This is a genomic window from Mucilaginibacter gracilis (genome assembly GCF_003633615.1).
GTDB classification, from domain to species: domain Bacteria; phylum Bacteroidota; class Bacteroidia; order Sphingobacteriales; family Sphingobacteriaceae; genus Mucilaginibacter; species Mucilaginibacter gracilis.
Genome location: NZ_RBKU01000001.1, coordinates 519,043 through 749,728, shown reverse-complemented (window position 1 = coordinate 749,728; position 230,686 = coordinate 519,043). Strand labels below are relative to the sequence as shown.

The following is a 230,686-nucleotide window of genomic DNA, read 5'->3' as shown; positions in this document are numbered from 1 at the left end:
CGGGAGTACAAACCTGCGTATTGGGCACCTCCTTCAAAATAGAAGCTTTCCCGAACCGACCGGTCAGTGTTAGTGTAGCTACGGGTAAGGTGAGCGTAGGGAGCCTTGATACCGGCTCATTAAAAGTTAAACCTTTAGCCGTTTTATTACCCGGGCAAATGGTAAGCTGGGATGCCGCAACACAAAAGGTAACCTCTAATTTTATCGCGGTTGACGGTCTTACCCAATGGAAACAGGGTAAGCTGGTTTTTCAGCATGCGTCGTTATCCCACATGGCCGAAGACCTGGAACGATGGTATAAAGTGAAGATCAATATTAACAACCCAAAAAGGGCAAAAGAAGCTATTTCGGGTGTGCTGCCGCCAACCATTTCGGTTAAGGATGCCATGGAGGTGTTAAGCATTACCGGACACTTCAAATACGCGCTTAAAGATTCAACTATCCGTATTTATTAACCATAAAACCATCAATATGAAATAGATAGTACTCACCCCATAAAAAAACCGTCCCCTGTAAAGGGACGGCCCTATCGCACAAAAAGCCTCGGTTTGGTCGCCAGGTGGCTTTATGTAAATATCCCGGGAGTAAAACTTCCGGCAATTAACAAATTAGGTTTCTTAAAAGAAACCAACCGTAATTATCACAAAGATGCAAAAACAAAAAGGATTACAACAATATCCTTATTTCCGATTGATTATGAGAACCTCGCTGATCATCACGGCCATACAGATGGCATTCTTCGGCGTATTATATGCCAGTACCGCCAGAAGTCAGGATCTTAACCGGCAGATATCCTTAAAATTAGAAAAAGCTACCGTTGCGCAATGCCTGGCAGCGATAGAAAAACAGGGCAACGTCCAGTTTTTTATCAGGGACAAAGCTACAGCAGGTATCAGTAAAAAAACAACCATTATGGCTTCCGGTATCACCGTGATAGAAGCATTAAATAGTATTGTTGAACACACCAACCTGCTTTACAAAGCCGTGGGCGGGTTTATCGTGATAGACAGTAAACCGGTACCCATACCGCCCGGGAAGATTTATGGCAAGGTAGTGGACGATAAAGGTGAGAGCCTGCCGGGAGCCAATATCAGGATCATTGAGCTGAATACGACTATCGCAAGCGCTGTCGATGGCTCCTATAGTATTACCGCGCCACCTGGTACTTACACGGTTGAAGTGAGTTACGTTTCCTTTCAAACCAAGCGGATAGCCGATGTTGTTGTAAAAGCAGACGGGCTAACCAAACTGGATATCGTATTGCTAACCGCATCCAACGCGCTGAATGCGGTAGTGATACAATCCTCCTATAAAAAAGAAGCCACCGCAGGCCTTTACGCAACGCAAAAAAACGCCGCCAGCGTAACCGATGGCATCAGTGCCGAACAGATAGCCCGCACTCCGGATAATAACATGGGGCAGGTGCTAAAAAGGGTAAGCGGTGTAAGCACGGTGGATAACCGTTATATCGTTGTGCGTGGTTTAACCGAACGCTATAACCAAGGTATGATTGACGGGATCGTATTACCCAGCACAGACATGAACCGCCGCAATTTCGCCTTTGATGTGATCCCGGTAGAAATGGTGAGTAATGTGGTGGTGAACAAAACAGCTACCCCGGATGTATCGGCCGAATTTGCCGGCGGACAGGTTTCTGTAAATACGCTGGACATTCCGCTGGAAAATTTCACCGTCCTTTCGCTGGGTACGGGTTTTAACAGCAATGTATTAGGCAAGAATTTTGTTGAATCGGGCAAGAGGGGCAAGTATGACTTTTGGGGCTTTGACGACGGACACCGCAAGCTGCCTGCCGGGATCCAATCCTGGGGTAGCGTGGCCGTACCAGATTATGCCGTGCCGCAAAGTAAATTGTTCAGCCCCGATGCCTTTAAACGCTATACCTCTACCGGTGGCGCTAACCAAAACTACCGAATCTCATTAGGGCGTACTTATGATTTGAAGAACGACCAGAAGATAGGTTTTGTAGCCGGTTTAAGTTTCCGTAACAGCCAGGAAACGAACGATTTTCAGGATGTAAGGGAGTTTCTGGCCAATTACGGTTATCCCGCAGCCGGGCCAAACTATATCGACAGCGCAGGCCGCCGCCGTAACGGTCATATATACAAATATAATAGCACCATCGGCGCACAGTTCAATACCGGCATCCAGGGAAAGAACTATAAGATAGGATTTAAGAACCTTTATTCCCAGATCTTTAACAACATACTCAACACCTCTACGGGTATGTTTGCCAGCGCTGGTTTTGATAACGATTATGCCCGTACACAGCAAAACCTGCAAACCCCGGAGATCACCCGCATTTTGCAACACAAACTGGAGGGTGAATACAAATTAACCAACGCCGGTCTTAAATTAAGCTGGCTGGGCGGCATCACTACGGTAAGGCAGGAAGTAAAAGATCGCACCAAATTTACTTACCGTTTAACCGGGCGGACCGATGATGGTAATGAATACTACCAGACCCCGGCAGTGGTTAACCCTGCACAGAATTCGCCTGATTATGATTATCGCCTATTTACCGATACAAAGGAAACCGATTATAATTGGGGGGCAAACCTGAGCCAGCCCTTTAATTTTCTGGGTGATAAAAGTTTAATAAAAGGCGGATATAGCGGTATATACAAAAAACGGGATTTGAGTGCCACCACTTTGAAAATAAGGACCGAGGACAGGGCATTTAACGCCTTTGACCGCCCTTATGAAGAAGTGCTTGCCCCGGAAAATATAGGTACCGGTGAACATTCAAACCAGGCTTATTACCTGGCTGATGGAAATAATGGGTCTCAATTTGATGGTTCCTCTAAATTTCATGCTTTTTACTTGATGCTCGATCAACGCTTCCTGAAAAAGATCAGGATCGTTTATGGGGTGCGGGGAGAAAACTATGACTTGCAAAATAAGCAGCCCCTGATCTCGGATAAATCCAGTTTACGAAATGTTACCGGTGAAAAAAACACCACTTATCTGCCATCTGCTAATTTAATCTACAGCATTACCTCTAAAATGAATTTCAGGGCATCGTTTGCAAAAACGGTTATCCGCCCGGATTTCAGGGAAACATCTTATTTCGGCTTTTATGATCCGTTTTTAAATGCTGATATCGTAGGCGACGATGTCGTAAGCACCAAGATCAAAAACAGCGATTTACGCTATGAGTGGTATCCTTCAGTAGGTGAGATCGTTTCCGTGTCGGGTTTTTACAAATCATTTGATAAGCCTATTGAGCTGGTGGTTGACAGGGACGCTACTAAAGTGACCCGTTATCGTTACCAGAATCAAAAGGATGCCGTTAATTATGGGATGGAACTGGAAATTCGCAAAACGCTGGGCTTTTTATCTGATCAGCAGTGGTTACGTAATATTACGCTGTTTGGCAACGGCACGCTGATTAAATCGAAGATCCATACGCTGAGTACCTTAGGGAATGGAACTATTGTTGAGAACCAGGAAACGCGTGCCTTATACGGTCAATCACCTTATACGGTCAACGCCGGGATCAGTTATTCTTCCCCTAACTATGGCTTAACCCTAAGCTACAACAAAGCGGGCCGCCGTACTTACACGATCAGCAGCAATCCCAATTTAACAGAATATGAGAACGGGCGAGATCTGATCGATTTGCAACTATATGCCCGTTTTCTAAAACAAAAGATGGACATTAAGCTGAATGTAGGCAACCTGCTTAATTCAACGTCGATCTATTATATCAACTCGAACGGATATAAACAAGTTTCCGGCACCAGCACTTATAACACTTCTTTTGGTAAAGACAGCTATGAAAAAGAGTACGATGCCGTACGTTACCGCATCAAATACGGGATTACCCCAAGTTTAACAGTCACCTATAAATTCTAAGAAAATGAAAAATATGCTATTGCGCCTGCTGGTTTTGCTCTTCTGCATGACCGCTTGTAAAAAAACAGAAGAAACTGCAAGGGTAAGGTTTGCACAGACGGAATTTGTGAACGCAACAAAGTATGCTATAACACCCTATATTTTATACAAGGGTAAAAAGTATTCTGGAGGATGGGTGCTCACGTCTGAGTATGGCGATAAGAGCTTTGAGCTTTATAAAAGTAATGGTGAAAAAATTACAGATTTTAAACTGACTATTGCAGGTTCTCAAAAGTATTATATTTATCAGCCGGATAGTACCACGGTCCCGGTATTACTGACTGAACTTCCCCCGCCGCCACCACCTCCCGCCAATCCATTGGAAAATGTTACACCGGCACCTGACGGTTACATGAAAATAAAGATTAAACATGATTTGGCATTACTTGGATTTGAAAAGATTGATGTTCAGGTATGGGCACCAAACGTTAAGGGTGTTTACGAGTTATTCACAACCATTCCTAATGTGACCACAACATTGAGCAGTGATTTTATAGTGATTCAACGGCCCGTGGTAAATGGTACACAACAGCAGAATTTTAAATTCAGTTTTTTAAATTCTGTTACCAAAGCACCAGCAATGACTGGAGATGGTTTGATATACCAAACTTATGTTAATACACTCACAAGAACGAGTTATAACGTTTATATCGTTAGCTTCAGTTTCTTCGAGTCAGGCCTACCAGAAGATTTTGAATATAAAGGGTTGTTTTATGAAATTGATGCCGATCTGACATCGAAATAAATTATTAAAGGGCAGTATTCTAAATGGGGCTGCCCTTTAAATATTTTAGCCAGTTTCGGTGCTGTAGTCAACAGGAACATCTTGGTGCCGGTGGCTACTTATTGAAAATTCCGGTTATGAATATTTGTCTGGAAAGACGCGTGAATTTTAGACGTCCTGAATACGATTCAAAAGCCAGTGCGCTGACATCCTGGAGATCTGACGAATCATATCCATCTAAATATGTTGTCTAAGCCATAAATTTCATCGGTACTTCGGGTATTGAAGCTGAAATCAGTGACAAGGCTGTTGGCAAGGGGCTGATTATAGTTTGGAAGCAAGTGAAAATAAGTTTTAATCACCTATTTTGGACATTTGTCCGGCAAGTAGGGCAGGTATTATTTATAGAGGAGCAGTTGTGTGCTTTTGTGTTGACTATATAATACTTAAATTTGCATATGTAAATCTGCCCGCCTATGCAGCACTTGAAAGAATTTCTTACCCGTATCCAAACATTTGATCTGCGCATCATCGAGGATGATATTCACATGGAATGGGGAACGAATGAAAAGAAGCATGTTAAGGTCTACGACATAAGCCATCAGACCCAATACTATGACAGTTTTTCTTACCGGAGCGAATTACGGGTATTGAAAGATATGGCCTTTATCGATCTGATAGCATTAGATAAAGAACGCATCAAGTTACAATTGGAAGAACTTGCCAAAGTCCGGGAACGTTTTAAGGAATTTTGGAGAAATTACCACGACCACCATTCGGAAATGACGCAGGTCTATGAACGTCACTTTGTTTTTTCCGTCAACCTGGAATATTTATTTATTGTTAACGGACTGCAATCCACCAATGCGGAAATCGAAGTAAGCAGCAAATTTGCAGAAGACCTTGGCGAATCAGTCAAGCTGCGGGAAAAGTTTTTAAGGGAACTAATCTATGCTACTGAAACAGCCATTAAGCCAAAGCGGTCTGAAGCCGAATTTAAAGAATGGCTGGATGCCGAAAGAGAGAAACGAGAAGCGGCAACGGCTGAAACTACTAACGAGACCATAATAACTCCAAAATCTGAAACACCCGACGTATCGGAAACAGCAGCGGTTCAGGAAGCAGTCACCGAGCCTGAACTAAGTCAAGAACAGTTGGCTGCTGGCAAATTAGTGGGATACTATCCGACCTTTAAGGAGGGGGCAGCAGGGCAACTATTTGACTTATTGAAAACCTATTTTGTTCCTGAAGAACATGCTGCACTGGAAAAATTATTATTAGATGACGAAGCCCCTGCCAGTCCTTTATTATTTCGTGGTTCCGCTACCCAACTGGCTGATGCTTTTAAACAGCTCAAAGAAGCCAACCTGATTGTAGGCTGCCGTATGAGCGACCTTGAAAGATGGATAGCCCCAAAATTCCTATATCTATCCCCGCAGTCTCAACCTCGCGAACTACCCGAGGACTATCTTAATGGATTGATGTCGGGGACAAAGCGCCCCTGCAAATCGCCCATCCTGAAAATTGAACGAAAAGAAGATAAATTTTTCATCGTTCCCGCATCACGCAACAAAAAATAGCAAAAAAATGAGGGGGTAGACGCAGGGTTACTGTTTACCCTCTTGTAACCCTGCAAAACAAGCCCCTACCATTGCAGCATTAAACAAAATTAATGCGCAATGAAAGAGATACTCACCTTTGACCAGTTACCCGGGGCGGTAACTAAGATGCAAGAAAAGCTGGACAACATAGAACAGCTTTTAATTAACCGGCAGGAGCAATCACCCGAACAGGAAGAATTGATGCCCATCACAAAGGCCGCCGAATTTTTAGACCTGGCAGTCCCTACCGTTTACAGTAAAGTATGCCGAAAAGAAATCCCGGTAAATAAGCGGGGTAAGCGCCTGTATTTCTATCGTTCAGAATTAACGGAATGGATTAAGTCAGGCCGTAAAAAAACAGCAGAAGAAATCAGGGAAGAAGCGGTGCAGCATCTGGCCAGCAGCAGTAAAAAAGCGAAAGCATTTTAAGGCCGATGGAGCGCATTAAAACCGTTTGGTTCGTCAATGCTATGAGATTGATTTAACGGCATCACAAGCAATGAAAAGTCCGTCAAAAATCCAACGTCTTTTGGAACGCAGACCGATACACCCGCCCTGATGGGGCGACGTACCGACGAGGCACTAACGGTGCCATTGGCAAAAGAACACCTTGCAAATCAGCGATACCGCGAAGCGTATGCTGAAAGCCCGACACCCGCAGACGGGTGTAAAACAGACCGGCGACAAGTCGACGGAGAAAACGGGCGGCAACTTTGGCGCCACCGTTTAACAGCCCAATAATCGCAACGGCGACTATCGAAGAACCGGGAAAGCGGCAGGCCGCATTTGGCGGGGCAGCACCAAAGGTGCTGCTTTAACAGCCTCTGTATATATGGCTATAGCCATATATACAGATAGCGAAACAGGCCTTTGGCCTGTAAGCGGAGCCAGCTATGTTTCGGCCATGCCGAAACTTGCTGGCCCCCGCTCATGCTATCGCATTCGGGGGGATTTTTTTAAGGATTTTTTAACGAACCAGCGCTTATGAAAAGTGAAGTTAAAAAGATAACAAACACTAAAAGCCCGGCTCGTGCGGGCCGGGTTAATAAAGGCGGCAGGCCCAAAGTGCCGCACAAGCGGCGCAACAGCGTGAGCGTAATGTGTACGCTCATCGAGAAAAAGATCATTGAAGCCAACGCTAAACGAGTAGGCACGAACCCGTCGGTTTTCCTGCGAAACCTGGGATTGAATACGCGGATAGAAGTCAGGGTCAAGACCCTGCCGAAGTCTGTTTTAGAAATGCGGGGTACACTCAATCACATCGCCGCCAACCTCAATCAAATTGCCAGAAAGCGTAACCGGGGGGACGACCTGAATGCGATGGAAAGGGCTTTGCTCGATCAGGATGTACGGAGCTTGCAGGCATTGGTGAAGAACATTAACGCTTATGTATCATGATCGGAAAAGTCGGTACAGGTAAAAGTTTCCGAGGCGTATTGCATTACCTCTTTGAGGGCAGGCGGCAAGAAAGCAAAGAGCTGCAAATGCAGGAGCTTGAAAAAAAACAGGTGGAGGTAATTGCTTATAACCAATGCTTCGGCACTCGTTTAGAACTGGTGCGGGAAATGATCGAAGTAGCCAAGTTAAACCCTGATCAATCAAAGCCGGTGTTTCACTTCTCCTTAAGCTTCGCCCACAGCGATGCCGGGAAGTTAGGCTTGCAGGATAAGATCGACATGGCGGAGAAACTTGCCGAAGACTTTGACTTTAAAGATCACCAATACGTTGTCGTGGCTCACAAAGATACCGATCATGAACATTTGCACATTGTCGCTAACCGTATCGGCTTTGACGGCAAAACCGCCAGCGACAGCAATAGCTATAAGCATGTGGCCGAGTTCGCCCGGAAGATGGAACTGGAATACAAATTAGAGCGGGTATTAAGCCCTAATAAGTTTTTGAAACCGGAGCAAAGGGTTGCACAAAGTCAGCGTGTTGACAACCGTAAGGAAACTTTAAAAAAGCACCTGCAAACCGCAGTCAAACAAAGTAAGGATGTGCAGCAGGTCAAAAAGTACATGGAGCAGCGAGGCTACGAAGTGGAGTTAGGCCGGGGTATCGCTTTTACCGATGCGCAGCACGTCCGCTTTAAAGGCAGCCAGGTCGGCTACGCCCTGATGGATATTGAGAAGAAACTCAAACAGGAACAGCTTTTACAGCAGCAGGAACAAAACAGGCAGGCGCAATTACTACGGCATCAACAAGAGGAATTGAAGAAACAGCAACAGCAGGAAAAGGAAAAACAGCAACAGGTACATCAGCATACCCATGGCATAAGCCGGTAAGCTATACCTGACTAATTAGAAACAGGTTATTAACTTTTAAATGATGAAATTATGAAACCAAATGAAGAAACGCCAATCGATGAAAAAACCTTAACATCCATACTTACAGAGAATGTAACGGAGATCAAAGAAATTAGAGATTTTATCAAACAGCTGCAGAAACAACTCGATCAAAAGAATGCGCTTATTGCAGAAAAGGATAATCATACGCAAAAGCTGATCAGCAGCTTTGAACAGAAGTACCAAAAGATCGAGGTAACGGTACCCGCACAGAGTACTTTACTCCTTTCCAAAATTGCCAGTGATGGTATGACGGCCACGAGAACAGCCGTCATACAGGTGTTGTATGAACTGTTTTCCAAGAACAGGGTTTTGGTATTGCCAGAGGATTCGGGAAAAGGCTTTTTCAAGACGATGGCTAAACGTAGTATGTACCTAATTGCTTTAGCTATTATTGTATGCCTCGTTAGTTGGTTCGGCTTTCGTTACTGGTATAAAGACAGTCAGAATAGCCGTTTTAGAAAAGCCTGGTATTGGAACTACCTTGTTGCAGATAGCATTAAAAAGCAGAAATTACAAAGCCAACTGGACAGCCTGAATATGTCTGCAATCGATCAATACCGGACGGATAGCATCGCACGTTACCTGGACATTCAGACAACGGAATTGAAGATCAAGCAATTAGAAAGGGAGGCAGACAGTTTGAGGCGAATGAAGGGCAAGCCCTGAAATAACTGTATATAAGGTCAGGCAGTCCATTCGGTTGCGGCCAGCGGCTGTATGCCACCACAATAGGGCGGTAGACTACTCGTTAAAGGCGACTTATATACCATATCATGCCTCTGTGCAATATTCGATAATGCTAAATAGATAACATTAAATTGGGTAGATCTTATGTTAATTCGTAATCTTATGGCAAAAGATTACGAATTAATCTTTAACAAGAAAGTGGTCGTAAGTAATTGTCCAACTCATAAGATATTGGTTATCAAGCCCATTTAGAGGGTATTCCGACCCACCCCTTCTTCGGCAGTAGGGAATTTTCAGACGATTTCCAAAGGTTGCTCGATATGAGTAATCCTCGGTTTTTGAGTGTCAGTAAGTTACAATTCATCTTGATGGCAGGTGTTCTAAACATACCTCTTGAAAACGTCAATCACTTTTGAATACATCGCACGTAATGGCGTACTGCTGTGATCCGCATCACTCAACACGCCAAAAAGTTCAGCAAACAAGAAACCACCAGCAAAAAAGCCGCTACACCCTCAGAGACGAAAATAGCTAAAAAGGCGGGTAGTAGTATAAGGTACTGAATACATACTTACTCGGTATCTGTATAAGCGTACCCCCCAATAAAGATCAGTGCGTTGTCTGGCCGGATAGGCCCACCTTTTGCACCCAATGCAAATGAGGTTTTAAGGACTGTACCATTGTTATAGGTGAATTCAATAGTGTGGCCGGATATGCGGTAAGTACCGCCAGTTGCCGATTTCTTCCAGGCCGCTGCATTTCCGGTTGACATCCCCGCATTTAATCCTTCGTTAAAATGGGTCGCATCCAAAAAGGTAATCTTTTTAATTGATAAAGCACTCAGGCCATTTCCATAATCACCGCCGCTTGCTTTTTCGTAGACAGGCTTCAGTTTCACAGCACCTGTATAAGCATAGGCTGGGAACCAGTTGCCCTCACCAAGCTTATAGTCATTTGTCTCTCCTTTGCTATTGGTAAGTAAAAACGTCTGACCCTGTTTCTTCCAGGTACCCCAGGCTTTAGGATGCTTACTTTTATCGGTAGCGACATCCAAGCTTTCCAGCGTTTCAGCTCCTGCCTCCCAATAATCACCATTTTTGAAGAGTACGACCGGCTCAAAGGTAATTGCAGCAGGATATCCACTTATGGCCCGGAAATACCAACCCTCGACCGCCGGGGCCACCGATGTTAATCGCATAGATTTGGCGGGTTTATTAAAAGAAGTGGCATCGGCATTGAAAAAGCAGGATACCATTAAAGCGATAGCCAGGCCGTTTAAATATACTCTCAATTTCATAATTATCAAATTTAGTGTAGTTTCTTTTCTTAAATAACAGATGGTTTGTATGTAAAGTTTGCTTTGAATTGCGGGAATACCTAAATCGTTCGCAACTACCGCAACGCTTGCGAACACCCACTTCCAGCTTCGCCACCTTTGACTATCAATTCAAATAGTCATGAGAAATCCAAAACCAATTACCGACCTTAAAGGCTGCGAATTAATCGGCACATTGCTGCCGAAATCAAACGCGTCCGCCAGGAGCCGCGGCAGAAGATCCGTCAGCTTTTAAGAAGTTTCAGTCTCAACTTTTACAAAGCTAGTGCTGGATAATAATTGTTTGGTATCTTCTGAAGATGAAGCCGTTCTAAATGCCACTTATCATAAACCATCAGTAATATTCAAAATCGTAACAAACTCGTTACAAATCATGCAATATTAGTATGGTAAGCCCGTTACAATGGCTTACAAGTATATACCCTCTATGAAAATCAATTCTTTCCTTTTATTGAGCATTAGCTTCCTGGCCTGCCTTATTGCTTGCAAAAAGGGCACATCTAATGATGATGTTTCCAATCCCATAGATTCTACACAACCAGTACAGGACAAAACTGACTGGTGGAAACCAGTCACGGGCACTAGTTTTGACTGGCAGCTTGATGATGTTAGTCCCGGTAACAATTTCGCTGCCGCGGTGGTGGACGTTGATGCTTTTACAACCAGTGCAGAAACGGTAGTAGCATTACATGCGAAAGGCAAAAAAGTGATCGCTTATATTTCTGTTGGTACAATAGAAAGTGACAGGCCGGATGCCAACCTGGTTCCGGCAAAAATTATTGGTAATGTTTACCCAGAATGGCCAAAAGAAAAATGGCTGGATATCCGCCAGATCGATCAATTAAAACCCTGGCTTAACTCCAGGATCAATATGATATTAAAAAAGGGCTTTGATGGTATAGAACCCGACAACCTGGATAGCTATGATAACGAACCGGGTTTTGACATCAGCGAGCGTGACGTTAAAAAGTATTCCGACTACCTGATCACCCTGGCGCATGCCAGTGGGCTGGCAATCGGGCAAAAGAATGTAAAAGAGTTAACTCCCGATTTTGCGGCCAAGTTTGATTTTGTGATCACCGAAGACGCTTTTAAAGAAGGCTGGCATAAAGATGTCGAAAAGTACATTACGCTAAACAAACCGGTGTTTGCGGTGGAGTACACTGATAAGATGTCTCAGAAAGATTTTGAGAGCAACGTCTGTCCCGCCGCTAAACAATTAAAATACACGACGATCCTCAAAAAGAGAGACTTGACAGCCTGGGTTGATAATTGTAAATAGATTAGCCGTTTACATGCAGGTTCACTATTTTTAAAGGTGGTCAGATCCACGAATAGCTTTTTAGTTAAATATGGGAGCTATCGGGTTACGGCAGTCGTCTGAATTCATCCGCGAAAGAGCGGGCGCTATTCACCGACCGCCTCACCGTCCGCAGCAAGACGGAAATGCGTTGCGCTTATAACCGACTTGTTTTTTTCCCTTGCTCATGAAGAGAAAACTAACCCAATTACACCACGGTCGCAAAGATAGCCCCCGCCGGGCTAAAGTGTCAACGCTATAGCAAGCGGACGGGAATTGGTTCGCTTTCAGCGGCCCCGCCCGGCCCTGACACTTTACCCGGCTCCGCGCTTTTAGTTGCTTAAGCGGTGAAAATGGGGAGGTGTGCGTCATTGACCTGCAAGGCGGTAATGTCCGCTTGCATAGACCGTCCAGCGGATCTGGTTTGGCGATTAAGCCGATCCGGCGTATATTTGCAGTTTAAGTAATATTTAATCTATAGCCGATACTTACATGAGGAAAGCAGATGTAATCGCAGGTATAGCCGCAAAAACGGGAAAAGAGAAAGAAGTCACCGAAACCATTGTAGATGCCTTTTTTAAGGTCGTTCAATCCAGCCTTATCAATGGCGAAGACGTATTTGTCCGTGGCTTTGGTACATTCCTGGTAAAGAAAAGAGCAGCTAAGGTTGGCAGGAACATCACGAAAAATACCGCTGTACAAATTCCCGAAACGCATATCCCCGCATTCAGGCCGAGCGATGATTTTAAAAATAAAGTAAAGATGGCGGTAAAAGAGCAAGCGGCATAAGTCTGCCCGGCAGAGTTTACTGAAAGAAAGGCTTGCACTTTTATAAATTAAAGATCAGGCGGGTACCTCAATTTCCACCTGATCTGCTTTTTGTTTTACCGATGCAAATTCCATCAATTTGTCAGCCATCGTCTTTTTAGCCTCACTTTCAAACCCTTTCCAGTAATTCTGTGTGGTGTTCATGGTGGTATGTCCTAAAGCTTCCTGCGCAAATTCCAGCCCCATTGTCCGGGTAGCCTGCGTTGTAAAGGAATGGCGGGCCACCATCGTGCCTAACCTGAATGATAAGCCTAACTGATCGACCAGTTTTTGCATGTGCTGGTTAACAAAGCGAATGAAGTTTTGGTTAATCTTATGACGTTCTTTGGCGGACATGCCAGTCTGGAATATCGGAAACAGATAGTCATTGGGCTTGCCTTTTTTATTGGCATATTTTTTAATAAAATCTTTGATATAGCCGGTTAAAGGGACAACAATAGGCGATGGGTCTTCCTTTGTTGTGTTTTTCGTTTTATGTCTTAAAAATGAAAAGTAGGTATCATGAATATCTTTAATTTTCAGCTCGGCAATATCTCTGAAATTCATCCCGTTGCACTGGTAACTGAAAAACCAGAAATCCCTGGCCTTTTCGATAAAGCTATCGGCGGTGACGTCCGCAGTATATAAAGCGTTGAGGTCAGGTGTCTCTAATGCCTTTTTTACATTTTTTCCGGTAGGTATTTTATAAGTTTTAAAGGGGTAGAGTTCTGGGGCAATATCTCCAGCAGCAATGGCCTTATTAAAGATCGTCCTTAAATTTCGCATGTAAATACCAACCGTTGTTTTGGAACAGTCTTTGGCAACCATCCATTGTTCGTACTTGTTTAAAGTTTCGGCAGTAAGTATGCTAAACGAAATGTGAGTGACCGGATTTTTCTTACCCTCACTAAAATAGGTGGTGATTGATTTAATGCTGCAATCATAACTGGAGGCGGTTCCGATCTGTTCGTTTTTCTCCAATATCTTTACAGCACTTGCGAAATGTTCAATTACATTGTTGGTGCTTGCTTTGGAGCGGAACATTTTACGCTCGAATTTTTCAAAGGTAAAATTGTCCCCCAGTTCCTTGGCAAGTTCAGCGCCTTTTTGCATAATGGCATCCAGCTCTATTTTGAGGTCTTTATTTTCACCCCTTGGCTTAGAAGCCAGGTAGGATTGCTCAAAGGAGGACTGGCTCAATTTATAATCGGTGCCGTACCAACGCTCCATTTTTGCGGTGAAGTAAACATGTAACTTTAAAGGGAAAGTACCATTCTTTAGTGCTCGCCTTGTGTCCAAGTATAAAGAAACTTCAGCTTTCATGATAAAAACGATTAAAATGAATAAATTTGCAGAACTACATAAAAGTCAAAATATCATTAATTGTATTAATATACTGACATTTAGCATTTTGTATAAGTCAAATATAAGCAAAATGTTCGAATTATTTGCAGAAAATTTGCAGAGAAACGAACGCCAAATCACAAAAAATCGTAAAACTTAGCTTTCTATATATATTATAAATAACTGATAATCAATTAATAGCAAAGAATATCAAAACATCAATAAGTGTCAATAATTGACTGTTAATCAGAGGGTCGCTGGTTCGAGCCCAGCCTCAGGAGCCAGAATGGGCAAGCACGAGAAATCGGTCGCTTGCCCTTCTTTTTTGCCTTTTATTTCACTGTTAATCAAGTAGATACAAGAGTACAATTCACTCGTCAAAGCGGTTCGATGTTGCAATTCCTCGAAAGTGAATTTTTGGGGGTACATCGAACCAATTAATTCTCGTTTATTGGAACTATCTGATTTTGAATAGATTGTATTTAATCTCGTTAATTTGCTAATAGCCGGTCTAAGTAGCGGTTCAATGTTCGCAGTCTTGGAATTAGCCGCTGCTGCTTCCGATAACTTCGCTTCTAATACATTTACCTTGTATTCATTTTCTGATTTAATGGTCTTATAATCGGCACCGTCAATGTCTCCGTTTAAAAGAAGTTCCCTTGCTTTACTGGTGCGGTTATTCAGCTCATTGATTTCCTTTAGCAATTCAGAACGGGATACCAAAGTTGTCGTATTTTGGTTTTTGTACGTATCCCTGATAACTTCAGTAAACAGATCTGCATATTCCTCCTGGATAGTGAATTCCTCTATTACCTGATCGAATACTTTATTTACCTCTTCGGCCTTATACCTGCACCCACAAGCTGAAGAACAATGATAGTAGTAGTAATATCCATTGCGACCTTTGGATGCGCTCCCGCACAAAATGCGGTTGCACCTTGAGCATTTAATAAAGCCCCTTAAAGGCAACATATCCGGCGAATGAACCTTTGTTTTCTCCTCCCTCTTTTTCCCGCTTAAAACGTCCTGAACGTCGTAAAATAAAGATTCAGAAATAATGCCATCATGCAATCCCTTAACGGTGTGTGCCGCTTCGTCCTTATATTTAACGATTAGTATCTTTCCGCAATAAACAGGATTGCGCACCGCCACGTAAAAGTTGTTCCGCTTACACTTTAAACCCATCTCCGCAGCTTTTTCATATACTTGCTGCGTGGAATAAATACCCTTTGCAATCTCGTTAAATGCCCATTCCATGATTTTAGCCTGTGGCGGATCGATAGCAATATATTTCTTCCCTGTAGCATCGTGCCTGTTGATATAACCCACAGGGGCGTGAGATACCCAACGGCCTTCCTTCCTGGCACGCCTTAGACCATAAAATGTATTTAATGCCCTTCTGTCGTTTTCTATCTCCGGTGCAGTAAGATAAATAGCCAGCATCATTTTGTTTTCAGGAACTTCCATATCCAAAGGCTGTTCTATAGCCTGCGGCTCCACACCTAATATTTTAAGTGTGTTGATCATTTGATAAGCATCTGGTGCGTTTCGGCTAAACCTGTCCCACTTCGTAAATAAGATAAGATCGATTTTTCCGCGCTGCTTCCTCAGGTTGAGCAACAAGCCCTGCCACTGGGGCCTGACAAACGTTTTGGCAGAATGATCTTCAAATATGGTTTTCCTTATACTGATGTTGTTAATCTCACAATAGCGGCGCAGTACCTCTTCCTGGCTTCTTTGAGAATAACCTTTATCGGCCTGTTCATCTGTACTCACCCTTATATAAATATCTGCTACTTTCATTTGTTAAAGTTCTGATTTACAATCAATTTAGCTAAAAAATACATTAAATCCAAAATTTCCTGGGCTTTTTTTTCAGTAACTTTTACACCATTTTTTTCCAACATTTTAATGGCCTGACTGGTAGTTACTGTTCTTTTGTTTGAAGAATCGCTCTTCATCGTAATGTGATTTATTAATCCCTGTCATCGGTAGTCACTTAACGCCTGTAACAATTCCAGGCATGTGCGCCGACAGATGATACAGTCGGGAACAATAAACGGCGCATTACAGAAACCTTACGGACCCGGCGGTATCATTATTCATGTAAGCACCTTGAAATTAGAAAATCCAGATTTCAATGGTGGCCGGAATAACCGGCTAATAGTGCGGATATTTCAACCCGCTAAAAAAAGGAAGCCGCCCATGTTCAATCAAGCGGCTTCCTTAGTTCGCTTAAAACACTCCGGTAACAGTCTTAGTAACCACTTTGGAGGCCACAGATGCCTGCCTGCCAAAAGTAGATGCCGCTGAACTTATACCGGAAGTAGATACAACCCATGTTGATATACTGGGCACGGTAAACATGGCAATCGCGCCAATTAAAAAAGTGACGATCACTGTTCCGAAAGATAGTATACCATTAGATGCAAAAATGGCAAACTCCGCCATTTTATTGGCGGTACCGCTTCCATGCAAAATACCCTGATACCGGCTGATCTCCACGGTCATTGCATATTGCTGTATGTACGCTGACAACCACATGATCAGGTAGGCTATCGCGCCATAGAGATTTACAGAAATAAAACGGGCAACCCAAGTCGTAAAACTATCTCTGAATGCCGGAAGGATACTGACCGCTATCGCAAAGGGGCCGAGTAGCACAAGTAAGCTGGAATAGAAAACCTGTATAAAGAATACGAAATAGGTGGCGATCCTTAATATCCATACCGCTATTAACTCTAAAAGCTGTGTAAGGAGTAATTGAAGGCTGATTTGAAGCCTTTGCTTCAATTCCAATATTGGTCCTACAACGGTAGATATCCCTTGTTTAACCGTACTTGTGACCTGATCCCAGGCCTGACCATACCAGGTATCTGATTCCTTTTCCGCGACACTGGTCTGCGCTTGAAAATTATAAAGACTATCAGCCATTTCTTTCATCAACTCGGCCCGTTTGACCCGGAGGTTGTCGGCCTCTACCTGCGCGGTCTGCCATTTGTCCTTCGCCTGATTTTCGACCAGCTCGCATGGAAACGCAACCATTCTTACAAAAACGTTCCACCATAAAATGATCATCGACAGACCGAAAGGGCGGAGTAAAGGCATAATTTCCATTTGCTTATCGCCGACCATCATTTCATAAGATCTGATCGCGAAAAAAATAATCATGAAAATGGCAGAAAGGGCTTTGGCATCATTTACAAAATCGACACCCTGGCCCCAGATCTGATCCCTAAGCCCGGTGAGCATTTGCATCATTCCGTCTTCGTACACTTCAGCACCCTGAAACATGTCAAAGGCTTTGTTACTGCCGGTGCTATCCTGTGCAAAAGCCGTTAATCCGCAAATAATTATAATTAATAACGTTAGCGTGAATTTTTTCATTAAATATTATTTGTAATTCAAAGCTTACCCGCCGAAAGGCTGGCAAGCGTCAGGGCGGTAACAGCCCTTTTATTCGGAAGATGTTCCGATCAGGAGATCACAATGCTCCTTTTGATAAACGGGTTCGCCAGTAATAACGCCATACCGGCTCATGTTCGCCTCTTTTTCGCTCGCGCTTGATTCGCCTGTACCAAAAGAGCAAATAAACCGTCCACAGTATACCCGCTAACAGGAGATATTGAAAACGATAAGTGGGGAGGCGGATGGCGGCTTCGATTGCTCCCGCAGAGATGATGTTGGTTACCCAAAACCAGGTGAAAATGGCGACTTTTAGGAATCGCTTTTGCATTGTAATAGAATTTAAAATACGTCGATCCTGTAATTACCTATTACAGGATATCATGATCGGAAGACATTCTTAGTATTTAACATGCCGCCTTCTTGTGGCATAGATAACAAACAATGCCCATAAGCCAAGTGCGATAAAAGCATGCGTAACAATGTCTTTGCCTGTGAATATTGCCGACCACATGAACATGGTCGAAGCAAATACTGTAAATAAAAAGAAAAGGAGCGTTTTCATAAACTTTAAATGAATTCCTTAAAATCAGTTAATTGCTGCAAGGGCTAATGTGATTATATCAGGAGTCGTTAAATAAATTGCCAGAATGAATTTTCATACCTTCAATACTTTAATGTGCCATTGCCAGTGACCTGTCCTTGACGGCCTCACTCAGCTGCACCCTGCATGCTTCGTGATGGCGACACAATACAACAATACGGGCTTTTCGTAAAAGCACCTACTCGTTATAGTTATAAATTATTACTATAGGTTATAGGAAATGTCACTTGAGCATGTCTGCGACATTTTTCTAATTCCTATATTTTATAAAATCAACTTGCCAATTAAATACGACAAGCGAGCCGTTGTATGCGCGGGTAAGGTCATCGTAAACTTTCACCGTTACTTAGTGAGGTAAAAAAGCCTCACCCTACGGCTGTACAAGCAGCCTCCAATATTTAATCCTATCTAATAATATGAGTTATAAAATATCACTTCAGTGGTTAAGACATTCGATGAAACCCTATTCATTAGCCCTGCCATTATTGTGGTGAAAACACGATAAGAGGACGCGTTGTAAGCGAGGTTACTAAACTTTAACCCTGCTTAGTGAGGCATTTAAAGATTCACCTTACGGCTGTACAAGCAGCCTCAAATATTTAAAACTATTCAACAATCAGATTTATACCGACTTTTGCCGCTTTAAAAGCAATCTTATCTTTGAATTGACCGTAACTCCAGTTTCTAAGTAGGAACGGCTCGGCTTTAGCAGCTTCCTCTTTCTCTTGCTGATCAGTTAGTATAAGCGTAGCTGCACGGTGTTTTAAACAAAAGTCTATCAGCCGCCTGCTGTATACGTGCAGCTTATGATCTATATAATCTCTTTCCAAATGCAGATAATGTTCCAATGGCTTGCGTTTGCGCTTCCTGCCGTGACCGGAGCGATTACCATTAACTGATGTTTGCACGCGGCTGCGGGCAGTTTGTATGGCAAGTCTCCGGTAAAGAAATTCCTCCTTGGTGCCGATGGAAAAACTCACCCGTCCAACTTTGACCAATAATGGAATTTCAAGAGATAGTGACGCTTCAGCAATCACTTCTTCATTCAATAAATAAGTTTGCTGTTCCTGTACGAAAGTGGCGAGGAGATAAATTTTCTTTTGTTCAATTTTAAGAAAGCTTGTCGCCATCTTAAGATTGGAGGTTATTACTTGTTTAAACAGATCGCGTTTCTCATCAAAGCCATTTCCGAGATAGGTTTTAAACGGTATTCCGAACAAGGTAAAAGTGAAATTACCGGTTTCATTATGTTCGCTGAGTTGCCGGATGCATTCTGCGCTGAAAGGCAGTGTGATGGTTCGTTTAAAATTTTTAATCGAACGCTCGCCCTCATAGTAGAGCGATCTTTCTTTAATAAAGGTGGCAACCAGCTGACTGTTCAGGTTATTGAAAATATTGCTTGGTATCTGTCCTTTAAATTTATTAGTTAGTATTTTGTAGGTTGAATTAGTTCGGGATGAAACCAGCATTCCATCTGAATCCTTATTGTGATCCGTCAATTTAAGCCTTGTACCTTCAGCGAGATAGACCATTTCGGCGATCTGTTCCTGCAAAAAATGATGCGTGTAGATTAAGTTGGCGCATTTAAAGCAGATGTTTTGCCATTTCATCAATTTGCCGATAGATTCATAAACAAAATCCTTGTCGGCGCTATTGATCAATAGCTGAACCTTTCTTGTTATATGCATTGATTTTGCCATAGATCAGGCGCTTATGGGTGTGTATTGTTTGGCGGACTGATTTCGCCATTTGGCGGCGGTTAATTTTTCTTTTTTTTGACAGCTCACCGCTTGCCAGGCTCTTACGTATTCCCTTTGAACGTAGGAAACAGGCAGTTTTAATTCCGTGGCTATTCGCTCAAAACTGTATTTAGAGATTGTTCGCAAATAATAAATTTGCTTTTGATCATGGTTCAAGCCATCAAACTCGTCCGGCCTGTTGATAGAAGTTAGCAAAGGCAGTTGATTTGGCTTATTGTTAGTACCCATCTTTTCCGGCGCTGAAACCAGCATAGTTTTTAATTTCGCCTTACTTTTATCAAGTATCATTGTTACTGTTGTAACCGACAGGTTGTAGCGAAGAGCAATTTGTTTATGGGTTAGGTCGTTTTTAAAATATAACTCAACAACCTCTTTTTCTTTACCATAAAAGATATGCGAAATAGCAGTCCAGGTGGATCGTAAACGATCATTCTGAAGATTATCGTCAACTTCTTCGTCGTTATGGAAAACCGCATTGGGTAATAAAATAGCGTCGTAAGACTCCAATGAATCCAGTTCAATCATCTGGCGATGAAAGCGGGTCGTTTTACTACGGAAATAGGAATGGCAACCCCATTTGATGTTTTGTTTAAGAAAGGCTACAGCATGACCTCTATCAGTGATAGTGTCTTTAAAATTCCATAATTTTAAATATGCATCTTGAACGATGTTTTCAATTGCAAATTCATTTTTTAAAATTTTCAACCCATATGACATCAACTCTTTATTAATAGAATTAATAAATACCGTAACGCTCGTTGAAGTGAGTTGAAAATTCAACTCAGTCATCTCTTCGATCTTGTCAAATGAATAAATGCTCATAAACACTTAATTAAGAAAAGTAAAATTAATTAAAAGTGTATTTAAAAGCAACTATAAAATATAAAAAAGCAATTAAGATGTATAAATAAGCTATTTTATGTAAAAGCCGAGTTCGTAATTGCTGCTTATCTTGCAGTAAATAGTGATAAAAGCAATTAAAATGGCCGAGAAACGCAATTTCAATAGAATAAAAGCGGTATTAGCAGAAAGGGGGAAAACTAACATTTGGTTAGCTGAACAATTGGATCGGAACAAAACGACTGTATCTAAATGGTGTACTAACGACATTCAACCAACCGTTGAATCGCTGTTTGATATTGCGAAAGTATTAGAAGTTGATGTACGAACCCTACTCGTTTCAAGCCTGGACTAGAGTTGTTATAACCCTTAGTAACATATCTCGACCAAACCTGACAAAGTTTTTTTATTTTTTTTAATACAGGTGGTGGCATTTTATAATCGCCAACTGATTATTGATGTTCCAGTAGAATTTTAGATTATATAACAGTATAACCGAGGATCTTCGTAACGGTGAAGCTTTGTAACTGTTGATCGACATCGCGGTGCAACAGCATAACTACCTATCTAATTACTTTAGTTCCAAATATCTTTAGATCTGATTAACAACCTATCGTTATAACTTTATCACTCTGTAGTTTTATAAATCAATATCACTATATTTATATAACCCGTTTTTAAATTCAAATCCTAAGGCATTATCGTTATCGTGGCATAGATATATTGTTTCTACGTTATATTGTTCCATAGTTACATTTCACTTATTCATTTCAAAAACGAACTGGATCGTTTCCCATTGTTGCATTTAATGACTTCCATTGGATTTACTTGATCAACCATAAAAAAAACGAGTTGCGAGTTTTTTCAATTCCCCCGGAGGGCAAGAGACTTTTTGTCTTACAAAAAGACATCTTGCCGTTGAAGAATCAACGGAATTTTTGCTTATGTTTTGGGTAACTCAGCATTTCAATAAAGTGACTCTACCAAATGATTGGAATTATGTCCAATCTGGAGCAAACCTTATAGGATTTGCTTATCTTTCTTGAGTTTGTGGTTATCAAATCAATTTACTGAACATATGCGGATTTTGTGGAAAATGAATGATTTCATTTCCATGGTTCGTTGTTTTGAATCAATAATAGGCGGATTGTTGGGGTAGATTGCAAATGTCGTTGGAGTTGGGGAAGGAAATTAGGGGTCAAACAAGAAGCGGTAAAGCCAACCCTTACCGCTTTAAAACTATGCTAAACTTGGAAGATTTGACGGTAACGTTATTCCTTCTGCTGCCGCAATATCTTTAAATTCCTGTTTCTTCACCATATTTTTGGTAAACAAGTCTTCCAAAGTTTGCGCAAGGAAATATGGATTATACGATTTGGCTAACTCCGTGCATACGAATTCAACTACCTCTTTAGTCAAGGGCATAAATTCTATGTATTGGCGATAGGTGCCAGAAAAGCTGTTAATCTCTTCCCAAACTTTATAGTATTCTCTATTGGGCTCTACAAATAGCTTTTTATATAACTCCTTGTCATATCCATTATCGATCAATGCTTGGCGATCGACCGGGTCATTCACGAATTCCTTTTTGCTTACAAAAAGCGTGATTGCCTCAGCCACCTCCGTATCAGGTATAAGTTTATTACGCAGCATTGACGCAAATATTTTTAAATAATTATTCATAGTGTTAAGTTAAATATAATATGACGTATAAAAGCGTATATTTGTAAAACAAATTACAGATGGTACGTTATACGATAAAACTTACAAAAGAGGAGGTTGGAGAGTTATACTCGATAATCAACAAGGGCTCCCATAGTTCTCAAACATTCCGGACAGCCTATATACTATTGAATTGTGATGAAGGGGAATATGCGGAGAAAATAACAAATGAACAGATCAGCAAAGTCCTGAAAGTAGGGATGCGAACGATAGACCGGGTGAAGAAAAAGTTTATTGAAGAGGGTTTTGAAGGTGTTTTAGATCGTCGCCCCACCAGCCGTGTTTATGAAACAAAATCAGATGGCGATGTAGAAGCGAAGCTGGTTGCCTTGTGTTGCAGCGAGCCGCCTGAGGGGTTTGCTAAATGGTCATTAAGGCTACTCGCCGATAAAATGGTAGAGTTGGAATATGTAGAAAGTATTTCGCATGTAACAGTAAGAAGTGTGCTTAAAAAAACGAACTTAAGCCTTGGAAAGTAAAGGGCTGGGTAATACCACCGGAAAAAAGCAGCGAATTTGTAGCCAATATGGAACGCGTATTGGATGTATACAAAAAACCTTATGATGAGGAATTTCCGGTTGTATGTATGGATGAGTCGCCAAAACAATTGATAGAAGAAGGGCAGCCCTCTCAAGCCATGAAGCCTGGCCAGGAGGCAAGAGTAGATTACGAGTACATAAGGCATGGGGTAGTCAATATATTTATGGCCAACGAGCCTTTGAGGGGCAAGCGCTTTGTAGAAATTACGGCGTTTAAAACCAAAAAGGACTGGGCTTTATTCGTAAAAAGAATAGCAGATGAATGGTACCCGACAGCGAAAAAAATAACTTTAGTAATGGACAATTTTAAAACCCATTCGGCCTCTGCATTTTACGAGACATTTGAACCAGCCGAAGCCAAAAGGCTATGGGATAGGTTTGAGTTTGTTTATACGCCCAAGCATGGAAGCTGGCTCAATATGGCCGAGATAGAATTGCATGTATTGAATGGGCAATGCCTAAACAGGCATATTTCAACAATGCTGAAGATCAATGAAGAGGTAGCGGCATGGCAACACAACAGAAATAATAAGAACAGCAAAATTAACTGGCAGTTCGAAAATAAAGATGCGCGAATAAAACTGAAAAGACTTTATCCGTCATTACACGATTAACATAACACTAGGAGCGATCGTTTTACGTTTTCATCGTTTAGCTTCAGCGCTTGGAAAATGAATTGATTTTGACGTTCGAAAAACCAGTCGCCTGTTTAATCGATTACCGTAAAAGCCTGATTCCAAAATTCATCTAATTTCGAAGTCTCAACTGATGAAGAGATCAGTTCCAATATCGGCATCAACGGTGTCCCAGATGGGGTTTGCGTCGGGTCGTAATAGGAAGTCAACTTTTGTAACAAAGTTGCCATGCCACCTTGTAGCGTGATCTTCGGTAAATTGCTAATCATAAAAGCCCAAAAAGCCTCGATATGTGCGCCAATGATAATATTCTCTTTATTGTGAGCACAATCGTTCCGACGATCCTTCCAATAGGTTAGCTGTTGTCGTAAGCCTTCACTGATGTAAAAGAATGGGTCTTCTGTTTTAGTCTTGCTTGGGCCAGATCCCGTAAATTCCTCTTTTTTCTGCAACGCGGAATTTATTTCGGCCTCCCATTTGTCTTCGTTTTGAAGCAGAGTACGCTTCTCGTTCCATTTATGAAGTGGCAACATTGCCGGCCGGTCCCCGTTCATAACGCGGTCTTTTATAATCATTAGAAAGCCCAAATAAGACATAAGCATTGATGCTCTGTAAGCACCCGATTTATAACAGGTGATCGCGTCCGCAAGTAATGGTTCGGCGGTCAGCGGCAGCGTTTGCGTGTCCAGCCATTTTTCGATGATAAGTTTCATGGTTTTAAAGTTTCTGCAAGATACGAGATATTAAAAATCATTTTTCGACATTACTAACTTTCTCGTCGTTTACTGCATTGCCGGCACCCAGTACTCGAAATGTAGATCTATATCATAACCTGATTCCGAAGGAGAATCGAGCCACTTTAAACCACATTCAATTCATTCAAAATTTTTAATTGTTCTACCATTTGGTCCGAATTATGTCCATTCTGGGGAGCACTGAAAATCAATGATTTAACCCAACTCTGGCGAGTTGGGTTTTTTTATTCGCAGAAAATTTGCAGAATAACTTCGCAAAATATCCATCACTCTTATTTTGCGGTACTTTGTCATTAAGCCTGATTACGCACATCTGGAGTGCTGCCAAACGCCGAATGTGCACCTTTGCATGCCAGAATTTAGAGTGTTGCAATGTTTTATAAATTCGATTTGAGTATTACTTTAACACTCTATTAACTCACCCTGGGGCCATAAAACGGTGATCGGTCAATGATATTTAGTACGTCCTAATGCCTACGAAAAAACTTTTCATGATTACGACAATCGGGAACAACATTTCCTTAGCAATTAATCTGCAAAATATTTTAATAGTATATTAAATCGCACAAATTGGCCAATTTTAAAATGACCACCTTTAGTGCTTAAATTCAGATCTTAGGTGGAAGAAAGTAAATTGGCAAAGAGGGGTCAACGCAATCAGTTTTTCTAAAACGTTCTTAAAACGTTCTTGGACTTTAGCAAGTTCGGCCAATTGTAGCGGGATATGCTCTCAATCTAACGCCATCAGATCTATAAAAACCATGTCCTTTAAAACCCTTAAATAACATCGCTAGGAAAAGCTATCATCAAAGTACGAGCCGTTTAATATTCGCCTACCAATCCGAAGTCCTTGCCCGGGCTGGTGGTTTCTAATACGGCTCGTTACACAATAGGCACGGGACTTCTATGATAACTGGGGCGGCTCTACTTTCAGTAACAGGTTTGATATTTCTATTCGCATAGGAAGATTCCCTGCATCTTTTCGCCCTTTAATAATGATAACGTTGTTTTCAATCTCTATTTTTTTATATTATAAAAGGTAAGCGGTATCGCTTTTAGCTTATGACAAGACACAAGGAACTTTGTACCGTAGTAATGTACGGCAGTTTAGCTAGCTTGGTACTAAAAAACTCACTATACTCTTCCATATGACGTGTGGCAATGCGCAATAGGAAGTCGCTGCAACCCGTCATTTGGAAACACTCCATTACCCCCGGAATTGTGATACCACCGTAATAAATATTTGAAGTGTATTATCAGCATGATCGTTCAATATGACCTGGCTAAGACGAACAGGCTTTTGTTGATTTTTTTTGCGATCCAGAATAGCTACCATCCGTTTGATATATCCCGGTATTTTAATTGCTATCATTGTATCTGAAGTTGTTGAAAATCTTCGTATTAACGGAAAATTGATAACCGATAAAATGCGCGGTATGCCGACATGGTATAAAATATCAGATTTGGCAGGTATGGAGAATGTATCTGCCATTAAAAAGAAGGGCGCACTAAAAGAATAACCTATTATATATTGATGATCCTTGTTTAATTTTCTTAAATATTTCCGAACGCTACGGATACTCATAAAATGTACCTGCAGCGTTCGGGAATTTTTCTAATTTGGAATTATTTTATAACAGAATCATCAAGTGTGGTCCCTGTTAATTTAACCTGATAAGGCCATTCTTCATCATTTGAAGCATTCCCATCATTTAAATGCTCCCAATGTTGTGTTGGGGCACCGGTTACGACAAGCCACAGGTAGGTGGTATTGGCCGGTACTACAAAGCTGGCAGTACCGGTTGAACTTGAATTTACGCTTCCGTAAACGCGGGTGCCGTCTTTTTTATAGGCTACAAATCCATATCGCCACCCCGCTTTATCAATATTGATAGCCCTGTAACCTGTAGCGCCTGCAATTCCCTGAAACTGGAGTGTTACAGTGGTCCCTGAAGCTGGAACTTTTAATTTAATTCCATTATAACCGTAATTTTGTGGACAGTTGCTTTCTGCTATTTGGTACCAGCCATTTCCGGCGCTGTTTAAGGTTGCAAGATGTTGGTTTGCATAAGGTTTTGCGGCTTGCGCAATACGGGCCAAATCCCAGGTTATAAATTTTCGGTCAGCATCAAACATCTCGTCATTAAACTGCGATTGGCTTAATCCGGTTAATCTCTTATAGGTCATGACCGCATCCTCTCCCTGGGTCGCATTTCGCCATATTTTTCCTACAAAGTCCCTGCCACGTTTATTAGACCAGTACTCTAAAACATATGGAGAATGATATTGATTGTCCTCGTGCAAAAAGGAGAGGTGGGTTTGATGCATAAAACTTACCAGGTGATAGTTTTCGAAGGTCATCCATCCCAAATATACTTGGAACAACATGTACTGGGATGTCATTTCAAAAATAGTTTGACTATTGCTTCCTGCCGGCGTGGAGTTAAATCCCCAGGCACCATCCGCATGAACCATATATTGAAATGAATGGCCGAGTTCATGTGCCAAAGCTCCGTAAGGAGTAGTATTAATTCGTAAAGCAGGCGACCATAATACGCCAACTTTATTGTCAACGCCACCACCGTAAGCGCTACCATCGGTAGTGCTGTAAAATATATATGTCAACATTTTGTATTGGTCAGTCAGTGATTGTCCTTTTTGTACAAATTTCAGTGTATCTCGGTAACAGGTGTAAAATCTTTCTAATTCTGTTATCGATGTGTTTGGATTGAATCTTTGGGTAGCGTCCTGATTGACGGTAGGATCGTTTCCGTATTCTTTGGCCCAGAACATAGCTACATCACTTGATTCAGATTTTCGGAAATTGCTGAATTCACTGTTATTATTACTGTAATCGTTGTTTGCCGGCACAAGCCAAACATTAGCAGGATAATAAATAGTTTTTGCAGCATTTAATTCTTTTTTCGCCGTGTCTGATACTTTAAGCGATTCGACATCAGTAGCGGAGCGTTTGCATGCCACTATAACGGTGATCGATGCCATAGCAACGAGGGGTACAAAATACTTGGTGTATATCATATTGGTATTTAATTGGTTACTTTTGGGTAGGCCATGTCTAATTGCCTAATAAACAAATTTAAGAACCATATGCTGAGATGTTTTGGAGATATTAACAAATTATAACAATATATTAGCCACATCGATGTCAATACTGATACGATTTGGCTTATTGTATTATTCTCAACTCCTACCGTGCTTTTCGACATCTGAGTAAATCAATGTAGATTCAAATATTAGATAGCCTATTATTTCCAGCGACAAGATACCGCCCTGTCTTTCCAAAATAATCAAGAATGTTGGTAAATCAACCACGAATCAGCAGAGAATTGATCATCATTATTTTCTGAAACAATGGATACCTTTCTGTCAACATCGAGATACAGCACATCGTTTTCGGACCGTTGGGTTTCTAATAAACTCAGGTGCGCATGAATTATGAGATAAGATATAGTTACAATTGGAAAATATCTATTTAAAAATCCATTTTTTTATTAAGAATTTTATTTTTCTAAAACTGTTAAAATTAATGATGCATATGTTTTGTATAAAAAGATTAATTCCTTTAAAACTTAAACAGCTTTCAGTTGGGCTGATCGTCCTTCTTTTGTCCCAGGTTTATTGTATTGCGCAGGATAAAACTACCGGCCAGCCTTTAATAATTAGTTTCGATAGGGCTATAGTTAATTCACCACCTGTAAGCTACGGCTTTAACCCCTTCTATAAAAAATATGCTGACGCTTTCGGAATCCCAATTATTTCATCAGAGAAGGTATCTGATGATGCGCTGTTGATTGCTCGGGATATCATCAACTATATGCTGTTAAAACGGCCCGACATCCGTGCTGGAATGATTAAACTTGGTGCGAGATTATCTATTATTGGAAAGTCGGAAATGCAAACCGATCTTCCAGAATGCCATGATTGGAAGAAACCCACTTATGATGATGGCCGGTTGACTCCAGGAGAAAGAGAAAATTATTACAAACCAGGCGGGATTGCAAGTATGACGGATCACGGATATTGGGATCAACGGGCGAGAGGAATGGGCGGGATACAAACATCTTGTGCAGAAGAGAATTTGCTTGGGTATCCAGGCACCCGCTATTTTGGCGAAAATATTATGGTTCATGAATTCAGCCACAATATCATGGCCGTGTTAGAAACGATAGATGCAGACATGATCAAACAAATTAACGCCGCTTATGAAAATGCTAAGGACAAGGGCCTTTATAAAGGGCAATATGCCATTAACACAGTTGCAGAATACTGGGCAGAAGGTACGCAGTGGTGGTTTTGGTCTAATATTGAATTCTACGATGGAGGTATGCGTATCCAGTCTCCAGACGACCTGAAAGCTTATGATCCTGTATTGTATAATATTCTTGATAAAGTTTATGCAGGCCATCATATTCCTGGTGATGTATATTATGGAAAGAATTTGAATAACAATACATCCAAAAGGTAATATTTCAGTCCATTATTAAAAAAAAACAATGATTTACAAACTAAACATATAAAGTTTATGGCTTATTACTATGTAACAATAATATTGACTCTTATAGGTTATTTTATTGCCTTCCTCGTAGGTATTTTAATGATAAGAGCGCTATTTATTGTTCCCCAATTTTTACGCATTAAAAAAGCTAAATTGAAAATACTATCTGAAATGGCTATTCAAAATGGGGTTGAGCCGGATAAAATAATGGATATAATAAATGAGGCTGATTTATAGCGGTGTGAATTTAAGTACCATTGCCTTTTTAATTTATATTTATTGATTTACTGTAGATTTTAGTTCTATAGGTTGCAATGCCTGTTACCAAACTCTTAAGCATTACGCAATATACCTTCATACTTTGCCCATGCGTAGAATTTATCTTCTTTTTTTAACACTTTCAATAGCTTTACACACATGGGTAATGGCCCAAAAATCAGATACGCTCAATATCTCGAATCAGGCATTTGACGTTAGCTTTCTGGCTCTGGTATCTCGGTTATGTTTAAACATCACGATAGCTTTAAAACAAACTATGTGGGTCATGATCGAAAATTTACTGACTTATTGATACGTTATAAGGATAAAACAGGGCATATTGATTCACTGACGGGAGCCGGCGGCGAATCAGAATTTATACAGGATAATATACTTAAAGGCAGTTGGCATCCCCAGACCAAATCGCGGTTGTTACAATTGTCGCAAGCCTATCAATTGACTTCAGAAGCACTTTACTGGAAGTCTTCTATCAAGAATATACAGGATGTAACTATCAATTTACAGGATGTTGCTATCCCTATAGCCTATAACAACCAGGGAGGCGAAAATTCAAGGTAGATATTTGAAGAACATGTAATAAAACATCATTTTATTTCTGGAAATAACTCTTTCCTTTTTTGGGAAAGGCCGACGGGAAAAGGTACTTACCTTGTTATGATACCTTTGCCTGGAACCAACTGGAATATTTTGACACTAACAGTGATGGTGATTTTAAAACTTATATCCACGCCAGGTATACATCATCCACAAAACCAGGAGGTACCTGGCGGCAACCAATTAGTTCGGCAGCTATTTTGCCGGGTGCTACGGTTAACTATGGATTTAAATTCAGGTGGGCGGCCAATTATCAGGGGATAAGGGATATCCTAATTCAGGAAGGAATGGTAGACATACAGGTTTTGCCTGGCATGACTATACCAACCGATTTAACGGTTGAATTATTGCTAAGCACTAAAAGGGAAATAAAAAAGGTTGAAGCAGAATTTCCAGGTACGACTATTATAAAGCGGGTTAGCCATCACGCTCGTTAAAATTTTTATGATATCCGTTTTTCACACCTGGGTGAAAACAGGATATCCATAACTCATGGTGCAAATTATCATACCTACCTGGAGTTCTTTGTTACCGAACCGTTGGAAACTTTATATAAAAAGCGGCCGGCTTTTTGGTAAGCCACCAGCAGCATCTTGATTCATCAAAATGGTATAATGGCTTATTTTCTGTTTGGGATATGAAAAATCAGGTTCTCCGCGGACCGGATAACGGGGACAGCTTTACGGGGTCGTTAGCTTACGTATTGGCATCAGATGATCCGACGCTGGGTAAAGCACCTTTTCTGACCGCTAAAAATGTGTTTTATCCAAATCAAAAAGAAATAGATGCTGTAGAATATTACATTAAAAATTTTGTTTGGGGTAAGCTACAAAAAACGGATACCGAAAGTCCGCATCCTTACGGCGTTTATGCAACTCCAGACTGGCATGTAGACAGGGACTCTATATTACGCAAGAAGATCTCAAAAACTAACCTGGACAAAGATCATGTTTGGAGGTCATATGATTACCCGCATATTATCATGCTTTATTATAACATGTATCAACTGGCAAAAAGGTATCCTGGCATGGTTCATTATTTGGATGCCACGGCGTATTTAAAACGGGCCAAAGAAACAGCCAAAGCATATTTTACTTATCCTTACGAAATTTTACCCTGGTATGAAACCTATAAGTGGGGCTGCTATAACGAAGTTGTGTTGATAGATTTAATGGCGACTTTGCGAAAAGAAGGTTTTAATGACGATGCTGATTGGTTAAAAGGCGAGTGGGAGAAAAAAGTAAAGTACTTTTTGTATGATGATCCCTATCCGTTTCGATCCGAGTATGCTGTTGATGCCACGGCTTATGAATCAACACATGCCATAGCCCGTTATGCCGTACCCAATAAGCTTAAAGCCGATAGTAATTTGTGGTATGATAAGAACCTCAAAAGTGGTATTCTCATGCTCATATCAGCGCTGGAGATGGCCGGAAGTTTATGGACAGGGAAATTGCAGCCAACATGGCTTCAAGAGGATGGCTTGAAACTGCGTATTATTACCTGGGCAGCGATTTTAGGGGTAAAAGTGATTCCTTCACGCTAACTTATATGGCGCCAATGGGAGGCTGGGGGATATTGGATTATGGTTTAAACTTCGCCAGGCATCCCAGCGATTTTATACGCTTGGGTTATGCATCCTACCTGTCTTCGTTTGCGCTGATGAATACCGGAAATAAAAATAGTAATTATGGTTTTTGGTACCCAAGCAAGGAAAATGACGGCGCCTCGGGTTGGGCATTTGAGCCGCAGCAATATACAAGAAACTGGATAAACAAAAACCAGGGCAGGGGGCCATGGTTTTATGATGGAGAAGCAGATATAGGATATGGCGGAGCTACAAGGATGGCTGCTACGGTGATCACTAATGACGATATTTTTGGCCTTGTGGCTTACGGTGGAAATTTAAAGCGGGATGGAAACAAGCTTAAAGTGATACCATGAGATGGCTTGGGCAGCAGGTTTTATTACCGTGCTTTCGGACAGAAAATAGACATAGAACTATCTTCAGACGGTTTTTTAGAAAGCGTTCCTGTTGTAATTGACAGATATGGAAAAAATATAGCCTTTTCCATAACCTCTCGGATTCCGGAACCACATAATGTTGATGTTTTGTTTGAAGGAATAAAAGGTGGTTATAAACTTATCCTAAATGGTAAGTTATTGTTTAAGAGTAAAGGTGCGGCTGATGGATCAGTAAATGTTAAGCTGCCGATTGGCTGTGAAAAAAACTCCGTTATTTTAAAGCGGATAAAGGCCGGTTAAATAACGATGCACGCAGCTAATATTTTTTTGCTAACCTGAAATCATTTGATCACAGCATCATCAAGTGAGGTTCCAGTTAATTTAACTTGATATGGCCATTCTTCATCATTTGAAGCGTTGCCGTCATTTAAATGCTTCCAATGTTGCGTTGGAGCACCGGTTACAATAAGCCACAGGTAGGTTGTATTGGCAGGAACCACAAAGCTGGTGGTCCCGGTTGAACTGGAATTTACGCTTCCGTAAACGCGGGTACCGTCCTTTAACCTGTAGCGCCTGCAATTCCCTGAAACTGGAGTGTTACAGTGGTTCCCGAAGCTGGAACTTTTAATTTAATTCCATTATAACCGTAGTTTTGCGGACAGTTGCTTTCTGCTATTTTGTACCAGCCATTTCCAGCGTTGTTTAAAGTTGCAAGATGTTGATTTGCATAAGGTTTTGCGGCTCGCGCAATACGGGCCAAATCCCAGGTTATAAATTTTCGGTCAGCATCAAACATCTCGTCATTAAACTGCGATTGGCTTAATCCGGTTAATCTCTTATAGGTCATCACCGCATCCTCTCCCTGGGTCGCATTTCGCCATATTTTTCCTACAAAGTCCCTGCCACGTTTATTAGACCAGTACTCTAAAACATATGGAGAATGATATTGATTGTCCTCGTGCAAAAAGGAGAGGTGGGTTTGATGCATAAAACTTACCATGTGATAGTTTTCGAAGGTCATCCATCCCAAATATACTTGGAACAACATGTACTGGGATGTCATTTCAAAAATAGTTTGACTATTGCTTCCTGCCGGCGTGGAGGTAAATCCCCAGGCACCATCCGCATGAACCATATATTAAAATGAATGGCCGAGTTCATGTGCCAAAGCTCCGTAACGAGTAGCGTTAATCCGTACTGCGGGGGGCCACAAGACGCCAATTTTATTATCGACTCCACCACCATAGGCAGTGCCGTCGGTAGTGCTGTAAAATACGTACGTTAACATTTTATATTGATCAGTCAACGATTGTCCTTTTTGTACAAATTTTAGGGTGTCACGATAACAGGTATAAAATCTTTCTAATCCTGTTATCGAAGTGTTGGGATTGAACCTCTGGGAAGCGTCCTGATTAATTGTGGCATCATTTCCATACTCTTTGCCCCAAAACATGGCCACATCATTTGATTCCGATTTATGAAAATTGCTGAATTCACTATTTTTGTTACTGTAATCATTATTGTCGGCAACCATCCAGACATTGGCAGGATAATAGATGGTTTTGGCGGGCGTACTTATTTCTTTTTCATTCGTGATTGGATATTTGTAGTGACTCGCGTTCAATTGAAGAACGTTTGAATGCCAATAATGCTCCAATTGACGTTATGGCAATGAGAATTACCAAATACTTAATTTTCATAAGATTAGTTTTAATAGGTTGCTAATTAGGAGTTATATAGGCTAAAATCATTGGCCCAATGCCCGGTAACCATTGAATTTTTAAGTTTAAAAAAATATCCCGTTAAAATCTAAAAGATTTTAACGGGATATCAATACAAGAGGCCAGGTTAGTTGAGGGTATTATTTAACAGCCCATTCGTGTATGCCAGTAGAGTTATCAACAGGCAGTTGAATCTCCATTTTCAAAGCTGTAGTATTTACCGGCTCAAAGGTTACCGTGTTAAAAGTATCCTTGCTTACTGTGTAAGGCGAGGTGTTTTTTACTGGTATCCATTGGCCGTCTTTTAAATAAAGTATTTTGTATGATACAGGTACGCGGCAGCCGCCCCAGGGTCCATCATCGTACCAATACACTTTCGATTCGCTTACCGTATGTTCGGCATTAAAGTTATACTGAACAAACTCGTTGGTATTATGTGCCGGCCACCAATGCAGGTATGGGTAGTTGGTATCGCCAGAACTACCGGGTTCGTATTGGTCTTTAATGGCACCATACATGCGCGAATTTCTTAATGATGATGTTACCGTACTTGTACTGGCAATGGTAGGCGCTGGTTTAGGGCTTGCTGCCGATGCTTCGTAAGGTACCCAAACGGTCATCTCGCTTGGGCCACGGTTTGCCCAGGCGTAGTAAGGGATAGCTTTTACCTTTTGATCAGTTTCTATCAGCTTATCGCTGTTTAACTGCCTTTTGGTGCTTTTACCATCTGTACTTATCACATCTACGCCGTTTAACAGGTCTGCCTTATAATTGGCCTCAGTGAGCGCATTTTTATCAATTAAAATATTCTGAACAAGGCTGTCACGGTTATCTGGTCCTTCAAGGCAATACACTATAGGCCCGCGTTCAAATGCAAAACGACCCCTGTCGTCCTTTACTTTGTCATTAGCCAAAACCTTTTCAGTTTCTAAAGGTAAAGCCAGCGAAACCTTATCGCCTTTTTTCCAGTTGCGTTTTAAAACAGCATAACCTTTTTCGGTTACAAATGAGGTTGCCTTACCGTTTATGTATATCACTACCGGCAGCGGCGTTTTATCCATAAAGCTGTACAGATTACCCGGTACGGGTTGTTGTTTGGCCCAGCCCGGTATGCGTACCCTTAAAGTAAAGTCGGTTGTTTTTACAGGGTTAATGGTCATGTCAACCTGCCCCTTCCACGGATAATCTGTTTGCTGAACAATATTTACATTTCCCGATGCCAGTTTGATATTACTGGAGTTACTCATAAACAGGTTTACATACAGGTCGTTTTTGTTTTTGGCATAAACATAGCCTGGCAAGGATGGTAAAAAGCGCGTCATGTTACTGATACAGCAGGCGCAGCTGATCCAGGCGCTGCGCTGGTGCTGAAACATAGATGCCAGTGGGTTAGGGTAAAAGAAACGATCTCCGCTTAAAGATACGCCCGATAACAGTCCATTATAAAGCGTCCGCTCCAATACATCGATATATTTGGCATCGCCGTGCAGTAAAAACATACGGTTGTTCCAGTATACGTTGCCAATAGCCGCACAGGTTTCTGCATACGCCGACATGTTAGGCAGCTGGTAGGCATCGCCAAAAGCTTCGCCGGCCCCGGTTGCACCTATGCCCCCGGTGATGTATAGTTTTTTATTAACTACATCGCCCCAGATATCGTCAATGGCGTTTAAATATTTGGTATCGCCGGTTAGCGCGGCAATATCGGCCATACCTGTGTACATATAGGCTGCACGTACAGCGTGGCCTTCGGCTTCGTGCTGGTCAACCACTTTTTTATTGGCTTGGTTATAAGCATCGCCTTTAGGTCCACGTACATCTAAAAAGAATTTGGCCAGGTCAAGGTATTCCTTTTTACCGGTAACGCGGTACATTTTTGAAAGGCCTATTTCCACAATTTGATGCCCAGGATATTCCTCAATTTTGCCCGGGCCAAAGGTTTTTACCAGCAGGTCGGCGTTCTTTATGGCGATGTTTAGAAACGTACGCTTGCCGGTAGCCTGGTAATGGGCAACGGCAGCTTCATACAGGTGACCACAATCATACAATTCATGGCTCAATATCTCCTCGTTCACCCAGCGCTTGTCGCCAATCCACTCGTGGGGTTTTTTAGCGTGCACAGTACGAAAAGTATACAGGTAGCCATCCGGCTCCTGGGCGGCGCCAATAATGCCTATAAGGGTGTCAATATATCTATCCAGCTTAGGGTTCTTTTTGTTTTGCATAGAGTAGGAGGCACCTTCAATAGCTTTATAAACATCCGTATCGTCAAACGGAAACTCGCTTAGCTTATCGCCATCCAGCTGTTTGCCTGCCCGTAAAAAGTTATCCATGCGACCATTTTTTTTGCACTGTGCAAGTACATAGGGTATGGTTACATTGGCATTAACCTCCATCTTGGGTTCCCAAAATTTATCATTTACATGTACACTGGTGAATGCCACGGGCTGTATAGGGTAATCTTTTTGTTGCCCAAACACCATGCTGCTTATTCCTATCATAGATAATAGCAAACCAGCTGCTTTTCTTTTTTTTATCATCATATAGTTTCTTGAATGTTTAATTTTTAACCACCCGGCAACCATAAACCGGGCCGGCGCTGTTGTCTTTTTTTGGTAATAGTTTCACGGTTACTTTTTGTTTGCCTTTGGTTAGCTCGATAGGGACAACGTAGCTGATATCATAAAAACGGCTTTCCTTGTATTGGTTCAAATCTTCGGTTGATAGCTTGATCCCATCTATCATGATATCAAATGTGCGGCCCCGGTTATCCATGCCCCAGTAGGTATTAATGAGGGTGTTTTGGCTGTTGGCATCAACCTTCATCTCGTACTGTAAATATCCGCCATTTTCGGTTGACCGCCATTTTTTCTGGTGATCCTCGCCGGTGATAGCGTTTTCGCCGGTAAAATTATGGTCGCGTTCGGGCTGCATTTCGCCTATGCGTAAAATATCTGTGGTACGGGCCTCCAGTTCCTGTAGCTTTTTGCGTTGCTCATCATAAGTTTTTTGTTGTACAGCCCATGATTGTGGCGTGAATACGTCCCAATAAACCGAGTAGTATTCATTTTTGGTTTGGTTAAAAGGAATTAGCTTAACATCGGTTGGTTTAGCAATACCTGTAGCATCAAAACTCAATTGCTTTTTATCCACCATTTTCAGCCACTTATTAGGGTCGGTTTCGCTGGTGACAATTACGGGCACACCTTTAAGCGGATCGGGTTCGGCATTACCTAAAATGCCGGCCAGTAAAACAGGGCCATAGAATACTGCGCGCCTGTTGGCATTATCGGGCATGGCTTCGGTGTGAATATTCTCGGGCATGATAAATTCAATTTTATCGTTGTTCTTCCATTTTCGGTTTATAACCAGGTATCCTTGTGCATCTGCAGTCACCTGTTGTTTTTTCCCGTTTACTCCTACAGTTGTATTGTCGGCCCATTTAGGTTTACGCACCCGGATGGCCATGGCAACAGGTTTTAAGGTTGTCACCGTTAGCGTTGTTTTATCGCTTTGGGGTAAGTTGCTTTCTTGTGTTATAGACAACCCTTTTTCTTTCCAGTTTAATACTGATGGAATAAATAAATTCACATACAAGCTGCCATCGGCACCCCTAAAGTAAATGCTTTCGTTGTATTTAACATGGTTTTCCATCCCCGAGCCAACGCAGCAGGTAAAAGTATCAAAGGGACTGCTATATTCCTTTTTGCCGCCCATTCTTAATGGCACAAAGTAGCACATCATACCTGTTTCATGGTTTTGCGATGCCAGGATGTGGTTATATAAGGCTTTTTCGTAATAGTCCATTAACTTAGCAGATGGCTCAAGCGCAAACAAATGCCGCGTGAGTTTAAGCATGTTATAAGTATTACAGGTTTCAGTAGTGTTTTCCGTAAGCTTATCGTTTAGCTTGTTGGGTTCGCTTAAATACTCATAATTGCTATTGCCGCCGGTGGCATAAGAATGGTTGTTTACAATGGTTTCCCAAAAAAACTCGGCTATGGCCTTGTCTTTTTTATCGCCGTTAAGTTCATAACGCCTGGCGCTGGCAATTATTTTAGGTATTTGGGTGTTAGAGTGTTTGCCTGGTAATATATCTTGTTGGTTGGCCAATGGATCTAATATGCGCTTGTCATAAAACTTGTATGATAGGTCGAGATATTTTTTATTTCCATTTATCGCGTATAAGTTAACAAGGGTTTCTGCCATGCCGCCGTATTCGCACAAAAGCATTTTTTGCAGTTTCTCGTCGTCAAGGTTTTTAAGGGTTTCGCCGGTCCAGTCGGCCATACCCTTGCATACATGAAGCGCCTGTGTGCTGTTACAATATAAAAATGCATCCAGTAATCCTGCCATTACTTTGTGCACAGTGTACCACGGCGACCAGCCCCCATTTAAATCGAACCCACGCGAACGGATATCGCCCTTCGCTACTTCGGCCCAAACCGTATCTTCTTTCGGTATAGCGCCTACATAACCGGTTTTACGCGCCACCTGGCATTCTCCTAATTCTTTAACGATATAGTTAACCCGCTTTAAAAATTCGGGGTCGCGGGTTGCTGCGTAGTGCATCGATATTGCCGATAAGTAGTGGCCAAGGGTATGACCGGCCAAACCGGATGATTCCCATCCTTCATACATTTTGCCTTTAGGCTTTAAACCAGAGTGGGCACGAAAGCCCGATAAAAGCCTGTCAGGTTCAATTGATAGCAGGTAGGCGGCATCAACCTCCATAGCCTGTTTAAAGGGGCTGTTAAGTAATTTTACATCTTTTAAATTAAAAGTGTAGGCTTTGATCTCGGTTCGAGACATCGTTACAATTCTCTTGTCTTTCCATTCCGGCACATACGATTGAGCAAGTACGGAACTGGCTGTAATACAGCCAGAAAGAATAAAAATATTTAATTTTAGCCACTTTTTCACTATAGTAACAGTTTACTTTATACGCATCTTCATAATAAGCAACCAAGTTACTCCAACATTATGATCCTATATTTTAAATACTTTGCTATAGATAGCAGGATATTATCCTGTTTAAATTTAACTACAGCAGTCGCTATAGTAATTAATTTTTAGATTGATATTTCATGAGTCTTTTTTGAAATGCATTTTAAGTTATGTAAACATTTTGGTAATATGTAACCATAGTTCGGTAATTTCATCAAACAATGGGCGCAGTATCAGTATAACTTTGGTGAAAACAATACGAAATGATAACTTTTGACTGGAAAGGCGTATTCCCTGCGGTAACCACCAAGTTTACCGATAACGACGAATTGGATTTTGATGCTTTTGATGTAAACCTTGCCGCGCAGCTGGAAGCTGGCGTTGATGGTTTGATTTTAGGCGGTTCATTAGGCGAAGCCAGCGTGCTGAGCGATGATGAAAAGTTTTCGTTGTTAAAACATACTATTGATTATGTTGACGGCAAAGTGCCTGTAATACTGAACATTGCCGAGTAAACCACTAAAGCAGCCGTAGCTTGTGCCAAAAGAGCGTTTGATACTGGTGCCGATGGTTTAATGTTATTACCGCCAATGCGCTATAACAGTGAAGAGCGCGAAACCCTTGCGTATATAGGCGCGGTTGCCGAAAGTACCCAACTGCCTATTATGATTTACAATAATCCTGTTGATTATAAAATTGAAGTTACCCTGGATATGTTTGAAAAACTATCGGTTTATAAAAACATCCAGGCGGTAAAAGAATCAACCCGCAATGTATCAAACATTACCAAAATGTTTAACCGTTTTGGCAACCGCTATGCTATATTTACCGGTGTTGACCCGCTGGCTATGGAAAGCATTGTCATGGGCGCCGATGGCTGGGTTGCAGGTTTGGTTGATGCCTTCCCTAAAGAAACGGTGGCTATTTACCGTTTGGTAAAAGCTGGCAGAATTGCAGAAGCCCTAACCATTTACCGTTGGTTTTTACCTGTCCTGGAGCTGGATATCCACCCTAAACTGGTTCAATATATAAAACTGGCCGAACTTGCAACAGGTATCGGTACCGAAAATGTACGTGCTCCACGTTTACCATTGATTGGCGAAGAGCGTGTCAAGGTACTAAAGGTCATAAACGATGCATTGGCCGTTCGTCCGGAATTACCTGCAGGCAGCTGGGGAAAGCCGGTTGAAGAAGAAGTTTACAGTTAGGACAAAACTTCATTAGTAATGTGTTGACTGAGTCGAAGGCATTTAGAATTAACGAAGCCTGAATAAACTGACAGCACACCGTTTTGATAGGATTCATGCGATTGCTTACAAATGCGGAACTCAGAGCATAACTATTTTAACCGTGTTTTTAAGCTCATCACTGGCAACCTGCCACGCGGATAGCCGGACAATTACAATCATAATACCATTACCCTTGCCCGGGCTGCCGGTTAATTTTTATTTATATGTTATTAAATTATTTACTTTTTAACAATTACTAAGTGATAGTCCGTTGTAATAGCACAGTTTCAAATTTAATGGTAGCTTTTATGGTCATGATAGTTTTTATGACCAAAGCACAGAATGTGTCCGTTTCGAATCCTCTTTTTGAACAGACAAGCGAGGTTGCAGGGAAAATCATTCAATACGGGCAGGATATTAATGCCATTAAAGATTTTTATTCGCCATATAAGGTTAACGACCATGCCGAAGATCAATACAAAATGGATGTACTTAATTCGCCCGAGCAGCGTAAAAGACTGGTTGACGTTAATAATGACTATTTAAAGCAGCTGCAGCAAATAGATTTTGAATCGCTTAGTATTTACGGCAAGGTGGATTACCTATTGCTTAAAAAGCGGATTGATTTTGAGCTGAATGATTTAAAGCAAGAAGAAGACAGGTATAACCAGGTAATAAAATATCTTTCATTCGCTGATGATATCTACTTATTAGAAAAAAAACGCCGCCGCGGTGAATTTGTAGATGGTGAAAAGGTGGCGGCACAGCTTAACAGTATCCTTAAACAACTTAAAGCAGATTCGGCGGTATATTCAAAAATTCCAGGTCTGGATATGCCTTTGGCAAAAATTACCCATGACGCGCTTATTGGTTTAAAAGGCAGGTTAACGGATTTTTATGGATTTTATAACGGATATGATTCCGCGTTTACCTGGTGGGTACCCGCACCTTATAAAGACCTTGATATCGCATTGTCTAAATATAGTGAATTGGCAAAGCGTAAAGGGAAAATAAATACAACTCAAAAACCCGACAGCAGCGGCATAAAAGGCGTGCCCATTGGCCGCGACGCCCTGATTAGTCAGCTGCAGGCCGAAATGATACCTTATACACCGGAGGAACTGATAAAACTGGCTAATAAAGAATTTGCCTGGTGTGATAAAGAAATGCTAAAAGCATCGCAGGAAATGGGATTTGGCAGCGATTGGAAAAAAGCGCTGGAGAAGGTAAAGAACAGCTATGTGCCCGTTGGGCATCAGCCCGAACTGATTGTAAAACTATATAATGATGCCATTGGCTTCATTAAAGCGCGCGATCTGATCACTATACCGCCTCTTGCCGAAGAAACCTGGGGCATGGTTATGATGTCGCCGGAGCGCCAGTTGGTTAATCCATTTTTTACAGGTGGAAAGGAGATCAGTATTTCTTATCCAACCAATACCATGGAAGCGCAGGATAAGCTCATGAGTATGCGGGGTAATAATCCTTATTTTTCAAGAGGCACGGTGCAGCATGAGTTGATTCCCGGTCATAACCTGCAATATTTTATGAATAGCCGTTACAAAGCCTACAGGAAGGATTTTACTACTCCTTTCGCTGGCGAAGGCTGGGCCTTATATTGGGAGTTGCTGCTGTATGAAAAAGGCTTTGCCAAAACGCCCGAGGAACGGGTTGGCATGCTGTTTTGGCGAATGCACCGCTGTGCCCGCATCATATTTTCTTTAAATTATCATTTAGGCAACTGGAGCCCGCAGCAATGTATTGATTTTTTAACGGATAGGGTAGGCCACGAAAAAGCAAATGCCGAGGGCGAAGTGAGGCGCTCATTTGAAGGTGGATATAGTCCGCTTTACCAGGTAGCCTACCTGTTGGGCGGTTTGCAGTTGATGGAACTGAAAAAGGAAATGGTTGATAGCGGCAAAATGACCTATAAGCAATTTCACGACGCTGTTATGAAAGAAAATCTGATTCCCATTGAAATGGTAAGGGCAACATTAATTAATCAGCCTTTAAAAAAAGACTTTACTACGAGCTGGAAGTTTTACGATTTTAACAAATAAGTATTAATATTTTATTCCTTTCTATTTACACAGATCAAAGATTTGCATGGATACTTCTACCTCATTTAAACCATCGTTACGATTAATTGATGCAACCATGCTGGTGGCCGGCAGCATGATCGGTTCGGGCATTTTTATTGTAAGCGCCGATATTACCCGTAATGTAGGCAGCGCAGGCTGGCTGCTGTTTGTCTGGCTCATAACCGGTTTTATGACACTCACGGCCGCGCTTAGCTATGGTGAATTAAGTGCCATGTTCCCAAAGGCCGGCGGGCAATATGTTTACCTTAAGGAAGCCTATAACCCGCTGGTTGGTTTTTTATACGGCTGGAGCTTTTTTACGGTTATTCAAACGGCAACCATAGCGGCCGTGGGTGTCGCCTTTGCCAAGTTTACAGCCTATTTAATACCACAGCTTAGCGAAACACTGGTAGCTATAGACCTCGGCTTCATTGCCATTTCGCCAGCCCAGTTGCTCTCTATACTGGTTATTGTTCTGTTAACCTTCATTAATACGCGCGGGGTAAACAGCGGTAAAATCGTTCAAACTATATTTACCATGGCCAAGCTGTTAAGTTTGCTGGCGTTAATTGTGTTTGGCTTATTTGCTATAAAGACCTCGGTATGGACCAGTAACTGGCACAATGCATGGACAATGCATAGCTTAAAGCCGGATGGATCAATGGCATCTTATACTGCCCTTGCTGCATTAGGTGCGATAGCATCGGCCATGGTTGGTTCCATATTCAGCAGCGACTCCTGGAACAATGTTACCTTTATTGCCGGAGAGGTTAAAAATCCGAAAAGGAATATTGGTTTAAGTTTAGCTTTAGGTACAGTGATCGTTACGGTTATTTATATTTTAACCAATATCATGTACACGGGAGTGCTCTCATTACATGATATTGCTATTGCCGATAAGGACAGGGTAGGTGTAACCGCATCACAGCAAATTTTTGGTAACTGGGGTACCATTATAATAGCCCTGCTTATTATGGTATCCACTTTCGGTTGTAACAACGGGCTGATCATGTCTGGCGCCCGGGTGTATTACTCAATGGCTAAGGACAGGTTATTTTTTAAGCGGGTTGGCATGCTTAATAAAAACTCGGTGCCTGGCTTTGGCTTGTGGCTTCAATGCATTTTTGCCTGTTTGTGGAGTCTGAGCGGTAAGTATGGCGATCTGCTGGATATGATATCATTTGTTGTTGTGGTTTTTTATGTACTTACCATCATCGGCATATTTATTTTACGCAAAAAAATGCCTGATGCCGAACGGCCTTATAAAGCTTTTGGCTATCCTGTTTTGCCCTTAATTTATATCATCATGGGACTGGCCTTTTGCCTGCTGCTTATCATATATAAGCCGACGTATACCTGGCCCGGATTAATTATTGTCATGGCTGGTATTCCGGTTTATTTTCTGATTGGCAGTGTAAAAGAGAAAACAGGTGCCGACCCCCCAATTATATAACAAACAATACATGATATCATGAAAAATAATGCTTTGGCTATTTTACTGCTATGCTCTTTTGTAATGGCCAGGGCCCAGAACGGGAAGTACATAAGTTTAAATAATGCCAGGTTTTCAACGGGTGACAATCCGGATTGGAAAAACAAGGACTTTGCCGATCAGACTTGGCGGGACGTCAAAGTGGGAGAAGTATGGCAAAGTCAGGGCTTTCCCGATTACCATGGATTTGCCTGGTATCGCATCCATGTAAAAATTCCCGCTGCTTTAAAAAGCAATTCGGTCTGGAAGGATAGTATCCGTATTTTTCTGGCGCACGTTAACGATGTCGATGAAACCTATTTTAATGGCACTTTAATCGGAAAAACAGGTGGGTTCCCGAATGATAAAGGGGGGTATATCAGTAAATGGCCGGCTGTAAGAAATTATTGTATCGCGTCAAGTAATCCGCTGATAAAATGGGATGGTGAAAACGTTATTGCGGTAAAGGTTTATGACGGCGGTGGATCCGGCGGCATTTTTATGGGCAGCCCGTTTATTGATATGCTGGAAAAGTTTGACGGCATTGAATTCAGCGTATCTGCAATTCAATTTTTAGCGGGTCAGAAAGCAAAAAGAACGCTAACGCTTTTCAACAGGTTTAATACCGTAATTTCAGGCGACCTTCGTTACCGGGTGGTCGACGAAATGTACGGGAAAACTATAAGCAGGCAAGTGATAAGGATAAAGGTCAATCCTTTTGAAAGTAAAAAGTTTATATTGTTTCTTCCTCACCGGGAGGGAATAAAAGTTTATTATGATTTTAAGGAATTATCTTCCGGTAAGGCAAAGTCATTTACCGAAGTGGCACCATATCTGCTTACGCCCGCTGAGCTGCTTAACCCGATTCTAAATGGTCCGCTGGTCATAGGCGTGCATCCGGGTTCGCCGATAATTTATAAAATCGCAGCCAGCGGTCAAAAACCAATGATTTACGCCGTTGACAATATTCCCGCCGGTTTGTCCTTTGATGCGAAGACCGGAATCTTAACGGGAATTATTGATATAGCCGGAAACTATAAACTGATTCTGCGTGTGAAAAATAATATCGGAAGCGATAAGAAAGAATTAACCATTAAAATAGGCGCAAAGCTTGCACTTACACCGCCCATGGGTTGGAACAGCTGGAATTGCTGGGGACTTAATGTAACTGAGGAAAAAGTGAAAAGTTCTGCTAAAGCAATGGTCCAAAGTGGATTGGCGGATTATGGCTGGAATTACGTTAACGTAGATGATGGCTGGCAGGCGGCAGAACGTTCCCCATCAGGTAAGCTATTCCCAAATTCAAAATTTGCTGACATGAAAGAGCTCGGCAACGTCCTGCACGCGGCCGGTTTAAAATTTGGTATATACTCCTCTCCCGGAGCTAAAACCTGCGGCGGTTTTTTAGGGTCCCTGGGGCATGAAAAAGTGGATGCTGATACCTATACCGCCTGGGGCGTAGATTATTTGAAATACGATCTTTGCAGTTACTCAGACAATACCGCCGGCGATACTACTCTTTTTGCGCAGCAAAAACCTTATAAGGTTATGGGCGATGCGCTGAAACTGCAACACCGGGATATAGTTTACAGCATATGCCAATATGGAATTCGTGACGTGTGGAAATGGGGAAAGGCTATGGATGGCAACCTTTGGCGTACGACCGAAGATATCACGGATACCTGGGCAAGTTTGCGTGATATTGGTTTTAGCCAGGCTGACAGATCCGCATATGCCAGCCCCGGTGGCTGGAATGATCCGGACATGCTGATTGTCGGTCAGGTAGGTTGGGGCGAAAACCTTCATCCTTCTAACCTGACACCTTATGAACAATATGCACACATCAGCTTATGGAGCATGCTGTCAGCACCAATGCTGATTGGGTGCGATATGAGTAAACTCGATGCCTTCACATTGAATTTGCTGAAAAACAGGGAGGTAATTGCATTAGATCAGGACACTCTTGGAAAGCAGGCGATTAGAACAGTTAATACTGGTGGTATACAAGTATGGGAAAAAAAGCTTTCGGACGGCGGACTTGCCATTGGGGTCTTCAACCTGAATGATAAATATTGCCGGTATAACTTACGTTTAACGCGTAAAAAAAATGCAGTAAATATTATACGGGATGTATGGATTCAAAAGGACATTAAAAAAAATGTTGGCAGTATATCGCTTCAGGTGGCACCTCACGGGGTCAAGCTTCTGAAAATTACAGGCAGCTAGCGATTCTTTTGGCATTTTATTTTTCGGATAACAATATTTCTTTTCTTCCTGTTTTTGAATGGCGGTTTATTTGCGCAAGTACAAGTAACTGTACCCCGGTGATCTAAGACCGGGAGCAATTAGAATTAAATTATTTGGTCCCGGTCTGCCGATACACTTAAGATGGAAACAACCAGTCATATTTGGCTGGATTTTAACTACTCCTTTCTTCAAGGAACAGTTAATTTTCCTGACAGGAATGAAAAGTTAATACCATAGTTTATAATACGTTTCTACCGGGTAGTGCTGAATAATTGCAAAATTCGATTATAGTTGGTTAAAAAGCTGACGTAAAGGCGAAACCGAAATGGTTAACCTTGTCGGAGCATGGTTTGGGCACCCGGAAGGATATGTCGTTTGCCTGCATCGCAACAGGATCTTTAATTATTAATAGTATGTGTCGGTTTCTTTCAAAGTTATTAATCACGCTTGGTATCACAATTGCTGCGCAGAATGCTTTTTGCCAGGGAAATACTGCTACCTCACCAGGCAATGGGAATCCCCTTATCCCCGGATATTTTGCAGATCCTACAGTAAGAAAATTCGGTGATACATTTTACATCTACGCAACAACAGATGGCAATGGCGGCGGGCATGGTCCTTCACAGGTATGGACATCAAAAGATTTTGTTAACTGGAAAATGAGGGATATGAACTGGCCTGTATCCAATTATTATTGGGCTCCGGATGTTATTAACGGGAACGATCATAAATACTATATGTATTACTGCCAGCCGGTTGATATTTATGGAGCATCCGCGACTTCGCCAACCGGGCCATGGACACCCTTGCTTCCCGGCGGAAAACCGATGATCCCTAACTATTTTGTCCCTGGTGTTATCACACTTGATGGCCAGACATTTAAAGACGATGACGGGAAAATTTATATGTTTTGGGGAACCTGGGGCACTTATCCTGACCATGGCTGCGGTGTTGGGCTCCTGAACGCGGATATGCATACATTTTCAAAAAAGGCTAAAATTCCAAATACTATAGCCAAGGACTTTTTTGAAGCCCCTTTTATGTTTAAAAGGAAGGGTATTTATTACCTGACCTATTCATCCGGGTTTTGCGAGAATGAAACGTACCGGGTACAGTATGCAATGAGCAAAAAAGGGCCAATGGGGCCTTTTGTTTTCGGCAAAAATAACCCTGTTTTAAGTACCAGCAGTGATGGCACAGTGCATGGACCCGGCCATGAGTCCGTAATTCAGGTCGGAGACGATTTTTACATGGTTTATCACCGGCATAATAATCCGCATTCCAATGGAGGATACCATCGTCAGGTTTGTGCAGATAAAATCTTGTTTGATACCGAAGGAAATATAAAGAAACTTATTCCTACCCATACCGGCGTTGGCCCGCTTGGTAAGCCTGGCGTCAAGACAATTAATCTCGCTTATAGGAAGACAGTTACGGCTTCCTCTTATTACAACGATGATTACCGGCCTTCATTTGCCGCTGATGATAATAATGGCACTCTTTGGAGGCCCGCCCGTAACGATGGCACGGCAACGTGGCTGAAGATTGATCTGGGAGCGATTAAATCAATCAGGCAGGTACTTACGCAATTTGAGTATGCAACCTGGTATTACCAATATAAAATAGAAACATCGGCTGATGGCCTGAAATGGAATTTGTTTGCTGACAAAACACATAACCAGCAACATGGATCACCGATGATTGACAACGGGGATGTTAAAGCCAGGTATGTAAGGCTGATTATAACGGGAACCGAATACCCGGGCTTGTTCAAATCTATCTGGAACATAAAAATTTATAGCGATAAAGTAATTCAGGATGAATCAGGGAAATTAGCTGCGACCGGACAGGTTGATTCTACTGTCCAAAAACGACTCCTGGTGAGTTTTGATGCAGATAGTTTACAGCAGGGCGAATTCGTTCCTGAATTCCGTAATAAAGGGGCCTTAGGCGGAACCTTCGTTGCTGGAGCGAGGACTCCTTATGTAGATATTATCAAAGGGAAAAAGGCCCTGGTATTCAATGGCAGTCAAAACTTCGAGTCTACTGCGCAGGTTCCGCGCACTTTATGCGGCAATAACAGTTATACGGTTGCTTATACTATTTATAGTTCTGAGTTGTTAAACGAGAACCCTGTTTTAAGCTGGACTGCAGGGGAATCTGAACATCGGGGCGCTATATTTGGTTATGGAAAAAACAGGGATTTTGGCGTAGCCCAGCACTTTGGCGTTTCTGATTTTCCATTTGCTGCAGCGCCATCAGCATCGGCATGGCACCAGATTGTGATTACTTACGACGGGGTGTTTGAAAAGGTATTTGTTGACGGCGTATTAAATAACAAAGAGAATAAAATGCTGTTTATGCAGGCCGCTGATAAGATATTTTTTGGCTCCAAAACCAATAAATCGTTGTTCCTGAACGCGGCAGTGTCTTCCTTAAAGGTTTATGATATTGCACTTCCTGATTCTCTGGTTGAAAGTGCGTTTAATCTCAAAAAAACTACAGATATCCCGGTATACCTTGATGCGGGTAAACTGAGTTATGGCAAACTTTTCGAATGGGTAAATAATGGAAGCCTTGGCGGAAAATTCGTTGCATCCGGAAATGCTTCTCCAGTGGTTAAAGATGTTGGCGGGAAAATCGCTGTGGCATTTTCTGGTTCAGATAACTTTAATTTTTACAAGGTGAATGATGGTATATCAGGTGTTCAAAGTTTAATATTAAGCGTCTTTTTACCTGATTCGGTAATATATAACGACAGTCAGGATCTTAAAAATGAGTTAAAGGGGAGAGTTGCTGATCGCAAAGAAAGTGGCGGAAAATGGCATTTGCTGGTCAGAACGAAACAAAGCGGCGAGGTAACCTATTTCCTGGACGGAGTCAAAGTAATTGCAAATTCCAGGATTGATGACCTTTTTAAAACCTTGTTTGCTAATACCAGCAAAGGAAAAGGGTTTAAATACGCTATCAGCACACTTACCTGCCTTGCTCAATCACTGACAACAAGTGATATCAGGCAGATTACAGACATCTGGTTCAAAAACATTCACCCGGTGAATCTGAACCCCCCGTATTTTGTTATACCTCCACATGCGGTATCGCCTACGCTTATCGAGATGACTGCTGCTGCAGATACGGAGGGAAAACAAGATTTGCAGTATTACTTTCAGGATGAAACGAATAATGCCTTGTCCGAAGAATGGAGAGATGATCCGCATTATACCAACTTTACGGTAGTTCCGGATCATATTTACGCTTATCGTTTTAAGGTAAAGGACAATTTTGGTAATGTTTCTCGTTTTTCTGATGCATTCACGGTTAGTACTTCGCAAATGCAGTTTAATGTAACGAATTTTGATTTTTCCACGCAGACGGATACCACCAATATTGCTGCAGGTAATAGCAGCCGGAGCGGCGCAACGGGGCTGCATCAAGCGGGGCCGGCCGGCAGCGTCTATCTCGCTGATAAATCGCTTATACTAAAATCAAAAGGATCCAACTGGGACGGCAACCAGCCCTATGGGCCATTTATTTATAAAACGATCGCTGGCGATTTTATTGCCGAGACCGAGGTTGCGGACCTGAGCGGATTTAAGGAAAAGGCGGTAAGAGGCAATAATGATGTAGGGCTGATGGTGCGCAAAGCGGTAACATCAGATGGCAAAAACACGCAAGAGGCCCTCTTGCAAAACAGCTTATTCCCGGCCTGGAATTGCGGAAACCTTTTCACCAATCTTCAATCCGGGCAACGGATACAAACCAACACTCAAAGCGGGTGGAACTTTAACAGATATCTGCAGATTCAAAGGTCCGGAAATACATTCTACATCAGATCCAGCGCCGATGGCAGAATTTGGAGGGATATGCCCGGAAGCCCGGTATCGCGTACCGACCTTGACACTTTATCTTTACAAGTTGGGCTGTTTCAAAGCAGCTACGGACCGCAGGAAGGTTTTGGTTCCTTTAAAAGTTTCAAAATTATACAAAAAAAATAAGGCAGCGTTAAATGAAGCGCGATTATATCTCTCGTGATTTAACTTAACCAGTGAAATCTTCATGAGGTGTTATCATAAATTGATTATGAAGCTGGAACCAGTAATGAGTTAATCTTACCGGTAAAAATCAATATGGTATCCGCTCTTACGCACTTACTTAGTTTTTTATTTACTATGCGAATTGATTGGATACGATATTATCTGAAATCTGAAATAAATATCAATGCTTCTCTTGGAGGATTGGGAAATAAAAATAAGTCAGGGTTGAACTTTTCCGTATAGTTCGAAACTTGACCCAAACATTGCCCATCCGGACACTAATATCCGAAAAGTCGGTTGAGTGTGAATCGCAATTGAATTTACCGCTGAGATAGCGGATAAAAGACTTAAACACCTTCCCATTTATTTGAATAAATATTTCAACAACTAATTGCTTCCTCAAATAATTTCTCCCGCATCCTTTTTGTAAATACGTTTTAAACTTGAACAGAAAGCTGATGCACGCCCTTCCCGGAATTTCATCCGATTTAGTTGCTATGACCTTATATAACTCCCGGGTTGCATTTTTTAATTGATCGAAGGCTGGTCATATGAAAGATAACTAATTGGATGTTTTTTTCCAGCACAGATGACAACTGAAAACCACGAAGTTTTGCTGTGAAGTCCGCAACACTGATTTGGTGACTTGCACCCTCTTCATGCTCCTGCATCATTTGTGCCGGCAATTGTTCACTTGTTGAATTATCTTTTGACACGAGTCCCACCTCCGATAAGCGTCCATGTTCCTGTTGTTGCAAAATCTAATTATCAAAGGGTAATTTATGCATAAATACCCGTGTTTTAACTGATTACTTTTGGATAACAACAATCTACTGTTGCACAATAAAGACCATTATAAATTATTTCCTGAGACTATCTGCTGCCAGCGAGGTTAATGGAGATGCATTTTTGATTCTTGATTAAATATTATTAAAACGTAGATATATGAGATAAAAACCACCAAAAGCCACTAAAAAAAACATCACGATAAGATGTCTTTAGATTCCTAGTCATATTAACCAAACTATTCATTCATTAACATTTAACTCAAACTTCACCAAAATGGGAAAACGTATACTCTTCCTTATGTTATGCTACTTATTCAGCACTTGTCTGATTACTGCCCGGGCGCAAATAAATAGTACAGTTACGGGCCTGGTCAAAGATAACGAGGGTAAAGTAGTACCCGGAGCCACCGTGGCCGAAAAGGGAATGCCAGGCAATGGCACCATTACAGACCAAGAAGGAAAATTTCAACTTACATTGAAAGGCACTTCAAAAACTATTACCATCAGCCTGATAGGTTTCAGGCGTCAGGAGATTAAAGCTGAAGGCAAACCAATAACGGTAATGCTACAAATCCAGGAAAACTCTTTGTCTGATGTTGTTGTGGTTGGTTATCAAAAGCAAAACAGGCGGGAAGTTACCGCAGCTATTTCTTCATTAAGCGGAAAGGATATTGCCAATATACCACAGTCAAGTTTCGATCAAACCCTTCAGGGACGCCTCGCAGGCGTGAGCGTACTGTCCAGCACGGGCGAATTGGGGTCGAAGCCTGCTATTGTTATCCGCGGATCGGCCAACATAGATTTCGGAAATGCAAATGGCGGTAACACCGGGCCTTTATACGTGATAGATGGCGTTATTTTCGATGTTAACGCCATGGGTAGTGCATATGGTAATAACAATCCATTGTCTCTTATAAACCCTAACGATATCGAATCGATAGACGTGTTGAAAGATGCATCCGCAGCGGCAATTTACGGAGCAAGGGCTGGTAATGGTGTAATTATCGTTAAAACAAAATCGGCAAAACAGGGAAAACCACAAGTTTCCATATCAGCTTACGTTGGATCGGTAACCAAACCCAATTTTATTAAGGTAAGCACAGGCGCGGCAGAAAGATCTCTTAAATTGGCTTTGTTGCAACAGCTTACTTACGGCGACAGACAATTGGGTGCCATTCCACTGGCAATTACAGATAGCTTGAACTCTGCCTTTAATAATGATGTGGATTGGCAAGGATTGCTTGTTAGGCAACAAGCACTGGTAAACAGTCAGGATGTGGCTATATCGGCAATTACCGGATCAACATCTTACAGGATATCTATTAACCATTATAATGAACAGGGGGTGTTACATGGTTACGGGCTGGAAAAGTTTTCTCCTCATTTAAACCTTACAATTAAACCCTTAAAAGGCATGGAACTAACTGCCGATCTGCTAATGTCTTCCCAGCGCCAGCAACATGGAGTTGGCGGAGCTGGAGCTAATCTTTTTGGCGCGTGGAATTTCCCAACTTCGTTTACGCCATTAACCCAGGCTCAGTACGATGTTTATACCGGGAAAAAACATTATTACGATGACGACAGGGCATTTTCAATTATCGGTTCTTTGCAATTGAAACAACAAATCACCTCAGACCTGGTTTTTAACAGTACCTACGGATCAACAAATTATACCAATAAGTATGGTTATTTTTCGCCGGTTGAGTTAAACGGAACACTAAATACAGCTTATGACATTTATGCCAGCAATCCGTCGTGGTCATTTGAAAACTTCCTGCAATACAACAAAAGGATTGGTAAGCACAACTTTCTGATGGCTGCGGGAGCGTCACTTTACAGCTATGAAAATTATTACAACTATGCGTCTGCAGCAGGTATCACCGTTTCCGGCATTAGTACGGTACAAACCGTGCCGGCTGGGACGAATCTGAATGCTTCTACCTCATATCAGCGCAAAACAACAGAGTCTTATTATGCCCGCGTTAATTATGATTATGCCGGCAAATACCTGTTAACTGCAAGCATACGCAGGGATGCAAGTTCTATTTACAGCCCGACATATCGTTGGGCAACGTTTCCGGCAGTTGCGGCTGGCTGGATAGCTTCGGATGAATCGTTTTTTGAACCTCTCAAAAAAGCAGTTAGCTTCTTTAAAATTCGTGCCAGCTACGGTATAACAGGTAAAGATCCTGGCCAATGGTATTCTAAGTACCAGTCACTTTTTAACGATGCCAGTTATTTTGCAGGAACCAACGGGACCATAAATAACTTCGGAGGACTGGGTGGAAACGCCACTACATATAATGGCACAAGTGTGATATCTCCTTTTGCATACGGTAATAACTTTTTAAATTACGGAACAAAAGCAAGTTCTACAGTTAGATGGGAAAGAGATCCTCAACTTGATTTTGGGGCGGACTTAGAGCTTTTTAACGGCAGGGTAAACCTGACCGTAGACTGGTATCGTAAAGACTCTAAAGACGTTTTCTTTTATAATGTTCCTGCCCAGGCTACCAGCGGCTACCAATATCAATCTGGTAACTATGTCGATCTGCGTAATCAGGGTCTGGAGTTTGCCACCAATTTCAACGTATTAGGACCCAAATCGCCTTTTCAGTGGAATTTCAACTTCAATATTTCTTTCAATAAAAACCTGGTGACCAAATTGCCAAATAATAACCGCGATTTTTTGTTTGATGTTCCTTGGTTCTATAAAACCTTAACATTAGGTAAGCCGATATTCAGCTACCGGGTATTTCATACTAATGGCGTTTATGCTACAGATGCGGAAGTTCCTATTGACCCCACTACCGGTCTGAAAGAAACGGCTAACGGGGTGCCGTTGAAGGCCGGCGATCCACGGTATGTGGATGTAAACGGCGATTACAACATCAACAATGATGATAAATATGATGGAGGTAATCCCAATCCCAAATATACGGGTGGGTTCGGCAGCACATTCCGATATAAACGGGTTTCTTTAAGCTTCTTTGCTTCTTATGTTTTTGGCAGAAAAATATTAAACGGAGCGCTTTCTGATGCTTTAAACGGCAGCAAATACCCCGGAAGTTATGGTACAACTGCAGGAGCAGCCACGTATGTAAGTTTGCTTAACCAGTTTTGGCAAAATCCCGGCGATCAAACGAGGTACGCCAGATTGGTTTACAGCAATGCAGATGCTAGAGTCAAAGACCCATGGAATATTGGAAATGAATATTTTGTGGAGGACGGCAGTTTTGTAAAACTTAAAAACGTGACTTTAGGATATGATCTGCCGGATAGGTGGACAAAAAAGCTGGGTATGACGAGATTTAACCTATACGTGATGGGTGATAACCTGGCGATGTGGAAGAAAGCAAAAAGTATTGCCGATCCGGAATTGGTAGATCCTACAACCGGTTCTGCAAATGTCATATACCCAACAGCGGCAAAGTTTACGCTTGGTCTCAATATAGGTTTTTAACAAATATTAGAGTAGCTAATTTCAAGTAAAGAATCAAAAAATAACGTAAAATGAAATCCAAATATCTTTTAACATACACTATAGTTTTGGTGCTATTTGCTACATCCTGTCGCAAGTTTCTTGACCAAACACCTGTGAGTACGCCTACTGATGCTACTACATGGCAAGCTGATGGCGATGCGAATACGGGGGTAGCAGCCTGCTATTCCCTTATAAGGGCAGCATTTAATGCTTCCATCGGATATTATGCTTACGGCGATCTGGCTTCGGGTGAATTCAGTAATTCCGATCAGCCCGATTTTCAAAAGGTTATCGACTTTAACCTTGGTGCGGGTGTAGCGTCTACCGCTACAGATAACCCATTGCTGAAATTGAGGTTATGGACTCCTTTTTTTACCGCCGTTGCGCAAAGTAACCGGGCAATCGCATTTATTACTGCCATGCCTACTGCCGTTTTTAACGGCACATCAGATGCAGAAAAATTAGCCAGGAAAAACAAGTATCTGGGCGAAGCTTATTTTACCAGGGCGTTTTGTTATTTTACAATGGCCAGAATTTGGGGCGATGTTCCGCTGGTACTGGAGAATACCGATGCTACCGTAGCGCAGCAATATGCACGGTCTCCCCAAGGTGATGTACTAAAGCAGGCCATTGTGGATGTTAACCTTGCCATCCAATACCTGGACTGGAAAGATAACGGATCGTCGGACCGTGTGGTACGTGCCGATAAAGGAGCGGCTTACGCCTTGCTGGCCCATATAGATGCTTGGAAAGGCGATTATGCCGGTTGCAATACAGCGTGTGATGCCGTTATTAACTCGGGTACTTACTCCTTAACAGCAGCGGCATCCTTCATGGACATTTACAAAGGTCAATCGCCGGAAAGTATTTTTGAAATTGCGCAAAACACCTTGTCAGAAGGGTATAACGCAAACGTGTCTCTTACCCTTGCATCCCAAACACTTACAGCACCCTATTTAAATGGGACTGTACCGGTTTGGCACATAAACAATAGTTATGTAACTAAATTGTATACTGATACTGCTGATGTAAGGTTAAAAAAAGGATTTATTTCTGTTTCAAGCGGTGCTACATCTTTTTTGGAATGTGTAAAGTACACCAATATTCAGACGGTGAATAACAACGTTACCTTAAAGGTTGCCCTTAACAACATTGTTATATTCAGGCTGGCTGATATCGAATTATTAAAGGCAGAAGCGCTGAGTTCAGGGCCATCTGGAGACTACAATACCGCGCTATCCTTAATCAATCAAGTACGCCGTGCCAGGAATGCCAAGGCACTGACAGGACTTTCGGGCACGGCAGTTATCCAGGCTGTAACAGATGAGCGGGGCCGCGAACTATTCCTGGAGGGTCACCGCACATTCGATTTGATTCGGCTGGAACGGATAACAAAAGATCAACAGTTTGATAACGTGACCCCAGGTGAATTTGCTGCCGGCAAAACTTATTGGCCAATAGATCCCAACTTGTTCCTGAATAATTCCAAGATCACCCAAACCCCATTCTGGATTGGAAAAGTTAATTGATTCACAAATCAAACAGACATAAAATGAAAAAGATAAATCATTACATAGGCATGTTGGCCCTTATCGTCCTGTGCTTTGGCGCATGTAAAAAGAACAGTTATCTTACTGATGGAGGGCTGGAAAAAGCCGCAACGCCGTTCTCTACATATGACTACCTTAAAAACAACAAGTATCACCAGTTTGATACTTTGCTCACCCTGATAGATTTCTACAAGTTAAAGGATACCATAAACAATAGTAAAACTTTTTTTGCACCACCAGACATGGCTATCAATTCGTTAATGAAGAGTATAACTATTAAGCGTAACGTAGATGGTGCAATATTATCAAGCCCAATTACAACATTTAAGCAATTAACCGATTCTGTTAGCGCTAATTTACTTAAACAATACATATTTAATAAAACAATTACGCTTGACGAGGCTACTACTGCTTCAATAATTTATACCAATGAAGCCGGCGCTATCGCTCCTTGTGCTATTAAAAAAGTTATAGGTGCAAGTTCAGTTTATCTGTCAAACAGTGCCTTGACATTTAGTTATTATACCTTGGAGTATGTTGTAATTAATGGATTGTTAGACGGCAGTTCAGGGCCTTCGCCAGACGATAAGGTTGATGCGCTTTTGCCTTGTCAAACCACCGGAATTCAAACCAGTACGGGCACAACTCTACACGTGCTGGCTAATTTTGCTGTGCTAAAGAAGTTATAGTTAGTTATTTAAATTAAATAAAAATGCATAAAAATACTACATATTTGATTGCTGCGGCGGTAGTTTCAACCATGGCAATCCTTAGTTGCAATAAAATTAAAACCGGCTTTATCAGCGATAATATTTATTATAACGTAAATCCGTTTACCGTGGCGCAAGGCAATACCGCGGTTTCGGCCGGTTTGGTAATTGACGGCTCAACAACGCCGCTCAATGTGAAATTACTGTCCGTAAGAAATATGGCTGACAATCAAGACGCCTCCAAATATTTATTGACAAAAGATACGATAAGGATTTATAAAGGAACTGTTACTGCTGATGATTCTACGCTAGCCCTGTTGGGAGCGAAGCTTAAAGATAGTACGTTGGCTCCGTTTAGCGTGAATTCAATAGGCGGCCGACTTCAATTCACGCAGGCTTCTAAGTTTGTACCAATAGGATCTTATAATATCGATTTGCAGGTCTCCAATATCAGGGGAACAAGAATACTGAATAATGCCTGCAAAATTAACGTCGTGGGAAGTATACCGGATACGATAACTTATAAAGCCTATAACCACTCTGATGCGACTTACACTAATTTTACAGGTTTTGCCGCTTCTTTATTGAACATCAAAGTGACTTATATACCCGGCGGACCTGATAAGATTATTTACGTTTGGAAGGATAAGAACGGCAAATCCTGGAATCCGGCTAACGGCGAGGTTATCGGAAGGCCGGGCAGACCCAACTTCGCGGATTTCGATCCTTATTTTCCCGTTGCAAAAACGGATACGTCTTTAGAATACAGGTATCCTGGTGGGGTTCCAATATTTCCACTTTTTACTGCGTCGAAAAACTATCCCGGTTATATAGGTGGCCCCTATTATTATAGCATCGTTGGAAAGCATACTGACGTGGGTATGGCGGTTAACACGACTTTAACCGTAGGCTTCTTTCTAACCAAGGGAACTTTTGTTGTGACTACTACTGTAACAGATGTCGCCAGAGTACCTTAATATCGACAGACTATCTTTCAACATCAGTTCATTATTGGTTTTTATAATCGAATCTGTTCTGAAACCAAGTGTTTGATAACCGCCATCAAAACTTGAATTAATTCCATTGGGGCTCTTACATGTGTTATTAAGAGCCCTTTTTTTTCAGCTGATTAAGTTGCTCTATGAAATGAATGGGATCAAAGTAAAGATAATTACAGGTTATATAAATCGCAACCCGATTATTTCTGTCATAACCCTATGTACTAAGAGATTTCTTTTAATAATCTACAGCAACTACTATTAACCTTAAAGTGCAAGATACAAATTAAACTGTGTCAGCATTTGCAGCTGACTTTTACAAAGTTCAAGAAGGTGATATCCTGTTATCGAGCGATTAAAGGATAGTAAAAAGGAGGTTTTATGAATTTAAAATTTATATCAAAAGAAAATAGTTTATGAGAAAATATTTAATTCTGGCAGTTTGTTTGATCAGCAATCATTTTTGCTTTGCCGCAAAACAGGTACATATACCATCCTATTGGGCAACAGATCCCGGACTGTCTCAATGGAGTTATGCGCATTCATATCAAACTGACAATTTTGTCCTGTTTTGGGGGCCGTTAGCCGGGGATAATCCGCTCGCTAACCCGCCAGGTAACAGCCTTCATTTTGATCCCAAGTTTATAACGGATACGCTGGAATATATTTATAAAAAGTATATAACGGAAAATCATATGCTTAGCGACGCACCCGGTACTCCGTTAGGCACATATAAATGTATCATTGTAATGAATAATACATGGGTACAGGGCGTTAGTGGCTTTGCTTTCGGCGTAGTATTAGATAATAAAGTCGGCGGGATTTTCGTCGACGCAGCTGCTACTTTAGACGGTGGAGTAACGTCCCATGAGTTCACCCATACACTTCAGTACCTTTTGCATATTCAATATAACCCTGCGGAAGGTGCTTCGTTTGCTAATGACTATGGCGGTTTTTTCTTTGAGACCCATGCCAACTTCATGAGAAATCATCTTTATCCGGGAGCCATATTTTATGATTATCCCCGATGGTTGGGCACTCGATCATTTACCTGGGGCTCCGCGAGGCACAATTACGATAGTTATGACCTTCTATTTTACATTGAACAGGTTGACAGTCTAAATGCGGTGACGGATTTATGGAAAAAATCACTGCCAAATGAATACCCGCTTCAAACTTATAAACGACTCAAAGGTTGGGATCAATCGCAGTTAAATGATTTTTTGTTTGATTACGCCAAAAGAGAAGCTTCTTATGATTATACGCTCTATGGCATGGGAAAGATTATCAGGGATGGCATAAAGTCGTTAAAATTACATGAACCACGTTATTTATGGCGACAGTATACCATTCTCAGTGAAATTGATGCAGCAAGCGGTCATTACAGTGTGCCCAATGAATTTGCGCCTCAGGATTATGGATTTAATATCATTCCATTGTACCCAACCTGCGACAAAAGATTGGTCTCCATTAAGTTTAAAGGACATAAGGAAGTTAATCCAAATGCCGGATGGAGATATGGATTTGTCGCTACCAGCAGTGACGGTACTATTTCCAGGTACAGTCCAACCTACAACGCAAATGAAAGCGAGATCAGTTTTCAGTTAAAAGACTCTGAAACGCAGCTATATCTTGTAGTGTTAGGCGCTCCAACTACCCATACAAGCTACCTGGCAGACATCGGCTGGCCTAAATATTACCGTTCTCCTTACGAATTAAGGATAGCAAATGCGGTCCCTGAAGGATATCAAAATACGTTCCGGAATGAATACCGGCAAAATGGACATCCCCATCCCAATGGCGGCGGATGGGTTGCCAATACATCCCAGGTAGCTTCCAGCGTACGGGTTGGCCCCAAGGCGTTGGTATTGGGAGCAAGTAATATTACCGGGAATGTTAAAATTGACGGAACCTCATTTGTGCAGGACGCAACAATCTCCGGCAATGTGCAGATTTTAGGCAATACTAATGTAACAGGTGCCCGACTTAGTGAAAATACAGTAGTAAAAGATAATACAATATTAAATGGGACAATATCTTCAGGTTCAGCTCTTTTTAAAGATAATGCCTTGTTATTTGGAGATACATTTGGAGGTAATGTAATAGTGGGCGGCGACGATGAAATCGGGGGCTGTACTTCTTCCGGAGTCTATTTGCAATTTCCCAATCCCGGAACAAACGGCCGAACCAATTGTGACGGAAAAAATGCAACCGACCCTTCCAATATTGATATTAATAGTACCTATAATCAATTCACTGAGGAAGAGATGGCATTTTCAGGTACGGTTACCTGCGATGGAATCGCAGTAACCGATACGGTCAAAAAAGCAGCTTCCAGGATGCTTAAAGCGGTGATTTATCCGAACCCGGTAGTTGACCAGATATCACTGCATGTAGATAACCAGTTTAAAGCCACAAACCTGGCGATTGAAATATATACTACGGCAGGGCAGCGGGTTACACGGTTAAGCCAACCTGTTTCATTGGGAAATTCGATACTGTCATTACCCGGTAACGCTCTTGCCGCCGGTCTTTATTATATGAAAATTTCTGGCGGCGATAAAATTCTGAAGTTGAAGTTTTTAAAACAATAAATAATTGTAACAACGCCGTTGGTGTCCAACAGGCAATAAAATTTTATATTATGAAAAATAATTACAGCGCACCGGGCAGTAAGTTGTTATCGGTAATGTTACTTCTGTGCATTGGTTCGGGCGCTTTCGCACAGGTTAGCTCAGACGGACGAACGGGGAATGTTATCCCTACCGGTGTTCCCTTTTTGCTGGTATCGCCAGATCCCAGATCCTCGGGTATGGGAGATGCAGGTGTTGCGCTGGAAGATGATGCCAACGCTACCTTCTGGAACCCATCAAAAATGGTTTTTATGAAAAGTAATTCGTCAGTTTCACTTTCTTATTGTCCGTGGCTTCGTAATTTGGTTAGCGACGCCAATATCAGTTACCTAAACTTTCAGGCTAAAACAGATGATCGTACAGCTATTGGCGTATCCATGCGCTATTTCAATTTAGGTAAAATAGATTTGGCCGATGCCAATAATACATCGCAAGGAGCCTACAGTCCCTATGAATATGCTATCGACGCATCGCTGGCCCGCAGTTTTGGTGATAATTTTTCACTCGGTTTTACTATAAGATATATCTCGTCACATATCTTCAATTCTGATGCTAATTATAAATTGCAGGCTGGTTCATCGGTAGGGGCTGATCTCTCCTTATTTTACAGAAATAAGTTCGACTTATTTGGTAAGGAATCTCATTTTTCTTTTGGTACCGATATTTCTAATATTGGATCTGAGATAAGCTACGATAATACTATTGCCAGCCAAAGTTTCCTGCCTGCAAATCTAAAATTAGGGATTGCGAACACTTGGGTACTGGATAACGAAAATGAATTGACACTGGCTGTCGATCTGAATAAGTTACTGGTGCCAACCCCTCCCCAAACGGATAGTAACGGCCGTATCATCAAAGGGAAAAGCACCGATGTTTCGGTGCCGGCTGGAATTTTCGGCTCTTTCTCGGATGCGCCGGGTGGTTTTAGCGAAGAGTTGCAGGAAATAAATTATAGTGCCGGCCTGGAGTATGCTTTTAATCATCGTTTTTTTCTCAGGACAGGTTATTTTTACGAAAACCCCAACAAGGGTAACCGCCAATATGCCACCTTTGGCGTAGGTTACAAGTACGATTTTATGGATTTTAACTTTTCATATCTTGCCGCCAGTCAGCAAAAAACACCTTTGGCCAATACACTCAGGTTTGGTATAGTGTTTAATCTCGGCCGGAAATAATTAACTTTCCTGCAATGTAAGTATTTGGTAAGGTCAAAACAAAAAGACAAAGGAAAAGGTATTTTCATAATTATTTAGAATGTAAATTTTTTTTTATTAATTCAATTTAATAGCGATTACTGAAAGTAGGTGGAAAGTATTTTCTGTTAATCTCACATTCCACTGAACGAACGTTTCATGATAAAAAAAAACCGATCCTTAAAATGTGAGTTAAGATGCCGAAAAAAATTCAATTTATACCGTTTTAATATTTCACAGTGTTATTTCGCTAATCAAATAATGTTTGCAACTTGATAATAAGTTAGTGATCAAATTTTTATTTAGCTGTAACAGGAGCCGTGTCGTTTTTAATGGTAACTTCACCATCGATGTAACCGGCGACCGATTTTATATCAATGGCCGCGAGGTTAATTACGTGATAGAAGTACAAGGCGAATTTGGCCTACACAAATTACTCCCTTTCAACTTATTAGAAGGACGAATTTTGAAATCCCAAAGATCAAGCTCAATTCAGCAGCATCCTGAAAAATGCAGAAGAATTATAACCGGTGTAAGGAAACTTCGTTAGTAATTCAAGAGCTTTCACGATTGGCTATCATCAAAAAACCTTTGCGGTAGTCCCGGATTTCACTAGCATTTTTCGAAAAAGTGCTGATGTCATGAACAGAAAGATCATGGTTCAATCGCCAGGTAAAAACTTCCTGGCCTTTGGTCACAAATCCAATTTTGTATACATGATCGCCACTCTGTGATAAAAAAATCTCTTCTGCGCTCCGAATCTTTTCAATGGCAGCAAGCGTGTTCCGGTAACGGACTTCGTAATTGTAGGTTGGTAAATAAGTCCGTCGATCATAACCCAGTTTGATAAGCATATCTTTACCCATGTCAATCTGTTCTGTGAAGTATTTTTGTTCAGCCGATAGTTGCAAAAGGTCATGTGCGATCTGAACGGTTAAGTCCTTATAGTATTGATCCATCTGTTCATTCACGCAACCGGTACACAAGGCAGCTTGTTTCGGACCGAAGAAAACTGCATCCTGGCCCAACACTTTTTCGCGGCAGGATCTGGCCAGGGTCCGGCTTTTTAGTGTGAAGAACAGCTTGTAAAGAGGCATTGATATTGTGCATCCCGTCGTCGCCATCCGGCAAGTCGGGATTGTCCGGGAATGCCTCAAAAATATGTTTACCGACAATGTTCTCGCGGGTTGTTTGTGTAGCTTCCAAGTATGCGGCACTGGCAGTAATAATGTACAGATCCGGCGAAAGCACCAGGTACATATTCGGGGCTGTTTCCGGCGCTTTTAATATTTCAGCGGAAGGTCCTTTTATGGGTATATCAATTACCTGAAGATAGACACATAACAGCGTTTGAGCGATTAGGTTTGATAATAGGGGCTTGTCGTTGATATATCTGCATCATTAACTATTTACAATTACCTGTGCAAGGAATCTCACGTAAATAAGATGACCTCACTACTTTTCCTGATTGGCTGAATACCTTGTTTCGCGATACTCTTTTGGTGCATACCCCATTGTTTTGGTAAAAAGTCTCGAAAAATAAAATGGATCATCTATCCCGATTTTAAAAGCAATTTCACTTATCCTCAGTTTTGTAAATTGTAAATACTGACAGGCCTTTTGAATTTTCAGGTGATTAAAATATTCAATTGGCGGAAACCCTGTTTTTTTTCTAAAGATGGCTGAATAATGGCTGTTAGACAAGTTGACCGATGCTGCCAGGTCGGAAAGCGTCAGAGACTTTTCGAGATTATTCTGCATGATAAAGATAGATTTTTCAAGGATATCAATATTCTTTTCGGATAGCTTTGTCCTGTATTTATCACTATAAATAAAGGAACTTAAAAATTGCAGCATTAATAAATTAATATAAGTCAGGTTCTCCATACTATATCCTTGCTCAAGATAAGTGTAAAGCTGTTCAAATAGCGTGATGCGCTCCTGGACAAATTCAACACTGTATTTATAGCTTTGCCCTTTTGAATACAGCCATTTAACCAGTGCATCTGCCTGCTCACCTTTAAAATGGCACCAATAAATTGTCCAGGGTGTTTTTTCATTCGTTTCATACGAGTGAGAAACACTATGCGGAATGATAATAAAGTCTCCCGGAACGATTGTATGCTTTACCGATTTGATGGATACGAGTCCGGTGCCTTCCACGCAATATATAAGTATATTTTGCTCTGCTCCCTGAGCCCTCTTCCGGAAGTGGAATTTCGCTTTGGGATAATAGCCGATATCAGTGATATAAGATCCTTTGATAATATCATTGGAAAGACAAAATCTGTTTACAATCGATCTGGGAATAACAATCGCTTTTTGTCCGTCGAACCCGTCTTTTTTATAATTCATATCAAAATATAACTGGTTTCTACTACTATTTTTCACGCAGGCGCGGGCTGCCAATTCGCAAACGGATTTACTTATTAGTAAACGTAAAAATTAAAAATTTGATTTGAAATTAATTTCAGCCTGATAATAATATAGTCCATATAAATCCTAATTGTGTCCATATTTTCAAGCTGTTTTATTTCCGAAAATTACAAACCGATTTATTAACCGAAGAAAATACTTATGAGAAAGCACCAACTTCTTTTATTGCTGGTTATATCGCTGGGATGCGGCGCTACGTCCTGTAATAAAAACAGCATGGCACCTGCTCAACAGCAGCAGCCAATAAAGCAGCCCATTGTAAATTCAATTCAGAGCGGAGGGAGTATTACCGTTGGTATAGGAAGTCCCCAGCAGAAAATCGATCTCATTGGAGCTGGCTGCTACTTCTACAGCGGGCACCTGGTAAATGGGATTACTAATTTTACTGATGCCGCCAACTGGCTTTGGCATGATCTCAACGTCAACGTTTTTAAAATCGTTCTCCGTGCGGACGGAGTTGAGGATGTCAATGATAATGCAGACCCAAATAATACTGATTTTTCCAAGTTCAACTTTACAGGAAATTCTAACCTGGTTGACCAGATCACTGCGGTCAAAAAAGCCAGGCTGGTTAATCCGGCAATCAAAATCTGGGCTATAGTATTGTCCCCGCCAAAGTACCTGAAGAGCAATAGCAGCGTCAATAATGGCGGGACCCTTAACGCCAGCGTAACGAATGCCTACAACGAATTTGGCGAGTTTTTGTACGCTCATATTAAAAATCTTAAGGACAACGGAATCGGCGTCGATTATTTAAGCCTGATGAATGAACCTGACTATCCATCTTCCGCGGTGCCTTATGAATCTGCCGAATTTACCGCGGCACAGGCACAAAGTGTCTATACCAGTACAGCCGGATGGCTGAAGACGAAACTACAGTCGTTAAGCATCCCCGTTCCACTTTTTGCCTCGCCGGATTGTATTGACGTAACCCATACAGGAAGTTATATTGCTGCTCTTAACGCGTCCGGAAATATGAACCTTTACACGACTCATCAATATTCCGGAAGTTCTGCTACTAATTTTGCCGCAGCTTCATCAGCCGCCGGGGCCAAAGGACTGTACATGACGGAGTGGCACGCGGGGTTTGGCATGGGAAGTACACCTGATGAACTTACCTCTGCGCTTGACCTGGTTAATAAATTCCACGATGCTTTCAAAGGAGGGGCAAAAGGCTGGCTGTATTTCGAATGGGGAAACCCTGAAACTAACTTTGGCGGACTTTTGTACACGCCATGGGGAGCCCCCGCCCAACGGAAGAAAAACTACTATGCGTTCCAGCAATATACTGCAAACCTGCTTAATGAAAATTATATCCCTACTACCTTAACGGGGATCGCCAATTTTGGAAATGATAATGTGAGCGCATTCACCACGGCAAACCGGGCGGATATCAACGTTGTTAACTGGAATACCGATGCGCAAAACAAGGTCAGACTGAACTTTGGCGGTAATATCTCCACTATAAAGATCTACAGAACCAGTGCAATAGAAAACAATGCATTAGTGTGGAGCCAGGATAACGTCAATTTGAATTATTATGACGTCGACTTTGCCGGTAAATCGTTTACTACGGTGAGGGTAACCTGGTAAGTGGCCATAAGAATATCCAGTTATATCTTTTAATCGTCCATTTTTTTCAAAAGTTGTCCTGTTATCTTCGGTGAGCAATGCGTTCAGCTTTTGACGATAACAAAACTGATCTATTTTAAACAACCAATTATTAAATTCTTTACCTGGAATGCAAATAGCAACCGAAAAATTTAACCACTCTTATATTATTTCCATATCATTCATTTCGGCCCTTGGTGGGTACCTTTTCGGCTTTGATTTCGCCGTAATCTCGGGAGCTTTGCCTTTTTTAAAATCACAGTTCGCGCTGAGTGCCTTGGGTGAAGGTTTTTTAACCGGCTCGCTTGCCCTTGGCTGTATGGCCGGGAGTCTGCTGGCCGGAAGGATCGCCGACCGTTACGGAAGACGCCCCGGCTTAATGGTAGCAGCTTCGATCTTTGCGCTGTCTTCGGTAGCGATGGCGTTCGCCGCAAATCTGCCTGTTTTTATCCTGTTCCGATTTGGAGCGGGCATCGGCGTGGGCATGTCTTCCATGCTCAGTCCCCTTTATATATCTGAAATTTCGCCTGCTGCGGTGAGGGGCAGAAACGTGGCACTTAACCAGTTAACCATTGTTTTGGGGATACTGATCACAAACCTTGTCAATTATACTCTGGCTGACAAAGGGCCGGAAGCCTGGAGATGGATGTTCGGCCTTGGCGTGATCCCATCCCTGCTTTTTCTGTTTGGTGTTGTTTTTTTGCCGGAAAGCCCCCGTTGGCAACTCAGCAAAGGGCTCAAAGCAGATGCACTTAAAACACTTTGCAAAATTGGCTCAGCAACTGCCGCGGCCAGGATTGTTGAAGACCTGGAAAAAAGTGCACCAGCCGCAACCAATGGCGGTTATCTTAACGTATTTGCCAAAGCGGTGCGGCCGGCTGTTTTGGTTGGTGTGACACTTGCTGTTTTCCAACAATTTTGCGGGATCAATGTCGTGTTTAATTATACCTCCACTATTTTTAAATCTATAGGAGCCGATCTTGACCGCCAGCTTTGGGAAACGGTAATTATCGGCGTGGTGAATACCTTATTTACTTTATTGGCGATGTGGCAGGTTGATCGTTTAGGACGAAAACCCCTGATCATGTTCGGTTCGCTTGGCCTGACCATTATTTATCTCGCGCTGGCGTATGCGCTCGGCCATCAGGCTTCCGCCGGGTGGATATCTTTTCTGGTATTGCTCGCCATTGCAGTCTATGCCACATCTCTGGCTCCTGTTACATGGGTTATAATATCTGAAATATTTCCTAATCACATCAGGGGTACTGCTTCTTCTTTTGCCATACTATGTTTATGGGGAGCGTATTTTCTGCTTGTATTTACTTTCCCCCTGCTGGCTGAAGCACTGGGAACTTACGGGCCTTTTTACCTCTATGCGGTTGTTTGTTTTTTCGGATTTGTGTTCATTAGGATTAAAGTCAAGGAAACTAAAGGACAATCCCTGGAACAACTGGAATCAAATTTTGCAGCACATTAAATATAAATATGAAATACATGATAGTTAAAGCCTGGATAGAAAAAGTGATTATCCCGACCTACGGGGCCGGAGAGCCTGATAAAAACCCGATGTTTTTTGAGAAAAGGATCTACCAGGGCAGCAGCGGGGTTGTATATCCCAACCCGGTGATCGAGAAAATATCCGATGAAAAAGAAGACCGGGGATACACTGCCGTTTTCCTCGAAAATGCCTTCATTAAAATAATGATTCTGCCTGAATTGGGCGGACGGGTTCAGATGGCTTACGATAAAATCAAAGAAAGGCATTTTATCTATTATAACCAGGTGATCAAACCTGCTCTTGTTGGTCTTTGCGGCCCATGGATATCCGGCGGGATAGAATTCAACTGGCCGCAGCATCATCGCCCGAGCACCTTCGATGCCGTAGATTTTAATATTGAAGAGAATACTGATGGCAGTGTAACTGTTTGGGTAAATGAACTGGAAAAAATGTTCCATACCAAAGGCATGGCCGGATTTACCCTTCACCCGGACCACGCTTACCTGGAAATAAAAGCCAGGCTATCTAACCCGACGCCGCTACCGCAAACTTTTCTTTGGTGGGCCAATCCGGCGGTTAAGGTTAATGACCATTATCAGTCTGTGTTTCCCCCGGATGTTAACGCGGTTTTTGATCACGGCAAACGGGACGTTTCCACGTTTCCCATTGCTACTGGCACTTATTACAAGGTCGACTACAGCCCTGGAACGGATATTTCGATGTATAAGAACATCCCGGTACCAACGTCCTATATGGCTGTCAACTCCGCATATGATTTTGTAGGTGGCTATGAACATGATTCCAAAGCAGGTATGCTGCATATAGCGGACCATCACGTTTCTCCGGGGAAGAAGCAATGGACATGGGGCAACGGAGATTTTGGCATCGCCTGGGACCGCAATCTCACCGATGAAGACGGCCCATATATTGAATTAATGACGGGTGTTTACACGGATAATCAACCCGACTTTACCTGGCTGATGCCATTTGAAGAAAAGTCATTTACGCAATACTTTCTTCCTTACCGTGAACTGGGCCTGATCAAAAATGCAAGCAAGGATCTGTTGCTTAGTCTTGATTTGAACCAAAATGAACTTGGTGTAAAGGTTTTTGCCACATCAATGTACAAGTCAGTCGGTATCAGGGTTTTTATAGGAGCGGATCTGCTGTTTGAGGATATTGTCGATATAGACCCCTATAACATTTATGACCGCACGTTGAATGGCCCTGATCATATAAAAGAAAACGCTATTACTGTCAGTATAATTGATAAAAATGGCAAAGAATTGCTGCGTTATAACGGAAAACAGGAAAACGAAGATATACCGGTGGCTGCGGCACCTGCAGAATCGCCGGCGGATATCAACAATGCAGAACAATTGTTTTTAACAGGGCAGCACCTGGAACAGTACCGCCATGCCACTTTTAATCCTGTTCCTTATTATGAAAAAGCATTGGAACTGGATCCCGGCGATGTCCGTAATAATAACGCGCTTGGTGTGTGGTATCTCAGACGCGGGATGTTCGAAAAGAGTGAAGCTTTTTTTCGGGCAGCAATCAAAACCTTAATCGCCAGAAACCCTAATCCTTATGATGGCGAACCCTATTTTAACCTGGGGCTTAGTTTGAAATACCTCGGTCGTAAAGAAGAGGTTTATGAGGCGTTTTTTAAAGCCGGATGGAGCAGCGCCTGGCAGGATGCAGCTTACTATTTTATAGCACAACTCGATTTATTGAAGGGGGATTATGAAAAAGCACTTGAGCACATCAACTGGTCAATTGACAGGAATGCCCGGAATGGCAAAGCCTATCTGATCAAAATTCAGGCACTTAAAAAAATGGGGAAGGTTACTGAAGCGCTTTCCGTTGCTCAAAGTACTATTGAACGCGACGGCTTTAATTTCGGGGCCCTTTACCAATTGTACTTATGTTATCAGGAACTTCAGCAGGAAGACAAAGCCATGCAGACCTTGAATCTGCTCAAGTCCCGGAGCCGCGGCACTGCGCACAACCTGATTGAATGCACAATTGATTTTATCAATCAGGGCTTATACCAGGATGCCGCAGCCATCTTATTACTGGCAAATAAGGAGGAGTTCAATACACCGCTTATTAACTATTACCTGGTCTATATTTATTCCAGGTCAGGTGATCAGCATGGTTGTATGAACTATTTGACGGTAGCCGCTGTAGTAGACCCGGGTTACTGTTTTCCGAATCGCCTGGAAGATATTAAGGTGTTGAAAAATGCTATGAAGCTCAATCCTGCCGACAGCAAAGCACCGTACTACTTGGGTAACCTGTATTTTGATAAGCGCCAGTATGCAGAAGCCATCAGCCTTTGGGAACTATCTTACCAAATTGACAGCGAATTCGCAACTGTAAACAGGAATCTTGGAATTGCGCTGTTTAATAAATCCGGGGATAAAGACAGGGCGCTTTTTCATTTCAACAAGGCATTTCAACTTAATAAAAATGATGCAAGGATGTTAATGGAACTTGATCAGCTCTATAAGCGCCTTAATTATAATCCTGAAAAACGGTTGGCCTTTTTACAGGAAAATCTTGGAACAGCAACGCTGAGAGATGACGTTTACCTGGAGATAGCTGCAATACGCAATTTTCTGGGTGATTTCGGGGTAGCATATGATATGCTGATGAACCGCAAATTCCATCCCTGGGAAGGCGGTGAAGGCAAAGTGGCTGCTCAATATACTTACAGCCTGATGGAAAGGGCCAAATTGTCGATTTTGAAGAAGAACCCTGAAACGGCTATTGAATTGCTCAACGAAGCGCTACGCTATCCTGACAATTTAGGCGAAGGAAAATTACCAGGGGCACGTGATAATGATATTTATTTTTGGCTGGGTTGCGCTTACCAGGCTTCAGGTGATGAGGAAACAGCCGGTCGGTCATGGAAAACGGCTGCCATTGGAGATGAGGATCCGAGTGCTGCTGTATTTTATAATGATTCGCCACCTGATAAAATATTTTATCAGGGGCTGGCGCTCAGAAAAATTGGAGACGACCACCGTGCCGAAAGTATTTTTAATAAATTGATCAGCTACGGACAGCAGCATATTGACGATCAGATTAAGATCGACTACTTCGCCGTTTCTCTTCCGGATCTGATGGTTTTTGATGGAGATTTGAATTTGCTGAACCGGATTCATTGTCTTTATTTACAGGGCCTCGGTCAATTAGGTTTAAATAACCGGAAAGAAAGCGTTGCCCTGTTTCAGCAAGTACTCGAGATGGAAACGATGCACCTTGGCGCGAAAACCCATCTTGATTTAGCTGCATCCTATCATCAGTTGGCAGATAGTTTTTTAAAAGTTTAAAAAGAAAATTGGTTCTATAATTGGTTTAATAAAGGAACGGGAGTGATCCCGTTTTTTTCGTTTTAGGATTTATTGGAACAAGCCTGGCGCAGGCTTACGGGTGTTCCTGACGGGAGGATAAAACAGGTGATTTCTCTGACAAGATTTAGCTGGAATATGGCTGACCGGGAATAGCCTCTAAAGTATTTTTCTTAATCATAATATAGTCCAGTTTTTACAAAAGATAGTCTATGTTACGCAGGTTGATTCCCGTTAGTTTTGTTCAACCAATTCAATCCTAAATATTAAATTATGAAAAGAAGATCTACACTAATTATGGTGTTGTTCCTGTTCTTGTGTAACCTGGCTTTCTCCCAAACCAGGTTAATCAAAGGGCGGGTAACAGATAACGCCGATCAGACCCTTATCGGGGTAAGTATTACGCTGAAAGGCTCAAAAGGCGGAACGGTATCCGATGCCTCGGGCAATTTTCAGTTAAATGCAAAGGCCGGAGACATCCTGGTATTCACTTATATCGGTTTTGCCCGAAAAGAGGTGCCGGTAAGCGATTCGCAGCAATACGAAGTAAAGCTCAGCCCATCCGATAACATGCTCAATGAAGCGGTAGTTATTGGCTACCAAACTATTACCCGCAAGAGCGTAACCACAGCGGTTTCGTCGGTGAGCACCAAAGATATTGCGCCCACCACGACGAGTAACGTTGCAGATGCGTTACAGGGCAAGGTGCCCGGACTCCAGGTGTTCCAGGGAGGAGGAGTTCCCGGCGCGCAGCCCAAGCTACTGATCAGGGGCTTTGCAACCATCACCGGTTCCAGCGACCCCTTGATCGTCGTGGATGGTGTTATAACGTCCTTCGGCAGCCTAAACGATATCAACCCTTCTGATATTGATAAGGTAGATGTTTTGAAAGATGCTGCGGCAACAGCCATTTATGGCTCCAGGGGAGGCGAAGGCGTTTTATTGATTACCACCAAACGGGGGAAAGACAAAGTTCAGATCAATTTTAACGGGACTTCCGGGATGAGCCACTGGGTAAATCCAAACCTGGCCCAAACCGATGAATATGTTAGCTTTTATAAGCAGATTTATGCTAATAATAACCAAACATTACCTCCAGCCGGAGCAGTGACCAACATTAATACGGACTGGTGGAAAGCATCTGTAAAAAATGCGTATACGCATAATTACAATGTTAGTGCCTCTGGGGCTAAGAACGGGCTTTCATTTTATGGCAGCGCAGGCTATTTTGACCAGACGACGAATTTTAATGCGCAGCGCAGTACTGGCGATTACCGAAAAATTACAACGAGGTTCAATATTGATTATCAAATATCCAAAGCATTTAAAATCGGGGTAAATCTGGCACCGCGTTTTGAGACTTACGGTGATGGCGGCGGAACCGGCCTGTTTAATGTGATGTCAATCGCGCCAAACGTGGCGGTCACCAAGTCTGTAGCTCAAACGCAGTCTGACGTTGATGCTTATGCATCGTCTAATCCGAGCTGGAGCTTTACCGCTTACAATCCGCAGTACAGCCAGTTCACCCGGTCAAATTTCAACAACATCAACAATCCTGTGGCCGCAATGGCCCGTGATTTCAATAACTCCAAACAATTCGGTACGCAAGGGTCAGCTTACCTGGAGATCAACCCAATAAAAGGGCTGACTTTTAAAACCAGTCTTTCAGGATTTTATAATTCGCTAAATCAGACGAACTATAATCCGAAGTATTTTATTGATCCGCAGGACAGGAACGACAAATCGGGCGTTTCTCAAAATACGATAGTTAATTATCGCTGGCAAATTGATAATACCCTCAATTACATCGGGGCGATAGGTAAGCACCATTACAATATCCTCGTAGGCCAGTCGGCTGATAACTATACTTATAATAATACTTATGTCTTCCGCCAGGACATTCCTTATGATGCTGAACCTTACAGGTATATTTCTGCGGGAGCCACGCTTGCAGACGGTAGCGGTACACACCAGCCGGGGGCGGGCCCTTTCGGTAAGATGAACTCCTATTTTTCAAGAGTTTCTTATGATTTCAATGAAACTTACTACCTGACAGGTTCATTCCGGGCAGACGGATCTTCGCTGTTGTCCCCCAAAAACCGCTGGGGTTATTTCCCTACCGTTTCGGGTGCTTACGTGATCTCGAATGAGTCATTTATGAAAGATTTAAAGTGGCTCAATTATTTAAAGCTGAGAGCCTCTTACGGCCGTGTAGGTGGTAATCTGCCTGGCGCACCGGGAGCTTATGAAAGTACATTGGGGCTTTCTGATTATATCAATGGAGACAGGAGCAGGATTTACGGTTATGTACCGGCTAATGTGCCAGACCCTGATATCAAATGGGAAACAACCCAGGACGTTACTATTGGTTTAGATGCAGATTTCTTCAATAGTAAGTTGTCGGTATCTGCGGATAAATACTGGCGGACACCCAAAGACATGCTGTTATACCTCCCTGTGCAGCCTTCATTGGGCTATCCTCAGGGATATATTCCGACCATTTATACCAACGTGGGTAGTATTCGTACAAGCGGTTATGAGCTTGCCATCAACTATAAAGACAATATCGGCAAATTATCCTACGGTATCGGATTGACACTGCAGCACTTTATCTCCAGGGCCGTTGACTTGAAAGGACAGATCCTTTACGATGAGATATCTAATGATGTGTTCCAGTCAACGAGAAGAACAAAAACCGCGGCCGGTGATATTCTTGGTGGCTATTATGGATACCAGGTACTCGGCGTTTTTCAAACCGCGCAGGATGTTCAGAATTATAAAGGCCCTGATGGTTCCGTGTTGCAGCCAAATGCAAGGCCGGGCGATTTCATGTACAAAAATGTTAATGGCGATAATAAAATCGACTTGAACGACCGGACATCAATCGGGAACCCTTATCCTAAAATATCTACGGGCTTAACGCTCCAGGCTGCCTACCAGGGTTTCGATATCCGCGCCGAGTTTTATGGGTCCTTCGGCAATAAGATAGCTGATGATTACCTGGTACGGATGAACCCTATTTATAATTACAATTTTATCAGCGGCAACGAGAAAAAGTTTTGGAACGGACCGGGAAGCACCAACAGCTATCCGATCTTAAGTCTTTCAGATCCAAACGGTAATTTTTCAAATAACTCCAGCTTCTTTATAAAAGATGGAAGCTATGTGCGGAACAAACTGCTGCAATTGGGCTATACCGTACCAACCAAAGCACTTAGGGGTGTTGCGAAAGTCCGGGTTTATATATCCGCACAGAACCTTTTCACCATTACGAAATATGATGGCTTGAATCCGGAAGTTCCTTTCGGTGGGGTACTGCGTTACGGAATTGATAACGGGCAGAATCCTATTCCTAAATTTTTCAATATTGGATTTAACGCAAACTTTTAACATTCAGCAAAAAACACAATGAAACGTTTAAAATATACGATACTGATACTGGCTGCGGCCGCTATCACCAGCTGCAAAAAAAGTTTCCTCGAACAGGAACCTTACGGAAACTCTATTCAATCAGGTACTTTTTACAACACTGTTGACGAAGCCACCGGGGCAACACTGGCCAGTTACAAATACATTGATTTTGATGACTGGTGGCAAACACAATGGTGGAAGCAGGTTGGCGGCGAAGCCGCTTCCGATAACGAATGGATCGGTGTTAATGGCGGTCAGGGCACAGCTGTTCAGGCTGCTCATTATACGCTTAACCCGGAAAATGACCGGATAGAGGCGCATTGGATAGAGATTTACAAAAGTATATACCTTTTCAACGCGACCATGGAAGGCCTGCAGAATGCAAAAATTGATGATGGCGCAAAACAAAAACTGATCGCTGAACTCAAATTTCTTCGGGCCTTTCAATATTTCGAGCTTGTCCGAAACTGGGGAGCGGTGCCTTTGATCACTAAAACGCTTTCGCCCCAGCAAAACGATTACACCCGCACAAGTGCGGCAGATGTTTATAGTTTTCTTAAACAGGATCTGAATAGTGCCATTGCAATACTTCCTTCAAAGTCTCAATACAGTACCACGGATAAATTCCGGGTATCAAAAGGCGCGGCACAGGCCTTACTCGCCAAAATTGATTTATATACCGAAAATTGGGCTGAGGCACAAAGCGTGAGCGCGCAAATTATCGCATCGGGCGACTATACGCTGGAGAACTCTTATGGTAACATTTGGCAAACCACAAATTATAACGGTAAAGAATCCATATTTGAAATTCAATTCCAGTACTCAACCCAGTATCCCAATTTAGGTAATGTTTTCCCGACCACATCAATGCCCGGAACAGAAGGAGGCTGGGGCTATTTTACGCCTACAAGCGACCTGGAAAATGCATTTAAGGCTCAGGGTGATAGCGTTAGGCTGAACTGGACGATCATTCGTCATCATTTCCCCGTGATCGGCGATCCCGCAAACACTTCATTTGATGCCAATCCGTCACAATGCAAATCGGCCCGTTACAACCGCAAAGTTTATATACCGAGATCAGAACGTACGCCGAATGGCAGGTTTTCAAAAGATCATATTTACCTGAGGCTCGCCGACGTTTACCTGATGAACGCCGAAGCAGCAGCTATGCAACAACAAAGCCAGCAGGCCTTGCAATCTTTAAAAGCAGTCAGAGACAGGGTCGGGCTTACTACCAACATGAACCTCAGCGGCTGGGACCTTATCAATGCTGTTCGTACGGAACGCAGGCTTGAGCTCGCGCTTGAAGGAGATAGGTTATATGATATCAGGAGATGGAAAGATCAAAGTGGTCAGCCGGTGATCAATAGTATCATGGGGCCGAACGGGAGTTTTGTTAAGTACAATACGCAACAAAGCAAAGACCCTTATGAAACGACCAATCTAAACGAACCTCAGAATAAAGGTACCAGTTTTGTTGCCGGAAAACACAATCTTTGGCCGATACCATCCAAAGAAATTATTGCCTCACAGGGAAGAATTACACAAAACCCCGGTTACTAATTTACTAAATGCCGCCTGCGCAAGCAAGCGGCTTATTGATACAAAATGAAGAAACAGATACATTTTAGTTTTATTTCACTTTGCCTGCTACTATTCACTACTGCATCCGGGTGCAGTAAAAAAACAGTAATGCCGGAAACCGACAATCATTGCTATGTAAATGGTGTAGATACCTGTAATAAGGCAGAAGTAAAAATTGTCATTAACCTGGGGGACGAAAAACAAACCGTCAGTAGTTTTGGAGCTTCTGATTGCTGGACAACAAAATTTGTTGGTAAATGGGCTAATTCCACTAAAAAGAACCTGATCGCCGATTATCTTTTCAGCATGGACAATGATGCCAATGGTAATCCTAAAGGTATCGGATTATCGCTCTGGCGTTTTAACATCGGAGCAGGAAGCTTTGAACAGGGCACAGCCAGCGGCATTCCAGATGAATACCGGCGTGAAGAGTGTTTTTTAAATGCGGATGGCACCTACGATTGGACAAAGCAGGCAGGGCAGCAATGGTTTTTAGCAGCAGCCAAATCCAGGGGAGTTCAAAATTTTCTGGGATTTTCCGTTTCACCACCCGTCCAGTACACGGTAAATAACAAAGCCTTTGGATTGGCGAACAGCCAGCTCAATTTGAAATCAGATAAGCAGGGAGCATTTGCAGATTTTCTTGTCGCTGTTGCAAAGCACTTTCAAAGTACCGGTACGCCTTTTAATTTTATCAGCCCTTTTAACGAGCCGCAATGGAACTGGGGTGAAAACCCGAGCCAGGAAGGTACCGGCGCTACCAATAACGATATAGCGCAGTTTGTAAGAATTTTAGGGCCTAAAATACAGTCTGCCGGGGTATCTGCTAAGATCGCTCTTGGCGAAGCCAATCAATGGAATTCACTGGATGCAAATAATAGCGATAATCGCGGGGACCAGATCAATCAGTTCTTCAACCCTGCTTCATCTAATTATATCGGTAACGTTTCGGCTTTAGAACATTTGCTTTCTGCCCATAGTTATTTTACTACCTGCCCAGGCAGTGACCTGGTAAATTACCGTCAGAATGTTGCAAACAAGCGTAATAGTATTGCGCCATCGCTTCAGTTATGGCAGTCGGAATTTGGAATTCTCGGTGATATTTGCGGTCAGGCAAACGGCTATCCTCGGAATCTGAGTATCGACTACGGGCTGTATGTTGCTAAAGTTGTCCACAATGACCTTACGGTCGCTAACGTCAGTTCCTGGCAGTGGTGGCTGGCAGTTGATACTTACAATTATAGTGACGGACTGGTTTATATTACTGATCCAGCAGGCGGTTATGACCTGAACGCTATGAAAAGTGACGGCATTGTAAGCGATTCCAAGCAGCTTTGGTGCCTGGGTAATTACTCACGGTTCATCAGGCCGGGAATGATCAGGGTAGGTGCAGCTATCAGTGATATCACGGACGCTGTTGTTGCAGCCGGTTCTCAAATGGTTTCAGCCTACAAAAATCCGGCGACCAAGCAGTTTGTTATTGTGATCATCAACACCAGTGGCAACGAAAAAAAATACACGCTGGATACAAACGCAATCAAACTTGCCAATGCAAACATTGATGTTTTTACCACAAGTGCTTCCAGGAACTTGCAAAAATCAACTGTCACTACAAATAAGCTTACTTTAGAGGGGCGTTCGGTGACTACTTTAACAGGAACTTATCAATAATAACCCGGGATCAATTTTCTATGAGAAGATCATTAGTTTTATTTGTGACGCTATTTTTGAGTATTGCAGTTTTTGCACAGCACACGCGGGTACCCGTGTCCGGAACATGGGCTTTTAAACTGGATCCTCTTGATAAAGGGATACCTGAAAAATGGTACAGCCAGAAGTTGCAGGGAAGAATCACTTTACCGGGAACACTTGATGACGCGGGCATCGGGAAGCCGGTTCAGACAGATACGCTGAAACTTAACAAGCAGGTGATGATGCATTTGTCAAGGAAGCATGAATATACCGGCGCGGTGTGGTACCAGCGTACCATTGCAATCCCGCATAACATGCAGGCAGCCCGCATGATGCTTGAGCGTGTGATCTGGAATACCGATTGCTGGATAGACGGCCGCGCGGTTGGTACACAGGAAAGCCTGATTGCTCCGCAATTTTTCGATTTAGGAACACTGAAAGCAGGAGTGCACCAGATTACCTTACGTGTGGATAACCGGAAGCAGCATGATATCAGCGTAAATGATTTTGCCCATGCCTATACAGACGGCACACAAATTATCTGGAATGGCGTAATCGGAAACATGGAGATTGTCGACCGGCTTCCTTTATCGATAGAGAAGGTACAGGTATTTCCCAGTTTAAAAAACAGCTCGGTAGAAGCAAATATCAATTTTGTCCCCGGACGGGCAGACAAAAAGTACTATGTCAGGGCAAGAATATTAAAAGGACTACAAGTTGTTGAAGATACAAGGAACATCGTGATTACAGGCGATAGTTTATGGCATACGAAATTCATCATCAAGGTAAAGGATGCCCGGGGATGGGATGAATTTAATCCCCGGCTTTATCAGCTTAAAATCGATGTAACCAATAAGTCAGGCGAGGTGATCGACAGCAGAACAGAGCAATTTGGCTTCCGCGATCTGTCTTCAGAGAAAGGCCAATTCCGCATCAACGGGAGGCAGATGTTTCTGCGGGGAACGCTTGAATGCAACATATTTCCGCTGGAAGGCCATCCGCCGATGAATGCAGCCGGATGGTATAAGGTTTTTAACACCGCGAAGCAATATGGACTAAACCATATTCGGTTTCACTCCTGGTGCCCTCCCGAAGCAGCCTTTAAAGTAGCCGATTCTCTTGGATTTTACCTGCATGTTGAACTGCCTTTATGGAGCCTCACGGTAGGCAAAGACCCCGGAACGTTATCATACCTGAAGGAAGAGGCAGTCCGGATCATACAAAATTACGGGAATCACCCTTCATTTTGTTTTTGGAGTATGGGTAATGAACTTGAAGGCGATTTTAACTGGCTTCAGGATTTGGTAAGGCAATTGAAAGCGCAGGATAGCAGACGGCTTTATACTACCACTACTTTTAGCTTTCAAAAGGGACACGGTAAGTACCCCGAGCCGACAGACGACTATTTTATTACCCAATATACGGATGAGGGCTGGGTGCGGGGGCAGGGAATTTTCAATACGAACGTTCCCGACTTTAAAACTGACTACAGCAATGCGATAAAAAATATCCCGGTGCCGCTCGTAATTCACGAAGTTGGTCAATATTCTGTTTATCCCGACTTGAGTGAAATTTCTAAATATAAAGGAGTTCTGGAGCCTATGAATTTTAACGCCATCCGCAATGATCTTCGAAATAAAGGAATGCTTAATCTGGCCGGCCCCTATTTAAAAGCCAGTGGTAACTTGGCAGCAAACCTTTATAAAGAAGAAATTGAGCGCGCCCTCAAAACCTCAGGTGTGGGTGGTTTTCAACTACTCGACCTTCATGATTTTCCCGGACAAGGAACTGCGCTTGTAGGTTTGCTAAATGCTTTCTGGGATAGTAAAGGCATAATCACACCTGAAGAGTTCCGCCGGTTTTGCGGGCCTGTAGTGCCCTTGCTCAGATTCGGCAAGGCCACCTATACCAATAACGAGGTGTTTTCGGCTTCGGTAGAAATGGCGAATTTTTCTGATAAAACAATAACGGATCAATTAATCTGGTCTATAAACGATAAAGAAAAAAAAGTGCTGTTTAGCGGAAAGTTGGATAAAAAGGCCATTCCAGTTGGTAACGGACAACAGATCGGTAAATTCAGTGTCAATCTTGAATCAATTACCAAGGCCATGCAGTTGGAGGTAACCTTAAGGGTTGTTAATTCTAGTACTATCAGTAATCATTGGAGCATTTGGGTATATCCGTCAACAATAGCAGAAGCGCCCAAAAATGTAATTTTCACAACGTCGGCAGATAGCGCATTGAGTTGGTTGAAAAAAGGAGCAAATGTTGTCTTGAATCCTGATACAGCGGCAATAAAAGGGGTCAGTGGTCGGTTTGCACCTGTTTTCTGGAGCCCTGTCCATTTTCCGGATCAGCCGGGAAGTATGGGACTGCTGGTAAACCCGGCCCATCCTGCCCTTGCTGATTTCCCTACAGCTAATTACAGTGACTGGCAATGGTGGGATTTGGTAACCAATTCAAAAACGATGATTACTGATATGCTTCCTGTTCAGCCACTCCCGATAGTCCGAGTAATAGATAACTTTTTTAAGAACAGGAATATGGCAGATATATTGGAATTTAAAGTAGGCATTGGTAAGCTTATTATTTGCTCTATGGATATACATCATAATTTAACTGAGCGCCCTGTTGCAAGACAACTTAGGCATAGTCTCCTGAGATATGCTGGTGGTAAGGATTTTGCACCAATTTCAAGTCTTAGCAGTTCTGATTTGCAAATCTTTATTAAGTAAATTAACGGTCGCATCCCTTAAAAGCCCGGTCATAAACCCGTTCTTTGAATTTATCAGATCGGTCCGAGCTCGCTTCTAACCCGCGTTAAGTGTGGGTTCCAGGAATTAAGTATTTTATATGAAGGGCCAAAGTGGAAGCTTCATCGCCTCACTATACAAAATTATTTTTGAGCGAATGAATAAGGTGAGTAATGACCTCCAGTGAAACGAACGTGGCTTTTAGTTAATCGCCTTTTAATAGAATGTTTAAACATTTCGGTTTTAATTACTCTCGAACCATGCCCTAGGCACTGGCAGACAATTAATCATGTCCGCCTATATACGGCGATGACACAGCATGAACTAGTTCAAATTGGCCTCCCAAACTTATAACTATTCTTGTTTTCCTGATTGTTTGCCGAAAATTTGGTTCCGATGGGCAATTCCCCAAACAGAGAGTTCTGCAATTACCCTGTCCAAAGTCTTGCCATGGTTTGTTAGGGTGTATTCGACTGTAGGTGGAAAGGTTGCATGAACTTCACGCTTGACAAGTTGGTTTAATTCAAGATCTTTCAGTTCTTCCGACAACATCTTGTCGTTATGCCAGGAACTTCTTTAGCTACCTGTTTAAATCTCGAGGCACCTTTGGAAAGAGCCAACATGATCTGAAGTTTCCATTTTCCACTTAAAACATCTAAAGCGTCCCGGACTGTTATTGCGTTACAATCGCCGCAACTGGCGGTGATCTCATGGTGACTATTGAAATTAATATCATTCATAGTATAGTTACTTTCCCTATGTGTTAATAATGCCGCAAACTTTAATGCAGGTTATTTCGAAAAGCTTTCCATGGAAGAGATTGAAGGCCATTTAACAACAAGTTTGTTTGGCCCGATGAAGGTTACTAAAGCGGTTTTACCCGTCATGCGTAAACAGAAATCCGGACATATCGTCACTATTTCTTCAACTGCAGGACTCACTGGCCAGACTTAAAAAATTCATCGCCTCCTCCCTGAACCTGTAATCGGCATAGGCCGGTTCATTGGGTAAATCGCCTTCGTAAAAAACGTTGTTCATATAATGATGCTTACTGCCGAGATTATAAGTGTTCACCAGTTGCTTCAGCTTTTTCTGGAGCAGTAAACCTAAGGCTGGGTCATTGATCCAGGCATGATCTTTATTAAGTGTTAACCGCTGTCCGCTAGTAATACGTGCCGTATGGCTGCCTGAATTTACGATCCCGGAGGCATACTGCTCCGTAAACGCCAGCATCGAGCTATTAAACTGTGGTTCACTAGCGTCTTTGACCAGCGGATATAGTGCAAAAACACGCTGTCGGCATTGAATCTCCCCTCGGCACTCGCTGTTGAACCGATATTTGACCAGGCCCCAAATCTTAATAAAGCGAACAATGTTTTCCTCCCCGACAGTAGGTTGATCTGAGGATAGCGGTCGGGCAGCTGTCGGGACGGTCAGGTGCAGCAAAGCGCAGGCTAATATTAATTTCAAATAGGTGGTTATCTTTTTCATAATTAATCTATGCCGCAAAAATGCAGTTGAGGCCATTCCGCAACCAATGCGATTGACCAAACCTCAAATTACGTTGACAGCAACCTTTCCAGTGCGGACAAGATCTTATCCTTATTATCAGCTGGTTTGTCAGGAAGATCAGGTACGTTGTCCAAATCATTCTTTCTGAAAAATTAAATTGTTTTAATTTAAACCATGAATAAACGGCAGATTGTCCTTTTACATGCGGGGTACTGGTTGCTCATACTGGTCCAGACCCTGCTGGTTTCGTTGGGTACGGGCGTATTGGGGACCCAGGTTGACTGGGGCCTTGCCTTTCGGATACTCCTGCCAGTGAAGATCTTACAGGTGAGCTGCGCCGCCGCCTTCTTTTATGTAAATTACCTGTTCCTGATCCCCCGTTTTTTGAAGTCAGGTAACCTGTCAAATACCTGGCCTCTATCGTCAGCTGTGTGATCCTGTTTACACCGGTATATTACCTGATGGAACAACGTGTATACCCGCTTATTGGCTAGAAAACCTATCAGCTCGATCTGGATTTTCGCTTCGCGGTAATGGTAACCCTGGGTGCGAATTTTATCAATATCTTTCTAGCTTTACTGCTCAGCTATCTAACGGACCGGCGCTCCTTGCGTGTGGAAAAAGAGATCGCGGAAAAGGAGCATTTGAGAACGGAGCTGGCATTTCTGCGCTCCCAGGTGAACCCGCATTTTTTGTTCAATACCATCAATGACATATACGCGCTTACGCAGCAGCAGGCCAAAGAAGCGCCGGCTGCCTTACTGAAGCTATCGGGCTTGCTCAGATATATGCTCCGAGAAAGCGAAGAGCAGTTCGTTCCGCTGGATGATGAGATCGCCTATCTTGAAAATGTGATCGAACTCCAGCGCGTCTGGCAGAAACACAACTGTTACTTTGACTTTCGTACGGAAGGCAGTTTCAGCGGCTATGTGATCGCGCCGCTGATCCTGATCAATTTTGTAGAGAACGCATTCAAACATGGAGCCTTCAATGATCCGGATAATCCGATCCTGATCTTAATTAGCCTAGAAAACAACGAGCTGGAGTTTAAGGTTACCAATCAGGTCAAACCGTTGAAAAAAGATAAAAGGGTAGGTATAGGACTATCCCTTATCTATCCAAACCGTCACGAACTTCGCATTAGCAAACAAGCTGATAGCTATTCCATAGATCTCAAAATAAAATTAATATGATCAATTGCCCGTTCGCAGATGATAAACCATTAGCCCTGGACGTACTGCTCAACTATGCGGCCCGGATGCCTGCGATTAATGTGGTATTAAGCACTACAGATCCCTTGAAGGCTTTGGCTAAAATTACCGAAGGTGGCATCGACCTGGTGTTTTTAGATATTCAGATGCCTGAGCTGAATGGTCTTCAACTCATCAAACTGATCGCCGGAAAATGTCAGGTGGTTTTTACGACTGCCTACGCGGAACATGCCTTAGAGTGTTATGAACTTAATGCGACTGACTATTTGTTAAAACCTGTATCCTTCGAGCGTTTTTATCAGGCAGTTGAAAAAGCGACGGTGGTGCTGAAAGGTTTAGGCGACCCCATCCCTTCATTAGCCAACCAGCCATCCACCGGAAACAGAGCGACTACATATTTGTCAAAACAGAGCACAAATTGTTTAGGGTGAATACAGCCGATATTCTATATGTGGAAGGCATGCAGAATTATATAACGATCCATACGGCCAATGAAAAAATCATTAGCCTGCAAACGATGAAAAAGCTGGAAGAGATCTTACCACAACCTCAGTTCATGCGCGTTCACAAATCTTTTATAGTGGCCCTGAGATCGTCAGCATCGAACGTAACAAGATCCAGATCGGCGGCATCCGCATCGCATTAGGGGAAGTTTACCGGGAAGCTTTTTATAATACTATTAGTTAGGTGGAGGTACTAAATCGTTACTGGTTTTCTCAATACTAATTGTAATATTTCATGGCTGCAACACTATAAGGATCGGTCAATGGCAAATAAACGCACATTAATAAGTTTGATGTCCCGCCAATTATTGTGTTTTGACGTAAAGCACATTGAACTCTTTTCTTAAGATATCATTTTGGCCTTAATCCAATGAAAAATAGTAATTTACAGGAAAGAAGAGAGGGGCTTTTATAAACTTTACCCTCAAGTAGGTCCTATAGCAATAGATCCCACGTTATGCTGGTTGCAACGAGCTCAAAAGCATCAATTGTTCCACCAAATGGTTCGAATTATGTCCAGTCTGGAGAAACCACGGATTTCGAAAAAAATATGGACGAGCACTTGGGCCGCGCGGATGTCTCGCCAGTGTATAAGGACGCCGAGCAGACCCTTGGTACGCTTCGGCCTATCAATGTCCGGATCGACGAACAGTACCTTTTCGAGGCGGACCTGGATAATACCAGCGCGATCGGTTGACCTATTGATTAAAATCATGCAAAACCAGGGGCGTTTTAAAATATATGCGAGTTTGCCCATTCCCAGTGAGATTGATCATATGGAAAAGGCCCGTGAAGACGCCAGGACAATTCTTATAGAGTATAGCTCACTTTCAGAAGAGGCGGCGGCGATCATTTCAAGCGAATTATGGGGAACAATCAGAGATTGCTTGAGAAGCATGAGTGATTTGATCGATCAATTCGACCGAGGCGAACTCAATTCAAAAGATGATATCTTATCATTTACAGCAATAAGTGTAAAGACTGCTTTAATGATCCGGTCATTTATTGGTGCTGATAAGCTTTCTTATGAAAGTGTTGCCCTTTTCGCAACAAAAAAAGATTTGGAAAGAATCACTAAAATGGACGCGAATTCCTCTGTAGAAATGACCAGTAACAGGGCCCCCGCTAATTAGGACAAACGCGGTATACTATCGACTGATATAATATGATTAAACTTCGTAATTCAATCGCTTTTATACGCCCAAGTTTATTAGAGATATTAATACTAGCGGGAGGCATCCATTTATTCGTGCTGAACATAAAAATCTTCAACCATGTCTAAAATCAAATCAGAAGGATCTTCGCCACGCTCTTTTATTGCAAGCATTAACACACTATTCAATCATCTCGAACATGAATGGTTGTCCTACACGACAATGGGCCGAGCTGATCTCGTATACTTCGAAAGTTGGATAAATGAGCATCAATGGCTGTCATCCGCGCTTTCCGGCAGCGTAAAAGGAACGCATGAAAGAGTTATAGCTGTATTCGCGCTTGCTGTAATTTTTCTGGTTGTCTTCCTGACTGGCGGTTTGCTCAACAGCAATGTTCAGCACGTTGCGTTCCAGGTTCAGTTTGAAATCTTCTTTCTTCAGACCCGGCGCAGCCAGTTCCAGATGATAGTTGTTTTCCGTTTCGCTGATATTGACGGCAGGTACGCGGGTTACCATACAATCATTGAAAAAAGTGTCATTAAAAATAGAATCGAAAACATCACTAAAACCTGGTAATAGTGAACTGTTTCTTTTGTCGGGATTAAATTTAACCAATGTCATAATCTTTTCTTTTAATTGTTTTTAAAGGATCAAACCATTTAGTCTATTAAACTTAAAGAACGATCGTTCGGCAGCAATACTACAAGTGAGATGCCAAAGCCAGAAATGGAATTAAAACTGAATTTTTTTCAGCGGGCATCTGAAAAATTTACAGCTGCGCTGCCAGATTTTCATCGGCCTGGCCTTCTTCAAGGGCTTAAAACCTTTCTGTGTTTTTAAGGTTATTATTAGATTAAATCAAACAAAAAGAGCCACTGAACAGATAATGCCGTTTTCTGGCCGCACCGAATACTAATGACCAGACTTCAGCATTCACAAGAGCTATCAACCCTGCAATCCATATTTGAAGGCATTGACGACGCGATATTTTGCCATGACCTTGATATGCGGATCACCCATTGGAATCCGGCAGCTGAACAGCTATTCGGCTATAGTCATGAGGAAATAATCGATGAATCGGTTTACCTGCTGATCCCGCAGGACAGGCAGCAGGAAAAAATGGACATCATGCGTGATATTATGGAGGGGAGACGGATCGGACATTTTAAAACGATTCGCAGAACCAGGGAAGGCGTTGAAATCCCCGTGTCTATAACCATTTCGCCTATCCGGGACCAGGAGGGACAAGTTACAGGATCGTCACAGATTGCCCGCAGTATCATCGAAGAAAATGCTGCCGAAGAAAAGCAGGCCAGGCTGGCCGCCATTGTCGCCAGCTCGGACGATGCCATTGTCGGTAAAAGCCTGCAAGGCATCATCACCAGCTGGAATATCGGCGCAGAAAAAATGTTTGGCTATACGGAGCAGGAAGCAATTGGTCAACATATTTCATTACTAATACCGCCGGAGCGTCTGAATGAAGAAGATATAATTATCGGAAACATTCGTGCCGGAAAAAAGGTAGATCATTTCCAGACTATCCGCAGAACCAAAGCGGGACAACAGTTGCACATATCACTGACGGTGTCTCCCATCCTCAACAAAGCCGGCGAAATCATCGGGGCTTCAAAAATAGCCCGGAACATTACAGCGCAAAAAGAAGCAGAGCGGTCCGTCGCTAAAAGCATGGAGCGTATGGAAATCCTTAATTCAATCAGTAAAAGCATTAACGAGGATCTTGATCTGCAACACATTTTACAAAGAGTGACCGATGCTACTACCAGGCTTACCGGCGCGGATTTCGGTGCCTTCTTCTATAACCGGGTAGACCAGGGCGGTGAATCCTATTGGCTTTATACCATTTCCGGGGCGCCACGGGCTGCTTTTGAAAACTTTCCCATGCCCCGTAACACGGCTGTTTTCCATCCGACCTTTAGCGGTGAGGACGTTGTCCGGGTTGATGACATTACAAAAGATCCGCGTTATGGAAAAAATTCACCCTATTTTGGTATGCCCAAAGGCCATTTGCCGGTTGTGAGCTACCTGGCGGTTTCCGTTATTACTCATTCGGGCGTAGTCATCGGCGGGCTTTTTTTTGGCCACAAACAAGCTGGCATTTTTAAAGAAGAGCATGAAGACCTGGTTGTTACCGTAGCCTCACAGGCTGCCGTTGCCATAGATAATTCCAGGCTCTTTGAGGAAGTAAAGGATCTGAGCAATAAAAAAGATGAATTTATCGCCTTGGCCTCCCATGAGCTTAAGACGCCACTGACTTCGATGAGCGGTTTTTTGCAGATATTAGAAAGAACGGTTCCGGATGGTATTGCCAAAAGTTTTGCAGAAAAGGCACTGAAGCAATTGGCCAAACTCAACGAGTTAGTCAATGACCTGTTTGATATATCTAAAATCCAGGCCGGTAAACTACAGTTGAATTTTGAACCTTTTGATCTTTCGGATCTTTTGGACGAAATAACCGATACGTTTGAGCAGACCCATCCCCACTATAATTTGAAAATGGCGGCAGATGGAGAGCTTTTGGTCTCGGGCGATAAGATGCGGCTGGAACAGGTGCTCACCAATTTACTGGGTAATGCCGTGAAGTATGCGCCGGACGCCAGGGAGGTAAGCATGATTGCTATCAGGACCGGGAATGAGGTTCGCATCTCTGTGAAAGACCAGGGTCCCGGTATTTTGCCTGAAAACCAGCAGCACATTTTTAGCCAGTTTTACCGTGTTAAAGAGCAGGAGCGAAAGACCTCGGGGCTCGGCCTGGGACTTTATATATCCAAGGACATTATTGACCGGCACGGCGGGAGGATCTGGGTAGAAAGCACCCCGGGCCATGGAGCGACATTTACATTTTCTCTACCAGCTTTTACAAACTAAAACAGCCTTATACTCAGGCTCATTTAATTTAAAAATTAAATAACAACCCCTTGGGTCCCTATCTTTGGGTTTTCCAATTGATCCAATATTAATGGCGTACTTTTCGACAATAATATCAGTTCCTTTTCTTTTTAATGTTTTATGATAAGGTTGATGAGTATGTCCAAAACACATAATGTCGGCGTCTGCCTTTTGCATCATGTCAAATAAATAATCTTCATTAGTATTTTCATTTAATAACTCATCTATACTGGTTGCACTTCCATGTTCAAGTAATAGCTTTACTATTTTATCCCCGAATAGTAGTTCCAACTTTATATGTAAAGGCAGGTTACGTAATAATTTGCGTTGTTCATCACCCAATAGGGAATTTGTACATAGGTAAGAAGATCGGCTTATTTCACTTTCTTCCTGGAATGCCTCAGTGCCATCAGCCGCGGCATTTCCAAGTTTTTATTCTCAACACTTTTGAAAAAAGCCTCCAAGGCCGGCAGATTCGCGTGGATATCGCTAAACAATATGATGTTTCAAATCATTAATAAAATACTTCACGAGTTTTTATCATCAATTTTTTAGCAAGTGATATATTAATTTTAGATTGGTATTGGCACGTAATTACCTGCTCTAAGAGAACGTATAGTAAAAGTAATACCAAATTTAATTTCGCACTTGTACTAAAGTTTTCAACCTTATATCGCGGGATGATGAACCTATTTGTATCTCATATTCACCCGGATCTAATTGCCAACTGCCGGTTTTAACATTATAACATGAAAATGCATCAGCACCTAATTCAAAATCTACTTTACCGGAGCCATTTTTATTTATAGTGATCTTCTTGAAATATTTCAACTCATGTATTGGCCTGTACACGCTTGGGTGCAAAGGCCTAACATAAACCTCGGCAATTTCGGCACCGTTAAAGTTACCCGTGTTTTTTATTGAAAAAGATCCCCTAATAGTACTTCTGTTCGATTTGATATGCAGGTTATTATATTTAAAGGTAGTATAACTCAGCCCGTAACCAAACGGAAATTGGGGTTCTACATTTTTGCTGTCGTAATAACGGTAACCTACCATTAAGCTGTCTGTATAATTTACTACGTCATTGTTTTCAGTTCCGAACACTTGCGAAGGGCAGTCTGCCAGTTTTTTTGGCCAGGAGAATGGTAGTTTACCGGATGGGGCTGTTTTACCTAACAGAATGTTTGAAATACTGGTTCCGCAGCTCATGCCAGGATATCATGCCTCTAACACAGCCGGAACATTTTTCAACCAGCCACCTAATTCCATAGGAGAACCGTTGATTAGTACAGCCACAACATTTTTGTTAATGGCCGATAACTTATTAATTAAATTTTCTTGCGAGCCCGGGAAAACCAGGTCGTTCCGGTCACGGCCTTCGGTATCCGAGGTGTAATCTAACCCGCCCACAAATATTACTGCATCTGCTTTTTTAACAGCCGCTGTAATTTTCGCCCATTTATCATCAGAGATCTGGGGCAGTTCCCATTCCAACCTTACACCTGCATCGCCCGGTTGTTTTATGTAATCTATAGAAAGTTCATAAGGTTCCCCCTTTTTTAGCTCTACAGAGGCAAATGCCGGTGAAAGCAGCTGGTTCCTGTCGGCAAAAGCGATCTGGGTGCCATTGTTGAAACCGTGATACATCTTGGCTACGCCATCTGCAGTTAGCCGTAAGGTGAACCGGCCATCCATTGGAGCAATAAGTTTCCCTTCAAAGTGCGCATGGGTGAAATCCTGTGGTTTAATCCTTGGGTCAGGCGATTTCATTTCCCACATAAAACTTAAAACAGAATCTTTTCGGTTAACTGCCGGGTGTTCCTGGTCGGTACCAAAATAAGAACTTTTAAAACCCGGGGTGCCATCCGGCCCAACAACAGCAGATTGTGGAATTGACTGAAAGCCGCCTAATTCGTTAGAAGGGATATAACTTACCTTATTGTTGCCCAACATATTTTTAAGCCCTTGAAGGGCTGTTATTTCATAAGGAGGCAAAATGGTTGAGCTTCCGCCGCCCATACCACCTAAACAAAACCTTTTATCGGCATTGGGGCCTATTACTACAACATTTTTGATCTGGTTTGCGTTTAGCGGCAATAGTTTACGATCATTTTTTAATAATACCATACCTTCTTCAGCCACTTTTTGAGCAATTGCCTGGTGTTCAATCGTATTTTGATTAGCACCGATACTCATATCCTTACCGTCTAATACGCCTAACCTGTCATAGATCCTGAGTATGCGGCGAACTTTGTCGTCAATAACGCTTTCGGGCACACGGCCTGCTTTCACCGCGTCTGCCAGGGCACCGCCAAAACCGCAAAAACTACCACCTGGCATAGATACATCCAAGCCAGCTAAAGCAGCCTTTTCGGTCGAGCGGGTTTGCAAAAAGTCGGTCATTACCAACCCGTCATATCCCCATCCATTTTTTAAAATTTCGGTCAGCATTTTTTTGCTGTCGCTTACAAATTCGCCGTTAACACCATTTGCCGATGTCATAATAGTCCAAACTTTACCTTTTTGTACCCCGGCCTTAAAAGCCGGCAGGTATATCTCGTTTAGTGTTCGTTCATCAACCATCGACATATAAAAGTTGCGATTGTTTTCGCGGTTATTACAGGCGTAATGCTTAAGGCAGGCAGCAACACCTTCGCTCTGAATGCCCTTTATATTGGCTACCGCAATTTCGCTGTTCAAAAGCGGGTCTTCCGTATAGTATTCAAAAAAACGACCATTTAGAGGATCTCTTAAAATGTTAACTGCCGGGCCAAACAAAACATTAAGTTTTTTAGCCCGGGTTTCATTGCCCATCACCTTTCCTGCTTGTTCAACTAGTTCGGGGTTCCAGGAGGCGCCAAAGGCCAGGCCGCAGGGAAAAGCAGTAGAATTGCCATTTTGGTTTGGCCCTCGTGGCCCGTCGGTGCATTTAACGGTTGGTATATTCAGCCTTTTTATTCCACTAAGCCCAAATTCAGGAAAAGCGCCCGCACACAAGCCTATCTTTTCCTGTAAGGTAAGTTGTTTTAATATTTTATCTACATGTAGTTCTTCCTGGCTCTTGCTACCCATAAGTGATTGTGATTGCCCAAAACAAGCTATGTGTATAAAAAAACAGGTAAAAAAAAGGGCGGGTATTCTCATTATAATTGCTGTAAATAAGTGTGGTATGTTAGGCTTTTATAAAAGTTAGTTTAAAAGTATATAATCGTTTTTAAGTAACTGTCATCAACTGTTTAAAACCATTTAGCATAAAAAATAAATGTGCAAAATCATTACGGTAGTAATTTTAAAATATAAAGTTTACTCGTTATTCAACCATCCTGCACTGTATTGTCACGAAGCAGGTATGGCACATGTTCGAAACCGAGACTATAAGCGATCTCGCTCACTCTTCTTGCTGGTAATGGTTAACTTATTAAATGGGCTTTGGGGAATCACCACCACCTTTCTTTCGGGGCTTTTTAATGTAACACATGTAATAGAAATTACTCTAACAAACGTTTGTTTTATAACCGGCCATCAATGATTAAACCGTTAGATACTTTTTTAGGCATCAATAAGCTTACAAGGAAGTGAGCGGATGCCATGTAGCGTTAACACGCTATACCGGGAACGCCGGTTTCGAAGATTGGCATGCTCATCAGAATGCGAGCCTCAGTTTGTTATTAAATGGCTGTCACAAAGAAGATCTGTTTGGTAAAAATTGCAAGCGGGTTCCTGGCGATGTGAAGTTTATTCCAGCAGGCGAAATGCATCGCTGCAATGATTATAGTGATGATACCCGAAAAATAAACATTGACCTAAGCGCGGATTTTATGAACCGGATGAATAATACAGAGGAGCACTTGTTAAAAACTATACCGCAAATTTTATCCACTAAAATTACACTGATTAAGCTTTACCATGATTTGGACGATCCATCGAGCCCTCATGCAATTGCATCCGCGGAATTGTTATTGTACAAGCTTTTTAACCCGGCAGGTAAAATAAAAACCCAAGCCGGTAAAAGCATGCCGCAATGGGCCGAACGTTTGCGTGATTTGTTAGAAGATGAATGGGACAAACCGCTTCATCTAACTGATCTTTCGACGAGGCTGGGTGTTCACCCCGTTACCATATCGCGATATTTTCCGCTATATTTTTCTTCTACATTGGGTAACTACATTAATCGCATTAAGGTAGATAAAGCATTGCGGCTACTTAAAAATACTCCTACGCTGTTAACTGAAATAGCCTATACCTGTGGTTTTGCAGATCAGGCGCATTTTACCCGGACCTTTAAAGCTGTATAACATCTATAATTTGAATGGAAAATTAATGATTCATCATTTCCGTCGCGGCGATTTTGAACTTAATCCCGTTAAGGAATTCCAAAATGAATTTAAGAGCGATATGGGAATGTTAGACTTTCAAATAGACAATCAAGGGCAAAATTTAGGCTTTAAATTATCAGGCGATCGTGTTAGAAACATCCGCTTTCGAAAAATAACTTCACAAAAATAAATCGAATGTATTTAACAGATATGTTGGTGATGGTATTAGCTGATGAAGTGAGATAATAACTCCTTTGTTATAACTAATGCAGCTTATGAGAGAGCGACGATTTGAAAAAATAAGATTTTCAATTGATTTTTTGTAGTTCGTAGAGGAATCGAATTTCGTTTAGACAACTTATAGTTGGTTCAAAAGCATCAATTGTTCGACAAAACGGTTCGAATTATGTCCAGTCTGGGGAGCTTGTAAATCAACAAGTTAGCCCCACTTCGGCAAGTGGGGCTTTTTTATTTGCAGAAAATTTGCAGAAAAAAAATCAAAACAGATACAAACGGCATTTTGCATAACTTTGTTTTTATACAGGTTTTAGGCTTATGATAGCTGATTTTAGTTGGGTTGTCTATACTTTTAAATCGCATGGTTGCGTTTTTTAAAGGAATCTGACTATAGTAAAAGGCTTGATTTCATTACCACCAAATTATGCAGCATCTAAAAGAATTTCTAATCCGCATCCAAACATTCGACCTACGTGTTATTGAGGATGATATTCAACTGGAATGGGGAACGAATGAAAAGAAGCATGTTAAAACTTATGATCTGACCTACGAAACCCAATATTACGATTCCTTTTCCTACAGAAGCGAACTAAGGGTATTAAAAGATATGGCCTTTTTAGACCTGCTAATCTTAAACAAAGACCTTATTTTGCTCCAACTGGCAGAATTATCTAAAGTCCGCAACCGCTTTAAGGAATTTTGGACAAATTACAACCAGCATTATTCGGAGATGAATTTGGTTTATCACCGCTCCTTTATAATTTCTGTCCGACTTGAATATTTATTTATTGTCAACAATCTGCAATCTGACAGTGCTGATATAGAAGTAACCGCGAAGTTTGCGGAAGACCTGGGCGATTCTGTCAAGCTTCGGGAAAAGTTTTTAATGGAGCTGATCTATGCTGCAGAAAATTTTATTAAGCCGAAGATAACCGAGGTTGATTTTAAAAAAAGGATGAATGCCCAACTACCGGGGCAGGAAGCGGCAAAGGTTGAAGAAGCTCCGGCAGAAATCGAAAATACTAACGAAGCGAAAGAAGTAAACGAACCGGCAATAGTAGTACAGGAAACTACCTACCAACCAGAACTAAGCGAAGAACAGGCAGCCATTGCAAAAATAGTGGGCTACTATCCGACCTTTAAACATGGGGCAGCCGTGCAACTGTTTGATTTATTAAAAGCCTATTTTGTTCCTGAAGATCACGCTGCACTTGAAAAGCTGTTACTATATGATGAGGCACCCACTGCCCCTTTGGTATTCCGTGGCTTTGCAACCCAACTGGCCGATGCCTTTAAACAACTCTATGATGCTAACCTGATTGTCGGTTGCCGGAAGTCCGACCTGGAAAAATGGATCGCCCCGAAGTTCATGTACCTATCCCAACAGTCTGAACCCAGGGAATTGCCAGAGGGTTATTTGTCCGGCCTAATGTCAGAAAATACCCGTCCATGCAAATCTCCCATCCTGAAAATTGAGCAAAAGGAAGCTCAGTTTTTCATCCTGCCTACTCCCCGTAACAAAAAATAGCAAAAAAATGAGGGGGTAAGCGCAGGGTTACGGTTTACCCCCTTGTAACACTGCAAAACAAGCACTTACAATTGCAGCATTAAACAAAATTAATGCGCAATGAAAGACACACTCACATTTGACCAGTTACCCGAGGCGGTAAGTAGAATACAGGATAAGCTGGATAACATCGAACAGCTTTTACTTCAGCGGCAGGAGCAGCCGATGGGGCAGGACGAAATTATGCCCGTTGCCAAGGCTGCAATATTTTTAGACCTTGCTGTCCCGACCGTTTACAGCAAAGTATGCCGTAAAGAACTCCCTGTTAATAAGCGCGGGAAGCGCCTTTATTTCTACCGGTCCGAATTGACTGAATGGATTAAGTCTGGCCGTAAAAGAACGGCAGAGGAAATCAAGGACGAGGCCACCTCGAAATTTAGCCTTAGCGAAAAGAAAACCAAGTCAATTTAAGGCTCATGACAAGGATGATAATTGCAGGATTCACCTATAGTCATGGCATTAGGTTTATCGTGTTAAGGGCGAGTAAAAAGCCATTGGAAGACAACAGCGGATGAGGTCAGAGAAGACAACTCCGATGCGAAGCATCGGATAGGCAACGAGTAAAACACAAAGCGAAGCTTTGGTAAAAAGGCGGCACAGCATACCGCTTGCGGTATAGCTGTATAGTTGTCTATACCGGCCGGAGGCCGTTAACCAAAGGCATTTGCCGATAGGAAGCAAGTTTGTGTTTTTGGTACCCAAAAACTCCGTTGCAGCCTACGGCTGAACGGCAAACTTGCTTTTTGCGCCCGTTGGTTGCAAAAAGGGAAAGACAGAAAATAGGCTTGATAAAGACAGATTATAGCGTATGGAATTAGGAGTAAAAACAACGGCAATGCCAGTTACAGGCAAACCGAAACATAAGGGTGGCAGACCGAAAATTAACGTCAGACGGGAAGTGCATATCAAGGTCAGGCTAACCGCCACCGAGCATTTTATGATAGCCTCAAGAGCCAAAGAAGCGGGTATGAAAATCAGCGATTGGTTCAGGGCGGCGGCTAAAGCCGCGCGGGTTATCGCCCGGTTAAAACCGGAAGATTTACAGATCATGCGGATGCTCGCGGGAATGGCCAATAACTTGAACCAACTAACCAAATTGGCGCACCGGGACGGTCTTTTAACGGTTGCCCGTAAATGCGATGGGCTGATGGTAGAGATTGACCAGGCATTGAAATATTTCAATAGCGATGATCGGAAAGATACCTAAACCCGGCAAAAGCTTCGGCGGCTGTATCGAGTATAACATCCTGAAAAAAGATGCGGCCATACTTTATTCGGATGGCGTGCGCATCGATAAGATTGCGCACACCATAGACGATTTTAATATGCAACGGAAAATGAACCCCGGTTTAGGTCAGGCGGTTGGACATATTGCTTTGAGCTGGAGTCCGGAGGACAAAGAAAAGTTGAACGACGAAAAAATGGTCAGCATAGCCAAAGAGTACCTGCAAAAAATGAAAATACAGGACACACAGGTATTGATTGTCAAACACAAAGACCGGGCGCATCCGCACATACATATCGTTTATAACCGGGTAAATAATAATGGAAAGACGATAGCCGACAATTTTCAGCACCTTAAAAATATTAAGATCAGCAAAGAACTAACCTTAAAACACGGGATGCACATCGGACAGGGTAAGCAAAAGGTTAACCGTCCGCAATTAAAAGGGATAGACAAGCTGAAATATGAACTGCATGATACCATAAAAGCAGCCAGTAAAAAAGTGAGCAATATGGTTCAACTTAAACACGAACTGGCTAAACAGGGTATCGGGATGCAGTTTAAATACAAAAGCGGCACTTTGGAGATACAGGGTATCAGTTTCAGTAAGGGCAAGTATAAGTTTAAAGGTTCAGAAATCGACCGCAGTTTAAGCTATGGCAAATTAAGCAAAGCAATACAGGAGCAGGTACAGCAACAACAAACTCAGGCGAAGCCAGCCAAGTTAGCCGATCAGTTAAGGCAGGTCATTGATGAACTACAGGGCAAAGAGCCAACCATCATTCACAAAGAGCCGCAGACCAGTTTTTTGCAGGAAGCTTTACAATTATTTGAACAGTTGCCAGGGGGGATTACCCCCGAACCGGATGACGCTTACCGGCGCAAAAAGAGAAAGGGTGAGGAACAAGATCAAAGTCATGGAATCAGCAGGTAGTAATTAACAAATTAACGAACAACAAAAATATTAAAGACATGGAAACCAACGAAGAAAATAATGTGCAGCAGGAGATTATAGACAGTATGGCTAAAAAAGTTACCACCCTCGAAAAAAGGCAGTCGAAAATTGAGGAACTTGATTTAGCTGCCCTGCCGTCCAAAGTAAACGAATTGGAAGCTAAGGTAACCGAAACAGCCGAAATGCGGACATTGGAAAACACCAAGCAGTTAGAGCGTTTTGATAAACAATTGAACGGGTTTGATGAAAAGATCAATGCCATACCTAAAGAGATACCAGTCAAGTATAATGTTCAGTTTGACACCAAATCAAAGTTTGTTATCAGGACAATTTTAGGTTTAGGGCTTGCGGTCGTCGTTATGCTCGCCATATCGATAAGCTTATGGATTGAAAATAGCCGCAGGGCTGATGAAACAAATAAATTTCTTATCCTGCGTGGCTTTTACCCCGATGTGGCGAAATATATTGACAGCGCTTATACGGCTAACGCCGACTTTTATATTAAAAAGTCAAAGGCTAATATTGATGAACAGCAAACGATGTCAGAAGCGGCATTTGAAGCGAAACAGGCCGCAGAGGAAAGTAAGTTGGCGAACGATAAGCTAAAAAAATTAAAGGGCAAGGCTGCAGTTACAAAGAAGCGGGCTAAGTAATTATTATTTTTGAATAAACAACAAGGAAAGGAGCTATGTGGCAACGATAATAAATAGTTCATCAATTAAGAAAGGGGTTGGCCTGGAACGGTGAGGTTAAAAGTCATTCCAATAATCCTTTTGTGATAAAAAAGGTGGAAGAAGCCACTAAGACTATCTAAGGGTCGGCTTGCTAATGAAAAGGCTGGATTTTAAAATCCAGCCTTTTCATTAGCTGTCAGATTAACTCATAGTTATTTCAATGAAAGCAAATCACAATATTCAATACTTTTTAATGCATTCTTTAATAACGGCTCCATTGTTTTGTACCCTGTTATATTGGGATGAACGCCGTCCCTGGTCAGGTTCTTTTTAAAACCGTCCTGGCCATCTTTCAAGGCAGTGTGATAATCCAGATAGACGATATGATGTGCGGCAGCATAGGTTTTTAATTTATGATTGAGCATAACAATTTTGCCGGCCGGCTTGATGTCTTCATTCCAGAAATAATCAAATGCAGGCAGTACAGAACAGATGACCACCTTGATGTGGTTTGCTTTTGCCAGTTCGATCATGGATAACGGGTTGCCGAAAATTTCGTTGATAGTTGCCGGGCCTGTGTTGCCCGCGATATCATTTGTGCCGCCTAATATCACCACCACTTTAGGTTTAAGGTTAATTACATCCTGCCTGAAACGCAAGAGCAACTGCGGGGTGGTTTGCCCACTTATCCCCCGGTCAATGTAATTCTTATTGGTCTTGAAAAAGGAGGAATCGGTTTCTGCCCAAAGCTAGGTAATGGAATCACCTATGAGTAATACTAAGTCCTTTTTATCAGTGCCCAGTTTTTTATTGTCATCCTGGTAATATTTAAGATTTGCCCAGTCATTATGCAACCGGTATTCTTCTTCTTTTTCCTCATTGCTGACAGTTGCCACCGTGTTGTGTTTTGTGGTATCCGTTGAATTTTGCCCGTAAGCGGATAGATGAAAGACTGCGATTATAACAACGCTTTTTATTATACTTTTTATGGGGATCATCAATTTAATGTTTAAAATTTAATCATAATGAAAAGGAGGAGATATTTATCTCTTCCTTTTTCACACTCGCCAGAGTGGGGTTTTTTAAAAATGCAGAAAATTTTCAGAAGAAAGCTACAAAAAAAACATCCGTTCCTTTTTGCAGGATTTTGTTTAACAACCTATTACAACTTATTTTGGAGATCGTGATGGTCAAAACCCACTTTTAATTCCGTTAAACATCGCCTACAATTACATTTATTCAAGCAGGTTGCATAGATCGTAAGATGCTGGGGAACTAAGCCGATCCATACCCCTTGTCGACAAGAAAATGGTAGCTGTAACACTTTTTATTCAGTACCGTCATATACATAAGGATCAAAAGCGAACGGTCAGCTGTTCGTTTTTGTTACGCCAATAAGTTAGGGTTTTACACGATTTACTGACAATCAATGACTTAAATATTTCGGAACAATGATTGAAGACACTAAATACTTGGAGTTTCATTTTTTTCATATTAGCCTGTATGACCTGGCCTCACTTGGAACGTTGTTCTCGGGGCTAACCCTTGCGCTGCTTTTAGTATCCGCAAAAAGGCCTGAGCGAACAGCGAATTTATTTTTAAGCGCAGCCTTGGCCGTAGCCGTATTAAAGACCGGGGGATTGACACCGTTTTTTTTGCCAGCTTTGGGGCCGCTACTATACTTTTATGTACGGCAACTTACATCACCAGACGGGCGGTTCCACCGGAGAAATATACTTCATTTTTGCATTTTGCTTGTAAGTTATTGGGTGCCCACCTGGTTGGTTTTAATTTCGGTCATCGTTTATTTGTACCTGGCGCACGGGATGATTGAGGGATTTTATCGCCGCCTGCGGCCGGTAACAATGGACCGGCCGCGTTTTGCTTTCCAACGATTGAACAAGGCGCTCGTCCTGCTTGGCTTGTTTTGCCTGTTATCCATGTTTGATGATACTATTTGTTTGACCATTGCTTTAGCCCTGATCGGTATGGCCGTGGATGTGATACGGAAAGCGGATAATGGTCTCCAGTTGACCATGCCCATAACTGATCGGTCTGATGCCAGGGAGAAAGGCAGAAGATTAAGGGAAGTTGTCGCTACAAATCGCCTTTACACGGATGCGGAACTGACGCTGGCCACCCTCGCGCAAAAGCTGAAGATCCATCCGCATGACCTCTCCCGTATGATCAACCAGGGACTGGAAAAGAATTTCAGCGACTTCATCAATGAATTCCGTGTGCGTGAAATTGCCCGGAAAATGCGCGACCCGGAAAATGACCGGCTTACCTTATTAGGTATCGCTTATGACTCAGGGTTCAACTCCGAAAGAACTTTCCACCGCGTTTTTAAAGAGCTGACCGGCAAAACCCCTTTGGAATACAAAAATAGCCTAAGAAAAGAACTGCCAATTGATAAGTTGGCAGCACCGCCACGAATAAGTCCCCTAATATTGCGTTCGGAAAGCCCTTTGGTGTGGGCCGAAGAAAAATTAAACCGCAATTATATGTTCAGCAATTATTTTAAAACCACGTTCAGATACCTGTTGCAAAATAGGGCGTATTCCTTCATCAATATCGCAGGGTTAAGCATTGGGCTAGCCTGTGCGATGCTTATTTTGGTTTATGTGCAGGATGAAGTGAGCTATGATCGCTTTCATCAAAACGTTGACCAGATCTACCGTATCGATAAGCAAACAACGAAAACAGACGGGAGTGTTTCTAACGGCAGCTATACCGGCTATTTCCCCGGACCAAGGTTTGCTGCAAGCATCCCGGAAATAAAAACCTTCGTCCGCTTCCAGCCGGCGCGCGCTGATATTAAAACGGAGAGTGACATCCGGTCACAGTCGGTCTGCCTGGTCGATGCTAATTTTTTTTCCGTGTTTAATTTCCCTTTGCTAAGCGGCAATGCAAGGTCGGTATTAACCGAACCCAATTCGGCTGTGATCACGGAAGAAATGGCTAAGAAGCTTTTTGGCAGTTCAAACGCCGTTGGTAAAGTAATTTTCATCCGCCAAGACAGCACTTTTAACCCGCATGTGATCACCGGAGTGGCCAAAAATTGCCCGGACAATTCATCAATCAAATTTCAGGTATTGCTGCCGTTGAAAGTTTCGGCCATGGATGAAAGCAATAACGGTAATTGGTTCAATTCCTTTCTCAGCACATTCGTGGTGCTTTCGCCAGGTGCAGAGATTAAAGCCCTTCAAAACAAAATGGACGGGGTATTCGAATCCGATGCGGGTAAAGCCATCAGCGAGATCAAAAGTAAATATAAAGTAAAAAGTATCGGCATTTCTTATCTGCTGGAGCCGCTTACCGCTATTCATTTGGGTAAGCTGGTACCGGATGGGAATGAAATACTGAGCGATAAAAGCAACCCTGAGTTTTCTTATATTCTTTCAGCAATTGCCGTTTTTGTGTTGCTGATCGCCTGTATCAATTTTGTGAACCTTACCATAGCACGCTCCGTGAAACGTGCCAAAGAGATCGGCATACGAAAAGTGATCGGGGGAACTACCAGGCAATTGCGGATACAATTTTTGAGTGAGTCGTTTATGCTTTGCCTGATCGCTTTTACCCTTGCGTTGGGTATTGTAGTGGTCATTTTGCCGGTATTCAGCGGCTTATCGAATAAAGTGCTATCGCTTTCTTACCTGCTTAATGTAAAGCTGATTATTTATTATATCGCGCTCTTTTTGATCACCAGTTTATCAGCAGGAATTTACCCCGCAATGGTTTTATCAAATTACCATCCCGTTCAGACCTTGTACAGCCGCTTTAACCTTGCCGGAAAAAATTATTTGCAAAGAGCCCTGGTGGTATTCCAATTTGCGCTGGCCTCTTTTCTGATCGTTGGGGCCATTACCATTTATTTACAGTTTAATTTCCTGACTACACAAAATCTCGGTTATGACGACCATAACTTGATCGTGGTAAATAAATCCCAATTAACACGAAATGAAGCCGCTGTATTTAAACAGGAATTAATGAAAAATCCCAATATGATTGATGTCGCTCCAAAAAATGGCGGCGACAACAACAATACTGTAAAAGTAAGCGGCGACCAGCAGGTAAACATTGCTGTAGAAACTATTGATGCTGCTTACTTGCCGTTACTTAAAGTACCGGTAATTGCAGGGCGGAATTTTTCCGATAAATATCCGGCAGATGCAACGCAGTCGGCTTTAGTAAATGAGGCATTTGTACAGGAAGCCGGCTGGAAACAGCCCATAGGCGAGCAAATCAACACCTTCAATGGTGAATCCTATACTGTAGTAGGCGTAGTCAAGAATTATCATTACAAGCCATTAACTGAAAAAATAACGCCACAATTTTTTACCATGAACCCTGGAAACAGCTATGGTATGCTCCACATCAAAATTAAACCCGGTACTGAAACCGCAAGCCTGCAATATATCGCCAATACCTTTAAAGGCTTGTTTCCTTTCAGCCCGTTCGCGTACACGTTTAAACAGGAGAAAAATGAACAGAGCTATGCGAGCGAAGCCAGGTGGAAGCAAATTATCCTGTTCAGTGCCGTACTCACCATTTTTATATCGTGTATTGGTTTATTCGGCTTGTCGGTGTTAGCTGTAGAGAAACGCGTAAAAGAGATCGGCGTACGCAAAGTGCTCGGCGCTTCGGTAAGCAGCATCGTGACTATCCTTTCGGCAGATTTTGTCAAGCTGATCTTTATTGCACTGGCTATATCCATGCCGTTCGCGTGGATAGCAACCAATAAGTGGTTGCAAAATTATCCTTACCGGATCACGGTGAGCTGGTGGTTATTCCTGTCAGGCAGTTTATTAGTCGTATTGATCGCACTGATCACCATCAGTTTTCAATCCATAAGAGCTGCGATTACGAATCCGGTTAAGAGTTTAAGGGCAGAATGAGCTGATACCTCACTAAACAATTGTCATGAAAAAAATGATCATCCTGTTTTTGTTATTCCCCGCGCTTAGCCGCGCGCAGCAAGTCTTTCAAACCGATTGGGAAAACTTCTGGACCATGCGGGACAGCATTACGGCTACCGGCGATACGGCCAGGCAACGGGACCTGGTGAACCGGCTGTACATCGCCAGGGCAAGCGAAGGGTTAAAAGCATTTATGCGCAATAAGGACGGCCTGGACTTTAAATGGCTGGCCTTACTGAAAGCTGATCCCGGATTTTGGGATAACCTCCACCTGAAAAAACCACTGATCGATACGGCCGTGTGGCACCTGGAACAAGAGATCGGCCGTTTCCGACAGGTATACCCGGACCTCCGGCCCGCGCAGTCATTCCTGATCGTCGGGTTAAGACAGCAGGGCGGTACTATTCGCGGCAACCTGTCGCTTATCGGTGTTGAAGTGGTTTTGAATGACCCGGCGCTAACGGGTGATCAATTGGTCCGCATGGGCATCCATGAATATACCCACACACAGCAAAAGCGGCCCGATTTCCAGCAGATCAACGTATTAACCTCGGCGATCCGGGAAGGGGCCTGCGACTTTGTGGCCGGCTTGGTAACAGCTATTCCTGCCAAAACACCCTATATGGCCTATGGACCTGCACATGAAAAGGAAGTGTGGCGATCCTTTCAAAAAGAAATGTATACACGAAACAATGATAATTGGGTGAGCACCGGCCCGAACCCGGCGTTGCCGGCACCCGACCTCGGCTATTTTGTCGGCTACCGGATCTGCCAGGCCTATTATGCTCAGGCGACCGATAAAAAAGCGGCGCTCAAAGCGATCATCGAACTTGATTACGCCAACACCGATGCTGTCACCGATTTTTTTAAAAGATCCGGTTACCAGGGCGGCCAATAAAGTTGAATATTATAATCATCATCAATCATTAAATACTTTTTTGCTGAACTTTATTGAGTTATTAACGCGTTTGAAACTATATACGTTACATATCACCCTTTACGACATGGCATTCTTAGGAATGCTGTTTATCGGGCTGAATTTTGCTTTACAGCTATGGTGCAAAAGAGATATTGATCGCGTCGCCAATCGATTTCTTGCCCTTGCGCTGGTTGCAATGGTATTATGGATCGCCTGGTTGTTGGAAATATCCACCTTTCTCCTGCCATTTTCACTGGCCTTTGGGCCTTTTATCTATTTTTATGTCAGAAAAACTACGCGACCGGCATGCCGGTTAGATTGGAAGGATCTCTTGCATTTCTCCCCTGTTTGCTTACCCTTAGCTACCGCTATCGGAAAACCGTTGCTATTTATATCGGTCGGCGCTTACTTATACCTGTCTCACCGTTTGATCGAACGTTTTTACAGAAGCCTGAAATTTAACGAAGGAGATCGTTACCGGTATGAATGGCGCTGGTTAGACCAGCAATTGACCAGTTTTGGTATAGCGCTATCATTATGGATACCGCTGACTGTTATTGATTATGTAGGTTTTCACTTTGGTTTAAACAAGCAGGTTTATTACCCCCTGTATTTGCTAATGATTGCGATGGTCATCCGAATGGGCATATTGGTATTTTTCAGATCTGGCGTCGACAGGTCCATCGAAGCACCATTGCTTTCCCGATCGTCCCTTTCGGCAGGCTTGAAACAAAAGAGTAATTTATTAAAGAAAAAGATCGAAGCCGGACTCCTGTACCAGGACCCTGAACTGAGTGTGGGGTCCCTTGCTGAGCAACTGGGTATGCCCGCCCATGAATTATCAAGGATCATTAACCTTGGGCTCAAAAAAAACTTCAGCGATTTTATCAATGAATTTCGGGTCAGGGATGTGATGGCCAAAATGCATGATCCCTCATATAAACATCTCACCCTGCTGGGCATCGCTTATGAATCGGGGTTCAATTCTAAAACGACCTTCAACCGAATTTTCAAGCAAATGACAGGGAAAAGCCCGGCAGAGTATAAAAAAGAGCGACCATTTTCTAAATTGGAACGTTTTGCGATAAACAGGCCGGTAGTTTTGCATCAAAAAATTAATCGTCCCGCTATGTTTCGCAATTACCTGAAGATCGCCTGGCGCAATACCGTACGCGGCATCGCCTACAGTTCCATTAACATGATCGGTCTGGCAGCCGGTTTGTGCAGCTTTATAGTCATCCTGCTGTACACGAACTATGAACTGGGTTATGACAAATGGAGTCCGGAACTGGATAAGGTCTATCATGTTTCCCTACGCCAAAACGAAGACTTTATAAGTAATACACCTACCTCGCTGGCCGGTTTCCTGGCGCAGGAATATCAAAATGCCGCAGCTGCTACCATGTTACAGTCGTCAGGTGATCGCGAAGCGCTGCTTGCTGCCGGAGACCGCAAAATTTATCAAAAAGATCTGGTTACGGTCGATTCGAATTTCTTAAAGGTTTTTCCTTATCAGCTGGCAACTGGTAATCCGGCTACCGCGCTGAACGCGCCAAGGACGGCCATACTGACCAGGGACCTGGGCCGTAAATTATTTGGCAGTGAAGACCCCATGGGCAGATCGATCAAACTAAACGATCGTGCTGAGCTGGTGGTGACGGGTATATTGGAGGATCAGCCGGGGGCAACTCATCTGCCGGTCGGCATGCTGATACACGATCCTTTCGGGCGGCACGATAATACCTGGGACAACTATTCCTGTCAAACCTATATCAAGCTCAGGCGGGCAGAAAACGATGCAACGATCGAAACCGCCATCAACCGGCTTTATTACAATGCGCGCATCAAAGCCGATGGCGTATCTTTCGAAAACTATACGAAAGCTGGCGCTAAAACCAACCTGTTTGTTGACCAGGTGCCACGTTTTCACAATTTCCCGAAACATGGCAGCAGTAATTTTTCAACAGTAACCATTCTACTGGTTTTAGCGATTCTACTGCTACTGGCAGGAGCCATCAATTTCAGCAACCTGGCCATCGCGCGTTCGATCAGCCGGGCAAAGGAGGTCGGTATACGCAAAGTGATGGGAGCGGGCCGTATGCCATTGATCTTACAGTTCATGGCCGAGACTTCCATACAATGCCTGGCGAGTTTGATTTTAGCTGTTATGCTGCTGGCTTTGGGCATACCCTATATCAACCGTTCGTTCAATATCAACATCGGTTTTTTGCAACCGCACGAAATGCTGCGTGTTGTCCTTCAACTGATCAGTAGTTTAGTGGGAATTATCTTGCTGTCGGGGTTATACCCCGCGGTCTACCTCTCGAAATTTAACGCTGTCAAAGTTTTAAAAGGCAGTTATTCTACAGGTAGTAAAGGAACACTGTTTCGAAACAGTCTCATCGTCGTGCAATTTATGGTATCGGTGTTTTTTATCACCGGCATCATTGTCATCAAAAGCCAGCTGAGCTTTATGCAAAACAGGGACAAGGGTTTTTCAGCTGATCAGTTGATCCGCGTGGAGGCCCGGCCGGAAATCCGTGAACAAGGCTTTGATCAAGCCCGTAACGTGCTGCTTTCGGTACCGGGGGTTATTGGCGTTGCCAAAACCACAAGTGTACCGGGCGATAATTTTGGCGTTGATACTTCGACGATCCCATTCAAAAACAAGGGTGCAGCCTATCGTATGCGGTCGGTTAAAGTCAGTACCGATTATTTCCAAACCCTCGGTGTATCTTTGAAAAAGGGCCGCCTTTTTACAGAAGAGGTGCAGGATCAGCAAACACGTTCAGCTGTTATTAACGAGGCCGCCGCCCAAAAATTAGGACTGCCCGATCCTGTCGGAGAGATCATCGCCTTCCCTGGTTGTGACAGTACACCGGTGCGGATCGTAGGCGTAGTTAAAGATTTTAATGTGCAGGGATTTGAAAGCGGGGTGCAGCCTGTGGTGTTCACCATTGGTAACCATCAACCCTGCCTGATGCAATTTGGTAGCACCATGCTTGTTAAATTGGATAACAGGCATGTTCAGCGGACTATCGCTGGGATCACCCAGGCCTGGAAAAAAATAGAACCTGCCTTCCCGCTCCGCTATTCTTTTGTCGACCAAAACTTTGAGCAATTGTTTATTTCATACGCACGCCTGGAAAAGATCATTACCTTTTTTGGGCTTGTTGCCATCATGATCTCGGTGATGGGCTTATTTGCACTCACGACTTTCTTTACCCGGCAGCGTACCAAAGAAGTTGGTGTGCGAAAAGTATTGGGTGCCAGTGTCCCACAGCTCGCCGCCCTATTGAGCAGGGATTTTATCTATCTGGTGATTTTAGCGGTTTTTATCATTACGCCTTTTACCTGGTGGGGGGTGCAAAAATGGCTGCAGACCTTTGCTTACCGGATCGATATCAGTTGGTGGATGTTTTTCGCTGCGGGTATAACGGCCATGTTGATCGCTATCCTCACGGTAAGCTTTCAATCCATCAGAGCGGCGCTTGCTAACCCGGCAGATAGTTTGAGAAGTGAATGAGCCTTTTTGTGTAACCAATTTTTTTAAAACCAGTCTTTAATAGATAAATGTGTACGAAATGATAACGACCGGATGCTGAATTTAAAAAACAAAATAATGTTGACGCTCATGCTGATCGCAAAAGCTTTTTGGGGCAATTGTCAAAATACCCCCTTGAATTATAGTCCAAAAGAGTTAAAGGAGGACTACGGCATCCTCAGAAAAGCTTTAGAAACTACCTATTCAAGTCTTTACCGGTTTACGGACAGTTTGATCATGAGCCAATATTTAGATGATAATTTAAAATCGCTAGCACAACCTGAGTCTGAAACTGACTTTTATAAACTCATCACTAAGACCTGCGCTAAAGTGAATGATGAGCATTTGATCCCGACACCATCGAAAGCCTATTACCGGTCATTAGAAAACAAGCATCATTATTTCCCTTTCTGTTTAAAGATCATTGACCGGAGGTTTTACGTGCTCAAAACGGTAGCATCCGGCAGTGCCATCCCGGCCGGATCGGAAATTCTATCTATCAACGGAAAGACAGTTGAAGAAATGCTGGATATCTTATTGCCCACCATCCCATCGGACGGGTACATTCAAACCTTTAATACCCGTCACCTGGAAGACTATAGTATGACGGAAGAAGAAAACCTTTTTGATCTGAATTACCCGATCTTTATAGGAGATACGACCGCCTATCGCCTGGAATATATCGACGTAGCTGACCGGTCAAAAAAGAAGATCGCAACGGTCGCGGGTCTCGATCATGGATCCTATATGAAATTTTTCTACGGCAGAAACAAATTGGAGGCACCATTAGCCTTTAAATACCTTGAAAAGAATATTGCTTATTTGCGTATTTCCTCTTTTCTGAAATGGCACCGGACACGCTTTAAACAGGACTTTGCTGTTTTATACGATAGTGTTTTTACCACCTTAAAGGTAAGGCATACGGAAAATTTGATCCTTGACCTGAGAAATAACGAGGGCGGCGACGGGACGGGTGAAAAACTGCTGACTTATCTATTGACAAGGCCGTATCAGCATTTCGAATCTACAGAAGTGAAGTTTAAAGGGTATGCACCGGTCGCTGAATACCTGGAAAACGGTAAAGACCTCTTTTTTGCTGATTCACTGGTCGGTAAAACAACTAACGGCTTGTATAGCCTTAAAAAAGCCGATATGCCCTCGCTTGGGGAACAGCCACTTAATGTCAATCATTATACCGGGAAGTTATTTGTGCTGATCAATGGCGCGTCAGGTTCTATGGCGGCGGTGGTCGCTGCTTTTCTGAAAGGCAACGGACGGGCAATATTTATCGGCGAAGAAAGCGGCGGCACCATGGAAGGGAATACTTCCCATCAATCGGCCAGATTGGTTTTACCTAATACTAAAATAAGAGTGACTATACCACTAATCAAAACAAGTAACGCTGTCGCTTATACCAAAGGCAGGGGTGTTGAACCGGATTATCAGGTAACTCCAAAAATAAATGATATTTTAATAGGGATAGATACCGAATTAAATTTCGCACGGGCCCTGATCTCATCAAAGAGATAAGACAACCGGCTATGGGTCGTAGTTCTATGCCTGGTTAAAGAAGATTTCGGCCATCATATCATGTCAATATTTTATTTACAAAGTTTACATTTTTATTTACAATCCAAATTCCCAACCCTGAAATATCTCGAAGTAATTTCGCTGAACAACGTTGATAATATTATCGGAATTAAGATGCAGACACCATTTTACACCTTACTCATTGCGTTTACTTTTTCCACGGCCTGCGGACAAAAGCAAACTGCACCAAATAAAGATATTAAGAAGTCAGAAACCAAAGACACCCGCCCTTCCACCGATTCTAATGAAAAATACCATGCTAAGTATGTATATACTGATGCTACCGGTAAACATCTGATCATACAAAACAGCTTTCCAAAAGGTGGACCATACACTGACCCTAATGGGAAGAAATATTTTAGAATTATATTTTGGACCAGATTGATCAATGAAACTGATGAATCGCTGGAATTGAACATCGATTTTCCGGCAGACCCCTATGAGGTTCCGGGCTTCCCCGGCAAATACCATAGAGTATTGATTCCACCCGATACGATGACCATTAATAAAGAAGCAATGTATGACTATGGTCTAGCCGGGTTAAAATCCTTTTTAGATAATAGTATTCATAAACCGTCATCTTTAAAAAGAATTATCAGCCCAAAGGCATCGAGTGGTTTTTATGTTGTCATACTTAGCCAAACGACTCAAGGAGCACTTAGTGGTGTATTGCGAGCAGGACTAAGCCTGAAAGGGCATGATCTTTATTATAGTATAAAAATCGATGGGTCAAAAAATAACGCTGGATCAAGCGATAAAGAAATTCATTGTGGAAGTATAAATTTAAAAAATTTGATGTTACAGAACTAACAAAAGCCTCAATTTACTTATGAACAACAAGCGATATGCCACCTATTTAATTTTAATTATTGCCCTTTTTTTCTTCGGTTGCGGTGGACCTGTAACGGGGGAAAATGAAACCAATACATTGGCAAGCTCCATATCCTTACATGTTGGGGATAAAAAATATTTTATGATATATACGAAGGAAAGTGTCATAACCTGGGAAGGTTCTAGTGTTCATGGGAAGCATGACGGGTACGCCAATATATCAAAAGGAGAATTAATGATCGAAAACGGTCAACTTACGGGAGGTACGGTTGAAATTGACATGAACACAATTGAAGATAAAAACTACGGAAGGAATAATAAACTTATTAAACACTTAAAAGATCCTGATTTTTTTGATGTTAAAAGATTCCCTTTTTCTACAATCGTAATTACTAAGGTTGAATCGATAGATGGTGAGCATAAAAAAGTTACCGGGAACCTAACGATCAAGGGTATCACACACCCGGTTACTTTTTCGGCGATAATGGAAATTAAGGGCGGAATTGTCAAAGCCAATGGTAAGCTGGTTATTGATCGAACATTATGGGATGTCCGGTATAAATCAGGAAAGTTCTTTGATAATTTAAAGGATCAAGCTATTTCGGATTCCATTGAATTTCAGATTAAGATCTTGGCAAAGAAATAAGATTAATTGAGAAATCATGAAATACAAGCTATTGCTGTAATGGTAATTCTTATGTCAACTTATTTTAATATCGTTCCAATTTAAAAGCAATACAAATAAGTGAATTTAAAAAGTTAAGTCAGATAATTGTCTTGAGTAATGATTTTAAAGCGCCCTTTTTCTAATTTTGAAACGCCGTGATTTTACAGTACTGCTCCGATCTTCATTTAGAATTCCCCCAAAATGAAGCCTATATAAAAGCTACCCCCATTAAGCCCATAGGCGACATTTTGATATTGGCTGGCGATGTTACTTTGTTTACCAGGATAGACAAACAAAAGGACTTTTTTGATTATATCAGCGATCACTTTGAAGCAACCTATTGGATACCAGGAAATCACGAGTACTATCAAAGTGATATTTCAAATAGATCGGGGTCATTTGAAGAAAAGATCAGAAGTAATGTGTCATTGATAAATAATGTGGTTAAAAAAATTGGCGCGCATCAGTTGCTATTTTCCACTTTATGGTCGTCCATAAGCCTGTTAAATGGCTGGCGGATAGAACGTGGCCTGAATGATTTTTATCAAATTAGTTATGATGGGAAGCGTTTTCAAATCCTTGACTATAATGATTTTCATGCAAATAGTCTTACGTTTTTACGCTCGCTTTGGAAGCAGATACACCGGGCAAAAAAGTAGTGGTCACGCATCATGTTCCTACTTTTAAGAACTACCCGCCTGAATATAAGGGAGACTACCTGAACGAGGCTTTTGCAACGATATTGGATGATTTGATTTCAGATACCACGCCGGATTATTGGATTTACGGGCATCATCACCAAAATATTCCTGAGTTTAAAATAGGTCATACAAAATTGCTAACCAATCAGCTTGGCTATGTTCAGCGCAACGAGCATTTACTCTATCATGCCGATAAATGCATTGAACTTTAGCATATAACGACACTATTATAAATCCTTTTAACTGACGGCAAATGAATTTTATTAAAAGAATTTCATGTAGTGGGAGCCGTATTGCTGGTTTGATACTTTTGATATTTACTGGAAAGTTTATTAGGTTCCGTAAGAGTAATATAACCAGCTTGTATTAGTGGTAAAATATGCAGGCGGTAATTTTTGGGCTGGTTCGAAATGCCGAGGTGATCGAATATATCTGCCCGGCTTTGGGGATTTTGACAAAAGTTTAATATTTCCTTTTGTTTCGGGGATAACAAAATAACATCTCTATTACCATCCCTATTACCATCTCTATTACCTTCCTTATTACTTGCCACTTCCTTTTGGGCATCATCTATAGGAACAACATCGTTTTTAAAAGCAGGATGACAAAATATTTCTACTTCGAAAAAGGTACGTTCATCATCTGTGCGAAAAGATGGTTCAGGAGAGCCATTACGTTCCAAAACACGTTTAATAGTGGGAATACCTGTAGCACGGCCTTCCATTTTTGCGGTAAAATAAACGTGTAGTTTTAAAGGGTAAGTGCCATCTTTCAATGCCCGCCTTGTGTCCAGATATAAAGAAACCTCTGCTTTCATGATTTTAATAATTAAATGTATAAATTTGCAGAAACAAACAAAATGTAAGCATCACAATAAATGAGATAAAATGCTGATTTATAGTGCGATTTACTAATACAAATATAAGAAAAACGATTGAATTATTTGCAGAAAATTTGCAGAAAAATGGACAGCAAATCGCAAAATATCACAAATTACCCAATAATGAAAAATATATAAAATGTTGATTATCAATACATAACAATGAATTACAAAATACCAGTAATGTGTAAAATATGACTGTTAATCAGAGGGTCGCTGGTTCGAGCCCAGCCTCAGGAGCCTCAAAATCAATGATTTAACCCAACTCTGGCGAGTTGGGTTTTTTTATTCTCACACATTTCTCACACATTTTAAAAAAAGCACGCGCAATGCTCTTGGCCATCAAATACTTTAAAATGGATTTTGAAAGTTGTTTATGATCTGTTTATATGCTACTTTAAACACACTTGTTAGTATTGATGTCTAATTTGATGTTAACAACAGTATTAGGATAAGGATTTCCGATATGCTGTTCGGCCCGGAGAAAAGCATGCCATGATTAAACTTTAAACAACTTCTTAACTTAGCCAGTAAAATCTTTTATTTCCAATAGCTTACTTTCATCCTATTATTAGTAAATTGCCACTCACCTAATATATCACAATTGGAAAAAAAGAATGATAAGATTGCCGTGTTAGTAGACGGTGATAACGCTCAGGCAAAGTTACTTAAGGAAATATTAGAGGAAGTTTCTAAATATGGCAAAGTAACAATCAGAAGAATCTACGGTGACTGGACTGAAAAAGGCATGAATAGTTGGAAAGACTTACTTAATGAAATGTCCTTTACACCAATACAAAAATTTTCCTATACCTCCGGTAAAAATTCTACAGATGGAGCCTTGATTATTGACGCCATGGATATTCTCCATGACAATGTAGTTGATGGATTTTGTATTGTTTCAAGTGATCTGGTTTCTCAAAAAATACCGTAACGGTGAGTTTTGTACACTGCCCCATGCCATTGAATTGATCCAGACGGATTATGATGACCTGTTTACTTTATTGCGACTGGAAAAAGAAATAGAAGTGCTCATCAATCCTTTTCTCACGGCCTACCTGAACGACGTGATGGAACAACTGGAGGGGCAGATCGCCAGCGCCAAGATCGCCTTAGCCAGGCTTTCATCGCCGCAATTGTATTATGTGTTAAGCGGAAACGATTTCAGCCTTGATATTAATAACCCCGAGCATCCTAAAGTGATTTGCATGGGCAATAATCCTCAAAAGATATTGACCTACGGCGCGGTACTTTCCCTTTATACCAACCGGATGTTCAAGGTGATCAATCAAAAGAACAAGCTGAAAAGCATCTTATTTTTTGATGAATTTCCGACCTTAACCACCGATGTGGTACCTACGATCTCGACGGGCCGAGGGAATAAAGTGGCCACCTTCCTGGGTATCCAGGACATCAGCCAGTTGCGTAAAGAATACGGCAAGGAACAGGCGGATGTGATCATCAACACCGTAGGTAATATGATATCGGGACAGGTAACGGGCGACAGCGCCAGGCAATTGAGTGAACGAATTGGTAAGATCATGCAGGACAGGGAAAGCCTGAGCATCAACAGTGGCGATACGTCCATCAGTAAAAGTAAACAGCTGGATTCAGCTGTACCGGCTTCGACAATTGCTGCATTATCGAGCGGTGAGTTTGTTGGCTCCGTGGCAGATACGCCGCAGCAAAAGATCGCCCTTAAAGCTTTTCATGCCGAGATCATCAATGACTTTGATGCTATTCAAAAAGAAGAGGCTGCCTACAAACCGATACCGGTAATTAAGCCGGTTGATAATGCCATAGTTCAAAGACATTATATGCAGATCAGGCAGGATGTTCGGGATATCATCGAATCGGAAACGAACAGGTTGATGAACGACCCGGCCCTGGCGCACCTCATCATTAAGAAAAGCAAATAATATCAATAACGACATCCAGGGGTCCGGGAATAATTATACGTTTTCTCTGTATTATACTATCTTTTAGCAATCGCTCTTGCCAAAGTATAATAAATTTATCTATTTTGTCTACTAATTTAATAGACTTTGAAAAAACGCCTACTACTCGCTTGCCTGACGCTCCTTAGTGCCACCCTATACGCCCAAAATAAAGAATATACCCACGGTGTATTTTGGGGACGATTGATCCTGGCAGATACCATCAACAGTAAATTCAAATGGGAACTTTACCTGCAAAAAAGAACGCAGTCCGCGGGAACCGGAAATGTATTTGCAGAGCCGCACTTTCTGAGTGTCTGGCCCTGGCTGAATTACAAGCTTAATAGTAATACGAAAATATCGGTATCGCCGGTTGGTTATTTTGTTTCGGAAGTTTTTTTTAACAGTGTAGATGATGTAAAACCGGGCGTAAAAGAGTGGCGTTCCAGCATCCGTCTGGAAAATGAGCAAAAGTTGAGCTGGTTCAATTATTCCAACCGTTATAGTGTCGAATACCGGCTGCGGGATCTGGCTTACAACGGAAATTATCAGCCGAATTGGCGGGTTCGCTACCAGGCTAAGATAGAAAAGCCATTGCGGAATGTATTTTCAAAAGACAAACCGTTATCAGTATTTGTTTCTGAGGAGGTTTTTATACAGTTCGGTAAAGCCGTTGCGAGCAACCCCAATATATTCGACCAGAACCGGGTCAACATTGGTGCCGGATATGAGATCTTCAAGAATATTAGGTTCAGCGCCAGCTACCTTAATATTATCCAGGAACGGGTTTCCGGCAAAGAGATTGATAACGCGAATGCGTTATGGGTCGTGCTGGATTTCGAGAATGTATTCTCACAATTTAAAAAACGCAAAATACGTCAATAGGAGAAACGGTTTTTGATATTGGCCTCACCCACATTTTTGATCTGTGTTTACTTAATCGCATTCATGTTATATATCAGTCGATGCGCCGACTGCCTTCAAAAATAATTTTTAGTGATTTCTTTAAACAGTATTTTATCCTCCCTCGCTTCATCATAACATTCCAGTAACAATTGGGCGATATCCGGCTGTTCAAGCTGCGCCGCGACGAGCATCATCATCTTAAAAGAAGCCATCTCTATACTCTCGATGTTTTGCATGTAAAATAAGATGGAAAGATCACGGACACCTGTGCTGTCGCCCGGCTTGCCGATCGATTGAAAAGCTTCATCCAGAATGCCCACCAGCCCGATACAACTTTCAGATTCGTAATGTGCATCCAGCCGGATATAAATTTCTTTCATCCGCCTGATCTGATTACCGACCACTTCGATCGTTTCTTCGATTGCCTGTTTTAGGTCAAGGAAATGTGAATTTTTAACAAGAGCAGGCAGCTTGTCGATCAACTGGCTTTTAGCGCAATAGATCCGGTTCAGGTGACTGATAAAAAAGCCTTTAAGCTCTTCTTGCGTCAGATCTTTTGGCGCGCTGCGTAACTGGTTTTCCATATCTATTTAAGCGTCATTATTTCACCACTATATCCGTAGCTACTTTGGCCCCCTTTTTCGGGATAATGGTTTTTTCACTGATCAACTCAGCCGCATCGTCGCTGATGACTTCTTTAAACCTGTTTGTAATCTGTTCCCTATATTCGGCACCTTTTTTTGTCAGGAACAGCCAACCTAAAGTAATACCAGCCGTCACACCAATAGCGATACCAACAATCAACCCTGTATGGTCATCTTTTTCAAATGGATTTTTCATATCAATATAACCAACTGGCGTAAGCTTTGTTCGGGTGGCGCTTAAAAAAGAAATGAATAACTCCACAACGAATAATTTCTTACACTGGCCATAAACTACGAGGCGTGAGTATCGGAATTACCAGCCTTTGATGGCCCCGCCCTTAAATGCGACCTCTGCGGCGTTGGCAACTTCCGGAGATTGATAGGCTTTAACGAATTTTTTGATATTATCCTGGTCCTTGTTATCTTCCCTTGATACGATGATGTTGACATAAGGCGATTTCTCATCTTCCACAAAAATGCCATCTCTTTTAGCCACCAGGCCTGCCGGTCCTGCAAATGTATTATTGATGATCGCGATCGTCACTTTCTGATCATCCAGTGATCTTGGTAATTGTGGGGCCTCCAGTTGCAATATCTTTATATTTTTAGGATTGGCTATAATATCGTTTACGGTCGGGAACAGGCCCACATTGTTTTTTAGTTTGAGTAAACCTGCCTTTTGCAGCAAAAGCAAAGACCTGCCGCTGTTCGTTGGATCATTCGGAATGATAATCGTATTCCCATCCTGCAATTCGGCAATGGTTTTGATCTTTTTGGAATAACCTGCCAACGGGTAAACAAAGGTGTTGCCGAGGATGGCGAAATGATAGCCTCGCTGTTTTGCCTGTACATCCAGGTAAGGCTTATTCTGAAAAACATTCAGATCGATATCACCCTGGCTCAGCGCTTCATTAGGCATCACATAGTCGTTGAACTGTACCAGTTCCACGTCCAGCCCGTATTTGTCTTTAGCGACTTTTTGCGCTGCTTGTGCCACTGTGTATTCCGGCCCGGACTCAACGCCTACTTTGATATGGTTGCTGGTATTTGGTTGCTTTTTTCTTCCGCAGGCTGCTAAACCAATAACCATTACAGTGATGGCGATCAATGATAGATTTTTCATAGTGATATGTATAATTTATTTACGGTGGTCTGCTTTTTTTGCAATAAACTCACCGGTTACCTGGATGATAAAAACAAGTAAAACTAATAAAACAAGTACTGTATTCATGACAACGACATCGTAGCCCACGTAACCGTACTGGTAACCGATCTGACCCAGACCACCAGCCCCAACAGCTCCACCCATAGCGGAATAGCCCACTAAGGTAATCAGTGTGATCGAAGCACTTCCAATGATGGCCGGCAAGGCTTCGGGTAGCAGAACTTTGAAAACGATCTGCAGGGGTGTCGCGCCCATGGACCGTGCCGCTTCGATCAAACCATTCGGGATCTCGATCAGGCTATTTTCCACCATGCGGGCAATAAAGGGTGCGGCGCCGATGCTCAAAGGAACCAATGCTGCCGAAACACCGATAGAGGTGCCAACGAGAGCCCTGGTAAATGGTATCATCCATACGATCAGGATGATAAAAGGTATAGAACGGAATATATTGACCAATATCGAAACGGTCCCGTTAATCAATCTATTTTCGGAAACCTGACCTTTCCTGGTCATAAACAGCAGCACGCCGGTAGGTAGTCCTAACAGGAAGCCGAAAAAACCCGACACAAATGTCATGATGATCGTTTCCAGCAAGCCTTTTAAGATCATGATCAGCATCTCTTCAGACATAGCCCAATACCTCCACTTCAATGTGTTTGCTCCGGTAATATTCCAGTGAGTTTTGTGTGTCGGCATCAGGACCTGCAACTTCTATGAGCATAATGCCATATTTTACGCCTCCTGTATGGTCCATTTGCGCGCTGATGATGTTATTATCCACGTTAAATTTTCTGCTGGCTTCTGACAGGACGGTCGCCTCGGCGGAGTGGCCGTTGAACTCCAGCTTAACCACCGGGTGATTCAGGCCGGCGGGCACAGGTGATAGCCGTTCTCTGTAATCTGCGGGCAGCGCGGCATGTAATGACGATGCGATAAACTGTTTGGCGATCTCTGTTTCCGGGTAAGAAAAAACGTCACTCACCTTGCCACGTTCAACCAGTTTTCCTTCACTGATCACCGCCACTTCGTCGCATATCGCTTTAACCACATTCATTTCGTGGGTGATGAGCAGGATGGTGATCCGGAAACGCTTGTTAATGTCTTTTAACAGGTCAAGGATCGCGCGCGTCGTTGATGGGTCCAGTGCACTGGTCGCCTCGTCGCACAATAATACCTTGGGGTTGGTGGCTAACGTTCTTGCAATCGCTACCCTTTGCTTTTGCCCACCGGATAAATTCGAGGGATACTCGTTCGCTTTTTCGGAAAGGCCAACAAGCTCAAGTAACTCAGCAACCCTCTTTTTGATGTCTTCTTTCGGTGTGCTACTCAGTTCCAATGGCAGGGCCACATTACCTGCTACCGTACGGGAAGATAAGAGGTTAAAATGCTGGAAGATCATGCCGATCTCACGCCTTGCTTTGGCAAGTTCAGCGGAACCGAGCCTCGTTAAATTTAATCCGCCGATCAATACATCGCCCGATGTCGGCTTTTCTAACAGGTTAACACAGCGAATCAGCGTGCTTTTCCCGGCACCCGAAGCGCCGATCACGCCCAATATTTTACCTTCGGGAACCACCAGGGAAACATTGGACAGTGCGCTAACCGCGCTGTTCTTTTTAAAAAATGTTTTAGTGACGTTTTTGAGTTCGATCATTATTGCACCAGCGCGGATTTAGTTTCGATCACGGCATCGGCAAAACGCTCCATCTCTTCCAGTTGCGGACTGCATTGCAACAGGAAAAAATTCACGCCAACCTTTTCAAATTCGCCGATCCTGTCCTGTACCTGTGCGGGTGTCCCGGTTAAGCCCGATCTCAGGCCGCGGTTAGATACGGAATAATCATGTAATGACACATGCTGATCCAATTGGGTACCAGATAACCATTGCTGGTAGTTCTTATAGCCGGAACTGCCTTCCTGTACATTGGTGATCCTGTCCAGTTCCTTTTTAACTTCCTGTTCGGTATCACGGATAATGCTGTAGGCTGCAACGCCGAACTGCATCGGCGGCAAACCTTTTTTATCCCTGCGCTCGCTCAGGTCATTGATGCGCCTGGCAATGAGTTCCGGCGTATCGCCATGCATTACGTAACCATCACAAGTGGATGAGATCAATTCTTTAGCAGCTTCTGATTCACCACCCGCATAGATCGGCGGGCGAGGGGTGGATACCGGCTTGGGCTGCAAGATATTATCTTTAACTTTATAGTACTTGCCTTCAAAGCTGTAATGGTCTTTCTTCCATACATTATCCAGTACTTCCAGCCACTCTGCGGTACGGGCGTAGCGATCATCGTGCTGTTCAAAAGCGATACCGTATTTCTCGGCCTCATCTTTCCACCAGGAAGATACTACGTTCAAGGAAATGCGCCCGTTACTGATATGATCGATATTGGCGGCTTGCTTAGCCAGTTGGGCCGGATTGTGAAAAGTAGGCCTAACGGCGACCATCAATTCCTGTTTGCTGGTCACTGCTGCCAGTGCCGCAGCGGTTGACCAGGCGTCCAGCGAAGGTTCTTCTTCGCCCTTGATGTCATTCAGGTACAATTCAGCGATCAAAGCCAGGTCGAAACCGATCTCCTCGCTCCGGATGGCCAATCGTTTCACATAGTCCCAGGTAGGTTGCATGTTTTCCTCTTCAACATTGCGCAGCCAGCCTCCAAAAACCGGTAACCAGTATCCAAATCTCATATTATTTCGTTAAAATGTTTTCTGTAACCTGTTCTGCTAAATAATCAACAAGTCTTTCGTGCGGGTTAAACCCGATCACATTCACCGCATCCGCAACAAAGTTGGATAAGGCATTGACATCGTAGTATAGCACTTCGCCGTCCCTGTCATCGATGATATACTCGATACCGCCCACATCAATTCCGCTGTGCTGAACGATGGCTTCTATGTTTTTGATGATCTCGTCCGAAGGCGTAAAGGCTTCAACTTTCAAGCCGTTCTTCGGAGCATCCAAGGCACACGCGTTTCTAACCAGTTCTTGTCCGGTTGTTGTCTGGCAAATATCCGCCGGGCATAGATTAAAGCTTTCGCCATTGGTATAGACCCTAATGGCATATAGATATTTACCACCTAATGTTTCTACGCGCGTGATATAACCGCCCCGTGCCGGAATAAACTCCTGCACCAAAGCGGTGTGGTCAATTCCAAAATCAACACGGTTTTCTTTAACCGCTTCACGTACTTCGGCAATAGAATCGAATTTTTCGATACCTGCACCGCTACCGCCGATATTGGCCTTAATTACGATGGGAAAGCGGAGGCCCTCCGTCGCAGCTTCTACCTGCGACACATGGTTCACAACACGCGACTTAGGATATTTGATACCCAATTGTTCCAATAACAAGAGTTGTAAAGCTTTTGAGGTTTCATAAGTAAAGGCCTTGTAACCATTGATTACCCTTACACCGTGATTCTCCAGGAATTTAAGATAGTTCAAGGTATAAAAGGTGCCCTGAATACCATCCCGCAGATAAGCAGAAGGGCTCATCCGGTTAAAGAACAGGTCGAACTCGGGTTTGGCTCCCTCGATAGCAAAAAAATGCTGCGCAGGGTTTACCGTCTGGTAAGGTATATCTCGTTTTTCCAATTCAGTGAACAAAGGCTTAAACCAGTCCGGGTGTTCATGTGATATTACAAATGGTTGCATAGCTTTTCGATTTGGGACAAATATATTCTATCGATTCTATAGATAAAATAGTTGAAGCAAAACTGACATTCACATTAAGTAACAAATCAGATACTCATCTGGCCGCCAGTATCTTCCGTTAACCTTTGATCAAATGGTCAACCTCATCGTTAAACTCTTTAATGAACTGCTCATAATAAACACCTGTTGCCGGTCCTGTAAAACCTGTGTAGATTTTGTCTACATTTCCCTTTCTATCAATAAATATGATCGTTGGAAAGGACAAAAAAGTATTGAGCGCCGGGAAGGATTCCGCCACCGCTTTCTTATCAGCGAGCCCGCCAAACACTTCTGTATAAGCAATACCGAAACGTTTTTTAAAGTTTTCCATTGCATTTTTGACATAGGCCGGATCAGTTTTACGTTCAAACTGTACACCGATCACCTCTACGCCGCGTTGATGGTTTTTCTTATACCAGGGGGCAACAAAAGTAGCTTCGTCCATACAGTTAGGGCACCAGGTACCGCCGATGGTCAGGATCACGACTTTGTTTTTAAATTGAGCATCCTTCAGCGATACCTTGTTACCGTCAGCATCAGGTAGCGTAAAGTCGAAGGTTTGATAACCATCTTTCAGGTAGGTCAATTTATAAGGATCAGGTAAAGCGGCAGCGGCATTTTTCGTCGCATTAAAAGGCTGGCCGCTGGCCGTACCCGTTAGGCTCCCGGCAGCATCGAATGTACCGGTGTAGTAAGCTGCGCCACTACCAATAAAAGCAGAGAGGTAGAATTTATTGCCTTGCACCACACCTTCCAGGTAACGCGAATCGCCGGTAATGCTTAAAAAGGTAGCAAATAACTTATTGCCATCCTGTTTGAACACACCTACCTTTTTTTCGTCTGTTCCATTCCTGCCTTTAAAAAGGACATCATATTTTCCGGAAATATCGCCTGCCGGTTTTTCGCCGTTATCGGCAAAGCGGTAGCTGATACCATAGTTAGCTTCTACGGGTGTTATTCTGCCGGAATGATCTTTCTTTCGTAAAACGCCGTCCAGTTTTTTGTCGCCGATCTTCAATGCAAATTCATTATCGAACTGGTCGAAGGCCACAAACAATGAATCTCCCTTTTGCGTGATACCTCCGGTTTCAAAGCGCTCACCGCCGTTCAGCAAGTAAATTTTGGCTGTCGCAGCGGATTTACCCTTGACCTCGAAATTAAAGGGTACGTCGGTGTCGTTAGGTTGGTGAAAAACGCCGCGCCATTTGCCTTCCGGGATAAACTGGCTCTGCGCTACAGATGTTCCTGCAATAAAACTGCAAGCGAGAAATAAATATTTATTTGAGATTTTCATGAAGTATCTACAGGTCAATTATAAACCTCCTTTAGGCTTTGTCTTCAGTTCCGCAACTTCGAGCCTGATTTCCTGGGCAAGTTTTTTGATAGCCTGAAGACCGTTGCGCACGCGCGTTCCTGCGGCTTTGTTACCGTTCTCATAAAATTTTGTTACATCAGATTCGATGTCTGCTACAGTTGATTTAAGATCTGCAAATTTTGACATGTTTTTTAATTTAAATGGTTAATAGCGACAAACATAAAAAAATAAATTTAATTCTATAAAGTCTATGGAATTAATATACATTTGTGATGTTTAAGTAAAGTTAAGTCAGAGTTCTTTGATACTTATCCAGAAAGACCGAGGGAAAGGCCCTTTGACGTCTTGGCAACCTCTACAGCGTTCCGCTGATAAAAGGTGCTAATTCCTCCCTGGAGTAATGCACCGGGAAAGATAAGTTAACAAAGCACACCTTTACCATTAAGTGCTAAGAAAATGGCGCTTCTAAGAATAGGGAATCAAATAGTTTGCTTGATTACATATTGATATGAATATCTATTTAGATAATGCAGCCGCCACACAACTGGACCCTTTAGTTCTTGGTGCCATGACACCACTTTTGCTAAATAACTACGGAAGCCCGTTTTCGCATCATCAGCAGGGACGTGATGCATTAGCGATTATTGATTTTAGTAAAAAAACTGTAGCTCGCTTGCTGAAGGCATCGCCTGAGGAGATTATTTTTACTTCCGGGGCTACCGAAGCGGATAATATTGCCATCCTTTCCGCTGTGAAGCATGAAGGTATCAGGCATGTGGTCACTACACAATTAGAACACCAGGCGGTCTTGTGCACTTTAAAGGATCTCGAAAAAGAAGGAATTATACGGGTCAGTTATGTTCGCAATGACAGTTCCGGTAATCTTGATCTGGATGGGCTGGAACTTATATTGAAAACCAAACCACGAAGCCTAATCACCATCATGCATACCAATAATGAGATAGGGACCCGATATGATATCGCCAGGATTGCTGCCTTGAGTGAAAAGTATGGTGCGTTGTTCCATACTGATGCTGCTCAAACCATAGGGCGCTATAACTTCAATCTTACCCGGTTGAAGGTTCATTATTTAACCGGATCAGGTCATAAGTTTCATGGGCCTCAGGGTATTGGATTTATTTTTATACGGAAGGGGCTTCGGGCTGCACAGCTCGTTAAAGGCGGGGAACACGGAAATGTTAACATCGCGGGTATCGCCGGCATGGCGAAAGCTCTTGAGGTAGCGCATGGCAAACTTGCTGAGGACCAAGAATACATATGGGAACTAAAGAGCAAGTTGCTTTCACAGCTTCAAAACCGTATATCAGACATACGCTTTAACGGCAACCCTACGGATAAAGATCAAAGTTTAGAAACGATATTGAGTGTCAACTTCCCATCCACCCGCTCATACTCCGGATTAACGGATTACCTGGACAGATCAGGTATAGCTGTTTCGGGCGGTAAGACCTCACATGTTCTCGAAGCTATAGGGATACAGGTGGGTTACGAAACAATCCGGTTTTCCTTCAGCAAATTCAATACACCCGTAGAGATCGACCAGCTAACAGATATTTTGGTCGCAGTATATAATTTACAGGCAGCTTAATAGCTGCAATAAACTAAAACATATGAAAAAACAATTGACAACAGCCCTTATATTGTTACCCACAATACTTTTGGCACAACAGGTAAATTATCAAATCCACGGACGTGTTGGAACACTGGACGCCCCCGCTAAAGCTTACCTGACCTACCGCACCGATTTGGGCAATACCACCGATTCAGCAACAATAACTCAGGGAAATTTTAGTTTTAGCGGTAAGTTGGATGATCCGCTAAAAGCCAACCTGATCATCTCTCAAGATGGCGAAAACCTGCGAAAATTAAGGAAGGCCGACGCCATCGTACTTTACCTGGAAAATGGAAACATCGCTGTTGAGGCGACCGATTCTGTTTCACACGCCCGCATCAATGCCGGTTCTTTAAATAAAGCTAACCAGGAACTCACACAGGCGCTATTGCCTTACACGAATCAATTAAGGGCGGCGACACTGACCTACCGTTCTTTGCCGAAAGAACAGCAGAATGAGCAGGCTGAAAAAGAATACGATAAAAAGACCGATGCCATTGAGCAAAACCAAAAAATTGTCCTGGCGTCATTTATTAAAACACATTCCAATACGATCATTAGTTTAGATGCGCTCAAAACTTTCGGAGGGTATTTTCCCGAGGCCAGCGAAGTTGAGCCTTTATATAACAAACTAACGGCAGATGTAAAAAGCAGTAAATCCGGCGTTGAATATGGCAAACTCTTACAAAGTTGGAAACTAACGGCCTTGGGTGCCAAAGCCCCTGTGTTCGCGCAGAATGATAAAGATGGCAATGCCATCACGTTGGACTCATTTAAAGGCAAATATGTGCTGATCGATTTTTGGGCATCGTGGTGCGGGCCATGTAGAAGGGAAAATCCGCATGTGGTCAAAGCATTTGAGCAATATAAAGATAAAAACTTCACGATATTGGGTGTTTCGCTGGATAGCAAACGTGATGCCTGGATCAAAGCTGTTGAAGATGATAAACTGAACTGGGCGCAGGTATCCGACTTAAAATACTGGAAGAATGATGTAGCCGTACTTTATGGCGTAAGGGCTATACCACAAAACTTCCTGCTCGATCCGAATGGAAAGATCATTGCGAAAAATCTGACCGGCGATAAATTAACCGAAAAATTACAGCAAATCTATCAATCGAGCGCTGCGGCAAAATCAGACAGTAAATAACAAACTGTTCCCATAGTGTGCTGGATATTCGCGCTATCGGTATTTGTTAATCAAGCGGCGGTTCTTAGCAGGCTTTAACGCCCGGAATTCTGCCTCTTCCGTTTTTATTTTTATGACCTTAAATACGATTTCTTACCAGCAGGAAAATGAGTACAGGCTGTTAAGACATGCGACCTTGTTGATCAGGATCGGCGGAACCAAACTGCTAATCGATCCGATGCTATCGGCGATGGGTTCCATGAGCCCGGTTGCTAACGCGCATAACCAGTCAAGGATACCGACTATGGAACTTCCGGTTAGCACTTTTAACCTTAACCTGATCTTGGATGAGATCGATGCCGTAATTGTTACGCATACCCATCGCGATCATTGGGATGCGGAGGCCCAGGCCTTGGTCCGGAAAGATACACCGGTTTTCTGCCAACCAGGGGACGATGAGACCATCAGGAGCCAGGGGTTTACGCAGGTGCAAGCAATCGATAACACAGCGACGTTTAAGGGAATAACGATTAGCAGAACTCGGGGCCAACATGGCACCGGGGAGATCGGCAGGCAAATGGGCCAAGTATCTGGGTTCGTATTACAACATAAAGCAGAGGTGATCTACATAGCTGGTGATACGGTATGGTGTTCTGAGGTGGAAGAGGCTATAGCGGAACATCATCCGAGCCTGGTTATTGTCAATTCAGGGGCGGCAAGGTTTCTTACGGGCGACCCGATCACCATGGACGTACCGGATATTGTCAGCCTATGCAGTGCATTTCCGCATGTGAGGGTGGTTGCCGTACATTTGGAAAGTGTAAATCATTGCTTGTTAAGCCGTGGGGTCTTGAAGGAAGAAATGAGCAAAGCCGGGCTTGGGAAACGCGTCCATATTCCGTATGATGGTGATGCGTTTTAAGCTCGGTTCATATGATGAGATCATTTGATCTGCTCCCTGTGATTTAACCCCCATTCTACCAGGCTTTCAGTTACGGGGAAAACGCTCATTCCATATTCTGTGATGGCATAACACACGGTCACCGGTCTGGTGTCCATCACCGTCCGCGTTACCAGAAGATTGATCTCCAGTTCCTGCAATTCTTTGGAAAGCATCTTTGCGGAAATACCCTCAATTTCGCGTTGCATTTTCTTGAATGTATTGTTCTCATTGATGTGGTTATTGAGATGGCGCATAATCCTCAGTTTCCACTTTCCGCCTAAAACTTCCAGGCTGTCACGGATAGCAGTTAATTCCTGCTCGCAGGTTGCGTCTTTCTTTTCAGCATTTTTCATAGTCAAATATAGGATAGTTAACCAAAGGTAACCGGTTACCTTTGGTTAACCCACGAAGAAAATTAAACAGTAGTGACTAGTTTTGACAACTACAGAACATTAAAAATAATGAAATGGAATTATTGAATTACTATGTATTGGACGTGTTCACCGATCAGCGTTATCAAGGTAACCAGCTTGCCGTCGTTCAGGCCGACCGTGAACTGAGCCTGAAGCAGTACCAGGACATCGCCAGGGAATTCGGCTATTCTGAGACATCCTTTGTCAATTATGGGGAAAACGAAAAGCCATTTACGGTCAGATCGTTTACACCAGCCGGGTTTGAAATTATCGGCGCTGGCCACAATTTATTAGGTGCTGTTTGCCTCGCACTGATAAAGAAATGGGATATCTTTAACGGTCAGCATGATACCCAATCGGTGATCATGAAAGATATTAAAGTCCCGCTCATAATAACTGAAGAAAATGGCATTCCCTACGTGGGAATGAAGCAGGCGTCTGCGCAAGTTATCGGTTCGGTGCCCGCAGAGGTCATCGCAGCAGCAACAGGGTTAAGCGCCGAAGAATTTGACTTAAACGGATGGGGGATCAACATCGTCAAAACAGAAGTCGCTCACTTGATGGTGCCCGTCCGAAATTTAGCGGCTTTAAAAGGTGCGCGATCAAACAAAGACCTGTTGAAGAGTGCGTCCTCAAGTTTCGGTTTTGAAGGCTGCTACCTTTTTACAACCAACGGTCTGTTCGAAGATGTGCTTGCTGAAACAAGGTTTTTTAATCCAGGTATCGGTATTGATGAAGACCCTGCAACAGGAACAGCCGCAGGCCCGCTTGCCGGCTATCTTCATCAGCTTGGTTTTATTGACCGAAACCGGGATTACCGGATTTTGCAAGGTGTTTATGTTGACCATCCCTCAACTATACGGGTAAATGTTTCTGATGACGGTATCTGGATAAGCGGGTCGTCAGTTATCGTAATGGGAGGCCAACTGCTGCTTTAAATCAGAGGGTGCTTAACGTAAAGGCGCGGTTGTAAGCGGGGTAACGGGTTCACGATCAGGAATGCGTTTTTGTACCTTGGGCATGGACACATTCGGTAAATGCGGAAGTACGAGATCCGCAAAATATTTGGCTTCATCCAGCAATGGGTAACCCGATAAGATAAAGGAACGCATGCCCATATCCATATACCGGTTTAGCTTTTCCAGTATCTGCTCAGGATTTCCTACTAAACAGCCACCCGCTCCTGACCTGGCTTTGCCAATATCAGTCCAGAGGTAGGGTTCAGCGTAGCCTTCTTCATCTGCCAACTCGCGCACCTGAGTTTGTCTTTTCACACCCAAAGACCAGGAATCCTGCGCACGGCTTTTGATCTCTGCGCCTTTCACCGGGTCGAATTTGGACATCAGCTTTTTGGCGTATGACCTGGCCTCCGCTTCCGTCTCCCGAACGATGACATGCACCCGCAGGCCGAAGTCAACCTTTCGGCCATAGCTTGCCGCCCTTGCGCTGACATCTTGCATGTTTTCATGCAGCATAGCCTCTGTTTCAGGCCACATCAAAAACAGATCGCAATACCTGGCACAAACATCTCTTGCGCCCTGTGATGCGCCTCCGAAGTAAAGCAAGGGACCGCCATTTTGCTGGTAAGATTTCGATGGGTCAGCAGGGAGGTCGAATTCATAAAGTTTCCCCTGATGCTGAATACGGTCCTTGGTCCAGGCTTGTTTCAATATTTCGATGGTTTCTGCGCATCGCTGGTACCTGAAATCAGCATCCTCCCGGTATCCCGGCAAATCCGAATTAATAATGTTGATTGTCAATCTGCCTTGTAACATATGATCCAGGGAGGCTAATGCCCTGGCCAGCATTGGTGGGTGGATTTCGCCGCAACGAATCGCTATGAGTAGGTTGATCCTGCTGGTTTGCGGTGCTATGCCTGCTGCGAAGGTCATGACATCCTGGCCCACAGTGTAGGAAGTTGGTAACAGAATATTACTGTACCCTAACTGTTCAGCCAGCAAAGTAATATCTGCACAATGTTTAAAGTCACTCCTGCGCTCATTGTCCAGCACACTTAAAAACTGGGTATCGCCACCGCACAGATCGTCAAACCAGGATATCTCAGCGATACGTTCTGGTGTTCTTATTGTTACCTGTTTAAGTTCCTGATCCATTATTTTTAATTACGCTTTATTTACGCCGGTATATTTACAAAGAAAATACAGAACAATGCCCACCAAAGTTAAAATAAATGCATTGATCGCTTCTTCTCTACCGATATTAACAGCCAAAAGCAAACAAACCAAAATAGCTATTGCAGCGATAAAAACGCCCCCACGCACGCTGAAAGGAGCTCTGTCTTTTTCTTTTAGCCTAATTAGTGGTAAGGCCAGGCAAGTGGTAACGAACGTAAACAAGCGGATAATGGCGCTGATAGTTAAGTTATTGATGAAATTTCCGCTGATCGTTAGCACTAAGATGACGATTACCGTGACCACGATGGCAACAGATGGCGTATGGAACCTTTGATTGATAAAGCTTAATCGCCCTGGCAGTTGTTTTTGCTCGGCCATGGCAAACAGCAGCCGGGAACTCGTCAGCATTAGTACATTTAAGGTACCCAGCATGGTGATCAAAGCGCCAATGGTAATCACCAGGCTTCCGGTGGGCCCTATAAACAGCCTGGCGGAATCGGCAATGGGCTTGCTTGACTGTGACAAGCCCGGTAAGGTACCGATACAAACATACTGAATGCCGACGTATAAAAGCGATACCATAGCTATGGCTATCAGCAAGCTTCGGGGTACTGTTCTTTGCGGCGCGATTACCTCACCCGCGGGTACAGATGCTACGTCAAAGCCGGAAAACGCAAAAACGAGTAATAAAACCGAAGATAGCAACACAGACGGATTAAACGGTTTGACGACCTGGAAATTTGCGGGATGAACATAACACAGACCGACAATGACAAACCCTGTCAACAGGAGTAGTTTGATGACGGTAATACTGTTATTGACCAGGGTTGCCGGGCGTATACCGCGATAATTAAGGCCAGCCAATGTTAAGGTAATGAGGGAAATTAACGGTATCCGCCAAATGGGATTTGCCACGGGTGGCCAAATGTTAGCCGAGTAATCGACAAACAGGTTGCAAACAGAAGCAAAGCTAAAAAGACGCGAGAGCCATAACAGCCACCCTGCTATAAAACCAGTTAGGGGACCCAAGGTACTTAAGGTGTAAAGATAAGGGCCGCCTGTTCCGCTAAAGCGGCTGCCTACCTCTGCGAAACAAAGGATCAAGAGCAGCACCAATACGGCACAACAGATAATGGCTGCCAAGCTGTAGATTCCCATGAGCGCAAATAGCTTGGACGGCAAACCTAAAATGCCTGCTCCGATCGTGATGTTGACGACCAGGGCAACAAAATCCCACTGCCCGATTCCCCGGATCAGATGACCGGACACTTTGTTAAGATATTTATGATTCAAAATCGAATATGATCTAATTGACTAAACTAAAGAAATTCCGGGCAATTAAAATGCCTGGATTATGTGGTGATGAAAAGTGTTGATTTTAATTCTTAGTCGACGAATACATCCGGATGTCTTTATCGGTGGAGTGCCCTGTGGGGCAAGACAAAAATACTGCAAATCCTTTATACTGAGTGGCATCCATTGGCCTAACTCTTGAATATTTCGCCGTTTGCGTAGCGTTTTGTATAAATGATCTTATAAAGTTTTATTGGAGGTGATGAATGTCATTTTAGCAGTACCGAAAGAATTCGTTACTTTGCTTTTGATCCGATGCTATCCAAAAAAACCAAATACGCCATCAAAGCGCTCATTTTATTGGGCAGGAACCGCGACCAGCCGCCCATGCAGATCAAACAGATCGCTGAAATGGAAACCATTCCCAAAAAATTCCTGGAACAGATATTACTGGAGTTAAGAAATAACGGTTTTGTCTACAGCAAAAAGGGAGCTGGCGGCGGTTATGCTTTAAATAAAGAGCCCAGCCAGATCATCTTAGTGGATATCATGCGGATCACCGACGGCCCGATCGCGATGGTACCATGCGCCAGCTTAAATTATTACCACCGCTGTGAGGAATGCATCAACGAAGCGACCTGTGGCATCAGGTCTAAATTTATAGAGTTGCGTGATGTCACAGTCAAAGTGCTTTCGGAAACTAGTATCGCCGATGTCATGGAAAGAGAAGATCTGATGCTGAAATCGGAATAGCTCATCTCGCTACTATCGTTAGCCTTCCTGTAGTAACCTCTAATAACGCAGTTGGTTTAGGAGCCAGTTTTTTTAAGGGGACATGATAGATCTGCCAGATCTTCGTTCTCGTTTCGCAAACCTTTTCAGCTCCTTTGATTGACCAAATCGGGAATTTATGACCTCATCACTCAATCACCACACTTATGTAACATTTGTATCACAATACAATATAAAGTCTATAGATTTTGTAGGGTAATAAATTAATACTATGTTTGCCACCGAATTATGAAAACAACCAATGTTTTGCTAAAATCTAAAATGATGCTAATCGCGCCCAAAGCTTGCATCATGCCATGTTGTTGTAACTAATTCCTTCCAATCTTTTCGGATACAAGATTTAAGGGCATTCAAAATGCCTCATCAATCAGTTATGCACTATTCAATTTAAAACAGATGATACCAACATAATAAGAACAAAAACAAAGAAACCGGCAAGGAAGCCTCGCCGGTCACGCAAATGAAAGATCAGTTTAGTAACGGCAAATCACTCCCTGATCTCCATTCCAGTCTCAAACAATGAATTAACATTATTTAAAACCTCGTTAAATATGGAAATATTTATCCGTAAAAAAAATCTGTACCTTTTACTTTTATTGCTCCTGTGTGTCTCGCCGCTCATGGTAACAGCCCAAACAGAACTTCCGGCTACCATCAACTCCAAGTTGGAGGGCCAGGTGCTGGATGTAAACACGAAAGAGCCATTACCTGGCGCAGTGATTAGCATCTCCGGCACCACGCATTCCGTATCTACAAATGCGGAAGGCCGCTTTAATTTTGTCACCGGTCAGAAATTTCCCTATACGCTCATTATTACTTTTATAGGATATGAGCGGCAGGAAATTCAGGCAAGCGGCAGCCCTATTAAAATTTTACTGAAACAAAAGCTTAACCAGCTGAACGAAGTGGTGATCACAGACGGCTACACCACCCAAACCAAGAAATCTTACACAGGTTCGGCTACTACAATAAACGGAGCAGAAAATGAAAATAAGCCTTTTTCTTCGCCTCTTGCTGCATTGCAGGGCGAAGTGGCGGGTTTGAATATAACCTTAACTAATGCTCAGCCCGGGGCTACTCCATCGGTTCAACTACGCGGTGTAGGATCAACAGCCCTAAATTCGAATCCGCTCTATGTGATTGACGGGATGATCCTCAGTAATCCCAATAGTGTTTTGAATGGCATCAACCAGGATGATATCGAAAGTGTAACGGTGTTGAAAGATGCGTCTGCCACTGCCATTTATGGGTCCCGCGGATCAAATGGTGTGATCGTGATCAATACCAAAAAAGGGAAAGCCGGAAAAACACAAGTTGACTTTAGCACAGAAGCCGGACGTACCATCAACATCCCTTTACCCGCAGCTGGCCAGCCTTTGAATGCGGACCAATTTGCCACCTTGTTCATCGAGGGCGTAACCAATGCAGGTAATACCCCTGCGCAGGTGGCTGCCTTGGCAACCAATTATGGGTTGAACAGCGGGCAAAGTAATGACTGGCAGAAGATCACCCACAAAGATGGAAGTCAGCAGCAATATAATGTTTCCGTCAGAGGAGGCAACGAAAATACCAAGATCTTCGCATCGGCGGGATATTTCACCCAGCAAGCTACAACCTTAAATTCTGACCTGAAACGCATCACCAGTTTGTTTAACATTGACCAAAAGATCAGCAAGCGCATTGGTTTTACAACCGGCATAAACATTTCCAACAATTACCAGAATACGCCTGTGGGCGATGTGGGTTCATGGGCAAATCCGGTATTCGCCTCAGAGATATTGCGTCCTTTCCAATTGGCTTACAATCCGGATGGCAGCATTGCATCCAGCAGCAGCAGCAACATCGGTTTCCCCGCACATTACAACCCACTATGGATAGCCGCACATGATAATCACGGCACCTCAGAGACCAGGATACTTTTTAATACCACCTTAAACTGGAATATCTGGGATCAATTAAAATTCAGCAGCTACGTAAGCGCAGATTACGAAGCTACTCAGGCCTCTACATTTCTAAATCCCGTACTGGGTGATGGGTCAAGCTCAAACGGACAGGCCACCGAAACGAATACCCGGAACTACACGCTGTTAACCCGGAACCAGTTGGATTATCGTTATGATATTCCGGGAATTAAAGACTTTTACGTAACGGCGGCAGTGGGTTATGAAGCACAGAAGGCCAATACTTATACGGCCAGCGCTTCCGGTGTAGGTTTTCCCCTTACCCAGCCCACATTGGTTGTGTTATCTGATGCGGCAACAGCAACAGGAGCAAGCTCCAGTACCAGCAATATTACCTTTAATTCAATTTACGCCCGGTTAAGCAGCAATTATAAAAATCTCTTTTCTATTAGCGGATCTTTCAGAAGAGACGGTTCCTCTGTGTTTGGTGCCAACAATCCTTATGGTAATTTTTGGTCGGTAGGCGGCGCGTGGAATATTGACGGAAACGATTTTTTTAAAGATCAAAGGATATTTTCGAGTGCGAAACTTCGGTTATCTTATGGGAAAACCGGTAATGCGCAAGGGATCGGTGCTTACAGCGCACAACCGTTATCTTCCTACGGGTCAAATTATACTACTGGTAACGGTCAAAACTATAATACCGTTGGTAACCCTGATCTGACCTGGGAATCGGCCAAGAAATTTGACATAGGCGCTGATATCGGGTTTTTCAAGGATCGTTTATTATTCACAGTAGATTATTACCGCGACATTATTGACGGGCTTATACAATCAGTTCCCATTTCAGGAACAACCGGTTTTAATACCGTTCCGTACGCTAATATCGGCGCCATGCAAAATACCGGTTACGAATTAAGCATCAAAGGTACCGCTGTACAAACCCAGGCTTTTTCATGGATCAGCAGTTTCAACATAGCCGTTAATAAAAATAAAATAACGCAGTTGGCTAACGGCGCGGGTGCAAATGGAGATTATTATTTCCAGGTAGGCTATGATTACCACACCTATTATACGCCGCTATGGGCAGGTGTAAATCCTGCGGATGGCACAGCATTGTGGTATACGGATGATACCCAAACTAAAACGACAACCAATTATGGTTCCGCTGCAAAAGAGCCTTACAAAACGGCCACTCCAAAGTTTTTTGGCGGTTTCAATAATACCTTCAATTACAGGGGAATCACACTGGCTGTTGACTTTTATTATAATTTTGGGAACTACACCAAAGATTACTGGTCAACCCGTTTCTATGATGGGTCTTATTATACCTTCAATAAATATCAGCGCGAATTCACCAACAGGTGGACCACTCCCGGACAGATCACCGATGTGCCTAAGTATATAGCAGGCGGCGGTACGCAAAGCAGTTCTTCTGCCTACTCCAGCAGATTTATCTATAATGCCTCGTTTATTCGCCTGAAAAATGCCACGCTCGGCTACGATCTTAAGAAATTGAATGTCCTTAAAAACGTTACCGGTGTGAGCAAGGTCTATATCTATGCCCGTGGTACCAACTTATGGACCAGGACTTATGACGATAGGCTGCCCTACGATCCGGAAACAGGTGCGGTTACCATCCCGGCTTTCAGGACCTACACTTTAGGCTTAAATGTTGGATTTTAATTAGGAAAGACATGAAAAAGAAACACATACAATATTTAATTATAGCGGTAGTAATTTTCATTTCTGCCTGCAAAAAGGATTACCTGAAACAGGTCCCTTCAACCTCCGTACCTGCGGCAACATCTATACAAACGCCTAATGACCTCACCGATGCGGTTAATGGACTATATGTAGCCGCGAGAAGCAGCTCTTTGTTCGGGCAAAATGTTCCGATCTTAGGGGATTTGCTGGCGGACAATGTTTTTGTAAGCTCATCCAATTACGGTCAGCTGATTACGGAAAGTAATTATTCGTTCACATCCAGCAGCGGCGAAGCCAGTGGCATGTGGACGCAAGGGTATTATACCATTTTACAGGCTAACCGTATCATCAATGCCGGGCTACCCAGTAGCCCTACTGTTGATCAGTTGAGAGGAGAAGCTTATACATTGAGGGGCCTTACTTATTTAACTTTAGTGAACTACTTTGCCACGCCCGCCACTATAAATCCGAACGCTTTGGGTGTTCCGATTGTTACGCAACCGACCTATGCGACCGGACCCTATTTAAAACCAGCCCGTAATACGGTTGCCGAAGTCTATGCACGCATCATCACCGATCTGGACAGCGCGTATGCATTGATGCCGACCTCGGCCATAGCGGCGACCTATCATAACACCAGCTCAAATTATATTGCCAAATATGCTGCCAAAGCGATCGAGGCCCGGGCCTACTTGTATAAGGGCGACTATGCCAATGCCCGTGATGCAGCACTTTTAGTGGTACAAAACGGTGGCTATACCTTGGCAACTACGCCAAGCGCATTCGCGGCTTATTGGTCGAGCAACGCGGGCAATAGCAGTAAACTGGAAACTATATTCGAGTTCAATAACAGCGTGACCAGTAATTCCACTGCGATGGCCGGTTTGTACTACCAGTCGAGCAATGGCGAAATGTTGGCTACTACCTCGTTATATAATTCCTATAAGTCAACTGATAGCCGGAGGGCTTTGATCCTGAATGGTATCCGTAAAGGAAACGGACAACCTGCGTTCGTGGTGAACAAATACTCCAACTATTTAAATGCCGATCCGGACGAGATCAAAGTTATCCGTTACGCTGAAGTGATCCTGACGCTGGCTGAAGGCTATGCGCGTACCACCAATGAAGGGCAGGCTTTGATTTATTTGAATCAATTAGCCAAACTACGTGATCCCGCTTTCGCAGGATATACCTCAACAGGCCAGCAATTACTGGACGACATTGAAAACGAGCGGAGAAAGGAACTTGCTTTCGAGGGCTTACGCTTCTTCGACCTTACCCGTTTAAACCAGGTCATCAATCGTCCGGCCGAGCCGTTCAGCTATCCGACCTATACACCGGTATTGACGACCGATATCAGGCGCCTTCAACCTATACCCCAGATAGAAATTCAGGCCAACCCGAATATCGTACCCAATCCGGGATATAATTAACCATCACAAATTCCATCACCATCATATTATGAAAAGAAAATTCATCCTTACGTTACTCATAGCCATGATCGGCTATGGTACAGCCTTTGCCCAGCAATCGCCCATTACAGTAAAGAAGTCGACAACCAGGCATGGCCCTGAAAAGGGCTCATTGATCATCATCGGCGGTGGCGGGTCGACGCCGGCAATCTGGGCGAAATTTACTGAACTCGCCGGGGGCAAAGATAAAGCCCGGATCATCGTGATCACCACCGCCGCAGGTGATTCAGCCGAATTTGCGACAGGTACCGTAAAATCGGTCATCAAAAATACAGGGATACAAAATGTTACCCTGGTACATACAGGTGACCTGGAGGTCGCTAATTCCGATGCTTTTGTAGCACTGATCAATAATGCCACCGGTGTCTTCTTTGACGGGGGCAGACAATGGCACCCGGCCGAATCGTACCTGAACACCCGCGCGCACCAAGCCTTTTTTGACCTGCTGAACCGTGGAGGCGTCATTGCCGGGAGTTCTGCCGGAGCTTCTATCCAGGGTTCTTTTCTATGGAGAGGAGATACCGAGGGTGCGCACATTCTGGTGGGCGACCACACCCAGGGCCTTGGCTTCTTAAAAAACTCTGTACTGGACCAGCACGTGATGACCCGTAACCGGATATTCGATTTGACTGATTTCGTCAAACAAGCGCCTGAATTTATCGGCATTGGTTTGGAGCAGGCTACGGCCGTATTGGTGCAACGCGATACCCTTACGGTGATCGGAAAAGCATATGCCTTGATCTATGATTACAATACCATTATCGGTAATGGCCCTAAACACATCGTTAACGGCAAGGAGAATTATAATGCCTCAAACGGCCCATTCTTCTTTTTGCACGAGGGCCAGCAATATGACCTCCGCAAGAGGCGCGTCATCGAGCCGGTGATCGCCAAAGCCAAGGCTCCGGTCAAAGGCAATAAGTACGCGCCTAAAAAAGCAGCTAAAGCTTCGGCTGACGGAGAAGATGACAATTAATGATCAACCCTAATCATACATATAACACAATGAAAAAAAATATATTCACGGGCCTGTTGCTGCTGTCGGCATCATTTGCGGCATTGGCACAGGAGGTACCTGCAAAAAAAGTATTGACTCCTATAAACGTTTATCCCGCGATCAGGATCACTAAATCACCCACCAGGCACGGGCCTGAAAATGGTTCCTTACTGATCATCGGCGGTAACGAAGGTGACAATAAAGCCATCTGGAATAAATTTACTGAACTGGCCGGCGGCAAAGATAAGGCGATAATTGTGGTCGTCACCACGGCTGCAGGCGACGGAGCGGTTAAGGATGTTGCCGCCATTGACAGTATTAAAAAACATACAGGTATTACCAATGTCACTTTGCTACACACGACTGACCTGAAGACAGCGAACAGCAAGCAGTTCATAGAACCGCTAACTAAGGCCACCGGGGTATTCTTTGTGGGCGGCAGGCAATGGCGTATAGCCGATGCTTACTTAAACACACTGACACATAAAGCGTTTTTTGATGTATTGGCCCGCGGAGGTGTCATTGCCGGAACTTCAGCGGGTGCCAGCATCCAGGGCTCGTTCTTGTGGAGAGGCGACACTCATGGTCCCGAAATCACGATCGGCGACCACACACAGGGGTTAGGCTTTTTGAAAAATTCAGCGATCGATCAGCACTTATTTATCCGTAACCGAGAATTTGACCTGGTGGAGCTTATCCGTAAATCACCGAAGCTAATTGGTATTGGGATAGATGAAGCTACAGCTGTAGTTATTCAAAAAGATACACTTTCCGTAGTAGGAAACTCTTTTGTGGCGATTTATGATCATGCCACAATCGCAGGCCTTTCTCCAAAGCATGTGATCAATAATAATGAAGATTATAACAATTCCGACGGACCGTATTTTTTACTGCATGACGGGCAGCGTTATGACCTGAATGAGCGGAAGGTAATTATTCCTCCTCGCAGACCAAGGGGGCTGCGCGCGCCAAGACCTGCTGTTCCGGGTACCACTCCGGCTCCGCCTGCTACCAAAGAGCCGTAGCAATAAAAGACTAACCTTTGATAAAGGATTGGCAGCCTCAAGGCTGTCAATCCCTCGTAAATAAAGACCTATGATCATCGAATTAGAACAGAGCTCGTTATTAAGGGCCTTGAAATGCCCGGAATGCGGAACGTCACACGAAGTAACCGTGATTCAAACTGTATGTACCAGCTGCGCTTCCACGTTATTTGCGCAATATGATTTAAACACGGGCATTACTAAAGACAGCTTAGTGGGCCGCCCGGCAAACATGTGGCGATATAAAGAATTCTTGCCGGTTAGCAATGAAAAATATATCGTTACATTGGGTGAAGGTTTTACGCCGGTCATACCGGTTTGTCAGCTGAAGAAATTCACTTCGGATAACGAGGTTTTTTGGAAGGATGAATCCGGAAATCCAACCGGTTCATTCAAAGCCCGGGGCATCAGCGCGGCAGTATCAAAAGCACTGGAACTGGGCGTAGCGGTAATTGCCACGCCGACGGCGGGCAATGCAGGCGGTGCATTGGCTGCCTATGCGGCGCGCGCGGGAATTAAGGCAATAGTTTACATGCCCAAACAAACCCCTCAAATATTTAAAGACGAATGCCGCCTATACGGTGCTGAATTGGTAGAAGTAGACGGCAGCATCAGCGATTGCGGCAGGCTGGTTAACGAACAGGCTTTAGTGCACGGGTGGTTCCAGCTATCCACGCTGAAAGAACCTTATCGTTTGGAAGGTAAAAAAACCATGGGTTATGAGATCGCAGAACAGTTTAACTGGCAGTTGCCCGACGTGATATTTTACCCTACAGGAGGAGGAACCGGCCTCATCGGGATATGGAAAGCATTCGATGAAATGGAACAGTTGGGTTGGATAGGCAGTAAGCGCCCGCGTATGGTCGCGGTGCAATCTGAAAGCTGCGATGGCATCGTTAAGGCTTTTCAGACCAATAAACCAGTGGCTGACTTTAAAGACGGCGGCTTCACTATTGCCAATGGCCTGCGGGTGCCTAAGCCTTATGCCGACCGTGTCATACTCAGGGTACTAAGCGAAAGTAACGGGACAGCCATCACCATTACCGATGAAGAGATGAGCAGTGCCCTGAAAGAAATCGCCCGGCACGAAGGGATGTTAATCGCACCTGAGGGAGCCGCCCTGTGGCAAGCATTCAAAAAGCTGAAAGCGAAAGGATGGGTACGGCCCGGTGAAACGGTGTTGCTGATCAATACCGGTAGCGGCTACAAGTACCTGGAAAACGTTGTCATTTAGTATCTTAGCAATATTGTATTCTCATTGATAAAATAAACACTGCATCTTTCAAAATGAAAAAAGTTTACCTCACCACGTTCCTGTTGGCATGTTTCACAAGCCTGTTGGCGCAAACCATCCCATCGCCGAAAGCGTTTTTTGGCTTTAACATTGGCGACGATTATCAACTGGCTAATTTCACGCAAACCGAGGCTTACATCAAGAAACTGGCTGCTTCGCCGAGAGCCAAATATTTTGATATGGGCTTGACCGAAGAAGGTCGCCATCAATTCATGCTGATCATATCTTCGCCCGAAAACATTAAAAATATTGAAAAATACAGGGATATCTCATTAAGAATGGCTCATGCCGAAGGCTTGACCGATCAGGAGGCACGCCAACTTTCAAAAACCGGAAAGGCGGTCGTTTGGATCGACGGTGGGCTGCATGCCAGTGAAACCGTGGGGATCCATCAGCTGATACAAACTTCTTACGAACTGATCAGCAGGGATGACGAGGAAACGAAAAACATCCTGGATAAGGATATTATCCTGATGGTACATTGTAACCCGGACGGGCAGGAATTGATCTCGAACTGGTATATGCAGGAAAAAGACCCGCAAAAGCGAAACATGAACGTACCCCGCTTATGGGAAAAATATGCCGGACACGATGACAACCGCGATTCGTATATGATGAACCTGAAGGAAATTCAAAACATTACCCGTCAGCAGTTTATTGAATGGATACCGCAGATCGTTTACAATCATCACCAGGCAGGGCCACAGGGTTCAGTGGTTGCCGGGCCGCCATTCCGCGATCCCTTCAATTATTTGTATGATCCTTTACTAATGACGAGGATAGACGAAGTCGGATCGGCCATGAACAGCCGACTTAACGCAGAAGGTAAACCGGGCTATACCCAACGCTCAGGAACTGAGTTTTCGACCTGGTTCAATGGCGGGGTCCGTACAGCGACTTACTTTCATAACACGATCGGCTTGTTGACCGAAATTATCGGCAGCCCGGCTCCCTCAACGATTCCCGTAGTACCGGAGCGATTGATCCCAAACAGCGCCACACCATTTCCGGTGCTACCGCAAACCTGGCATTTTAAGCAGTCGATTGATTATTCGCTGTCCTTAAATTATGCCGTGCTCAATTATGCCGCTCGTCATTATGATGAGTTACTTTTTGATCAGTACCGTATGGGCAAGAACTCCATTGAACGCGGTAGCCGGGATTACTGGACGCTTTCTCCAAAACGTTCAGATGCCATTGTCGCAGCAGCAAAGGCAGGTGAAGCGAATGATACAACCGCCCGCGTCCGCAGCGGACGCAGGGGCGGAAGCGGTGCCGTGACCGTAGGCAGATCGGCTAACGGGCCTATCGCCTTGAAATATTATGATGCGGTGTTAAAGAATCCGGAATTACGGGATCCACGTGGTTATATCATTAGCGTAGATCAGCCGGATTTCGCAACGGCGGTTAAGTTTGTTAACTTATGTATCCGCTCCGGTTTGATCGTACATAAGGCTACCGCGGCTTTTACCGTCAACGGCAAAAGCTATCCTGCTGGCTCGTACATCCTGAAAACCAACCAGGCGTTCCGTCCGGAAGTGCTTGACCGTTTCGAGCCGGAGAATCATCCGAACGATTTTCTCTATCCCGGAGGCCCACCGATCCGACCTTATGATATGACCGGATGGACCGTTGCTTACCAAATGGGTATCAAATTCGACCGAATACTGGATGATTTTAATGGTCCGTTCCAACGAATCCCTTATGGTAAATTACAAGTCTTGCCGCAGGCTCCGGCACCATCAATTGCTAAAAAAGGCTACCTGATCAGTCCATATGCTAACAATTCTTTTATTGCTGTGAACGACCTCCTGCAATCAGGTGCAAAGGTTTACCGGGTAATTGAGCCATCGGGGAATGTACCGGCCGGCACGTTCTATGTCGAATATTCTGCCCCGGCTAAAGCCTCGCTGGAAAGATCAGCTAAAGAGTTCTACGTAACCGCAGCAACGGCCGGTAAAAAGCCTGCGAAACTGGCCCAATTCAATGCCGCGCGGATCGCGCTGTTTGATCAATACGGTGGTTCGATGACTTCCGGCTGGATCCGCTGGTTGTTTGAACAATACCACTTCCCGTTCAAGGTCGTCTACCCACAGGAATTTGATGCCGGTAACCTCAAAGATAAGTATGACGTCATCATCTTTCCGTCAGGAGCTGTTCCTGCTCCTCCAAGAGCCGATGGGAGCGGCGGCTTTGCCGGTGGTTTCGGGGGCCGCGGCGGGCGCGGCGGTGGCGAAGTGCCGGACGAATACAAGACCTGGACCGGCAGGATAACTGCAGACAAAACCGTGCCCCAGCTCAAAGCTTTCCTGGAAGCAGGTGGTAATATTGTAACGATTGGCAGCAGCGTCAACCTCGCTTATAACCTCAATCTACCCGTGCACAACGCTCTGGTAGATCAGGTAAATGGTAAAGAGGTACCTTTCTCAGGTGATAAATTCTTTATCCCCGGCACCATATTGCGGGTTTCGCTGGATACCAAGCAACCTGCTGATTATGGCATGTCTGACGAAGCCGACGTAATGTTCGACAGCAGCCCGGCTTTTAAACTTGACGCCGACGCCGAACAAAAGGGTGTTAAACGTTTAATATGGTATGCCTCGGATAAGCCGTTACGCAGCGGCTGGGCATGGGGGCAGCAGTATCTGAAGGATGATGTGGCCGCATTTTCTGCCCAGGTAGGTAAGGGTACGCTTTATTCCTTCGGTCCGGAGATCACTTTCCGCGCGCAGCCACATGGCACTTTTAAATTATTGTTTAACGAGCTTTATGCAAAGGGCATAAAGAAATAATAAGTGATAAACCCCGCTCCTGATTACATTATTGGGGGTGGGGTATTTATGATCGCGGACTGCCAAAAAAAATTATATTACGATTAAATTATATAAAGTCTATAGACTTAATAGAATAATAAATATATTTGTTCATCATGTCAATAAGTATAAAAGACACCATCCAAAACACTGTGACCGCAGGCACTTATTGTTGTAATTAATATCCATCCTGACCGGGCTTTTACTTAACCTTAAAATTGATATGTACCTATCCTGCAAGTTCCAAACGAACTACCCTTACTGGCAACGTGAATATAACGAAGTTCTCTTTGGACTGGCATGGTGTTGCGGCTGATGATCACGCATCCATTGTTAAATATTCACTTATCCGTTGTCTTAGCATAATTATGTCTACAAAAACTAAATATCCATATTTTGATTCCCTGGAGCTTTTGCTCGAGAATGACTTTCTGTTCAAACCATTCAAGCCGCTTATTCCGGTTAAAGCCGGAAATAACATTCCTGAAATGCTTTTTTCCAAAGATTTCGGCAAATGGCAGCAATATGTCAATGGTGCGAAAGCAACCGGCCCGATTCCATTTGCCAAATTCAACGCACAGCCGCTGGTCGTAGCCTTCTATTCTCAGTATTGGGGGCAGGCAGGTATCACACAACTTTTGCATCTCAACAAATTACATCACGAAGTTAAGGCCGTTGGCGGTAATCTGGTTGTGGTCATCCCCCATAAAGAGACGTTGTTGCCAAAGCTTGCCTGGAAACACGAGCTAACGCTTACTTTTTATAATGACCAGCAAAATGATATCGCCCGGCAGTTTCGGGTCTTTAACGAAGACAGCCCGGCCTGGAACTTATTTACAGGCGTAGACGAGAATGTGCCTTTACTGGCAACCTATGTGTTGAACGCGGCAAACCAGATTCTTTATGATCATCTCGACCTGGATCTTTCGGATACTTTCGCAGCGGATGAGGTCTTGAATGCTGTTCACCAGGCCGCTCATGATGCAAATGGCCGTCGGTCGGCCTAATCTTCTATTTATTAAAATCATAAATGATATGTCCAATAAAACAATAATCCACAACCAGGTATTAAAAGCGAATCAAGCTTATGTGAAAGATTTCGGCGTCAAAGGAAAGTTAGCGTTGCCGCCGGCCCGTGGTTTTGCTATCCTGACGTGTATGGACGCGCGGCTGGATCCGGCGCAATATGCGGGACTAATTGAAGGCGATGCCCACGTCATTCGCAATGCCGGGGGCAGGGCGAGTGACGACGCGATCCGTTCACTCATCATATCCCACAAACTATTAGGCACCAAAGAGTGGTTCGTGATCCATCACACCGATTGTGGGATGGAACTATTTACCGATGATATTATCCGCGGACTGTTGGCAACCAGTTTGAACACGGCTACCGTAGACGAAAAAGGATGGAGAAATTTAGATGAGAGCGGTGGCTCGGATGAAGCCAAATTCATTTCTTTTCTAACGATCAAAAACCTGGAAGGTAGTGTGGTGGAAGACGTGACCCGCATCCGCAGCCATCCGCTGGTTCCCAAATCTATACCCGTGTACGGTTACATCTATGATGTAAAATCCGGTAAGCTGAATGAAGTGGAAGCGGCAACAAAAGCTGGAGAACCAATAATTAATTAACGTTTTTAGGGTCACATGGCCGAGCGGTTAGGCAAGGGTCTGCAAAACCCTATACGGCGGTTCAAATCCGCCTGTGACCTCTATTTTTTTTGCTTTTTCTAAGTTTAGTTAATGCTCAGATACTACTTGTTTTGCTATTTATTTTGTGCAGCGCTGGCTGTTCAGGCCAGCGCCCAGCATAAAACCGGAGCACCCCGTATCCTTGTTGTAATGGCTCACCCGGATGATGAGAGCATCTTGTCGGTCACGCTGTATAAGATCGCCCGGGAGCAGCATGGAACGGTTGACCTGTTCATCATTACCAACGGGGAAGCCGGCTATAAATACTCAGTTTTGGCAGAGCAATACTATGGTGTCCCGTTAACGGTTGAAAAAGTAGGACGGGAGCTCTTGCCGGGTATCAGGAAAAAGGAACTTCGGAATGCGGGACATATTTTGGGTGTGTCAGGGTATTATTACCAGGACCAGCCGGATTCCCATTATGGTTTAAGCGAAAAGGAGCCATTAGATACCAGTTGGAATACAAATGTTGTATCTCAGCGTTTGAATGAATTACTGAAAAAGAACAGCTACGATTTTGTGTTTTGTATATTGCCTGAACCTGACACACACGGACAGCACAAGGCCGCATCTATATTGGCCCTAAAGGCCATCACTTCTTTACCTGCGGGAAACAGACCGGTCATCTTGGGAGCGCGTACCCGAAATAAAACCGATACCGTGTGCCATTTTCAGCAATATTCAGACTATAAAGATACGAAAGCAGATTTACGTGTGTTCCAGGTTGATCGCACAGCAACCCTGGGTTTTAAGAACAGGTTGAATTATAAAGTGATCGCCAACTGGGAGATCGCTGAACATAAATCGCAGGGAGCTACTCAAATGACGATGAATGAAGGCGATCTGGAAGAATTCTGGTATTTTACACTAAACGGAGAAGCTGGTTTAGCAAAAACCAGTCAATTGTTTAATTCGCTGAAGCGAACACCGGAGGTGAATTGACCGTTAAGGCATTCTTGTAAAATCTTGCCGCGTCTGTTTTAAATTTGGCATCACCATCGCCGATGTAAACCATATGTCCGGACTGGTATTCGTTCACAGCAATATTGCGCCGCAAAGCCGGGTTCAAACCTAGCCGAACGATCACTTCCTTTGTTGCTGCCATCGGTGTCGACAGATCGTAATAACCGCAAATAATATTGACGCGCAGGGATGGGTCATTAACAATTACCTTTTCCAGTATGCGGGAAACGTTAAGAAATCCATTTACCATACCGCTGCCATAGTTCCACGGTGGGTTGATCGTTGCCTGATATTGTTTGTCCGTTTTATAGCTCAGGTCGTCATGGATATACTTATTGAAAGTACTTAGAAACAGCCTTCTGATATTGGTTTCGCTGGGATCTACGTAATGATCTTTTAGTGCTTTGCCTGTAAACCGGCTGTCAAAACATCCTGTAACTAATTTATTTTTACTTAATACATTACTTATGAAGAGGTTATCGGTAATTCTACCTTTGGTTTGAATGATCAATTTTCTTGATAAGCCAGTATAATAATGGAGTGAGTCCACGAGGAGGGCCGGCATTGCTGTCGCATGTTGATTGAGGTAATGCGTGAAGGCGTGTTTAGCGAAATACGCAGCCTTGTCGTACAAAGCTCCCGGGCTCGATTTTTCCAACACAGGATTAAGCATGTGGTGATACTGCGCCGTAAGTGTATAAGTTGGTAAATAAGCGATGTAAGGGCGATCGTTGCCGGGATTGAAGTTAAGCAATTCGTAGTTTAACGCGGGCGATATCAGGGTGATACCGCTTACCTTAACCTGTAAGCGTGTTTGCAGGTAATCCGTCAGTCCTACGGCCCTCGCGGCACCGTAACTCTCACCAGCGATAAATAGCGGGCTGTTCCCGCGTTGATTTTGATCCAGGTAACGTGTGATAAATTCAGCGATAGCATGAATATCCTGATCGTATCCGTAAAATTGTGTGGGGTCCGATCCCTCAGCTGCCCTGCTGTAACCTGTAGCAACCGGATCTATAAAAACCAGGTCGGTAAAGCCCAACCAGGAATACGGGTTATTCTCGTACTGGAAACCTGATGATGGCGCGTCGCCCTTTCTGTTTTTGAATTTGACCCGAACCGGGGCGAATGATCCCATGTGGAGCCATACCGATGCTGACCCCGGTCCTCCGTTAAAAACAAAAGTTATTGGCCTCTGAGATGATAGTAAGTCGTTTTTTTGGTAAGCAACGTAAAAGATATCTGCAGCAGTTCGGTCCTCCGAATCATCAATGCGAATAGAACCGGCTGTGGCATTGTATTCGACTTGCTCTCCGTCAATAAGGGCACGATGTATCGTATGGCAATAGGTATCGGTAATCCTGCTCCACGAACCAAATAGCAATACGCAGATCAATGCAAAGAGCGGCAAATATATTTTAGATTTCATGGATATTCCATTTAGGCTGCTTTTAAAATTGCCTGCCTTTTCCGCGGGATCAGGTAAGCGATAAAAAGGGCGATCAGCATGTTATTTAATTAAAGCGGCGAAGCGCTGGTAAAAGGCTGTCGGACTTTCGGCGGTTTTGGGTTCGTATTTACCGGCAATGATCGGCATGTAGATCACCCTACGGCGGCTTTCTTCGCCGGTCACCGAAGATTGCGCCACCCTGTGCCATAGCCTTCCGTCATGAATGGTCAGATCACCCGCCGTTGGGGAGATGGCCACTTCATTGGCATCGGCATCGTTGTCCAAAAAGTACTTTTTCCGGAAAAGCATTTGATAAAGATTCTGCTTATGGGTTCCCGGCAAAATCCTTAAGCCGCCGTTTTCTGGTTTTACCGAACTTAGGTGTATCCCTACGTTCAGCATAGGGTTGAGTTTTTGACCGTGAAAAATGTCGCGCAAGCCATCGGTATGCCAGCCCATTTGTGTAAAGCTACTTTGTTCGGCATTAACGTAATGGTTAAAAACCATACCGTCTTTTTCGTCTGTACCTATTCTTGCGCCGGGTCCGGTGAGATTTAACAACACCTGAAGACGTGGATCCAAAGTAAACTCATGCAATAGGGAGCTATACTGGTTGATGAAAGCAAAGCGTTGAACGATTGGTGTTCCATCAAGATCTTTACCATATTTAATAGGCACGCCGTTCACCTTTTCAACGGCGCTGTTGATCCAGTTTTTTTGTACCTCTTCGGAGGCTTTGATGATATCGCTAACGGTTTCGGGTTTAATAAAATCTTTAAAATGTATAAAGCCGTTGCGGTTAAAAAAGTGTTGTTGTTCTTCGGTGATAACTGTCCCTAGGGTGAATTTTTGATATTCGGTATTCATAATGGTAGTAATAAACAGATAAGAAAATACAACTATCCGTACTGGTGCGGTTAGTTTACAAGGAGAATAGTAGGCGGGAGATTAACAACAACAGCCACACATGACCCTTTGGGAAAGGGACATTCGCATACAGGGTGCGGACGGGATATGTTGTTTGTTTTTCAAATGTATATAAAGTCTATAGTTTTTATAGACAATGCAAATGTAGAGAAATATTTACATTGCAAAAATTTATTTGAAATTATTTAGCGTTCCGATATAATCCGGCACTGATCCGTTCTATCCATGCTTTATTCAGATGTTTGGCGCCGTAAGCGGATAATTTATTCAATAAGCCAGGGATAATCTCAACTTTACACTCGAACATTCCTTTCAGTCCGATCCGGGCGACATCTGCTGGCTGCATATTGAATTTATCGGCAAGATCAGCCAAACGATCAAGTCCCGCGCGATGCGCAAATCCCGTGTCGGTAGGGCCGGGAGAAAGTACAGTTACAGAAACGGAAGTATTTTTTAACTCATAACGAATGGCCCTGCTGAAGGAAATAATAAAAGCTTTGCTGGCAGCATATAAGGCCAGCGTAGGGAGCGCCTGGTAGGCTGCCATACTGGATACATTCAAAATATAAGCCCGTTCTTGATTTTTAAGCAAGGGCAGCAGGTGATAAGTCAGCTCAACCACCGAATTTAAATTCACCTGAAGCATGTTGAGCTGTTCGGCCAGCGCCAATTCCGCAAAATCTCCCCATAACCCGTAACCGGCATTATTGATCAATATTGACACCTCTGCATGGAGACCGCGGCACCAATCCGCGACAATTTTAGGGCTCAGCTGATTCGCAAGATCTGCAGACAAGTAGCTGACTTTTACCTTGTAACTCGCGATAAGCTCGTCAGCTAATAGTTGCAATTCGTTTTCAGTCCGCGCGATCAGCAGCAAATTGTAACCTTTTGCCGCCAGCTGTGAAGCCATCGCCTTGCCTATTCCCTTACTGGCACCCGTTATTAAAGCATATGATCCCATCATGCTGCAAGGATAATAAAAAAGACGACCAATTTTGTAGTCTTAATTAAAAATACTATGTTTGTCTCCGATGAAAGGTATTAAATCACTTCATGCTATTTTAAACAGCACTTCTTGCTGCATTTGTTGTTGTTGGTAACAGCAACAACTCCGCCAAAATGTATTTTCCTTATTCACTTTCATTTATTTACAATGACCCATCTTGATCAGCCGCGCCGTTTTTATCCCTTTACAATCATAATCATATTGTTTGTATTCACTTTACCAGCTTTTGCGCAAAGGGCGGTAGTAAAAAAATTCATGACCCCGTTCAAAGATTCTTCTTCTTACAGCGTGTTCAAGGATCACCCGGTTATCGCGTTCAATGATGCACACAAAATCAAAGTAGCAACTCCCTTCCTTAGCACAACTCCGGAAGACCATCTGGTGAATAACATCGATGTCGTAACCAAAGAACCGCAGGAACGAAAAAAACTGTTAAGCTATTTAAAAACAATAGAAGTCCAAAACACTACTGCAACGAGCCAGGCAAAGGTGAAGTTCTATTACCATATGGCCAATATTTTTGCCCGGTTGCGTTTGTACCCCCTTGCCATGAAATGTTTCTTAAAAACAGTCCCTAAAACGGCAAAAGAAAAAAGCAGGCAGCCCGAGTCCGTTACCGATACGGATAGTGACCAGGTGGATACGACCGAAGAGGGGTACCTCGCTATCAATAGTAAGGATGATTCCCTGGTCAATTACCATGCAGTGGCACTGAAGTTGAACCGCCCGGTTGAAAGTAAAGCGATCACTTATGAACGGATCAGGCAAACGTTCGATGACGGAAAAGAAGCGGTCGCTTATGCCATGCTGTTCCACGTTAAGCAACCTGTGCGGGGGAAACGTAAGGTATTCGTATTAAATAATGTTGGGCATACTTTTATCACCCTGATCAAGTATAATTCAGATTATACCTATACCTCTTTATCGGTGGGTTTTTATCCTAAAAAAGACAACTTGCTGTCGGCAACCCCTTTGATCCCTTCCACTTCCTCTGTTTTCAAAGATGATTCGGGTCATGCTTGGGACGAAGTTTTAGGTAAGTTCATTTCTAAACGGAAATTTGAAAAGATACAGGGCTTGATCGGGCAATATAACGGGATCAAGTACAACCTCAGTAAAAATAACTGTACGGATTTCGGAATCAAGGCGGCTCAGCTTGCCGGTATCGGGATGACGGAAACCTATGGAACCTGGCCGTTAGGAAGGGGAAATAATCCTGCAATTACAGGGCAAAGTATTTTGGAGCATAAATTTTTAAACACCGATCCGGGCAATGCCGATGCGATCTTTATGGATGCTTTTTCAGCTATAGTAAAACAGTAAATTGCTTTTAACTTCATCTGCCTAAAAGATTCGACTCATAATTTTCAAATAGAATATATAATCTATAGATTTAATATACTATAATTGTAAAGTATCCTTTATTCAGGCTACAATTGACAGATTATTAACTCATTTTTCTAATTATTTATGCCCGATCAAAAAAACAAACAGACCGCTTTAGGCGACGTAGCGGCCAGGCAGTTGGCCATCGCTACCAGAACCGTTCCCCAGTTAGGCACCATTACACCACGATGGCTAACCCATTTATTAAACTGGACACCGGTAGAGTCAGGTGTATACCGTTTAAATAAAGTAAAGGATGCCGACAACGTAGAGGTTGATTGTTCAAACCGCGATGAACGTGAACTGCCGTCTACCTATGTCGACTATGTAGAAAACCCGCGTGAATATAATTTGAGTGCTGTAAATACGGTACTGGATGTGCATACGCGCGTATCCGATCTGTACAGCAAACCCTTTAACCAGATCACGGAGCAATTGCGTTTAACGATCGAGATCATCAAGGAGCGCCAGGAGAGTGAACTGATCAATAACGAGGAATATGGCCTGTTGCATAGCATTGTGCCGTCGCAAAAAATCAAGACCAGGCTCGGCCCACCTACACCGGATGACCTGGATGAGTTGATTACCAAAGTTTGGAAAGAACCTGCTTTTTTCCTCCTGCATCCATTAGCTATTGCCGCTTTTGGCCGGGAATGTACACGCCGTGGTGTACCGCCGCCAACCGTAGCTTTATTTGGATCTCAATTCCTAACCTGGAGAGGTATACCGCTGATCCCTTCTGATAAATTACCCATTGTAAACAACAAATCGAAAATATTATTGCTCAGAACCGGGGAAAGCCGGCAGGGAGTTGTAGGTCTCTACCAGCCTGGCTTACCGGGCGAGCAGTCACCCGGCTTATCTGTTCGCTTCATGGGTATTAATAACAAAGCTATAGCATCTTACCTGGTTTCGTTGTATTGCTCACTGGCAGTATTAACGGACGATGCGATAGCGGTTTTGGAGGATGTGGACTTAGGAAATTATTATGAGTACAAATATTAATTCGGAAGAACATCCAAATCTGAGCGCACTCGAAAACCTGGCGAACCAGTTTTTTAAAGCTTTACCGGGGCAAAGTATCAACCCGGAACCCGTTGTTGAACAGGCAAGCGAACAATTGCCGTTAAGGAACGACAACTTGCAGCAAAGCTACGAGCCTCAACTGCGCGACAAGGCTTTGCGTGATAATAGTTTTGATCATTCACCGCCCTCGGCTTCGGGTGTGGGGATATCGCCATCAGCTGCCAATCAAAATAACGCGGTGGATCTGCGGAACCCCCAAACCAGTTTTGCTGACCCAAATTTGGCAGTAGCTAAACCTGCCGATAATTTGGCCTTACCTTTTCAGGACGACCAGCCTTTTGAGAGCCGGTTGCAGGAAATATTGAGTAATGTTCGTATATCCTCACCGGCAATAAGAATTCCTTTTGATGAGGATACCGATGTGCCGTTTTATTTCCTAAAAAACAGGAATAACCCCTTACAGGGAAAAAATATTTTTGATCGCGATACCACCAGGGCCGGGCAGCCGATCGCGCCGCCCTTTGATGTAAATCTGGTCAGGAACGATTTTCCAATCCTGCAAGAAAGGGTAAATGGCCGCCCCCTGATCTGGCTGGATAATGCAGCTACCACGCAAAAGCCCAGGCAGGTGATCGACCGGATATCTTATTTCTATGAGCATGAAAACTCCAATATACATCGTGCAGCGCATGAACTGGCAGCAAGGGCAACCGATGCCTATGAAGGTGCCCGTGAAAAAGTAAGAGCTTTCATTAATGCTGCTTCGGTTAACGAGATCATCTTTGTACGGGGAGCTACCGAGGCCATTAACCTGGTTGCCAAGAGCTGGGGGGAACAGCACCTGAACGCGGGTGATGAGATCATCGTCAGCCATTTGGAACACCATGCGAACATTGTTCCCTGGCAACAGCTGGCAGCCAAAAAGGGTTTAAAGATCAAGGTGATACCGGTTGACGATGACGGGCAAATCCTACTGGATGAATACGCCAAATTACTCGGCCCGAAAACTAAATTGGTTGCCTTTACACAGGTGTCTAACGCATTAGGAACGGTTACACCTGCTGCAAGGATCGTGGCGCTGGCACATCAGGCCGGGGCTAAGGTTTTGGTTGACGGGGCACAATCCGTATCGCATATGAAAGTTGATGTTCGTGCCTTAGATGCCGATTGGTTTGTTTTCTCGGGACATAAGGTGTTCGGGCCGACAGGCATTGGTGTGGTTTACGGAAAAGAAGCACTGCTAAACGAAACGCAGCCATGGCAGGGAGGCGGCAACATGATCGTTGACGTAACATTTGAATACACCCAGTACCACAAGGCACCGAGCCGGTTTGAAGCGGGCACCGGTAATATAGCCGATGCCGTGGGTCTTGGCGCGGCAATCGACTATGTGAATAAGATCGGTATCGACAATATTTCGAGGTATGAGCATTACCTGCTGGTTTACGCTACCCGCCTGTTGAAGGAGGTGCCGGGTATCCGTTTGATTGGTACCGCCGCTGATAAAGCCAGCGTGTTATCATTTGTGCTGGATGGTTATAAGACCGAAGAGGTAGGCGCTGCTTTGAATAAAGAAGGTATCGCTGTACGCTCGGGCCACCATTGTGCGCAACCTATTCTGCGCCGTTTTGGGGTTGATGCAACAGTACGGCCTTCCCTCGCATTTTACAATACCTGCGCCGAAATTGATACGCTGGTGAATACTTTACACAGACTGAAAAAATAACATGAAGGATCCGCAGCTGAATGGTTTTATCGAGTTACTTTTTCAAACGCATAAGGCGGAGTGGGAAGCTACGCCATCTAACGAGCAGGCGATCCACTGGCTCAGCGATTTGCTGGAGTTTTTGTTCCCTAATAACCGGCTCAACAAGAAAAATATCTATGAGGGGCAGTTAAGAAAGAACCAGATCGAATTGGAAAACGTGTTGTTGAGCTATTTAGACGCCGAACAGATCAACATAGGCGAAACTGTGGATAATTTTTATGCTTCGTTGCAGAATATCTACCAGGATCTGAGGTCGGATGCTACAAGGATACATGAAAAAGATCCTGCGGCAGGAAGCGTACACGAGGTTATTGTTTCTTATCCCGGGTTTTATGCCATTGCTGTTCACCGGATATCACACAAACTTTCAGAGTTGCATATCCCAATTTTGCCAAGGATATTGAGCGAGCATGCGCATGGAAAAACAGGCGTAGATATTCATCCCAATGCCCACATCGGCGTACCGTTCTGTATCGATCATGGTACCGGTATCGTTATAGGTGCTACCAGTATCATCGGCAAAAATGTGACGATTTACCAGGGTGTTACTTTGGGTGCATCGCAGGTGAGCAAAGACCTTTCAGCTACCAAGCGTCATCCAACCGTTGAGGACAATGTTACGATATATGCGCGTAGTACGATACTGGGTGGCAAAACGGTGATTGGGCATGACAGTACCATTGGCGGCAGTGTTTTTCTAACCAAAAGCGTGGAACCATATTCGCATGTATTTAATACCCATCAATTGAGAATAGAGGTTAAATCGAATTTATAAACATTGAACTGAAGCAATTCATGGTATCCAAATTAAGCTCATCCGAAATTATTCATTTTTTGCTGATCCTGATCGCCATCCTGATTCCGGCCAGGATATTGGGCGAGGTGTGCCGCAGGTATAAACTACCCGCCATAATCGGCGAAATTTTTGCGGGTATCATTGTCGGGCCTACTTTGCTTGGCGCTTTCTTTCCCGGCTTGTTTAAAAACCTGTTCCTGGCCGCGCCCCAGGCTTACGGCGCTTTTGATGGTATCGCCAATATCGGTATTATCCTGCTCATGTTCATTGCGGGTTTCGAAGTGGACTTGAAGCAGATCAGGCAAAACGGTAAACAGGCGCTGGCTATCAGTTTAACCGGGATCATTTTTCCGTTCGCCATTGGCTCTATTTCAGTATGGTTCCTGTATCATAGTCATTTCGCCAATTCGGCCAGTAACCAGCTAACTACATCGCTGTTCTTCGGCACGGCCTTATCCATTACCGCGCTATCCGTAATTGCCAAAATACTGCTTGATCTCGACCTGCTGAAAACCAAAATAGGGAACATCGTATTGACCGCAGCTATGGTTGATGACTTTTTAGGGTGGATCTTGTTTTCGATCATCATCAAAATGATGAATGCCGGTAAAGAGGACGCTTCCTTTTGGTCGGTAATTGTCGTTGTGTTATTCGCTGCTTTTATGCTAACAGGCGGGCGCTGGATCATTCACCGGCTACTGGAGTTAGCCGGTAAAAGTGAAAAGATAGGCCAGGTGTTTACGGTAGCGGTATGTTTGTGTTTTATAGGTGCCGTGATCACAGAGTATTTGGGTGTACGCGGTATTTTCGGGGCCTTTTTGGTCGGCATCGCCATCGGCGATTCGGAATACTTTACGGCAAAGCATAAGGATATTTTGCACCAGTTCACCATCAATGTACTGGCACCCTTATTTTTTGCTTCTGTGGGCCTGCGGCTTGATTTTATCGCCAACTTCAACCTGGAAGTTGTATTGATCATCTTGGTTATCGCATGTTTGGCTAAGCTCATCGGTGCCGGCATTGGCGGCGTGGCGAGTGGCATGTCCAAAAACGAATCGATTGCCGTGGCATTCGGTATGAATGCCCGCGGATCACAGGAGATCGTTCTGGGCTTGATCGCCCTGCAGGCCAAGATCATCACCGAACCCGTATTTGAAGGGCTGGTGGTAATGACCGTGGTAACGATGGTAATATCCGGGCCTATCATGAAATATTACTTTTTAAAAGAACAAAAAGAATCCGGCGGAAAAATAGCGTACCTGAAACCCGTCGAACTGTGAAACCATATTTATCAACTCATGAAAAAAAGAATCTTATTCCTGCTTTTAAGTTGCCTGGCCGTCGGCGCGTTGGCCCAAACGGTTGCTACAAAAACCGATGATGACCGGGGCTATATTGTTAAAGTAGGCGATGTTGCGCCGGATAACTTCTCGTTAAAGTTGGCTGATGGCAAAACAACCTCGCTGAAAGAACTGCGTGGTAAGGTAGTGGTGTTGCAATTCACCGCAAGCTGGTGCAGCGTGTGCCGTACCGAAATGCCGTACTTGCAAAAAGATGTATGGGAAGCCAACCAAAACAAAGACTTTGTACTGATCGGCGTAGATAGGGATGAACCTTTGGAAAAGGTTCAAAAGTTCCACCAGGATATGAAGATCACCTACCCGCTGGCGCTTGATCCGGGGGCCGATATTTTTGGTTTGTTCGCAGATAAAAAAAGCGGCGTGACCAGGAACGTGGTGATTGGTCGTGATGGCCGTATCGTTTTCCTTACGCGACTGTACAGCCCGGCAGAATTTGCTGCGATGGTGAAAGTAATTGATGGCTTGTTAGCTAAAACCAGTGCATCTGTTAACTAATGAAGTATGTTATGAAAAGAAAACTGGCTCACTGCGTTATTATGGGGTTACTGATATTAATCAGTAACCAGTCATTCGCACAAAAAACCACCGTTGATGCGGCACCCATCACGATTGAGAATTACTATAAGATCAAATGGGGTTATGCGGATGAGTTCATTGCATTATGGAAAAAGAACCATTACCCGCTTTTGAAAAAATTGTTGGAAAAGGGCGATGTATTGAGTATCAAAGCGGAATCGCCGATCATCCATAGCAGCGAGGACAGCCGATGGGATTTTAAGGTAACCCTTACTTTCAAGACCGAGCACCTGGCTTTTGACTACAGTATCACAGAGCCCTTTAAGAAACAGCTCTTTCCTGACCAGGACAGCTACCAGAAAGCGGAGCAGCACCGCTTCGAACTGGTTATTGCACATTGGGACGTACCGGTGGAAAGTGTTGCCCTGCCCTAAAGTACTTCTTTGCGTAAACCGGGAAACACTTTACCTATCTTTTGCAAAAGATACTCGCCATAAGTTCCTTCAAAAGCATGGATATTCGTTTTGTCCCAACGCTGCGAAGTATCCTGCTCCCGAATATTGTCCGGGATGTTAGTTATCGCTTCGATCTTGCTGTCAAATCCCGGATCAAAAAATAGCGGAAATGATAACCTGCTTTGACCTGATGTGTTCAATACCCGGTGCGGGGTGGACCGGTAGAGCCCTCCTGTCATCTTGTCGAGCATATCGCCGATATTGCAGATGAACGTGCCTGGTATAGGTGGGGCATCGATCCATTCCCCTTTGCTTTTTACTTGAAGCCCACCCACCGAATCTTGTAATAACACCGTTAGTAAGCCATAGTCGGTATGCTCTCCGACTCCCCATTGTGCAGGCTTTGGCGCTTGGGTAGGATAATGAAAAATACGGAAAAGGATAAGCGGGTCGCTGGTGTATTTTGAATAAAAGTAATTTGCCGGCAAACCTAAACTGAGCGCGATTCCTTTCATAACAAGCTGTGCGGTTTCGGTCACGGCATCTACATAAGCCAACACGGTTTGGTCAAAGCCTGGTGGGTAGTCGGGAAATAAATTTCGGCCATGTAACGGTATACCTGCATTAACCTTGGGATGATCATCGGGCAATTCGGTGCCAAAATACAGGCCTTCTTTTTTATCAGGTTTGCCAGACGTAAGTTCCGCGTTAACCGGGAAAAATCCCCGCCAGGCGCTGCCGCCTTTCGCCATGGCGATCTTTAATTTTTCGCTTTCCACGAGCGCGAAAAAGAGTTTGCTTTTTTCCATCAATTCGCCTTGCAGTTCATCGTCCACGTCGTGACCCGAAACATAAAAGAAACCATGCTCGGTACAGGCATGATAGATTTGCCTGGCGATGGTAACCTGATGTTCCGGGTTGTCTATTTGCTGGAAGTCGATGATGGGGATAATTGTTTTATGCATGATATAAGTTCAAGACCTAATATAAGCGATTTAAGGTACTATGCTAAGCGGATTTTCTTATCGTAGTTAATTTAATGCAGCTTGCATATTCCTAACTTCCAAAAAAGGTCATTGGATCATTCAGGCTGCCACCGAATTGTAAACCGCTGCCAGTTTTTCTACCACCCGTTCGATCTCTTCAGGTGTATTGAATTTACTGAATGAAAAGCGGATAGTTATTCGTGCAGGATCCGCCCCGAGCGCTTTGAGTACCAGGGAAGGCGACCCACCTGAACAGGCGCTGCCACCGGATACCGCTATACCTTCACTATCCAGGTAGTGGAGTAAATCAATGTCTGCAGGCGCAAGGCTCACGCTTAAAACCGTATAAAGACTTTTATCGGGATGCGCTGAATTTCCGTTGAACCGGAGGTCCGGCAATATTTCTGTTAAGTTGCCGGCCAGCGAGCTTTTTAACTGGCTGATATATTTGCTGTCTTCTTCGATATGGTTACAAGCGATCTCCAATGCTTTGGCCATTCCAACAATACCCGGTATGTTTTCAGTACCCGCACGTGCGCCGCTTTCCTGCCCCCCGCCATGGATGATCCGGTTCAGCTGCTGCCCTTTTCGGCAATACAAAAATCCAACACCCTTAGGCCCGTGAAACTTGTGCGCCGAGGCCGCCAAAAAATGCACCTTTAATTTACTGAGATCATGCCGATAATGTCCCATGGTCTGTACCGTATCCGTATGAAACAGAGCACCGTATTTTTCACAGAGATCGCCGATAAATTCGATATCATTCAGGTTACCCACTTCATTATTGGCGTGCATAACAGATACCAGGTTACGTGTATTGGTCATTAGCAAATATTCGAGATGTTTCAGGTCTAGATTGCCTTTTTTGTCGTGCCTGATAAAGCTGATACGGGTATGATATTGCTGACTTAAGGATCTCAGTGTTTGTAAAACGGCTGGATGTTCGAATACCGTGGTGATCACATGGTCGATCCGGTTGGCCGTCACCGCTGAAACGATGGCGATGTTATCTGCTTCGGTTCCGCCTGAGGTAAAAATGATCTCTTCCGCTTCTGCATTCAATAAGGTGGCTATCCTCTTGCGGGAACTTTCCAAAGCGGCCCTGGCTTCTCTTCCTGCACCGTGGTTTGAAGAAGGATTTCCAAAATGATTCAAAAGGTAAGGGGTCATCGCTTCCAGTACCTGGGGGTGGAGCGGAGTGGTGGCAGCATTGTCGAGATAAATATTCATCTTTTTTATTTTTTATGTCTTATCTACCTATCGCCAGAAAGCTGTGGGACAGCTATGTATTCTTATCGTTCTCCCGGAGGAGTTGGAGTTAGCACCTTTTATATTCAATAGAGGTTGCTAAGACGTCACAGGGCCATTCCCTCGGTCTTTCTGGATAAGTATAAAGAACGTTTCACCAGCAAATATAGATTATATTCTATAAAGTCTATAGTTTTTATAGAATTAATTTGAAAAGTACAATTCTTTGTATAGATTTGTCAAGGAAGTACTCAAAATAGGGGCTCATGTAATTTAAAAAATGGCGTTGGAAGGATCGTTAAAAAACATTTGGAAAAGGATCACTTCATTCCTTTATTACGGCAAAGAAAGCAAGCCTGCTGATGACAGCCGGCTGATATGGGTTTCGACATCATTGACATGGAATGATGACCTGCCGGTTTGGAACGACGCTTATTCGAATCATATGAGATCGTTACACGATTCATACTTTACGGAGCATCTTTTTTGACTTCTGTGTGAAATAAGAATTCTTTTCATATTAGGTTTATAATTGGTTAGTAAATGCCCCTGCCCATCAGGGGCTTTACTTTTTTTTAAGAGGTTAAGGCCTTTATTTCGCCGATCTTGTAAATAAAGCAACAGACATATTACTCATCTGATGAAGCAGTATTCACATCTATTTACCACCTAATTTTTTCATCGTCAACCTGACGTGTTTTAAATTCTACGAGGTGGTCATTTCCTTAATGATGTTTTTCCTGTGTTGCTTTCCCCAAACGGCCATTTCATCAATAATTGGTTTTAGCGATCTTCCGTAGCCAGTAAGTTCATATTGAACTGTTATGGGTTTTGTTTCCAGGACAGTACGCTTAACTAATCCATTTAACTCCAGTTCCTGCAATTCTTTGGATAGCATTTTGGCTGCAATACCCTCAATATTTGCAATGAGTTCCATGAATCGCTTTTTCCCGAAACTAAGGGAGCCAATTATTCGGATTTTCCATTTTCCGGATAGCATATCCATGGTGTCGCGGATCGCCCGGTGGTGAGCGCATCTAATTCAAAAGATAGTTTCATTTGAAGTTTCAAATAGGTTACAAAGTTATTTTTGAGCAGTCTAATATATTGATTTTGAGCAGTCTAATATATTGATTTTGAGCAGACTTTCTTGACAAGCCATCTGATTGGTTAGTCAGACTCTCAAAAATAGTATTCGCACCACAAGCAGTCCGGTTTTCAGGAAGGGTTACAGACCAGATCTATAAAAGTATATCGTCGCTCGACACGGCACCCGCATTACGTCCGCAGATATCTTGCGTGATTTCTGTGGTCGATACCAGGGTACGCTTGGAAGGCAAGGAGAATAAACTCTATCGCCCTTCAAAGTATTTCCGATATGATGATTTTGACGAAAAAAACATCGTCTCGCTGAAAAAAAAGAGGATATATAAACACCTGACCAACCCTTACCCTGGAAAAACGCCCGTTAGAATCAACCCTATCCTCAATTCCAGGGTAACTTTCAGGTCAAAGCATAGCGAAGAGGATAGTATCGTTTACAACCATGTGCTGGATTTTTTGGGACAGCTGCCCGAAGATTGCATGCGGATAGGCCATTTCGCACAAAATTCGCTGCATCACAGCTACTTTATAACCCCGGCGCAGCTTTTCACTTCGCCGAAAGACCCTTTTGATAAAAAATCATCTGTTAAGAATTATGGTATCGCGTTGATAGAGAATGTACTGAAAAAGATTAAAGCGAAGGAGGAGAATCTCGATGTCAATTATTTTATCAGGTCAGCCATTCGCCAAATTGATTATCTATGTGAAACTTCCGCATTAAAAAGTCATTCGGACTTCGATGATTTTAGCGTCGTCAAAGATAAATTTCTCTGGCAGCTTAATAAGATACAAGGAAGCATCAATGCCAAAAAGTCTTCAAAGAGCAAACGTGACGAGTTTGCAGGCAACGAGGATGACTTTATTTTTTACCCTGTGTTTTCCGGAATAGAGCATTTACACAAGATCGATTTCCAGGAACTTTTCGGTGTCAAATACAGCAATATTATACCCTTGCAGCGTTTTGATACAAACAAGGGGTGGCGGTTCATTATTCCCCAGAAAAGTTACAATGAAAGATTGAAGGGCAAAAACGCGATCGTCGTCGATATGGGGTCTTTCACCGGCGATTCCATCATCCAAATGGTGGACGCGCTCAGCGTTTTTGAGCTGAACAAAATCACGGTTATTTCGTTGATTGGTCGTCTGGAAGATTTTGACCGCGAGTTCTTTTCAAAAGTGCAGGAGCTTAAGGTTAAATTATTGCAGTCGCCAGAGGGTACCGCTTCCGTTCATAAAGACGAGGAAAAGCTGGCCCCGCTTAAAATTTACTTTGGCGTAAATTTACATATTCCTCCCGCCTCGTCTTCTAAAATCTGTGAACACTGCCAAGAAATCACCCTGTTGAACAGGTACCGGCAGATCGAGATATTTAATAAGACCCCCGCTATCAAGTATATTGAGGAACGCTTACGGGTGTTGGAATTAAAGCATTTCAGTGAAATCGAATTACAGTGCCCTCCATACATGCCCAAGACGCGGGGAGGTGCATTTGACGTAGAAACTTTTTTTTCGGTCCGAAACCATCTAGGCAAGATTGATGGTTATCGTTTCTACACGGACTATTACACTTTTTTTGATGATTTAAAGGAAGGGACTGAAGGCTTTAACGAGCATATAGAAGCAATCATTGCTGTCAGTTTGCATGAAAAACACTTATGGAAAACGATCAATAACCAGTTACCTGACGTTAAAGAAAAGATCCGGGTATATATAGACCATATCATGAGCCAAAAGCTGGCGCTCAGACAGCTGCATTACAACTGGGATGTTGTAAGTCTGCTAAAATGTTATTTTCTGGTAAACGAACGTGACGAAGAACTTGTCTTTGGCGTGGAGACCCAAACAAAGCTTTTCGGCTTCATAGTGGCTAACACGAATGATCATGAGCCAGGCTTAAATTATATATCTTACAAGTTTGCTCAGAATTTCCACATCAATAAGGAGGTTCGCAATTTAAGTCAAAAGAATTTTGATCAAACGCCGCTGATCAAATCCATCAGGGTGCTTTGGGGCCGGATCGAGCGTAACAAAAATCTTCCATATCATAGTCTTATTACCCATTTTAACAGAAAGATCGTGAACGCGGAACTGATCGGTGGAAAAGAAGCGGTAAAAGGTTTTTTCACCTTGTCGAGAATGTATGATGAGGCATCAGCCTACTATCCCAACCACAGCAATTTTTCGGTTACTATTAATGGGCTAAAGACATTTATCAACGAAATAAAAAATGTTCCTGCGGACATCAAGAATTTCAAAGCTGAAATGGAGGAAGCGGAGCGCAATTTTCAGCCCCTGATGGAGGGCATTACTGAAGTTAAGACCTACCTGAAATCATTGTATAGGTTTTTTGACAAAAACAGGTTTGCCGAGGAATATTTCAATGGTGGAAAAAAGCTGGGCGACTACCTTGACCGTATCAACTATACACTTGGCCAGCGTATTTCGGTAAAAGCGAGGTTTGATGAGATATGGAATATCGTTCATGAACTGGAAAGTGCCTATTTCTCACTTGATGATGATGACAATTTCTATTCGATCTGGAAATTGGCGAATTACATCAGCGTACTGGACATTTGGCAAGGTTTTACAGAATCCAATAACGAAACCACCCAACAAGTGTTTTCAAAATTCTTTGCCCGTAAAGGTTATGGCAAACGGATCCAAAAGGAATTAGGCCAGTTCGAAGTTTCAGCCACCAAATCTTACGTCAACGTCGGGGTAAACATACACCCTTACCTCTTGATAGCGATCTGCAAAGAATTGTTGGATAATTCATTTACCCATGCCCCGGGATCGGATGTAAAAGTAAGTATTACCACGGAAACTAACCCGGATTCGCAGATCACCTATTCCGTTATCAGGTACCGGCAGAATCAGGCGTCTAAGGGAGAGAAAAAAAATGGTTTGGTTGACGTCGACAAAATCCTCGATGACTTTAACGGGTCTATGAAATTTGTGAATCGTCCAAATTCATTATTAATAAAAATAGCGATTCCAATCACCCAATATTCCAAAGTATGACAAAAGACCCGCTTATAATTTATTTTCACGACGAGAAGAAACTTGCTCAAAAAGATGACAGTGAGTTTTTTAACAACATCTCAAGGATCGGAAAAGAAACGTCCATCCAGGTGACAAATATCGAGCAGTTCACCGCTTTGATGAATTATCTTGATCCGGCTACCGATGTATATGTGCTGGTTCACATCATGGGCGATCTGAAGTCCAAGAACCCAGACAAGGATTACCACGGTGAGGCATGGGGCTTGGAACTGAGCAAAAAGTATGAGCACTGTAATTATTATTTCGTTACAACCAGTAATAATAAACGGCCGGAGATTATCGATGGGCGTAAAGTGTACGTGCTAAATGAATTTTATCGTCAGGCGGTTAAGAATAAAAGTGTTGATTTCCCCTCGCAAACGATCAGGGAGATCAACAAACAACAACCAGCTAATTCTGCAGCAGGCGATAGTAATGATAAGACAGATGTCGATTTTGTGATCCTAACGGCCCTGTATTACGATGAGATGGAAGAGGTAAAATCCGCATTTAATATAACAGAACAGCACCGGTTCAACTTTGGCAAGAACGTAGGTTATTACTTTGTCTTCGAAGGAAACAGGATAGTAGCGACATCCCAGGCACAAATGGGAATGGTTGAAAGCGCTATATTGAGCATGGAATGTATTTATAAGTTTAATCCCCGCTATCTGATCATGCCAGGGGTTTGTGCGGGAGAGAAAAAAACCGAATTCGGCGATATCATTATACCTAACAAAATACATTTATATCAGGCTGGAAAGATCAGTGATGACGGGTTTGAAAAAGAGGTCGTTGATGTTAAAATCGATGAAATGATCCTGGAACGTATTAAGCCCGTGGAAAAGGATATTGTAAAGGAAATTTTTGCCAAGATCAAACGATCAAAAACGAAAAAAGAGGAATTCGAAAAATTCTTGTATAAGCAATTCAGTACCAGGGTAGATCCGATGGCTTGCTCCACTATGGTAGTAGACAAAAAAGGATTTTTTTCTGACAATATCAAAACTGTTGATAGAAAGATGGTGGCCTTGGAAATGGAAAGTTATGGAGTCGCCCGCTCTGCTGAAAAATTCGATAATAGAACAAAGGCTATCCTCATCAAATGTGTGATGGATAAATCCAGCAAAAAGAACGACAAAGCCAAGAAGTTCGCCGCTTACGTCAGCGCCAATTTTGTGAAGAAAGCAATAGAGAAAAAAATATTCGATTAAGATGGCATTTCAAGGTGTTGATTTCATTTTAAAGGAATTCGAGAAATTAAAAGACGAACAAAATAAAAGGATCGAATTCCGGGACCAGATGATTTATCTGACGCTTGCTGCGATCGGAACCGTCTTCTCCTTTGCCTTGGGTAATCCTAAATTGGCGGTTACCTTATTGGTATTACCATTCGTCTGCCTCATAATGGGTTGGACTTATTTGGCAAACGATCTAAAAATAACGCAGATCAATTCGTTCATTAAGGATATACTCATTGATGAATTGAATAAGCGGTTAACAGTTTTACCAATCGACGCGACTAAAAGCTGGGAATCATTCGTTATAAAGGACAGAACCAGGGTGCCAAAAAAGAAGATCCAGCTCATGGTAGACCTCTTTACTTTTGTCCTTCCTGCTTTCATTGCGATAATTTCCTTTTACATTAAGAGTTCAGATTTAAGCTGGTACGACTGGCTGATAATGGATATAGAATTAGCTACATTGGTGTTTCTCACCTGGCAATTCTACAAGGCTGCCAAATAAAAACAATAAGCCATATGGCCATAGCCATTGCCTGTTCGTTAGAGAATGTAAGTAAACTACTAACTCAGGAATTGGTACAAAAAGTGCATGCGGTTACCGTGTTCAGCTGCAAACCGGATAAAGCGTCAACAAGCAAAACTTTCGAGCTAGCTGCCGCTACCGGCAGTACCAATGCCCCGCATTTTTTTAACTGAGGCTTTTACCGGCTCCGACGCGGTATTCTGTAAGCTGCCGCCCTTCGATTATTTTGACCTTGGCCTTAACATCTTGTAAAAGCTGCTGCAAACCGTATTACACATAGCGCGATATTAAGTCCTTAGGATGATTAATTCTCCTTTGATGGTCATCTTATGCCCTTCTGCCAGCACGTAATATTTAACAGTGAAAATTATTGATGATGTTACAATGGCGTTGTTTCTGTTTAAGTGATCCGTAATACGGTCATTAGCGATCGCTTAACAGAGCAGTTATGACACAATTTGTTGAATAGGCATTGAATCAAATAAATATTTCACAAAACGCTCTGATTTAGTCAATAATAATAAAAATAGTTATTATATTGCTCTGCCTTATTTAATATCACGTTCTCCTAAACCCGTATTGCATGAAAAAGTCCTTTACTTTTTTATTCCTCGCGCATGTTGTACTGTTACTGCTAACAGGCGTGTCATCGTCTTTTGCCCAGCAAGCCCCCGAAAAGATCGATCTTAAAGATTCTGTTTTCAGCCAGGCCCTTCAGATTTCGGCAATGGCGGTCTTTAAAGGTGACCGTTACATGGCTGCGGAAAAATGTAAGCTAATACTGATGCTGGATAAGGATTGGAATAAAACAGATGTCATCGATCTGAACCAGGGCATACTGGAAGGCAAGCCGGTGGAAATTGAGGGCATGGCCGTTTACAAAGGCCATTTGCTTCTTACGGATGAACATGCTCCGGCTATCTATAGTATGGACCTTCATAACCGGAAGCTGACGACCGTATCTACCGATCAGGAAAAACGACTTGGGAAAGACACCGGGGATTTTGGACTGGAAGGTATTGCAGTTGATGAAGAAAACGGGATATGTTACCTGCTTAAGGAAAGAAATAAAGACTTTCAAAGTGAAATCCGGGTTTTCCGTATCGTTATTGACGCGGGCTCAATTTCCCTGAAATATCTCCGGAATATTTTGGTTGACCAGGAAAAACTGAATAAAGCACCGGAAGGGAATACCCGTTATTCCGATATCTATTTTGACCCTGCCGGTAAAATTCTTTACTGCCTGCGATCCTATTATGACCGGGCCGAACCCAGCAAAAGCAAGTATGGGGTTGATGCTATCGCCGCCAGCGACTATACTAAAATACCTGCCTCTGCAATCGATGCCAACAAAATATTATACAAAGACTTAAGCACCAAGGTAGCCACAGGTTATCCTGGTTTTAACAATAACCTGGAAGGTATGGCTATACAGGATAAGAAGCTTTACCTCGTGAGTGATAATTTTTTTGGCGACAGATGTTGCTGTGACCTCCTTGGCCAGGGCAAAACATTGCTGCTTTCCGTACAACAATAAATATTAATGAGATGATAGATACAACCAGTCCATGGGTTTACGTCCCGCTGATTCTGATCGGTGCCGTGTTATTGATTTATATCATTGGAAATTTCGTTACCGGCGGGGCGATCTTTAAAAGCGATTTGCTGGCCGAAAATTCGGTGTGCCCTGCAGACCTGGTTTATTATCTACCGGCGGCATCATTACAGTTAACGGTGACGGCCAGCGTTGTCGGTACGCTTGGAGCTGAACAGACAGTAGAATCAGCTGAGTTGCTGGGTCTTGATTTTGTGAATACGGTAAGCATTGTTCCTGACACCGATTATGGCCTCGCTTTACAATATCAGGCTTCAGCATTTGCCGCTGATGAGATGAAATGCGTGGTAGACACTAACGGTTTACTGAGTTCCATTCAGACCACAACAGATGACCGTATCGCGGGCATCTTGAATGAGATCGCCAATGCCCCCCTTAAATTACTGGAGGGCAAAGGGCTAGCCAGTACGCCGCGGGCATCCCTGACAGAAAAAAAAGGGACGACGAACCTTACTTTTGAAAAGACCTTTAACCTGCCTTTGACGGGAATTCCCAAGCGGTTATATCCAATGCCCTGGAAGATCAATATTCCAGGCGGCACCGCTGAGCCGGTAGACGCGTCATTTTCCATTCTTTTTGACGAAGTGATCGAAAAGACAATAGATAAGAGTAAGATGAAAGCGGTGTCAGGAATACTAACCCGACCAATGCGTACCATTAACATGCAAATACTTGCTGCCTTTGAAGGTAAGGACACGAAAACTGCGCCCAATGAGGTGAGTGAGATTTTACCGAAAGCGGAGGAGGCAAAAAAAGATGATGCCGAGAACGATGAGCCATCAAAAAAAGAGAAAATGCTCCAGCAGGAAGACGACGCCGTGAAAAAAAATACGAAAACCCAAGAACCGGCAGAGAAAATCGCGAAACCCGACACTTTGGCCTACGAAGAAGCGAACGCCAGGCTGGAATATCATTTTCTGATCACTATACCCGATACTTCTCGTCTGATCAAAGTAGAAGTCAAGCGGAGTTCCTTTGTCAAAAGAGCCAACGCGCCCAAGTTTGTGTCGGGGCTTCTGACCGAGAATTCGATCACTAAGCCGAGTGAGATCGAAGGGTTTGCGGCCATTCCTGTCGGCATCGGAAAAGCGCTGATATCAATACCGGCAAGGCTGCTGACCTTTACTGTACAAAACAAGAAGACCGAACTGGAGCTGCAAAAACAGCTACTTGCATTACAACAAGAGGCGGCGAAGAAAGACGGCCTCGTTGGCCGATAGTGGCGTAATTCAACTTGAATAATAACTGATATTACCTAACTGACATTGATCACATGAAAACTTGCCTGCTGTTTTTTTTCGCTTTTTCCCTTTCACTTCATGTTCTGGCGCAAGTAACTAAAGGGGATGACAAATATGCTCGGATCGAGTTTAACGAAAAAGGGCAGCTGATCGCGGCTCCGCCGGACGTCATTACCAATAAAACCACTTTCAGGGTGGTGGTCAAGATCAGCGAAGAGCTAAGGCAAAAGCGAATACTGGCTTTTTACAACCGTTATATAAGCACGATCAACCAGTTGGGGGAACTAAACGACGCGAAAACAATGGAAAAGGTGCTTGTGGCACTGGGATTGGATAAATCCACCCATGCCAAGGCCGCCCTGCAAATGACCCAGAAAAAACTAGCGGTCGAACTGCAAAGGTTTCTGGCAAAACCCGAAAACTTGAAAGTACTGGCCAAACAGGTGGATCTGGTTGACGCTACGAATAAGATCAATAAATATGCTGATATCGATTTCGGTACTTTTGGCCGACCAATTTATGACCTCATCAACATTCCGGTATTTGACGACCTTCTTTACCCGTCTTTTTATTTCGAGGTCGAGCTGGTGAATAATAACGGCTTGCCTTTGAATACCCCCTGTCGTAAGGTGCGCAAGCTGCCCAGGATCACTTGCCAGGATTGCGGGCTGACCTACACGGACACAATCCGCTTCAATAATTTCAAGGAAGGCCCTGTGAAATACAATTATCAGTTGCGTATGTCGGAAGATATTTACGACCGGATCACCGAGGATGCAAGACCATTCCTACCTGACCTGCGCAAGATGTCCGCTTATGACCTCAAAACATTTGAAACTGACGTAGCGGATCTGATCGCGTTTAAACCACTGTTGCAGGATGCGACATTGGGCGTTACGCAAGCAGACATTGACCACTTTTTAGCCTATATCAAACTGCCGCAGGGGCAGTCTCCAGAAGTTTTAAGGCAGTACCGGGAGTGGCTGCCAACGCGTAAACTGATGCTGTTGTATAAAAATATTGCTTTGCTCAAAAAAACGACCGATATCTTTGCTGGTGACCGGGCATTTGCATTCCTGATGCAGTATGCCTGGCTGACCAATGGGCAGGTTATCTCGGCAAACCCAGCTTATTCGGCAGCTTTAACAGATGTTCAAAAAGACCTGGCCCAGTGCAATGCGGACCTGCAGGTGGCTCAAATCGATTCCACTGACCTTGCTAAGCAGCTTGTCGTCCTAGAGAATATTTCTAAAGGAACGCTTACAAGTTGCTGCCAAGCCGGTGGGTCGGCAGCGTTCTTGAATACCTACCAGGGAGTGGAAGCCGCGATCAAAGCCAAAAACGTTGAGATCACAGCGCTACGAAAAAGCATTAAAGCTGCTAAAGACAAGCTGACAGCCAATAATCTCCTGGGCAAGCTGAATCCTCCCTCCGTGCTAAGCGACTCGCTGCTTTATGATGGCCTCGTCTTTGCCAATTCACAGGTCGGTAACAGTGTAAACAATAACGGTCATTGGCTAAGACCCAACCTGGAAAATTATGCTTATATGAAACACCATGATAAACTGAACGATTATCATGTAATGGGCAGGGCACCTATACTCCAGATCAATGAACGGCAACAGATGCACCTGCTGGCAGAGAATACAGACGAAAAAGACAAGTTTGCAACCAAACCGGTTATCACCTACATCGCCTCGGCAACAGAGCTCGACGCGTTCTCCGGTGAGCTGGGCACCAAAGCATTACCAGAGCTTCTTTCCCCCGCAGAAAAAGACAGCGTTGTCAACGGTCCGGAAGCCCCTGCCAAATACAATCTGAGTGCCGTTAAACTATTTTACGTGGAGGTCATGACCACAGCATCGGTCATGAACAGTATCATCAAGAACGTTTACGGCAATGGTGTGCTGAAATTGCCGCTAAAGACGACCCGTGATCAGCATGCGGATTACCTAACCGCCGAGATACCGCATAATGTACCGAGTCATGGAACGGCACAGGTCGCTTATCCGATCAATGACCTGACCGGAAAAAACCTAAATTCAGAGGGTGCCCTTTTTCCTTACTCATTTGATAAATTATACCGCTTCCGGATCAAGGCCGGCATGGCTTACAGCTCCTTTAAGGGGCGGACGTACGCAGTGAACCCAGCGAATAATACAGCGACTTATTCGAACTCATGGACAGGGCTGGCACCGGCGCTGGGTGTCCAGGTTTTCCCGGTGCCATTGGATGTGCAAAGCAAACGCATCCTGCCGCACGGTATGATCCCTTTTGGCTATGCCGGTTATCTATTTAATGGCGCGCCCGGCAGCAATCTTCTAGTAGGCGGCGGCTGGGAGATCTATAGCGGAATTGCCGTGTTAGGCGGCGTCCACTTTGGGAAGTCCCAGCGGCTAACGCTCACTGAAGGAATTATCCAGTCACAGGATTATTATAAAACCGGAGCTTTTGTTTCCCTTTCCATTGGCCTGGAGGCATTCAATATTATTTTCGGCTCAGCAAAACCTTCTGTTAATCCATTTAAAGCACCATGAAATTAATCAGCAAAGTTTATCTCCTGCTTTTAGTGCTCTTGTGTTTTTTTGCACTGACCTGTAAAAAAAGCCCCGATCCGGCAACCACTTTCTTTAACGGCACAGCTCGTATCAAAGGCGCAATTTATGTCCGGAATTTTTTTACAAATACGGATGATTCGGCTAAGGCCGTAACCGTTACCTTCTATAAATCCGGTAACCCGGCCGTCAAATATGTCCGGCAATTAACAGACGGGTCTTTTGATATCAGTGGGCTGACCGGCGGCGATTATTTCGCGGACGCACAGTACAATTTTAAGCCAGCCGCAGCAACCAAGGGCATTTTGTTCAAAGCGCATCAGCCCTTTACGCTGGCTGATGGCGAATTTAATCCGGAACTGGATATCCGGCTGTTACCGGATTCCACAGCAACGCCGACTTTGCAGTTGCTGGTCAAGGATGCCAAAGGCGGTGCGATTAGTAATGCCCAGGTTTGTCTGTATGCTGATGTCAACAGCTTAGCTGCCAACAGGGGAACCTGTGGGGGCAGCCTGAAAAATGGAACGACTAACAGCAGTGGTATCGTGGTCTTTGAGGGACTTCAGCAGATCAGTTATTATGCCTCTGTGTCTTTTTCTAACGGAAATACGATATTATCCAACAGTGTCAATGATATACGGGCCATTAAGATCGCCAGCACCAGCAAACTTAATATCGATTCCATCAGTCTGACCCCGCAAGGTAATTCTTTGACCTTATTGGTACAGGACCAAGGTAATGCCAATGTCGTGGGTGCGAATGTTTGTCTTTACAGCGATGCGACCCTGCTGGTTAAGTACAGAGGCAAGTGTACCGGCAGCCTGATGAACGGTGTTACCAACGGTCAGGGACTAATCACCTTCAGCGGATTACAGAATATTCCTTATTATGCTAGTGTATATCAACTGGCGGGCACAGATACGCTGTCGAATAAAGGCAATGACCTCAGCAATCCAATTACGCCGCAGGCCGGCACGTTGGTAACAATCACAATTAAACTGGTCAAACAGGTGCCGGTTGTGTCCACTTCTTTGAGAGTGACCGTGACCGACGCGTTTTTAGGACTGATGGCTAATACTTCAGTTTGTCTTTATACGGATACGACGCTGCTGGTGAAATACCGGGGTCAGTGTTCGGGGAGCTTAAAGAGCGGCGTAACCGATGTTAACGGAATATTGACCTTCGATAATTTGCAACCGATAACTTACTATCTATCCGCTTACAAGGTTGCAGGCAAGGATAGCCTGAACAACAAAGGCACAGATACAGGCACGCCGGTTAAACTGTCTGCCAATACCTTAAAAGATATTACGGTGATTATTAAGAAGTGATATAGGTTAGCTGCCGGGTTAATGACTGACGTATTCTTTATAACCCAGTATCTCACCCGCTGCTTCTTTTATAACGACCAGTCTGACAGAGGGCAACACGCCTTCCTGTTCTTTTTGCTGATAAACCCGGAAACGTACCTTCTGACTAGCAGCAGGAGAGATTCCGGTCGGCAAGGCCTGGGTAGCAAATATGGTGTCCGCAATTGAATTTTCCACGTCAAAGATCATTTCATGTTCGGCTTTAGTCATGAAAAGCTGCTTCAGCACAGCACGCATGGCAGCCGGCGGTCTGAAGCGTATATTCTCAGATACTTTGACCGGCCGGGGAACTGTAACACCGAGATTAAGTCCACTACTGATGAGTTCGAGTCTACGGTTACTTAACGTGCTGAGCATACCTGTAGTAACTGGTGCAGCTACCGGCTGAACCGACGGATCGCCAAGCAAGGTAAACTGGGCAAGTGTTTTGAAGCTTACTGGGTTTGGGGTACGCTCTTTGAGGAAAAATATTTTAGCCGCCAGCAGCGCCCGGCCGGTGGAAGCTCCGTTCATCACATTTTTAAAGAAATATTGACTTAACAGATCGGCCTGATCTTGGTCATTGATCATGCCGAAAGACATCGTGGTACTGCCCATAAAAGCGATCGCATGGTTTTTTAGATAATTGCTAGCCACACTTATTCCAAAGTTGAGTGGATTCAGTAACTGCGCCCCATAACAGCATTCTGCAACGACAACGGTGCCTTTTCTGATGTTGCCGTTCAGGTTTGCCGGGCTTAAACATACGGGCGTGTTGCCGTTAAGCTCTCCCAGGAAATCGGGTGCGTTCAGCCTTCCGTGGCAATTAAAGTAATGGCTCAATGGTTGCAGGTCCTGAGGCTGAAAATTGGAGGTCTGGGGCGGTGAGGGCAGAACGCTATCTGAGTCGTTAAATATATTTTGCGCGGTACGCAAACTGGAATTGATCCATTTAGCAGCGGAAATTGCGAAATAGGATTGATAATCCGATTGGGCGGCCGACCGGAATTGAATAATATCATTCACTAAGCCCTGTACGTAGGCCAGGTCTGCGATACCCGGAAGATCGGGGATGCGGCCGATAACCCGTATGGGATTCGTATAAGTGGTGGCATCACGGCTGGCCGGCGCGTCACAGGCGTAGGGGTAGTCCGAAGGAACGGTTTGGTCCACATCTTTATCGATCGTATGCAGGTGATTATCCAGCAGAAAAAACGGAAATACGTCGTCCGCACCAAAAAGTACAATATAATCTGGCTGCTGTGTCCTGAATAAAGAATCGATCACTTGCTTGCAGGCCGTATCTGATACCGTAGTCATCACCGGGAATCCGTAGTCGCTTGCAGCTGTTGGTTGATCGATATAGATCAGTATAGAGGTGATGCCTCTTTGCTGATCGCTAGCGATCAGGCTGTGCAAGACTGCCTCCAGGGCGTTGATAGAACTTGTATATTTGGTTAACAGCTTGGATTTAATGGAAAGGATCAATTTTTTCGCCATGCGGGTAAAGGTTAAGGATGGTATTGAAATTTGCTAAGTGAAAATACCAAATTATTGTGACTTTAGTTCTGCCAAATGTCCGGGCGTTAAAATAGAGATTTACGCTAACCAAAGAATGGTTTTATAGCAGAGAATATCGATGGAGCCCATGCCTATAAAATTTGGAAATAATCTTCCAATTTCAGTCAGCATTGGTTTACAGTTGGGAGTTAGCTTTTAACTAAAATAAGTTTAGGCTGGTTAGATTGCAAGTAGGTGTTTCCGAATGCTACACAAGTGTTGAAGTCATTTCTCTGTTAATCCATTCGATGAATTCTTTCGTTTTTTACCGGCATTTGGGATCTTTGCAATTATGGCTGTCTTTGAAAATAGGGGCAACTATCTCTCTGCCCCATATTTTATTACCCGCTTTTTGAGGGTTTTTTGTAAAATAATCGTTTCTTGTTTTAAAATATAAGGTAATGGCTGCCTTGCACTCGTCAAGACAACTATAGTCGCTATTATGAATAATTGATTTAGCTAACCCGCTAAATACCGATTCGATTACATTTAAGAATTGTGCAGAAGCTGGTAGCGGTGCCAGTTCCACGATTGGAGTTTTATATTCCTGCCGGTAGCTTTCGCTGTTCAATTGTTCGATATGCTTTACCAGTTTCTTGGAAGCATGCCAGGATGCCGCGTCCCATGAAAAGTAAAGTTTTTCCTCTTTTTGATATTTAATCATTAGCAGGTCTATGAGTTTGATCATTTCATCTGTGTCTTTTTTTTGTGAAAAGAAATGCGTGATCTGGTTTTGTGATAATTCCAAAGCCGCGGTACAAATAGTCCAGCCTTTACTTTTTTGAATCTGCGGAAACGTTTTTCTTTCGCCCTTCTTGACCAGTGACCGTCCTCCTTTCATTTTTACTGCGAAAGGACCGAACTCATCTACTGAGAAAAATTTCTCCTTTGATCCAAGATTTTGCAGGATACCGGTAATCTTGTCCATCTTTTCCCGGAAGTCAGGGTCGGGACTGGTCAGTACTTCCCTCGCCTTACGGTAAACAAAACCCTCTTTTTTAAGGTAATTCGATATGGTTGAGCCGGATATGTAAACTCCATAAACTTTTTGATAAGTAGCTGATAAATCTGCCAGAAACCAGGACGTCCGGTTGATCCCGTGTAATTTGGGAGATTCATGAATTAACCTTACTAAATTGTCGCGCTTATCCTTGATTCCGTTCATTACAGCCTGATTCGCCCGCCGGGGTTGCTTTTCTAACCCTTTTATACCTTTCACTTTATAGTCCCTGATCCAGTCTGACACCTTATCGGCACCGCGATCTACCTTATTAGAAATATCAACTGCTGATGTGCCATTAAAAGACTCCATAATAACTACCGCCCGTTCCCATTTGCGTCTATCTGAGGAATTACGCCACCGTTTTAATATCTTCAGATCTTCAGTAGGAATGTCGGATACTTGGGAATAATTACGAAGGGTTACTTTGCTGTCTTTTGCCCATTTCGAAAAATGCAAGTTGAATGCAGAGCGACCATAACCATTTGGATAAATCGCCAAATAACTTAGCCATATGTCTTTTGCGCTGATGAGCTTGCCTGCTTCCGTTAATAATGGTAAAGCATTGATCAATTCCTTATACCTGTTATTTGCCGGATATTCAATTTTGAAAACAGGAATGCTGGAATCCTGATGCCCCCCTTTAACGGGACAACTATCAACAAATGAGCTATATTTTTTTTTATAACATTTCACGGTGTTCCGGGAAATACCCAATTGTCTGGAAGCTTGTCTGATATTGCTCGTTCCATTTAAAATCATACGGCCGATAAACATTTGTTTTTTTGCTGCGATCCTTGTATTTGCCATTGGTAAGTTGAGTTTAATAAGTCTTTATTACTTATTTGGAACTTTTATATGTTTCTAAAGTTTGCCAAGACAACTTAATGCCATTTTGATGTTGTACTTTAAAATTACTACATTTTAATGTGCACGATATTTTTTTAGCATAGCTTTAATGCCATAAATGCCATTGACCTTAAAATATTTTAATTTTAAGGTCAATAGTGTATATTTGTTTATGGCATATAAAGTGAATCCCGACCGAAACGTTCCCTGGAATACTTTACCAGAACTACCAATTGACAAACAACTTTATGAAGATGTGGAAATTTACAGTCAATTGGGTAATGCCAAAGCTGCGTTAGGCCGCTTACAGGGCCGGAGTATCGTCATTCCAAACCAAGGGCTGCTTATAAACTCTATCAGTTTACAGGAAGCGAAAGCATCCAGTGCAATAGAAAACATCTTTACAACTGATGATGAATTGTATCAGGCATATAGTGAAGAACAGATTAGTCAATTAAATGGTCCGTCTAAAGAAGTGCTATATTATCGTGAAGCGTTATGGGAAGGGTATACCTACTTGAATCAAGAACAGGTTTTTGATGAGAATTACTTCGTGAAAATGTATCGTATCGTCAGCCAGTTCAATGATGGTATAAGAACACCCATCGCCCAGATTGTAATCAAGGAAGGCGGCACCGGGCCAAATGCCGGTAAAGTCTCCTATACACCACCAAGAGGCAAAGGCGTGGTCGAAGCTAAGCTCCGTAACCTTATAGAGTTTTTGAACGACGATAAAACTTATCAGATGGACCCTTTACTCAAAATGGCCATTGGTCATTTACAATTTGAGGCAATACACCCTTTCCGTGACGGCAACGGCCGTACCGGCAGGATCTTCAACATTCATTACCTGACCAAAAAAGGTCTGTTGGATTATCCGATTCTCTTTTTAAGCCGTTATATCATCGATCATAAAGAGGATTATTATGCGGGACTTGCAGGCGTAACCCAGAGAGGGAGTTGGAAGAATTGGTTGTTGTATATGCTGAAAGCTGTTGAAGTTACTTCCAATATTACTTATGACAAGATCAACGATATTGTTAGTGCCAAAGATGCCATTTTAAAAGCCATCATCGAAGATACCGACATAGCACGTCCAGAATCGCTGGTCAATGCCATATTCACCCAACCTTACACTAGGGTAAAGCACCTCGTTGGCGGCAATATTTATGCGGAAAATACCGCCAGAAAATATCTTGACCAGTTAACGGATATGGGTGTTTTAGAAAAGAGAGTAATTGGAAAAGGCAACTATTACTTAAACTTGGAACTTTACAGGATACTATCTGAATAGTCGCAACAGGCAATATTTTCTTCGCAACTTGCGCTTAAGTTTCAAGGTTTCCGCTTTCTCCTGTATTTCTTGATTTGTAAGCTTTTGGTGGGATAGTAACCAATTTATTAGCATCTTTTTCGAAAACCTGATACCTCCTCCAGGTAAAGCTACATGAGGCAATTTTCCAGCAGATTTCAGCTGATAAAGCGTTTGGCGAGAATATCCCGTTACGGTTTCTGCGATCTCATATCCTCCAATTTCGTCGTCTTCGATTACTATTGGATCAACCTGGATGAAACCTGTCATACAGTCTTTGATAACGACCATTAAATCGGCAACGGTCAGGTCAATCAAACGCGTGTTTTTATTTATACTCATAGCATTATTTGATGTTGTAAAACACTCAAAAATGTTTTGAATAATTAAACATATGCTGTATATTTAATTACCGCAAGGGAGAATTGTTGCCGTGTGAGATGTTTCAAATATGTTACAACGAAAAACCGGATTGACATAACTAACTCATCCTTAGTTCGATATAGAGGTCGACCATTTCTCTGTTAATCAGAGGGTCGCTGGTTCGAGCCCAGCCTCAGGAGCTAAGGGTAAGCACATTTTAAATGGTCGCTTACCCTTTTTTATTTCCATAAAGCGGCCTTTAGGATGCAATTACGCATGTTTTCGTCATTTCTGGCGAAGATTTAGCCCTGCTGAACTAAGCAGAGGTCACATCAATCAATTTTTCAGTTTCTCACAGTTTTTTGTTAAACTTCACGAATTTGTGTTACAGTTGTGTTACCAAATGAAGAAACGCCCATTGATGAAAAAACCTTAACATCTGTACTTACTGAGAATGTAACGGAGATCAAAGAAATTAAAGATTTTATCAAAGAGCAGCAAAAACAGCTCGACCAGCGGAATGAGCTTATTGCCGAAAAGGATAAGCAGACGCAAAAGCTGATCAACAGTTTTGAACAAAAATTTCAAAAGATAGAAGTTTCGGTACCTGCGCCAAGCACCTTACCCATATCGAGGATCGCCAATGAGGGAATGGAAAATATCAAAACGTCTGTTTTACAGCTGTTAAATGCAGCTTTTACTAAGAACAGGATATTGGTATTGCCGGAAGACAGCGGTAAGGGGTTTTTAAAGACCATGGCAATGCGCGGTATGTATTTGACTGCTGTAGCTATCGTAGTCGGCCTCGTTAGCTGGTTCGGTTTCCGTTACTGGTATATGGATAGTCAGAACAGCCGCTACCGGATTGCCTGGTACTGGAACTATTTCATTGCGGATAGCGTTAAGAAGCAAAAATTACAAAACCAACTGGATAGTTTGAATGTACCGGCTGTCAAAAGCTTTCGGGCAGATAGTATAGAGCGCTATGAAGAAACGCTGGCAACAGCATTGCGTATTAAGCAGTTGGAAAGGGAAGCAGACAGTTTGAAGGCATTGAAGAGGAAGTAGTAACTATGTTTGCGAAAGTCATTTAACAAACATGGGTAGTAAGCCGCGCCGCTGCGGCAGGCTGCTACATTGCACCACGCGCTACGCGCCGGGTTTCATTTCGCAGGCAGCCTTGCTGCTGTACACAGGCAAGTATTCGTTCCTCATACCCGCCTGTCTTCCAGCCGCACAAAAAAGCCACAACACCGCAGTCAAAAAGTTAGCGACACAAGAAAACAGTCAAGGGTATAATAAACTGTAGCTATCGCCGAAGCTCTTGATAATTTTCTTGTTTAAGCGGCAATGTGTGAGTGTATGCAGATAATAGCAATCGGTACTAAAGCAATTATGCCATACATAAATCAATGAAAATAAGAAAGATAAGCTGCAATCAACATCTTGCACTATATAAATCCTGATTTTTATAGTGCAACTATCGCTGTTGAACCTGCGTATTCGCCTATAGGCAATACGCAGCTTACTCGTTTATTGTTAACTGTTATTACAATCTCTTTTAATTGATGAGATGGGTCGGCAACAAATAAAGACTGCTGTGCAGTACCTTTTTTTTCAATCATTATAACACAAGCCTCATTTACCGAAACACTAAAGCCTTCGGTTTTGATTGTCCCTGGTTGATAAAACACAATTTGTGCCATCCCTGTTTTTAAGTCAATAATTGCCTGCTGTTCATCATTGTTACTTATAACCTTTAGGTGGTTGAACGGCGAAAGGCTGGAAACCTGGTTCAACGGAACACCGGGCAAAACAGCATACACGTAGGTAGCATCATGAGGGAGCGGTCCGTGGTCTATCCACAGTTTAAATACTTTGCCCTTTACGGTATCTGCCGACTGTGACGAATTGATACGTTTCCAGGTTCCTTTCTGTTCAGTGTTTGTGTACTTTATCTTTTCATCCGGCTGAAAGTAATAAGCTATGCTATCCTGCCAAAAAGTTCCATTTAACGAATCTGAAAGCACATCGGTGTGGCTCCAACACTGGTTTACAGTTGTTGTGATGTTTTCGGGCGCGCGCGATTGAATGCCCGCACCCATACAAATAATTTCTTTGCCAAAGAAAAACCAGGCCTTTTTGGCTTTTACGCTATCAAAGTTTAAGGTATAGGTGCATACACCATCGGTACCGTTACTCAAGCCACCTGTAAAGTTGGTGGTCCCTGTCTGATCCCAGGAGTTTACCGCATGCCTATCTATCGCAAAATCCCGGCAAGTAACCCCTGGCACTTTATCATTTTCCCAAACGGGGAATATATTAAAGTATTCGCCACCCGAGCGTTGGATATTAGTGGCACCGTCACCCATATAGCGCCCGTACAAATTTTCGCCATTACCCGTTTCCAACCTTTTAGTTCTTGCGGAGTTAGCTCTAACTGTAAATAAGTAATCCGGATTGACGTGTTGAGTATAATCGCCAATCCAATATTGCTGATGTACCGGCTTTACTTTAAATGATGCGGGTACCTTGCCCGATATACGCCTGGCGGCGTTTAAGCAGCCGGTTACATCGTCAAGTGTTTCTTTATCTGCCTTTTGCAAGGCATCCATGTCCTTTTGTAAAAGAGCAGCTACATTGGTGCTTAAAGAATTTTTTCGACTAAAGTTGCGTCCCATCACATTAAAGTCTAAATATTTATAACGCATTGCATTCAAAAAAACATCGTTTAAAAATTTAGCTAATAATTTTCGTTGTGGTGGCTTCATTTGCCAATTAGTACCACGTACAAGGGCGGCCAGACCATATTCGCCCTTTAAAAATACCAGTCCGTACGACGCGATCTGTAATTGTCGTCCATGTTGCAAATAAGAATAATCGTACATTAACCCCTCGGGTGCATTAGTGAGCGTAAGGGGCTGAAAGCACTGGCTCACCGCCGAATCCATAAGGACAATGTTAGCTGTAAGTAAAGCACTGTAAATATTGTGTAAGGCTACATCAAATTTGTTGGCGCCGGTTTGTTTATACATATCGCCGCGGTTCATTTTTGTTATTAGTGAATCTTGCAATGGTTTTGGCAATGGTTTTGAACTTTTCAGTAGCAGCATAATCTGCCCCAATGTTTGAGGGCAATTGATCTCGTTAAACCACCAATTTTTACACTTTGGATCTAACTGATTCCAGGCCTGCAATGCTTTAACTATAGCAACATGTAAGGTTTCGTTACGGCTGTAAACCCCCTTGGTTTGTGCATATGCCAATGCCAGTTCATAAACCCTGTTTAAATGTGCCGCCGGCGACCAAATTGCTAATGCAGTATCTCTGTAATTTATATCGGCCCAAGTACCGTCGCTTTTAAGATTAGCTACATTTTGAGTTACCGTTTTGATAAATGTAACGGTATTGTGCCCGGCAAGCATATTGTTAACAACACGGTTAATTACCGTATCAATGTCTTGCTGCTGTCCAAAACATTGGTTAACCTGAAAAAAAAAGAGTAATAATGATGCGTATCTCAAATATTTCTTATTCATTTTTTTTATATACTAATATTGTCCTATTAAACAATAAACTACATTTGAAGTGTTAATGACTTGCTATCTTCTGATACCTTAAAAGAGCTTCCAGAAAATAATAATCAGCATATACAATAGGTTTGTCTATTTCAAATCCATGGGGTATGCTACCTACCGAGTGCTTCAAGATAAAGTTGTTATTAGTGCCTTGTTTAGCCAGGTAATTACGCCCGCTTAACGATTTTAAAATTTCAACGGCTGCATTAAAATAGGGCTTCCCTTCTTGCCCCAATTGTGTACTTAACTCAAGAAAAGCCGAAGCCGTGATAGCTGCCGCTGATGCGTCTCTTGGAATGTAGCTAAACTGTCTTGCATCATATTTCCAAAGCGGAACAAAGCCAGGCTCATTGACGTTAAAATCCCACAAAGGTATCTTGTCAGCTGGTAGGCGGTGGTTATGCAGGTAAAAATCTGCCATTTGCCTGGCGGTATTTAAAAAGCGTTTGTCTTTGGTTTCGCGGTACACGATAGTAAAACCATATATCCCCCATGCTTCGCCCCTGGCCCAGGTTGAATTGTTTGAAAACCCCTGAAAGGTTTCGCGCGAAAGTACCTGTCCGTTTTGAGGATCGTAGCTAAACATGGTACGAGCTAAAATCCGGACGGATATGATTTTTCATGGTTGTTTCGGCATGGGTAATGGCTATATTCCTATACGTAGGGTCGCCGCTTTCTTTCGATGCGAAAAAGAGCAATTCCAGGTTCATCATATTATCAATAATAACGGGGAACTGCCAGGTTGTTTTACCATCCCATGAAAGGCGCGGATCCCAGGAACGGATACAACCGACCCTGGCATCAAAGCGTGTGGCTAATGATTTAGCTGATTGAATAAGAATGTCCCTGTATTCTTTATCGCCGGTAAGTCTATAAGCATTGCCATAGCTACAATACATCATAAAACCGAGGTCGTGGGTTGTTTTATTGTATTGGTTGGCAGCCAGCGTGTTTGTCCACCGTGTGGCAGCGGCCTTCCATTTTTCATCTTTTGTATATTCGTATAAATACCATAAGCTGCCAGGCCAAAAACCGGATGTCCACTCCTGTAGGTCGGTGTTTTTTAATGTGCCATCGGGCAAAGCCGTGCGCGGGTATTCATCAAAACGCTTAACGTTGAATATCATGGCACTGTACTGCGCTTCTGCAATCTTAAAGTCGCGCTGCACTGGTACTGTTTCTGTTTTGGTGAATGAAAACATCACAACGGTTATGGCTAAAGCTGTTAAAGCTATAATTTTTTTCATAAAACGTGTTGCTATGGCTTAATGGTTACGGTTATATCGCGTTTATTAGTACTTGAGCCGGTAGCGTTGTAATTGCCTGCTACAAAAACGGCGTGGTAATTACCTGCTACGGGATATATGTATTGGTAATTTGGTTGTGTGCTTGCAATAGCTTTAATGGCAACCCCAACATCAGGCGTTACCCGGTTCAGATCAACAGGCCCCATAATGGCCCATGCTTCAGCCGGTGCCGTTGCCAGTGCCGCCGTCGTTGCGCCGGTAATTACCAAACTGGTTTTATCGGTATAAACCCAGGCATATTTATTGCTGTTTTTTGCCAAATCGTATGATACCGCCCAACCCGGGCCAAAGGTAGTGTTGCCGTAATTTGTAATAGCCGTGGTTGGTCCGTTTAAACTCGCATTGGTGTAAACACCGGCATCCGCTAACGCATTGTTTAAGGTTAGGTTGGTTATTGTCCACTTATTTTGTATCGAACCAGCATCTGCACTGTACTTAAAAGCAATATACACGGGCTTAAGCTGGCTGGCAAAGTCAGAAAGATCAATAACGCCCGACGATAGCGCGGTAGTTCCGCCGGTTGATAAAGAAGCACGGGAGGTAATATCATTCCAGGTAGCGGCTGCAATATTGGCATTTGTGCTTGCTGTATCCCGTACTAATGCTCCGTTTACTATTCGGGTAACAACGCCTTGAAAGTCTGAAGAAACAAACACCGCGAGCGAGTTAGACTGGGTGCCATTTGCCCTTAAAGTACTAAACTGCAATTGCGATGCGCCAAACGCCGACGTTCGTGATGCAAATTCATAACGTTTGCCCTGCTCGCCCGAATAAAAGGTAATAACGTCAGGGTTGCCACTAAAGTTGAATTGCAGCGTGTCTTTGGCTGAAAATGTGGTTGTGGCGGTACCATTTAGTTTGGTGCAGTTAACATCAAAACCAACGGGTTTTACTATCATGTTTTTATTGCAAGCCAAACAAAAAAGTAGCATTGTGGTGCCTGTGTACAAATATCTTTTTAACATAGCGTATTATTTTGATTGTGAATGTTATTACTACCAGCCTGGATTTTGAGTAGCTGCCTTGTTTACCGAAATTTCTGAGGATGGGATAGGGAAAAGTACATTACGTGGGCTAATGTTTGATCCCGCCAACGCGCCGTACGCAAAACTCGTTCCGGCGTTGGCTTTCATATCCACCGCAAGGTTATTCATCGTAGTTACCCAGGCACCCCAGCGTATCAGATCGGCTTTGCGGAGCCCTTCGAAACAAAGTTCGCGGCTTCTTTCATCTTGCAGCGCCAGTTGAAAAGACGATTGGCTTAACCCAACAAGGTCAACCTGTGTTGTGGAAACGGTAGCCGTGCCCGTTGCTTTTAGCCCGGCATAAGTAAATACCGCACCTGTAACAGTTGCCGAAGATGATCCGGACGATTGTGTAGGTGGTGTGGCCGTGGAGATACCCGTTACAGCAACGGTGTATAGGTTGTTTCCATTGGTAGCCTGTGTGCCAGCATTGTAAAGCGTATTGGGAGCCCAGGTTGTGCCGATATTTACGGTAGGGGCAGATGTATAGCCTGTACCAGGATTCAAAACGGCTATAGCTGTTACTTTGCCTGTTGTGGTAGAAACCGTTGCTATGCCGGTTGCACCTGTGCCACCGCCACCGGTAAAAGTTACGGGTATATTTGGCACAGTAAGTAAATAGCCAGTATTGTCCGTGCTGCCCAGCGTTAAACCGATGATGGTTTCCATAGCCAGCGGTTTGAATGAAAACCAAAATGTAGAATGTAAAGAGCAATAGCGCTTTCTGGCGTTCCTAAAAGCAACATACAACCTGCAGGAATGTTTGCGGCCTTTGAAGGATTCAATTGACCTATACTGGGTCTGGTCCAGTTATGCGGATCGACTATCCTATGCACCCGAATAGGCCTGGGTGCAAATGTGAGCAGGTCTTGACTTCCGCATAGGGAATTGTTCAGCCAACCCTCTGCCAGTCTTAAATTTCCTCTGTGAACGATATGGTGAAAATCTGGAAACGTCCCAATTTCTTTTGCTACAATCGTATTTGCCCCATGAAAGTTGCTCATCGGCTCACTCGTAAAAGGATGGATTTTGACCGCTATTAGTTCAATTTTGCCGTGAAATCTTCGTCAAGGTCATATTGACTATCGAATTATATTGCCCTGTTATAGTATGCGCTTTGATTTAGAAAAATCTTACAATGCTTTGTGATATCAAATTCAAAATAGTGGGTTTTGCTCCTCATAGAGGTTGGCAAGAACCAGCGGAATGTGTGTTTTTCCATAGGTTATTTAATTGAGGTCCCTTACGGACTTGTAATGTTTTACCCTTTTCGATCAGCAGTGAATCCTGACAACCTACTATTTCTCCATTTTCATATTGAAGTGTTATCGGATCGCTAATGGCGCTAAAAAGAGCTATAAAACGCACTTTGGACCCGTAGTCAATTACAAACTATAAAATTTCATTATAAAGTGTATTTAAATACACTTTATAATGAACTAATAAAAATTTATAATACTTTTGTTGCAAATAGAGCACTATAATGCACTTTGAGGAAATAATAAGAACAATTAAATTGCGCAGGGAATCCCTACAGGTTACCCAGGAAACGCTCGCGCAACTATCAGGAGTAGGCCTTAGAACGTTAAAGCAGTTTGAAAGTGGTAAAGGCAATCCCACTTTAATGACGCTGCAAAAGCTCGGCGATACATTAGGTCTGGAACTCAGTATGACCATAAAGAATAAACCAGACATTCGATGAGAAAAGCCAAAGTATTATTTAAGGAGCAAGAAGCCGGCATATTGAAGCAGCTTGATAATGGTTTTTTTACGTTTCAGTATCATCCTTCTTGGATTGGAGATGGTAGCAAGCCAAGCATTAGCCTCACTTTACCAAAAACGGAAAAGGTTTACGAGTCTGAATTTCTCTTTCCGTTTTTTTATAACATGCTTCCGGAAGGATCGAATAAACAGGTGGTCTGCAAGCTCAATAGAATTGATCAGACTGATTATTTCGGACTTTTATTAACAACCGCAAAAAACGATACCATAGGTGCAGTAACTGTACTTAAAGCAGAAGATAATGAGTAACCTGCCAGAAATAAAATATTGCCCGGGCACATTGGCACCCGGCTATGATACTTATAGCCGGACTTGTCTTAACCGGGTTTTTAATGGAAAAAAAGTAAATCATATTTTACTTTATGATTCTCCTGCTTCAAACCCGGAGACGGATGAGCTATTTGAGGAAAACCAGAGGCGGATGTCTATCTCTGGTGTACAGGAAAAGTTTTCCGTGTTGTTAGAAAAAAACAGACTAAGGCTGATCAATGAGGGTGAACGAGGAACCTATATATTAAAGCCGATTCCAAACGCTGGCAGAAAATCTGACCAAATGCCCGCTAATGAACATTTAACCATGCAAATTGCCCGCCAGGTGTATGGCATAGAAACTGCTGAAAATGCATTGATATTTTTTAAGAACGGGCAGCCTGCTTATATTACTAAACGTTTTGATGTAACGAAAGAAGGAGAAAAACTGGCACAGGACGATTTTGCGTCGCTTGCAGGAAGAACGCCCCAGACCCACGGAGAACACTATAAGTACCTCGGAAACTACTTAGATCTTTTTAAGATTATGGAGCAATACGTCCCTGCATATAAACTGGAAGCACCAAAATTATTGAAATTATTAATGTTCAATTATTTGTTTTCAAACGGAGACGCCCACTTCAAAAACTTTTCGCTGTTGGAAACCCCGATGGGAGATTACCGCCTAAGTCCGGCTTATGACCTGCTTAACAGCCGCATACATATCAAAGACAATGACTTTGCACTTGATGACGGCTTATTACCAAAGAACCTCGCACAAGGTAAGATTAGGCACCAGTTTTCAGTACTGGCTGAGCAATCAGGCATAAGCGAGAAAACATTTGAGGGAATAGCCCAATCTATGATTTCAGGATCAGCAGCTGTCGAAAAACTCACATTAGCTTCTTTTCTTGACGAAACAACTCAACGGAATTATTTACAATCGTACCAAGCCAGGCTAAAACAGCTAATGAAGGATTAGTCTTTGCAGTATCTTGAATTGAAGAAAGTTAGATTACGACAATTCTTTTGAACACATCATGCCATATTTACCGCTTAAGCAACCAACAGCGCGAGCCGGGTAAAAAGTCAAGGCCACCGCTGAAAAGAAAAACACAATGGCCCGCTATGCATGGCCTTTACTTTTTATCCCGGCGGTGGGCTATTTTTGCGGATGCGGTGAATATGGGGCTAATGTCCGTGGTTAGGAATGTGTGAATCTTAAAAATTGACCTTATAAAGCGATTTGTCCGCTTTTTAACTGTTTTGCCACCCCTTCAAAATATGGATAAACCGAATATTCATTTATAAACAACCATAGTACAGTAGTTCAGCCTTGATTTGACTCTTAAGTTTCCGCATGACTTTAGTCAGATTGTTTTTTTGCCGGAATAAGCTTCGAGCTGTTCTCTTTGCTCATCAGGTACGTCTATTCCCGTAAGATGTCCAGATTGTAATTGTTTGGCCAAGTTTCGACAATCCATCTTATCACTCTTTTGATCCTTATTCTTTGCACTTTGTGGTATATCTGGAAATTCCGCAAGGCTTGACCACGCGATTCCGTAGGCCTTAGAGCATCAAAACGTGTATTCTGATTTTCAAAGTTATTTCTTTTAGTCAATAAATTAGCTTGGTCAAAGTGTTCCGGAATCGATTTGATACATCCTCGGAATGAGGTGGTCAATGGCCTCGGAATTTGCTGCATTACAGTCCGTCTTCATTTTCTTAAATTCTATCCAGCGGCTGGACATTGATGTATTTTCTTTCTTGGCAATATCCACTTTCAGGATACCGTCATCATAACGCGTCTCAATGCATATGGTCGGGCAAAGCGAGCGAACCTACAAAAAATGAAAAAAAGCAGAACCAATTGCTATGTCACTTCTACCCATATTTGTCCTAAAAAGATATGAAGCATCGCTCTATCGCCTCCATCGCTAGAAAAAACGACGAAAAATTATACCTTTCAGTGCAAATCGAGATGCTTTACCATATCTATTATAAGATACAGATCATGCAGAAACACCAGAGATAATCTGCACCACTGGCTGAATTTAACAAAGCTGAAGCAGTATCTGATAGTTACTTTAGTCCCGGTAACGCTTTCTTACGGTAATATCTGTGTCTGCCTGAATATTTTTACCGATTTTCTTTAAAAAGCCGGATGCTTTTAAAGTTATATGATCCAGGTGTTAATTTTGGACGAACCAATAACGCTGCCCCCCCCCTCTTCGCCAATTAATCCTCCCTAAAGATTTGAACTTGAGTACTGGAAGTGGTCATTTTAAAATTGCCAAGTGAGGTCAATTATCAGTGGTATATAGACGAAACAATTTCACTGAATATTTCCCGCGCCAACCTGGCGAATATGGCTGGAATTGCCGAAGAAAATGTGATTAGGCTGCTCAAGGAATTTAAAACAGAAGGTATACTGGTAACAGATGAAAGAAAAATTATCATCAAGGACGTAATTCCGTTCGCTGTCTGTTTGGTATTTACTTTTGATCAGCAGTATTGTGATAATCAATCAATTTCAGCAGCTGATCGATGGTGTTATCATAGTTTTTTGAACCCGTTAACTTGATGTAATCCTTCTTAAGCTCGTTTATGATCTCCAGTTGCTCCTTATAAAACCGCTGCCCATTATCCGTGAGGTAAAGCATAAACGACCTGCCATCCTTGTCACTTTTTTCAGCTCGTACAAGCCCCGAGGCTTCCAGCCCTTTTACGATACGGCTTGCACCTTGCTTGGATATCCTGAACATAGCAGCCAGATCACTGTTAGAGGCACCGGACGAACCGATATTCATAAAGAAAGGTATAAATGTAGCCTGCAGATGAGGATTGTTTAAAGTCTTGATATGCTCTTCACCCCAATCATCAAGGGCACGTTTAAGTACATATACAATCCTGAATAAATTTCTCTCCAAATCGGCTTCCTGCTTTTCACCTTGATATTCCATAGCTCAAAATTAATTTATTTAACTGAATTACAGTTCGTCATCAAATTGCAATAAGTGAATCTAAATCATTTAAATATAGTAAACAATATTGACTAATATAGTAAACAATGTGTACTATTGTATTGTAATTACTTAACACAATGGAAACGGAAGAAATAACAACCGCTATAAAAATGGCACCGGGAAAAATTTGGAACTCACCAATGCCAGTACGAATGTGCAAACGGTATCATTAACACAGCTGCGTTACCAAATCCAGTTATGCCAGGCCAACCTCGAATTGGCCCGTTTAACCGGGATCGCTTACTGGTAAACTAAAAAAAATTTGTCCATGATAGCTTTAAGTATACACCGGAATAACTTATTAAACATCAGCTTACTGACGATAATTCGCAAGCTGTTTCTTGCTAAAAGTTTAGCTATAAAAAGGATGCGACAACAAATCAACAGGGATAACTATACCGCAACCTATGATACGATTGATGGGCATATTTATATATCCAGCTTCATTCGCTGGATTGACATAGCTGTTTTTAAAGTTGTAATGGATTATATCGTAAGAAACTTTGATCCAGCCGGAATAAATATTGGAGGATTAATCGACTCTTTATACTATGTTCTGATTAAGCCCAAACTTGCATCGTTTTACAAAATCCTACACTGCGGTATGAATTGCTATCGTGAGAATAACTGATCAATAAATTTTAATCCTCAAATTATGAAAGCAGATTTTAAGGCCATTATTTTATGTCAGCCCGGGTATATTGATCTTTCGGAAAGATTGCGTGGTGAACTGGAAACGAAAATTGACGAGCTATATGCGCAAAATCGTTTTAACGATTATGTCAATAAACCTACCGTTCTTGTTGAAAATGCAACTAAGAGTGATCTTCTCTATGCTTATCTCCTACGTCAGGCACCAAGGGACTTTGTGCTTTCGGGAAAATTATTGGAGGGTATAAAAACCTGGTTCAATATGTATTACGACGATCGGCACTCTGTAATTGACAAATTCAGGACATGCTATCAAAATGTTATGCCACCGGGGGAAATGATTGCAAAAAAGGTAGTATCCATTGTTTTCTGCAAGTTTCTGATTAACGAGTTGCTGAGCACATTAGCTGAAAACCGTTATCGGAATTTAGTTCATCAGGCAACCGGTTACCGACAAATGTTATCAAATTAAAATATTAAGCTACAATTATGGAAACTCCTGTTATAATTGCTGAAAAGGCACATGAGCTTTTTCTCAAACATGGTATCAGATCTGTTACCATGGATGATATTGCAACTGAAGTGCACGTTAGTAAAAAAACCATTTACAAATTTTTTGAAAGCAAGGATGCATTAGTTGAAAATTTCATTGAAAAGGCTATTGCCGAAAATGAGGAAAGCTGCAAATCATTCATCAGGAAAAGCAATGATCCTATCACCGAATTATTTTTTACGATGGTGGTTGTGCAAAAAATGTACCTGGATTTAAACAAACCTATTTTAAATGAGCTGGAAAAAAATCACCACAAGGCCTATTTAGCAATGAAAGAGCATAAAGATGGATTCATTTTTCAAACTATAAAAACAAGTATTGAAAATGGAATTACTAAGCAGTTATATCAGGAGGATATTAACCCTGCTTTGATGTCCCGATTTTTCCTGGAAAGCCTGTTGTTAATTTCAGATACCAGCATTTTTCCTTCAACAGCTTATCATACAACAACCTTGTCCGAGGAAATATTCGGACACCTGATCAGCGGGATCGCTACTTCTGCTGGAACTAACTTAATAAACCTCTATAAAAATCAACATCGTTTTGTACTAGGACCGCAAACATTGACACGTCCTTTTTGGGAGGATTAAATTTTAATTACGTCATTCTTAAAAAGGTAAATAATAATTAGACAAAACTCTTCATGCTTTGCAAATGCAAAGGATACCAGATAAATGTTAGGGAATCATTAGTCGAAGCGTCATCGTTTTGACCATGACGGTTAAACAGGTAATTATAGGACAGACGCAATGTGGTAAGCAAAAGGCATTAAAAATGATAGTAGGTTAAGAAAAATGATGTATAATACTTGTTTACTTTTCAGGTCCGGCATAAAGTCTGATACCATTACTTTGAAAGACATAAAACTTATAGATACTGAAGCCCAGATCAAGGCAGCCGCAAAAACTGTTTTTTTAAAAAGAGGATTAGCCGGTGCCCGGATGCAGGAAATTGCCCAGGTAGCGGGTATTGGCCGCACTACACTTAATTATTATTATCGTAGTAAAGATAAATTATTTCAGGTGATCTGGAAAGAGGCCTTCCGGAGTATAGCAGTAAGAACCGAGGTGCTTCGTAACAACAATTACTCCACACTCGAAAAAATGGACGCTTTCGTAGACGGATATTTTGATCATGCTCTAGTAGAACCGGAGTTAGATCTGTTTATGCTTAATGAGTTCAATAACAATCCGGATATGATGAAGGATATTTTGATGACTGAAACAAATGATAACCCTTTTCACATCCTTTTGCACGGCATAGAAAAGGCTGTTAAAAATGGGGAAATGAAAGGCGCGCCAGAACAAATATTAATTACGGTGATCTCTATGTGCCTTTTTTCATTTGCCGGTGGCGCGGTGATACAAAACCTCCTTTCGCTGAATAATGAACAATATATGGAATTGATGAAGGAAAGAAAAGTGCACTTAAAAACGTTTTTAAAAACTGCATTTACAGCAGATTTTTTTTAGATTATGTTTCAACAAAAAAGTCAAACAAAAATGATAATTAAAAATCGAATTTTAACCCTGGCTTGTGTACTGGTATATTTTCTGGATTGTCCGTACCAGGCAAAGGCCCAGGAAACGCTAACACTTAAACAGTGTGTGGATAACGCACTACAGAAAAGTCTTCAGTTAACAGCAGATGGCTATGATCTGGAGAAAACTAAAGCAGGAGTTCAACAGCAGTTCAGTACGTTATTGCCCACTATTGCCGGAGAAGGGTCTTATCAATATGCATTCCAGGTGTCTACCAGTGTTATTCCTGCTGATGCCTTTGGTGGTCCTAAGGGAACCTATTCGGCTGTGAAGTTCGGGGTGCCGCAAAGCAAGTCCGGAACAATTACTTTAAATCAAAATATTTTTAACCCTTCGGCTATCATAGCCTTAAAAGCTGCAAAAGTAGCCGTGAATTTAAATCAACTCCAGATCACCAGTAGTAAGGAAGATTTGGTGTACAATGTTTCGGCCACGTATTACAATATTCAGTCTGTCATCAAACAAACGGAATTGAGCAAAGAAACTTTGGTCAACACGGAAAAATTATTGGCAAGCATAAAGGATCAATTAAAGGCCGGCCTTGCGACTCAAACCGACGTAGACAGGCTTAACGTAACCAGAGATAACGATATGGCCAGTATACAGAGCCAGGAAAACAGCAAAGAGAAGTATTACAACATGCTTAAGACCCTCATGAACCTGCCATTAAGCACTGAAATTGCCGTGATCCCATTTGCAGCTGACGAGGCAGACGATGCTATTTTACAGTTACCATCACTTGACGAAACTTCAAAAACGAATTATCAGCAGGTCATGGCAAATGTTAAAATAGCCAAACTGCAAGAGCAAAATATTAAAGCAGGTTATTTGCCAACATTATCATTAAACGGCGCCTACGGTTTATATGGTTATTCAACAACTGCAAATCCTTTCAATACGATCAACAACAAATATTATCCTAATTCCTACTTCGGCTTAAAACTATCCATCCCGATTTTTGATGGTTTCAGCATTAAGTACCAGGCCAGGCAAAAATACTTTGAAATGAAAAAGTACGAAGTAGAGGCACAGCAAACGACGCAGCAAAACAATAAAGATCTGGCGAATGCCTATGCCGATCTGAAAAGCAATTTTATAACCTTTCAAAATCAGCAACGAAACCTGTTGCTGGCGCAAAAGGTGATGAAGGATATTGATGCTCAATATAAAAGCGGGTTGGTTAAAGTAAGCGATTTCATCAACAGCAACAGCGACCTTCAAACCGCTCAGAACAACTTTGTGAATGCACTTATCAATATTAAGCAGGCAGAACTCGATGTTAAAAAAGCGCAGGGTACGCTGCTAAAAAATCAAAACTAAACTTCATCAATAACCTCAAAAAATGAAAAAATCAAACAAAATCATTGTTATTATAGTCCTTCTTGGCCTTGTGGTATTTACGGTCTTCAAACTATTATCTAATAAAAAAGAGGTGGAAGCCAGGGTTTACCGGCCTGCGGTGAATACAAAAGCCATTGTACAGGCAGATACCGTTAAAGGCGCTGACTTTAAAATTGCAACCCCTTTTTTAGGGGCTTTTTCACCAAATAGAGCCGTTACTATCGCATCAGAAACTTCCGGAAAGGTAATTACCGTTGGCATAGAGGAAGGTAGTATGGTAAAGACCGGCAGTCTGATTGCCCGCCTGGATGATGGTGTATTGCGTGCCCAGCTCAGCTCTGCAATGGCTAGCCTTGGCAACAATCAAAACACTTTGAAACGTTATGAATCAGCACCAACGGGAGTTACGCAACTGCAAATGGATAACGCACGAACGCAGGTGCTGACCAGCCAGGCTCAAATAGAGCAGTTGAACACGCAAATTAAACAATATACGATTAAAGCTCCATTTACCGGTGTTGTTACCGCAAGGAATTTCGACCTCGGGGCTATTGTATCCCCTGGAAACCCGATGGCAACGCTGATTGATATTGCTACTTTAAAGCTTGAGATAAGCGTACCTGAAAAATATATCCCGCAATTTAAAAATGGGATGATAATGGATGTTAAAACGGACGTTTATCCCGACGCGGTATTTAAAGGCGTTGTGAATTATGTGTCCAGTGATGCCGATGTTTCTCATAATTACATGGTAAAATTTTTAGTGACTAACAAAGCCCAAACCCCTTTGCGGTCTGGTATGTATGGTCGTGTAACAATGGGTAGTTCCCCTTTGCAAAATGCCTTTAGCATACCGCGTTCAGCCTTACTGGGGTCTTCTAAAAGGCCACAGGTTTACATAGCCGAGCAAGGTGTAGCCAGGTTGCACGATATTGAGACAGGTGCCAGTAATGACACGCGAATACAAGTAACAAAAGGTTTAAATATCAATGATATCGTGATCACAGGCGGACTTGTAAACCTGACCGAAGGTACGAAGGTCGAAATAAAATAGATAGGGAGCTGAAAATAAGTTACATGTAAAAAAAACTTAACATTAAGAATATGACTTTAACCGAAATAGCTATAAAAAGACCCTCCCTCATTATCGTAATGTTTTCGATACTAATAGGCGGCGGGTTATTTTGCTACCAGCAGTTGAGCTACGAGCTTCTGCCTGATATATCCAGTCCGACCCTTGTTGTTACAACCAATTATCCCGGAGCAGCGCCGGCTAACATAGAGCAAACGGTAACAAAAAAAATTGAAGACCAGTTAAGCGCGGTAGACGGTATCAAAACCATCACCTCGCAATCGCTGGAAGGAACCTCTATTATTACTGCCGAGTTCGTCAGCGGCACTAATATAGATCAAAAGCAACAGGATGTACAACGCAAAATAAACAATATCAAAAGCGACTTGCCAACTGATGTTAAAGCATCTAGTATCAGTAAAGTAACGCCAAGCGATCAGCCTATTGTTCAGCTGATGGCCACATAGTCGCTCGATAATGCCGCTTTTTATGATATTGTTAAAAATCAGGTAAATCCGCTGTTCCAACAAATAACCGGCGTTGGGGAGATTACGCTGATTGGTGGACAGGAACGTGAGATACAGGTAAATATTAATAAAGACAAACTGGATTACTACGGCCTTTCTATTTTAAATGTGACGACAGCCGTTGCTAACGGTAATCAGGAACTCCCGGCCGGAAAAATTAAATCCGAGAGCATGGGACAGATGACCGTGCGTTTGTCCGGTAATTACAGTTCTGTATCCCAACTCGATAAACTGGTCGTAAGCCTGCCGGCTGCCGGAAGCCCGGTAAGACTGAGTGACGTTGCCAGCGTAGCCGACGTTACCAAAGACCCGTCAAGCGTATTCCGTTATAACGGACAAAACGGTATTGGTCTGCTTATCAAAAAGCAGGGGGGGGCCAACGCAGTAGAGATTAGTAAGCAGGTTAAACAAAAAATTGCGCTTATTGAAAAAAGATATGCCGCAAACGGGGTGAAATTCATCATTGCGGATGATACAGCTGACTACACGCTTGAAGCCGCTGGCGGTGTGGTGGATGATTTGATACTGGCCGTAATTCTGGTTGCTGTGATCATGCTGTTATTTTTGCACAGCATCCGCGATTCGCTGATTGTGCTGGTAGCTATTCCAACCTCCCTGATTTCTACATTTATCGCACTGTACCTGATGGGTTACACCCTGAATTTAATGACCTTGCTGGGCCTATCACTGGTAATTGGTATACTGGTGGATGACAGTATCGTGGTTTTAGAAAATATTCACCGGCACCTGTCAATGGGTAAAGATAAAGTAACCGCGGCGCTTGATGGCCGCAGCGAAATAGGCTTCTCTGCCATTGCTATTACGATGGTTGACGTTGTAGTTTTTGGGCCTTTGTGCCTTATTCAAAACAGCATCGGTTCTATCCTGCGCGCTTATTCGGCTACTATCGTCATCGCAACGTTAATGAGCCTTTTTGTTTGTTTTACACTGACTCCATGGCTGGCCTCGCGTTTTGGCAAAGTAAGCATACTGGATAACCGGAAGCTATTGGATAAGCCGCTTATCCTGTTTGAGAAACTCATCACCGGTTTGACGAATTGGTATATTAACTCACTCAAATGGGTATTAAGCCACAAACTGGCGATGAGCGGTATCGTGATATGCCTGTTTGCAGTAGTGGTCTGGGTCATGAAATTGGGCGTTATAGGTAGTGAATTTATAGCTCCTACCGATAAAGGCCAGTTCAGGCTGGCATTAGAGTTTGATAAGAATACGACAGTAAAACAAAATAATTTGCGCAGCAATGCCATAGAGAGCTATCTGCGTAAACAAGCCGATGTTGTAGATGTTGCAAGCAATGTGGCCGGATCAAGTACATCGTCACTGGTAGCTGGGGTTGGTTCTGATTATAAATCGGAATTGACGGTAACACTGGTTGATAAACAAGAACGTAAGCTTCCTACAGAAAAAATAATGCTGAAGAAAACCCTTGATATTGCGCAGCATTTCGCAGGTGTAAAGATCAGCCCTACAATGGTCAGTATGGTTAATAGCGGCGAACCGATACAACTGGTATTGAATGGAGAAAATACCTCCCAATTAATGGCAGCCGCCAATGAGTTAAAACAGCGTATAAAAGCCATGCCTGGCGCTATTAACGTAGCATTAAGTGTGGAAGATGGCAACCCGGAAGTAGCGGTAAATATTGATCGTGAAAAGATGAGTCAACTGGGCTTGAATATTAATATGGTTGGCGCGGTACTACAAAATGCCTTTGCCGGTAATGATGATGCCAAATATCGGGTGGGTACGAACGAATATGATATTAAAGTGAAGTTTGACGACTTTGATAAGCATAGCGTGGAGGATGTAAAAGCGATGACCTTTAACAGTTCTTCCGGCAAATTAATTAAACTATCACAATTTGCCGATATAGTGCAGGGGAGCGGTCCAAGCGTTTTGGAAAGAAAGGACCGGCGTACTTCTGTTACTATAAAAAGCGATGTTTTAGGTATTACTTCCGGCGTGATTGCCGATCAGATCAAACAATCATTAGTAGAGAAACCTTTACCGCCCGGTATAGACATTCGCTGGAGTGGTGATGTGGAACGGCAGGGCGATTCATTCGGTGCAATGGGTATAGCTATATTAGCCGCGGTTATATTGATGTACCTGGTGATGGTGGCATTATATGATAATTTTGTTTATCCGTTCGTCGTGCTATTCTCTCTCCCGGTGGCTTTCATCGGCGTGTTTTTAGCCTTGGCATTAACTAAATCTTCCATGAGTATTTTTACCATTTTAGGCATGATCATGCTGCTCGGCTTGGTGGCTAAGAATGCGATACTTATCGTGGACTTTGCCAATCACCGTAAAGAACATGGAGATACTACATGGCAAGCACTTATTGAGGCAGGAAAAGAGAGGCTCCGGCCCATCTTAATGACGACAGCAGCAATGGTTATCGGGATGATACCTATCGCTATATCGACAGCTCCTGGCAGTGAATGGAAAAATGGTTTGGCATGGGTAATTATTGGCGGCCTGTCATCCAGCCTTTGTTTAACGGTTTTTGTAGTGCCAATGGTTTATTACAGTGTAGACCGTCTGCGTGAAAAAATCGGGATATGGCTCCCTGAAAAACAGGAGAAATTGCAACCAACAACTGTTTCTAACAGCAGTCATTAATTTAACATAATCTTTACCGGTAAAGCGGATCTTTACCGGTAAAGATTGCATCAACTATGAAAGCGCCTAGTTTTGAAGATCTAAACATCGGCCGGGTCGAAACATTCAGTGACGGAGTTTTTACTGTTGTAGCAACTTTGTTGGTGTTCGACCTGCATTTTCCCCATATAAATCATCCAACGAATGCAAATGTATGGATGGCCATCCTGTCAACTTTGCCTAAATTAATTGCCTGGATCAATAGTTTTTTAGTGGTGTGTGTGATCTGGATGAATCATCACCGTTTCATACAAATTCTGAAAAGGATTGATCCAACTATTTTTTGGTTAAATAACCTGCTATTGATGTTCATTTCACTATTGCCATTCCCTACTAATTTAATGGGCGAGTATGTAGGAAATAATTCAGCTACATGCTTTTACGGATTGTGCATGGCGATGCCTACTTTATTTTTTTCGGGTATGGGTAATTATCTCACAAAGCATACCCAATTACTAAAAGTGGAATTTGACATCGACATTTTAAGAAAGAGCGCCCGTCTACACAGCTTTTTAGGGCCGTCTGCTTATTTAGCTGGTGCGGCCTTAAGTTGGGTGAATAGCTGGTTAGCTATATTGATTTATACAACAATCACTTTATACTTCATCTTTCCGCGGATAAGGTTACTATGAATTATAGCATTAAACCTAATTACCTGAACATGAAAACAGACTTAAAATCGATTGATTTATTCGAAATAGAATATATCAATCTGCCCGAAAACCTGATAGCGGAGCTGGAATTGAAAATTGAAAACCTGTATATCAACAACCAATTTCGATTTTCGTCAGGAATCGACGGCTTTCGTCGTATTAAATATTACAAAATCAAGACAAAACATTTCGTGTTTAACAAAATTGTTTAACATATTTGTATTGTAATTGTTAGGTATTTAACTATAACAAAAAGCGCGTTTAAGAGATTGAAAAATGGAAACTTTAGCTACAGATACAGAACAACTAATTAAGGATACGGCAAAAAAAGTATTTTTTGTAGATGGCAACATACATGCAACCACCCAGGATATTGCCGATGCTGCCGGCATAAACCGCGCCTCTATACATTATTATTACCGCAGTCGTAAATTGCTTTTTGATAAGGTTTTTACCGAAGCTATTACTGAGATGAGGAGCAAAATGCATTTAATAGCCGTTCAGAATTTACCCATAAGAGAAAAAACCGGAGAATTTATTGATTTCTTTTTTGAAAAGTCGCTACAACACCCTTACCTGGAATTATTTGTGATCACTGAGCGGAATTCAAACAACACTTTGAAGCTTGCGATGACTGAAATCAATAAAGATGATATGCATAAGGAACTGGACAACGAGATTCAAAAAGAAGTGGCAAAAGGTCTTATGAAACCAATTACCGCCAATCACTTTGTTATGACCATGATCTCTTTATGTTCTTTCCCTTTTTTGGGGAGATCTATCGTTCAGGGCGCTATAAATGTTGACGATGAAACTTACAGTAAAATGTTAACCGAACGAAAAAAAATAATTTTGCAATTGTTTTTTTTGGATGTCTGAAAAAAGGCATTTTTTTTAAAAGCGAACAAACAAAAATGTTAAACAAAATAATAAAACTAAATTGTAATATTCATAGCACATAAAACAATGAAAAATAACCACTTTATGAAATGGACCCCTTCGATCAATCATAAGATGACATTCACGCTATTGCCATCTTTACTTGTATTACTGGCAGCTTGTCATAGCGGGCCGCCTGCCGGAGGCCAGCAAGGGCCTGCCGGCCCCATGCCATATAAAACAGCTACGGTTTATTCAGGGCCAGCTACCATGTATTATACCTATCCGGCAACGATACAAGGAGAACAGGATATAGAGATTCGCCCAAAAGTTGACGGTTTTATAGAACAGATATTTGTTGATGAGGGTGCCGTGGTACATAAGGGGCAGCCACTGTTCAAACTAAGAAACCCCCAATACGACGCTGCTTTACGAACCGCCGAGGCATCCGTTAAAATAGGAGAAGCAGATGTGCTGACGGCTGAAATGAACGTTGAAAAGGTCAGACCACTGGTTAAACAAAATATAATCAGCGAATATGAATTAAAGTCAGACGAGTATACCTTACAGTCTAAACGCGCATCACTGGCATCGGCAAAAGCCGACCTGTTAAATGCAAAAGTAAACCTGGGTTATACTTATTTAACCAGCCCTGCAGATGGTGTGATCAGTAAAATACCTTATAAAGTTGGAACCCTGATTACCAGCACTTCAACCAATCCGCTAACCACTGTCTATAATACACATAACATTTATGTGTATTTCTCGCTAAATGAAAAACAGCTGCTTGAGTTTTTAAGGGTTACCAAAGGCAAAACACTGAAGGACAAACTGGCCACTACTGCAGATGTTTCGCTGGTACTACCCGATGGTACGGAATATCCGCTAAAAGGAAGATTGGTCACTGCCAGCGGTTTGGTTAGCACCGAAACCGGTTCGGTAAGTTTCCGGGCAGACTTTCCTAACACCCTTGGTTTGATCCGCAGTGGTAACAGTGCTACCATAAAAATACCGGTTAATATAAATAGCGCTACACTTATACCTCAAAATGCAACTTATGATATGCAGGGCAAAAAATTTGTTTACACCTTGAGTGATAAGGATAGTACCGTAAATACAGGTGTACAGTTATCCGAGAACCCAATCGGTAATTTATATGTGGTTCAAAGCGGTTTAAAAAGTGGCGATAAAATAGTGATAGAAGGTGTAGGTAACCTAAAACCAGGCGTAGCCATAAAACCCATACCGGCCAACACCGATAGTTTGTATGCCGATGCCAAAACCCCGACTACAAACAGCTTAAAACACAAATAATCAAGTAAGCAGCCCATCTGAAAATCAAAGAACATTATCATGCTTAAAATATTCATCGAAAGACCGGTATTATCAACTGTAATATCAGTCATGCTCGTGATACTTGGCGTATTGGCCTACCTCGGTCTGCCGGTATCACAATACCCCGAGATAGCGCCTCCTACCGTACAGGTAACTGCAACTTATACAGGTGCAGGGGCCAGCGTTATTCAACGTAACGTAATTGTACCGCTGGAAGAACAGATTAATGGTGTTGAAGGAATGACTTACATGACCTCAACTGCAACTAATGATGGCAGCGCCACCATTACCATCTATTTTAAATTAGGCACCAACCCCGATATTAACGCCGTAAATGTTCAAAACAGAGTATCTATTGCCAGCAGCGTGTTGCCGGCCGAAGTAACTAAGGCCGGTGTAACCGTACAGAAACAACAAAGCAGTAACCTGCTGTTTTTCGCGCTAAAAAGTAGTAACCCGGCATACGATCAAACCTTTTTGAACAACTATGCCAACATCAACATTATCCCCGAAATTAAAAGGATTGACGGCGTTGGCAGCGCATCTGCTTTTGGCAGTAAAGATTATGCCATGCGCATATGGCTTAAACCCGAGGTAATGTCCAGCTATGGGCTAACACCAACCGATGTTAACAACGCACTTGCCGAACAGAACATTGATGCAGCACCAGGAAAGTTTGGCGAAAATAGTAACCAGGTTTTTCAATACAGTATTCAGTACACCGGGAAACTGCTTGATACTACTCAATTCGGTAATATGGTGATGCGCTCCAATGCCGACGGTTCGGTATTACGCCTGCGTGATATTGCCCGCATTGAACTGGGTTCGTTAAATTACTCATCAACCTTAAGTACGGACAATGAACCTTCCGTGGTTATTGCAGTCAGCCAGGTATCGGGATCAAATGCCCAAACCATTATTAAGCAGGCCATAGCCACACTTGATAAGGATGCACCATCTTTTCCAAAAGGCGTAAGTTATGTTTCGCTGTATAATGCTAATGATTTCTTAAGTGCTTCCATCGACAAGGTTGTAGAAACCCTGGTTGAGGCTTACATACTGGTATTTATTGTTGTATTTATATTCCTTCAGGATTTCAGGTCAACACTTATCCCGGGCATTTCTGTACTGGTTTCTATCGTTGGTACATTTGCCTGCCTTAGCTTATTCGGTTTTTCTATAAATCTGCTTACCCTGTTTGCTTTGGTGCTGGCTATAGGTATTGTGGTAGATGATGCGATTGTGGTTGTTGAGGCCGTCCATGCCAAACTTGATGAAGGATACAAATCGGCACATGACGCAGCCATTGATTCTATGAGCGAGTTAGGTGGAACTATTGTAGCGATTACCCTGGTTATGGCTGCGGTATTTATCCCGGTTTCGTTTATCAGCGGCAGCTCCGGTGTGTTTTTCAAACAGTTTGGGTTAACACTGGCATCAGCAATTGTGATATCTGCCATTAATGCTTTAACACTCAGCCCTGCGCTGTGCGCATTGTTCCTGAAACCACATGATGAGCATGAAACAACCCAAAAAAGTCTTTTAAAACGGTTTTACACCAGCTTTAACACCGCGTTTGATACCCTAAAAAATAAGTACCAAAATTCCATAGGAATTTTAAACCGCAAACGCTGGATTGTACCTGTTATGGTACTTGGTTTTACCGCCTTGCTGGTATTTTGCATGAAAACCACACCCGGAGGATTTGTTCCTAACGAGGATCAGGGTACCATATTTGCCGATATTAGCCTTCCACCAGGTACTTCGCTCGAAAAAACAATAGCAGTAACAGAGATGGTTGATAAGCTTGCCGCAAGCATACCCAGCATAGAAAACAGGGGAATGGTTACCGGGCAAAGTATCATTAACGGTGCAGGCAGCAACTTTGCACTTGGTATCATTAAACTAAAGACATGGGATGAAAGGAAAGGTGTAAAAGCTGACGATGTTATAGGGCAGCTTTTTGGTATGACTGCCGCTATTAAAGGCGCCAAGATATTGTTTTTTGCCCCGCCAACCGTACCAGGATTTGGTAATTCAAGCGGTTTTACCATTGAATTACAAGATAAAACAGGCGGCAGTATAGCCGATTTTTATAAAGTTGCCGGCGGTTTCTTAGGAGCGCTGAACCAACGTCCGGAGATTTTATATGGTGCCACCGGATTTAATCCCAATTATCCACAATTCCTCATGTCCGTTAATGTGCCCAGGGCCAAACAGGCGGGCGTATTAATCAGCGATATCACCAGTACGATGCAGGGTTACTATGGCGGCGTATATGCATCCACCTTTAACCAGTTTGGTAAGCAATACCGTGTGATGGTGCAGGCTGATTACCAATACCGTAAGAATGCGCTGAGCCTGGATAATATTTATGTTAAAAATTCTGCGGGAACTATGGCGCCAGTATCAGAGTTTGTTACCCTTAAGCCAATAAACGGGCCGCAAAGTTTATCACGATTCAATTTATTCAACAACATATCGGTGATAGGCTCGCCCAAGCCCGGTTTCAGCAGCGGCGATGCATTGAAGGCTGTACAGGAGGTTGCTGCAAAAACTTTACCTGCCGGTTACACCTTTGATTATTCCGGTTTATCACGGGAAGAAGTTAGTTCGGGCAGTAAAACGATATTCATTTATGTGCTGTGTATCGTATTCGTTTTCTTTTTACTGAGCGCGCTGTACGAAAGTTATATCATACCGCTTGCGGTACTCTGCTCGCTACCTGTGGGTTTGGCCGGCGTTTACTTGTTTGCCAAGTTAATGGGGCTCGATAACAATATTTATATGCAAATATCAGTGGTCATGCTCATCGGCTTATTGGCTAAAAATGCGATCCTGATTATACAGTATGCAGTAGCACGGCGCAAAAAGGGAATGCCCATTGTACAAGCGGCTGTTGAAGCGGCCACTGCCCGTTTGCGCCCCATATTAATGACCTCGCTGGCTTTCATCTTCGGCCTGATGCCGCTCATGTTCTCTTCGGGAGTTGGGGCAGCAGGTAACAGATCGATTGGTACTGGCGCCGTAGGCGGCATGCTGGTTGGCACTGTTTTCGGCGTATTTGTTATTCCAATATTGTATATCCTGTTCCAAACATTACAGGAAAAATTTAGCGGAAGTGGTCATCCCAAAGAGTCAAATAGTGAAACAGCATCTGCCCACTAAAAAATGTATTGATAAACGATAAGCAAAAAAGTTTATGAACGTAAAATATTTAAGCAAGCTTGCCGCGATAGCTGCAACTGCTACACTCATACTGCCATCATGCAAACTAAGGCAGCCCTACGTACGCCCGGCTGCAAAAACCGATAGCCTGTATCGTGGTGTTAACACCTCCGATACAACCGGGATAGGTAGTCTTTCATGGAAACAAATGTTTAAGGATGAACATTTACAGGCTTTAATAGAAGAAGGAATCCGTAATAATTACGACCTGAAAATTGCCATAACCCGCATCAAACAAGCAGAAGCAAACCTGGCGCAAAGCAAGGCTGCGTTTTATCCAACGCTAAGCGCAGGGCCGCAATATACAAAACAGCGGACATCGTATGCTCAGGGTGGCTCACTTGGTATAACACCAAATAATTTGTTCCAGCTATCGGGCAGTGCCAGTTGGGAAGTTGATATTTGGGGTAAGTTAAGCAGCGCTAAGCAAGGTAACCTGGCCCTGCTGCTGCAAAGCTATGCCAATCGCCGATCGGTACAAACACAAATGATTGCCAACATTGCTACCGATTATTATAACCTGCTGGCTTATGATAAGCAGCTGGCGATAACCCGTCAAACTGTTGAGAGCTATAAAACTGATGTGGAAACCAACAAGGCACTGAAGCTGGCTAATCGTGTAAATGAAGCTTCCGTAGCACAAAGCGAAGCTAACCGCTACGCGGCAGAAGTTACCATACCCGATTTGCAGAACAACATAACGCAAACCGAGAACGCTATATGCGTTTTAATAGGCAGACACGCCGGCGCTATACAGCGCGACTCCTTAGATGTGCAGCAGGCGGACAGTTTGGTAGCAACCGGTGTATCGGCGCAGTTATTAAGCAACCGGCCTGATGTGCAGGAAGCTGAGTATAACGTACGTTATTATTTCGAGCAGATCAATGTGGCAAGAGCATACTTCTACCCTTCGCTTACGATTACGGCACAAGGTGGATGGCAATCGGCAACTATCGGCAGCTTGTTCAATACAGGGTCTGTATTTGGCAGTGTTGTAGGCGGTTTAACGCAACCCATTTTTAATCATGGGCTTAATAAGCAACGATTAGAAGTGGCAAAAGCACAATATGATGAATATGTAAATACTTTTCAGCAAACGGTTTTAAACGCGGGGCAGGAAGTTTCAAATGCACTGTCCGGTTATCAATCTTCAAAAAACAAAACGGCTACACGAAACCTGCAACTGGATGCCTGGAAAAGATCTGTAGATTATAACCGCTTATTATTAAAGGGTGGTTATGTAACTTACACGGATGTACTCACGTCAGAGCAAGGTTACCTCGCAGCTCAATTGAGCAGTGTCAGCGATAAATTGCAGCAGTTAACCTCGGTAGTAACGCTTTACCAAAGCCTTGGCGGCGGTTGGAAATAAACCAAATAGCAGAGGTAAGATATTTTCAAATATCAAAGATTCAAAAGTCATTATACAGTTTCATAAAGTGCACAAGTTAAAGATGCAAAGATAAAGTTCCGTTGTTTGTGATACTTGATCTCAAAATAGTTGCACCGCTTAGTCGGTGCAACTTTAGATCTCCGCTTATATTCAATAAAGAGGTGTTTCATTTATCATAACTGGATAATCCGGGAGGCTTGACCATGCCATTCCGTGCGCTTTGGAGTATCGGGTTGTGTAGGCATTTTGGGAGAATTGAATTAGTAATCAACAAATTGAAATGATCAAAGTGTTACGGAATCAACTGTTTGCTATTCCGGAACGGGGTGATCAATAGCTCCGGAATATCCAGTTACATAATACCAAACTTTAATTTAATGTAAATTTTTAGTTATATTCGTTAGTAGTTTAGCTATGTTATGGACGTGTTTGGTGAACTTCAGGATCAAGAACTTCTAGTGTTATGTTAATCGTGTAATGACGGATAAAGTCTTTTCAGTTTTATTCGCGCATCTTTATTTTCGAACTGCCAGTTAATTTTGCTGTTCTTATTATTTCTGTTGTGTTGCCATGCCGCTACCTCTTCATTGATCTTCAGCATTGTTGAAATATGCCTGTTTAGGCATTGCCCATTCAATACATGCAATTCTATCTCGGCCATATTGAGCCAGCTTCCATGCTTGGGCGTATAAACAAACTCAAACCTATCCCATAGCCTTTTGGCTTCGGCTGGTTCAAATGTCTCGTAAAATGCAGAGGCCGAATGGGTTTTAAAATTGTCCATTACTAAAGTTATTTTTTTCGCTGTCGGGTACCATTCATCTGCTATTCTTTTTACGAATAAAGCCCAGTCCTTTTTGGTTTTAAACGCCGTAATTTCTACAAAGCGCTTGCCCCTCAAAGGCTCGTTGGCCATAAATATATTGACTACCCCATGCCTTATGTACTCGTAATCTACTCTTGCCTCCTGGCCAGGCTTCATGGCTTGAGAGGGCTGCCCTTCTTCTATCAATTGTTTTGGCGACTCATCCATACATACAACCGGAAATTCCTCATCATAAGGTTTTTTGTATACATCCAATACGCGTTCCATATTGGCTACAAATTCGCTGCTTTTTTCCGGTGGTATTACCCAGCCCTTTACTTTCCAAGGCTTAAGTTCGTTTTTTTAAGCACACTTCTTACTGTTACATGCGAAATACTTTCTACATATTCCAACTCTACCATTTTATCGGCGAGTAGCCTTAATGACCATTTAGCAAACCCCTCAGGCGGCTCGCTGCAACACAAGGCAACCAGCTTCGCTTCTACATCGCCATCTGATTTTGTTTCATAAACACGGCTGGTGGGGCGACGATCTAAAACACCTTCAAAACCCTCTTCAATAAACTTTTTCTTCACCCGGTCTATCGTTCGCATCCCTACTTTCAGGACTTTGCTGATCTGTTCATTTGTTATTTTCTCCGCATATTCCCCTTCATCACAATTCAATAGTATATAGGCTGTCCGGAATGTTTGAGAACTATGGGAGCCCTTGTTGATTATCGAGTATAACTCTCCAACCTCCTCTTTTGTAAGTTTTATCGTATAACGTACCATCTGTAATTTGTTTTACAAATATACGCTTTTATACGTCATATTATATTTAACTTAACACTAGATACTGAAAGCCCTATAGAGGTAGATAAATACATAGCAACTAATTTTGACAGTAAGATAATAAACGACTTATCGAATAGCAGCAATTTGACCTGCCCTGCCTTTAAAAATCTAATGGGCTTTTCATATTGGTACCTTTATTACAGTTTCAAACACGATAACAAAGTAAAGAATAGTATTCCTTATGATAAATATGGCTCATTGTTAAAAAAAATCAATACGACCTTTAAAGGTGATGTTAGGGATTATGTTTTTTACAAGTTTATCAATCTTAATTTAAACGCGGTAATTAACACTTATGAAGAATTTAAGGTGGCTGCTAAAAACACTTTACCTTATTTAGGCAACATAAATAGCACGCTTTACCAAAACGAACTGATAACTCTCATAAATAAGAAAGAGTATGAGCTTGGTAAATACAAAATTGGAGATGCAGCACAAGCATTTTCGCTTGTTGATAATAAAGGAATTAAACATACGCTGTCAGATTTTAAAGGCAAGGTGGTTTTAATCGACTTTTGGGCTAGCTCATGTGCGCCATGTCGTGAAGAGACCCCTTACTTAAACAAACTGTATGAAAGATACAAATCTGATAGCCGTGTACAAATTATAAGTATTGCCGTACGCGATAGAAAGGATGCGTGGCAACAAGCATTGCAGCACGATAAACCGAAATGGTTGCAACTTTTTGATGGTGATGGTAAAACGAGCAATTACTTTACCAATGCCATACCTAAGTTTGTAGTGTTAGATAAAGCAGGATTAATAATTAATTTGGATGCCCCGGCACCAAGTAATGCCGACAAACTGGAAACCATTATTAAAACTCAAATTGAAAAGGATAAGTAGCGTTGTTTTAAAAAGATTTATAATTTTTCTTTTAATAGCTAATCCATCTTATAACAGGTGCCTTGCCCAGCATGTTACTATTTTCGGTAAAGCCCCTATACGCGTTGAAGCGCAAGGCGTATTGCTTAAACAAATGAACAGCAGAACTCTTGTTGGCGATATAAGGAATGAGATAAGACAAAAAATAATACCCATTTATATTGCAGGTAATTGGATAGCTATACGAACCACCAATGTCCCTTTTGGCACAATTAATATATCGGAGCCGGGACATAAAGAAAAGTATAATAATCTGATGCTTAATCATTATCAAATCAATAAGCTTTATGAAAGATCATACTATACCACAACCTCGGTACACGGACAGGGGTACATTTTGCAATTTGACAGCTTAAATAAAGTATTAAAGCAAGTAAAAAGCAATAAACGTCTTCTAAAAGAAGGGGTTGATATAGGCTATATTTCGCTAAAAATTAACGATTTCTTTTTTGTAGATTTTTATGATTACAATACCGATACACTGGTTCGTCGATATTACATTAAACGGCTTAAAGTAATTCCAGAAATTAAAGTTTATCATCAACAGCTGAAGGAACAAATACATGAAAGCCAGGTACAGACCGGTGGTATACAAAAACTGTTTTTTTCACCCGGTGGAAAGCTTGTCGCTGCTACTAATGCTAAACCGGAATTTAGGGATTCTGCTGTTAAATACCTTTTAATAAACCTAAAAACACGAGATACGCTACAGCAAATTGGCCCCACACTTTTAATGCTACCAGAGCTAGCTGCAAATACAGATTATGAATTGCAATTTAGCTATGTTATACAGCCAGAAAGCATGGGGTTACTTTATTTATCAGTAAAGCCATATTGGTATCAGTCAGCCATATTTTATTTTATAGCAACAATTGCCTTTACATTGCTTGTAATTACTGTTATACTAGTGTTAAGTTAAATATAATATGACGTATAAAAGCGTATATTTGTAAAACAAATTACAGATGGTACGTTATACGATAAAACTTACAAAAGAGGAGGTTGGAGAGTTATACTCGATAATCAACAAGGGCTCCCATAGTTCTCAAACATTCCGGACAGCCTATATACTATTGAATTGTGATGAAGGGGAATATGCGGAGAAAATAACAAATGAACAGATCAGCAAAGTCCTGAAAGTAGGGATGCGAACGATAGACCGGGTGAAGAAAAAGTTTATTGAAGAGGGTTTTGAAGGTGTTTTAGATCGTCGCCCCACCAGCCGTGTTTATGAAACAAAATCAGATGGCGATGTAGAAGCGAAGCTGGTTGCCTTGTGTTGCAGCGAGCCGCCTGAGGGGTTTGCTAAATGGTCATTAAGGCTACTCGCCGATAAAATGGTAGAGTTGGAATATGTAGAAAGTATTTCGCATGTAACAGTAAGAAGTGTGCTTAAAAAAACGAACTTAAGCCTTGGAAAGTAAAGGGCTGGGTAATACCACCGGAAAAAAGCAGCGAATTTGTAGCCAATATGGAACGCGTATTGGATGTATACAAAAAACCTTATGATGAGGAATTTCCGGTTGTATGTATGGATGAGTCGCCAAAACAATTGATAGAAGAAGGGCAGCCCTCTCAAGCCATGAAGCCTGGCCAGGAGGCAAGAGTAGATTACGAGTACATAAGGCATGGGGTAGTCAATATATTTATGGCCAACGAGCCTTTGAGGGGCAAGCGCTTTGTAGAAATTACGGCGTTTAAAACCAAAAAGGACTGGGCTTTATTCGTAAAAAGAATAGCAGATGAATGGTACCCGACAGCGAAAAAAATAACTTTAGTAATGGACAATTTTAAAACCCATTCGGCCTCTGCATTTTACGAGACATTTGAACCAGCCGAAGCCAAAAGGCTATGGGATAGGTTTGAGTTTGTTTATACGCCCAAGCATGGAAGCTGGCTCAATATGGCCGAGATAGAATTGCATGTATTGAATGGGCAATGCCTAAACAGGCATATTTCAACAATGCTGAAGATCAATGAAGAGGTAGCGGCATGGCAACACAACAGAAATAATAAGAACAGCAAAATTAACTGGCAGTTCGAAAATAAAGATGCGCGAATAAAACTGAAAAGACTTTATCCGTCATTACACGATTAACATAACACTAGCTCTGTTTAGAGAAGGTGAATACGCGGCTTATCAGGTAATTTATAAAAGATACTGGCCATTACTTTTCAAACATGCACGTAGAATACTTCAGAACGATGAAGAGGCTAAAGATGCAGTTCAGGATATCTTCACGATGTTGTGGTTAAAGGGTCCAACACTATTTGTGAATACCACGTTATCTGCATTCCTTTATTCATCACTGCGTTACAAAATATTTGATGTCATTGATCGCAATAAGATAAAAGGGGATTATTTTAATTCTTTAGAATCCTTTATTGACCAGGGAGAATTGACAACGGATAATATTATTCGAGAAAAAGAATTAGCTGCTTCAATTGAAAAGGAAATCTCATTTTTACCAGAAAGAATGAGAGAAGTTTTTGAATTGAGCAGAAAATCTCATTTATCCTATAAAGAAATCGCTGAAAAAATGAACATTAGCGATAATACGGTAAAAAAACAGATCAATAACGCATTAAAGTTGCTACGATTTAAATTAGGTGTTAGTATTTCTATTGCCATCTCTATATTTTATCTATAAACAGCCTTTGTAAGGTTTTTTTAGATTTATTCGTCTTTTTTTCACTTACCTATTACACAAGTACCTTACTTAACCGTCTTATCCATATAGAGCCTTTTTAAATAAGGACATTTATGGAACACAACAGAGCCAAAGCACTAATTGCAAAATATCTATCGGGAAATTGTACACCGGAAGAAAAAATCATTGTCGAAAGTTGGTATACAAAAGAACTATCCGCTCGGGAAGATCAGCTTCCAGAACCAGATTACGATAAGCTGGAACAAGAAATTTGGGATAAGCTTCCTCAACAAAAGATAGGTCAAACAACTAAAATTTGGCCTCGTATTGCTATCGCCGCATCGGTTTTGTTATTTCTTTACACCGGATTTTATTTTTTCGAAAAACGACAGAGGCCATTACAAACTGCACAAAGTATCAAGCATGAAATTGTGCCTGGAAGCACCAAAGCGGTGTTGATTTTGGGTAACGGCAAGAAATTAGTCCTCAATAATGCCAAAAATGGCCTATTAGCCATGCAGGGCTCTGCCGAGGTGCAAAAAACGGCGACCGGTGAAGTGATTTACACTAACACGGAACCAGGTACCGATGTGCCGCTCTACAACACCATGACAACTCCTGTGGGCGGCGAATACCGGCTCACCTTAGCCGACGGAACACAGGTTTGGCTTAATGCCGCTTCATCTATAAAATACCCTACTGCATTTAAAGAGAGTGAACGGAAAGTGGAGATTACTGGAGAAGTATATTTTGAAGTAGCACATGACGCAGCCAAGCCATTCCTCGTAATCACGGGGAAGCAAACCGTAGAAGTGTTGGGAACGCATTTTAATATCAATGCATATCCTGATGAATCAACAGTCAAAACAACACTATTAACGGGCAGTATAAGAATATCGAGCGTTGGAAAGGTGGCATTATTGAAACCTGGAGAACAATCACAGGTGAATGAACGAGGAGGGATTACCAAACTCGATCATGCAAACATTGAAGAAGCTGTATCCTGGAAAAACGGTTATTTCAGGTTTAATAACGAAAATATCAGGAGTGTTATGCATAAGCTATCGCGCTGGTACGATGTAGATATTAAATACGATGGGGCTGTTTCTGATGAAGGTTATTATGGAACAATTTCTAAGTATAAAACGATCAGTGAAGTTTTAGAAATGCTACAGCAAACTAAAGGTGTACACTTTAAAATTGAAGGAAGGAGGATTGTTGTAACCGGATAAATTATACTTAACTCCATTTAGCAATCCAAGTATAAAAGTCATCCCGGGTGGAGCCGGAATGACTAAAGCTGGATCACTTTACAATTAAATTATTAATCAACCGCGAAGAGCCTGCACCATCTGGAAAATGAATAGGCCCAACGCATTAACCCTGCCATAACAAATGTACAAATTTTACCCTAAGAATATTACACGGCGGCCATGCTGTGTAAATAAATTACTGTTGATCATGAAGTTAGTTACTCTGATTTTAATAACAGCTATTGTACAGGTGAGCGCAAGCTCCTATGCACAACGGATCACGTTAACGGCAAAAAACTCACCTTTAATAGATGTATTTGATCAAATCAGAGCACAAACCGGATACGACTTTCTTTTCACTGCGTCAACACTCAAAGGTTCCGCACCTGTTAGTGTAAACGTAGAGAATATTGAACTGAATGATGCTTTGAACCAGATATTTAAAGGACAAGCGCTGGAATTTAAAATCGAAAACAAATCAGTTATCGTTTCTAAAAAGGAATTGTCGCTGTTAGAGAAAGTATCCCAAATGTTAGCCTTGCCGATGCACATCAATGGTGTTGTAATCGGTGAAAACACCCCGCTACCCGGTGTAACCATTATCAACAAAAGAACCGGAAAAGGAACGGTAACCAACCTGAATGGTGAATTCAATTTGAATGACATCAATGAGAATGATGTGCTGACATTTAATTATATTGGTTACGAAAAATACGAACTGGTTGTAAAAGAAAAAAAGACAGCTAATATAATTGTGACGATGAAGTTGAGCACCTCCAAGCTCGATGAAGTTCAGGTAGTGGCTTACGGACAAAAAACCAGTCAGCGTATTAGTACCGGTGCTATTGCAAAGGTAACTGCTGAAGAAATAGCTAAACAACCAGTGACCAATGTACTGCAGGCTTTATCAGGTCAGGTACCCGGCCTGCTCATCACCCAGAATAGCGGTACGCCCGGGGCAGCCATCAATGTACAGATCAGGGCAGCCAAATCTTTGCCATCTGTTCCCGATGGCAATGGCAACACTATACCTGCCACAGGCATAGCCCCCTTATATATTGTTGATGGTGTTCCCTTTCTTTCAGAACCTGTTTATACAGCGGGTGGCAATACTGTAGGCTACCTGAAACCTTCTTTTGGTAATAACCCTTTAAATATTATTAATCCAAGTGATATTGAAAGTATTGAAATATTGAAAGATGCCGATGCTACTTCTATTTACGGTAGCCGGGGCGGTAACGGAGTAATCTTAATTACCACGAAAAAAGGAAAATCAGGTAAAACAAAGCTGAGCGTTAATTTCAGTAACGGCATATCGGATGTGGCCAACCTGCACAAGGTATCTGACATGACGCCTGCACAATATCTGGAAGTCAGGCGCAAAGCATTTGCCAATTCGGGTGCTACCCCAACGACTACTAACGCGCCCGATTTGATGGTATGGGATACCACCAAATCTACCGATTTTCAAAAATTATTAATGGGGAAAACTGCCCATGCTACAGATGCTTCCACCACGTTTTCCGGAGGGAACAGCCAAACCAATTTCCTTTTGAGCGGTACTTATCATAACGAAACAACGGTAATACCCGGAGATTATAAATATAGCAGAGGGAGCGCGCATTTAGCAGTTGAACACAACTCGTTAGACCGGAAGTTTACAGCAAATATCACTGCTACTTTAGCGCTCGACCAGAATAATAACGTGGCCAGGCAGTCAACTACGACAGACCTAGGCGCTGTAGCTTTCAGCCAGGCACCTAATTTTCCATTATATAATGCCGCAGGCACAGGTTTATATTGGTTTAACCTCAATACTTCTTCGCTACAGTATGAAAACCCGCTGAAATACATGTACCAAAAATATTCAGCTAAAAATAACAATCTTATCGGCGGCATCCTGCTGAAGTACACACCGGTAAAGGGCTTGAATATTAAATTGAATACATCCTATAATAAATTGGTTTCCGATGCGCAGGACCTTGCTTACTCGCAAAGTATCAATCCTTTATCAGGTACGCTTCCATCGGCCAAACGCCAGCAAAATGATGTGGAAACATGGAATGTGGAACCACAGATAGATTACACGCTGAAGATAAGCCGCGGGGAACTGAATTTACTTTCGGGCGCGACTTTTCAGGATAATCAATACGACCAACCTATCTATGTAGTGGCCACTAATTACAGCTCTGATGCATTGTTAGGTTCAATTTCGGGTGCCGGTGCGGGTTCCGTTAATGTTTACAATTTTAATTCCGAATATAAATATCAGTCTTTTTTCGGACGTGCTAACTATAACTGGTTAAACAAATACGTCCTGAATGTCAATTACAGGCGGGATGGCTCTTCCAAGTTTGGTGCTAATAAACGTTTTGGAAACTTTGGTTCTGTTGGCGGTGCCTGGATATTCACGCAAGAGAACATTTTTAAGAATGCGCTTCCGGCATTGAGTTATGGAAAACTAAGGGCAAGTTACGGTTCTACCGGTAACGACCAGATCCCTAATTACCTTTATTTGGATTCTTATAAAACCACATTGTATGGTTATAATGGTACAACTGGCCTGGCGCCAAACTCACTTGCCAACCCTGACCTGCAATGGGAGGTTAATAAAAAACTGGAATTTGCACTTGACCTGGGGTTTTTAAAAGATCGGATACTTTTAACAGGTGCCTGGTTCCGCAACAGGGTGAATAATTCACTGGTGAGCATCCCTCAAAGTACGGTTACAGGTTTTAGCTCATATTACGGCAATTTACCCGCTATCATTGAGAAAAAAGGCTTTGAGTTTACTTTAACTACCCAGAATTTCAAAAGCAAAAATTTCAACTGGGTTACTAATTTCAATATCTCCTTTGTACAAAGTAAGTTATTATCCTTCCCTGGTATAGAAAATACGCTGTATACCAGTTCTTTGGTAGTAGGGTCGTCGCTTAGCACCATTTATGCTTATCATTACACAGGCCTTTCACCCACTACTAATTTACCAACGATAGAAGATGCCAACAATAGTGGTTCAACCAATATTACACGCACCTCCGAAACCGGCCTGGCCGCTTATGGCTTGGGCGATAAGGTGGCCGTTGGTAAAACCGACCCGGATTTTTATGGCGGGATGAGCAATACCTTCAGGTATAAAAATTTCCAGTTAGACATCATGTTGCAATTTACCGGGCACAGCATACAATACGGTATAGATTATTATGCCGGAACTGCCCCTCCGGGATACAACGCGGTAAACATGTCCAGTTATATGTACGATTTATTTAAGCAAACAAACGGAAAAATAGCCACGCGCACCTTCGGGATCAATACGGATGGCACAGCCTATAACAGCTATACTAAATACATCCAGTCTGACGCCGTACTTAGCGATGGCGCTTATTTAAGGTTAAAGAATGTGGCGTTTTCGTACACTTTTAAAGATAGCTGGGTTAATAGCTTAAAAATGAGTTCGGCCCGCTTCTACCTGCAAGGCCAAAACCTGCTCACTTTTACCAAATTTAAGGGTTACGATCCGGAGACCCCGGCAAGTAATATCCCGCCACTACGTACAATTATTGCAGGTGTTAACTTCTCATTCTAAAATATCCGATATGAAAACTATAAAAATCACCTATAAACTAATTATCTGCCAACTGGTTTTGTTAGTGTGTGTATTAATCAGCGGATGCAAAAAATTCGTTGATGTTGGTGCGCCCAGCAATCAATTGGTTACGGCTACCGTTTTCACCAGCGACAATACGGTAAATTCTGCTTTGGCAGGTATGTACTATTCCTTCGCTATCAGTAAATCTTACGATTTACAATTCTCCATGTCATTTTTAACAGGCTGTTCAGCAGATGAAGCCCAATATACTACTTCCGGCTCCAGCCTTGATGCTTTTATCCAGAATACAGTTCAGGCAGACGATGGTTACGTATCCTCTATGTGGACCAGCTGCTATTCATCAGTTTATCAAGCCAATGCCATTATAGCCGGCATTAATAACAGTACAGGTGGCATTAGCGATGCTATGAAAACTGAAGCCTTGGGTGAAGCGAAATTTATGAGGGCGCTTTGCTATTTTTACCTTGTGAATTTATGGGGAGATGTGCCGATGCCACTAACTCCCGACCGGGCGATTAGCAATTCGCTTTCCCGCAGTGCAAAAGCTGTGGTATACCAACAAATTATTAGTGATTTAACCGACGCCAAAGCCTCCTTACTGGCAGATTACTCCTACTCGTCAAGTCAGCGCACCCGGCCCAATAAATATGCTGCAGCTGCCTTGTTGGCAAGGGTTTATCTTTATAACAGCGACTGGGTAAATGCCGAAGCAAACGCTACTTTTGTAATTAGTGCCCCGTCATTTAGCTTACTTTCTACTGCTAACCTTGGCGGTATCTTTGTAAAAAATAATACGGAGGCCATATTGCAATTCGATGCTTCTCCATCAGGCACCGCGGGCCAGGGATATACTACCGAGGGACAGTATTTTACATTGGATATTACAACCATTCCGGATTATCAATTAAGCAGTAGCCTGTTTAAAGCATTTGAATCGGGCGACCGCAGATGAGGCTGTCTCAAAAGTGAGGCAGCCTCTTGTTATTTTAGAGTGATTTTTGTTAACTTAAAGGCATGGGAGCGAAAGTAGTTTTTAAGCCATATGACCCTGACCAGTTAACATTTTTACCGTATAAACTGGAGGAGTTAGTACCTGAGGGCCACCCGGTACGCATAGTCAAACAAGTAGTTGACTTGATAGACGTTAAACCGATCAACCGCAAGTATAAAGGCGGCGGGGCATCAAGCTTCCATCCGCGGCTGATGCTGAAACTGCTGGTGTATGGTTACCTGACCAATACCTATTCATCAAGAAAGCTGGAAGACCAGGCGGCACAGAACGTCCACTTTATGTGGCTGTTGGGGATGAAGAAGCCCGATCACAATACCATAAACCGTTTCCGGAGCGAAAAGCTGTCGGGTATCTTAAAGCAGATCTTCTCTCAGATTGTACTGCTGTTGGCAGAACAGGGTATCGTTTCGCTTAAAGAGACTGTGTTTACCGATGGCACCAAGATCGAATCGGTGGCGAACAAATACACCTTTGTATGGGGCAAAAGCATCAAGAACAGTAAAGAGAAGATCAAAAGCCAGCTGGATGAACTATGGAAGTACGCGCAAGGCCTTGCGGCAGAAGAACTAAAAGATACCACGCCAATATCTTTTGAAGAGATCAACCCTGAAAAAGTAAAAGAAACCATAGCTAAGATCGATGCCGCTTTGAACGACAAGGAAGAAGTAAGCAAGCAGGTCAAACAAAAGCTGAACTATGCCAGAAAGAACTGGCCTGCAAACCTGGAACGTTATGACCAGCAGGAAAAGCAGTTAGGTATCCGTAACAGCTTTTCAAAGACCGACCCGGATGCGACTTTTATGCGGATGAAGGAAGACCACATGCTGAACGGGCAGCTTAAACCTGGATATAACCTACAAATATCCACACAAGATCAGTTCATCCTTAACTACAGCCTGCATCAAACCTCTACCGATTATCAGACCCTGCCATCTCACATAGACCAATACGAAGCACTATACAACACACTTCCCCAAGCAGTTGTGGCCGATGCCGGCTACGGTTCAGACGAGAACTACGGCATCTTACAGCAAAAAGGCATCGAAGCCTATATCAAGTACAATACGTTCGACAAAGAACAAAAGGAAGGCATCAAAGCGTTCAGTAATGACAGCCTGCATTACAACGAAGGGGAAAACTACCTGACCTGCCCGATGGGCCAGCGGATGGCACATATCGGTGATGGTCAAAGAATAACCACATCGGGCCATGTACAGCTGATCAGCCGTTACCAGGCAAAGAATTGTAATAACTGCCCCATGCGTGGCGTATGCCATAGCGGGCAGGGCAACCGGATCGTTGAGGTGAACCATTCCCTGAGAAAACACAAGCAGGAAGCAAAGGAAAGATTAAATACAGAACAGGGCATCAAATACCGAAAGCGAAGGCCTGCCGATGTGGAACCGGTATTTGCCCAACTGAAGCATAATCATGGCTTCAGGCGCTTTCTGCTGAAAGGCATGTCCAAAACCGAGGTCGAAATAGGCCTGTTATCCATCGCTCATAACCTCAGAAAGTGGAAAGCCTGAGGCTTTTCGCCCCCTTTTTCCAAAAAACGCTCTTAGAATCGATCAGAAACGAAATATCTGCACAATAGAGCTTCAGCCCCTAATAGCACAATCCAAATATATTCCATAAAAAAACCGCCTCATAATTGCTTATGAGACGGCCTCAACAATTTACCAGGGAACGCCATATTACTATTTTTCTAAATATAAACAAAAGCTTACAAATACAACCGCAACAGGCGAGTATGTTACCTACCTGCGTTTGGCCGAACAATACCTGATACGTGCTGAAGCCAGGGCAAAGCAGGGTAATCTAGCCGGCGCTATTGCCGATATTAACGTGATCAGGACCCGGGCCGGCCTGCTTAATACTACGGCGGTACTTCAACCTGATATTTTGTTGGCTATTGAGCAGGAACGACGGATAGAGTTGTTTGGTGAATATGGGCACAGGTGGAATGACCTGAGAAGGACAGGACGCGCTAATGCTGTTTTAGGAGCATTAAAAACAACATGGACAGCTAATGCCGCTTTATACCCTATTCCAAAAACAGAAATACAAAACAATAGTAATCTGACTCAAAATCCAGGTTATTAAGCACCTGTTTCTTTTAGTATGACCGGGGCAGCTATACCAGTCCCTGGTCGTACTATTATGCCGGTTGCTTATCCAATAACTTACTCATACTGATTTTAAAAGAATCATCAACAATCATTTAACGATGCATCCCATCATGAAAAAAATATTTTTAGCAACCATTTTGTTTTTCCCTTTAATTACACTTGCTCAAAGTGGGCAATTCTTCTTAAAGGCTCAGGTTAGCGACTTGAATAAGCCATTAAAAGCATATTTGTATTACGATAGCGAGGGAAAGTCTGTACTTGACTCAGCGAATTCCAGCAACGGCACTTTTGAGTTTAGCGGCCACCTGTCCGGCATTTCCAAGGCTAGTATTACTCTGGATCATACGGGTGGTGGGCGTTCTAAACTGGGAGATAAAAGGGATATACTCGCTTTTTATCTTGAAAACGGAAATACCAATGTAACCGCAAGTGATTCCATCAAACACGGAATAATTAGTGGTTCTCGTATTAACCAACAAAACAGTATCTATAAAGCATTTTTATCTGCCAATAAGCAAACCTTCGAGTCGCTTGTTACACGTTCTATTGCTGCCACGCCTGAACAGCGTAAGGACAGCACTTTTCGTAAAAATTTGAGTGAATTATATAAAAAGACAGCTGAAGAAAGGGAGCTTCTGCAAATCCAATTTATTAAGATACATCCTGATTTTTACATCAGTTATTTGGCTCTTGTTGAGGTTGCAGGTCCGATCATCGATGTTGAAAAAATCTTGCCACTATTTAACAGCCTGTCTGTAGATATTCGCCGTAGTGAGGCGGGGTTAGCGTTTGAGAAAACGATAGACATGGCCAAAATAACATCTATTGGCGCAATGGCTCCGCTTTTTACACAAAATGATGTTAATGATAAACCGGTGAGTTTATCCAGCTTTCGTGGCAAATATGTATTAGTTGATTTTTGGGCCTCCTGGTGTGGCCCGTGCCGGGCTGAAAACCCAAATGTTGTAAAAGCTTACCAGCGTTACAAGGGAGAAAATTTCACTGTTCTTGGCGTTTCATTGGACCGCGCTGGAAAAAAAGACGAGTGGCTTGCAGCGATTAAAGCCGATGGTCTGGAATGGACTCAGGTATCAGATCTTAAATTCTGGAAAAACGAAGCTGCAAAACTTTATGGCATCAGGGCAATACCACAAAATTTTCTGATCGGACCTGATGGTAAAATCGTTGGAAAAAATTTAGACGGAAAAGAGCTTAGTCAGAAGCTACAGGAAATTTTTGGTCACTGAAATTAGGGTACCAATGAAAAAAAAGACATTTAAGGTTAGGAGAATGGGCTATGCCCTTCTTCTCATTCTGATTTCTGTATGTACAGGCTGTTCGACAACAAAACTGAGTGATCAAAAATACCATAGCCTGATTAGCGGAGATTTAACAATCCTTGCAGATCAAAGCAAGGTTGCTGAGATTCTCGCCTTATTATCAAATTATTCGTTAAATCCACAGGTAATGAAAGAGGCTAAACTTTTTAAAAATGGTGAATCCCTTTTAATGATGACTATTAATATCCAATACCGCGACAGTCTGGAATTAACACAAATTTTGCATAGGCTGGGCGGAAATTATTGGGGAATGAAAGAGTTAGACTTTCAGAACTGACGATAACTATTGAGCAGACTTAAACTGTATTAAAAGCTTTCTGATTTTCAAGATTATGAGGCTGAGCTCGAACCAGCAATGATGCAACCTATTATGCGAAAATATGGGAGTATAAATTATCATTATCTAATTAAGATTTTCAAGTACAGCAAAGTATGTTTAAATTTGGGTATACCGCAAAGGTATGAATTGTTGCTGTGTGAGATGTTTCGAATACCTTACAACGCAAAAATGGATTGACATAACTTATTCATCCTTAACCCGATATAGAGGTCGACCATTTCTCTGTTAATCAGAGGGTCGCTGGTTCGAGCCCAGCCTCAGGAAAGATCATGATGGCTTTAAATCATTCAAGACGCGCATTTGTTCTAAAAATGTAAAGTCTGGGACATTCAAACGACTTCATATAACTTCAATTTGTGCTGGCTTAACTTCAATTGGAAAATTTGGATGTTAAATAATCCTTTTCACTCCCGGAATCAATAAAATAAATGTACCCAGCAAAAAGCTGCCCAATACAGCTAAAGGAGCAACCAGCAGAAGCTTGATAGTTGGATCAACCGCCCAGTTTCTTACCGCAAGGGTTAGCGCAACTATGACCAGTGGGTGAAAAAGATAAACCGCGAAAGAACAGCGGGATAATTTACCGAATAACGGCGATGAGGTATTCCATGACCGTTTTCCGCTGCTCAATAATGCCGTCAGGATAGACAGTCCTATCCATTGTTCCCAAACGGCATATAGTAATGACTGCCAATGAAAACCGCCCGAGTACCAGGCTACCGGCATATTTAATTTGACCCGGATAATGAAAAACACCGGAAAGAATAATAAACAAAGCCATGCAGACCATTTGAGGTGCTTTCCCGTCCGTTCAGACAAGCCGTCAAACCATTGATTTTGGTAGGCCAGCAACCCAACAATAAACAACGCAATGTATTGTGGAAAATGCCCCAATTGAAACCCTAATGGTTTAAGCACCCATCCACCCGGAAACATTATTCTTGCCAAAAAGCTTATTATGCCCAATACAACAGCAAACAGCAGTATGGCACCAATGCCAGGTATCTGCAAAGACTTCTTAAATGTAATTTTGACCAAGCTTCGCACTGCCACATAGATTAAAGTAAAAATCAATAAGGCAGCCACAAACCACATTACACCGGGATCTATCCATGTGTCATATCCGGACAGATATTGTAGGTAGGTAATGTGATGCCCCTTGGCAAAATAATAAACCAAATAACTGATAAAGGGTGAAAGGATGAAAGAATAGAACAACAAAGGTATACCCAGCCTCAGCAGACGGTCGGCAATGAATTGCCCGGCTCCCTTTCTGTCATACGAGGGGCCTGTAAAATAGGCTGACAGCAGAAAGAAAAAGCCCATAAAAAAAGATTGGTTTGTACTCACAAACATGGTCATGGGAACAAGTGCACCAATGTGTGTTGTTTTCTGCATATAATACCAGCCGCCCGAAGCGCCATAGGCAATAAACAGGTGGTGGAGTACCACTAACACTGTTAAAAGTATTTTGATATTATCAATGTAAAATAACTTGTTGGATTGGCCGGATGGCAATGCTGTTGTTGATTGCATGATAGATTTGTTGTTTAAGATTGACAGATTAACCCGTTACTGAGGGCAAACCTACAACAACAAAAACACCATCCTAACCGCTTGTTACCACTAACAAACCTTTGTGATGAACAACAAGCTTACGCGCTGTACAACTGCTGAAGCTGGGTGTACAGGCGGTTAAAACTATCCAATTGTGCCCTTGACACAGGCACCTTTGTTTCGGCAGATTTGAAAGCAAGCGTATAACCCTGGGAATTTCCCGACACATTTTCGATACGGAGCATATTAACTAAATAAGCCCGGTGGCAGCGGAAGAAGTAAGGGTGATCAGAAATTTGCGATTCAAACTGTGTAAGTGAAATTCTTTTGAGTTCAGTAGTAATTTGGGTATCTCTATAACTTGTCAGTTCGATATAATTACCGTCTGCTTTAGCGAAAAGCAAATCGGATAAACACAAACTAAAATCTTCCTGTTTAACTTGTGTTTTGATGAAGAGTGAAGATGGGGTAACGGTTTTTGCCGGTTCAACATTCAGCGGAATAAATTGCAGCACAAATGGAGATCCTTTTTTAGATTGAAAATAGAAACCGGTTAATCTGAAAAGAAAATAAAAAAGACTACCCGCTATCAAACTGTTCCTTACTTCCTCCCATAAATAATACCATGACCAATTATATGTGTTCTTATAAACAATGTCGCGCATTAAAAAGCTGACAAAGCCAGTTAAAAGGAGGACAACTCCGATTTGCACATATTCCTGAAATAAGGTCCAGCTTTTAACCTGTGACCTCTCTCTTAAATAATTAAGCATTCCAAAATAAGTATAAATGATTATTGCTGGTGACAAAGCGTGAAGACCGCATATAAAGAAATAGTTTATCCTTTGTTCCGACGCAGACACGCCAAATGGCTTAAATAACAAAAGGAATAGCAGAATAATACCAAAGATAACAGCCGAAGTTTTGAGCAAATTTTCAGGAAGGTAGCGACTTGGATACTCGATCTCCTTAAGTAAATGTTCTCGATTAATATAAATTTCCATAGTTTAAGCTATTGTCTGGCCACGCATCAAAAATATCGTTTTTTATGTAGGTTGTTTAGTTATGGAGATGTGTATTGTGGCTTAAAAACAATGCCGGATTATCTTTGCATTTATTACGAGTTCAGCATTAATAGATTTTTGAAGAAGAGATTGGCAGGAATGGCCCATACCAAACCAATTAAAATTGATTTAAAATCTTCAATTGCTCCACCCAGTGGTTCGAATTATGTCCAGTCTGGGGAGCCTCAAAATCAATGATTTAACCCCACTCTGGCGAGTGGGTTTTTTTGTTTGCACAAGATTTGCACAAATATTACATGAGCTTACCAATAGATATAATTTACAAAACCTTTTTATTGATCCAGCAATCGGGTGAACTTCTATTTTAGAGATTTAAATTTTCAATCCTCCAAAAATACTTGCAAGCATCACCGTTAATACAATGGTGGTAATCAGGATATACATTTTGTCTTTCTCCAGTACAAAACCTAACAAGGAAAATGCAATCCTTAAAATAGGCGTGGCAATTAAAATTACTACGCCAAGTTGAATGATAGCCGGTGCCTGAAAATGCCTTACACCGACAAGAATCTGCCCGAGGCTGGTGTACCCAACCTTGGTTCCAATAAATTGATGATAAGACGGCAAGGGCAATTGTCCGGACTGGCTTAAATAGAACAACCCGCCAATGAGTACCACAAGGCTCGACGTGATAACGCCATAACGGAGTTGTAAACCAATAAATTGTTCGATGTCTTTATCGGCGAAGCGTAATTTTGAAATTAAATTTTTCATCACGATCAAATTATTTGATTAAAACTGGTGATTGTAGCCATTATAAATCATCTCTGCCGCCACAAATGAAATTGCCAGGCAAAAAATATATTTCAGTACCTTAGGATCTAAACGGGAGAGCAGTTTTGAGCCGGTAAATGCGCCGCCCAGCACGCCCAATACCACCGGGAACGCTATACCGGGATCCATGTATCCGCGTTGCAGGTAAACTACTGCGCTTGCCGCAGCCGTAACACCAATCATGAAATTACTGGTGGTAGTACTTACTTTGAAAGGGATATGCATGGTGGAATCCATAGCCAGAACTTTTAATGCACCCGAACCAATACCCAGCAACCCGGACATTACACCGGCCAGTGCCATAATAGAAAACCCGGCACCTACATTTTTTAACTGATAAGATACTTTGCCTTCTTTGGTTGGATAGCTGTTATTTAGTTTCAATTTAAACGACAGGGCGCTCCCGTTTACCAAAGCTTCCTCGTTTTTTTTGCGGATAGTCATGGCGGCTGAGAAAAGCAGGATGACACCGAAAAGAATAGCAATGGTATTGGTTGGCGTATAAACCGCAATTACCGCCCCGCCAACAGCCCCCACAGTGGTGGCTATCTCCAGGAACATGCCCAGGCGTATATTGGTTATGCCCTCCTTAACGTAGGCACTGGCCGCGCCTGATGAATTGGCAATTGAAGCCAGCAGCGCCGCACCAATGGCATAGCGTATATCTACATGAAAAACCAGGGTAAGCAAGGGGATAACCACTACGCCCCCGCCCAAACCAGTTAAGGAGCCAACCAGCCCGGCCAGATAAGCACCGGCCAGTAATATTAATGTGAATGTTAGAATAGTCATGGTATTTTGATTTAATAGTTATTGCCGAGTATTTCCCGTATAATGTACTGCGCCTGTTTTTTTCTCCTTGCTTTAATGGCCCTGAAAAGATCTTCGTGGAGGTGATGGCTTATTGCAAAATGGCCAATACCCTGAGCCTCGCGTTTGGTAAAAAAGGCCCGTATGGTATAAGAAAAATTTTGGTACAATTCGGCGAGTACCTTGTTATGCGAAGCATGAGCGATTGCCATGTGAAACGAGATGTCTGCATTGGTACAGGCTTGCCGGTCCTCATTAATAATAGCTTGTTTACGAAGGTTAAGATGTTTTTCTATTTCAGATAGTTCGGTTGCGGTGTGGTTCTCTACGGCCAGTTTAACAATCTCTTCCTCCAACAGTTTACGCACGACATTAATTTCGTCGAAATCAGCCACGCGTAGGCGTTGGGTCATGTTTTCCTCCGGTTGGAGTTCGTTTACAAAAGTGCCCAAACCTTGCTGCACCTTCAGGATGCCAGCCATCGCGAGGCTTTTTATGGCTTCGCGTATGCTGGAGCGACCAACTTCGTAGGTTTTCATCAACTCGGGTTCGGCAGGTATTTTATCTCCGGCTTTATATCTGCCGTCCAGAATTTCCTGCCTGATGCGCGCCGAAACTTTTTCTGATAATTTTTGATTTTCCATAGTGACCTATTTCAATACACAAACATACGATGTTTTATTTAAACATCAGATGTTTGTGTAAATAAATTATAGGGTGACTCAAAAAAACAAGCACAATTACCCGAGGCTGACAAATACTTGATAATTTTGAATGAGGAGGGCCTAATTAAATAATTAGCGACAAAGCCCAGTTAAGAAAACATAAAAGTAATTGACATGTCGCTTCAAAGCGGCTTAGAACTCTCGGGTACAATAGGTGAAGACGTTTCAGAACCCTGGTACATATGCGTATTGCTGTGCTACTTAATTTCCTCCTATCTTTGCCATAAAACTGGCCTTGTAGTTACTGCCAATCGCTATTTCGGTTTTACCTATTTCAATGGTGTTACCGAAAACAGTAGTTATAGCATCAAGGTTTACGATGTATGATTTATGTACCCTGAAAAACATGCTTTGAGGCAGCATCTCTTCCATCGCTTTCATGGTATGGGTAATAAGGTATGGTTTGGCTTCGGTGTGTATGCGTACAAAGTTCTGCATACCTTCAATATATAAAATATCGGCAAAGTTTACTTTCACCAGTTTATTATCATGCTTAATAAACATGTAGCTGGCTTCGGAAGCAGGTGCGATAGTTTCAGTTTTTTCTTTTAAACGGTCACTTACTTTTTCCGCGGCTTGCAGCAGGCGGTGCATGGAGATGGGCTTTAGCAAATAATCTACCACGTTAAGCTCATAGCCTTCCATCGCATATTTATTATAGGCGGTGGTGAATATCACCATTGGCGGGTTTTTCAGCGATTTTAGAAAGTCTATCCCGGTAATGGTAGGCATTTTAATATCCAGAAAGATAACATCAACCGGTAAGGATTGCAGCGCCTCAAAGGCTTCAATAGCGTTGCTGCAAATGCGTAGTATCTTCCAGCCGCCCAACTGCGAAACAAAGGTTTCCATTAGTTTGCGGGCCTGTGGCTCATCATCCACAATAATACAATTGATCACTCTCATAAGGTTATAGATAGGTCGGCCTCAAAAATATTACCTTTTGCCGCTGCCAGCAAACTGTACCTGCCTGGGAAGTAATGCCTTAGCCTTTTAGTTACGTTTTGTAAGCCTATGCCTCCGGCTTTCTCCGCGCTGTTATCGGCCACAAAATTATTGCTCACGTTTAACTGTAACTTATTGTTGTTTTGTGTAATGGTTATATTTATCCAGCTTTTATCCAGCTGGTTATCGGCTCCATGCTTAAAAGCATTCTCTACAAAAGGCATCAATAACAAAGGCGGTATTTGCAGGTCATCAAAATCACCGGTTGCTATAAAGCTGATACTTACCCGGTCATCGCAACGTACCCGCTCCAGTTCCACATAATCGGTTAGCATATCGATCTCTTTATCAAGGTCAATGTATTCTTCATCGCACTCATATAAGGCGAAACGCATAAATTCGGACAGGCGACCTATCAGCTCGATAGATTTTGGTTTATTATTCTGTACAATGAATGATTGAATATTATTGAGCGTATTGAACAGAAAATGTGGGTTTACCTGCGATTTAAGGAAATCAAGCTCAAGGCGCAGGTTTTGTTTCTCTAAAGTGGCTTTGATCCGATCGTGAATGAACCAGTCGTCCATAAATTTAAGGAACACGCCTAAAAGCAACACAATGAACGAAAAGAAAAGATTATCGTGAAAGATAAAACCGAATGTTTGGGTTTTTGGATAGTCGGTAACACCAAACAGCCAATCGCTGATCCGCTGGTCGACCAGGAAACGCAGTGGCGGGAATAACAAGAAAGCAACCATAATGCCGGCAAACCGCACCCACAATGGCTTAAGGTTTAATATTACAAAAGCGATAAAATAGGTATAAGAAACTACCAGCAAATAGAACAATATCAACATCGGCTGAAAATCTTTCGCCCAGCTGAAGTGATAGTTTTTAGCGTAAATAGCCGAGAATATGGATTGGTTGGTAAAAATGAGCAGTACAAATAACGCATGCAGGTAAAGGCGTTGCCGGTTTATTTTGTTTTCCATATTCAAATTTGCTTTAACTACTGCGCTTAAGCGATTGTTAATGACCAAACGCTATCGGCCGCGGACAAAACTATGTTTTTGGCTGATAAAACTACTATTGCCAAATAATTTATACTATCATCAGCCGGATTTGGGTGTTTGTACGCTGTTCAATGGCATTGGTCAATATCATTCTATATAGTAACGCGTATCCTGTTGTTTTGAGGCATAATCAACCAAACAACATGAAATCAATATTCGTCAGCCTTGCATTATTATTAGTAAGCTCTCTGCTATTCGCCCAAAATATAAGCGGTATTATAACCGATGCTAAAACCCACCAGCTTCTTGCCTACTCCACAGTGAGCCTGCTAAGAGCAGCCGATTCGAGCCAGGTAAAAGGTACCCTTGCCGGTGATAACGGCAGCTTTCGTCTCGAAAAGATAAAAGCAGGCAAATATTTATTATCGGCCAAACAAATGGGTTACAGCAAACAAGTAGTAGCTATTGAGTTGAACACAACCGATCAAACCATCAATATCTCACTCACCCCGCAAACCACCAGCTTAGGCGAAGTAACTATAAAAGCAACCAGGCCTTTAGTTGAGCACCGTGCCGATAAAACTGTGTTCAACGTAGAGAACAGCATTGTTGCCGTTGGTAATACCGGCATAGAACTATTGGGCATGACGCCTCTGGTAAACGTAGGCCTAAACGGCAACATCCGCATTAAAGGGAAAGACAATGTATTGATCATGCTGGACGGTAAAATAATTCCCGGCGAAACGATAGCCAATTTGCTGCAAAGCATCCCGGCAGAAAACATAGCGCGTATTGAGGTGAGCACCAATCCATCGGCTAAGTACGATGCTTCGGCATCGGGTGGCATTATCAACATCATCACCAAAAAAGGTACAGCTACAGGGCTTAACGGTGTTGCCACTTTAACAGCGGGGCGCAGTAATTACGGTAAATACAGCGGTGGTGTATCGTTAAATTATCGCAGAGGCAAAGTAAACGTGTATGGTACTGCCAATTTGAGAGATGCTAAAGGCGGAAGGAATGAAGCAATTAACCGCTCCTTAACCACGGGCAACGTTACCGAGCAACTGCAAACCCCAACCGAACTTTGGACGCATGGCGTTGTTGAAACCGGTAAACTGGGTATTGATTATGATGTAACCAAAACCAGCACCTTAAGTGCTTCGGTTGAAGGTTCGTACATTCAATCTAACAACCGCGCTACGGCTACTAGCTATTTTAGTAGCACCAAGGCTGATTCGGTATTGACAGCCAATAGTACACCGGGCGGCAATTACAACTTTACGCTGTACGATATGGCTTATCAAAACAAGCTGAACAGCAAGGGCCAGTTATTGAACGTAGATTTTAACCAGGTACATTACAAGGGCCTGAGCCGCCAGGATATGAACGCTCAGCTACTGGATTTGAGTGGTAACAACCCGGCACAAAATAGCTCAGCAACCACACGCACCAATACGCTGTTCAATGTATCCACCTTCCAAACAGATTATACGCTTCCGCTGGATACCAATACTGTATTTGAGGCCGGTGTTAAGGATATGTACACAGGCTCGTCAAACTTATCAACCAGTATGCAGGTTAATTCGCTCAGCAATATCCCCAATTTAAGTACCACCAACTACAACGAAAATATTGCCGCAGCTTACCTGGACCTGAGTAAACAGATTAATAAGTTGAAAATACAAGCCGGTATCCGCGCCGAGCAAACTCATGCTAACCTAAGTAGTTCAGGCATACAGCAACAATACTTTGATTTGTTCCCCAGCCTGACGCTGGATGAAAAGTTTAGCAGTAACAAAGAACTTACCTTTACTTATGCTGCCAAGGTTGACCGCCCAGGTTATACTTCGCTGATCCCTTTTGTTACGCCGATTGACCGTTACACCCAGGAAAAAGGTAACCCGGATTTGAAACCTGCCTACAGCCAGAATTTTGAATTGACCGGTTCGGCCGGGAACATAGCTGTAACTTTAGGCTATATGTACACCAAAAACGCCATTACCGATTTTATTGTTCAGGATGTGCAAACACAGGTATGGACCATAACCAAAGCCAACTTTGCCAATTCTAAAAACTATAACCTGAGCCTGGTATTACCCGTTCAGCTTGCTACCTGGTGGAGCAGTAATAATACACTGGTTGGGTTATATAGCTCTTACTACAGCAATAGCGTTGGTGGTGGTGATTACAGCCGCGGTCAGTTTAGTTATAACTTAAACTCGATGAATACTTTCACATTACCAAAAGGCTTTAAGGCTGAGCTGACTGGTATTTACAATTCATCAGCCGTTTATGGGTTATATCAAATCGGTCATACATCTATGGTAAACGCAGGTATATCCAAAGCCTTTATCAACAAAAAATTGAATATAAAACTGGGAGCTAACGATATTTTTAACGGTAGCGGATATACATTGAATACAAATGCAAGCGTTTTACGTATGACGGGTTACAGCCGTTACGATAGCAGGAAGGTTACGTTAAGCTTATCGTACAAGTTTGGTTCGAAACCAACTACCCATAAAGAGCGCGATCATGATGATGTAAAAGGGCGTTTAAATATGTAATATGCCAAGCTTGATTGATGTTCATTTTATCAGTGTAGGTTAAACCAATAGCCAAATCATTTGTTAATTTATTCACCGAATAAGATCAAAAATTTCATTTAGTCAACAAAGTGGTTCGAATCCTGTCCGGTATATGTGCCTAAAAATCAATAACTTAACCCACGCTTCGGCAAGTGTGGGTTTTTTGTTTCTCACACAATTTTGAAGCTTTTATAACTTGTGTGAGAATTGTGCAAGGCGATGAAGTGATCGGTATATCTGCCGAGGGAGTTCCAACCCAATTGTAGAAACTGAATCATGAAGATTCATTGGAGCAGGTAAAGCCGAAAGCCTCACCACAAATAAGGATAGCATGTTTGTGGCCTATTTTCCTCTTCCCAAACCCCCGTACTTCAATAGAAGTGCGGGTTAAAACCACAGCCCGGCTTCCGGAATATCTAATTTGTTAAACAAGTCACTAAACAAACCTGAATTTTTTTGAGTTGGGTAGCATTTAAATTAAGTTCGGTGCCCAATTTCTTCAACTCGGTAAGTTAAAATAAAATAATCCTTGGTCCTGCTACATTTTTGCATTAAAATTTTTGCGAAATGTACCAGAAATCAATAAAACAATATTATCCAAAAATGATCTTCGCAGGCATAGCCGCCCTGGTTATTGTTGCTATAGTGTATAAACTAAAAAGCAATCAAAAAGCTGTTCAAAATGAGATCAAACAGGAGCAAAAGCCGGTTAGCTATGCAGCCCAGGCAACTTTAGTTAAAGCAATGAATTTCTCCGGCAGCTTTACCTATAGGGGGGCTGTGGAAGCGGGGAAAATTGTTACGCTAACTGCGGAAACTGATGGTAGAGTTGTTTACTCGGCGATTGAAAAAGGGAATACCGTGGCTAAAAGCTCCATTTTAGTTAAGGTGGATAAATCAACACGCTTTTCATCCTATCAGATAAGTGAGGATACCTATAACAAGGCAAAAAGTGATTACGTAAAACTGAAGGAACTTCAGGATTCAGGAAATGCTTCGGGAGCCGAGGTGGAGAACGCCAGGCTGCAAATGCAGAATGCCGCTTCTCAGCTCAATATTAGTAAAAAGCAGGTTGGCCAGACCTTGATACTGGCCCCGGAGAGCGGAACGATTATCGATAAGAAGATTAACCAGGGTGAATATGTTACGCCCGGTACCACACTGGGGGCAATTGCCTGTTTGAATGATGTGCTGGTTAATGTTTTTGTACAGGAAACTGAAGTTGCCCGGCTGAAAAAGGGCAGCGCGGTAACTATCCGGGCAGATGCCTACCCGAGCACAATGTTTACCGGTAAAATATCGGCCATTATCCCCGTGGCCTCAGCCGCCAAAACCTTTCCGGTGGAGATCAGGATTGTTAATAACAAGCTCAACAGGCTCTTAGCTGGCATGAATGTTTCGGTGGCCTTTGGTGAAGATGAGCGGGTAAACACATTAGTAATACCCAGGAGCGCCTTAATTACCGATCATAAACAATCAGCCGTCTATCTTATTCACCATTCACAGTACCCGGTGCTCACGCCTATTGTTACCGGAAAAGAATACGATACTTACCTGAGTGTATCAGGCGGACTAAAAGCCGGAGATACCATAATGACAGCCGGGTTGCTTAATGTGGAGCCCGGCAAAAAGTTGCAATGGCTTACGGTTAATAATTAAGCTGTTTTATCAATTTTCATCACTCCAAATTTATTTTTATGAGTATTACCGGACTGGCTATTAAAAGGCCGATCTTATTTATCGTATTCTTTCTGATCCTGGGTGGATTGAGCGTCATCAGCTACCAGAACTTAAAATATGAACTATTGCCCAACCTGGCTACGCCAACCATTACGGTTATTACGGCATACCCCGGCGCGTCGCCGGAGGATGTGGAAAACAGTGTCACCAAAAAAATTGAAGATGCAGTCTCCGGTGTGAGTAAAAGCAAAAAGGTTAATTCACTATCGGCAGATAATCTGTCTGTGGTTTCTATTGAGTTTATGGCCGATGCAGACCCTGACCTGGCTATGCAGGAAGTACAGCATTCGGTAAACGGCACCCTCGCGGACTTTCCCGAAGGTGTTAGGGCACCAGTGCTGGAAAAATTTAATGTAAATGATCTTCCGGTTTTAAAGTTGGCGGTAACCGCCTCCGTTACGCCAACCGAATTGTATGACCTGGTTAATAACCAGCTTAAACCGAGGCTGGCCCAGATTAAGGGTGTTGGCAAGGTGAAAATTCTTGGTGGTACACCCGAAGAGATTAAAGTACTGGCTAAACAGGATAAACTGATAAGCAACGGCATATCCGTAACCGATCTTTATGAAACGATCCGCAAGGCAAACGCAGACTACCCTGTTGGAACGATCAAAGATAACGACGCGCAGTTTGGCGTTAAACTGGGCGGCAAACTCACAGATACCAACCAGGTAGGTAATTTAAAAATCAAAAACTATCCCGATGGCAGCAGTCTGAGTGTGAGAGATGTTGCTACGGTACAGATCGGCCATAAGGATGAAGAAATCAGCAGCCGTCTTAACGGCCAGTCGTCCATAGCACTGTTTATCAATAAACAATCCGGAGCCAATGCCGCGGAGGTGACAAAAGTAGTCCGGGAAGAGCTAAACAAGATCGAGCTGGAATACGCCGGTAAAAAGATCAAATTCAATGTAGCTCAAGACAGTTCGGAGTTTACGCTGGAGGCCGCACACCAGGTATATGATGACCTGGGTATCGCCATCCTGCTGGTTGCACTCGTGATGCTGGTTTTTTTACACAGTATCCGCAACTCGCTCATCATTCTGGTTTCCATACCGGCATCTCTTTTTAGTGCTTTCATTATGATGTATGCGCTGGATTATTCCCTTAACCTGATGACTTTATTGGCGATGAGCCTGGTAATAGGCGTATTGGTGGACGACTCAATCGTAGTGTTGGAGAATATCTACCACCACCTGGAAAAAGGAAAGGCCAAACGGGATGCCGCGCTCGATGGGCGTAATGAAATTGGCTTTGCAGCTTTATCCATCACGCTGGTTGATGTGGTGGTGTTTTTACCAATGGCGCTGGTGCCTGGCCTTGTTGGCAGCTTAATTAAGGAGTTTTCGCTGGTTATCGTTGTATCTACGCTGTCGAGCCTGGTAGTTTCCTTTACGCTTACACCGATGATCGCTTCGCGATTTGCCAAACTGGAACATTTAAGCACGAAAACAATTTTTGGCAGGGCAAGTATTTGGTTTGAAGCCAGAATGCATGAGCTTACCGAGGGATATGGCAAGCTGCTTAATTGGGGGCTGAACCATAAAATTGTGATAGGTATCATAGCCATGGGTGTTTTTGGCAGCTCCTTATTACTGCTTACCTCCAATATTGTTGGTACAGAATTTCTCCCCGCGGCAGATAAGGGCGAACTATCCCTGTTCGTCGATCTGCAGCCCGGCACCAAACTGGCCGAAACTGATTCAACAGTCCGCATTATTGAAAATAAGCTGAAAGCGATTCCGGAGGTAACCAAAGTGTTTTCTAATATAGGATACCAGAACGATGGCTTTAATGAAAAGTACAGTTCGAACGTTGCAACGATTAATGTGACCCTTGTGCCGTTAACGGAACGGAAGAAAAGCCTGTCCCAATTATCCCGGCACCTGAAGGCATTATCTATGGAGGTTGCCGGTGTTAAAAGCAGGGTTTCACCTATAGGCCTGTTTGGCGCAAACGAGGCACCGGTACAATTGCTGATCACCGGAACCAACCGCGATAGTGTGAATTCCGCGGCATCAGCTATCCTAAATGCTATCCGCAGCGTAAGCGGACTGGTTAGCCCGAGATTATCTTCCGATTTAGGTAAACCGGAACTGAAGCTGGTTGCAGATCGTGATAAAATGGCCAGATTGGGCTTAAACACGGAAACGGTAGGCGATGCGTTACGTATGGCAGTTTATGGCAATGATCAGCTGAAATTTCGCGACAAGGACAAGGAAACGAATACCCGGATACAGCTGGATGTTAATGACCGTAATAAAACAGACCAGTTAACGAAGCTTACCTTTATCAATGCAGATAACCAGTTGGTGTATTTAAGCCAGTTTGCAAAAGTTGTTCCGCAATCGGGTCCTTCGGACCTTGAGCGTCGGAATAAGCAACCCAGTATCACTTTATTGGCCCAGGTTTCGGGCAGGCCGGTGGGGGATGTGGGTGAAGATCTCAAAAAAGAGATTGATAAACTCCAGGTGGGTAAAGGTATCAAAGTATTATATGAAGGTGACCTGGAATTACAGGATGATTCCTTTACCAACCTGGGTATGGCCCTGCTGGTATCCTTCATCCTGATCTACCTGATCATGGTTACCCTTTACAATAACTGGCTGTTCCCTTTCGTGATCCTTTTTTCTATTCCGCTGGCTATTTCAGGTGCTCTGCTGGCTTTGGCGCTTACCGCCAGGTCCATGAATGTATTTTCCATATTCGGACTAATCATGATGATGGGCCTGGTAGTAAAAAACGGGATCTTGCTGGTTGATAAAACAAATGATATTCTAAAAGATGATACAGGCACAACCGCTAATGTAAACGAAGCGCTGATTGGAGCCGGTAAAGCCAGGCTCCGCCCGATATTGATGACTACATTGGCTATGGTGATTGGTATGTTGCCATTGGCACTTGCAAATGGTGCTTCCTCGGCATTCAGCAGCGGCCTGGCCTGGGTACTGATTGGCGGGCTGAGCAGCAGTATGTTCTTGACGCTGGTGGTTGTGCCTGTGGTTTATAATACGCTGGTTAGGCTGAAAACAGGCTTGGGGAATTTGTGGGCTAAGGTATCTGTAAAAAAAGTAACAGGGATAGTGGCACCGGTTATAATTGGCTTAATAATCGGCTTAAATAGTGCCAGTACCGCCTATGCACAAGAAAAAATTACGCTTTCCTTAAAACAGGCAGTTACTACGGGTTTAAGTGCCAACCAGCAGATTAAACTGGCAGAGATCGAGACCTGGAAAGCAAAGTATAGTTTAAAAGAAGCACAGTCTTATCAGTATCCGCAGGTGGGGATCACGGCAGACTATACCCGAAACATTAAACCATCGGTTTTCTTTCTCCCAACATTTGGTGTTAATGCTGCTTCGCAAATCACCTATGACGATAAACACCTCCAGCCGATAACTTCTTCGTCCAAAAATGCTTTTACAGGAGATATTAACGTAAGTATGCCGCTTTTTAATGAAGAGGTTAGCGGAAATGTGAAGACCGCGCATTTGAACGAGGGGCTTAATAATGCAAACCTGGAGCTCAGTTGCTGGGAACTGGCAGACGAGATCAGGAAGGCTTATTTCAATATTTTAATTGCCCGACAGAACCTGGTGTTGACTAATGCCGCCTTAAACCGGTCAAAGCGCAATCTCAAAGACAGCCGCCTGTTATTCGGTAAAGGCTATGCCAATAAAAGCGACACCCTTAATGCCTGGAGTAATGTGGAGCTGATGAAGATCAACAATGGTAAAGCGGGAACAGCTGTAGCGCAATCCGGCAACTACCTAAAATCTCTTTTAAATCTATCGCTGGATAAAGAGATCGAGCTTACAGATACCGTGGGTACGGAACTGTTAGGTAAGTTAACCAATGTAGTGAATGACACGGCATTAATTAGTACCAAAAGACCAGATTTTCGGGTCAACGACTGGAAAACACAAATCGCGCGCCAGCAGGTTAAAAATGAGCAGTCAAAATATTTGCCCTCACTGGCTTTTGTGAGCCAGTATTCTCTACAGGCACAATCGGATAATTTTGATTTCAGCAGTTATAATGTACCCAACAGTTTTTATGTGGGTATTCAATTGAGTATACCCGTCTTCACTGGGTTTCGCACGGATGCCAGGGTGAAACAAAGCAAATTTGCACTGGAACAGGTAATTGCCGAGCGCAGTTTAATGGAGAACCAGGCGAATCTGCAAGTTCGCAATAATCGCCTGGCTATCGCCGAAAATACCGAAAAAGTAAAAGGCCAGCAAAACATCAGGTTTGCCAGGCAACAGGCATTGGCCTTTATTGAGGCAAGGTGGCAAAAGGGCTTCGCCAAATACACCGATGTTGCCGATGCAGAATTGCAGCTGGTTCAGGCAGATAACGATTATACCCAAAGCGTTTTCGAATACCTCACCGCAGTTGCCGGTTATTACAAAGCAACGGGGCACATATTTTAAAATCTTTTTAGGCCAGCTTGTATTTCACCAATCGGCGGTAATAATACCGCATCAATTAATCTCCTTTATGAAAATTAAATTCTGTATTACGCTGATGTTTGTCGGCACATTAGTATCTACTGTGCGCGCACAAAGCAATGATGATCCTACAGCCCGAAAATTGTACCTGGATTTCGGAGGGTCTGTCGGCATTTTTATTCCATATGACCAGGTCAAAAACACTAACACGCTGCTTGGCTCCAATGCAATGACCGCCCTACAGCTCAACTATCACCAAAACTATTTCATCAAATTTCAATTCGGTCAAACTACAGTAGATTTTCAATCTCAAAACGATTTCGGCACCATCAACTCGCTGATTAACGCTAAAGCAAACAGTACTAACCTGGGCTTAAATATCGGTTACCAGCACAGCTTTGGCCGGTGGCAGCCATTTGTTCTGGCAGGTGCTGGGGCATCCTTTATTGATGTTCCTTCTACGTCGTTTGTTAATGCGTCTATTACCGTGAATTACACAACCTTTTCGGGTACTTATCTGTATATCAACGCTGGCGGCGGTATCAATTTCAAGGTATCCAAATCATTTATATTTTACCTGGAAGGCCAGGCATCAACTATTCCCCAACTTCCCAATAAATCAAGTACGCATTTGAGCGGTATCAGCACCATGATCGGTATCAAAGCACCTTTATAATTCATCCTTAAATTTATCATCATGCACAAACAGGTTTTTATAACTATTCTCTTCTCCGTATTTTTCGGCTTAATTTCCCGGGCTCAACAGGTAGCCATAGCAGGTAAATGGAAAACCCCGGATAAAGATATTATCGAATTTTATCAGGAAGGGCGGGTGTTTATGGCAAAACAGATCAATACGGAAACTGAAAAAGACAAAAAAGATAACAACAAAATTATTGCTAAAGACCTGAAGCCAGTAAACGCCAAAATTTTTGAAGGTATTGTGATTGACCCGAAAGATAACAAAACCTATCATGGCCGTTTCACGATCAGCGAAAATGGTACAGAATTGAATCTTAAAGTTAAATGGGGCTTCCTGAGCTTTAATGAAACCTGGACGAGGATGAATTGATGATGATATTTTGTATAGTTCTCCCTATTTTAGCATATGCACAAACACAGCTATAGGTTATATAGAATATATGGCTATCCGGGCTTCGGCGTGGTATTATATCTTATCCTGGTACTTATCAACCCCGCCACCCGTGTTTTTAACAGTTGGCGATATTATGCGTTTGGTGATTTTATACTCGAATTTATGTTTAGCGTTGCTTATGCTGGTGCCCTTT

At 42.8% G+C, this 230,686-nt stretch carries 190 protein-coding genes, 1 tRNA gene, 5 pseudogenes and 2 riboswitches (2 of these 198 running past the window's edge); of the genes and pseudogenes, 132 read left to right on the top strand and 64 right to left on the bottom strand.

From position 1 onward, the window contains the following. From BDD43_RS03125 to BDD43_RS03090, 9 genes are all read left to right on the top strand, one after another. A protein-coding gene (locus BDD43_RS03125; RefSeq protein ID WP_121196285.1) for a FecR family protein crosses the window boundary here: on the top strand, positions 1–455 show its 3' end. The gene continues 577 nt to the left of window position 1, outside the view; only the last 455 of its 1,032 coding nucleotides appear in the window; its start codon lies beyond the left edge, outside the window; its stop codon occupies positions 453–455. A gap of 241 nt (positions 456–696) precedes the next feature. Beyond that, entirely contained in the window at positions 697–3,876 is a 3,180-nt protein-coding gene (locus BDD43_RS03120) for a TonB-dependent receptor (protein WP_162846965.1), read from the top strand. Positions 3,877–3,880: 4 nt separating this feature from the next. Then, on the top strand, positions 3,881–4,660 hold the full coding sequence (locus BDD43_RS03115; RefSeq protein WP_147425558.1) for a hypothetical protein: 780 nt from the start codon (positions 3,881–3,883) through the stop codon (positions 4,658–4,660). 455 nt (positions 4,661–5,115) lie between these two features. Further along, positions 5,116–6,219 carry a hypothetical protein gene (locus tag BDD43_RS03110; RefSeq protein WP_121196281.1) on the top strand — a complete coding sequence of 368 codons (1,104 nt, stop codon included), beginning with the start codon at positions 5,116–5,118 and terminating at the stop codon, positions 6,217–6,219. 99 nt (positions 6,220–6,318) lie between these two features. Next, positions 6,319–6,669, top strand: a complete 351-nt coding sequence (locus BDD43_RS03105; protein ID WP_121196280.1) for a helix-turn-helix domain-containing protein — start codon at positions 6,319–6,321, stop codon at positions 6,667–6,669. Between the two features lie 129 nt (positions 6,670–6,798). Further along, positions 6,799–6,981: a hypothetical protein gene (locus tag BDD43_RS29660; protein WP_147425557.1), complete on the top strand. Its 183-nt coding sequence runs from the start codon at positions 6,799–6,801 to the stop codon at positions 6,979–6,981. Between the two features lie 243 nt (positions 6,982–7,224). Next, positions 7,225–7,638, top strand: a complete 414-nt coding sequence (locus BDD43_RS03100; RefSeq protein ID WP_121196278.1) for a plasmid mobilization protein — start codon at positions 7,225–7,227, stop codon at positions 7,636–7,638. Then, positions 7,635–8,525 carry a relaxase/mobilization nuclease domain-containing protein gene (locus BDD43_RS03095; RefSeq protein ID WP_121196277.1) on the top strand — a complete coding sequence of 297 codons (891 nt, stop codon included), beginning with the start codon at positions 7,635–7,637 and terminating at the stop codon, positions 8,523–8,525. Before BDD43_RS03100 ends, BDD43_RS03095 begins: the two co-directional genes overlap by 4 nt. Positions 8,526–8,576: 51 nt before the next feature. Further along, entirely contained in the window at positions 8,577–9,254 is a 678-nt protein-coding gene (locus BDD43_RS03090; RefSeq protein ID WP_121196275.1) for a hypothetical protein, read from the top strand. A gap of 592 nt (positions 9,255–9,846) precedes the next feature. Here the strand turns inward: BDD43_RS03090 and BDD43_RS03085 are convergent. Then, positions 9,847–10,572, bottom strand: a complete 726-nt coding sequence (locus BDD43_RS03085) for a hypothetical protein (RefSeq protein WP_121201861.1) — start codon at positions 10,570–10,572, stop codon at positions 9,847–9,849. Between the two features lie 466 nt (positions 10,573–11,038). On the opposite strand from BDD43_RS03085, the gene BDD43_RS03080 reads away from it, so the two are divergent. Next, positions 11,039–11,893 carry an endo alpha-1,4 polygalactosaminidase gene (locus BDD43_RS03080; RefSeq protein ID WP_162846964.1) on the top strand — a complete coding sequence of 285 codons (855 nt, stop codon included), beginning with the start codon at positions 11,039–11,041 and terminating at the stop codon, positions 11,891–11,893. 510 nt (positions 11,894–12,403) lie between these two features. Then, on the top strand, positions 12,404–12,700 hold the full coding sequence (locus BDD43_RS03075; protein WP_121196272.1) for an HU family DNA-binding protein: 297 nt from the start codon (positions 12,404–12,406) through the stop codon (positions 12,698–12,700). Positions 12,701–12,754: 54 nt separating this feature from the next. Here BDD43_RS03075 and BDD43_RS03070 read toward each other — a convergent pair whose 3' ends face one another. The 8 genes from BDD43_RS03070 to BDD43_RS03040 form a co-directional block, all read right to left on the bottom strand. Beyond that, complete coding sequence (locus BDD43_RS03070; protein WP_121196271.1) at positions 12,755–14,041, bottom strand: tyrosine-type recombinase/integrase; 1,287 nt, start codon at positions 14,039–14,041, stop codon at positions 12,755–12,757. Positions 14,042–14,308: 267 nt separating this feature from the next. Then, positions 14,309–15,865, bottom strand: coding sequence for a recombinase family protein (locus BDD43_RS03060; protein ID WP_008506681.1), 1,557 nt, complete (start codon positions 15,863–15,865; stop codon positions 14,309–14,311). Then, the gene (locus BDD43_RS29870; protein ID WP_008506682.1) at positions 15,862–16,023 is read right to left on the bottom strand and encodes a hypothetical protein; all 162 of its coding nucleotides are present in this window, start codon (positions 16,021–16,023) and stop codon (positions 15,862–15,864) included. The genes BDD43_RS03060 and BDD43_RS29870 overlap by 4 nt, the downstream gene beginning before the upstream one ends. A gap of 274 nt (positions 16,024–16,297) precedes the next feature. After that, positions 16,298–17,449 carry a plasmid transfer protein gene (locus BDD43_RS03055; RefSeq protein ID WP_008506684.1) on the bottom strand — a complete coding sequence of 384 codons (1,152 nt, stop codon included), beginning with the start codon at positions 17,447–17,449 and terminating at the stop codon, positions 16,298–16,300. A gap of 97 nt (positions 17,450–17,546) precedes the next feature. Further along, complete coding sequence (locus BDD43_RS03050) at positions 17,547–17,798, bottom strand: hypothetical protein (protein WP_008506685.1); 252 nt, start codon at positions 17,796–17,798, stop codon at positions 17,547–17,549. Positions 17,799–17,867: 69 nt separating this feature from the next. Next, the gene (locus tag BDD43_RS29865) at positions 17,868–18,032 is read right to left on the bottom strand and encodes a hypothetical protein (RefSeq protein WP_157543887.1); all 165 of its coding nucleotides are present in this window, start codon (positions 18,030–18,032) and stop codon (positions 17,868–17,870) included. A 644-nt stretch (positions 18,033–18,676) separates the two neighbouring features. Beyond that, complete coding sequence (locus tag BDD43_RS03045; RefSeq protein ID WP_008506687.1) at positions 18,677–19,771, bottom strand: hypothetical protein; 1,095 nt, start codon at positions 19,769–19,771, stop codon at positions 18,677–18,679. A gap of 3 nt (positions 19,772–19,774) precedes the next feature. Continuing rightward, entirely contained in the window at positions 19,775–20,653 is an 879-nt protein-coding gene (locus BDD43_RS03040) for an RNA polymerase sigma factor (RefSeq protein WP_008506689.1), read from the bottom strand. Positions 20,654–20,813: 160 nt separating this feature from the next. On the opposite strand from BDD43_RS03040, the gene BDD43_RS03035 reads away from it, so the two are divergent. Then, positions 20,814–21,026, top strand: a complete 213-nt coding sequence (locus BDD43_RS03035; RefSeq protein WP_008506690.1) for a helix-turn-helix transcriptional regulator — start codon at positions 20,814–20,816, stop codon at positions 21,024–21,026. Between the two features lie 884 nt (positions 21,027–21,910). Here the strand turns inward: BDD43_RS03035 and BDD43_RS03030 are convergent. After that, the gene (locus BDD43_RS03030) at positions 21,911–22,354 is read right to left on the bottom strand and encodes a hypothetical protein (protein WP_040625877.1); all 444 of its coding nucleotides are present in this window, start codon (positions 22,352–22,354) and stop codon (positions 21,911–21,913) included. A 59-nt stretch (positions 22,355–22,413) separates the two neighbouring features. On the opposite strand from BDD43_RS03030, the gene BDD43_RS03025 reads away from it, so the two are divergent. Next, positions 22,414–23,546, top strand: a protein-coding gene (locus BDD43_RS03025; protein ID WP_233276784.1) for an IS630 family transposase whose coding sequence is annotated in 2 segments (ribosomal slippage) — positions 22,414–22,843 and positions 22,843–23,546 — 1,134 coding nt in all. Because the reading frame shifts where the segments join, the coding sequence is not laid out codon by codon here. 95 nt (positions 23,547–23,641) lie between these two features. Here the strand turns inward: BDD43_RS03025 and BDD43_RS03020 are convergent. Then, positions 23,642–24,280 carry a hypothetical protein gene (locus BDD43_RS03020; protein WP_008506693.1) on the bottom strand — a complete coding sequence of 213 codons (639 nt, stop codon included), beginning with the start codon at positions 24,278–24,280 and terminating at the stop codon, positions 23,642–23,644. Positions 24,281–25,377: 1,097 nt separating this feature from the next. Beyond that, entirely contained in the window at positions 25,378–25,542 is a 165-nt protein-coding gene (locus BDD43_RS31015; protein WP_394339629.1) for an Lrp/AsnC family transcriptional regulator, read from the bottom strand. 93 nt (positions 25,543–25,635) lie between these two features. On the opposite strand from BDD43_RS31015, the gene BDD43_RS03010 reads away from it, so the two are divergent. Beyond that, complete coding sequence (locus BDD43_RS03010; RefSeq protein ID WP_147425556.1) at positions 25,636–25,842, top strand: hypothetical protein; 207 nt, start codon at positions 25,636–25,638, stop codon at positions 25,840–25,842. Positions 25,843–25,948: 106 nt separating this feature from the next. Here the strand turns inward: BDD43_RS03010 and BDD43_RS03005 are convergent, their stop codons facing one another. After that, entirely contained in the window at positions 25,949–27,361 is a 1,413-nt protein-coding gene (locus BDD43_RS03005; protein WP_008506697.1) for a DUF6055 domain-containing protein, read from the bottom strand. Positions 27,362–27,800: 439 nt separating this feature from the next. On the opposite strand from BDD43_RS03005, the gene BDD43_RS30375 reads away from it, so the two are divergent. The 7 genes from BDD43_RS30375 to BDD43_RS02970 all read left to right on the top strand — a co-directional run bounded on the left by BDD43_RS30375 (position 27,801) and on the right by BDD43_RS02970 (position 31,976). Continuing rightward, positions 27,801–28,808 carry a glycoside hydrolase gene (locus BDD43_RS30375; RefSeq protein WP_211339648.1) on the top strand — a complete coding sequence of 336 codons (1,008 nt, stop codon included), beginning with the start codon at positions 27,801–27,803 and terminating at the stop codon, positions 28,806–28,808. 57 nt (positions 28,809–28,865) lie between these two features. After that, entirely contained in the window at positions 28,866–29,075 is a 210-nt protein-coding gene (locus tag BDD43_RS02995) for a hypothetical protein (protein WP_008506700.1), read from the top strand. Positions 29,076–29,339: 264 nt separating this feature from the next. Further along, complete coding sequence (locus tag BDD43_RS02990; RefSeq protein WP_008506701.1) at positions 29,340–29,675, top strand: hypothetical protein; 336 nt, start codon at positions 29,340–29,342, stop codon at positions 29,673–29,675. Between the two features lie 59 nt (positions 29,676–29,734). Continuing rightward, positions 29,735–30,148: a DUF5695 domain-containing protein gene (locus BDD43_RS02985; RefSeq protein ID WP_050982091.1), complete on the top strand. Its 414-nt coding sequence runs from the start codon at positions 29,735–29,737 to the stop codon at positions 30,146–30,148. A 200-nt stretch (positions 30,149–30,348) separates the two neighbouring features. Next, a complete protein-coding gene (locus BDD43_RS02980; RefSeq protein ID WP_050982092.1) occupies positions 30,349–31,257 on the top strand; it encodes a DUF5695 domain-containing protein in 909 nt (302 codons plus the stop codon). Next, positions 31,176–31,655 (top strand): hypothetical protein, encoded by a 480-nt coding sequence (locus tag BDD43_RS02975; RefSeq protein ID WP_147425555.1) that lies wholly within the window; start codon positions 31,176–31,178, stop codon positions 31,653–31,655. The genes BDD43_RS02980 and BDD43_RS02975 overlap by 82 nt, the downstream gene beginning before the upstream one ends. Before the next feature lie 6 nt (positions 31,656–31,661). Beyond that, a complete protein-coding gene (locus BDD43_RS02970; protein WP_050982094.1) occupies positions 31,662–31,976 on the top strand; it encodes a hypothetical protein in 315 nt (104 codons plus the stop codon). Positions 31,977–32,017: 41 nt separating this feature from the next. On the opposite strand, the gene BDD43_RS31010 is transcribed toward BDD43_RS02970, so the two are convergent. The 4 genes and pseudogenes from BDD43_RS31010 to BDD43_RS02950 form a co-directional block, all read right to left on the bottom strand. After that, positions 32,018–32,305: a DUF6055 domain-containing protein gene (locus BDD43_RS31010; protein ID WP_394330570.1), complete on the bottom strand. Its 288-nt coding sequence runs from the start codon at positions 32,303–32,305 to the stop codon at positions 32,018–32,020. Beyond that, positions 32,236–33,210, bottom strand: a pseudogene (locus BDD43_RS30505) (DUF6055 domain-containing protein). Before BDD43_RS30505 ends, BDD43_RS31010 begins: the two are co-directional and overlap by 70 nt. Positions 33,211–33,537: 327 nt before the next feature. Then, positions 33,538–35,940: a glycoside hydrolase family 127 protein gene (locus tag BDD43_RS02955; RefSeq protein WP_008506702.1), complete on the bottom strand. Its 2,403-nt coding sequence runs from the start codon at positions 35,938–35,940 to the stop codon at positions 33,538–33,540. Positions 35,941–35,956: 16 nt separating this feature from the next. Then, a complete protein-coding gene (locus BDD43_RS02950; RefSeq protein ID WP_008506703.1) occupies positions 35,957–38,320 on the bottom strand; it encodes a glycoside hydrolase family 127 protein in 2,364 nt (787 codons plus the stop codon). A 287-nt stretch (positions 38,321–38,607) separates the two neighbouring features. On the opposite strand from BDD43_RS02950, the pseudogene BDD43_RS02945 reads away from it, so the two are divergent. The 5 genes and pseudogenes from BDD43_RS02945 to BDD43_RS02925 all read left to right on the top strand — a co-directional run bounded on the left by BDD43_RS02945 (position 38,608) and on the right by BDD43_RS02925 (position 49,367). Further along, positions 38,608–39,552, top strand: a pseudogene (locus tag BDD43_RS02945) (dihydrodipicolinate synthase family protein). Between the two features lie 329 nt (positions 39,553–39,881). Next, complete coding sequence (locus tag BDD43_RS02940; protein WP_246001427.1) at positions 39,882–41,633, top strand: DUF885 family protein; 1,752 nt, start codon at positions 39,882–39,884, stop codon at positions 41,631–41,633. Between the two features lie 46 nt (positions 41,634–41,679). After that, entirely contained in the window at positions 41,680–43,107 is a 1,428-nt protein-coding gene (locus tag BDD43_RS02935) for an APC family permease (protein ID WP_121196261.1), read from the top strand. Between the two features lie 18 nt (positions 43,108–43,125). Then, positions 43,126–45,351, top strand: a complete 2,226-nt coding sequence (locus BDD43_RS02930; protein ID WP_121196259.1) for a putative Ig domain-containing protein — start codon at positions 43,126–43,128, stop codon at positions 45,349–45,351. A 434-nt stretch (positions 45,352–45,785) separates the two neighbouring features. After that, the gene (locus BDD43_RS02925) at positions 45,786–49,367 is read left to right on the top strand and encodes a family 43 glycosylhydrolase (protein ID WP_121196257.1); all 3,582 of its coding nucleotides are present in this window, start codon (positions 45,786–45,788) and stop codon (positions 49,365–49,367) included. A 542-nt stretch (positions 49,368–49,909) separates the two neighbouring features. Here the strand turns inward: BDD43_RS02925 and BDD43_RS02920 are convergent. Further along, on the bottom strand, positions 49,910–50,164 hold the full coding sequence (locus BDD43_RS02920; RefSeq protein ID WP_121196256.1) for a hypothetical protein: 255 nt from the start codon (positions 50,162–50,164) through the stop codon (positions 49,910–49,912). Between the two features lie 304 nt (positions 50,165–50,468). Between BDD43_RS02920 and BDD43_RS02915 the strand changes: the two genes are divergently transcribed. The 6 genes from BDD43_RS02915 (at position 50,469) to porV (ending at position 60,744) form a co-directional block, all read left to right on the top strand. Continuing rightward, positions 50,469–53,657, top strand: coding sequence for a SusC/RagA family TonB-linked outer membrane protein (locus BDD43_RS02915; protein WP_121196254.1), 3,189 nt, complete (start codon positions 50,469–50,471; stop codon positions 53,655–53,657). Between the two features lie 50 nt (positions 53,658–53,707). Continuing rightward, a complete protein-coding gene (locus BDD43_RS02910; protein ID WP_008506640.1) occupies positions 53,708–55,207 on the top strand; it encodes a RagB/SusD family nutrient uptake outer membrane protein in 1,500 nt (499 codons plus the stop codon). 23 nt (positions 55,208–55,230) lie between these two features. Then, entirely contained in the window at positions 55,231–55,917 is a 687-nt protein-coding gene (locus BDD43_RS02905; protein ID WP_008506639.1) for a hypothetical protein, read from the top strand. 23 nt (positions 55,918–55,940) lie between these two features. Then, positions 55,941–56,915: a hypothetical protein gene (locus BDD43_RS02900; protein ID WP_008506638.1), complete on the top strand. Its 975-nt coding sequence runs from the start codon at positions 55,941–55,943 to the stop codon at positions 56,913–56,915. Positions 56,916–57,352: 437 nt separating this feature from the next. Beyond that, complete coding sequence (locus tag BDD43_RS02895; RefSeq protein WP_121196253.1) at positions 57,353–59,530, top strand: DUF6055 domain-containing protein; 2,178 nt, start codon at positions 57,353–57,355, stop codon at positions 59,528–59,530. 50 nt (positions 59,531–59,580) lie between these two features. Continuing rightward, the gene (gene porV / locus BDD43_RS02890) at positions 59,581–60,744 is read left to right on the top strand and encodes a type IX secretion system outer membrane channel protein PorV (protein WP_121196251.1); all 1,164 of its coding nucleotides are present in this window, start codon (positions 59,581–59,583) and stop codon (positions 60,742–60,744) included. 572 nt (positions 60,745–61,316) lie between these two features. Here porV and BDD43_RS02885 read toward each other — a convergent pair. Both BDD43_RS02885 and BDD43_RS02875 read right to left on the bottom strand, forming a co-directional pair. Further along, a complete protein-coding gene (locus BDD43_RS02885; protein WP_147425553.1) occupies positions 61,317–61,886 on the bottom strand; it encodes a hypothetical protein in 570 nt (189 codons plus the stop codon). 331 nt (positions 61,887–62,217) lie between these two features. After that, positions 62,218–63,117, bottom strand: coding sequence for an AraC family transcriptional regulator (locus BDD43_RS02875; RefSeq protein ID WP_040625863.1), 900 nt, complete (start codon positions 63,115–63,117; stop codon positions 62,218–62,220). A gap of 222 nt (positions 63,118–63,339) precedes the next feature. Here BDD43_RS02875 and BDD43_RS02870 point away from each other — a divergent pair, with 222 nt between their 5' ends. The 7 genes from BDD43_RS02870 (at position 63,340) to BDD43_RS02840 (ending at position 79,088) form a co-directional block, all read left to right on the top strand. Continuing rightward, entirely contained in the window at positions 63,340–64,791 is a 1,452-nt protein-coding gene (locus BDD43_RS02870) for a glycoside hydrolase (RefSeq protein ID WP_008506633.1), read from the top strand. A 148-nt stretch (positions 64,792–64,939) separates the two neighbouring features. After that, positions 64,940–66,286, top strand: coding sequence for a sugar porter family MFS transporter (locus tag BDD43_RS02865; RefSeq protein ID WP_008506632.1), 1,347 nt, complete (start codon positions 64,940–64,942; stop codon positions 66,284–66,286). A gap of 8 nt (positions 66,287–66,294) precedes the next feature. Then, positions 66,295–69,648 (top strand): tetratricopeptide repeat protein, encoded by a 3,354-nt coding sequence (locus BDD43_RS02860; protein ID WP_246001425.1) that lies wholly within the window; start codon positions 66,295–66,297, stop codon positions 69,646–69,648. A 291-nt stretch (positions 69,649–69,939) separates the two neighbouring features. After that, the gene (locus tag BDD43_RS02855) at positions 69,940–73,056 is read left to right on the top strand and encodes a SusC/RagA family TonB-linked outer membrane protein (protein WP_121196250.1); all 3,117 of its coding nucleotides are present in this window, start codon (positions 69,940–69,942) and stop codon (positions 73,054–73,056) included. Between the two features lie 18 nt (positions 73,057–73,074). Continuing rightward, on the top strand, positions 73,075–74,640 hold the full coding sequence (locus BDD43_RS02850) for a RagB/SusD family nutrient uptake outer membrane protein (RefSeq protein ID WP_008506628.1): 1,566 nt from the start codon (positions 73,075–73,077) through the stop codon (positions 74,638–74,640). A gap of 45 nt (positions 74,641–74,685) precedes the next feature. Next, entirely contained in the window at positions 74,686–76,332 is a 1,647-nt protein-coding gene (locus BDD43_RS02845; RefSeq protein ID WP_040625860.1) for a glycoside hydrolase, read from the top strand. 20 nt (positions 76,333–76,352) lie between these two features. Then, a complete protein-coding gene (locus BDD43_RS02840; protein WP_121196248.1) occupies positions 76,353–79,088 on the top strand; it encodes a sugar-binding domain-containing protein in 2,736 nt (911 codons plus the stop codon). A 372-nt stretch (positions 79,089–79,460) separates the two neighbouring features. Here BDD43_RS02840 and BDD43_RS02835 read toward each other — a convergent pair. Beyond that, positions 79,461–79,729 (bottom strand): annotated as a pseudogene (locus tag BDD43_RS02835) (winged helix-turn-helix transcriptional regulator). Positions 79,730–79,916: 187 nt separating this feature from the next. Here BDD43_RS02835 and BDD43_RS02830 point away from each other — a divergent pair. Then, on the top strand, positions 79,917–80,060 hold the full coding sequence (locus tag BDD43_RS02830) for an SDR family NAD(P)-dependent oxidoreductase (RefSeq protein ID WP_233276865.1): 144 nt from the start codon (positions 79,917–79,919) through the stop codon (positions 80,058–80,060). On the opposite strand, the gene BDD43_RS02825 is transcribed toward BDD43_RS02830, so the two are convergent. Continuing rightward, complete coding sequence (locus BDD43_RS02825; RefSeq protein WP_040625859.1) at positions 80,031–80,597, bottom strand: hypothetical protein; 567 nt, start codon at positions 80,595–80,597, stop codon at positions 80,031–80,033. The genes BDD43_RS02830 and BDD43_RS02825 overlap by 30 nt on opposite strands. Positions 80,598–81,232: 635 nt before the next feature. Here BDD43_RS02825 and BDD43_RS02815 point away from each other — a divergent pair. From BDD43_RS02815 to BDD43_RS02800, 5 genes are all read left to right on the top strand, one after another. Next, complete coding sequence (locus BDD43_RS02815) at positions 81,233–81,811, top strand: sensor histidine kinase (protein WP_162846963.1); 579 nt, start codon at positions 81,233–81,235, stop codon at positions 81,809–81,811. Continuing rightward, a complete protein-coding gene (locus BDD43_RS30500) occupies positions 81,808–82,260 on the top strand; it encodes a LytR/AlgR family response regulator transcription factor (protein ID WP_233276864.1) in 453 nt (150 codons plus the stop codon). The genes BDD43_RS02815 and BDD43_RS30500 overlap by 4 nt, the downstream gene beginning before the upstream one ends. Before the next feature lie 29 nt (positions 82,261–82,289). Further along, positions 82,290–82,475 (top strand): LytR/AlgR family response regulator transcription factor, encoded by a 186-nt coding sequence (locus BDD43_RS30495; protein WP_233276863.1) that lies wholly within the window; start codon positions 82,290–82,292, stop codon positions 82,473–82,475. A gap of 314 nt (positions 82,476–82,789) precedes the next feature. Further along, on the top strand, positions 82,790–83,029 hold the full coding sequence (locus BDD43_RS29655; RefSeq protein ID WP_008506618.1) for a hypothetical protein: 240 nt from the start codon (positions 82,790–82,792) through the stop codon (positions 83,027–83,029). Between the two features lie 16 nt (positions 83,030–83,045). Continuing rightward, positions 83,046–83,465, top strand: coding sequence for a hypothetical protein (locus BDD43_RS02800; protein WP_008506617.1), 420 nt, complete (start codon positions 83,046–83,048; stop codon positions 83,463–83,465). 300 nt (positions 83,466–83,765) lie between these two features. On the opposite strand, the gene BDD43_RS02795 is transcribed toward BDD43_RS02800, so the two are convergent. Next, positions 83,766–84,107 carry an Hsp20/alpha crystallin family protein gene (locus tag BDD43_RS02795; protein WP_008506616.1) on the bottom strand — a complete coding sequence of 114 codons (342 nt, stop codon included), beginning with the start codon at positions 84,105–84,107 and terminating at the stop codon, positions 83,766–83,768. A 294-nt stretch (positions 84,108–84,401) separates the two neighbouring features. Here BDD43_RS02795 and BDD43_RS02790 point away from each other — a divergent pair, with 294 nt between their 5' ends. Further along, on the top strand, positions 84,402–86,372 hold the full coding sequence (locus BDD43_RS02790) for a sensor histidine kinase (protein WP_121196244.1): 1,971 nt from the start codon (positions 84,402–84,404) through the stop codon (positions 86,370–86,372). Here BDD43_RS02790 and BDD43_RS02785 read toward each other — a convergent pair. From BDD43_RS02785 to BDD43_RS02775, 3 genes and pseudogenes are all read right to left on the bottom strand, one after another. After that, positions 86,352–86,735, bottom strand: a complete 384-nt coding sequence (locus BDD43_RS02785; protein ID WP_162846962.1) for a metallophosphoesterase family protein — start codon at positions 86,733–86,735, stop codon at positions 86,352–86,354. The genes BDD43_RS02790 and BDD43_RS02785 overlap by 21 nt on opposite strands. Before the next feature lie 294 nt (positions 86,736–87,029). Next, positions 87,030–87,281: a fibronectin type III-like domain-contianing protein gene (locus BDD43_RS30745; RefSeq protein WP_262493004.1), complete on the bottom strand. Its 252-nt coding sequence runs from the start codon at positions 87,279–87,281 to the stop codon at positions 87,030–87,032. A gap of 111 nt (positions 87,282–87,392) precedes the next feature. Then, a pseudogene (locus BDD43_RS02775) lies at positions 87,393–89,468 on the bottom strand (glycoside hydrolase family 3 protein); the annotation flags it as partial. A 503-nt stretch (positions 89,469–89,971) separates the two neighbouring features. On the opposite strand from BDD43_RS02775, the gene BDD43_RS02770 reads away from it, so the two are divergent. The 7 genes from BDD43_RS02770 to BDD43_RS02740 all read left to right on the top strand — a co-directional run bounded on the left by BDD43_RS02770 (position 89,972) and on the right by BDD43_RS02740 (position 95,349). Next, a complete protein-coding gene (locus BDD43_RS02770) occupies positions 89,972–90,691 on the top strand; it encodes a helix-turn-helix domain-containing protein (RefSeq protein ID WP_008506611.1) in 720 nt (239 codons plus the stop codon). A gap of 10 nt (positions 90,692–90,701) precedes the next feature. Then, positions 90,702–90,902: a hypothetical protein gene (locus tag BDD43_RS02765; RefSeq protein WP_147425552.1), complete on the top strand. Its 201-nt coding sequence runs from the start codon at positions 90,702–90,704 to the stop codon at positions 90,900–90,902. Positions 90,903–91,373: 471 nt separating this feature from the next. Further along, entirely contained in the window at positions 91,374–92,477 is a 1,104-nt protein-coding gene (locus BDD43_RS02760; RefSeq protein ID WP_121196241.1) for a hypothetical protein, read from the top strand. Positions 92,478–92,576: 99 nt separating this feature from the next. Next, complete coding sequence (locus tag BDD43_RS02755) at positions 92,577–92,927, top strand: helix-turn-helix domain-containing protein (protein ID WP_008506607.1); 351 nt, start codon at positions 92,577–92,579, stop codon at positions 92,925–92,927. Between the two features lie 397 nt (positions 92,928–93,324). Continuing rightward, entirely contained in the window at positions 93,325–93,723 is a 399-nt protein-coding gene (locus BDD43_RS02750; RefSeq protein WP_008506606.1) for a plasmid mobilization protein, read from the top strand. Continuing rightward, positions 93,704–94,675 (top strand): DUF945 family protein, encoded by a 972-nt coding sequence (locus BDD43_RS02745; protein ID WP_008506604.1) that lies wholly within the window; start codon positions 93,704–93,706, stop codon positions 94,673–94,675. The genes BDD43_RS02750 and BDD43_RS02745 overlap by 20 nt, the downstream gene beginning before the upstream one ends. Before the next feature lie 38 nt (positions 94,676–94,713). Then, positions 94,714–95,349, top strand: coding sequence for a hypothetical protein (locus tag BDD43_RS02740; RefSeq protein ID WP_008506602.1), 636 nt, complete (start codon positions 94,714–94,716; stop codon positions 95,347–95,349). 233 nt (positions 95,350–95,582) lie between these two features. Here BDD43_RS02740 and BDD43_RS30370 read toward each other — a convergent pair whose 3' ends face one another. Together BDD43_RS30370 and BDD43_RS30365 are read right to left on the bottom strand one after the other, a co-directional pair. Continuing rightward, positions 95,583–96,071 (bottom strand): GDSL-type esterase/lipase family protein, encoded by a 489-nt coding sequence (locus tag BDD43_RS30370; protein ID WP_083839327.1) that lies wholly within the window; start codon positions 96,069–96,071, stop codon positions 95,583–95,585. A 48-nt stretch (positions 96,072–96,119) separates the two neighbouring features. Next, positions 96,120–96,368 (bottom strand): hypothetical protein, encoded by a 249-nt coding sequence (locus BDD43_RS30365; RefSeq protein ID WP_050982082.1) that lies wholly within the window; start codon positions 96,366–96,368, stop codon positions 96,120–96,122. A 453-nt stretch (positions 96,369–96,821) separates the two neighbouring features. Between BDD43_RS30365 and BDD43_RS02730 the strand changes: the two genes are divergently transcribed. The 8 genes from BDD43_RS02730 (at position 96,822) to BDD43_RS30490 (ending at position 108,753) form a co-directional block, all read left to right on the top strand. Continuing rightward, entirely contained in the window at positions 96,822–100,268 is a 3,447-nt protein-coding gene (locus BDD43_RS02730; RefSeq protein ID WP_008506601.1) for an ABC transporter permease, read from the top strand. A 25-nt stretch (positions 100,269–100,293) separates the two neighbouring features. Next, positions 100,294–101,187, top strand: coding sequence for a hypothetical protein (locus tag BDD43_RS02725; RefSeq protein ID WP_008506600.1), 894 nt, complete (start codon positions 100,294–100,296; stop codon positions 101,185–101,187). Next, the gene (locus BDD43_RS02720; protein ID WP_008506599.1) at positions 101,138–104,734 is read left to right on the top strand and encodes an ABC transporter permease; all 3,597 of its coding nucleotides are present in this window, start codon (positions 101,138–101,140) and stop codon (positions 104,732–104,734) included. The genes BDD43_RS02725 and BDD43_RS02720 overlap by 50 nt, the downstream gene beginning before the upstream one ends. 96 nt (positions 104,735–104,830) lie before the next feature. After that, positions 104,831–106,282: a S41 family peptidase gene (locus tag BDD43_RS02715; protein ID WP_157543880.1), complete on the top strand. Its 1,452-nt coding sequence runs from the start codon at positions 104,831–104,833 to the stop codon at positions 106,280–106,282. Between the two features lie 60 nt (positions 106,283–106,342). Next, a complete protein-coding gene (locus BDD43_RS02710) occupies positions 106,343–107,152 on the top strand; it encodes a hypothetical protein (RefSeq protein WP_008506595.1) in 810 nt (269 codons plus the stop codon). Positions 107,153–107,171: 19 nt separating this feature from the next. Beyond that, positions 107,172–107,819, top strand: a complete 648-nt coding sequence (locus tag BDD43_RS02705) for a YceI family protein (protein WP_008506593.1) — start codon at positions 107,172–107,174, stop codon at positions 107,817–107,819. Between the two features lie 176 nt (positions 107,820–107,995). Next, on the top strand, positions 107,996–108,499 hold the full coding sequence (locus BDD43_RS02700; RefSeq protein ID WP_246001421.1) for a metallophosphoesterase: 504 nt from the start codon (positions 107,996–107,998) through the stop codon (positions 108,497–108,499). After that, positions 108,469–108,753, top strand: a complete 285-nt coding sequence (locus tag BDD43_RS30490; protein WP_246001419.1) for a metallophosphoesterase family protein — start codon at positions 108,469–108,471, stop codon at positions 108,751–108,753. Before BDD43_RS02700 ends, BDD43_RS30490 begins: the two co-directional genes overlap by 31 nt. Positions 108,754–108,815: 62 nt before the next feature. Here the strand turns inward: BDD43_RS30490 and BDD43_RS02695 are convergent, their stop codons facing one another. Then, the gene (locus BDD43_RS02695; protein WP_211339647.1) at positions 108,816–109,358 is read right to left on the bottom strand and encodes a hypothetical protein; all 543 of its coding nucleotides are present in this window, start codon (positions 109,356–109,358) and stop codon (positions 108,816–108,818) included. 667 nt (positions 109,359–110,025) lie between these two features. Here BDD43_RS02695 and BDD43_RS02690 point away from each other — a divergent pair. From BDD43_RS02690 to BDD43_RS02680, 3 genes are all read left to right on the top strand, one after another. After that, the gene (locus BDD43_RS02690; protein ID WP_317128742.1) at positions 110,026–110,355 is read left to right on the top strand and encodes an NYN domain-containing protein; all 330 of its coding nucleotides are present in this window, start codon (positions 110,026–110,028) and stop codon (positions 110,353–110,355) included. Further along, positions 110,327–111,340 carry a type IV secretory system conjugative DNA transfer family protein gene (locus BDD43_RS02685; RefSeq protein ID WP_317128741.1) on the top strand — a complete coding sequence of 338 codons (1,014 nt, stop codon included), beginning with the start codon at positions 110,327–110,329 and terminating at the stop codon, positions 111,338–111,340. Before BDD43_RS02690 ends, BDD43_RS02685 begins: the two co-directional genes overlap by 29 nt. 126 nt (positions 111,341–111,466) lie before the next feature. After that, positions 111,467–112,243, top strand: coding sequence for a DUF2490 domain-containing protein (locus BDD43_RS02680; protein ID WP_121196238.1), 777 nt, complete (start codon positions 111,467–111,469; stop codon positions 112,241–112,243). Positions 112,244–112,338: 95 nt separating this feature from the next. On the opposite strand, the gene BDD43_RS02675 is transcribed toward BDD43_RS02680, so the two are convergent. The 9 genes from BDD43_RS02675 to BDD43_RS02635 all read right to left on the bottom strand — a co-directional run bounded on the left by BDD43_RS02675 (position 112,339) and on the right by BDD43_RS02635 (position 119,271). After that, complete coding sequence (locus BDD43_RS02675) at positions 112,339–112,848, bottom strand: DUF892 family protein (RefSeq protein ID WP_121196237.1); 510 nt, start codon at positions 112,846–112,848, stop codon at positions 112,339–112,341. A gap of 16 nt (positions 112,849–112,864) precedes the next feature. Beyond that, positions 112,865–113,170: a YtxH domain-containing protein gene (locus BDD43_RS02670; protein ID WP_121196235.1), complete on the bottom strand. Its 306-nt coding sequence runs from the start codon at positions 113,168–113,170 to the stop codon at positions 112,865–112,867. A 51-nt stretch (positions 113,171–113,221) separates the two neighbouring features. Next, positions 113,222–114,031, bottom strand: a complete 810-nt coding sequence (metQ, locus tag BDD43_RS02665) for a methionine ABC transporter substrate-binding lipoprotein MetQ (protein WP_211339646.1) — start codon at positions 114,029–114,031, stop codon at positions 113,222–113,224. A 15-nt stretch (positions 114,032–114,046) separates the two neighbouring features. Beyond that, on the bottom strand, positions 114,047–114,703 hold the full coding sequence (gene metI, locus BDD43_RS02660; RefSeq protein ID WP_121196232.1) for a methionine ABC transporter permease MetI: 657 nt from the start codon (positions 114,701–114,703) through the stop codon (positions 114,047–114,049). Then, entirely contained in the window at positions 114,696–115,727 is a 1,032-nt protein-coding gene (gene metN, locus BDD43_RS02655; protein WP_121196230.1) for a methionine ABC transporter ATP-binding protein MetN, read from the bottom strand. The genes metI and metN overlap by 8 nt, the downstream gene beginning before the upstream one ends. Next, entirely contained in the window at positions 115,727–116,764 is a 1,038-nt protein-coding gene (locus tag BDD43_RS02650) for an LLM class flavin-dependent oxidoreductase (protein WP_121196229.1), read from the bottom strand. Before BDD43_RS02650 ends, metN begins: the two co-directional genes overlap by 1 nt. A 1-nt stretch (position 116,765) precedes the next feature. Further along, positions 116,766–117,731 carry an ATP-grasp domain-containing protein gene (locus BDD43_RS02645; RefSeq protein ID WP_121196227.1) on the bottom strand — a complete coding sequence of 322 codons (966 nt, stop codon included), beginning with the start codon at positions 117,729–117,731 and terminating at the stop codon, positions 116,766–116,768. Positions 117,732–117,849: 118 nt separating this feature from the next. Next, positions 117,850–119,064, bottom strand: coding sequence for a peroxiredoxin family protein (locus BDD43_RS02640; protein WP_121196226.1), 1,215 nt, complete (start codon positions 119,062–119,064; stop codon positions 117,850–117,852). An 18-nt stretch (positions 119,065–119,082) separates the two neighbouring features. Continuing rightward, on the bottom strand, positions 119,083–119,271 hold the full coding sequence (locus tag BDD43_RS02635; protein WP_121196224.1) for a histone H1: 189 nt from the start codon (positions 119,269–119,271) through the stop codon (positions 119,083–119,085). Positions 119,272–119,390: 119 nt separating this feature from the next. Continuing rightward, positions 119,391–119,506: riboswitch (SAM riboswitch) on the top strand. An 87-nt stretch (positions 119,507–119,593) separates the two neighbouring features. Here BDD43_RS02635 and BDD43_RS02630 point away from each other — a divergent pair. From BDD43_RS02630 to BDD43_RS02620, 3 genes are all read left to right on the top strand, one after another. Next, a complete protein-coding gene (locus BDD43_RS02630) occupies positions 119,594–120,694 on the top strand; it encodes a cysteine desulfurase family protein (protein ID WP_121196223.1) in 1,101 nt (366 codons plus the stop codon). Positions 120,695–120,716: 22 nt separating this feature from the next. Then, positions 120,717–121,868 carry a TlpA disulfide reductase family protein gene (locus BDD43_RS02625; protein ID WP_121196221.1) on the top strand — a complete coding sequence of 384 codons (1,152 nt, stop codon included), beginning with the start codon at positions 120,717–120,719 and terminating at the stop codon, positions 121,866–121,868. A 112-nt stretch (positions 121,869–121,980) separates the two neighbouring features. Then, positions 121,981–122,769, top strand: a complete 789-nt coding sequence (locus BDD43_RS02620; RefSeq protein WP_121196219.1) for an MBL fold metallo-hydrolase — start codon at positions 121,981–121,983, stop codon at positions 122,767–122,769. A gap of 20 nt (positions 122,770–122,789) precedes the next feature. Here BDD43_RS02620 and BDD43_RS02615 read toward each other — a convergent pair whose 3' ends face one another. Next, positions 122,790–123,143 carry a winged helix-turn-helix transcriptional regulator gene (locus tag BDD43_RS02615; protein WP_121196218.1) on the bottom strand — a complete coding sequence of 118 codons (354 nt, stop codon included), beginning with the start codon at positions 123,141–123,143 and terminating at the stop codon, positions 122,790–122,792. Positions 123,144–123,256: 113 nt separating this feature from the next. On the opposite strand from BDD43_RS02615, the gene BDD43_RS02610 reads away from it, so the two are divergent. Beyond that, positions 123,257–124,141 carry a PhzF family phenazine biosynthesis protein gene (locus tag BDD43_RS02610; RefSeq protein ID WP_121196216.1) on the top strand — a complete coding sequence of 295 codons (885 nt, stop codon included), beginning with the start codon at positions 123,257–123,259 and terminating at the stop codon, positions 124,139–124,141. 12 nt (positions 124,142–124,153) lie between these two features. Here BDD43_RS02610 and BDD43_RS02605 read toward each other — a convergent pair whose 3' ends face one another. Both BDD43_RS02605 and BDD43_RS02600 read right to left on the bottom strand, forming a co-directional pair. Next, entirely contained in the window at positions 124,154–125,317 is a 1,164-nt protein-coding gene (locus tag BDD43_RS02605) for an LLM class flavin-dependent oxidoreductase (protein WP_121196215.1), read from the bottom strand. Positions 125,318–125,326: 9 nt separating this feature from the next. Further along, positions 125,327–126,631 (bottom strand): APC family permease, encoded by a 1,305-nt coding sequence (locus BDD43_RS02600; RefSeq protein ID WP_162846961.1) that lies wholly within the window; start codon positions 126,629–126,631, stop codon positions 125,327–125,329. Positions 126,632–126,946: 315 nt separating this feature from the next. On the opposite strand from BDD43_RS02600, the gene BDD43_RS02595 reads away from it, so the two are divergent. From BDD43_RS02595 to BDD43_RS02545, 11 genes are all read left to right on the top strand, one after another. After that, positions 126,947–127,384, top strand: a complete 438-nt coding sequence (locus BDD43_RS02595) for an RrF2 family transcriptional regulator (protein ID WP_121196212.1) — start codon at positions 126,947–126,949, stop codon at positions 127,382–127,384. Between the two features lie 590 nt (positions 127,385–127,974). Continuing rightward, a complete protein-coding gene (locus BDD43_RS02590; RefSeq protein ID WP_121196210.1) occupies positions 127,975–131,010 on the top strand; it encodes a SusC/RagA family TonB-linked outer membrane protein in 3,036 nt (1,011 codons plus the stop codon). 11 nt (positions 131,011–131,021) lie between these two features. Beyond that, entirely contained in the window at positions 131,022–132,464 is a 1,443-nt protein-coding gene (locus BDD43_RS02585; RefSeq protein WP_121196209.1) for a RagB/SusD family nutrient uptake outer membrane protein, read from the top strand. 28 nt (positions 132,465–132,492) lie between these two features. Then, the gene (locus tag BDD43_RS02580) at positions 132,493–133,479 is read left to right on the top strand and encodes a cyanophycinase (protein WP_121196207.1); all 987 of its coding nucleotides are present in this window, start codon (positions 132,493–132,495) and stop codon (positions 133,477–133,479) included. A 29-nt stretch (positions 133,480–133,508) separates the two neighbouring features. Further along, the gene (locus BDD43_RS02575; RefSeq protein ID WP_121196206.1) at positions 133,509–134,525 is read left to right on the top strand and encodes a cyanophycinase; all 1,017 of its coding nucleotides are present in this window, start codon (positions 133,509–133,511) and stop codon (positions 134,523–134,525) included. 70 nt (positions 134,526–134,595) lie between these two features. Next, positions 134,596–135,777, top strand: coding sequence for a threonine synthase (locus tag BDD43_RS02570; RefSeq protein WP_121196205.1), 1,182 nt, complete (start codon positions 134,596–134,598; stop codon positions 135,775–135,777). Between the two features lie 53 nt (positions 135,778–135,830). Then, positions 135,831–138,629 (top strand): M14 family metallopeptidase, encoded by a 2,799-nt coding sequence (locus BDD43_RS02565; RefSeq protein ID WP_121196203.1) that lies wholly within the window; start codon positions 135,831–135,833, stop codon positions 138,627–138,629. 389 nt (positions 138,630–139,018) lie between these two features. Next, entirely contained in the window at positions 139,019–139,657 is a 639-nt protein-coding gene (locus tag BDD43_RS02560) for a redoxin domain-containing protein (protein WP_147425551.1), read from the top strand. Continuing rightward, positions 139,608–140,282, top strand: coding sequence for a beta-class carbonic anhydrase (locus tag BDD43_RS02555; protein WP_317128740.1), 675 nt, complete (start codon positions 139,608–139,610; stop codon positions 140,280–140,282). Before BDD43_RS02560 ends, BDD43_RS02555 begins: the two co-directional genes overlap by 50 nt. Positions 140,283–140,291: 9 nt before the next feature. Continuing rightward, positions 140,292–140,362 (top strand) — tRNA-Cys (locus BDD43_RS02550). A 31-nt stretch (positions 140,363–140,393) separates the two neighbouring features. Then, positions 140,394–141,284: a PIG-L family deacetylase gene (locus BDD43_RS02545; RefSeq protein WP_121196199.1), complete on the top strand. Its 891-nt coding sequence runs from the start codon at positions 140,394–140,396 to the stop codon at positions 141,282–141,284. Here the strand turns inward: BDD43_RS02545 and BDD43_RS02540 are convergent. The 3 genes from BDD43_RS02540 to BDD43_RS02530 all read right to left on the bottom strand — a co-directional run bounded on the left by BDD43_RS02540 (position 141,250) and on the right by BDD43_RS02530 (position 144,649). After that, on the bottom strand, positions 141,250–142,734 hold the full coding sequence (locus BDD43_RS02540) for a S10 family peptidase (protein WP_121196198.1): 1,485 nt from the start codon (positions 142,732–142,734) through the stop codon (positions 141,250–141,252). The two genes, BDD43_RS02545 and BDD43_RS02540, sit on opposite strands and share 35 nt — an antisense overlap. An 81-nt stretch (positions 142,735–142,815) precedes the next feature. Then, positions 142,816–143,622, bottom strand: coding sequence for a phytanoyl-CoA dioxygenase family protein (locus BDD43_RS02535; RefSeq protein ID WP_121196197.1), 807 nt, complete (start codon positions 143,620–143,622; stop codon positions 142,816–142,818). 241 nt (positions 143,623–143,863) lie between these two features. Further along, entirely contained in the window at positions 143,864–144,649 is a 786-nt protein-coding gene (locus BDD43_RS02530) for an SDR family NAD(P)-dependent oxidoreductase (RefSeq protein ID WP_246001415.1), read from the bottom strand. A 297-nt stretch (positions 144,650–144,946) separates the two neighbouring features. Here BDD43_RS02530 and BDD43_RS02525 point away from each other — a divergent pair, with 297 nt between their 5' ends. From BDD43_RS02525 to BDD43_RS02495, 7 genes are all read left to right on the top strand, one after another. Further along, positions 144,947–146,014, top strand: coding sequence for a hypothetical protein (locus BDD43_RS02525; RefSeq protein WP_147425550.1), 1,068 nt, complete (start codon positions 144,947–144,949; stop codon positions 146,012–146,014). A gap of 147 nt (positions 146,015–146,161) precedes the next feature. Next, positions 146,162–147,082: a family 2A encapsulin nanocompartment shell protein gene (locus BDD43_RS02520; RefSeq protein ID WP_121196193.1), complete on the top strand. Its 921-nt coding sequence runs from the start codon at positions 146,162–146,164 to the stop codon at positions 147,080–147,082. After that, positions 147,066–148,829, top strand: coding sequence for a family 2A encapsulin nanocompartment cargo protein cysteine desulfurase (locus tag BDD43_RS02515; protein WP_121196191.1), 1,764 nt, complete (start codon positions 147,066–147,068; stop codon positions 148,827–148,829). The genes BDD43_RS02520 and BDD43_RS02515 overlap by 17 nt, the downstream gene beginning before the upstream one ends. Before the next feature lies 1 nt (position 148,830). Then, entirely contained in the window at positions 148,831–149,646 is an 816-nt protein-coding gene (locus BDD43_RS02510) for a serine O-acetyltransferase (RefSeq protein ID WP_121196190.1), read from the top strand. Between the two features lie 20 nt (positions 149,647–149,666). Beyond that, positions 149,667–150,947: a cation:proton antiporter gene (locus BDD43_RS02505; RefSeq protein ID WP_121196188.1), complete on the top strand. Its 1,281-nt coding sequence runs from the start codon at positions 149,667–149,669 to the stop codon at positions 150,945–150,947. 18 nt (positions 150,948–150,965) lie between these two features. Further along, positions 150,966–151,523: a TlpA family protein disulfide reductase gene (locus BDD43_RS02500; RefSeq protein ID WP_121196187.1), complete on the top strand. Its 558-nt coding sequence runs from the start codon at positions 150,966–150,968 to the stop codon at positions 151,521–151,523. Positions 151,524–151,534: 11 nt separating this feature from the next. Continuing rightward, on the top strand, positions 151,535–151,978 hold the full coding sequence (locus BDD43_RS02495; protein WP_121201857.1) for a hypothetical protein: 444 nt from the start codon (positions 151,535–151,537) through the stop codon (positions 151,976–151,978). Here BDD43_RS02495 and BDD43_RS02490 read toward each other — a convergent pair. Together BDD43_RS02490 and BDD43_RS02485 are read right to left on the bottom strand one after the other, a co-directional pair. Continuing rightward, positions 151,975–152,964 (bottom strand): isopenicillin N synthase family dioxygenase, encoded by a 990-nt coding sequence (locus BDD43_RS02490; protein ID WP_121196185.1) that lies wholly within the window; start codon positions 152,962–152,964, stop codon positions 151,975–151,977. The two genes, BDD43_RS02495 and BDD43_RS02490, sit on opposite strands and share 4 nt — an antisense overlap. Before the next feature lie 120 nt (positions 152,965–153,084). Further along, entirely contained in the window at positions 153,085–154,215 is a 1,131-nt protein-coding gene (locus BDD43_RS02485) for a cysteine desulfurase family protein (RefSeq protein WP_121196183.1), read from the bottom strand. Positions 154,216–154,274: 59 nt separating this feature from the next. Further along, positions 154,275–154,376, bottom strand: a riboswitch (SAM riboswitch). A gap of 137 nt (positions 154,377–154,513) precedes the next feature. On the opposite strand from BDD43_RS02485, the gene BDD43_RS02480 reads away from it, so the two are divergent. Then, positions 154,514–154,723, top strand: coding sequence for a hypothetical protein (locus BDD43_RS02480; protein WP_121196182.1), 210 nt, complete (start codon positions 154,514–154,516; stop codon positions 154,721–154,723). 216 nt (positions 154,724–154,939) lie between these two features. Here BDD43_RS02480 and BDD43_RS02475 read toward each other — a convergent pair whose 3' ends face one another. Beyond that, on the bottom strand, positions 154,940–155,233 hold the full coding sequence (locus BDD43_RS02475; RefSeq protein WP_317128821.1) for a winged helix-turn-helix transcriptional regulator: 294 nt from the start codon (positions 155,231–155,233) through the stop codon (positions 154,940–154,942). A gap of 308 nt (positions 155,234–155,541) precedes the next feature. Between BDD43_RS02475 and BDD43_RS02470 the strand changes: the two genes are divergently transcribed. From BDD43_RS02470 to BDD43_RS02435, 8 genes are all read left to right on the top strand, one after another. After that, the gene (locus BDD43_RS02470; protein ID WP_147425549.1) at positions 155,542–158,358 is read left to right on the top strand and encodes a hypothetical protein; all 2,817 of its coding nucleotides are present in this window, start codon (positions 155,542–155,544) and stop codon (positions 158,356–158,358) included. Next, positions 158,355–159,593 carry a nucleoside phosphorylase-I family protein gene (locus BDD43_RS02465; RefSeq protein ID WP_121196177.1) on the top strand — a complete coding sequence of 413 codons (1,239 nt, stop codon included), beginning with the start codon at positions 158,355–158,357 and terminating at the stop codon, positions 159,591–159,593. Before BDD43_RS02470 ends, BDD43_RS02465 begins: the two co-directional genes overlap by 4 nt. A gap of 1 nt (position 159,594) precedes the next feature. Further along, on the top strand, positions 159,595–160,125 hold the full coding sequence (locus BDD43_RS02460; protein WP_121196176.1) for a hypothetical protein: 531 nt from the start codon (positions 159,595–159,597) through the stop codon (positions 160,123–160,125). Positions 160,126–160,139: 14 nt separating this feature from the next. After that, positions 160,140–160,319: a hypothetical protein gene (locus BDD43_RS02455; RefSeq protein WP_121196174.1), complete on the top strand. Its 180-nt coding sequence runs from the start codon at positions 160,140–160,142 to the stop codon at positions 160,317–160,319. A 410-nt stretch (positions 160,320–160,729) separates the two neighbouring features. Further along, a complete protein-coding gene (locus tag BDD43_RS02450) occupies positions 160,730–161,683 on the top strand; it encodes an esterase-like activity of phytase family protein (RefSeq protein ID WP_121196172.1) in 954 nt (317 codons plus the stop codon). Positions 161,684–161,694: 11 nt separating this feature from the next. Further along, positions 161,695–162,981, top strand: a complete 1,287-nt coding sequence (locus BDD43_RS02445; protein ID WP_121196171.1) for a hypothetical protein — start codon at positions 161,695–161,697, stop codon at positions 162,979–162,981. Positions 162,982–163,034: 53 nt separating this feature from the next. Next, positions 163,035–165,539, top strand: a complete 2,505-nt coding sequence (locus BDD43_RS02440) for a hypothetical protein (RefSeq protein ID WP_121196169.1) — start codon at positions 163,035–163,037, stop codon at positions 165,537–165,539. After that, complete coding sequence (locus tag BDD43_RS02435; RefSeq protein ID WP_121196168.1) at positions 165,536–166,888, top strand: collagen binding domain-containing protein; 1,353 nt, start codon at positions 165,536–165,538, stop codon at positions 166,886–166,888. Before BDD43_RS02440 ends, BDD43_RS02435 begins: the two co-directional genes overlap by 4 nt. Positions 166,889–166,906: 18 nt before the next feature. On the opposite strand, the gene BDD43_RS02430 is transcribed toward BDD43_RS02435, so the two are convergent. Both BDD43_RS02430 and BDD43_RS02425 read right to left on the bottom strand, forming a co-directional pair. Continuing rightward, on the bottom strand, positions 166,907–168,406 hold the full coding sequence (locus tag BDD43_RS02430; RefSeq protein ID WP_121196166.1) for a C25 family cysteine peptidase: 1,500 nt from the start codon (positions 168,404–168,406) through the stop codon (positions 166,907–166,909). Between the two features lie 325 nt (positions 168,407–168,731). After that, positions 168,732–170,276, bottom strand: coding sequence for an IS630 family transposase (locus BDD43_RS02425; RefSeq protein ID WP_121196164.1), 1,545 nt, complete (start codon positions 170,274–170,276; stop codon positions 168,732–168,734). Positions 170,277–170,487: 211 nt separating this feature from the next. On the opposite strand from BDD43_RS02425, the gene BDD43_RS02420 reads away from it, so the two are divergent. Continuing rightward, positions 170,488–171,609, top strand: coding sequence for a Fic family protein (locus tag BDD43_RS02420; RefSeq protein WP_121201856.1), 1,122 nt, complete (start codon positions 170,488–170,490; stop codon positions 171,607–171,609). Here the strand turns inward: BDD43_RS02420 and BDD43_RS02415 are convergent. Next, positions 171,598–171,969, bottom strand: coding sequence for a helix-turn-helix transcriptional regulator (locus tag BDD43_RS02415; protein WP_121196163.1), 372 nt, complete (start codon positions 171,967–171,969; stop codon positions 171,598–171,600). The genes BDD43_RS02420 and BDD43_RS02415 overlap by 12 nt on opposite strands. A gap of 414 nt (positions 171,970–172,383) precedes the next feature. Here BDD43_RS02415 and BDD43_RS02410 point away from each other — a divergent pair, with 414 nt between their 5' ends. Then, a complete protein-coding gene (locus BDD43_RS02410) occupies positions 172,384–173,058 on the top strand; it encodes a hypothetical protein (protein ID WP_121196161.1) in 675 nt (224 codons plus the stop codon). Positions 173,059–173,459: 401 nt separating this feature from the next. Here the strand turns inward: BDD43_RS02410 and BDD43_RS02400 are convergent, their stop codons facing one another. The 5 genes from BDD43_RS02400 to BDD43_RS02385 are packed head-to-tail and all read right to left on the bottom strand — an operon-like array spanning position 173,460 to position 178,569. Continuing rightward, on the bottom strand, positions 173,460–175,529 hold the full coding sequence (locus tag BDD43_RS02400; protein ID WP_121196157.1) for a polysaccharide lyase family 8 super-sandwich domain-containing protein: 2,070 nt from the start codon (positions 175,527–175,529) through the stop codon (positions 173,460–173,462). Positions 175,530–175,581: 52 nt separating this feature from the next. Beyond that, on the bottom strand, positions 175,582–176,154 hold the full coding sequence (locus BDD43_RS30485) for a hypothetical protein (protein WP_246001412.1): 573 nt from the start codon (positions 176,152–176,154) through the stop codon (positions 175,582–175,584). Continuing rightward, on the bottom strand, positions 176,147–176,815 hold the full coding sequence (locus BDD43_RS30480) for a glycoside hydrolase family protein (protein ID WP_246001410.1): 669 nt from the start codon (positions 176,813–176,815) through the stop codon (positions 176,147–176,149). Before BDD43_RS30480 ends, BDD43_RS30485 begins: the two co-directional genes overlap by 8 nt. An 11-nt stretch (positions 176,816–176,826) precedes the next feature. Further along, on the bottom strand, positions 176,827–177,840 hold the full coding sequence (locus tag BDD43_RS02390; protein WP_121196156.1) for a DUF5017 domain-containing protein: 1,014 nt from the start codon (positions 177,838–177,840) through the stop codon (positions 176,827–176,829). A gap of 30 nt (positions 177,841–177,870) precedes the next feature. Next, complete coding sequence (locus tag BDD43_RS02385) at positions 177,871–178,569, bottom strand: RagB/SusD family nutrient uptake outer membrane protein (RefSeq protein ID WP_121196154.1); 699 nt, start codon at positions 178,567–178,569, stop codon at positions 177,871–177,873. 847 nt (positions 178,570–179,416) lie between these two features. Between BDD43_RS02385 and BDD43_RS02375 the strand changes: the two genes are divergently transcribed. The 4 genes from BDD43_RS02375 (at position 179,417) to BDD43_RS02355 (ending at position 182,515) form a co-directional block, all read left to right on the top strand. Beyond that, positions 179,417–179,602: a helix-turn-helix domain-containing protein gene (locus tag BDD43_RS02375; RefSeq protein WP_246001409.1), complete on the top strand. Its 186-nt coding sequence runs from the start codon at positions 179,417–179,419 to the stop codon at positions 179,600–179,602. Continuing rightward, a complete protein-coding gene (locus tag BDD43_RS02370; protein ID WP_121196149.1) occupies positions 179,599–179,931 on the top strand; it encodes a HipA N-terminal domain-containing protein in 333 nt (110 codons plus the stop codon). The genes BDD43_RS02375 and BDD43_RS02370 overlap by 4 nt, the downstream gene beginning before the upstream one ends. Then, the gene (locus tag BDD43_RS02365; RefSeq protein ID WP_121196148.1) at positions 179,924–180,913 is read left to right on the top strand and encodes a type II toxin-antitoxin system HipA family toxin; all 990 of its coding nucleotides are present in this window, start codon (positions 179,924–179,926) and stop codon (positions 180,911–180,913) included. Before BDD43_RS02370 ends, BDD43_RS02365 begins: the two co-directional genes overlap by 8 nt. 1,293 nt (positions 180,914–182,206) lie before the next feature. After that, positions 182,207–182,515 (top strand): helix-turn-helix domain-containing protein, encoded by a 309-nt coding sequence (locus BDD43_RS02355; RefSeq protein ID WP_262707400.1) that lies wholly within the window; start codon positions 182,207–182,209, stop codon positions 182,513–182,515. Here BDD43_RS02355 and BDD43_RS02350 read toward each other — a convergent pair. Beyond that, positions 182,427–182,894: a MarR family winged helix-turn-helix transcriptional regulator gene (locus BDD43_RS02350; RefSeq protein WP_121196145.1), complete on the bottom strand. Its 468-nt coding sequence runs from the start codon at positions 182,892–182,894 to the stop codon at positions 182,427–182,429. The two genes, BDD43_RS02355 and BDD43_RS02350, sit on opposite strands and share 89 nt — an antisense overlap. A 190-nt stretch (positions 182,895–183,084) precedes the next feature. Here BDD43_RS02350 and BDD43_RS30740 point away from each other — a divergent pair, with 190 nt between their 5' ends. The 14 genes and pseudogenes from BDD43_RS30740 (at position 183,085) to BDD43_RS02280 (ending at position 198,797) form a co-directional block, all read left to right on the top strand. Then, the gene (locus BDD43_RS30740) at positions 183,085–183,207 is read left to right on the top strand and encodes a hypothetical protein (RefSeq protein ID WP_262707399.1); all 123 of its coding nucleotides are present in this window, start codon (positions 183,085–183,087) and stop codon (positions 183,205–183,207) included. A gap of 18 nt (positions 183,208–183,225) precedes the next feature. Beyond that, on the top strand, positions 183,226–183,588 hold the full coding sequence (locus BDD43_RS02340; RefSeq protein ID WP_121196144.1) for a hypothetical protein: 363 nt from the start codon (positions 183,226–183,228) through the stop codon (positions 183,586–183,588). Positions 183,589–183,612: 24 nt separating this feature from the next. Further along, on the top strand, positions 183,613–184,080 hold the full coding sequence (locus tag BDD43_RS02335; RefSeq protein WP_121196142.1) for a hypothetical protein: 468 nt from the start codon (positions 183,613–183,615) through the stop codon (positions 184,078–184,080). Between the two features lie 17 nt (positions 184,081–184,097). Further along, positions 184,098–184,751, top strand: coding sequence for a TetR/AcrR family transcriptional regulator (locus tag BDD43_RS02330; RefSeq protein ID WP_121196140.1), 654 nt, complete (start codon positions 184,098–184,100; stop codon positions 184,749–184,751). Positions 184,752–185,012: 261 nt separating this feature from the next. Further along, positions 185,013–185,633 (top strand): TetR/AcrR family transcriptional regulator, encoded by a 621-nt coding sequence (locus tag BDD43_RS02325; RefSeq protein WP_162846960.1) that lies wholly within the window; start codon positions 185,013–185,015, stop codon positions 185,631–185,633. Between the two features lie 30 nt (positions 185,634–185,663). Next, positions 185,664–187,022, top strand: coding sequence for a TolC family protein (locus tag BDD43_RS02320; RefSeq protein WP_162846959.1), 1,359 nt, complete (start codon positions 185,664–185,666; stop codon positions 187,020–187,022). A 22-nt stretch (positions 187,023–187,044) separates the two neighbouring features. After that, a complete protein-coding gene (locus BDD43_RS02315; RefSeq protein WP_121196134.1) occupies positions 187,045–188,097 on the top strand; it encodes an efflux RND transporter periplasmic adaptor subunit in 1,053 nt (350 codons plus the stop codon). Positions 188,098–188,147: 50 nt separating this feature from the next. Next, positions 188,148–191,291 (top strand): annotated as a pseudogene (locus BDD43_RS02310) (efflux RND transporter permease subunit). Between the two features lie 56 nt (positions 191,292–191,347). Continuing rightward, a complete protein-coding gene (locus BDD43_RS02305; RefSeq protein WP_121196133.1) occupies positions 191,348–191,962 on the top strand; it encodes a TMEM175 family protein in 615 nt (204 codons plus the stop codon). 29 nt (positions 191,963–191,991) lie between these two features. Then, complete coding sequence (locus BDD43_RS02300; protein WP_147425548.1) at positions 191,992–192,195, top strand: hypothetical protein; 204 nt, start codon at positions 191,992–191,994, stop codon at positions 192,193–192,195. Between the two features lie 64 nt (positions 192,196–192,259). Further along, positions 192,260–192,862, top strand: coding sequence for a TetR/AcrR family transcriptional regulator (locus tag BDD43_RS02295; protein WP_121196130.1), 603 nt, complete (start codon positions 192,260–192,262; stop codon positions 192,860–192,862). Positions 192,863–192,949: 87 nt separating this feature from the next. Continuing rightward, entirely contained in the window at positions 192,950–194,176 is a 1,227-nt protein-coding gene (locus BDD43_RS02290) for an efflux RND transporter periplasmic adaptor subunit (protein ID WP_121196129.1), read from the top strand. 39 nt (positions 194,177–194,215) lie between these two features. Then, on the top strand, positions 194,216–197,365 hold the full coding sequence (locus BDD43_RS02285) for an efflux RND transporter permease subunit (RefSeq protein ID WP_121196127.1): 3,150 nt from the start codon (positions 194,216–194,218) through the stop codon (positions 197,363–197,365). 34 nt (positions 197,366–197,399) lie between these two features. Next, positions 197,400–198,797 (top strand): efflux transporter outer membrane subunit, encoded by a 1,398-nt coding sequence (locus BDD43_RS02280; protein WP_121196126.1) that lies wholly within the window; start codon positions 197,400–197,402, stop codon positions 198,795–198,797. Between the two features lie 487 nt (positions 198,798–199,284). On the opposite strand, the gene BDD43_RS02275 is transcribed toward BDD43_RS02280, so the two are convergent. Then, positions 199,285–200,417, bottom strand: a protein-coding gene (locus BDD43_RS02275) for an IS630 family transposase (RefSeq protein WP_233276784.1) whose coding sequence is annotated in 2 segments (ribosomal slippage) — positions 199,285–199,988 and positions 199,988–200,417 — 1,134 coding nt in all. Because the reading frame shifts where the segments join, the coding sequence is not laid out codon by codon here. A gap of 174 nt (positions 200,418–200,591) precedes the next feature. On the opposite strand from BDD43_RS02275, the gene BDD43_RS02270 reads away from it, so the two are divergent. The 11 genes from BDD43_RS02270 (at position 200,592) to BDD43_RS02220 (ending at position 213,640) form a co-directional block, all read left to right on the top strand. Next, entirely contained in the window at positions 200,592–201,326 is a 735-nt protein-coding gene (locus BDD43_RS02270; protein ID WP_121196124.1) for a TlpA family protein disulfide reductase, read from the top strand. A gap of 133 nt (positions 201,327–201,459) precedes the next feature. After that, the gene (locus BDD43_RS02265) at positions 201,460–202,284 is read left to right on the top strand and encodes a hypothetical protein (protein ID WP_147425547.1); all 825 of its coding nucleotides are present in this window, start codon (positions 201,460–201,462) and stop codon (positions 202,282–202,284) included. A gap of 46 nt (positions 202,285–202,330) precedes the next feature. Further along, a protein-coding gene (locus BDD43_RS02260; RefSeq protein WP_233276784.1) for an IS630 family transposase occupies positions 202,331–203,463 on the top strand; the annotation gives its coding sequence in 2 pieces (ribosomal slippage) (positions 202,331–202,760 and positions 202,760–203,463; 1,134 coding nt in all). After that, entirely contained in the window at positions 203,444–204,016 is a 573-nt protein-coding gene (locus tag BDD43_RS02255; RefSeq protein ID WP_121196121.1) for an RNA polymerase sigma factor, read from the top strand. The genes BDD43_RS02260 and BDD43_RS02255 overlap by 20 nt, the downstream gene beginning before the upstream one ends. Positions 204,017–204,129: 113 nt before the next feature. Beyond that, positions 204,130–205,248 (top strand): FecR family protein, encoded by a 1,119-nt coding sequence (locus tag BDD43_RS02250; RefSeq protein ID WP_121196120.1) that lies wholly within the window; start codon positions 204,130–204,132, stop codon positions 205,246–205,248. Between the two features lie 229 nt (positions 205,249–205,477). After that, positions 205,478–208,855 (top strand): SusC/RagA family TonB-linked outer membrane protein, encoded by a 3,378-nt coding sequence (locus tag BDD43_RS02245; protein ID WP_162846958.1) that lies wholly within the window; start codon positions 205,478–205,480, stop codon positions 208,853–208,855. A gap of 10 nt (positions 208,856–208,865) precedes the next feature. Further along, positions 208,866–209,831, top strand: a complete 966-nt coding sequence (locus tag BDD43_RS02240) for a RagB/SusD family nutrient uptake outer membrane protein (protein WP_121196117.1) — start codon at positions 208,866–208,868, stop codon at positions 209,829–209,831. Between the two features lie 62 nt (positions 209,832–209,893). After that, a complete protein-coding gene (locus BDD43_RS02235) occupies positions 209,894–211,420 on the top strand; it encodes an IS1182 family transposase (protein ID WP_121195523.1) in 1,527 nt (508 codons plus the stop codon). A gap of 121 nt (positions 211,421–211,541) precedes the next feature. After that, positions 211,542–211,997 (top strand): RagB/SusD family nutrient uptake outer membrane protein, encoded by a 456-nt coding sequence (locus BDD43_RS02230; RefSeq protein WP_121196115.1) that lies wholly within the window; start codon positions 211,542–211,544, stop codon positions 211,995–211,997. Positions 211,998–212,133: 136 nt separating this feature from the next. Beyond that, a complete protein-coding gene (locus BDD43_RS02225) occupies positions 212,134–213,270 on the top strand; it encodes a TlpA disulfide reductase family protein (protein ID WP_121201854.1) in 1,137 nt (378 codons plus the stop codon). A 13-nt stretch (positions 213,271–213,283) separates the two neighbouring features. Next, positions 213,284–213,640, top strand: a complete 357-nt coding sequence (locus BDD43_RS02220; RefSeq protein WP_121196113.1) for a hypothetical protein — start codon at positions 213,284–213,286, stop codon at positions 213,638–213,640. 453 nt (positions 213,641–214,093) lie between these two features. Here BDD43_RS02220 and BDD43_RS02215 read toward each other — a convergent pair whose 3' ends face one another. From BDD43_RS02215 to BDD43_RS02185, 7 genes are all read right to left on the bottom strand, one after another. Further along, complete coding sequence (locus tag BDD43_RS02215) at positions 214,094–215,239, bottom strand: acyltransferase family protein (RefSeq protein ID WP_121196112.1); 1,146 nt, start codon at positions 215,237–215,239, stop codon at positions 214,094–214,096. Positions 215,240–215,358: 119 nt separating this feature from the next. Beyond that, positions 215,359–216,264 carry a LytR/AlgR family response regulator transcription factor gene (locus BDD43_RS02210; protein ID WP_121196110.1) on the bottom strand — a complete coding sequence of 302 codons (906 nt, stop codon included), beginning with the start codon at positions 216,262–216,264 and terminating at the stop codon, positions 215,359–215,361. A 393-nt stretch (positions 216,265–216,657) separates the two neighbouring features. Further along, positions 216,658–217,059, bottom strand: coding sequence for a DUF1634 domain-containing protein (locus tag BDD43_RS02205; protein WP_121196109.1), 402 nt, complete (start codon positions 217,057–217,059; stop codon positions 216,658–216,660). 18 nt (positions 217,060–217,077) lie between these two features. Further along, complete coding sequence (locus BDD43_RS02200) at positions 217,078–217,911, bottom strand: sulfite exporter TauE/SafE family protein (protein ID WP_121196107.1); 834 nt, start codon at positions 217,909–217,911, stop codon at positions 217,078–217,080. A gap of 11 nt (positions 217,912–217,922) precedes the next feature. Then, entirely contained in the window at positions 217,923–218,573 is a 651-nt protein-coding gene (locus tag BDD43_RS02195; RefSeq protein WP_121196106.1) for a FadR/GntR family transcriptional regulator, read from the bottom strand. A 282-nt stretch (positions 218,574–218,855) separates the two neighbouring features. After that, positions 218,856–219,560, bottom strand: a complete 705-nt coding sequence (locus tag BDD43_RS02190) for a LytR/AlgR family response regulator transcription factor (RefSeq protein ID WP_211339643.1) — start codon at positions 219,558–219,560, stop codon at positions 218,856–218,858. After that, a complete protein-coding gene (locus BDD43_RS02185) occupies positions 219,557–220,591 on the bottom strand; it encodes a sensor histidine kinase (RefSeq protein WP_121196104.1) in 1,035 nt (344 codons plus the stop codon). Before BDD43_RS02185 ends, BDD43_RS02190 begins: the two co-directional genes overlap by 4 nt. A gap of 224 nt (positions 220,592–220,815) precedes the next feature. Here BDD43_RS02185 and BDD43_RS02180 point away from each other — a divergent pair, with 224 nt between their 5' ends. The 6 genes from BDD43_RS02180 to BDD43_RS02155 all read left to right on the top strand — a co-directional run. Then, positions 220,816–223,182, top strand: a complete 2,367-nt coding sequence (locus BDD43_RS02180) for an outer membrane beta-barrel protein (protein ID WP_162846957.1) — start codon at positions 220,816–220,818, stop codon at positions 223,180–223,182. Between the two features lie 588 nt (positions 223,183–223,770). Further along, positions 223,771–224,862 carry an efflux RND transporter periplasmic adaptor subunit gene (locus BDD43_RS02175; RefSeq protein WP_121196101.1) on the top strand — a complete coding sequence of 364 codons (1,092 nt, stop codon included), beginning with the start codon at positions 223,771–223,773 and terminating at the stop codon, positions 224,860–224,862. A gap of 38 nt (positions 224,863–224,900) precedes the next feature. Continuing rightward, positions 224,901–229,379 (top strand): efflux RND transporter permease subunit, encoded by a 4,479-nt coding sequence (locus BDD43_RS02170; RefSeq protein WP_121196100.1) that lies wholly within the window; start codon positions 224,901–224,903, stop codon positions 229,377–229,379. A 67-nt stretch (positions 229,380–229,446) separates the two neighbouring features. After that, complete coding sequence (locus BDD43_RS02165; protein ID WP_147425546.1) at positions 229,447–230,073, top strand: outer membrane protein; 627 nt, start codon at positions 229,447–229,449, stop codon at positions 230,071–230,073. 21 nt (positions 230,074–230,094) lie between these two features. Then, complete coding sequence (locus BDD43_RS02160; RefSeq protein WP_121196097.1) at positions 230,095–230,469, top strand: DUF2147 domain-containing protein; 375 nt, start codon at positions 230,095–230,097, stop codon at positions 230,467–230,469. Positions 230,470–230,505: 36 nt separating this feature from the next. Beyond that, positions 230,506–230,686 carry the 5' portion of a sensor histidine kinase gene (locus tag BDD43_RS02155; protein ID WP_121196095.1) on the top strand. 866 nt of this gene lie beyond the right edge of the window, so only the first 181 of its 1,047 coding nucleotides appear in the window; its start codon is at positions 230,506–230,508; the stop codon falls past the right edge of the window.

Bases quoted from the DNA above. Each gene is read 5' to 3' on its own strand.
- BDD43_RS03120 (WP_162846965.1), top strand. From the start codon at position 697: ATGAGAACCTCGCTGATCATCACGGCCATACAGATGGCATTCTTCGGC.
- BDD43_RS03115 (WP_147425558.1), top strand. From the start codon at position 3,881: ATGAAAAATATGCTATTGCGCCTGCTGGTTTTGCTCTTCTGCATGACC.
- BDD43_RS03110 (WP_121196281.1), top strand. From the start codon at position 5,116: ATGCAGCACTTGAAAGAATTTCTTACCCGTATCCAAACATTTGATCTG.
- BDD43_RS03105 (WP_121196280.1), top strand. From the start codon at position 6,319: ATGAAAGAGATACTCACCTTTGACCAGTTACCCGGGGCGGTAACTAAG.
- BDD43_RS29660 (WP_147425557.1), top strand. From the start codon at position 6,799: ATGGGGCGACGTACCGACGAGGCACTAACGGTGCCATTGGCAAAAGAA.
- BDD43_RS03100 (WP_121196278.1), top strand. From the start codon at position 7,225: ATGAAAAGTGAAGTTAAAAAGATAACAAACACTAAAAGCCCGGCTCGT.
- BDD43_RS03095 (WP_121196277.1), top strand. From the start codon at position 7,635: ATGATCGGAAAAGTCGGTACAGGTAAAAGTTTCCGAGGCGTATTGCAT.
- BDD43_RS03090 (WP_121196275.1), top strand. From the start codon at position 8,577: ATGAAACCAAATGAAGAAACGCCAATCGATGAAAAAACCTTAACATCC.
- BDD43_RS03085 (WP_121201861.1), bottom strand. From the start codon at position 10,572: ATGAAATTGAGAGTATATTTAAACGGCCTGGCTATCGCTTTAATGGTA.
- BDD43_RS03080 (WP_162846964.1), top strand. From the start codon at position 11,039: ATGAAAATCAATTCTTTCCTTTTATTGAGCATTAGCTTCCTGGCCTGC.
- BDD43_RS03075 (WP_121196272.1), top strand. From the start codon at position 12,404: ATGAGGAAAGCAGATGTAATCGCAGGTATAGCCGCAAAAACGGGAAAA.
- BDD43_RS03070 (WP_121196271.1), bottom strand. From the start codon at position 14,041: ATGAAAGCTGAAGTTTCTTTATACTTGGACACAAGGCGAGCACTAAAG.
- BDD43_RS03060 (WP_008506681.1), bottom strand. From the start codon at position 15,865: ATGAAAGTAGCAGATATTTATATAAGGGTGAGTACAGATGAACAGGCC.
- BDD43_RS29870 (WP_008506682.1), bottom strand. From the start codon at position 16,023: ATGAAGAGCGATTCTTCAAACAAAAGAACAGTAACTACCAGTCAGGCC.
- BDD43_RS03055 (WP_008506684.1), bottom strand. From the start codon at position 17,449: ATGAAAAAATTCACGCTAACGTTATTAATTATAATTATTTGCGGATTA.
- BDD43_RS03050 (WP_008506685.1), bottom strand. From the start codon at position 17,798: ATGCAAAAGCGATTCCTAAAAGTCGCCATTTTCACCTGGTTTTGGGTA.
- BDD43_RS29865 (WP_157543887.1), bottom strand. From the start codon at position 18,032: ATGAAAACGCTCCTTTTCTTTTTATTTACAGTATTTGCTTCGACCATG.
- BDD43_RS03045 (WP_008506687.1), bottom strand. From the start codon at position 19,771: ATGGCAAAATCAATGCATATAACAAGAAAGGTTCAGCTATTGATCAAT.
- BDD43_RS03040 (WP_008506689.1), bottom strand. From the start codon at position 20,653: ATGAGCATTTATTCATTTGACAAGATCGAAGAGATGACTGAGTTGAAT.
- BDD43_RS03035 (WP_008506690.1), top strand. From the start codon at position 20,814: ATGGCCGAGAAACGCAATTTCAATAGAATAAAAGCGGTATTAGCAGAA.
- BDD43_RS03030 (WP_040625877.1), bottom strand. From the start codon at position 22,354: ATGAATAATTATTTAAAAATATTTGCGTCAATGCTGCGTAATAAACTT.
- BDD43_RS03020 (WP_008506693.1), bottom strand. From the start codon at position 24,280: ATGAAACTTATCATCGAAAAATGGCTGGACACGCAAACGCTGCCGCTG.
- BDD43_RS03005 (WP_008506697.1), bottom strand. From the start codon at position 27,361: ATGATATACACCAAGTATTTTGTACCCCTCGTTGCTATGGCATCGATC.
- BDD43_RS02995 (WP_008506700.1), top strand. From the start codon at position 28,866: ATGGCTTATTACTATGTAACAATAATATTGACTCTTATAGGTTATTTT.
- BDD43_RS02990 (WP_008506701.1), top strand. From the start codon at position 29,340: ATGTTTAAACATCACGATAGCTTTAAAACAAACTATGTGGGTCATGAT.
- BDD43_RS02980 (WP_050982092.1), top strand. From the start codon at position 30,349: ATGAAAAATCAGGTTCTCCGCGGACCGGATAACGGGGACAGCTTTACG.
- BDD43_RS02975 (WP_147425555.1), top strand. From the start codon at position 31,176: ATGGCTTCAAGAGGATGGCTTGAAACTGCGTATTATTACCTGGGCAGC.
- BDD43_RS02955 (WP_008506702.1), bottom strand. From the start codon at position 35,940: ATGATGATAAAAAAAAGAAAAGCAGCTGGTTTGCTATTATCTATGATA.
- BDD43_RS02940 (WP_246001427.1), top strand. From the start codon at position 39,882: ATGGTCATGATAGTTTTTATGACCAAAGCACAGAATGTGTCCGTTTCG.
- BDD43_RS02935 (WP_121196261.1), top strand. From the start codon at position 41,680: ATGGATACTTCTACCTCATTTAAACCATCGTTACGATTAATTGATGCA.
- BDD43_RS02930 (WP_121196259.1), top strand. From the start codon at position 43,126: ATGAAAAATAATGCTTTGGCTATTTTACTGCTATGCTCTTTTGTAATG.
- BDD43_RS02925 (WP_121196257.1), top strand. From the start codon at position 45,786: ATGTGTCGGTTTCTTTCAAAGTTATTAATCACGCTTGGTATCACAATT.
- BDD43_RS02915 (WP_121196254.1), top strand. From the start codon at position 50,469: ATGGGAAAACGTATACTCTTCCTTATGTTATGCTACTTATTCAGCACT.
- BDD43_RS02910 (WP_008506640.1), top strand. From the start codon at position 53,708: ATGAAATCCAAATATCTTTTAACATACACTATAGTTTTGGTGCTATTT.
- BDD43_RS02905 (WP_008506639.1), top strand. From the start codon at position 55,231: ATGAAAAAGATAAATCATTACATAGGCATGTTGGCCCTTATCGTCCTG.
- BDD43_RS02900 (WP_008506638.1), top strand. From the start codon at position 55,941: ATGCATAAAAATACTACATATTTGATTGCTGCGGCGGTAGTTTCAACC.
- BDD43_RS02895 (WP_121196253.1), top strand. From the start codon at position 57,353: ATGAGAAAATATTTAATTCTGGCAGTTTGTTTGATCAGCAATCATTTT.
- porV (WP_121196251.1), top strand. From the start codon at position 59,581: ATGAAAAATAATTACAGCGCACCGGGCAGTAAGTTGTTATCGGTAATG.
- BDD43_RS02885 (WP_147425553.1), bottom strand. From the start codon at position 61,886: ATGGCGACGACGGGATGCACAATATCAATGCCTCTTTACAAGCTGTTC.
- BDD43_RS02875 (WP_040625863.1), bottom strand. From the start codon at position 63,117: ATGAATTATAAAAAAGACGGGTTCGACGGACAAAAAGCGATTGTTATT.
- BDD43_RS02870 (WP_008506633.1), top strand. From the start codon at position 63,340: ATGAGAAAGCACCAACTTCTTTTATTGCTGGTTATATCGCTGGGATGC.
- BDD43_RS02865 (WP_008506632.1), top strand. From the start codon at position 64,940: ATGCAAATAGCAACCGAAAAATTTAACCACTCTTATATTATTTCCATA.
- BDD43_RS02860 (WP_246001425.1), top strand. From the start codon at position 66,295: ATGAAATACATGATAGTTAAAGCCTGGATAGAAAAAGTGATTATCCCG.
- BDD43_RS02855 (WP_121196250.1), top strand. From the start codon at position 69,940: ATGAAAAGAAGATCTACACTAATTATGGTGTTGTTCCTGTTCTTGTGT.
- BDD43_RS02850 (WP_008506628.1), top strand. From the start codon at position 73,075: ATGAAACGTTTAAAATATACGATACTGATACTGGCTGCGGCCGCTATC.
- BDD43_RS02845 (WP_040625860.1), top strand. From the start codon at position 74,686: ATGAAGAAACAGATACATTTTAGTTTTATTTCACTTTGCCTGCTACTA.
- BDD43_RS02840 (WP_121196248.1), top strand. From the start codon at position 76,353: ATGAGAAGATCATTAGTTTTATTTGTGACGCTATTTTTGAGTATTGCA.
- BDD43_RS02830 (WP_233276865.1), top strand. From the start codon at position 79,917: ATGGAAGAGATTGAAGGCCATTTAACAACAAGTTTGTTTGGCCCGATG.
- BDD43_RS02825 (WP_040625859.1), bottom strand. From the start codon at position 80,597: ATGAAAAAGATAACCACCTATTTGAAATTAATATTAGCCTGCGCTTTG.
- BDD43_RS30500 (WP_233276864.1), top strand. From the start codon at position 81,808: ATGATCAATTGCCCGTTCGCAGATGATAAACCATTAGCCCTGGACGTA.
- BDD43_RS30495 (WP_233276863.1), top strand. From the start codon at position 82,290: ATGCAGAATTATATAACGATCCATACGGCCAATGAAAAAATCATTAGC.
- BDD43_RS29655 (WP_008506618.1), top strand. From the start codon at position 82,790: ATGCTGGTTGCAACGAGCTCAAAAGCATCAATTGTTCCACCAAATGGT.
- BDD43_RS02800 (WP_008506617.1), top strand. From the start codon at position 83,046: ATGCAAAACCAGGGGCGTTTTAAAATATATGCGAGTTTGCCCATTCCC.
- BDD43_RS02795 (WP_008506616.1), bottom strand. From the start codon at position 84,107: ATGACATTGGTTAAATTTAATCCCGACAAAAGAAACAGTTCACTATTA.
- BDD43_RS02790 (WP_121196244.1), top strand. From the start codon at position 84,402: ATGACCAGACTTCAGCATTCACAAGAGCTATCAACCCTGCAATCCATA.
- BDD43_RS02760 (WP_121196241.1), top strand. From the start codon at position 91,374: ATGCAGCATCTAAAAGAATTTCTAATCCGCATCCAAACATTCGACCTA.
- BDD43_RS02755 (WP_008506607.1), top strand. From the start codon at position 92,577: ATGAAAGACACACTCACATTTGACCAGTTACCCGAGGCGGTAAGTAGA.
- BDD43_RS02750 (WP_008506606.1), top strand. From the start codon at position 93,325: ATGGAATTAGGAGTAAAAACAACGGCAATGCCAGTTACAGGCAAACCG.
- BDD43_RS02745 (WP_008506604.1), top strand. From the start codon at position 93,704: ATGATCGGAAAGATACCTAAACCCGGCAAAAGCTTCGGCGGCTGTATC.
- BDD43_RS02740 (WP_008506602.1), top strand. From the start codon at position 94,714: ATGGAAACCAACGAAGAAAATAATGTGCAGCAGGAGATTATAGACAGT.
- BDD43_RS30365 (WP_050982082.1), bottom strand. From the start codon at position 96,368: ATGATCCCCATAAAAAGTATAATAAAAAGCGTTGTTATAATCGCAGTC.
- BDD43_RS02730 (WP_008506601.1), top strand. From the start codon at position 96,822: ATGATTGAAGACACTAAATACTTGGAGTTTCATTTTTTTCATATTAGC.
- BDD43_RS02725 (WP_008506600.1), top strand. From the start codon at position 100,294: ATGAAAAAAATGATCATCCTGTTTTTGTTATTCCCCGCGCTTAGCCGC.
- BDD43_RS02720 (WP_008506599.1), top strand. From the start codon at position 101,138: ATGCTGTCACCGATTTTTTTAAAAGATCCGGTTACCAGGGCGGCCAAT.
- BDD43_RS02715 (WP_157543880.1), top strand. From the start codon at position 104,831: ATGTTGACGCTCATGCTGATCGCAAAAGCTTTTTGGGGCAATTGTCAA.
- BDD43_RS02710 (WP_008506595.1), top strand. From the start codon at position 106,343: ATGTCAATATTTTATTTACAAAGTTTACATTTTTATTTACAATCCAAA.
- BDD43_RS02705 (WP_008506593.1), top strand. From the start codon at position 107,172: ATGAACAACAAGCGATATGCCACCTATTTAATTTTAATTATTGCCCTT.
- BDD43_RS02695 (WP_211339647.1), bottom strand. From the start codon at position 109,358: ATGAAAGCAGAGGTTTCTTTATATCTGGACACAAGGCGGGCATTGAAA.
- BDD43_RS02675 (WP_121196237.1), bottom strand. From the start codon at position 112,848: ATGGAAAACCAGTTACGCAGCGCGCCAAAAGATCTGACGCAAGAAGAG.
- metQ (WP_211339646.1), bottom strand. From the start codon at position 114,031: ATGAAAAATCTATCATTGATCGCCATCACTGTAATGGTTATTGGTTTA.
- metI (WP_121196232.1), bottom strand. From the start codon at position 114,703: ATGTCTGAAGAGATGCTGATCATGATCTTAAAAGGCTTGCTGGAAACG.
- metN (WP_121196230.1), bottom strand. From the start codon at position 115,727: ATGATCGAACTCAAAAACGTCACTAAAACATTTTTTAAAAAGAACAGC.
- BDD43_RS02650 (WP_121196229.1), bottom strand. From the start codon at position 116,764: ATGAGATTTGGATACTGGTTACCGGTTTTTGGAGGCTGGCTGCGCAAT.
- BDD43_RS02645 (WP_121196227.1), bottom strand. From the start codon at position 117,731: ATGCAACCATTTGTAATATCACATGAACACCCGGACTGGTTTAAGCCT.
- BDD43_RS02640 (WP_121196226.1), bottom strand. From the start codon at position 119,064: ATGAAAATCTCAAATAAATATTTATTTCTCGCTTGCAGTTTTATTGCA.
- BDD43_RS02635 (WP_121196224.1), bottom strand. From the start codon at position 119,271: ATGTCAAAATTTGCAGATCTTAAATCAACTGTAGCAGACATCGAATCT.
- BDD43_RS02630 (WP_121196223.1), top strand. From the start codon at position 119,594: ATGAATATCTATTTAGATAATGCAGCCGCCACACAACTGGACCCTTTA.
- BDD43_RS02625 (WP_121196221.1), top strand. From the start codon at position 120,717: ATGAAAAAACAATTGACAACAGCCCTTATATTGTTACCCACAATACTT.
- BDD43_RS02620 (WP_121196219.1), top strand. From the start codon at position 121,981: ATGACCTTAAATACGATTTCTTACCAGCAGGAAAATGAGTACAGGCTG.
- BDD43_RS02615 (WP_121196218.1), bottom strand. From the start codon at position 123,143: ATGAAAAATGCTGAAAAGAAAGACGCAACCTGCGAGCAGGAATTAACT.
- BDD43_RS02610 (WP_121196216.1), top strand. From the start codon at position 123,257: ATGGAATTATTGAATTACTATGTATTGGACGTGTTCACCGATCAGCGT.
- BDD43_RS02605 (WP_121196215.1), bottom strand. From the start codon at position 125,317: ATGGATCAGGAACTTAAACAGGTAACAATAAGAACACCAGAACGTATC.
- BDD43_RS02595 (WP_121196212.1), top strand. From the start codon at position 126,947: ATGCTATCCAAAAAAACCAAATACGCCATCAAAGCGCTCATTTTATTG.
- BDD43_RS02590 (WP_121196210.1), top strand. From the start codon at position 127,975: ATGGAAATATTTATCCGTAAAAAAAATCTGTACCTTTTACTTTTATTG.
- BDD43_RS02585 (WP_121196209.1), top strand. From the start codon at position 131,022: ATGAAAAAGAAACACATACAATATTTAATTATAGCGGTAGTAATTTTC.
- BDD43_RS02580 (WP_121196207.1), top strand. From the start codon at position 132,493: ATGAAAAGAAAATTCATCCTTACGTTACTCATAGCCATGATCGGCTAT.
- BDD43_RS02575 (WP_121196206.1), top strand. From the start codon at position 133,509: ATGAAAAAAAATATATTCACGGGCCTGTTGCTGCTGTCGGCATCATTT.
- BDD43_RS02570 (WP_121196205.1), top strand. From the start codon at position 134,596: ATGATCATCGAATTAGAACAGAGCTCGTTATTAAGGGCCTTGAAATGC.
- BDD43_RS02565 (WP_121196203.1), top strand. From the start codon at position 135,831: ATGAAAAAAGTTTACCTCACCACGTTCCTGTTGGCATGTTTCACAAGC.
- BDD43_RS02560 (WP_147425551.1), top strand. From the start codon at position 139,019: ATGTCTACAAAAACTAAATATCCATATTTTGATTCCCTGGAGCTTTTG.
- BDD43_RS02555 (WP_317128740.1), top strand. From the start codon at position 139,608: ATGCTGTTCACCAGGCCGCTCATGATGCAAATGGCCGTCGGTCGGCCT.
- BDD43_RS02545 (WP_121196199.1), top strand. From the start codon at position 140,394: ATGCTCAGATACTACTTGTTTTGCTATTTATTTTGTGCAGCGCTGGCT.
- BDD43_RS02540 (WP_121196198.1), bottom strand. From the start codon at position 142,734: ATGAAATCTAAAATATATTTGCCGCTCTTTGCATTGATCTGCGTATTG.
- BDD43_RS02535 (WP_121196197.1), bottom strand. From the start codon at position 143,622: ATGAATACCGAATATCAAAAATTCACCCTAGGGACAGTTATCACCGAA.
- BDD43_RS02530 (WP_246001415.1), bottom strand. From the start codon at position 144,649: ATGATGGGATCATATGCTTTAATAACGGGTGCCAGTAAGGGAATAGGC.
- BDD43_RS02525 (WP_147425550.1), top strand. From the start codon at position 144,947: ATGACCCCGTTCAAAGATTCTTCTTCTTACAGCGTGTTCAAGGATCAC.
- BDD43_RS02520 (WP_121196193.1), top strand. From the start codon at position 146,162: ATGCCCGATCAAAAAAACAAACAGACCGCTTTAGGCGACGTAGCGGCC.
- BDD43_RS02515 (WP_121196191.1), top strand. From the start codon at position 147,066: ATGAGTACAAATATTAATTCGGAAGAACATCCAAATCTGAGCGCACTC.
- BDD43_RS02510 (WP_121196190.1), top strand. From the start codon at position 148,831: ATGAAGGATCCGCAGCTGAATGGTTTTATCGAGTTACTTTTTCAAACG.
- BDD43_RS02505 (WP_121196188.1), top strand. From the start codon at position 149,667: ATGGTATCCAAATTAAGCTCATCCGAAATTATTCATTTTTTGCTGATC.
- BDD43_RS02500 (WP_121196187.1), top strand. From the start codon at position 150,966: ATGAAAAAAAGAATCTTATTCCTGCTTTTAAGTTGCCTGGCCGTCGGC.
- BDD43_RS02495 (WP_121201857.1), top strand. From the start codon at position 151,535: ATGAAAAGAAAACTGGCTCACTGCGTTATTATGGGGTTACTGATATTA.
- BDD43_RS02490 (WP_121196185.1), bottom strand. From the start codon at position 152,964: ATGCATAAAACAATTATCCCCATCATCGACTTCCAGCAAATAGACAAC.
- BDD43_RS02485 (WP_121196183.1), bottom strand. From the start codon at position 154,215: ATGAATATTTATCTCGACAATGCTGCCACCACTCCGCTCCACCCCCAG.
- BDD43_RS02480 (WP_121196182.1), top strand. From the start codon at position 154,514: ATGGCGTTGGAAGGATCGTTAAAAAACATTTGGAAAAGGATCACTTCA.
- BDD43_RS02475 (WP_317128821.1), bottom strand. From the start codon at position 155,233: ATGCTATCCGGAAAATGGAAAATCCGAATAATTGGCTCCCTTAGTTTC.
- BDD43_RS02465 (WP_121196177.1), top strand. From the start codon at position 158,355: ATGACAAAAGACCCGCTTATAATTTATTTTCACGACGAGAAGAAACTT.
- BDD43_RS02460 (WP_121196176.1), top strand. From the start codon at position 159,595: ATGGCATTTCAAGGTGTTGATTTCATTTTAAAGGAATTCGAGAAATTA.
- BDD43_RS02455 (WP_121196174.1), top strand. From the start codon at position 160,140: ATGGCCATAGCCATTGCCTGTTCGTTAGAGAATGTAAGTAAACTACTA.
- BDD43_RS02450 (WP_121196172.1), top strand. From the start codon at position 160,730: ATGAAAAAGTCCTTTACTTTTTTATTCCTCGCGCATGTTGTACTGTTA.
- BDD43_RS02445 (WP_121196171.1), top strand. From the start codon at position 161,695: ATGATAGATACAACCAGTCCATGGGTTTACGTCCCGCTGATTCTGATC.
- BDD43_RS02440 (WP_121196169.1), top strand. From the start codon at position 163,035: ATGAAAACTTGCCTGCTGTTTTTTTTCGCTTTTTCCCTTTCACTTCAT.
- BDD43_RS02435 (WP_121196168.1), top strand. From the start codon at position 165,536: ATGAAATTAATCAGCAAAGTTTATCTCCTGCTTTTAGTGCTCTTGTGT.
- BDD43_RS02430 (WP_121196166.1), bottom strand. From the start codon at position 168,406: ATGGCGAAAAAATTGATCCTTTCCATTAAATCCAAGCTGTTAACCAAA.
- BDD43_RS02425 (WP_121196164.1), bottom strand. From the start codon at position 170,276: ATGGCAAATACAAGGATCGCAGCAAAAAAACAAATGTTTATCGGCCGT.
- BDD43_RS02420 (WP_121201856.1), top strand. From the start codon at position 170,488: ATGGCATATAAAGTGAATCCCGACCGAAACGTTCCCTGGAATACTTTA.
- BDD43_RS02415 (WP_121196163.1), bottom strand. From the start codon at position 171,969: ATGAGTATAAATAAAAACACGCGTTTGATTGACCTGACCGTTGCCGAT.
- BDD43_RS02400 (WP_121196157.1), bottom strand. From the start codon at position 175,529: ATGAATAAGAAATATTTGAGATACGCATCATTATTACTCTTTTTTTTT.
- BDD43_RS30485 (WP_246001412.1), bottom strand. From the start codon at position 176,154: ATGTTTAGCTACGATCCTCAAAACGGACAGGTACTTTCGCGCGAAACC.
- BDD43_RS30480 (WP_246001410.1), bottom strand. From the start codon at position 176,815: ATGAAAAAAATTATAGCTTTAACAGCTTTAGCCATAACCGTTGTGATG.
- BDD43_RS02390 (WP_121196156.1), bottom strand. From the start codon at position 177,840: ATGTTAAAAAGATATTTGTACACAGGCACCACAATGCTACTTTTTTGT.
- BDD43_RS02385 (WP_121196154.1), bottom strand. From the start codon at position 178,569: ATGGAAACCATCATCGGTTTAACGCTGGGCAGCACGGACAATACTGGC.
- BDD43_RS02370 (WP_121196149.1), top strand. From the start codon at position 179,599: ATGAGAAAAGCCAAAGTATTATTTAAGGAGCAAGAAGCCGGCATATTG.
- BDD43_RS02365 (WP_121196148.1), top strand. From the start codon at position 179,924: ATGAGTAACCTGCCAGAAATAAAATATTGCCCGGGCACATTGGCACCC.
- BDD43_RS02350 (WP_121196145.1), bottom strand. From the start codon at position 182,894: ATGGAATATCAAGGTGAAAAGCAGGAAGCCGATTTGGAGAGAAATTTA.
- BDD43_RS02340 (WP_121196144.1), top strand. From the start codon at position 183,226: ATGATAGCTTTAAGTATACACCGGAATAACTTATTAAACATCAGCTTA.
- BDD43_RS02335 (WP_121196142.1), top strand. From the start codon at position 183,613: ATGAAAGCAGATTTTAAGGCCATTATTTTATGTCAGCCCGGGTATATT.
- BDD43_RS02330 (WP_121196140.1), top strand. From the start codon at position 184,098: ATGGAAACTCCTGTTATAATTGCTGAAAAGGCACATGAGCTTTTTCTC.
- BDD43_RS02320 (WP_162846959.1), top strand. From the start codon at position 185,664: ATGATAATTAAAAATCGAATTTTAACCCTGGCTTGTGTACTGGTATAT.
- BDD43_RS02315 (WP_121196134.1), top strand. From the start codon at position 187,045: ATGAAAAAATCAAACAAAATCATTGTTATTATAGTCCTTCTTGGCCTT.
- BDD43_RS02305 (WP_121196133.1), top strand. From the start codon at position 191,348: ATGAAAGCGCCTAGTTTTGAAGATCTAAACATCGGCCGGGTCGAAACA.
- BDD43_RS02300 (WP_147425548.1), top strand. From the start codon at position 191,992: ATGAAAACAGACTTAAAATCGATTGATTTATTCGAAATAGAATATATC.
- BDD43_RS02295 (WP_121196130.1), top strand. From the start codon at position 192,260: ATGGAAACTTTAGCTACAGATACAGAACAACTAATTAAGGATACGGCA.
- BDD43_RS02290 (WP_121196129.1), top strand. From the start codon at position 192,950: ATGAAAAATAACCACTTTATGAAATGGACCCCTTCGATCAATCATAAG.
- BDD43_RS02285 (WP_121196127.1), top strand. From the start codon at position 194,216: ATGCTTAAAATATTCATCGAAAGACCGGTATTATCAACTGTAATATCA.
- BDD43_RS02280 (WP_121196126.1), top strand. From the start codon at position 197,400: ATGAACGTAAAATATTTAAGCAAGCTTGCCGCGATAGCTGCAACTGCT.
- BDD43_RS02270 (WP_121196124.1), top strand. From the start codon at position 200,592: ATGGGCTTTTCATATTGGTACCTTTATTACAGTTTCAAACACGATAAC.
- BDD43_RS02265 (WP_147425547.1), top strand. From the start codon at position 201,460: ATGAACAGCAGAACTCTTGTTGGCGATATAAGGAATGAGATAAGACAA.
- BDD43_RS02250 (WP_121196120.1), top strand. From the start codon at position 204,130: ATGGAACACAACAGAGCCAAAGCACTAATTGCAAAATATCTATCGGGA.
- BDD43_RS02245 (WP_162846958.1), top strand. From the start codon at position 205,478: ATGAAGTTAGTTACTCTGATTTTAATAACAGCTATTGTACAGGTGAGC.
- BDD43_RS02240 (WP_121196117.1), top strand. From the start codon at position 208,866: ATGAAAACTATAAAAATCACCTATAAACTAATTATCTGCCAACTGGTT.
- BDD43_RS02235 (WP_121195523.1), top strand. From the start codon at position 209,894: ATGGGAGCGAAAGTAGTTTTTAAGCCATATGACCCTGACCAGTTAACA.
- BDD43_RS02225 (WP_121201854.1), top strand. From the start codon at position 212,134: ATGAAAAAAATATTTTTAGCAACCATTTTGTTTTTCCCTTTAATTACA.
- BDD43_RS02220 (WP_121196113.1), top strand. From the start codon at position 213,284: ATGAAAAAAAAGACATTTAAGGTTAGGAGAATGGGCTATGCCCTTCTT.
- BDD43_RS02215 (WP_121196112.1), bottom strand. From the start codon at position 215,239: ATGCAATCAACAACAGCATTGCCATCCGGCCAATCCAACAAGTTATTT.
- BDD43_RS02210 (WP_121196110.1), bottom strand. From the start codon at position 216,264: ATGGAAATTTATATTAATCGAGAACATTTACTTAAGGAGATCGAGTAT.
- BDD43_RS02205 (WP_121196109.1), bottom strand. From the start codon at position 217,059: ATGAAAAATTTAATTTCAAAATTACGCTTCGCCGATAAAGACATCGAA.
- BDD43_RS02200 (WP_121196107.1), bottom strand. From the start codon at position 217,911: ATGACTATTCTAACATTCACATTAATATTACTGGCCGGTGCTTATCTG.
- BDD43_RS02195 (WP_121196106.1), bottom strand. From the start codon at position 218,573: ATGGAAAATCAAAAATTATCAGAAAAAGTTTCGGCGCGCATCAGGCAG.
- BDD43_RS02190 (WP_211339643.1), bottom strand. From the start codon at position 219,560: ATGAGAGTGATCAATTGTATTATTGTGGATGATGAGCCACAGGCCCGC.
- BDD43_RS02185 (WP_121196104.1), bottom strand. From the start codon at position 220,591: ATGGAAAACAAAATAAACCGGCAACGCCTTTACCTGCATGCGTTATTT.
- BDD43_RS02180 (WP_162846957.1), top strand. From the start codon at position 220,816: ATGAAATCAATATTCGTCAGCCTTGCATTATTATTAGTAAGCTCTCTG.
- BDD43_RS02175 (WP_121196101.1), top strand. From the start codon at position 223,771: ATGTACCAGAAATCAATAAAACAATATTATCCAAAAATGATCTTCGCA.
- BDD43_RS02170 (WP_121196100.1), top strand. From the start codon at position 224,901: ATGAGTATTACCGGACTGGCTATTAAAAGGCCGATCTTATTTATCGTA.
- BDD43_RS02165 (WP_147425546.1), top strand. From the start codon at position 229,447: ATGAAAATTAAATTCTGTATTACGCTGATGTTTGTCGGCACATTAGTA.
- BDD43_RS02160 (WP_121196097.1), top strand. From the start codon at position 230,095: ATGCACAAACAGGTTTTTATAACTATTCTCTTCTCCGTATTTTTCGGC.